This window comes from Candidatus Nanogingivalaceae bacterium, assembly GCA_015257795.3.
Classification (GTDB): domain Bacteria; phylum Patescibacteriota; class Saccharimonadia; order Saccharimonadales; family Saccharimonadaceae; genus Nanogingivalis.
Genome location: CP072208.2, coordinates 115,343 through 346,028 on the forward strand (window position 1 = coordinate 115,343; position 230,686 = coordinate 346,028).

The following is a 230,686-nucleotide window of genomic DNA, read 5'->3' on the forward strand; positions in this document are numbered from 1 at the left end:
TTTTCAGCTTTAATAATTTCTGGGCAGACAATTCCGCTTGGTAGATTTTCGGCTAGAATTCGCTTTAAAAATAGATCAAATTTTTCAAAATTTTCGCCCAAGCTACCGCCAACTACAATAACGTCAGGCTGAATTATTGGAATAATCACCAAAAAACCACGCGCAACTCTATCGGCGATATGTTTCCAATGTCGTGGATTGGTTATATCTTTGGCGTATTTTCCGTAAACGTTGAAAATTGCCCGTGCGCTCGCAAAATCTTCCCATTCTCGAATTCGGCCATCAAATTCAATTGGAATTCGGCCAATCTCACTATTTTTTAAGCCGTGATTAATTTTTCCATCTGTAATTATACCCGAACCAATGCCAGTTGAAAGTGTTACGTAAAGAATATTTTGGGCTTTATTTTTGAATTTTTTACTTTCGAAAAGACCCGCAAGATTGGCATCATTTTCAACTAGAATTTTAGGCTCCGGAAAGATTTTCGAAAGCTCATCTTTGATTTTAAAGTTTGTCCAGCCTAAATTTTTTGCCCATGCGATAGTTTCATTTTGAATAATTCCTGGTTCAGCGCAAGAAATTGCCTCAATTTGGCTATTTCTTAATTCTTTCGAAAACTCTTTTTTGATAATTTTTTCGATAATTTCAAGGTATTTTGATTTCGATTTTGGTGTTTCAAATTCGAAAGACTTTAAAACTTTTCCTTCTTTCGAAAATCCTGCTAATAAAGTTTTTGTTCCACCCGTATCTATCGCAATAATCATAATTCTATTTTACGATGAAAGAGTCAAAAATTCAACCTTCGAAAAACTCTAAAACTAAAACTTGACAAAACTGTTCGGGGGGGGGGGGGGTATAATTAGAGCGTAATTTTTTAATATTTTTTTAAGGAGAAATGTGAATAATTTCAACTCATTTAACACTCAGCCGAAATGTTTAGAGAAAGAAGTAGATAAATTCGGTAATTTAACATATGACAAAACGGGAACGAACCTTGATAATCTTGTTGACGATCTTAGACACGGCTATAGGGAAAGAAGTTTTGTTGCTACAGCTGATGCATATAAAGATACTTTATTTCAAAGGCTTGTTGGTGCAGGAAATTACGTTGCAAATACGGGGCAAGAACCAATTTCATCTGTGCTAAAAATGGATAACGGCAATTATATTGTTACTCATGCTGGCTTTATGGGATTGGTTAAAACTAACAAAGAAGGTAAAGCACAGCTAGAAGATCTTATTGATATGAACGATAAGGATGAAGATTTCAATCCATACAAAGGTCTTACTATCGGCCAACCAACTGATAGAGGAAATACTCCTGTAGCGCTAACAATTCTTAATAGGGGAAATAGAGGTGTTCAAGATTCACACGATAATACGGATTATCTGGAGTTTAGAAAAGGCTTGAGTCGGCAAATTATAGACTACTACGAAAATATGAAATAAACTATACATCAAAAAATAACCTTCAAAAACGAGGGTTATTTTTAGTTTTAATGCTTGAAAAATCTTTAAAAATCTGTTAAAATGGTAGCAATCTATTGGGCAGGTTAATTTTAGCTATGTTCAAAGAAATACAATTAAGGAAGGAGTCTTAAAGACTAATGGCTGAAGCCAAAAAACTAACTATGGACGAATTGTTGGCGTCTGCTCCAGAGAGCGTAAACCAACTAAACCAAGGCGAAACTGTTGAAGGTAAAATTCTTTCAGTTCGCAAGCACGAAATCTTGATTGACTTGGGTGCTAAAGGTGTTGGATTTGTTCCTCGCCGAGAAGCTGGTCATTCAAAAAATCTTGTTGAAGGTGAAACAGTAACAGCAAGCGTTGTTGATACAGAAATGGACAACGGAATGTCACTACTTTCTCTTCGAAAAGCTGCGAAAGATCGCGGTTGGGAAGAAATTATTGCAAAAATGGAAAACGGTGAAACTATCGAAATCGTTCCATTTGACGCTAACCGAGGTGGCTTGCTTGTTGAATACGAAGGAATCCGCGGATTCTTGCCTGTATCACAACTTTCAGCAGAACACTACCCACGAGTTGGTGCAAGCGACAAAGATGAGATTTTGAGCCGATTGAATGTTCTTATCGATAAACCAATCAGCGTTCGAATCCTTGACGCAGATCGCAAAACTAACAAGTTAATCTTTAGCGAAAAAGAAGCTATCAAAGATGGTTTGAACGAACGATTTGATAGCCTAAAAATTGGCGACGTAGTTGAAGGTGTTGCTACTGGTGTTGTTGATTTTGGTGTTTTCGTAAATATTGAAGGAATTGAAGGTTTGGTGCACATTTCTGAAATTTCCTGGGAACGCGTAAACAATCCAAAAGATTACGTTAAAGTTGGTGACACTATCAAAGCTAAAATCATCGCTATTGATAAAGATCGCTTAAGCCTTTCAATGAAACAACTAACTGAAGACCCATGGCTTTCAGAAGTTGAGCAATTCAAAAAAGGTTCGAAAGTTGAAGGAACTGTAACTCGAATTACGCCTTTCGGCGCTTTCGTAAAAATTAGCCCAGCGATTGAAGCGCTTGTTCACGTTTCAGAACTTGGCAAAGGCAACGATGTTAACCCAGAAAATATCTTTACTCTAAACGAGCGAAAAGAATTTGTAGTTATTGACATCGACAAAGAAAATCGAAAAATTTCTCTTAGCCTTGTAAAATAATTTAAGCATTCTTGCGTTGAACAGTCGGAAATCGGTTTCGAAATCGGTTTCCGAACTTCAGCTTAAGAAAATAAAAAACCAAAGGAGGTTGTATGAGTCAGAAGAAAATTGTAAATATCACAGATTCGATTACTGTTGATGAGTTGGCTGGGGCCTTAAATCTTTCTGTTACAACTTTAATTGGCGAACTTTTTAAAAACGGAATTGTTGCGACGATTAATCAGCGAATAGATTTCGAAACGGCGGTAATTGTTGTTGAAGAGCTTGGGCTAAAAGATGTTGAGCTTAAAAAGAAAGCTAAAGCAGATGAAGTGACTTCTCGCTTAAATAAATTGCATGAAGTGTCAGAGAATGCGAAACCTCGCCCACCAATTGTTGCAGTTATGGGTCACGTTGACCACGGAAAAACAACGTTGCTTGATACGATTCTTGGAACGAAAACGGTTTCGGGTGAAGCTGGTGGAATCACTCAACATATTTCAGCCTATCAAACCGAAAGAAAAGGCCGAAAAATTACACTTCTTGATACGCCGGGTCATGAAGCTTTTGCGGCTCTTCGTCAACACGGAGCAACCCTAACAGATGTTGTTATTATCGTTGTTGCGGCCGATGATGGTGTTAAGCCTCAAACTGTTGAAGCAATTCGCTTTGCGCAAAATGCCAATGCAAAAATCGTTGTTGCAATTAATAAAATGGATAAAGACACAGCAAATAAAGATCGTGTCATGGCTGAACTTTCAGAACGCGGCTTGATGCCAGAAGAGTGGGGTGGCGATGTAACAATGGTGCCGATTTCTGCCAAAACTGGCGAAGGTATCGATAATCTTCTTGATATGGTGATTTTAACAGCTGATCTAGAAGAGTTGCGCGCTGATGTGGATATTCCTGCTGAAGGCTTGGTTATTGAGTCGCACATGGAAGTTGGAAAAGGCTCTGTTGTTTCGCTTCTTGTCGAACAAGGTGATCTAAAACAGGGTGGATTCTTGGTTGCTGGAACAACTTATGCGAAAGTTCGAACACTTCAAGATTACAAAGGTGATGCACTCAAAATTGCTGGTCCTTCAACACCTGCAACGGTAACGGGCTTTAAAGAGTTGCCTCAATTCGGTGATGTCTTCAAAGTAGTTAAAAGCGAAAAAATTGCGCGACATCTTGCACAAAAAGCTAAAATCGAAGCTGCTCAAAATGCGGCAACAGCCAATGTTACAGGTGCGGATTTGCTAAAAATGATGAACCAAAAACATGACGCAGAAGATTTTAACATTGTTATTAAGGCTGACGTTCAAGGTTCACTAACATCTGTTTCAGATAGCCTCAGGTTGATTGAAACTGGCGGTGAAGTTAACTTAAATATTATTAGTAGCGGAATCGGTAATATCACTGAAAACGATATCCATTTGGCGGCCGCTGGTGAAAAAACAATTATTTATGGCTTTAACGTTGAGCTTTCACCGGCGATCAAAAAAATTGCGACACGCGATCGTGTTGAAGTTCGAATCTATAAAGTTATCTATGAACTTCTTGACGACGCGCGCGCAGAAATGGAAAAACTTCTTGCGCCAGAAGTTGTTGAAACCGAGGTTGGTTCATTGGATGTGAAAGGTGTTTTCCGCACAATGAAAGAAGAAATCATTGCTGGTGGAGAAGTAAAATCTGGTCGCGTTTATGCTGGTTTGCTCGCTCGCGTAATTCGAAAGAAAGAGCAAATTGCTGAGGTTGAAGTTTCGCACGTTCAACGTCAACAACAAGAGGCAAAAGATGTTATTGAAGGTGAAATGTGTGGACTTTCGCTCAAGACTAAAAAGAAAATTCAGCTAGAAGTTGGCGACAAACTTGAATTCTTTACACGTGAAGTTGTTGCTCGCAAGCTAAAGGGTTAATCTTTAAAATAAAAGGCGGTAATTTTACCGTTTTTTATTTAATTATTGAAAAAACATTACGCTTGTGCTAAAATATAGATAATTAAGTAAAGGAAAGAGAATGTTTCAATTAGACGATAAATTTTTTGAAGGAATTGGCATTGAACGAATGTCGCCAGAAGAAGCAGCGGTGTTTAAGCAACACGTTCAAGAAGAACTCGAAGCTCGAATCGGTGAACGGATTATGGATGGTTTTTCAAGTGAAAAACTTGAAGAATTTGAACAAATTATGGATGATGCTCCAGGGTTCGTTGACAATTGGCTAAGACTAAACGTTCCAGACTTTCGAAATGACAAGACTTTTGCAGCGTTAGTTCAAAACAACAATGGTCAAGAGACTCGTCAAGTTATATCTGAATTTGCCTCATTGAAGTGGCTTGAAATTAACCGCCCAGATTTCAATCAAATCAGTATGCTTGTAATTAAAGAAATGCAAGACGAACTTAAAGCAAATATCGATAAAATTTTTAGCTAAAATATAAAACCGCGCAGAAGAGCGTGGTTTTATTTTAGATAGCCGTTTTCAAAGCTTTTAGCAGCGGTTTCTTTACCGTTTGGTGTGATTAGTCTTTCAATCTTTAAAAACGTTCCTTCGGCGAATTTTAACGTTAAAGGCGAATTTTCAGGGTTAGAACTAACTACTTTTGCGCTTTTAACGATTATTAAATGCTCACCGAGCTTAATTTTACTTTTTGGAAAAATTTCGAAAGCACGAATTTGCTGTTCGGCTTGCTCTGCAGTTTGCTCATCTTGAGAAAGAAGGGCGTCACTTTTTTTAAGAAGTTGGCAATATTCAGCTTGCGAATCATCTTGTTTTAGTCCTTTAATTTCACCAGAGATAATTTTTGGTAAATCCCGCACAAGCATTTCGGCGCCGATTTCACCACAAGTTTTATAAAGATCGCTTGCGGTTTCGGTTTTCAAAAGCTCAATTTCTTCTTGTGAATAAACATCGCCTGCATCCATTTCTTTCGAAAGTTTCATTAGTGAAACGCCAGTTTTTTCATCACCGTTTAAAATTGCGCTTTCAATTGGGCTTGAACCGCGATATTTAGGCAAAAGTGAAGGGTGAACATTCACAATAGCGGGTGTGAATAAATCGATGATTTCTTGCGGAATAATCCGACCAAAAGAAACCAAAACTCCCGCAGGTTTTTCGAATTTTTTAACGAAGTCGGTAATTTCTGACATTTTTTGCGGTTGAAGTACTGGAATATTAAACTTTTCACCAATTTGCTTCACTTTTGGCGCTTGAAACTTTTGCCCGCGACCTTTTCGAGAGTCGGGTTTGGTGATAATTCCGGCAATTTCGAAGCCTTCATCAATAAGTTTTTGGAGTGAAACGGCCGAAAAATCTTCCGTTCCAAAAAAGATTATTGGAGTTTTTTTCAAGATTATAAATCCTCCCACAGATCAGAGTTGTTTTCGATATCTTTTTCGTAGTTTAATGGTTGTAATTCGCCATCTTCGTCAAGTTGGTAGAAAGCGTCTTTTTTATCGCGAATATGATCAATGAAAAGAACGCCATTTGTGTGGTCGATTTCATGTTGAAGCACACGCGCAAGAAAATCTTCGGCTTTAATTCGAACTTCGTTGCCGTGAATATCAAGCGCTTTAACGCGAACTTTTGATGCGCGAGGAACTTTGCCGTAAATTCCTTTAATCGAAAGACATCCTTCAAAATCAACATCTGTTTTTCCTTCGAATTTTGTAATTTCAGGATTGATTAAAGCGGTAAATTCTTTATTATTTTTATCGTCCAAATCACTTCGAACAATAATAATTTTATAAAGTTTGTTAATTTGCGGTGCAGCAATTGCGGCCGAAATTTCGTGCGGGTGAGCATTTTCCCAGTCAAGGCTAGCATCAATCATATCTTGCACAATTTGGCGAACTTCATCTGTGATAACATGCACACGTTCGCATTTTTTGCGCAAATTTTGGTTAGGTAAGGTTATAATATCTTCTTTTTTCATTGTTTTTATTATACCATTTTTAGGGTAAAAAAGCTACAAGATCATTGATTTCTAGGTTTGATTATGGTAAAATCTAATACTCGAAGAAAGTAGTCTCAAGGTTAACGAGCTATATAGCTCGTTTTTTAAAGAGAAAGGTTAATTTTGAATATATATAAATCTTATAAATATTGGGAAGTTCTGCATTTATACGAACACATTATCGTGGATGAATTCTGGCGAAGAATGCATGAAGGAGGATGGGTTTACTTTGAGGACTATTCGGTTTTAGGTTTCACTTGGCCTAATAGTGGGATTACTGAAATATCTTTAAAGTCGAAAAATGAAAATATATATTCGGAATTTGAAAAATTTATGGATCAAAACTTGCAGATTGAAGATTGGGAAATTGAAAAATACGCTAATCAAATTTTTGCAGAAGAGCAATCTTGGCAATTTGATGATAATTTTAACTTGAGTAAAATTCGCAAAATGTTGAATGAAATTCACGCTTCGAAATATTTTTTCGAAAAGCCAATTTTAAGATTTAAGCCTCACGAAACGAGCGCGTTTTCCTCGCAATATTTTTCGAAGCCGAGAAATCGGCGTGATATTTTGCGAATTTCGGTTGAATCTGAAAATGCTAAAACTCGAGATTTTTTGCTTGAAAATCTTTCGCGATTCATTGGTTTTAGCTTTGGTTTTTATCACTTTAAAAATCGGGATTTCAAGAATTCTCGAACGGGATATTTTTCAATTGGAACTTATTCGCACCGCGATGTTTTACGTGATTTCGACGAGCTGATTTTGGATGAAATTTCAGATTTTTTGCGTGAAGATTTTTCGAAAACAGTAAAGAGTAAATATTTTGAAAAGTCGAAAGTTATAATTCATTTCAACCAGCGAAGAGAAACGCTAAATCTAGACATTTTTTAAAAACTCTTGACAACATACATATATGCACACTACAATTAGGAGTAGAAGTTTTGATTAGTGAATTTTGGTTGTTTTACTAGGAGGTAAATATGGACGAAATAACTACAAATATAGAAAAGGAGTTTAACATAGAGTTGGGCCCTGTAATAGATAGGTATTTTGACAGAGATATGCCCGATCAAAGTATATATTTTTTTGAAAAATATGCTTTAATCGTTACTGATTATTTTAGCGATGATGAAATAAAAACATTTTACCCGAAAAAAATATCGGAATATGGCAAAGAATTTAAAAGATATATAAAAACTAATAGTGGCGATATCGGAATTCTATCTTCTGACGGTTGGATTATTTTGGCGGAGATGGATTAACCTTTGCTCTTTAAAGTATAAGGAGTTATTTCATGAAAGAAATTACAGATTTTTTAGATCTAATAAAACCAGAAAATGACAGGGAAATGTTTTCGGCGTTGATTTATCTTGCGTTGATATTTTTCGAAACGGATAATTACGAAGGTATAGAATATCTTGCGAAAGATTATTACGGTCAATTGGTTTCTAAAGGGCGAGGTTTTTCTAATCCTGATAGTAAATTTTCGCCAAGCGTGGTGGAGTTTGGCGAATTAACTGGCTTTATGCTTGAAGATATTGAAAAGGTAAAATCTGGCAAAATAACAAAAGATGAAGCAAGAAAAGCTAATTTAGATTATTTAAAGAATTACATTTTTAACACTTTGAAAAAAGACAATTAAATCAATCCTGGTGGGTCTAAGTCAACGCGCCACTGTGGCTTGCCTTGAAACTCGCGTGCAATCTCTAAAAGGGGCGCGCGTTTTTTGCTTTTAACTACAATTTGCCAACGATAAGTTTCGCCTACGCGCTCATAAAAAGCTGGCGTTGGACCAAAAATTTGTACATCTTTCGAAAATTTTTTGCGAATCTCGTGCGCTTCTTTCTGTGAATTTCGTACGGCTGAAATCTCGGTTTTATATACGCAGGTTAATTTTAACAGATATACAAAAGGTGGGTAGTTTTGTTTTTGGCGATTTTTAATTTCGAAATTATAAAATCCAGCGTAATCTTGATTTAAGCCAAATTGGATCGACGGAGCTTCAGGTTGATAAGTTTGAATAATTACATTTGATTCGCTAGAATGCCGCCCAACACGACCAATCACTTGTGAAATTAACTGAAAATTTCGCTCGCTCGAAGTAAAATCAGGCAAAGCTAATCCCGCATCGGCCTGAACTACGCAAACGGTTTTTAATTTTGGTAAATCTAGACCTTTTGCAATAACTTGGGTGCCAATAATAATATCAATTTCACCGTTGCGAATTTCACTATAAAGCTTTTCGACGGTTTCATTTTTGTCACTATCTGCATCGAAGCGTGCAACTTTTTTCTGCGGAAAGAGTTTTCGAATTTCTTCTTCGATTGCTTTTGTACCGATTCCTTTATGGATAATTTCTGCTTCACCGCAATCTGGACAAGAAATTGGTGGGCGTTCTTTGTGCCCACAAATATGACATGACAATTGAAATTTATCGGCGTGTAAAGTTAGCGGAACAAAACAATTTGGACAAAGTGCCATCCATCCGCAATTGTGGCAAAGTGTAATACTGGCCGAACCACGACGGTTGTGATAAATTAAAACCTGTTTATTTTCGCTTAAAGTTTGCTCCATTTCGGCGAGCATTTTTTTCGAAAAAAAGCGGTGGTTTTTCGAATCTTTTTTTGTTAAATCAACTAGTTCAATTTTTGCTGGTTGAGCTTCTTTTTTGGCGAGTTCGGTTAGTTTAATAATTTCGTTTCCGCCATTTTTTTCAGATAATTCGGCTAAGAAATAATCTTCAATTAGCGGTGTTGCAGAGCCAAAAATTGCTTTAAAATTAAAATTCGAAGCCAAAAAACTGCTTGCGCGTAAAGCAGAATATTTTGGTGTTTGATCTTGTTTGAAACTTGGCTCGTGACACTCATCAATTACAATTAGCCCCAAGTTTTTTACGGGCGCAAAAAGGGCAGAGCGTGCACCAATAATAACTTGCGGTTCGGGGTCGTTCAAAATTTTTAACCAAGTTTTGTGGCGTTCAGCTTCAGTTTGGTGTGAGTGAATGATTTTAATATTACTAAAATGTTTTTCGAAATTCAAAACTAGTTGTGAAGTTAATGCGATTTCGGGAACTAAAATTATTGCGGATTGCTGGTTGGCTAAAATTTTTTCGGTTTGATTTATATAAATTGAAGTTTTTCCCGATCCGGTAATTCCATGAAGAAGAACTGTTCCGGAGTGAATTTTATCAAGTTTTTTGATTGCGTTTTGTTGTTGGCTTGTGTATAAAAAATTTGAACAGCTCTCTTTTTCATCTGTTAATTTGATTTTTTCTTTTTTTGAAGAACGGCGATTCTTGCCTAAACCGGCTGGTAAAATTCCGCTCAAAACTTGCGAAAGAGGCGTCGCATAATATTGGCTCATCCATTTCGAAAGTTCAACTAAATGTTTTGGAATTGGCGTTTTTTCGACTATTTTTAGAATCTCGCGAGTTTCGAAATCTGGTTTTTCGACTTCTTTAAAAACCACACCAAACATATTTTTTTTGCCAACAGGAATTTGTACAATTTGGCCGGTTTCGAGTTTTTCTTTTGAGGCATAAGTAAAAACTTCGCTATTAGTGCGAACAATTTTTAACGGTGCAACTTCAAAATAAAAATCCATATATCTTTATTTTACATCAAAAGGTTTAAAAAATAAAATAAATATAGCTTGCGAAAAAAGCTAAAATTTTGTAAAATAGAAATACGAAAAGGTGAGGATATGGTAGATTTAGATATTTTTATTACATCACGAGTTAAGCGAAAAATTGTCGTATTTTTTGTTACGTATCCAGTTATTAAAATGCACTCTCGTGGCCTTGCCAAACTTTTAAAAGAAGATCCAGGAAACATTCAACGCGAACTTGCCAAGCTTGAAAAAGCCGGATTTTTATTTAGGGAAAAGAAGAAAAATACCTATACTTATTTTGCGAATACGAATTTTTTGTTTTTCTCCGAATTGCAGTCTATCGTAGTGAAAGTTCGCGAGCAAAACAGTGTTGCGCGTTCAAACAATTATATCGAGAGGTCTGTTAAAAGATAGAGTTCGCGAATGACGGTTGAACAAATTTTTGAGCAAATTTTAAAGAATCGTGGAATTTCAAAAGAGAATCGTGAAGCTTTTCTGAATCCGAATTATGATAACCAGCACGATCCTTTTTTGTTGCCGGATATGGAAAAAGCGGTTGAGCGATTACTTATTGCCCACAAAAAACAAGAAAAAATTACAGTTTATGGCGATTATGATGTTGATGGTGTTTCAGCTTCAACAGTGATTTTGGCAGCTTTCGAAAAATTCGGTTTTAAAAATGTGGATTATTTTTTGCCCGATCGTTTTAAAGATGGCTACGGAATGAACGAGCGTGGCGTGAGAGTTCTTGCGGATCGAGGAACGAACTTAATTTTAACGGTTGACTGTGGAAGTTTAAATCACGCTGAAATTGATTTTGCAAAAGGTTTTGGAATCGATACAATCGTAACGGATCACCATAACATTGCCGAAGTTCAACCAAATGCAGTTGCGGTTGTAAATCCGCGCAGAAAAGAAAACAAATATCCGCAGGCTGAAAATTTTGCCGGCGTTGGAGTGGCGTTTAAATTGGTTCAAGCGCTTCAAACCAAACTCGAGGGCTTTCCTGCTGGCCAAGAAAAGTGGCTACTTGACATGGTGGCGCTCGGCACCGTTTGCGATATTATGAAACAAACGGTCGAGAATCGCCAAAACACTTTTTGGGGGCTAAAAGTTCTTTCGAAAACACGCCGAGCTGGTTTGAAATCGATGCTTGCACTAGCTGGCGTGAAAGAGCCGAAAAGTTCAACGCTTGGCTTTATCATCGGCCCACGAATCAATTCGGCTGGTCGGCTTGAAACTGCCGAAAAGGCATTAGATTTAATGCTCGAAAAAGACTCTTTTGTTGCTTTCGAAAAAGCCAAAAATCTCGATGATTTAAATAAAAAACGCCGTAAAATTCAACACGAAGCGCTCGAAATTGCAATTCAAAAAGCCGAAGATTTTAAAAATAATAAGGTTTTGGTTGTAGCTGATGAAAGTTTTAACGATGGAATTATTGGAATTGTGGCGAGCGGATTGCTTGAACGTTTTAAAAAACCAGTTTTTGTGATTTCGATTGAGGGCGATGTAGCAAAGGGTTCGGCGCGTAGTTTTGGTGATTTTTCGGCGAGTCAAGCAGTGCAAAATGCAAGCGAAATTATTATTAAAGGCGGTGGTCACGATGCGGCCGCGGGCGTAACTTTGCCAACTTTAAAAATTGATGATTTTCGAAAAAGCGTGAACGATTTTTACGATTCATTAAAATTAAAAAACCAGCTCGAAAAGCTTTTGCCAAAAGTGGATGTTCAGCTTGAAGATTTTTCGCCAATTTCATTAGAACTTTTTGAGAAAATTTCGCTTCTTGAGCCTTTTGGAAATGGGAATGAAGAGCCAACTTTCGAAATTAAGAATGCTTGCGTAATTGCACGCCAAGAAATGGGCGATAAAAATCAGCATCTGAAAATAACTTTAAGTGATGGCGAGCGTGAAATCAAAATGTTAAAATTTAATGCACCAAAAGATTTTTTTGCCGAAATAGATGAAAAAGTTGACGTGATTTTTTCGCTAGGTTTAAATGAATGGCAGGGTCAAAAAAATGTTGAAGGTCAAATTTTGCATTTAAAGAGGAGGAAATAATGAAAGTTTTATTATTTAGAGATGACGAAAAAATATTCGCAAAAAGTGGCGTTGGTCGCGCAATGAAGCACCAAGAAGCTGCGTTAAAATTAGCCGGCGTAGATTTTACTACCGACTCATCTGAAGATTTTGATATAATTCATCTAAATACTATTAATCCAAAGTCTTATTTATTGGCAAAAAAGGCTCGCAAGAATGGTAAAAAAGTGGTTTTTCATGCACATTCCACTGAGGAGGATTTTCGAAATTCATTTGCGCTTTCGAATCTTGCGGCGCCAGCTTTTAAAAAGTGGCTCGTGAAGTGCTATAACACCGCTGATGTAATCTTAACGCCAACCGAATATTCGCGTGATTTGCTTTTGAAATATAATTTGAAAGCGCCAATTATCCCAATCTCGAACGGAATAGATCTTTCGCAATTTTCGAAAAATCCAGAAAAAATCAAAGCTTTTCGAGAGTATTTTAAACTCAAAAAAGATGAAAAAGTTGTGATTTCAGTGGGGCATTATTTTGAGCGAAAAGGTTTACCAGATTTTATGGCGGTGGCTCGTGATTTTCCAGAGGTAAAATTTATTTGGTTTGGTCACACGCCGGCTGCGGCGCTAACTGAACATGTAAAGAAAGCGATTCGAAAAAAACCTGAAAACGTAATTTTGCCGGGTTATATTTCGGGCGAAATTATTCAGGGTGCGTTTATGAGTGCAGATATGTTCTTTTTCCCGAGCTACGAAGAAACTGAGGGGATTGTTGTTCTTGAGGCTTTGGCGGCGAAATGCCAGGTGCTAGTTCGAAATATTGGTGTGTATGATTCTTGGCTTTCGAAAAATGAAAATTGTTTTATGGGTAAAAACAACGAAGAATTTACAGAGGCGATTGAGAAATATTTGAGCGGTGAAGTTAATTCAACTGTTGAAAAAGGTTATGAAGTTGCAAAAAGTAAAAGCCTCGAAAAAATTGGTGCGCAACTTAAAAGAATCTATGAAGATTTGATCTAGGCTTTTATAAAAAAATTAATAAGATATTTAGTTTCTATTTTCGTAAAATCGTTCAAAATTGGGCGATTTTATTTTCTTCTTGCTTTTTTAGAAAAACTTTGGTAAAATAGTAATCAGTATGAGTATTAGTGTAACAAGGAAAGACCAGAAAGAAGCTAACGAAAATATCATTCGTCGCTTTAATCGAAAAGTTCTACAAAGTGGAGTTTTGAGCGAAGCTAAAGCATCAATGCGATTTTCAAAGCCTCTAAGCAAGGTTGAACGACGCAAAAAAGCAATCGTTCGAAATCAACGCCGTGCTGAAAAAGCACAAAAAATGCGACTTGGTATTCGCTAAAAAACAGATAAATTCCAGTCGAGAGGCTGGATTTTATTTTTAAAGGAGGAAAATGCTAAAAGAACAAATTAACGCCGATTTAAAAACTGCAATGCTTGCGCGAAATGCTTTCGAAACTACAGTTTTGCGAGGTCTAAAAGCTTCAATTTTGGACGAAGAAGTAAAACTTGGCAAGCGCGAAGAAGGTTTAAACAATGATGAAATTGAAACGCTAGTTGCGCGAGAAGTGAAAAAGCGCAAAGAAGCGGCCGGTTTATTAGATGAAGAACGTGCCGAAAATGAACTAAAAGAAGCCGAAATTCTTTCGAAATATTTGCCAGAAATGGCGAGCGAAGATGAAATTCGCGCAGCTGTAAAAGCTGAAATTTCAGCAATGGGTGAAGCTTCGATCAAGCAAATGGGTGCAATTATTGGCAAAATGAAAGCAAAATTTGGTAATTCTGCCGATGGTGCTGTTTTGGCGAGAATCGTGAAAGAAGAATTGAATTAAAATAAAAAAACGGCCAAAAGGTCGTTTTTAAATTTCCCAGTCGGAAATAAGCTTATTTGCGAGCTTCTCTCTTTCTTTTAGTGGTATAGCTATAAAATAATCAGAATATTCCTGAATATCAAAGCCTATTTCTTTTGTTCTGAAATCTTGAGCGAACAATATGGATAATTTTCTTGAGAAGTTAACCAAGTTTTTATCTGGGTTGTCTCGAATCTCTATTATAAAATTCTTAGCAATCTCGTAAATTATACAAATTTCTTCTTTTGAGAAAGGCTTAGGATAGTCTTTTTCGAAATAGTTAATGTAGAAAGAATTCAAATCTTTTATAGTGTATTCTTTATTTGATGTACTATATTTTTTTAATTTAGTAGGAAAAACTTTGAAACTACTATCATAATCTATTTTATATAAAATAGTGACAATTTTTTGAAAAATGCTCATAGAGAAATCTCCTTTTTAATAAAAGAGCGCTAAAACAGCGCTCGTAAGCTAATGAATATTATATATGAATTTGATAATAAAAGTCAAATAGTTTTTTTGAAAAATCAATTTGACTTTTAGGGGGTCGACTATAATGGGGCTATGAAAAAGCATAAACTTTATGAAGGATTTACGATTATTGAAGTTGTTTTGGTTCTTGCAATTGCTGGGCTGATATTTCTTGCGGTTTTCTTGGCTTTGCCAGCTTTGCAAAGGTCTATTCGAGATAAATCCGAAAAGATTCGGTCGCCAGAACTGTTGCAATGATTAAAACTTATCGCTCAAATAGTGGTCATCAATTAAAATTTAGTGATGAATATAAAAGCTATTCTTTCACTAAGAATAACTCTGGTGAATGGGAAACTTCAGGTGAGGATTATGTTGGTAGGCTTCAGATAGTTTTAGGTAGTTCTTGTGAGGTGTATAAATCGCGTGAGGGCGAATATCCTCGATTTAATCCTAATAAATCAATGGTTGCAATTCATCTTGAAGCGAGCGACTATTATTGTGAAGAATTTTAGTATTTTTAATTTTTTGTGCTATAATATAAAAGTACATAATTTAAAAACAAAAGGAATTTAATGATCGTATTTTTTGGTCCAGCGGGTGCTGGTAAAAGTGTTCAAGGAAATTTGTTAGCCGCAAGAAATGATTGGCGCTGGCTTGGTGCTGGTCAACTTTTGCGTGATAGCAAAGACCCTGAACTTCTTGCACAAATGAGCACGGGTCAATTGGTTGATCCAGAAATTGTGAATCGCGTTATGGGTGAAGCTTTAGGCCGAGCAAATAACGGAAAAGTTAAACAAGTAATTCTTGATGGTTACCCACGCCAACTTGCTCAGGCGAAATGGTTAATTGAAAATAAACAAAATCATGGGCGCAACGTTGACCTCGTAATTGTTTTAGAGGTGCCACGAAGCGAATTAATGCGTCGTCTTGCAATTCGTGGTCGTCTTGATGATACTCCAGAAGTTATCGATGAGCGACTTCGAATTTACCGAAAAGAAATGTACCCAGTTTTGAACTACTTTAACGAAAACGGCGTGGTTATCGCGCATATTGATGGAACTGGAACTGTTGGCCAAGTTCACGACCGAATTATGGAGGAAATCGAAGCATGCGGAATTTAATCACAGGTAATAAAACTGAAGAACAACTTCAAGCAATGCGTGAAGGTGGAAAAATCCTTGCACGAATTTTACGCGAGTTAACTGAATTTTCGAAAGTTGGTGTAACTGGTCTTGAGGTTGATGCTTTTGCGCGTAAAAAAATTAAAGAATACGGCGCAAAATCTGCATATCTAACACCTGAAGTTAATTTTCCGGGTGTGGTTTGTATTTCTCTAAATGATTGTGTTGTTCATGGCGCACCAAACGATATTCCTTTCGAAAAAGGTGATGTTGTTAAATATGATATGGTGATTCAATACAAAGGCATGATGGTTGATTCTGCTACGACAACTGTTGTGGGCGAAGAGCCAAAAGGTGCAGTAAAACATCTTTTGAATGATACAAAAAAAGCACTCGCTGCTGGAATTTCGGTTGTTAAACCTGGTGTAAAAACTGGCGACATTGGTGCTGCGGTTGAAAAATCACTTAAAAAATCAAAACTCGGCAATGTTCGGGATTTGGTTGGTCATGGAATTGGTGTTAAAATGCACATGGATCCAGAAGTTCCAAATTATGGGCATGCTGGTCAAGGTGTTGTTTTTCAAGAAGGTGACACTTTCTGTATCGAACCTATGACTTCGCTTGGAAAAGGTGATGTTGTTTTCAATGGAACAGATAGCGAATGGGATGTTTTAATGCGCGATGGCTCGCTTTCAGCACATTTTGAACATACGATTTTAGTTACTAAAGACGGTGCAGAAATTCTAACTTTAGAGTAGTTTTATAGAAAAATGAAAAAAAGTGGGCTTTTAAGAGCTAGCAAAGATACTCGCGAACATCAATTGAATGAACATTTTGGGCATTCACACAGCCATGTGCATACAAGTGATCTTCCGTTGGCAATCGGTTTAAATTTAGGGTTTTCAATCGCTGAATTCTTTTTAGGGATATTTCTGGGTTCCGCAGCAATTTCGGCAGATGCAATCCATGATTTAGGCGATGCTATTTTGTTAACATTTACGCTAGTTTTGAGTAAGTTTAGCAATAAAAAACCCACTTCAATTATGAGCTATGGATATAAGCGCTTGTCGGTTTTGGGTGCTGTTTTGAATTCTTTCGTTATGTTGGGTCTTTCGTATATGATGGCGAGGACTCTATATTATGAATTTATTAATCCGCACAATCATGCACATGTGAATGTTCCGGGGTTAATGGTAGTTTCAGTTATTGGAATTTTAGTTAACCTATTTGCAGCCCTTCGACTTCACGGTTCGAAGAATATTCTCGATAAAACAGTTTCGCTTCATCTATTCGAGGATCTTTTTGGCTGGGTTTTAACCCTTCTTACATCTATTTTAATTTCATTTTCGGGCCTTGCGATTCTCGATAGAATTGCGAGTTTGTTTATTCTGTTATTTATTTCTTGCGGTGCGATTATGAACGCTTGGGATGCTTTAAAGATTTTACTTCAGCGAGCACCTAATGTAAAAGATTTAAATAATATTAAAAAGAATATTTTAGCAATTGAAGGTGTTGTGTCTATTAAGAATGTGCATTTCTGGAGTCTTGACGGGGAAGAACATATTTTTACTGCGCAGATTATCGTGAATGATTCTTCGAAAAATGTAGAAATTCGAAGAAAAATTTCGAGTTTTTTGCCAGATTTCCAGATTGTAGATTCAACAATAGAAATTTTGAAAAAATAAATCAAAAAAGTACTTGCATTTTTGAAAAGGCTCGTGTATAATTAGAAACGTACTTGGTGATATGCCACCTTAGCTCAGCTGGTTAGAGCAGCTGTTTTGTAAACAGCAGGCCTTCGGTTCGAATCCGAAAGGTGGCTCCAAGTATTTTTTAATACAAGTTAAAGAGCTGGGATAGTGAAGCGGTCAAACACAACAGACTGTAAATCTGTCGGCAGATGCCTTCGAAAGTTCGAATCTTTCTCCCAGCACCAGAAATTATTTTCCAAAAAAACGCCCAATCACTGCGAGGGGTGTTTTTTATTATTTGCTATTTTCGTACTTGATAAAAATTAGCATTAACGGTATAATGGAACTATGAATGAGAATTCTCGAAATGTGGTAGGAGTAGATATTGGAACTTCAAAAGTTCGTGTTATTATTGCGAACTTTGATAAAGAAGGAATGCCAAATGTTATCGGTGTTGGCTCCGCAGAAAATAACGGAATGAAAAAAGGGGTGATAACTAACGCTCAAAGCGTTTATCAAGCTTTAGATAAGGCTTTGCTTCAAGCAGAAAGAATGGCTGGCTATGAAAGTAGTAGTGCTATATTTAGCGTCAATGGTGCACATATTTTAAGCACAAATACTGACGGAATGATTGCAATCAACTCACCAGATGGCATTGTGGATGAAGAAGATCTTCAGCGAGTTGAAGAGGTTGCCACAATTGGTAAAATCCCAGCAAATCATCGAGTTTTGGAATTTATTCCATACTACTATAATCTCGACAATCAAGAAGGCTTAGTTGATCCTTACGGTATGGAAGGTGTTCGCTTAGAGGTTCACGGTAGTGCTATTTCGGCATTAGATTCAAATATAGATAACTTAAGAAATACTGCTGCAAGATTAGACCTTGACCCAGAACTTTATGTTCCAAGCGTTTTGGCTTCTTCTCGAGCATTGTTGACAGATAACCAAAAAGAAAACGGTGTTGCAGTTGTTGATCTTGGTGCCTCAACTACTGGAGTTGCAGTTTATGAAGACGGCGCGTTGCGATTAATAGAAGTTATTCCACTTGGTGGAATCAATATTACCAACGACCTTGCAATTTGCTTGAAAGTTTCACCAGAAGTCGCCGAAGAAATAAAAATTAAGCATGGTTTTGCTTTCGAGAGAGAAGAGAGTGGCGATATTGTTGTGAAACATGGTCGCGAACATTATAGCTTTAATACACGAGAAATCGAAGAAGTTATTGAGGCGCGACTTGAAGAAATTTTTGAAGAAGTTAAAAAAGTTCTTAAAAAATCAGGTTTCGAAAATCAATTACCAAACGGAATTGTACTAGCGGGAGCGGGTTCAAACCTTAAAGGAATTGATGAATACGCGAGAAAACAATTACAGCTAGCAACTCGAATTGGTAAAAACGGCGTCGAAAGAACTGTTTCACAAGAAGTGAATAAACCAGAGTTTTCAGCTGCGGTTGGCTTGATAATTGAAGCAAGAAATGTGGTTTTGAGAAGAGAAGAATATCGAGATAATTTTGAGCCTAAGAGCTTTGGATTTTTCGCAAGATTCTTTAAGAAAAAGCGATAAAGTGATATAATGGGAGTAAATTAAGGAGAAGAAATGCCAGAAATTAAACCGAATGAAGTTGAAACTTTTGCAAAAATTAAAGTTGTAGGAATTGGTGGCGCAGGTGGAAGCGCTGTTAATCGAATGAAAGATGTTGGCCTAAACAACATTGAATTTATTGCAATGAATACTGACGCTCAAGCGTTGTATAAATCAAAAGCTGATAAAAAAATTCACCTTGGTCGTGAAACAACAAACGGATTGGGTGCGGGTGCTGACCCTATTGTTGGGGAAAGTGCTGCTCTTGAATCACGCGAAGAAATTCGCGAAGCTCTTGAAGGCGCAGACATGGTGTTTATCGCTATTGGTGCCGGTGGTGGAACTGGTTCTGGTGCTGGTCATGTTGTGGCTGAAATCGCCCGCGAAATGGGTATTTTAACGATTGGTGTTGCTACTCGACCATTCGCTTTTGAAGGCGCAAAACGAAAAACTAACGCCGACTGGGCAATTGAAAAGCTTGCAGCCGCAGTTGATACTTTAATTACAATTCCTAACGATAGGCTTCTTCAAACTGTTGATCGCAACCTTCCTCTTCTTGAGACTTTCAAAATTGCCGACGATGTTCTTCGTCAAGGAGTTCAAGGTATTTCAGAACTTATTACTGAACATGGTTTGATTAACCTTGACTTTGCTGATGTTAAGTCGATTATGAGTAATGCCGGTTCAGCCTTGATGGGAATTGGTCGTGCAAGTGGCGATAATCGAGCACAAAAAGCTGCTGAACAAGCTATCGAAAGCCCAATGATTGAAGTTTCAATCGAAGGTGCTCGAGGTGTATTGTTTAATGTTGCTGGTGGTTATGATATGAGCATGAGTGAAATTCAAGAAGCTGCTGAAATCATTACAGGTGCAGTTGCTCCAGATGCAAACATTATCTTTGGTGCAACCTTGAATCCAGATCTTGAAGATGAATTAATCATTACAGTTGTAGCAACTGGTTTTGATCGTGATTATAGCGAACCAGCTCCAGTTGAATCACTTGAAAACGTTGTTTCGAAAACTTTCAATCTTGAAGACGAACACGCAGATGCTCAAGAAATTGATGAAAAAGTTTCTAGCGCAATTGATATGGAACTTAAAAAAGAAGAACCATCTTCAGCCGAAGATTTCACAAGCGATATTGAAACTAAAAATATTTGGGCTCAAGACGAAGAAAAAGACGAAAGTGATGTTCCTGCATTTTTGCGCCGCCGAAAACGCAATAAAAAGGAAGACTAATGGAATTTAAGCTCGACGAAACCAAGGTTCTTGAAAGTCGAATGTCGGTCGACGGCCAATCTGTGCGCCGTCGCCGAGTTGCTCCAGATGGAACTCGCTTCACAACTTACGAGCGAATCGAAAAACCGCGGATTATTGTTATTAAATCGCAGGGCGGAAGAGAAGAGTTTAGTCGCGAAAAGCTTAAAAGCTCAATTATTCGTTCGATCGGAAAGTTTATTTCAGATCTTCAAGTTGAAGAAATTATCAACCGTGTCGAAAACGAACTTCTTCAAAAATCGAACAAAGTTTCTTCGCACCAGATCGGTGAAACTGTTTTGGCGGTTCTGTTTGAAATGAATAAAGTTGCGTATATTCGTTTTGCAAGTGTGTTTAACGGTTTCGAAACAGTTGAAGATTTTGAAGATATTTTAGCAAAAGTTAGAGGTGAAAATGAGAATTGTAGTAGTCTATAAAGATTATAGCGATCATGGCCGTGAAGTTCGAGAATATATTGAAGATTTCGAAAGGCAAACGGGCTTAAAAGTCGAAGTTATGGATCCCGATTCTGGCAGAAATGAGTTTTTCTTGCGAGCTTATGATGTGGTTGAATATCCAACAATTTTAGCAATTACAGATGAAGGACGCCTGCTGCAACAGTGGCGGGGTAAACCACTCCCACTTTTTGACGAAGTTGCATATTACGCACGCTAAATTTGAAGCTTGGCGTGTTTTTTTGTGTTTGTGTTTTCTTTTTTTTGGTTGATTATAAAGTATTTTTAGTTATGCAATAAATATACCTAACAAATACTCAACATGAAATATAGATAAAATAAGTAAAATATAAAAAAAGAGAAAACTCTTTTTTTATAGTTGAAGAAAATATGGTTTATAAAAAACATAACTATTATGTCATAAATTTTAAAAAACAGTAGACGCTATATATAGTGTGTGCTAAATATAAACTTAAGATAACATTATTTTTGTTGTAAATAATACACGCTAAATATAGCGTTTTTTCTTGCTTTAGGTAATTAAAAAAGTTACAATGTAATTATGGCTTCTTAATACGGTAGGGGGTTAATATAATTAAGTTTTAAACTAGCCTAGGAGATATAATTTAGTTAGTGATGTAGGCTTATTGTAAGTTAATAAATTAAGGAAGGAGATGGGAGAAGAAACTAAGACATACAGATGGATGTTAAGATCAGGAGAAAGTTGAATATTTTAGCACAAAAATAATATTACTATTTTGCGGAAGAGAGCTTTTAAATTCTTATATTTGGAAACTAACAATCTTTCGAAATAATAAAGGTTATGGCCATGGTAAGGGAACTAACTTTACAGAAATATCAATATAAATAATATAAGGAGGTTTAATGTCGAAAAATCAAGAAAAATTACACTTTGAACTTAAAAATTTTATAGTAAATGTAGGTTGGACTCATAAAATTCATGCGGTTAGAATTGACGAGTTAGAAAACTATATTCGATGGTTTAGAATAGCAACAATAATCATTTCTGGAGTTGTCTCTTCTGGCTTAGTTGGAATACTTTGGTTTGATAAATATTGGATAAAGCTTGTTACAGCATTTTTATCATTAGTCACTACAATAATTTTTAGTATCACTAAGGAGTTTAACTTTGAGGAACGACTAGCTTTGGAGAGGAAATCTGTTGATGAGCTTTGGAATCTTAGAGTGTTAGCTGAAATTCTTTTATCTGAGGTGGTTTACAATGTAAAACCATCCAGGGAAATCCAAGAATCTTTCGAAGAATTAAAACTTAGAAGAGATGCTATTTATAGTCAACTTTCTAATTCGTCTCCTAAAAATGTATCCAAGGCTTCAAAACTAATAAAATCACGAAAAGATAATGATTATGAGGAGGATTATAAATACTTTATTTCAAAAGAATTGATGAAAATTAAGGAGGAAGAATAATGTCTTTATCTAATGATTTTAGAGAATTTTGCGAAAATGAACTGTCCATGACTGATGAGGAATGGGAAAAATGGGAGAATAGATTAAAAGAGATTACGAAACAACTTAATCGAAAATACTATTCCTTAGATGAGCTTGACGATCAAGAAACTGACAACGGTTTGATTGTTGGTAGTATAGGGAGAATGACAGCTGTTCGAAATGTTAGTGATTTTGATTATATTTTTACATTACCATCAGAAGTATATAGACGATTTGATAATTACGAGGGAAATGGGCAATCTGCACTTTTACAAGAAATTAAAAATGAATTATTAAAAAGATATCCTGATACTAATATAAAAGGAGATGGACAGGTTGTTGTTATTGATTTTTCGGATGGTCGAAAGATTGAGTTAGTTCCAGCTTTTGAACAACCTGATGGTAGTTTTATATATCCTGATTCTCATAAAGAAGGTTCTTGGGGAACTACTAAGCCAAAGCTTGAAATTGAAAAATGTAAATCTTTAAATTTGAATTTTAACAATCATTTCTCTAATTTAACAAGGCTCATGCGACGATGGAAAAATCATACGGGCTTTTCATTTAAGGGGTTGCTGATAGATACTTTGATATCCGATTTTATTGACGATAAAGGTATTTCTGAAATATATTACTCTGATTATAATATTCTCTTGAAAGATATTTTTGAATACTTTTCAAATCAAGATAGAAATAGAGAGTATTGGTATGCTTTAGGCAGTAATCAAAAGATTTACAATAATGATGGAGCAAAATTTATCAATAAAGCTAAGAAGGCTCTAAAGAGAATAGAAGATGCTTCAGAAGAGGAACTTACTGAAGTTTATAGACGGCTATTTGGTAGGCAATTCGCCAAATCTAGCTCTACGATAAATAGGGCAGCGAATGAAGAATTTATTGACGAGTTGTTCAATATTGATATCCAATATAATATTATTTTGGAGTGTGAAATTACTCAAAACGGTTATCGAAGAGCATTTCTTTCTGATTTTTTAAAGAAGGGGTATAAAATTAAGAGTAAGAAATCTCTCGATTTTAAAATTATAAAATCAAATATTCCAGATGAATACAGAAGAAAAATTAAGTATTATTGGAAAGTCAGAAATATTGGAAATGAGGCAATTAAAAGGAAATGTGAGCGTGGTGATATTATTGAAGATGAAATAGAACATCACGAAGATTCTCAGTTTGAAGGAGACCACTATGTTGAATGTTATGCTGTTTTAGATAATACGGTTATAGCAAGAGATAGAATAACAGTGCCTATTGACCCGTTAAATGGGAAAGACTATGCATTTTAAACTTTTCAATATTCTTCCTAAACCCAGCGATTCCGAGTTGCTGGGTTTAGGTTAAAAAGTTTTTAACTATTCACCTATTAGATCTAATATATCTTTTAGCTTAATTTATATTTAAAAGCTTGAAAATATCTTTAATTTTTGATAAAATAAGCTTATAAAAGCGTTTTATTTTGATAAATGAGCGGCTATCAACCGCGAAGCTCCCAGAAGAAAGGTTTAACCGATTAGAACTGGGCGGGAAAGCTCCGTGAAAGCTAAAATTAAGGGCTAAAAGAATCACTTCTTTTGGAATCGAGATGGTATCGCCGAGCTTGCTTGGTTCTCGAATCTAAAAGAGGTGATTTTTAATTTAAAAGGAGGAAGAATGAAATTTCAAGCAAACTCAAGAAGACGGGCAAAAGAATATGAAGCCGATGTTTTGGCGCGCTGGAAAGCAGAAAATACCTTTAAACAATCAGTTGAAAACCGTAGCGAAGATAACGCTTTTGTGTTTTATGATGGTCCTCCATTCATTACTGGTGTGCCACACCACGGAACACTCCTTAGCTCAATCGTAAAAGATGCTGTTCCGCGCTATCAAACAATGAAAGGCAAGCGAGTTGAACGCCGTTGGGGTTGGGATACGCACGGTTTGCCAGCCGAAAACTTTGTTGAGAAAAAGCTCGGTATCACTTCTCGACACGAAGTTGGTGAAAAAATTTCACTCGCCGAATATATCACAACTGCGCGCGAGAGCATGGTTTCGAACGCGGCACTTTGGGAAAGCACGATTGATCGCATCGGTCGTTGGGTTGAATTTAAAAATGCCTACAAAACAATGGATAAAAACTTCATGGAAAGTGTTTGGTGGGCGTTCAAAACTCTTTACGAAAAGGGTAAAATTTATGAAGGTGAACGCGTTTTGATGTATGATACGGCGTGGGCAACTCCGCTTTCAAAAAGTGAAGTCACAATGGACAACGACGCCTATAAAACTGTGACTGACCCAAGCGTTTTTGTGAAATTCTGGTTGAAAGATTTCGAAGATGCAGAAGGTTCAAAAGATAAAACTGCAATGCTCGCCTGGACAACAACTCCTTGGACTTTGCCAGCAAATATGGGCCTATTTGTTAACCCAGATTTCACTTATGCAAAAGTTAAAGTTGGTGATGAATTCTATATTTTAGCAAAAGATTTGCTCGAAAAAGTTTTTGTTGATGAAAAAAAACAACCGATTCCTTTCGAAATTGTTAATTTGATTGATGGTTCAGAATTGGTTGGTTTGAGCTACGAACCACTTTTCGAAGATTCGAAATATTCCGGTGAAGGTGAAGAGAACGCTTATAAAGTTTGGGGCGCAGATTACGTTTCTCTTGAAAGTGGAACGGGAATTGTTCACTCGGCACCAGCATATGGTGAAGAAGACTTCAACTTTGGTAAAGAATACGGAATTCCAGTTTTCCACGTTTTAGACGAATATGGAAAATATTTGAACGGTGAATTTGCCGGAAAAGATGTTTGGGAATTCAACAAGCCGCTTGCTAAAATCTTGAAAGAGCGTGGTGTAGTTTGGAAAATTGATTACATTCGTCACGAATACCCACACAATCCACGAACAGGTCACCGATTGATGTATCGCGCGCACCCAAGCTGGTTCTTTGATATTCAAGGTCAAAAAGAATTAATGCTTGAGCAAAACGAAAATATCAATTGGTTCCCAGCACACTTGAAGCATGGTCGTTTCGAAAAGAATCTTGAAGCTGCACCAGATTGGAATCTGTCGCGTGACCGTTTTTGGGCGACTGCAATGCCAGTTTGGAAGTCTGAAAGTGGTAAAATCCGCGTGGTTGGTTCTTATGCTGAACTTAAAGAATTGAGCGGCGTGGAACTTGAAGACTATCACCGACCTTGGGTCGATGAAATTACTTTCGAAATTGATGGTGAAAAATATACTCGAATTGATAAAGTGCTTGACTGTTGGTTCGAAAGTGGTTCAATGCCGTTCGCGCAATTCCATTATCCTTTCGAAAACAAAGAAAAATTTGAAAAGAATTTCCCAGGCGACTTTATTGTTGAATATATTGGTCAGGTTCGTGCATGGTTCTATTATGTTCACGCTGTAAACACTGCTTTGTTTGGCAAAAACGCCTTCAAAAACGTGATTACAACTGGTGTTGTTGCCGGAAACGATGGCCGCAAGATGAGTAAATCTCTTGGAAACTACACCGATCCAAACGAACTAATGGATCAATATTCTGCCGACAGCTTGCGATTCTTGTTGCTTACTAGCCCACTTTTGAACGGTGAAGATTTTGCACTTCACGACAAGGATGTTTCAGATGTTGCGCGCAAGCTTTCGATGATTTGGAACATGTATGATTTCTTCACAATGTATGCCAGTGTTGACGGTTGGGAATTTAACGGCGAACTCAAAGATCCTTCAAAAGATCTAGAAAATCCACTTGATAAATGGATTGTGAGTCGTGTTCACGAGCTTCGAAACGAAATTACAGAAAACATGGACGTTTATAACATTCCACGTGCGCTTGAAGGTGTTTTACCATTCCTCGATGATGCTTCGAACTGGTTTGTGCGCCGTTCACGACGTCGTTTCTGGAAGAGTGAAAATGGTGCCGATAAACTTCAAGCTTATCAAACGCTTCACTATGTTTTGAGCTATCTTGCGTTGATTCTTGCACCATTTGTACCGTTCTTGGCAGAAGAGCTCTGGAGTAAAATGGTTAATGATGGTTCAGTTCACTTGAAAGATTGGCCAGAAGCTGGTGAAATTGATAAAGACTTGATTGCTAAAATGGCTGAAGTTCGCGGTTATGTGAATGAGGCTCTCGCGCTTCGAGCAAAGAACGGCATGAAGATTCGCCAACCGCTTGCTAGTGTGAAAGTTCCAAAAAATGCTGATACTTTCGATTTTACGCCAATTCTAATGGAAGAATTGAACGTTAAAGCTGTTGAATATGGTGGCGAAGAAGTTGATTTCGACTTTGAACTAACTCCTGAGCTCCGTGCGGAAGGTTTAATGCGTGAGATTATTCGCCACATTCAGGCCACACGTAAGAAAGCTGGATTAAATGTTGATGATCGAATTGAACTTAACTTTACATCTGAAAATACTGAAGTTCTCGATGCGTTTAAAAAATTTGAACAAGAAATTTCGAAAGAAGTTCTGGCTACAAAAGTTGAAATTTCAGAAGATGAACTTGACTTTACTCAAACTGTAAAAGTTGAAGGTTCTGAAGCAAAAATTTCACTCAAAAAAGCTTAGCCAAGATATTGACAATCAAAATAACTTATGCTATAATACAAGCATAAGTTATTTTTTAAACAAAAAACATAAAAAATCAAAAGGCAAAAATGGAAAATTTTAAGATAAACGATTATAGTACGAACGAGCAGGATAAAAAGTCTCTTGAACGAGAGAGTAATTTTGAAGAGTTTCAAGATTTTAAATTCGATTCTTTCGAAAGCTTAAATTCTGAACAGCAAAAAGAAATCGAAAAAACACAAGAGAGTTCAAAAAATGAAGCTCTTGAGAATTTGAACGATATTTATGCGCGCGAACGAAACACCGATCGCGAAAACAGTAGTTTTTTCTTGCGAGATGATGAAATTAAAAACTTGAATATTGTGCATTTCGAAGATTATGACGCAAACTTCGAAACTTATGAAGGTCGCGAAAACGAATTCAGTTTGCGTGAAAATCAATTTAAAACGCAAGAAGAACTTGTTCAAGAAATTAGCACAATGAAATCTGTTCGCCGAGAAGTTCCAGCAGGGCAACGTTTCTCAAATATTATTCGGGCAATTTCTGGAAAAATTGCAGCTTAATATCTGGCAAAAAGAAAATCGGTAGAAATATCGATTTTCTTTTAAAAAAGTGTTGACATTTTATTACGCTTGTGGTAAAATACGGGAGTAAATAAATTAAAAATAAACAAGGACAGAAATGAAGAACGGGAATAATCTCAATCCTACACCTGACACAAGTAAGTCTTTTGAGGAAGCTTATGGTGCTTGGGATACTCTGCAAGAGGAGTTAGCCCAGCAAAAGCGTGAAGAAGAACTTGCAAAGGGTGCAGAAAATTACGAGAAAGCTGTTCGTGATGCGATCGATAAAGGTGATCAAACTGCCTTTAACGAGATGGCTGAACGTGACGAGCACTATCGTAAAATGGAAAATGGTGAAAATCGAATAGATGATGAACAGCCATACGAATCTTCAGTACTTTCGCAAGAAGAAATGGCACAAGCTGTAAAATCTAGCGATGAAATTCAAAAAATGGATTTGCTTGCTCGTAGAGTCCAAAATGCTGGAAGCGACGAAGCTAAAGCAAAATACCAACAACAACTAGTTGAACTTTCGAATGATTTTTCGAAAGGTGAAGGTGCTATTGCAGTTAAAGATTGGCACGACCAATCTCAATGGGATTTTCGAGAAGCTAGTCAAGCTGAAGGATTCCGCCAAAAAGTTCTTGATTCAATTTGGGAAAAAGCAATGGAAACTCCAAAAGCTGACGATCAAGAAAATGATAACTCAAATGACAATGATCAAGAACCGCAGGTTGCTGATAATATAGATAATCAACAAGCTCAAAACGTTGATAATATCGATGATCAAAAAGTTAGTGTTAACTATAATGTTGAAAATAATATCGACAATCAAAAAGTTAGCGTCAATTATAATGTTGAAAATAACATTGATGATGAGCAGAAGCCAGAAATGATTGAACAAAACGAGTATGAGAAGAAATTTGACGAAATGCTCGTAAATGGCGCAACAGCTGATGAATTAGCAAGATATCGTCGTTCAATTCGCGCAGACTTTATTAATACAGGAGAAATGACACCTGAAAATAAAGAGATGTTAAAGCGTATGGAAAAAGTTGGTTATGCAGTTGGCGATATTGCACGAGAAAACGCTAAAGATACAGAAAACAATGCCGAAGAAAAAGTTGGACGATTCCAAAAACTCAAGAAAAAAATTGGTAAAAATATCTTGAAACTTGGCGCATTAGCTGGTCTTGGTATAACTGTATTCGGAGTTGGTCGCCAAGCTACTGAGTCGGTTCGTACTAACAATAGTGAACCAAAAGTAGAAAATAAAACTAAGACAGAACTTGGTGATGTTTCTGCGACTGAATTCAGCAAACATGCAAGCTTTGATAGCAGCAATGCTCAAGAGCAAGAAAAGAACTTTAATAACGGAAAATACGATTCAGAAAATAACGACTACAATAAAGTTGATCAAAAAGAGAATCAGTATTCGATTGGTACAAGTGTAGCGGAACTTTCAAATGAAGACTTCCAGAAAAATATGATTGAATCGCACAGTGAAGATGACATTGAATATATGGGACAATTCTTTGTTAACGATTCTGAAGCGGCTCAAAAATATTTGGGAATGTCGAACGGCGAAGTTGACAACTTAGTTGATGCTGCACGAAACGGCGACCAATCTGCTTTCCAAAAATTGAATGAAGCTTATTCAAACTATATGGCTGGCGCTAAAGTTGTTGGTCAAGAAGCTTTGGAAGGTGATTATTACTCAATCTTTGTGAATGGTGATAAAAATTATGCTCACTCTGAAGGTGCGTTTGGCGGAACAGCGCGTGTTGTTCAATTGAAAAATGGTCAACAAATTTTGATCCGTGACCAATGTAAGCAGTTGATGATGAAGAAGCAGGTGAATGTTCCTAGCGGATGGACAACTCCAACAATTCCGTTTGGTCAAACTTATACTCCACCCGCTCCAAACACACCACCAACACCGGAAACTCCACCGGAGACACCTCCAAACACTCCACCGGAAACTCCACCGGAGACACCTCCAAACACTCCACCGGAAACTCCACCGGAGACACCTCCAAACACTCCACCGGAAACTCCACCGGAGACACCTCCAACACCGGAAACTAAGTTTACAGAAGATCAGTCAATCTATAACTACGGCGGCTCTGTAACTAAAATGGATGCTGGAGAATTAACTCAAGCTCCAACTGCGGCAGAAGAAGCTGGTAAGGCGACTTATGATGTAGCACCAGGTGCTGAAACTACGATTGCTGCTGAAGGTATAGATAGTAGTATCGATAACTCAAATATAGCTAACCAAGCTAGTCAGTATGGTGGTGAAATAACTACTGATCAAGCTGCAGCACAAGCTGCGCAACAAGTTGAGGCTTCAGCAAATGCGCAAGCTAATGCTCAAGATCAAAATCAGTCTGTAAATATCGGTGGTCAGAATATTTCATATGATGATATTCAAAGAGCACAGAACGGGCAATAATTTAAAAAATAAAAAAGGCAAAAAATGTTAATTAAAAATAAAGTACAAAATTTGGGGGTTGCAGTAATTGCAACCCTCGTCGGGGCAGCATTTTTTGGTTCAACAGCATTTGCTTATGGGCCAGAACGGCAAACTTTTACTGCCGAAAACCCTGCAGATCATGTGACATTTAACTCTATCACAAACAACCCAACAGTTGGTGATGAACGAAATTTCGTTCGAGTTCGCCAAGTTGGTAGCGCACAATTTGTTGACAGTGTTGATATTGTTCCTGGTCAAGAATATGAAGTTTATGTCTATTACCATAATAATGCAAAAAGTTCTTTAAATTCAAAAGAAAATAATTATCGCGGTATTGCACTAGATGCAAAACTTCGAACAATTCTACCTTCAAAAATTGCTAAAGGTGGAACAGAACGAGTTATTGCAGAAATTACTGCAAGTAATGCACGACCACAAAAAGTTTGGGATGAATCTACATTGCGATCACCTTCGCGAGAAGTTGCGTTGCGATATATCCAAGGTTCAGCCAAAATCACAACAAAAGGAAGCATTAATGGTCAAGCTATTTACGGTGAAAGTCTTCTAGGCAGCGGCGTAAAACTTGGTTTTGATGGTCTAAACGGTATCCTTCCTGGATGTGATCACTACTCAGGTTATATCACATATCGATTTAAAGCGGACTATCCTGATTTTGAAACAACTAAAACTGTTTCAAAAGCTGGTGCAAATTCATTTGCAAAAAGCCAAACTGTAGGTATTAATGACGAAGTTGAATTCAAAGTTACTTACAAAAACACTGGAACAACCCTTCAAAGTAATGTTAATATTAAAGATATTCTTCCAGCAGGTATGACACTTGTTCCTGGAACAACTCGAATTACAACTCCATCAGACCAAACTGGTAAAACTTTAAACGATGATATTTCAAAGGCTGGAATTAATATCGGAAATTACTCAGCTGGTGGTTCAGCAACGGTAGTGTTCCGCGTAAAAATTGATTCTTCAAAATTAATTTGTGGAGCTAACACTTTCACAAATACCGCACAAGCGATTACTCAAAATGGTGGAAAATCTGATTCTGCGAAAGTAGTTGTTCAAAAGAATTGTACACCACAAGAGAAAAAAGAATATTGTGAAATTCCTGGAAAAGGTAATTTGAAGAAAGATGATGTAAACTGTAGCGATAAATGTAAAATCCCTGGTCTTCAACATCTTTCAGCTAACGACGCGAACTGTGCTGAAGTTCCAACAGAGCTTCCACACACTGGTCCTGCTGAAGCTGCAATGATGGTAATTGCGATTATGGCAATCACAGGTGCTGTAGCATACTGGTTCCGAAGTCGTGAAGAGATGAAAAAAGCGACTGCAGGTCTTGCAACAAAAGCAAACGACATCGTTGATCACAAAGCAACAAAAACTGAAGCTAAAAAATCTGAAAAAGTAGAGAAAAAATAGTTTCAAAAAATAAATAAACCTCGTTAAGTCGGGGTTTATTTTTGTTTTTGAATGATTATTGGGTGTTAAAAAGTTCAAAATGCTTATGTCGCACAATTTTTAAAAATAGCAATAAAAAATACCTCTTGAGTAGGGAGGTATTTTCGATATAATGGCTGGCCGCCTTTTTATTATTTAATCGAAGTAATTTCGATTTTAGTATATTTTTGACGATGTCCGTTTTCTTTGTGAACGCGTTTTTTAGCTTTGTAGCGAATCACACGGATTTTTTCGCCCTTAACAAGTTCGTCAACAACTTTAGCGGAAACTTTCACGCCTTTCACAAAAGGAGTTCCAACTTCCACTTTGTCGCCATCAATAAGCATCAAAGCGTCAAGTTTGAGCTCTTTTGTTCCTTGCGGGAGGAGGTCCACCAGAAGGGTCTCTTTTTCGCTAACGATAAATTGTTTACCGCCAACTTTTATGACTGCTTTTTTCATAAAATCCTCATTTAATTTAATATCTTTATTATTCTATCATAGAAAAACTTAAAAATCAAGTTAAAGTTTATAAATGGTTCTTTTTAAAAGGTTATGGTTTTTTCAAAAAAAGTATGATATAATGTAGATATTATGAAGGTGATTTCGATAACCAATCAAAAGGGAGGGGTTGGTAAAACTACCAGCGCTATTAATATTGCTTACTATATTGCCAAGCGTGGTTTTCGAACACTTCTAGTTGACTTTGACCCGCAAGGAAATGCAACTAGTGGTCTCGGTATAGATAAAAATGAGCTTGAATTTACTATGGCAGATGTAATTTCTGGCGAAAAAGAATTAAAAGATATTATTATTAAAACTAATTTTTCGAAATTAAGCATTGCGCCCAGTACACCTGTTTTAGCTAATGCCGAGGTTGAGCTTGCATCGGTTAAGGGTCGTTTTTCACGGTTAAAAGATGCTCTAAAAACTGTTGAAGCTGATTTTGATTATATTATTTTAGATTCACCACCAAGTTTAAGTTTACTCACAGTTAACGGCTTTATTGCTAGTGATTACTTAATTTTACCTGTTCAGGCTGAGTTTTACGCAATGGAAGGCCTTGGGCAGTTGTTGGAAAGTATGAAGCTCGTAAAGAAGGGGATGAATCCAAATCTTGAGCTTTTAGGTGTTTTGCCAACAATGGTTGATGCAAGAACCACTTTAGGAAACCAAGTTCTTGAAGAGATTAAAAAATTCTTTCCAGATAAGATTTTTTCAAATGCGATACCTCGGAATATTCGCCTAGCTGAAGCGCCAAGCCATGGTGTGCCAATTGGTGTTTACGATAGGTTTAGTAAAGGTTCGCGTGCATATAAAGCTGTTGCGAAAGAAGTCATTCAACGCATAGAAAGGGGTAAATAATGGCGAAAAAAGGTCTTGGCCGAGGTTTTTCTTCACTTATTCCTACAGAAATGCTCGTTGATGAAAAACTTGACTCAGAACTAGGTTTGGGGCAAGTTGATGGTGAATTGAAAGAAATTAAAGTAAGTGATATTTCACCAGATCCAGAGCAACCTCGTAAATATTTTAACGACGAAAAGCTTAAGGAGTTAGCTAGCTCCATTGAAATTCATGGTGTTTTGCAGCCGATTGTGGTTGTTCGAAAAGATTCAAAATTTTTAATTGTTGCTGGTGAGAGGCGATATCGTGCTTCAAAGATTGCTGGCCTGAAGAAAATTCCAGCAATAGTTCGTGAATTTTCAGACCAGAAACGATTAGAGCTTAGCTTGATTGAAAACATTCAACGTGATAATTTGAACGTTCTTGAAACGGCTGAAGCATATGCGAAACTTCGTGAACAATTTAATTTAACAGCTAAGCAAATTGGCGAAAGGGTTGGTGGAAGAAGCGAAAGTGCCATTCTGAACACTCTTCGATTATTAAAACTTCCAAAAATCGTAAAAGATTGTATTTTGGCGGGAAAAATAAAAGAAGGACAAGCTCGACCACTACTTAAGATTGATGAAAAAACAATAGAGAAAATCCTTCCAAAGATTATTGAAGAAAATTGGAGTTCTCGTAAAATTGAACAATTTTTGGTAAATTACAAGAAGCAGAATGAAGGTGATAAAAAATCTGAATCTAAAAAAATGAACAGCAATCCTTTCGAAAAAACCGTTCAACATATTTCAAAACGATTGAGCGCTCCAGTAGATATTAAAACTTCAGCGCGTGGTTCTGGTAAAATTGTAATTAAATTTAAAACTGAAGAAGAACTCAAAAGACTTGAAGAAATTCTTTCAAAATAAAAAAACCGAGATTATTCTCGGCTTTTTTATATTCTTTAGACTTGTTTATATTCGAAATTTCTAATTTTGTTAAATGGGAAAATTCGAAAGGCGACAGGTCCAACAATTTTATACAAGGGAACTGTACCAAGGCCACTCCTTGAATCGTAAGAATTATTACCTTCACGGTTATCGCCAGAAACGAATATTTCATTTTCTGGAACAGTCCATTCACCGTCGTGACTTGTATAACTTTTTGGTTCATGGTTGAAATTGTCATCTGGATTGAAGCCGTTTGGATGGTTTTTATTATAAACTGTTAACTTACCATTTTCAACTTTAACTTTTTCTCCAGCAAAGGCAATCACGCGTTTAATAATGTATTGATCTCGCATCCCTTCAATATATTGTGGATTTTCGAAAACAATAACTTCACCACGCTTTGGTGTGAATTTTGTATTTGTAAGGTTTGCCCAGGTTGTCTGAAGGCGACTAATAATCACTTTATCTCCGTCGGCAAAAGTCGGATCCATACTTGAACCTACTACCGTAAAGCTTTGAAAAATAAAAGTGTTGATTAAAATAGTTCCTAAAGTCACGCAAACTATAAAAATAAAAATCCCAAAAGTGTCGGCTGCCCAAGGATGCCGTTGCCAAAAATTACTCTTCATTTTTCCATTTTAACATGTTTCTTGAAGCTTTTCAATTATGGTTATTTTTTGAAATGTGTGATATAATGAAAGAAGTATGGATTTTATTAAAATTTCGAAAAAGAATTCTTTTTGGGGAAGTATTGCACATATTTTTCTAAATATTATTTTAGCGGTAACCATATGGCTTTCAATTTACATTACAAAAACGCCGTGGGTTGCAATATTGTTAGTATTTATTAGTAAATGGCGAACTTTTGCGGTTCGACCAAGGTTTTGGCTTGCAAACGTAAAATCAAATCTTGTAGACTTGATTTTCTCTTTAAGCCTAGTTATTCTAATGTTTTCAACGGGTGTTGATTATATAATTTCGCAAGGTTTCTTGCTTGCAGTTTATATTTTTTGGCTAACAATAATTAAACCGCACTCATCTGAAAACTCTATGAAGATTCAGGCATTATTAACAGTGTTTTTCGGTTTATCAGCCTTATATTCTATAACTTACGCTTGGGGCGAAATTCCAGTTTTCGTGGCTGCTTTCTTGCTTGGGTATGCTACTCTTCGTCATATTCTATCTTCTCGCGTAAATAAAAATATTGAGATCTTAAGCTTATTTTGGGGAATGATTTTAGCTGAATTTGCATGGATTTTTAATTTTTTGGTAATCGGCTACAGGATTCTTCTTGCACCATATTTTAACTTTGTTATTCCACAGGCTGCGATAATTTTAACAGTTTTGAGCTTTGTTGCTTTTGATGTTTTGGATAGCGGAGAAGAGAAGAAGAAAGATATAAAAGAGCTTTTACCGGAAATTATTTTTGCTACAATTTTGATTTTAACGCTGTTAATATTCTTTTCAACAATTCCAGTTGCGAAAAGCTAATTTAGAAAATGAGGAGGAAAAATGGATAATAAACCAGATAACGAATTACAAACAAAAGAACTGCAAACGAAAAATAATTCAAAAAACCAAATTATCATAGCGGTTGTTTTAACTACATTGGTTTTTGGTACAATTGGTATCTTTCAGTTATTTTCAATATTTGGATCGAAAATAAATCAAGGTGCGTCAATTAATTTTTCAAATAGCAATGAGAATTCAAGTTTTTCAAAACAGTCTGATTCGAATTCGATCGAATCGGTTGCGAGTAGAGTTTCGCAAAGCGTAGTTTCGATTGTTGGAAAAAGCCAAAGGTCTTTAAGATATTTTAGTTCATCGGTTGAAACGGCTAGTGCTGGAACGGGGATTATCGTTAGTGAAAACGGATATATTTTAACAAATAAGCATGTTGTTTCAAAAGCTTCTGAAATTTCAGTTGTTACGAGTGACGGGAACTCTTATGATAACGTAAAAGTTGTATCGACTGATCCTTTGAATGATATTGCAATATTAAAAATTTCGAACGCAAAAGGTCTTAAAGCTGCTGAACTTGGTGATTCGAAAAAACTAAATATTGGCCAACAGGTAATTGCGATTGGTAATGCTCTTGGTGAATACGACGGTACGGTTACGAGCGGAATTATTTCTGGTGTTGGTCGAACTGTTGTCGCTGCAGATGGTGCTGGTTCAAATAAGGAGATGTTAACAGATATGATTCAAACAGATGCCGCAATTAATACGGGAAATTCTGGCGGACCATTAGTGAATGCACAGGGTCAAGTTATTGGAATTAATACTGCCGTAGCTTCAAGCGGTCAGGGAATTGGTTTTGCAATTCCAATTTCTTCTGTTAAAGGGATGCTAAAATCAATTAGCAGGGGTGAAACTCCAAAACGTGCATATTTGGGCGCTAATTATGTAGCAGTGACTCCACAAATTCAAAAGGAATATAAACTTACTGTTTCGAAAGGTGCTTTGATCAAATCACGCGTTCGTAGTCGAAATGCTATAATTTCAGATAGCCCAGCGCAACAAGCAGGTCTTCAAGAGGGTGACGTCATTACTAAGATTGATGGGATAGAAGTTTCAAAAAATACCAGCTTAGGTTCTTTGATTGGCGAAAAGAATGTTGGCGATAAAGTTCAAATTACATACATTCGCAACGGTCAAGAAAAAACAACTTCAGTAATACTTGAAGAATACCAAAAATAAAAAATAATACTAGGGTTATTACTCTAGTATTATTTTTTATCTAAAACGATTGTGTAGTTTTCAGATTTTGATTTAACTAAACCGCAACTGTTCGCATATTTTTCAATTTCTTCAAATTGGCACGGGTCGGCCTCAAGAATAATTTTTCTTAATTTTGGTAAATCTTGCGCCTGGAATAATAGCTCAAAAATAAGTTCTAACCCGTTTTTTCGAGCATAAAGCGCAATTTGTGGCTCATGATGTAGCTCGTTATTCTTTTCAAAGTCAACCCAATCACGATTAACGTAAGGCAAATTTGCGGTAATAATTGTGATTTTCGAAAGAATATCTGATGGGATTTTCTCTAATAAATTGCTTTCGAAAAGAGGGATTTCTTGGTTTAAAAGCTTTTTTGCGTTCAGATTTGCTACAGCGAGAGCTTGTAGAGAAATGTCACTCGCAAAAACTTCAACTTTTTCACCACATTCAGCTTTTAGGGTTACGGGAATAATTCCTGAACCTGTACCGACATCTAGAATAACATCATCTGGTTGAAGTGTTTTTTGTGTAATTTCGATTAGTGTTTCGGTCTCGGGGCGAGGAACTAGAACATTTTCATTCACAAAAAAAGTTCGGCCAAAAAAATCTTTTTTTCGAAAAATATAAGCAAGCGGAACGCGTTTAATTCGTTTATTCAAAAAGTTATTAGCGTGAAAAACCAGAGTTTTTGAAAGCTTTTTTTGTGGATTCGCGTGCAAAAAAGTCCGTTCAACACCTAAAACATGCGCCAAGATTAATTCGGTATCAAGTTGTGCGCTGGTGATTTCAGCGTCTTTAAGTTTTTTGACTGATTTTTTCAGCCAAGTTTCAACTGTTTCGTGCATAGAATTAATTGTTTTCCGAGGCGTTTGCAGCCAAAAATTCTAGTTCGGCAGCCTGCAAATGATCAACAATGTCAGAAATTTGGCCATTCATTGCGGCAGGAATATTGCTTCGTGAATAACCAATTCGGTGGTCAGTGATGCGGTCTTGCGGGAAGTTGTAAGTTCGAATCTTTTCAGATCGATCGCCAGAACCGATCAAACTGCGCCGTTCAGCGGTAAGTTTAGCATTCTCTTCATCAATTTTAGCTTGAAGAAGTCGGGCGCGCAAAATACCGAGAGCTTTTTCTTTATTCTTGATTTGTGATTTTTCATCTTGATTTGTAACCACCATTCCAGTTGGTAAGTGTGTGATTCGCACCGCAGAATCGGTTGTGTTCACACTTTGGCCGCCATGACCACCAGAACGGTAAACATCAATACGTAAATCGTTCGGATTAATTTCAATATCAGCTTCTTCGGCTTCAGGCAGAACAGCTACAGTTACGGTTGAAGTGTGAATTCGTCCCTGAGATTCTGTTGCTGGGATTCGTTGAACGCGATGAACGCCACTTTCGAATTTTAATTTAGAATAAGGGGCATCGCCTTTAACGCCGAAAACAACTTCTTTATATCCACCAGCATCGTTAGCAGATTCACTCAAAAGCTCAGTTTTCAAGCCGTTTTGTTCGCAATAACGCAAATACATGCGATAGAGTTCGCTTGCAAAAAGGGAAGCTTCATCACCACCCGCTCCAGCACGAATTTCAACGATCACGTTTTTATCATCGTTCGGGTCTTTTGGTAGAAGCATTTCGAAAAGCTCTTGCTCAAGTGCGGCAAGTTTTTCTTCGTTTTCGGTAATTTCCATTTTGGCGAGTTCAGCAAGTTCACCTGTTTCGAGGTTAACAAGCTCACGTGCTTCCTCAAGGTTTTTTTCAAGATTTTCGCGCATTTCACCTTTTTCAATAATTTTTTCAAGTTCAGTGAAACGTTTATTTTTAGCTGAAAAATCTGGCGAAGAATAAGCATTCGGCTCGCTTAAAAAAGCCTGAATTTCTTCTCGTTCAGTTTTAAGTTTATCAAGATTTAAATCAATTTTTGGCATATAAAAGTATTATACCAAAAAATCGCTTGAATTTAAAGTGTTGAAAAAAGAATGTGGTTATGATAATATTTTGATATGAAAATAACCTCTTGGCGTGAATTTATTGAGAACGAAGCTGAAAAGCCATATTTTAAAAAGCTGTGGCAAAAAGTTGAACACGAGCGTGTTTCGAAAGAGATTTTTCCGGTAAGAGAAGAGATTTTTTCTTGTTTCGAAAAATGTCCGCTTGAAAAAACTAAGGTTGTGATTATTGGTCAAGATCCTTATCATGGTGTTGGGCAGGCGCACGGAATGAGTTTTTCGGTTAAAAAAGGTGTTAGAATTCCGCCAAGTTTGCAAAATATCTACAAAGAGCTTCAAAGCGATTTAGGTATTGAGCCAGCCGATAATGGTTTTTTGGAATCTTGGGCGGAGCAGGGTGTTTTGTTGTTAAACACTTCTTTTAGTGTTGAAAAAGGTAAACCTGCGAGCCATGCGAATTTTGGTTGGATGGAGTTTTCGGAACACGTTTTAGATTTTTTGAATGATTGTGAACACCCACTAGTGTTTATTTTATGGGGAGCGCATGCGCAAAAAGTTGGCGCTCGAATAACAAATCCAAAACAACTTAAAATCGAAAGCGCGCATCCTTCACCATTTTCGGCGCACCGTGGATTTTTTGGCTCAAAACCGTTTTCGAAAGCGAACAAATTTTTAGAACAAAATGGCGAAACACCGATTGACTGGCGAGTGCGCTAATAAGCATTTTTATTTTTAAAGGGATTATTATGAATGATATTAGCAAAAAAATAAAAGAGACTTATAGAATTGTTAATTTTCTTTTATCAAAAAATCTTGATGAAAAATTTTCAGATATTTTTGATTTAGCTGCAGAGCTTGAGCTTCCTGTCGGGGTTGGTCGGTTTGGAGATAATGAAAGCTGGCTAAAAAGTTACAATGAGTTAAATAAAATGATGATTGAAAATAGTTTGATTAAAGATTTCGAAAAATATCTGAAAGAAACTTCTAAATAATAAAAAATCTCGCAACCAAATGCGAGATTTTTATATTTAAACGAATTATCGTTCAGCTTTTTTAGCTTTTTCAGCAGCTTGTTTTTTAGCTTTGTTTGCCAAGGCTTCTTTACGAGCAGCAGCCATTTCTTGTGCTCGTTTGAATCGATCAACACGACCTTCGGTGTCGATGATTTTTTCTTCACCAGTGAAGAATGGGTGAGAAGCACTTGAGATGTGCATTTTTACAAGTGGGTATTCGTTGCCGTCTTCCCATTTGATAGTTTCTTTTGAATCTGCTGTTGAGCGAGTCAAGAAAGCAAATCCAGCCACCTCGTCGCTAAATACGACAGGGCGATAGTTGGTTGGATGTAAATTCTTTTTCATAACTTTCCTATTTTATCAGAAAAAAACAAAAAAGGCAAATATTTTTTAGCGTAAAGATTTAACTGAAGATTCGAATAGAAATGCTTGCAATTATTCTAAATATAATATATTATTGACTTGGAAATAGTAAAAAACAAGGAGTTTTATGAAAAATAAAGTAATTATTTCGGCTATAATTGCATTTTTTGCTGTCGCTGGAATAGCTATATTGCCCAACGGTATGAACGCTCATGCTTTATCCCCGGAAGAGGAAGAGCGCATATATCTGGTAACTATTGATAAGCAAATAGCGATAGTTACTGCGAATGCAAAAAAGGCTAGTTCTTATGAAGAAGCGAAGACGATGATGAGCGAATATAAGACCAATCTTGCTGAGTATTTGGCAGAACTTACTGATGCCAGTAAAAATGCGGTAATGGATCGCATTAAACTAGCGGAAAAAGAGATAGCTGATCATTTTGGTGTTGTTACTCCTGAAGTTCCTGAAACTCCTGTTACACCTGAAAACGACAATGAAAATTCTGGTAAAGAAGAGGCTGCTGAAGAAAACAAGCCTAATACTAACGTTCCGCAAAATAGCCCTGAAAAACCGTCAAATGAAAAACCGGCCAACGCGCCAGCTAAACCAGAAAATAAACCTCAATTAGCGGCCCCAGAAATCGCTAAAGAAAATAAAGATTCTTTAAAAGCTCCAAATACTGGTGAAAAAAATAACAATTTTGAACTTATAACAATTAGCTTTGTCGCTATGTTGCTAACAGCTCTTTCAGTGGTTGTTCTAAAAAAGTTTTAGTTAATTTCTAAAATATATCAAAAACTACTTTCGTTTTGGAGGTAGTTTTTTTGTTGTTTAATGCTTGATTGAAAACTAAAGAGGGTTTATAATGTGCTTATGAATAAAGAATCCCTAAATAAAAATTTGAATCAAAATCAAAATGTAAAAACCGGCTGGGAAGATGTTGCTGATTATTTGCCAAAAAATTTAGAAAATTCTCAAGATAACGAAAAAAGGGAAAGATCTTTCGAAAAAATTGGCGAATACACCGTTAAAAATGTCGAAAAAAACCCAGATGGCAGTTATAACTTTTTAGGAATAAACCCAGAAGAGGAAAAATCTAATGCACTTAAGAAAATAGCCGCACAACAACTTTTCGAGAATTATCTTTGGGCTTATCACGAAGGCAGAAGCTCTAGTAAGCTTGAAAAAAGAAGGGAATTTCTTAAAAATAATATCGATCAAGTTTTAAAAGGTGATATTTTAGATAAGATAGATTTTTCTAAATCTGGAAACGAGGTTTTGGTTCAAGAATATAACATTGACGGCTTGAATTTTAAGTTTTTTAATGCTATGTATGAGGGCATGGGTGCAATTGTTAAAGATGAAGATGGTGTCATGAAAACCCGAGCTTTTAGGGAATCTGGAAGTGATCACCAATTTAAAAGTGCTCCGGGTATGGAAGAGTTTAGGTGGATAAAAGGTAATGAGTGGGATCCAAATAAGCACTATGTTCAATCTGGTAAGCTTGACCCAAGAGTTTATGAGATTCTTAGCGATCTATCAGGAAAGAAGACTCCACGCGGTAGTCTTCAAATAGCCGCTTCGTCGTTAGTAACATTTGTTAGAAATTTAAAAGAACAGCCATCTGAAGACTCGGAAAAATTTGAATTTTCAGAAAAACAGCATGAGTTTAAAGATGAAGAATGGAATAGAATTCGGCAACATCTGACAAAAGATTTTAAAGATTTCATGGAAATAAAACAATACGGCCGAACTCGTGATTCATCTAAAATGCTTTCAGAAGAAGAATATGCTAAAAAATTTGATTACTATTTTGTTAAATCTGAGAAAAAATTTTCAGCTTTAGAGAGATCGGGAATGGTCCCAGATTTCAATCGAAAACCGGATGCTAGATATTTTAAAGATAATGGAAATATCCGAATCGAGGAATTCATTGCAAGCAGTGAAAAGGGTGATAATATTTGTTGGTCAATGGCAACCGATCGCCAAAACCGTGTTTATATTGATGATATCTTTACGCCAGACGTTCCGGTGGATAGTTATGGAACGCCGAGCGAAAAAACTAATATGGGTATGTTAATATACAAACCAGAAGATTACGCATCGCAGAACCGTGGTCTACCTGATAAATATGTTAAGGAACGCAAAGCCGATGGAAATGCTTATGAAGATATTTCAGATATGCTCAAAGCAATGCCACCAGTTCAAAAATATATGCAAGCTCTTAGGGAAAGGCGAAAGCGTAATTCTTGATTTTTTTAATGGCGTATGCTAAACTAAGAAGGTATATAAATTAATGAAACAATTTTTGGGAGAATTCCTTTCGAATGTAATTTCGAAAATAACCCCAAAAATGAAGACAAAGGAGTTAAAATGTCTGTAAAAGTTGATATCAAGCAATTGCTTGAAGCTGGCGTTCATTTTGGTCACAAAACTTCACGCTGGCACCCAAAAATGGCGCCATACATTCACAGCAAGCGTCAAGATAGCCACATTATCGATCTAACTAAAACTGTTGAAGGTCTTGAAAAAGCTCTTCCAGCTATCACAAAAGCAGTTGAAGGTGGTCGAAAAGTTCTTTTTGTTGGAACTAAAAAACAAGTTAAAGAAGCCGTTCGTGAAGCTGCAGAAAGTGTAAATCAACCATACGTTGTTGAACGATGGGTTGGCGGAATGCTTACAAACTCAGCAACAATTAACCAACAAATCAAGAAACTAAAAACTCTTGAAAAACGAATGGAAAGTGGTGAACTTGCAAAACGCTATTCAAAACTTGAAGTTCAACGATATGCTGAAGAAATCGAATCTTTGAACACAAAATACGGTGGAATCAAAGATCTAATGGGTCGCCCAGGAATTTTGTTTGTAACTGACGCTATTGCTGATGCAAACGCAATTCGAGAAGCTAAAACTTTGAATATTCCAGTTGTTGCGATTGTTGACACAAACGTTAACCCAGAAGGAATCGATTATGTAATTCCAGCCAATGACGACGCTATTAAAGGTGTTAAATTGCTTTTGGATTACGCTATTGAAGCTATTAAAGAAGCTAAAGCTGATAAATAATTTCTAAATTCGAAAGGATAAACATGGCTGTTTCTATTGAAGAAATTAAGAAACTTAAAGAATTAACAGGTCTTGGTTTAACTGACGCTAAAAAAGCTCTTGTTGAAGCTGATGGCGATTTTGATAAAGCTCTTGAAGCTCTTCGCAAAAAAGGTCTAACAAAGGCTGAGAAAAAGGGTGATCGTGAAGCTCGTGAAGGTTTGGTTGAAGCTTATGTTCACGGTGGTCGAATTGGTGTTATTGTTGAAGTTAACTGTGAAACCGACTTTGTTGCGCGAACAGAAGATTTCAAGAATTTTGCACACCAAGTTGCAATGCAAATTGCTGCTATGGCTCCAATTTATGCTAGCGAAGCTGATATTCCTGAAGAAGAAATCGCTCGCGTAAAAGCTGAAGCTGAAGAGCGCGTTGCTAAAGAAAACAAGCCAGCCGATATCGCTGCTAAAATTGTTGAAGGTCAAGTAAAGAAATACTTTGCTGAAAAAGTTCTTCTTTCACAAGCTTACATCATGGATGACAGCAAAACAGTTGAACAATTCTTAAAAGAAACTGTTGCGAAACTCGGTGAAAATATTGTTGTTCGCCAATTCTCACGAATCGAACTTGGTGTTAACGAATAAATTTTGCTAAAAATAAAATCCCGCTAATCTTGGCGGGTTTTTATTATTTTCGAAAGAGAATTAAGCTAAACTTTTTTCGACAAAAGCAATAATTCGCACGTCGCGAGATTCTAAATCACTTTCTTCGTTAATTTCATCAATTCCAAAAAGCTCTTCAGCACCTTCACCAAATTTAGCGTGTAGATTTTTAATCCAATTGCCGTTTGCGAGTTTTTTCAAACTAACATTTTCGCTAAAACTAACACCGCGAAAGAAATTTTTTTCTTCGGGAAGGGTAATTTTAAGTTCTGCGTCTTTCGAGATTCCTTTTTCAATTTTCAATTTGAAATTTTTCTTAAAAATCGGGTCAAAATAATTAAGTATCTTTTTTGTAGTTTTTTGTTTCATTTGATTCCTTTTTTGATTTTTGCTTTAAAACATAACTATAATAACATAAAAAATAAAAAAAGTCAATAGAAAACCCTGCCAAAAAATGACAGGGTGTGTTGACCGCGAGCTTCTAGGAACGATATAATGTATGATTTTTTGGTAAAAATTTTCGAATATTACCATGAAGCCAAATCCGTGCAAATCCTTCATTTTCTTTTATTAGAAAATCAATTCTTTGAATAGATTTAAATAACGGACTCATACTTATGACATTATTGATATCGTAGACATATTCTTTTTTGAAAGTCTCACTAAGTGGAACTTCAACAATACAACTTCTTCCAATAGAGCATAGGTTAACAAGTCTTCTAACTTCAGCATCAGGAAGGCTTTTAAAAGCCTCGCGAACGACTTTTGATAGCTCATTGTGATAAGCTACAGATGAGATATCGCGGGCGTTTTGAATACGTTCACCGCTTGTTAAGGTTCTTTTAGACATAAGCAATGCCTCCTTTTCTAAAGTGCTTCCCAGGATAGGGATAGTGTAATTTATAATATAATTTTACTTCCTTAACAGTAAAAAGTCAAGTAAAAACCCCGAGCTTAATCGGGGCTTTAAGGTTAAAAATCCAGCCTATTTATTTGAGCGTATAAATTATAACCTTGTTTACGAATTTCGCTATTAGCGTGCGGTCTTCGAAAACCAACGATATTTTTAAATATTTTAGGGTATCGTTTTAAATGTCTCTGTAAAGGGATTAATTTAGTGCGCTTAGGTAAAATGATTGGAATTTCAATTATTCCGTTAACATAAATTTGCTCACGGAGCTTTTTATATTCATCTTTCGAAAGCTTTTTAATATGTTTTTTAACCTCCTCTAAGGCTATCTTAGAATAGTGTAGAGCACTTTCGGTAGGTCTGTCTAGTTTTAGGACACTTTTTGGTGCTATTAGAAAGACGATCTGATCTACACCATCTTTTTCGGCTTCATATTCTTCATAAATGTGAAACTTACTATTAACATTCCTGCGAACTTCGGTGAATTTACCATTTCCGTAGCCTTTTTCAAGTGCTATGGCTTTTGGGATACTAATTTTTGTGGAATATTTCCTCCAAAAATCAGAATGTCCTTCTGGAACAGTTTGTCGTTCAATTGATTGACCTAGATTTTTACAGATATATTCGACAATTTCAGCTAAAATTAGCATATACTCTTCTTGTAGTTTTTCTAGTTCGGCTGTTCGAGCTAAGGGTTTGCTAACAGAATTTGTCATAGAAAATTCCTCCTGGATTTTTACTGGAATTTTACTTTCGAAAAGTAGTTAAGATTCTATTCATGAAAGTAAAAAAGTTTTAAAGAACGAAATACTTTTATATTATACAATTTTATGTTAATAAAGTCAAATTAAAAAGGGGTTAAAATTTCAGAAGAACTGTGGTAAAATTAGTTTATGTTAGATATTAGATTTATCCGTGAAAATGCCGAGCGTGTGCAGAAGGACGCACTGAATAAAGGTTATAAAAATGCCGATATTCAAGCTGTAATTGCGCTTGATGACGAAAGAAAAACTCTTACAGCTCAGATTGATGAACTTCGCACACGACGCAACCAAATCGCTTCTTCAATGAAAAATTCTGGCGGAAGACCAAGCGATGAACAAATTGCTGAAGGTAAAAAAATTAAAGAAGAGCTTGCTGAAATCGAAAAGAAATACCGTGAACTTAATGAAAAACTTTCAACAGCTTTGAACGGAATTCCAAATATTCTTCAAGACGATGTGCCAATCGGTAAAGAAGGTGAAGATGATCTAGTTAAAACTTGGGGCGAAGAACTTTTCGAAAGCCGTAAGGGTGCGCAAGATCATCTTGATTTCGCAAATAAAAAGAACTGGGTTGATTTCGAACGTGGATCAAAAGTTGCTGGAACAAAATTCTATTTCTTAAAGGGTGATTTAGCGCTTCTTGAGAATGCGATTTATCAGTTTGCACTCAATAAATTAATTTCAAAGGGCTTTAATTTCATGACCGTTCCACACATGGTGAACGGTGAAGTTGCTACCGGAACTGGTTTTGCTCCACGATCGAGCGATCAAAGTGATGAATATTTTATTGAAGGTGAAGATTTAAGCCTAATTGCTACAGCTGAAATGTCACTAACTGGTTATCACGCTGGTGAAATCTTAAACGAAAAAGATTTACCAATTTTCTATGCTGGATATTCACCGTGTTATCGAAAAGAAGCGGGAACTTACGGTAAACATACGCGTGGGCTTTTCCGTGTTCATCAGTTTAACAAGCTTGAAATGTATGCATATACTCTACCTGAACAAAGTGTTGAAACGCACCAGAAGATTTTAGCGGTTGAGGAAGAAATCTATCAAGACCTTGGCATTCCTTATCGTGTGATTAATATTGCGAGTGGCGACCTGGGCGCACCAGCTTCAAAGAAATACGATATTGAATATTGGAGTCCAGTTGATGGAGCTTATCGCGAAATTACAAGCTGTTCAAACTGTACAGATTATCAGGCGCGAAACTTGAATATTCGTGTGCGTCGTGAAAATGGTGATTTGCAGGTTGTTCACACTTTGAATGGTACTGCGGTATCGCTTGCTCGCTGTCTTGTTGCAGCTATCGAAAACTTCCAAGATGGTGACGATCTTGTTATTCCAGAAGTACTTCGACCATATATGAATAATCGCGAACGAATCTAAAAAGATAAAATAAGCACTAAATATAGCGTTTTGTAAATTTTACAACACTAAATATAGTGCTTTTTTATTTTGCTTATGCTATAATATTAAATATAGCCAGAGTAGAAAGAGGTGATTTATATGGCTAAAGTAGTTTACGTATACACTAAGCCTAATTGTGTTCAGTGTAGAATGGTTAAGAGATATCTAGATAATAAAAAGATTCCTTTTATAGAAATCAATATTGAAAACGATGAAGATGTAATTAACTTCTTAAAAGGGCAAGGTATTTCATCTGCGCCTGCAATTTTTTATGGTGAAACAGATAAGAACAACGGTCTTCTCTTAGAAAACGCCACAAATTTTACAGGCAATAACCAAAATGAGTTGAAAAAACTCGTTGAATTTTTTGAATAACTCGTGTAGGACGGGTTATTTTTCTTGACAAAATGAAATGTTTATGCTAATATGGAGCTGTAAACTAACAAAAAAGGATTATACAATGATTTCACGAATTGAAATTACAGGAAACAAATACGAAGTTGATGAAACTACACAAAAATATGCAGAAAAACACATCGGTAAGTTAGATAAATATCTACCACGCCATGCTAAAAAATCAGCATCAGCGCGTGTTGTAATCTCGCAAATTAACGGTGCTCACGACAATAAATATGAAGTTGAAGCAATTGTTGATGTGCCAGATAAGACTCTAGTTGCAAAAGATCAAAGTTCAAACGTTTTAGCTGCAATTGACATTGTTGAAGCTAAACTAGATGGTCAAATTCGTCGCTATAAAACAGAAAAAAATCCACGTCTTGGTAAATCTGGCATTATGGCAAGATTTAAACGCTCACTAAAACGCGGCTAAACTTTTGGTAAAAACAAGGTTATGAAAGCCTTGTTTTTTATTTGATTTTAAAAAAGTGCTTGAAAAGTATGAATATACATGATAGAATGTAAGCATAAGTGTTTTAAAATAAATTTCAAAAGGGAGAAAATAAAGTGAAAATAAAAAATATACTTAGTTATTTTTTTATGGTTTTTGGCGCATATTCAATTATAGCGCTCGGTTTTAGTAGTAGTGCTTTTGCTGCCGAAGTATCGAATTTTACGAAAGTGCTTGAAGATAAAGGCCTTTTAACTATCACTTCAACAGAAACTATAGATAAAGAGATTTCTGTTGTAAGAGGAAAGATAGATAACTTAAATTTTACTACAATCTCCTGGAATAAAAACGGTTCTTATAAGCTGCAAAAAGGTATAACACAAGCGCAGATTAATCAAAATTACACTGCACCTTGGAATAAAGACAATATCTTAAATGAGGCTAAAATCCACAATACGCCAGTAATTTTTACAGGTGGTTTTTGGCAACTTGAAAATGCTGATAATGGTTGGTCACAACGAGAGCTTGGGCTAGGAAAAAATGGAATTATATACTCGGATGGTAAAGGTGATGTCGAAGTTACTAACTTGAGTAACTCGGAAGTTTCGAAAATCTTTCAAAAGATGGGTGATAAAGGTTGGAATATTGGCGCATTTTCACCAATCGTAAAAAATGGAGTTCTCGATTCAACTTTTGGTCAAAGTAGTGTGTGGCACGGTGATCCAAATGAAAAAAATGCTAGAACAATTTTTATGGAATTCAACAATGGTTTGCAAGCAGTTTTTGTGGTTGATGGCCACACCTCAACAAAGACAGGTTTAAACCATAACGAAATAATGAACTTGATTAATCAAACGGGTGTTTCAAATATTAAAAATGCCTTCATGCTTGATGGTGGTGGAACAACTCGTGCATACACTAAATCTGATAACGGAACTGAAACTGTAATGGGCTCATTTGTAGATAATCGTTTCGCCAGTCAATTCTTATATCTTTCAAAAAATGATGTTAAGCCAGAATTCTCAATTAGCAGGGATAATAACAAGGTTGCTAAAAATGAATCACGAACAGCTACATATGCCGACTGGAAAGCAGCGTATGATAAGGGTTTGAAATTCATACCTGGAACTCAATACCCAACGGGTGCACCAGAAAAAGCAGAATTGGTCAGTGATCCAAATAGCTCACAAGGAGCTTCCATAAATCGACAAGATGTGGCCAAAAACGAGGCGGGCGAATCCGCTAAAGGACAGGCGATTAAAGCGCCGAATACAGGAAACAAAACAACTGCCGTGAACTATCAAGTGATATTTTTAACAATAGCTAGTGTTGTAGTTGTTAGCTTGGCGGGTTTTGTAACCCTAAAAAGGTTTAAAAACTGCAAAGTTAGAATTCAAAAATAATTACCAGATAGGTAATATAAAATAAAACGAGACTTATAACAGGGTCTCGTTTTTAAATGTGCGAAAGTTTAAAATATTTTGCTTTTTTATAAAAATATGATATAATCGGTTTAATGTTGTTATAAAGATTCGAGAGAGGGGTGATCATAATGAATCAACAGCAAGAAACTTTAAATAAGGAGATTGAAATTCCAGGGATATTGATCGCGTCAATTTCTCGTTCGATTGGTAAATATTTAACAAACTATAAAATCTATTTTTATATGCAAGAGGAAGGTTTTCTTGTACCAGAAATTGGTGTTACAGTTATTTTTGATCGCAGGATGCCTTATCCTATAGTAGGTGCTATTATAGATACTATTAGGAAGGAAAATATGAGGGGTATATCGGTTGAAGATTGCCTTGAGGACTATCAACGATTTATAACTCAAGACTCCACTGAATGGGCGGATAAGCTTGTTGATATAGAGTTTTTAGCCACGTTAGTGGATGATGATGACTCATGGATGATGGATGAGGAGATGTCCCTAGTTGCGCTTCAAGACTTAGCTCAATATATAATGGATGTTATTCCGCTATTTTGTTTCTATGTTAATAGAGGAGGTGATTTTAGCTATGAATGGTGAAGTCACTATTGCTGAACTTTTCGCAAAGTTTGGGCGTAGGTTCGCAATGATTATCGAACCAGATCACGATCAAGTTTATGTTGTTACATTTTATGAAATCGTCTTTAATGGTTATGAAAAATATATTAAAAGAAGAACTGTTGAATATTATCAACAAAACTATGATTTAATACTTCCGGGTTTTGCCGATGAATACGATATAATTGATGCGGTAGATTTAGATCCTCACGTTGAGAATATGCTATTTCATCCGCTTTCGATTTTGAATAGAAGGGCTAGTAAAAAAGCTTTACGAACAGCCGAAAATCTTCGAAAATTATCCTCGGCGCTGTTTAAATATGAACAAGCTAGAGAAAATAACTTCGAAGAGTTTATTGAAAAAGGAGAAGAAATGCGAAAAGGAATTATCAATCTAATTGTGAAAACGTGCGAAAACGTTTAAACTAATCAAAAAGTCTCGTAAAGGGGCTTTTTTTAATATTAAAATTATGGTAAAATTATAGATAGATTTTATACTGTTTTTAATGGAGAGGGAAATGTCTAGAAAAACTGCGAAGAAGAAAAATGTAATGGTGGAAGACAATAAAGTTGATAAAATTTTAACAACCGTTTTTGGTGATCCACAAAAGAAAATTTTGCGTCGATTGCAACGCAAAGTTGATGAAATTAATAAATTAAGCGAAAAATACGAAAAAATGAGCGATGAAAAGCTCAAAAAGACTTTCGAAAAACTCAAGAAGAGCCTTTCGAAAAAGAGCTTGGATGATATTTTACCAGATGTATTTGCGCTTGTCCGTGAAGCTTCAAACCGTGTTCTTGGAATGCGCCACTTTGACGTTCAGTTAATTGGTGGAATGGTTCTTCATGAAGGAAAAGTTGCCGAAATGAAAACAGGTGAAGGTAAAACTTTGGTGGCAACTTTGCCGGTTTCTTTGAATGCGATGGAAGGAAAAGGTGTGCACGTTGTGACCGTGAACGATTATCTTGCACAGCGTGACGCTTCTTGGATGGGAAAGTTGTATGACTTTCTTGGTCTTTCGGTTGGTGTGATTATTAATGACGCCAGTTTTATCTTTGATCCAGAATATGATAACGAAGAGCATGAAGATGAGAACATGCGAAAACTTCGTCCAGCAACTCGAAAAGAGGCTTACGCTGCGGATATTACTTATGGAACAAATAACGAATTTGGTTTCGATTATTTGCGCGACAACATGGTGAATGAAGTTGAGCTTTTGCGTCAGCGCGAGCTTAATTTTGCAATTGTCGACGAGGTTGACTCAATTTTGATCGATGAAGCTCGAACACCTTTGATTATTTCTGCTCCAGCTGCTGAAAATCCAGAAAGTTATATTCAATTTGCCAAGGTTGTTTCACAGCTTTCAAAAGAAGATTACGAAGTTGATGAAAAGCGCCGAAGCGTAGCTTTAACTGAATCTGGAATCGATAAGATTGAAAAACTTCTTAATATGAAAAATCTTTATACGCCAGAACATTCGCGTGCGGTTTATCACGTTGAGCAAGCTTTGCGCGCCGAAACTCTTTTCAAACGTGATAAAGATTACGTTGTGACAAATGATGGTGAGGTGATTATTGTTGACGAACACACTGGTCGCTTGATGAACGGACGTCGCTATAACGAAGGTCTACACCAGGCAATTGAGGCAAAAGAAAAAGTTCCAGTTTTGCAAGAATCAATGACTTTGGCAACAATTTCGTTCCAGAATTTCTTCCGTCTTTATAATAAACTTTCAGGAATGACCGGAACCGCTTTCACTGAGGCTGAAGAGTTTCAACAAATTTATTCTTTGGAGGTTGTGCAAATTCCTTCAAACAAACCAGTCATTCGCGACGACAAAGAAGATTTGATTTTTAAAACTGAAAAAGCAAAACTTAAAGCTGTTGCTGAAGCAATTAAAAAATATCACGCAGAAGGACGTCCAGTTTTGGTTGGTTCAGGCTCAATTGAAAAGAATGAGCAAATTGCAAAATATCTCGACCAAGAAGGAATTAAATACAATCTTCTGAACGCTAAAAACAACGAACATGAGGCTGCAATCGTGGCACGTGCCGGAGAAAAAGGTGCAATTACTCTTGCAACAAATATTGCTGGTCGTGGAACCGACATTAAGCTTGGTAAAGGTGTTAAGGAACTTGGTGGATTGGTTGTGATTGGTTCAGAGCGTCATGAATCTCGCCGAATTGACAACCAGTTCCGCGGTCGTGGTGGTCGTCAGGGAGATCCAGGCGAAACCCAATTCTACGTTTCAACTGAAGACGATTTGATGCGAATTTTCCAGGGTGAAAGAATTGCAGCATTGATGGATCGGCTTGGTGTGCCAGAAGATACGCCAATTCAACATAAAGCTGTTTCGAAAACACTTGAAAATGCGCAAAAACGCGTTGAAGGATTCAACTTTGATACGCGTAAAAATGTTGTTCAATATGATAATGTGATCAACCGTCACCGAAAAGTTGTTTACGCGATGCGCCGAAAAATTCTTGAAGGTGAAGATATTACAGCCGAAATTAAAGAGCTATTTATTTCGAAAGCAGCAGAACTCGCTGAACTACCTTCAAAAAATAACGAAAAATTCGTTTCAGACTTTGTTGAAATCTTCCCAGTTGATGAAGAGAAAATTGAGGCTCTTGGCCGAATTTCTAACGACAAAAAGCGAATTAAATTAGCTAAACAAATTGCTGAAGAGCTTTACCAAGATAAAGAAAATGAACTAGGTAAAGAGGTGTTCCAAAAAGTTGAACGCGAAGTTTATATGCAAATTCTTGATACTCTTTGGATGAATCACCTTGAAAATATGAATTTCTTGCGTGAAGGAATTCACTGGCGAAGTGTTGGGCAACGCGATCCATTGGTTGAATACCGTGCAGAATCACAAAAATTGTTCGATGGTCTTCAGAACACTTTGCGCGATGAAACGATTCGAATTCTAACTCGAGTTACACCAAATGATGCAGTAGCGCACCAAGATGAAGGTCACGATACTGAACTTACGCGACTTGCTGAGAATTCAGTTGAAAAAGGTGTTAACGAGATTCAATCTGGCGATAAAAACCGCGATGAAGATTTTTCGAAAGCTAAAAAAGCCGCTTCAAAAAATAACGAAAACGCAAAAAAGAATAATGCGCGAAAAGCTAAAAAAGCTCAACGCCAGAACAAAAAGAAGGGTCGCAAATAGATGCGCCACACCGTTGAAGAAGTACGCCTGAAAAATGGCGTACGCGGTCTTCTTGTGAATGTTCCAGATGCGACGGTGATGAGTTTTCAGTTTCAGTTTCGAGCAGGTTCTCGATTTACTAAAAGTCCAGAAATTTATGAAACTGCGCACATTATGGAGCATATGGCTTTTGGTGCAAATGCAAGGTTTGCCAGTGAACATGAATTTGAGGCCGAATTTACTAAAAATGGCGCTTATCACAACGCTTCAACATCTGATATGAGTATGAATTATGTTGCGGATTGTGCCGATTTTGAGTGGGACCGAATTTTTGAATTACAACTTCTTTCAATTAGTCAACCAAGATTTAACGAGTTTGAATTTAAAGCAGAAAAGGGTAATGTTCGAAACGAATTGACCGGCTATTTGAACAATAACGCACGTCTTCTTTGGCCAAAAATTCAGCAAGAATTTGGTGAAAAAGTTCTAACTTATGAAGAGCGTTTAAAAACTATCGATAACATCACACTTGATGATATTCGTGAACATCATAAACGAACGCACACTACTGATAATTTACGGTTTGTTATTGCTGGAAAAATCACACCAACTCGTAGAAGTAAAATTCTCGAAGGTTTCGAAAATCTTCAACTTGAAAGAGGCGAGCGTTTCGAAATTATCACCGACCCAACTAAAAAACCACAAGCGCCGATTTTTATTCATCGACCAGATTTGAAGAACATTAGTTTTGGGATTTCACTATTGTTGCCACGCAAGCTAACTACGTCTGAGATGGATGCAATGCATGCGTTAAACCACATTTTAACTGGAACAATGCACGCGCGTATTCTTGGGCAAGCTCGTAAGCGAGGATTAACTTATGGCGTTTATTCTGGCGCTTCTCGTGGACCAAAAGATTCTTCTTGGGATTTTGAGGGCCAAACAAACTATAGCACAGCAAAAGAGCTTTTTGAGCTAATTGTATTGGAGCTTAAAAAGGTTTTGAATGAAGAAATCACCGAAAAAGAGCTTGAAGCTATGAAGAGCTATTCACTTGGTTCGTTCCAGATGGGTGGCCAAACCGTTGCTTCAACGGCAGGATTTTATGCCTCAAGATATTTTTGGGATGGATATGTTCGTGATTATAAAGCTCAGCCAAAGTTTATTAAGCAAATTTCGCGTGAACAAATTTTTAAAGTAGCGAAAGAATTTATAGATGCGAACACTTGGATTTTAGGTGCAGTTTCTGGTGGTGAAGAGTCGCAAATTCAAGAATTGAATCAAGAATTTTCTAAATTATTCGAAAAATAATCGCTTCACGGCGGTTATTTTATTTTAAAAGGTTATGTTATAATAAAGAATATGGATTTTGACGAATTTGAAGAGTTGTTAAATTCTGAGATAAAAAAACCTCAACCGCATGAGGTAATTTATAGTGTTTCAGATTTTATTGCAACTAGTAATGATATTTTCGAAAAGAGTTTTCCGAGTGTTTTAATTGAAGGTGAAATTTCAAGTTTTAAGGTGAATCAAAATAAGTTCGTTTTCTTCGATTTAAAAGATGAAGAATCGGTTCTTGGTTGCTTTATGACGGTTTGGCAATTACGTTTTCCACTCGAAGACGGCATGAAGGTTATTGCTCAGGTTAAGCCCAAATTAACAAACTGGGGAAAATTTAGTTTAACAGTTGAAAAAATTACGCCAAAAGGTGAGGGAAGTCTTAAAAAGTCTCTCGAAATCTTAAAAGAAAAATTAACGCGAGAAGGTTTGTTTGATGAAAATCGAAAGCGTAGAATTCCGCAAGATTTACAGAAAGTTGCGGTAATTTCGAGTACGCAAGCGGCCGGCTATGCGGATTTTATTAAAATTATCAATGAGCGTTGGGGTGGGTTAAAGATTATTGTGGCACACACTCAGGTTCAAGGTATGGCGGCTAGCGATCAAATTATTCGTGCGATAGATTTTTTAAATAGTCAAAGTGAGCTGCCTGATGTGATTGCGATTATTCGTGGTGGCGGTAGTGCAGATGATTTAGCGGTTTTTAATGATGAAAAACTGGTTCGTGCGGTTGCAAATTCTCGCGTACCGATTATTACTGGAATTGGCCACGAAATCGATCAAAGCCTTTGTGATTTAGCTGCAGATTTTGCTGCCTCAACACCAAGCAATGTGGCACAAATTTTAACACCAAACAAATTTGACGAAATGCGTTTTTTGCGTTCAAAAATTTTACGCACAAATGATTTGTTGCTTTCGAAAATAGCTGAACTTAAAAAGGTTAATAGAGAGAAAAATCAGGAAATTCGCAATAGAATTTTACAGAATATTCTTGACCAGAAAAGAGAGATTCAGGCTAAAAAACGAATTTTAGAAAGCTATAATCCGCAAAATATTTTGGCGAAAGGCTACGCACTGATTAGTGGGGAAATTGCAACTGGTAAAGAGATTACGATTAAAACAATAGATAAAACAATAACGGCGGAGGTGAAAAATGTCAATCAAAATTAGTCAAAAAATAAAAGAAATCGACGAGATTCTAGCTGATATTGAAAGTGGAGCGATTCCTCTTGAAGAAACTGTCGAAAAATATAAAGAGGCGATTTCGAAAGCTGAGGCGCTTGAGAGTGAGTTGAATTCGCTCGAAAATGAAATTGAAGTTTTGAGTAAAAATTTTGCACAAGAATAGTTTATAAAAAGAGAAAACCCCGCACAAATTGCGGGGTTGGTGAACTTACCAAATAATCATTTCGTTCAACTCCTCGTCTAAAGATACATCCACTTCGCGGAAGTACCATTCTTTATAGTCGTCGCTCTGAGGGTTTTTATCTTCACAATAAAGTGAAATCGATAATTTGACCCCAGCCTTTTCGCATTCTTGTTTGAACACGATTAGATGGGATAACTTGTCTTTATCTTTATGTGCAAAAAGAAGAATTCCATCCTTCTTATGCTTTTTGATAAATTTTTTGAAAATCTTCCTAATAGTATTCTCTTTTTGAGGATTGAACTTCAGGACGCATTCTTTCGGCTCTGGAAGAACAACATTTAATGCGTTGGTAAGTTTTACTGGTTTTGGTGCCATTTGAGCACCTCCTTTATAAATTTTCTTAGCTTTTCGAAAAGCTACTTTGGTATTATATCATAAAAAGGCTAAAAAGTCAATTTGAATAAAAAGCATAAGGTGTGTTATAATGTAGGCATGTTTGATACAGATGAATTTAAATTAAAAATGACCGAGGCCGTCGAGCATTTCAAAGGTGAAATGAAAAAAGTTCGAACTGGCCGTGCGCATCCTTCAATGCTTGACGGGGTGTCGGTTGAAGTTTATGGCGCAAAAATGCCATTGAACCAAGTTTCGAATATGACTGCACCAGAGGCGGGAATGATTTTGATCACACCTTTTGATGCAAATAATATTTCAGCAATTTCGGCAGCAATCCGCAACGATCAAAGCCTTGGTTTTAACCCAAGTGATGATGGTCGCGTTGTTCGTGTGCCAGTTCCACCATTAACAGAGGAGCGCCGCAAACAAATCGTAAAACAAACTTCTGAAAAAGTTGAAGGTGCAAAAATTACGCTTCGAAACATTCGTCAAGATGCTTTAAAACACGCCAAAAAACTTAAAGATGAAAAATCTTTAACAGAAGACGATTTAAAGCGAATTGAAAAAGAAATTGACGCTGAAATTAAAGAGTTTAGCACACAAATCGACGCAATTTTTAAAGAAAAAGAGAAAGAAATTCTCACAATTTAAGTTATTTTTTGCTGGCGTTTTGAAAGCGTCGGCAAAAGCTAATTTAAGATTTTCGAAAGGGTAAAATGGAGGTTTTTAATTTAATTTTTGGAATAATTATCGGTTTAATTTCGCTAACTTTTTTGGTGGCGCTTCATGAGCTTGGCCATGCGCTTGCGGCTAAGAAAAACGGTGTAAAACTTAAAGAATACGCAATTGGTTTTCCGCCAAGAATTAAAAGCTTTAAAGCTAAAACAGATAAAATTCTACCAAAAGGTACAAAAATTTCGATTGGTGCAATTCCGCTCGGTGGTTTTGTGCGACTTCAGGGTGAACACGACTCTGACTCAAAAAAGGGCGATTATGGTGCAGCAAGTTTTTGGGGTAAAACGCAGATTTTGTTTGCTGGTGTTGCTATGAACTGGCTAGTTGCATTTGTAATTTTTACAGTTTTAGCGATTTCTGGAATGCCAAAGCTACTTCCAAATCAATTTTATCTTTCTTCTGATGCAAAAATATCTGGCGGTGGTGTGCAAGTTTCTGCAATTTCAAAAAATTCTCCAGCAGAAAAAGCCGGGTTGAATAAAAATGACACACTTTTAGAGTTTAACGGTCAAAAGGTTGAAAACTCCACTAAAATTCGCCAAGATTTAAAAAATAACGCCGGTAAAACAGTTTCTTTAAAGATTAGTCGAAACGGTAAAGAAATTTCGAAAAGTGTAAAACTCAACGAAAAAGGCAATAATGGCTTTTTGGGTGCGGTTTTATCTGACGGAATGCAAAAGATTCACTCAACTTGGAGCGCTCCAATTGTTGGTTTAGGTACAACGGTTCAATTTACGGGTGAAACATTCAAAGGTGTTGGTGAGCTTTTTGTGAACTTTTTTGGTGGAATTTTCGAAAAGGTTATTCCAAATTCTGATTCTCAAAAGAACGCAAACACTCAGCTTTCGAAAGCAGGTGAGAGTGTTTCCGGACCAGTGATGGTTATTGGAGGAATTTTCCCAAACATTGTTTCGATGGGGATGGATATGATTTTAATGCTTACCGCTATTATTTCGATTAGCTTGGCCTGTATGAATGTTTTACCGATTCCAGCGTTAGATGGCGGTCGTTGGTTTATGACGTTTATTTTTCGAGTTTTGCTTAAAAAACCGCTACCAAAAGAAACTGAAGAAAATATTAACGGCTGGAGTTTTTTGGCTCTAATGGGGCTTTCGGTTTTAATTATCGTTCTTGACTTCACGAAAATCTTTAGAGGTTAAAATGAAAGAAAAAGTTATTCTTATTTGCAGCAAAATTCGAAAACGAAACGAGAAAATTCTTTCGAAAAAACCTTTAAAAATCATTTTTTGGGCAGTTTTGCCGATTTTAGCTTATTTTGTAGCGAGTTATACTTCAGCGGTTGTGATTCGCCTATATTTAGCGATAGCCTTTTGGGGCAATGATTCGGGCTACCAAAACGCAACTTCTAGCGTGATTACAACATCTGTTTACTCGATTTTATTCTTTGGCTTAATGTTTGCGATAATTTATCTTGTGCCAGTTAAACTTTTCGGCCAAAAAATTTCTAGAAAAGAGATTGCTTTAAACGGGCTTATAACCTGGCAAGATTTAGCTTTAGCGTTGGTTGGATTTATTTTAGCTATGATATTGTCTGGAATTTTTCTCGACATAGCATCGCATATTCTACCAAATTTTAATAAAGCTCAATCTCAAAATTTATTGTTTCAGCGAGGAACGATGATTCACCCTTGGCAATTTTTGATGGCTTTTATTTCTATTGTTGTGATTACACCATTTGTTGAGGAAGTTATTTTTCGTGGTATGATTTACGGTCAACTTCGTAAAATAAATATTCCGCTAGCAATTTTTTTGACCAGTCTGTTGTTTGGAATTGTTCATTTTCAGTTAAATGTAGGAATAACTGTATTCGTAATGAGCGTAATTATGTGTTTGATTCGTGAAAAAATCACCAAAACGATTTGGTCGGGAATTGTGATTCATATGATTAAAAACGGAATTGCTTTTGCGATACTTTATATCTATACAGCAACTCAATTTCTCAACCTCTAACATTGACGCAAGATCAAAAATTTGATATAATTGTATAACTTATAAAAAGGATTTTTATTTTATGAAACAAGAATTTAATATTACAAAATTAGGAAAAGAAGAACTTGAAGCTGAATTGGAGCTTCTAATTTCGCAACGAAAAGAAATTTCAGAAGAAGTTGCGACTGCGCGCGATTTTGGTGATTTGCGCGAAAACTCAGAATACGATGCTGCTCGAAAAAAACAAGCTTTGGCAGAATCTCGAATCATGGAGATTGAAAACATTTTGCAAAACGCTGTAATTATTGGTGGCGGCAAAAAAGATGTTGTAGCACTTGGTAATCAAGTTAGCCTTAAGAATCTCGAAAATGGCAAGGAAGTAAAATACACAATGGTTGGTGCTGTTGAAGCTAACCCCCTTGAGGGTAAAATTTCGAACGAATCACCAATTGGCCAACAAATTATGGGTAAAAAACTTGGAGAAGAAGTTGATATTACGACACCAAAAGGCGTAATTAAATACGAAATTACAGAGATTAACTAAATTTTTAATACTCGGTTGACCAAATCAGCCGAGTTTTGTTTTAAAGAGGAGAATTATGCGATTATCAAAACTATATACCAAAACTAGTAAAACCGTTCCATCTGGCGAAGAAGCTAAAAACGCACAACTTTTGATTAAAGCTGGATTTGTGCATAAAGAAATGGCGGGTGCTTATGATTATTTGCCGCTCGGTTTCAAAGTGTTAGAAAATATTAAAAAAATTGTACGTGAAGAGCTTGAAAAAATCGACGCTAATGAAATTTTAATGACAACCCTTCAACGCCGTGAAGTTTGGGAGCGCACAACTCGCTGGAACGATGATGTTGTGGATGTTTGGTTTAAGACTGCGCTTAAAGATAAAACAGAAGTTGGTTTAGGTTGGAGTCATGAAGAGCCAATCGTTGAAATGCTTAAAAGTCATATTCAATCATATAAAGATTTGCCAGTTTCGGTTTTTCAATTCCAAAATAAAATGCGAAACGAACTCCGTGCAAAAAGCGGAATTATGCGTGGTCGTGAATTTTTGATGAAAGATTTGTATTCAGTTCACGCCACAAAAGAGGATTTAGAAAACTATTATTCTAAAGTTTCGAAAGCGTATGAGCGAATTTTCGAACGTCTCGGTTTGGGTGAAGATACTTTCATAACTTTCGCTAGTGGTGGTGCGTTCACAAAATTTAGTCATGAATTCCAAACAATTTGTGATGCTGGTGAAGATTACGTTTATTTGAAGCGCGATGGTGAAAAAACTCTTGCTTTCAATGAAGAAATTTTAGACCAAGCGATTGAAGAAGGTGAAATTGATTCGAAAGATGGATTAGAGAAGGTTAAAACCGCTGAAGTTGGCAATATCTTTAATTTCGGTACGCAAAAAACTGATGAAATGGGACTTTATTTTACTGATAAAAACGGTGAGCGAAAATCTGCTTGGATGGGTTCATACGGAATCGGAATTACTCGTGTAATGGGTGTGATTGCTGAAAAATTCAGTGATGAAAAAGGTTTGATTTGGCCAGAAAACGTTGCTCCAGCTAAAATTTACCTTGTGCAAATTGGTGAGAAATCACAAGAATTAGCAGAAGAAATTTATAATGAATTTTCGAAAAAGGGAATCGAAGTTTTGTTTGATGATCGCAATCTTCGCCCAGGTCAAAAATTTGCCGACGCCGAATTGATGGGAATTCCTTATCGACTTACAGTTTCTGATCGGCTGCTTGAAAGTGGTGAATTTGAAGTTGTAGAACGCTCAACTGGCGAAGTTCAAATGCTTTCAAAAGAAGAGCTTTTCGAAAAATTCTCAAAATAATCAAAAATCTTGAAAAAACAAGGCTTAAGCATTATAATTGGTATATATGAAAATCATTGCTTATAGTGTACGAAAAGATGAGCTCCAGTATTTTGAAAAATTTGCGGAGCAATTTGGTATTGAATATGCCACAACTTCAAAAGATTTAAATGCTGAAACAGTAAAACTGGCCGAAGGTTTCGATGCGGTTTCTTCATATACTTCAAGTGAAGAACTGAACGATGTTTGGGAACCGCTTTCGAAAATGGGAATTTCTTATTTTACGGTTCGAACAGCTGGTTATGATGGTATAGATATCGAAAAGGCTAAAAGTTTTGGTATTAAAATTTCGAATGTTCCGCAATATTCGCCAAGTGCGATTGCTGAATTCGCGGTTGCGCTTGCACTTGCGACAATTCGAAATATTCCGCTTTGTCTTTCACGTGCAAAAAACCAGAATTTTTCGGTTGATAATTTGATGGGTCGTGAGCTTAACACAATGACGATTGGAATTATCGGCACAGGCCACATCGGCTTAACAACAGCCAAGGTTTTTAAAGCTTTTGGTGCTAAAATTATTGCATATGATACTTTCGAAAATCCGCAAGCGCAAAATATTTTAGAATACAAATCTCTTGATGAAGTTTTTGCGGAAAGTGATTTAATTTCGCTTCACATTCCATTAACACCGCAAAACCACCATATCATTAACGCTGAGAGTATTGCTAAAATGAAAGACGGTGTGGTTATTGTGAACACTGCGCGTGGCGGTCACATTAACACTGCGGATTTGCGCGATGCACTAGTTAGCGGAAAAGTTGCTGCAGCCGGCCTTGATGTTTTCGAAAATGAAAAACACCTTATTCGAAAAGACTTAAGTGGAAGGATCATCAAAGATTCAGTTTATCGCGATTTGTCGAATTTTCCGAATGTTATCATCACGCCACACGTTGCGTTTAATACAGATGTTGCCGTTCAAAATATGGTCAAAATGTCGACAGAAAATCTAATTAGCTTTAAAAATGCAGGAACAACCGATAATGAAATCACAAAATAATCGTTTACAAAAAATTACCAAAATTACGTCACTATTTTTAGTGGCGGTTTTGGCATTTAGTTTTGTCTCGGCGAGTTTTTCTCACCCAGCTTTTGCGCGTCGCCGCAGAAGAAATAGCGCAGCTGAGCGAAGAGAACTCGAAAGAAAGAATCAAAACATTAAATTTCCGAAGTTCGAGGGGACTTATAAATTTAGCGCCAACCAAAATGGTGATACCGACCTTGAAGTAACCGAACAGATTTCTGCAAGTTTCATTCTTGGTAATGTTAATCACGGAATTGAACGTGCTATTCCAAAATACTATAACGGTAAAACTGTTTTTGACGGTAAGGCTGATATCACAATGGACGGTATAAATGTGCCGTATAGTACAAGACCAAGCAATGGTAATGTTGTTTTTCGAATTGGCGATTCTAACCAATATGTTTCCGGCCGACATAATTATCAAATAAAATACCATTTGAAAAATATTTTAAGAGCCGGGGAAGGCGAATTAAAGGATCGACAACTTCTAATCGTTAATGCAAATGGTTCGCAGTGGCAGCAGCAGTTTGGCGAAGTTTCTGGAAAAGTCATTCTTGATCAATCTGTTAAAAATGATTTTAAAGGGGTTGCGAAATGTTTTTCTGGTGCGTATGGGTCAGATACTCAATGTGAAAAATCGTCCCTAAACCAAGAAAATGGTGAATACACATTCTCTGAAAAGAATGTTTTAAGCAATCAAAGCGTAACATTCTTGATGGCTTTCAATAATAAATTTGCTCAGCCAACGCCTAATCCTTTAGATGTAACTACAATGATTGTAGCAATTGTTTCTATGATCGCCGCACTAGTGATTGTGGCCTTAGCTATGATTGTTTTCTATAAGAAAAATGCAATTCGAAAGCGAAACTCACTTTCGAAAGAGGCTAAAACAGTTGTTCCGCAATATTTACCACCAAAAATCGGAGTATTAGATATCCTTGATGCGGGCAACTTAGTTAAATCTAATAAGAAAGTCACCGCTGCGATGCTATTTTTTGCAGTCAATGGTAACATTTTGATTGAGGAAGAAGAGAAGAAAAATCTTTTCGGTAAACACAAGATTTACAAGATAAAGCTATTAAATTACAGAGGTTTAAACTCAGATATGCGCGAGCTTTTGGAATGTTTCTTTATCGATGGAGAAGAAGTTAACCTTTCGAAAACTATGAGCTCTTCTATAGCATCGAGTATTTCTTCAAGAATCATAAATGACAGGTTTAAAGATACAGATTATTACGACCAAAGCGAGCCAGCTTTCAATAAAAGAATGCGCATCGTTGCTTATGTTATTGACGCTTTGATTTTTGCATCGTTTTTCTTTAGCGATTCTACATTCTCGGCGCTTTCGACTGTTTCGAAGTGGCATCCGTATATCTTCCTTTCAACTTTGATTGCGGGCGTATTTTCGACATTAATTATAGTTGTTGTAAGTATTAAGATTCCATCTAGAAAAGGTTATGAAATGAAGAATTACCTTATGGGATTAAAGCTTTATATTTCAGTTGCTGAAAGCGAACGGCTTAAATATCTCCAAAGCCTTGAAAAATCTGAACGCTTCAAAGATGAATTTGGTGGTTCACGAGTTAAACTTTACGAAAAACTTTTACCTTGGGCTGCTTTGTTTGGTCTTGAAAAATCTTGGGCAAAGGTTCTTGAAGTTGAATTTGCGAACAATGACTATCAACCAAGCTGGTATTCTGGCGTGAATGCATTCAACGCAGCCGTTTTTGCAGATACGCTCAATAGCTTCAGCAGTGCCGTTAACAGCTATTCTGCGCCAAGCTCTGGTGGTGCCGGTGGCGGTGGCGGATTTTCTGGCGGCGGTGCCGGTGGCGGCGGTGGCGGTGGTTGGTAAACCCCGCTAAATCCTATAAAAATAACCCAAACTTAACGGGTTATTTTTTATTTTAAAAAAGCATAATTGTATTGATTTTTTAACTTTTTTATGATTAAATATAAGCATTATGAATAATTTTTGGGTTGGGTTTAAAAACAAAAAAGGGATCTTTTTAGCTATTTTAGCTTTGTTTACGGTGGCGACATCTGTAGTAGATAATCGCCACCAGGCTTATGCTGATGATTATCAATATAGCCAAGAAGAGTGTGCAAAGGGAGGATTTAAATACGACGGCGTAGAACTATGGTCACATGCTGGTGCTGGATGTCTTGTTTATACCGCTGAAATTAAAAATGGTAAAGTATTGCGAACTGACCAGGTTCAGACTATTGGTGGTCCTAAAGATTTAGTTAGGCTTAAGCCTACTTATGTCCTTAAAGATGGAGGTACCTGTTTTAAAGGATATAAGAAAAAAAACTATGAGGGTATAAATGTTTGTGAAATAAGTGATAAGGATAGTAAATCTAAGGATGCAGGCTATCCTCCAGGATCTAGCTCTAAAAATACTCTAGATGCCAAGAGCTGTGAGAAAGCAGGGGGGTTTTATAATGCGGTTGGTGATAAAAAAAGGTGTTTTTTAAATAATTTAAAAGGTGAACTAGAATCGTTTAATAATATCTCGTCTTTTCCTAGTAAATATCTAACAAAAGAAGATTGCGCACCTGGATTTGTAAAAAGTAAAGATAAACAATCTAAAGATTTCACGGTGCCTCTTACTACGGATGGACCGGGTACTGTAAAGGATAAGAAGCCAACCCCCGTCTATACTTGTGCTAAAAAAGGCACCAAAGCTGGTGACAGTGTAGAAGAATGTAATAAAGAAGAAAACAAAGATAGTGAAAAATGTAAAAATAATCCAGCTGGTGAAGACGATGGTGATGGCTCTGATGACAAAAACTCTTGTGCAATTGAATGGGTTGGTTGGATTATGTGTCCGATTATCAATGGTGCAAATGGTATGGTTGTTACTACTTATAGCATCATGCAGAAGCATTTTCTAAATATTAAGGCTGATGAAATCTTCCAACAAGACAAGCCGGCGTTCAAAACTTGGTCTAGTTTCCGTGATATTGCTAACGTATTTTTTGTAATAATATTGTCTATTATTATCTTCTCGCAAGTTTCGGGTGTGGGTATTTCAAATTATGGCATCAAGAAGATGTTGCCAAAAATTATTGTCTTTGCGATTTTAGTTAATATTTCATGGTATGTTTCTGTTTTGATGATTGATATCTCTAATATTGTAGGACATTCATTGTTTGAATGGCTTTCGAATGATGGTCAATGGGATTACTCGAGTGACTCTCAGACAGAGAATAACCCTATTAAGCAAATCTTGGGTGGTACTGCTGTTCTTGGTGTTGGTACTGCCGCAGGTGTTACAGGTGCTTTTGCTGCAGGGTCTTCAGCGTTGCTGTTTCTTATCTCGGCTGCACTTGCGTTGATTATGATGGTATTTATCTTGCTAATTCGACAGGCTGCTGTGATTGTGCTTGTAGTTATTTCACCAGTAGCTTTTGTTGCAGGTATTCTACCAAACACAGAAGGGTTCTTCAAAAAATGGATGAAGTTCCTTAAAAATATGTTAATGATTTACCCAATTTGTTCGCTAATTGTGGGTGGTGCAATATTTGTTTCAAACTTGCTTTATAGTAATGAAAGTAATCCGCTATTGAAGGTTGCCTATGGTTTACTGCCAATCCTTTCATTGTTTACAATTGTTGCTATAATCAAGAGTGTGCTTTCAATCATTGACGGCTTAACGGGCGGTAATCTACGTGGAACTCTTGACCGAATGTCTGGTAGAATAAATAATGGTATTAAAGAAAGTAGCCCTATACAGCATTGGAAAGATGCAGAAAATAGGCGTACTGTAGGTGATATTAGTTTTAGAGGGCATAAACTTGGTAATGTTATTAGTGACGATAATAAATTCGGCCGCTATGTTAAGGGGATGGGTCTAACTAGAGCTAGAAGGCAATATAATTATGAACAGAAAAGAGCTGCTCAGGAGTATGATAGGGATGGTGCGGCTATAGATAAGATTCTATCTAAAGAAAATCTAACACCAGAAGATTATCGAGAATTGGCGGCTAGATCAAATAGCAGGGCTGCATTCGAGAAGAGCCAGACTGAAGGTATGACAGCTGTAATAGCTAGAGCAATATCTGGTAATGTCAATAACCTCGGAGGGCAGTTAGATAAAATTGATAATGTATCTGATCCGAATCAGAAGGCGTTATTGTATGGTTCGGCTGCTCAAGCGGCTACAAAAGCTGGCTTAAGTGCTGCTGATCAGGAAGTAGCCATGAATAATATTGTCAATAGAGCTTTGAGTATCAAAGACGATACTCAAAGACAAGCGGCAATGACACAGATTGCTTCAAGAGCTGGTTCTGATATGAAGAGCGCTAACCCAGCTGCAGCTAAGGCTGCTATGCAAGATGTTTCAAATTCTAATAACATCAAGAGTGTTTCCGATTTCGCAAAAGAGGCTTCGACCTATGCTGGTGCTAGCGCCCAACAAATGTCTAGTTGGTCAACAATGTCAAGTAATAATACAGCAGATAATAAGGTTGTTGGTGCTATTAAGGAAGCCTTTAAAAATGGTGATCAAGCACAAATTGCTCATGCACAGAATATAGGTAAGATTGCCGATCAAGCGCTTAAAGCGCATAACGAAGGTAAGATGTTCTTAACACCTGCGCAGGAAAGAAACTTTAAGGATGTATCGAATACTGTTAAAGTAAATACTCCTGCACCTGTAAGCTCACAAAATGTGCAGACAAGTGTAAATTATAACACTCAGAGCCAATATACATATGGTGCTCCAGCGCCAACACCAAAATCGGTTGTAGGCCAGTATAAATCAAATAAACCATAGCGTTCTAAATAAATAAAAACGCCCCGCTTAAGGGGTGTTTTTTCTATGTAAGTGTGCTAAAATAAAGATAGAATTCAACCTAAAAAAGGAGAGATATGAAAATTGCATTAATTGGTTTTGGCCTTGAAACAAAAAGTGCTTACGAATATTTTAAAAAGTTAGATAAAAATACCGTTTTTGAGGTTTACGATGAACATGAAAACGGAAAGCTCAAATTACCAGAAGGCGTGGAATTTTTTGGTAATTTTCACGATTTTTCAAAAATTCAGGCAGATTTAATCGTACGAACTCCTGCAGTTAACCCTTCACGATTGCCAAAAAATGTTAAAGTCACATCTGTTACGAATTTATTTTTCGAAAACTGCCCAGCACCAATTATTGGTGTGACGGGTTCAAAAGGTAAGGGTACGGTCTCGAGTTTTATTGCCGAAATTCTGCGAGCCGCAGGATTGAGAACCCACTTACTCGGTAATATTGGTATCCCTGCGCTAGATAAAATAAATGAAATCAACGATCAGGATGTGGTTGTTTATGAATTAAGTAGTTTTCAGCTTTGGGATGCGCAAAAATCGCCGCACATTTCGATTTTAAACAATATTGAACCAGATCATCTAGACGTTCATAATGATTTCGAAGATTATGTTCAGGCCAAATTGAATATTGCAAAAAACCAAAAAGAAGGTGATTTCTTTATATTTAACCAAGAAAATTCAACGGTTTTGAATATGGTAGAAAGAATAAAATCAAACTTAAAATCCGAACTTCAACCATTTCCGAATTATGATCTGGCGCATGTTCAGGATGGTTATTTCTTGTGGGGTGATGAACTAATTTTTAGTACAGATATTCTGAAAATCCCTGGCGAACATAATCAAAAAAATGCTTGCGCGGCAATGATTGCAACTTTTGATTTATTACGTGAAAAAGGTTTTACACTTGAAGAAATCTTTGATTTTTGGCAAAAAGGACTTTCGAGTTTTACTGGATTGCCACACCGATTGAAATTCGTGAGAGAGGTTTCAGGAGTGCGTTTTTATGATGATTCTATTGCGACAACTCCTGGCAGCGCAATTGCAGCACTCAATGCTTTTAGTCAACCAAAAATTTTAATTCTTGGCGGTAGCGATAAGGGTGCAGACTTGAGTGAATTGATTGATAAAATTTCTAATTCATCCGAAGGCGAGCTTCGAGAGGTGATTTTAATGGGCGCAGAATCTTCAAAATTGGCTCAAAAATTAACTCAAGCAGGTTTTGAACGATTCATAAATTTGGGTCGAGAAACAAATATGCAAGAAGTTGTAAAAACTTCTTTCGAAAATGCCCAAAGCGGCGACGTGGTTATTCTAAGCCCAGCGCATGCCAGTTTTGATATGTTTAAAAGCTATACTGACCGAGGTGAACAGTTTATTGAAAATGTAAACCTTTTATGATAGAATGTATGATATGAGTAAAAAAGATAATACAGTTAAGAAAACTACAAAGGTGAAGGCGGTTAAAAAAGCAACTGCTAAGCTTAAAAAAGTAGATCCAAAAGCACAGCTTGCAGGCTTTAAGAAGTTCATTAAAGACCAAGGATTAATCGGTATGGCTATCGGTTTGATTCTCGGAACTGCCTCTGGTGATCTTGTGAAATCTCTAATTAACAATATCATTATGCCTCCACTAGGCTTCGTTCTTGGTTCATCTGAAGGACTTAAGGGTGTTGTTTGGCATATGGGAAAAACTCCAGCCGGAAAAGATGCGGTTCTTTCTTATGGTACATTCCTAAACGATGTAATTAACTTTTTGGTTATTGCTTTCGTTGTTTACTTTGTGCTTTTGTTCATTGAAAAACTTTTTGTTGACGATGAAGAAGAAGCAGCAGAAGCTGAAAAGGCGGCTAAAAAATAATTTTTTATGGATAGGCTGAAAGCTCGCACGGGCAATATTTTAGATGAGCTTGAAAAAGCGAGCTTGAAGCTTAATCTTGAAGATAAGAAACAGCAACTAAATAACCTCGAAAGCGAAGTTTCAAATCCCGAAATTTGGTTGAATCCTTCTGTTGCGCAAGAAAAAATTAAAAAACTTGCCAATCTAAAGAAGGAAATTCATCCTTGGGTTGTTTTGAGAACGCAGGTCGAGGATATTTTTGAGTTGATAAATCTTGGTGATGAAGATCTCATAGAGGAATTCGAAAGTCAAATTTGTCAGTTCGAAAATGATTTTAAAGAGTTGCAAAAACAACTTCTTTTTAGCGGAGAATTTGATCACGGAGATGCAATTGTGCGTATTACGTCTGGTGTTGGCGGAACCGACGCACAAGATTTTGCCGAAATGCTTGAGCGAATGTATTTGCGCTGGTCGGAGAAAAATGAATTTAAAACTGAGCAGATTGAGCGCAGTACTGGTGAAGAAGCTGGAATAAAAACCAGTGTTTTTGAGGTTCAAGGGTTAAACGCTTATGGTAAACTTCGCAGCGAAAACGGAGTGCATCGTTTGGTACGAATTTCACCATTTAATAGTGCTGGAAGCCGTGAAACTTCTTTTGCACTGGTTGAGATTTTACCAAAAATTGATGCACCCGAACAAGTTGAGATTGCCGAAAAAGACTTACGAGTTGATGTTTATCGTTCTGGTGGAAAAGGCGGGCAGGGCGTGAACACGACTGATTCGGCAGTTCGAATCACGCACTTGCCAACCGGAATTGTTGTAGCGATTCAAAATGAGCGTTCGCAGACTCAAAATAAAGAGACCGCTATGAATATTTTACGTGGAAAGCTTGTGCAGATGAAAATGGAACAGCATGCGCAAAATCTAAGCGAACTTCAGGCTGGAAAGTCTGCTGATTGGGGCTCACAAATTCGAAACTATGTTCTCAACCCTTATAAATTAGTGAAAGACACTCGAACAAAATATGAAGAAAAAGATGTAGATAAAGTCCTAAATGGTGAAATCGACGGATTTATTTACGCCTTTTTGGAATATTCTGAAGAGTAAAAAACTTAAGCATATTGACAAAATGCTGTTTTTGTGATATTATTTAAGTATTAATAAAAAATAAAACAAAAATATGAAAAAATTTAATACACTACAAATAGCAGAAACTTCCGAAAACGTGCAAGAATCAATAGATAACCCGCTTCCAAAAGAGAAAGCGCGAGGTTTAGGTGGTGCAATTTTGGAAATTTCTGAAAAAACTAAGCATTTTTCGAAAAAGCGCGAACGGTTTACGTATTTAAACAATCCAGATAGCCAAGAAGCGAAAGAGCATCTTGAAGATGAAATTGCGCTTAAAAACCGTCGTCAAGAAGAAATCGAAAATGGCTATTTTGACGAGAAAGATGATTTCATCGTAAATCCAAAAGACTATAGAATTCTTTCGAAACAATTAGTTAACGGTGCTGGAAAAGCCGGAATCGATCTGGTTGCTTCAAAATATCTAAAACATGGAATTGCGCTTGCAGATATGGCTTCTCGATATGATACGGTTGTTTATCTCGACAAATCTGCACGACCGCTTGATGGCCTAGCTCGAAAAGTTCTTAAAAATGTAATGCCAGATAAAAAACGGCCAGATTCAAAATTTTTGAACATCGACAGAAATCAGATTTTCACGGAGCTTGGGTTTGGTATTCGTGATGGCTATTTTAGTGATGGAACGGAAGGGAATAAACTGGCTGAAACAAGTCACTTTATTAACCGTTGGCAAATGGGAACTTCTCAAGAAACGAAAGACCGAATTTTAGCAGCGGTTCGTTCACAATTTTTAGACAAAGATGCTGAAATTGACATGAACGCATCAGAGGGTGAGATTATTCAGCAGATTTTGAAAGCGAAAACAACAGTTGAAGGTAAAAAAGTGATTGCGGTTGATGAAACTAGCTTTTCGGGTGCTACAATTGGCGTAGCTGGATTTCTGCTTAAGAAAGCCTTGCCGGAAGCTAAAGTTAACGAAAAAGGTTTTACTTTTTGGGAAAGTGAAGACAAGCAAGTTAAGTCTGAAGTTAATGGCGAAGTTAAATTAGTTCACGGTTCCGTGCCTGTTTGGTATGATAAAAATGACGATTTTGGCCGTGGTATTGGTGAGCGTAGCGAAAGCTATCACACTCGTCGTTTCGAAAATAATCCAACGCGATTAAACCTACTTCGAAAAGTTGGTGCTTCTGTTTTAGCTTCACCGCACCGTGATATTGATGAAAAATATCTTCGAGATGATAAATATGAAGATTTAATGTATGACTTTGACCAGTTAATACATGACTATAAAGCTAATAAAATTTTAATTTCAGCGCCAATAACAAATTATGAAAGTCTAGATATTTTTTACGATTTGATGGACGCGCAAGCTGAAAGTAAAAACTTAGAATTTAAAGATTTAGTTGAAATGAATAAAGTTCGAAACGAACATCGTAAAGAGATTTCCGAATTTGAGACATTTAAAAAGCCCATGTAAAATGGGCTTTAGCTTTGTGCAATTTTTTTAATTTTGATTTTAGCTTCAGTCTGATCGTTTAAAAGATTTAATTCAAATCGCTGTTTTTCGTTTATAGCGATTTTTCCTTCAATGCGAATATAGTTTTCATACTGTTTTAAAAAATCAATTACAGCAGAGAATTCGCCATTCTCGGTTTTTAGTCGAACTCTATGCGGCAGTTTGATTCCGCTCGAAGCTAGATTACGAAAAATTTGCACATTTTTTATGGTTAACAACAAATAAAAGAACCTCCTTTTTTGGAATACCTATATAATAACATTTTTTATATAAAAAGTCAATATGTAGATTATTTAGCTAAAATTAAAAACTTTAAAAAACTCTTGCAATAAAAAAGCGTATACTGTATAATTAAAAAGGTTGGCTCTTTAGCTCAGTTGGTAGAGCAGAGGCCTGAAGAGCCTTGTGTCCCCAGTTCGAGTCTGGGAGGAGCCACCAATTTTTTGATAAATTCCGCTTTGGCGGTTTTTTTTATTTTTTCGAAAATCAAATTAAAAGCACTTGAAAATTTTAAAAACATAAGTATAATGGTAGTATGAATAGATTCAAAAAAGGTGCAGTAGAAGGCTCAACAATTGCAATTATTCTTTTGAGCATTGGATTTGCTGGTGCGGGTTCATTTGGTATTTGGGCTTATATTCAATATAATAATTCTAAAACCGATGTTGATGGTCAAATCAGCCTTGCCGTAGCTGATGCAAAAAGAAAACAACAAGAAGATGATGAAAAGAAATACAACGAGGAAAGGCGAAAAACTGTTAAAGAATTTCGTGCCCCAGAAGATCTAGGAAAAGTAACGTTTAGTTATCCAACATTCTGGAACCAATACGTTGAATCAAACGGTTCTGACCGTAAAGGCTTCTTTGCTTATTTTTACCCTGAATCAGTCCCACCAGTTCCAAAGGACGAGCGAACTACACAACGATTTGGATTGCGAGTATTCATCTACGAAAAGAACATGGACGAAGTTCTCAAAGAATTCAACGAAGCAATTAAAAAAGGTGAGCTTTCTTCTGAGACGGTAACTGTTAATGGTTATCCAGCAACCAAGATTGCAGGTTTGTTCCCAGGACCAGAAAAGAACAATCGAATCCGTGGAACAGCTTATTACTTTAAATTAAACAACAAAACGTTAATGATTCGAACAGACGCTGATACTTACAATAATGTTTTGAATGAAAACGTTTTGAGCACTCTAAAAATTAATGACTAGCTTTAAAAAATAGCAAAAATTTGCTATAATAAAAGCATGAATGAGCGGGAGTTTTTAAATCTGGTAGCAAAAGAAAGTAGTTTTCTTGTTGCTGCTCACGAGATGAAAACCCCGCTTTCTATTATCCGGCAACTTTCGTTAACTTTAAATGATGATGGTACTGAAATTTCGGATGATGAACGATCGCGAATCCTTCGCCAGATCGATATAACTAGCGAAAGAGCTTTACGATTAGTTCAGGATTTAACTAAAATTTCAAAGCTTGAAGATGCGATGTTTGAGCTGGAGCCAATAAATTCTAAAAAAATTTGTTGCGATGTTGTTTCTGAAATTTCAGATGTATTTAAACTCCACAATCGAGTTATCAGATTTAAAAATGTACGAAAAAATGAACTTATTGTTGCAAATTATGAACTTTTGCGTTCAGTTTTGATGAATTTTTCAGATAACGCGCTTTATTCTTCGAACGAAAAAACTGAAGTTGAAATCAAGGTTTCGAACATTGGTGAAAAGGTTCGAATTTCTGTGCGTGATTTTGGTGATGAATTGCCACTTTCAATTTGGCGCGCCGTTAAAAAGCAAAATCATCAACCCGTGCAGGCCAGCTCACGTCCGCAAAGTTCGGGTTTGGGTATTTTTATTGCGCAAAGTTTTGCTACGGCAATGGGTGCTAAAATTGGTGTAATTCGCCACCGCAACGGAAGCACATTTTATATAGATTTAAACCGTTCTGGTCAATTGAGTTTGTTGTGAAAAAAATTTTAATTATTGAAGATAATGTGATTTTGGCTGAAAATTTTGAGCGAATTCTACGCAAGAATTTTGAAATTTCGCACGCCAATTCAGCCGAAAAGGCAATTTTAAAAATTAATAAAAGGTTGCCAGATTTGATTCTTTTAGATATTCTGCTTGAAGGTCATTCGGCATTTGCGCTACTAAACGAGCTCCAAAGTTATGCTGATACGGCAAGGATTCCAGTTGTCGTTTGCTCAGACTTAGCAGCTGAACTCGAAATGGAAAGTTTAAAACATTTTAACGTTCGGGATATTTTTGAAAAATCACAGTTTCAACCACGAGAGTTGCGAGAAAGAATAAGTGAGATTATAAATGAATAACACACGAAAAAAAACTTTAGCGATAGTCCTGCGACGAACTGATTTTGGCGAGGCTGATCGAATCGTAAATTTATTAACACCAAGCGGAAAAGTGAGCGCAATGGCGCGTGGTGTTCGAAGACCAAAATCGAAACTTGCTGGTGGAATCGAATTTTTTGCGCTAAACGAGGTTGTTCTAATTGAAGGGAAAAGTGAAATGCGCACACTTTCCTCGGCGCGAATGCGAGAATTTTTTGGTGAAATTTTAAAGGACTTCGAGCGAACCGAGTTTGCATATCAGGCGATAAAAACGATTTCTTGGCTTTGCGAACAGATTGAGAGTGGTGATTTTTTTGAAATTCTATTAACAGTTTTTCGAAGTTTAAATAATTTTGAGATTGACTTAAGTCTAACGAAAAAATGGTTTAATTTAAAGATGGCTGAATTTTCTGGTGATGAAATCAACCTTGAAAGCGACAAGAATGGTAAACCCCTGCAGGCAGATTTAACTTATAGCTTCGATTTTTATGATAAAGTTTTTGTTGAAGATAGTGAAGGTGATTTCAATGCTAATCATATAAAATTTTTAAGATTAATGCTTTCTAGTCAGCCGCAAATTATCTCAAAAGTAAAGGGTAATGAGAAGATTTTAGAAGATTTAAAAGAGGTGTTTTTTATGCTGAATAAAAAATAAAAAAACGCTTGCGTTTATTTTTAAAAAATGATATACTTGGGGTAAGATAAGTGTTTTATTTAAATAAAAAAATAGGAGAGAAGATGATTTCTAGAAGCAAAACATTAATAATTGCCGCAGCTGCGGTTTTATCGGTGGTCGGGTTTAAGTCTGCTTTGGCGGCACCACAAGATGTTACTAACCAAATAAAAGTTACACCAACACAAATCAAGTCAGATGGTCGTGAATGGACTATTGAGGTTTCTGGTGTTACTGCTCATGAGGGCGACTGGGCAACTTTCCGCGCAGAGAATGTCTCATTAATTCCTGGCGGAAAAGCAGACTTAAAATACAACAATGATAAAATTGGTGAAGTTATAGTTGATAAGCAATTCAATAAAGGTCAAAACCTCAACTTTGAAACTGTTCCTCGTGATGATGAAGATGCAAAACCTGCTGCAGATATTTGGCAAGGTAAAATTATATTCAATAAAAATATTGAGAAATATACAAATTTCCGAACAACAATTTCGAACAATAACGCAAATTATTTTATCTACTCTGATCACGATGTAGTTGTGGAAACAAAGATTATCGGAACAACAACCCTTAAGGGTAATGACGTTACGGTTAAGAAGCCAAACTTGCTTGTTGTTAACAAAACACAAGTTGCGCGAGGCAGTGTATTTTTAAACACTAATGACGGAAGTTCAGTTTTTGGCCCAACTATTAATCAATCAAAGAATGAGCCAGTTAAGGCTGGAACAAAGCTAAAAATCACAATGAGTAACGATTCGCCAATTCGTTTTGATGATAAAAACTATCCAGTTGGAACAAATTTGCGGTTGGGAAGAATGCGTGAAAGTATTTCAGCATCTACTCCCGTGAACAAATATGGTGTTTATTTTGCCGGTGGTCCATCAATGGATGTAAAAATTATTTCTACATCAGATACTGAAATTGTAATTGAAGTAACTAAAGATATGCCGGCAATGGATGGTATTTATCGAAACTGGATTTCTTCAATTAAAGTTGTTGATGGTTCGAAGATTGCAAACGGCAAAATTAACGATATCAAATATACTGCCGAATTAATTGCACCAAACGGTAATACTATAGATAAATCTACTTTTAGCCAGAGCGGTGAAATTTCTGGAAGTAATGTAGAAACTTATGCTAGAATCAAGCCAGTTAAGCCAGTTAAACCAGTGGAGCCAGTTAAACCAAAGGATCCTGAAAATAAGCCAGCTGTTGTTGAACCGGCAGAACCAGCTAAAGAAGATCCTAAAAAGGAAGATGCTCCAAAGGAAATCAAGGCACCAAACACTGGTTTCGAAAAGGTTGCTAACGTATTAGCTTGGGCGGTTCCAGCTCTTGGAGTTGTTGGCGCTTTGACTGCTGTAGTTTTTCGAAAGAAACTACTTGGCTCAAAAGTTAAATTCTAAACACTTAAAACAGTTATAAAAATAGCTTTCGAAAGAGGGCTATTTTTTGTGTTTTTAGGATTTTTTTGATATAATATTAGGTAGATTTTAATGGAGGAAAAATGAAGAACGAAGACTTAATGGACAGAATTGTTAGCCTCGCGAAACGGCGTGGTTTTATTTGGCAAGGTAGTGAAGTTTATGGCGGCATGCGTGGAACTTGGGATTACGGCCCACTCGGCTTGGCGTTAAAGCGCAAAATAATGAACGAATGGTGGGAGTTTTTCGTTGAAAATCGCGAAGATATGTTTGGTGTTGATGCAGCGATTATTATGAACCCAAAAGTTTGGAAAGCTAGTGGTCATGCTGCAACTTTTGCTGATCCTTTGGTTGAGGATTTAAAAACTGGTGAGCGCTATCGAGCGGATCACCTTTTGAAAGATGCTGGAATTGAAGCCGAGGGTCTTTCGAATGAAAAAATTACTGAAATTATTCGTGAAAAAGGTTTGAAATCGCCAAAAGGCAATGATTTGAGTGACGTTCGTAGCTTTAACATGATGTTCCAGACTAATGTTGGCGCAGTTGTTAATGAAAACTCTGTAGCTTATCTTCGCCCAGAAACTGCTCAGGGAATTTTTACGAACTATAAAAATGTAGTAGATGCTTTTTATCCAAGCTTGCCGTTTGGGCTTGCGCAACAGGGAAAAGCTTTTCGAAACGAGATTAGTCCGCGTGATTTTGTATTCCGTTCGCGAGAATTTGAACAAATGGAAATTGAGTATTTCGTAAAACCTGAAAACTGGGAATCTGAGTTCGAAAAACTTCTTCAACTAGTTCGAGAATTCTTAACTGAAAAAATGGGTCTTCCAAAAGAGTCTTTGTTTGAGCTTGAAGTTCCGGCCGAGGATCGAGCGCACTATTCAAAACGAACAGTAGATTTCGAATTTAATTACCCAATCGGTAAAGAAGAATTGATGGGGATTGCTTATCGAACCGACTTCGACCTTGGAAATATTCAACGGGCAAGTGGTAAAAGTATGGAATACACAGATAAACAAACTCGCGAAAAGTTTATTCCGCACGTGATTGAGCCAAGCTTTGGTGTTGAGCGATTATTGATGGCGGTTCTTTCAAATGCTTATACCGAGGTTGAGTCTGAAGGCAAAACTCGAACTTATCTAGCCTTACCAGAAAACCTTGCACCAACTAAAATCATCGTGGCTCCACTTTTGAAAAATAAAGAAGCTTTAGTTGAAAAAGCTAAAGAAGTTTATTCTGAGCTTCGCAAAAAATACAAAAATGTAGAATTTGATTTGAGTGGAAAAGTTGGTAAAGTTTATGCTAAAGCAGATGAAATTGGTGTGCCAAAAGTTGTTGTGATCGATTTCGAAACAGTTGAAGGTGATGGCTTAGTTAGCGTCCGAAACCGTGATGACGCTTCACAGATTCGTGTAAAATCAAGCGAGATTTAATGAAGAAGATTAGTTCGGCGCAAAATCCATTGGTTAAAAAACTTGTTCAGCTTTCAGAAAAGCAAAGTTTTCGAAACAAGCAAAAAATGACCATTATTGAAGGTGCGCACTTGACGGCCGAGTGGCTTAAGCGCTTCGGTGCGCCGGATTTTTGCGTGATTTCGAGTTCTTCAAAAAGAAGCGAAGAAGTTGAAGGAATTATTCAAAAATGTGAAGAATTAAATACTGAAATTATTGAGCTTGAAGCTAAAATATATTCAAAGATTAGTCCTGTTATTGAGGGCGTTGGTGTTCTGTTTGTTGTGAAAATACCAGAAAATCAAGGTGTTGATTTTTGTGAAGATTCAATTATTCTCGACAGGGTTCAGGATCCGGGAAATTTGGGAACAATTTTACGTAGCGCAGTCGGTTTTGGTGTTAAACAAATAATTTGTTCAAAAGGGACTGTTTCGGTTTGGTCGCCAAAAGTTTTGCGAGCAGGGATGGGGGCGCATTTTCAACTAGAGATTTTTGAGAATGAGGATTTAAAAGATGTTATCGAAAAGCTTAAAGTTCCAACTTTTGCAACAAGCTTAAAAGCCCAAAAAACAATTTATGATGAGGATTTTACAGTAAAAACTGCTTGGATTTTTGGCAATGAAGGTTCTGGTGTTTCAGAAGAAGTTCTTTCGAAAGTTAGGAAGAAGGTGATAATTCCGCAAATTGGTGAAATCGAAAGTCTGAATGTTGCGATGGCTGCAACGGTTTGTCTTTCAGAACAATCTCGGCAACGACTAAAATATAAGCATCTTGGCAACAGTTAAAATATATGATATAATCAAGCTATGAAAAAAGTTATTGTAAAAGCAAAAATTAAAAATAAGGTTGATTTTATCAAGCGCTTAACAGATACGGGGCATGATTTTGGTCGTGTTATTTTTCAGAATGACCGCGTTTTTTTGCCGCGTGGTTACCAACCAAGTCGAAACTTGCCAAAATTGATGATTCGAACAGAGATTATTGATCCAAAGCGTAAGCCGTGGTATCAGCTAATCCAAAAACGACACATTCAAAGTGAAAATGTCGACTTAATTCATGAAACACCTGTTTTGAACTATTCTGAAACTGCACACATTGTTCAACAACTAGGCTTTGAAATGAAAGTTGAAGTTCTCCGAAATCGTCAAAAGCTTCAAGTAGAAGATACAACTTTTTACTTAGATGATGTTGAAAAACTTGGAACATTCATTAAACTTGAAAGAGAAGTTAAAAAAGGTGATAATCCAGATGCGATTCGTCAAGAGTTGTGGGATGTTTTGGAAGTTCTCGGAATTGATAAAACCGCAAACTCTCCAGAAAACTATACTGCACAACTTCTTCGAAAGAAAGAAAAGTCTAAAAAATAAAATAAAATAATGCGGTTAACTTTGACCGCTTATTTTTACATGTAAAAATAAAATATATAAATAAGCTTGAACGCTTTACGAAAAGCTGTTATAATAGAAAGTGATGATATTATTAGATCGTGTAACTAAAGTTTATGGGAATTCAAACACTCCTGCAATCAACAGGATCAGTCTTCATATTAAACCAAAAGAGTTTGTGATTTTGGTAGGAACTAGTGGTGCTGGAAAATCATCACTGTTAAAGATGCTAACTCGCGAAGAGAAGCAAACTAGCGGTAAAATTGTAGTTGGCGGAATTGACTACGATAAACTTCGAGATAAAGATATTCCACTTTTGCGTCGTCGAATTGGTGTGATTTTTCAGGATTTTAAACTTTTACCAAATCGAACTGTTTTCGAAAATGTTGCTTTTGCGCTTGAAATTGCTGGAATGACAAATCATGAAATCAAAGCAACGGTTCCAAAAGTTATTAAGCTTGTTGGGCTTCAAGGTAAAGAGAATAATTTCCCGCATCAGTTAAGTGGTGGTGAACGTCAGCGTGTTGCGATTGCACGTGCACTCGCTCGTCAGCCGAAAATTCTAATCGCCGATGAGCCAACAGGAAATCTCGACCCAAAACACAGTTGGGATATTATTCGCTTGCTTGAAAAAATTAACGATTACGGAACAACAGTGGTGCTAACTACGCACAATGTTGAAATTGTTAACAGATTAAAGCGCCGTGTTATTACATTGAGTCACGGAAAAATTACTCACGATCAGTCACAGGGGGAATATAGACAGTAATGAAAGAAGATTTTTCAAACTCTCCAGCAGCAAAAGCACAAAATGACGATGAAAAACGTTTGCATGCTTCTTCAAAAGTTCAAAGCTTGAGACATCATCGAAAACCACAAACATCTCAAGGACGAAAGAAGCAAAATTCGAAAGTTATAATGCAACAAAAACAGCGTCGCCGCAAGGCTCTAACTTTTTGGAGAATTACAAAATATGGTGCAAATAGTTTTGTGCGAAACGCTTGGCTTTCGGTTGCCGCAACAGCAGTGATGACAGTTACTTTGGTTATTATCTTTGGTTCATTATTAGCTCGCTCAATCTTGATGGATACAGTTGAAGATATCAAGAATAAGGTTGACATGTCGATTTACCTTAAAAAAGGTGTGTCCGATAAGGATATCGCCAAGATGAAAAAATCAATTCAAAATTTGAAATCAGTAACAAGCATTACATACACGTCACCGCAACAAGCACGTGAAAAATTCGCAAGCAAGAATTCTTCCGATGCAGATATTCGAAAAGCCTTGCTTGAGTCAAATAATGAATTTTTTGGAATTTTCAATATTAAACTGGTTAATATTTCGGATACAACAGAACTTAAGAGTCTCGTTGACAGTGATAAACTAATTAAATCGAGTCTTGACCCTGACCACCCACCAACATATGCGAGCGATCGCAACGAGATAATCAAGAATATTTCTAATACGATTAATTTTGCCGAAAAAGTTGGACTTTTGGCTGGTTCGATCTTTGTTGTTATTGCAAGTTTGATTATCTTTAATACAATTCGAATGGCAATTTTTAACCGTCGAGAAGAGATTTATATGATGAAACTAATTGGTGCGAATAAGAGCTTTATTGCAGGACCTTTTCTGGTCGAAGCAATAATTTGTGGAACGATTGCAGCAGTTTTGGCGACAATCATTGGTTACACAATAGTTTTCTTGTCAAAATCAAAGCTTGAAGCATATGGAATTATCGTTTCTCCGATTATTTCATTCTTGCAAGTATACGGGGTTGTGGTTGTTCTTGGGCTAATTCTAATAGGTTCAACAATTGGTGTAATCTCTGCATTTACTGCAACAAGGAAATATTTAAAAATATAATAGGAAAGGGGCTTGTCTTCACAAATAAAGTGTGGTATACTGTAAACAGTAATAAAATAAAAGCAAAAAGAAAAACAACTATGAAGAAAATCAATAAGAAGAATTTACTTATCAATGGTGCGATATCTGTGGGTGTCGCGGCTGCTGGTGTTGTTGCAGTTTTGCCTAAAAACAACGCTCAAGCTGAAAAGAGTATTGATCAGCTTGATAAAGAAATCAAAGCAATTCAGTCACAAATTAGTGATGCGGAATCTCAAGCGAGCCAATTACGAAACAAGGCTCAGACTCTTCAAAACGAGTTGAATGGAATTGAAAACGAAAAGACTATGATTCAGTCTCAAATTTCAATCTATCAAAAGCAATTCGAAAAGCTTCAGATTGAGATTAAGAATAATGAAGATAGTATTCAGAGAAACCGGAATGCGCTTGGTTCTATTTTGGCAACAATGTCTCTTGATGACGATATAACACCTATTGAACGAATTGCCGGAAGTAGCAATCTTTCGAAAGCACTTGATAACTTCGAGTACCAGAGTGCGGTTAAGAATCAATTGGTTGAAAAAGTTGACAGCATTAAGCGGGCTAAAGCAGAACTTGAAAAACAACGCGATGAAACTAAGGTTGCGTTAACTAATCAAAAACAAGCGGAGTCTGCATTGCAAGAAAAGATTCGTCAGCAGAATGATTTGATTGCTAAAACTAAGAACGATGAAGCTGAATACACTAAATATGCTAGTGAACGTTCTTCACAAAAAGCAGAACTTCAAAAGCAGCAACAAGATATGATTCAGGCGCAAATTTTACGCGCTGCTCGTGCTGCCGGCGGTGGTACTATCCCACAAGCTATTGCTGGAACAAGTAGTTATCCTTGGAACGACGCAAACTGTTATGTTGACGGTAACGCCGTAAGTCATGGTGGCGCAGATGGAAATGGCGGTGATGGTTATGGTTATGGTTGTCGTCAATGTGTGAGCTATGTCGCTTGGAAGTTGCGCGCAACAAAAGGTATTAACGCTGCGTATTGGGGGAATGCTAAGAATGTCCCAGCTAGTGCGCGTAATGCCGGATTCCGAACCGGAAGCACACCAAAAGCAGGATCGTTCGGTGTTATGACCGGTGGTCAATACGGTCACATCGTTTGGGTTGAATCTGTTAACGGTAATATGGTTACAATTTCTCAATACAATTACCTCGTTAACGGACGCTGGGGGCAATTCTCTACAATGACTGTTCCTGCAAGCACTTACGATACTTACGTGTATTTTGATTAAAAAATAAGCTCCTAGGAGCTTATTTTTGTTGCGCTTATGTTTTTTGTGGTATAATAGTTTTATGGATAGAGGTAAAAAAGTTGAACGCTCAACGCTTATCATTGTTTCGACGTTTATGTTGGTTTTGGGATTTGCTGGTGGTTCACGAATAGATGACATTAAAAATTTAATTGCACCGGTTTTCGGAATGAAGAGAGTTGAGAAACTTGATCTTTCGGCGGTTGAAAAAACATATAATCAATTAGCTTCAAACTTTGATGGTAAATTAGATCAACAAAAGTTGACAGAGGGTGCTTCAAAAGGTTTAGTTGAAGCCGCTGGAGATAAATATACAGAATATATGACCGCAAAAGAAGCTGAAGAATTTAATAAAAGCTTAAGTGGTGATGTTGGCGCTGGGATTGGAGTTGAGCTCGCAAAGGATGGTCAGTCTGTTAAGGTAGTACGCGTTTTAGCAAAAAACTCCGCTCAAAGTGCTGGGATTTTACCAGGAGATATAATTTTAAAAGTTAATGATGAGGATGTGTCCAAAAAGAGTACGGCAGAAGTTAGCTCAAAAATTCGAGGCGATGCTGGTACCACTGTTAAAATTAGCTTACTAAGAGGTCAGGATATAAAAGAATTCTCGGTAACTCGAGCAAAAATCGAAAATCCAAGTGTAGAGCTTTCGAAAAATGGGGACGTTGCAATTCTTTCAATCTATCGCTTCGATAGTGAGACAGGTGCCTTAGCTAAAAAATACGCCGAAGAAATTAAGAATGAAGGATTTTCGAAGGTTATTCTAGACTTGCGTGGAAATGGTGGTGGCTACGTTCAAGCTGCAAAAACTGTTGCAAGTTTATGGCTTGAAAAAAATGCGTTAATTGTTAGCGAAAAAACAGGTTCAAAAACTATCGAAGAAATTCGAGCAACAGGCAATAATCCGTTAAAGGGTATGAAAACCGTTATTCTTCTTGATGGAACATCTGCAAGTGCTAGCGAAATTGTGGCAGGAGCGCTAAAAGAGAATAAAGCAGCAACGATTGTTGGCGAAAAATCTTACGGAAAGGGAAGCGTTCAGACTACGGTTGATATGCCCGGAGGAGCTTTACTGAAGGTTACTATTGCAAAATGGTACACACCAAATGGAGAAAATATTTCAAATAATGGAATTTCACCAGATGTTGAGGTTAAGGCTCCAGAAAATCAAAGTTATTTGTTAAATGATATCCAGAAAAATAAAGCACTAGATTTGTTAAAATAAGGAGTTAGTATGCAAATTAAGAAGAAAATTTTACTAGTTGAAGATGATGAAGTGTTGGCAAGTATTTATCGTGCTCGACTTGAGATGGAAGATTTTGAAGTCATTGAGGTTCATGATGGCGAGCAGGCTCTAACGGCTGCCCTTAAATATCGTCCAGATTTAATTTTGCTCGATGCGATGATGCCAAAAATATCTGGTTTTGATGTTTTGGATATTTTACGAAATACGCCAGAAACAATGAATCTTCAAATTATTATGCTTACAGCCCTAAGTCAAGAGAGTGACAGAAAACGTGCTGAAGAGCTGGGTGTTGATGATTATCTTGTGAAATCTCAAGTTGTTATTTCTGATGTAATCGAAAAAATTCGTGAGCATCTAGGTCTTGATGAAAGCTATTAGAGAATAAATAAAAATGAGTCGATCGATACGAAAGACTCATTTTTTATTGCAAATTACGCAGCTACAACTTCTACAACTGTACGTCGTTCAGTCTTGCCAGTAAATTTGCGTTTTTGGATTTGTTTAAATTTCACAACACCGTCTTGTTTGGCATGAATCGTGAAATTTCGGCTCATGTAAGTTCCTTCACCAGCCAATTTAGTTGCACCAGTTTGTCGAACGAGAACTTCACCCTCGTTAACTTTTTGGCCACCAAATCGTTTAACACCAAGGCGTTGACCGGCGTTATTGTGGATGTTCTTACTTGAACCACCCGATTTAACGTGTGACATTTTTACTCCTTATTAGTACTAATAATTCACGCGCCACAACTTGATTTTCGCGATAATATATTAAATCTTGTGGTTTAACGCGCATAAATTCTTTTCTATTATACCCCAGCTCATTTAAAAAGTCAACAAGTGGAAGGTGTGAAAAATGGCCATTTTGTGTTCTCCAAGCGGGGACGGCAATGCAAATCTGGGTTCCGGCTGGAATTTGTGAGGCAAGGTTTTTCAAAAAATTTGAAATTATACGATTACAATTTTCACGAACTTCTGTTAATTTTTTTGGTGAAGGCGGAGCGGAGAACGGTTGTCCTAGATAAGTTTCGCAAACAACAGTTGAAAGTGTATCAGCAAAAGTCCATTTTTCATCTGTTGCGTCAGCTTGATAAATTTCGCCAAGTTTGCCGTGCGGTTTAAATTCTTGCAAAAACCACTCGCTGTTTTCTTTCGAAAATTCTATCATTTTTTCACTTAAATCTGTTCCGTTAACTTCAAAACCTTTTAAGAGTGCTTCTTGAAGAACTGTGCCTGTTCCACAAAACGGATCAAGGATTTTAGGGTCTTCGAAAGTTTTTTCACCCAAAAAAGCTTTAATTTGTGGCTGATTTTTACCAGCGCCAAAATTAATCATTGTTTGTGCAAGTTTTGGTGGTAGCATTCCTACAAAAGCATCGCGCTTTGGTCTATTTTGGTCACGTCTAGCGTAGCTTGTGATATTTTGCGCACCTTCGCTTAAGGCAATAATTGTTTTTTTGCCGCCACGAACTGCTAAAATTTCAATCTTTTTTTCACTTAAGCCAAGTTTGTTGTTGTGTGAAATTGCGGTTGAAAGCGCTAGTTGCTTTGAAGGAATAATCCGCACAGAAACATCACGATTTTTAAGTTTTTGTTTAATAACCGAGCTTGTTTTTGAAAGTTCATTTGGTCGAAGTTTTAGTCCGTAAGTGGAGATTCCCAAGGTGATTTTTCCTTTAAAGTTTGAAAAATCTTGTTCAAAAATTTTAGTCATCTTTTTTGAAACTTCTCGCCAATCTGTTGAGTTAATTTCGAAAGCTACTTGACCAGTTTTTAGGATTGAACCAAAATGTGAAACATTAAGTTTTTCAGTTTCGATAAGACAGGCATAATCACCAAGCACGCGAATTTTTTCTCCGCCAAAAACACTTTCGAGTTCGGCAATTCCTATGCTCGGCTGTCGCCCTAAAATTGCAATTTTCATTTTAAAATTATAACATAAAATAAGCTTAATATCAAAGCAAAAACATGTTGATATTTTTTTCGATTAATGATAAAATCAAATAGACATAAGAGTAATGGAAAAAAGTAAGGTGGAATAAACAAATGCAAGATTTAAAACTCAAAAAGCTTATCTGTCTAGATAAGCCTGCAGAAAACAATTTGGTTTCTGCAGCTCCATCCCCAACAACAGATGGAAAAACAGAAACTGTAGCTGTTCAACCAGCTCCAAAAAACATCCAAGCTCCAAACACTGGAGTGCAAAACACAACGGGAATTATTACAACAATCCTTGTTCTAGCTCTAATCCTTGGACTAACAACTCTCATTGTTTCAAAGCTAAGCAAGAAATCTAAAAAGATTGTTCTTTCAATCTTCATGCTAGCTACAGCTACATTCGGTGGAATTAACGCTTTCTCAAAACTATCTTACGCCGAAACCCTAGTTGACGGCAAACCCTGCCAAACTACTGGCTACACTGACTATGAGGTTGGGGCGGATGTTTCAGTAGGAATTGATGTTACAGGCGCATCTTACAATAAATCGCAAATCTTCATCAAAGTCAAAGGTACTGGTGATCCAGAAAAAGACAAAGCAGCCCTAGCTGCAGAAATCGACAAGCTAAAGGATGACAAAGATTTGTTGAAGAGTGCTGTAAGAAATTTTAATGACAGCAATCCTACGCTTAAACACCCTAATGGTACGGATATTGTTGCTGAAGACTTTAACAACGGAGGAATCAAACAAAATATCTCTAAATCTCCAAAACAAGATGATGAAAAGCAGGTATATCAGGTTTATGCTGATTTTACAACTTCGACCGGTATTCCAGTTTCGCCGGTAGATTATCTATAGTATCAACTACTAAAAATAGCACCAAAAGGTGTTATTTTTATTTTGCGTTTATGCTATAATATAATACATGGAAGATGAAATTAGAACTGAATATTCAGAAAATACCGAAAACAAACAATACGAAACAGAAGAAAAAAACCACAAGGTTGAATCTTCTTCAGAAAAAGATGAATCAACTGATATTTTTCAATGGGCGAATTTAACAGATGGTATTAAAGGCGAGCTTGATGTCGAGTTTTTCCTTTTCAATAAAAATTTCGCTCCTTTCACTACAAGCTTTGCGGGTGAATTAAACTCACAAATTAAGCCACTATTTTTGTATGACATGATTAATTTCGTAAATATGGGGGCGGGCACTGGCTTGAGTGTGCGTAATTACGAAACTGATGGTGGTGCAAGTAAAGATGTGCTTTTAAAAACTGAGTTGAAAAAAGTTCAACATGCGGATGCGCTTTTGAATGTGATTGAAACGCAATATTCTGACATTCCTGAATTTAATGAAAACGAGCACGACTTTAAACGGATTAAAGGAATTTTGGCGCGCTTCACAAATTCAAAAGGTGAAAAGTTCTATGTTGCCAAACAAATTATGCAAGGGCAAGTTTTGCGCGGTGCAACAGCTTGGGAATTTCGAAACGGTAAATTTGGCGCTTTCGAACCTGAATTTGGTTTAAAAATCCAGCCAGATAACCAAGTTTTAATTGTGAATAACGACATCTTTATTTTTAACCAAAGTAAATTCGAAAAACTCTTCAATTATGATTATAAGAAACAAGTTTTGGCTGATCAAAAAGTGCTTGAAATCGAACGAAAATATAAACTGAGTTTTCCAGACGGTTTAGATTTGCAAACCTTAGTTCGTGATCATAAAAAAGCCGCAACAAAACTACAAAAAATGGATGAAATTGGTGAAATTTCACAAGAAAAAGTGGTTGAATATGCTGATGAAATGCAGCTTGAACTTATGACAGATGACAATGGCGCGATTATTATTATGGACGGCAATGATTTGGATATGTTCGTAAATCTGATTAACGAAGATTATATCATGAGTGAAATTACTGGTCGTCGATACGAAATTAAAAGCAAAAAATTACTTGATGAACCAGAGGGTGAACCACCACGAATGATTGGGAGCGAATAGTCTTCGAAAATGAAACAAGCGCTAGCTTTAGAAATTATGCTTTCGGGCGAGAACGTCTTTTTAACTGGGGCGGCGGGAAGTGGAAAAACCTTCACGCTTAACCAGTTTATTAAGCTTGCAAAAAATTCTGGAAAAAAAGTTAGTGTCACAGCCACCACTGGTTTGGCGGCAAGTCATCTTGGTGGAAACACAATTCACGCTTGGAGCGGAATTGGAATTTATGATTATCTTTCTAAGAAGTTTTTCGAAAAAATTCCTAAAAATCGTGCGGAAATTATTAAAAATACTGATATTCTAGTGATTGATGAAATTTCAATGTTGCATGATTTTCGGCTTGATATGGTTGAAGAAATTTGTCGCACAATTCGCCAAAATGACAAACCTTTTGGTGGAATTCAAGTAATTTTGTGTGGCGATTTTTTTCAGCTACCGCCAATTAATCGAAGTGGTAGCCGAACTGGTGGTTTTGCGATTCATTCTGAAGCTTGGCGTCTAGCGGATTTTACGGTTTGTTATCTTGAGGAGAATTATCGCCAGAAAGATAGCGAGTTGACTGAAATTTTAAACGCACTTCGGGCGGATGATTTGCGCCGAAAGCACGCTGAAAGCTTGCTTAATCGTGTTGATGCTGAGCCAGAATTCGAAAATGAAGATTTTTCGAAAAACCTAACCGAACTTCACACTACGAATATTGATGTCGATAAAATCAACGAGCAAAAACTTGCCGAACTTGAGGGCAAAGAGTTTCATTTTGCTCAAACCACAACGGGCGCAAAAAATTATGTTGAAACTTTGCAAAAATCAGTTCTTGCGCCAGAGCTTTTGCGGCTTAAAAAGGGTGCTTTAGTTATGGCCGTAAAAAATGCACAAAATCGTCAATATGTAAATGGCTCAATTGGCGAGGTGATTGATTTCGAAACTTTAACAGATTATCCGATTGTGCAATTTCAAAATGGAAAAGTCGTTACAATGGTTCCAGATACCTGGGAGATGCGCGATGGTGAAAGAAAACGAGCAAGTATTATGCAAATTCCACTACGGCTGGCATATGCAATTACCGTTCATAAAAGTCAAGGAATGACCCTTGATGCTGCACGAATTGATCTTCGAAAAGCTTTTGCTGAAGGAATGGGCTATGTGGCTCTTTCACGAGTTCGATCGTTAGATAGGTTGTATTTAATTGGGATAAATCGAATGGCATTAGTTGTTAGTGAAGAAGCGCAAAGAATTGATACGCGACTAAAAAATGAAAGTCAAAGGGCGGAGAAACGTTTTGCCCATCTGTTAGAAACTGCCAAAAAGCGCGAGGCGGGTGAGATTATTGAAAAGGCTCCAGCAAAAACAACCTGGGCGCAAAAACTAGAAAAAATGCGAGAAGAATTTCCAAATGCGTATCGACCATGGAAGCTTTCCGATGATGCACGTCTTCAAGAAGCGATTTTCAAAAACGGCAAAATAGATGAAGCGTTAATATTAAAATTAAGCAAAGAACTTGGCCGACATAAAGGCTCGATTGAGGCGCGTATTAAAAAGCTTTTTGGCGAAGATTCTTTGCAGTAATTATTGACCTTTCCTCCAAACAATGATAAAATCAAATAGACATAAGAGTAATGGAAAAAGTAAGGTGGAATAAATAAATGCAAGATTTAAAACTCAAAAAGCTTATCTGTCTAGATAAGCCTGCAGAAAACAATTTGGTTTCTGCAGCTCCATCCCCAACAACAGATGGAAAAACAGAAACTGTAGCTGTTCAACCAGCTCCAAAAAACATCCAAGCTCCAAACACTGGAGTGCAAAACACAACGGGAATTATTACAACAATCCTTGTTCTAGCTCTAATCCTTGGACTAACAACTCTCATTGTTTCAAAGCTAAGCAAGAAATCTAAAAAGATTGTTCTTTCAATCTTCATGCTAGCTACAGCTACATTCGGTGGAATTAACGCTTTCTCGAAACTATCTTATGCCGAAACCCTAGTTGATGGCAAACCTTGCCAAACTACTGGCTACACTGATTATGAGGTTGGGGCAAACATTTCGCTAGGTCTTAAGGTTAATGAAGATAGAGAGATACAAGGTGCTAGCGTAGCTGCTGGTGTAGAAAAGTTTTTCATCAAAGTCAAAGGCGCTGGTGATCCAGAAAAAGACAAAGCAGCTCTAGCCGCAGAAATCGACAAGCTAAAGGATGACAAAGATTTGCTTAAAAAATTCAAAGATAACTATAATGCGGTAAAATGTACTGGACATGCTGGAAATGATGAATATTGTATAGAAACTGATATAGATATTTTTCCTCTAGAGGTAGGTAAAAATATTACTACAGAGCCTAAAGTGAGTGACGAAAAACAACTTTATGAAATTAGTGCATTAATCCAGCAAGAAGGTGGTTTTGGGATTATTGCAACTCCACACATCTAGAAATAAATTAAAAGACGACCAAGTGAGGTTGTCTTTTTTTATTTTGCTTGTAAGAAATAAAGGAGAAAGGTCTGATTGAAGGGGCGGATTTCAAACAGGGATTATTTAATATTGTGCCCAAGTTTATTTTAGTTTTATCTTTTTACGCAAGGCGGTTAATTCTATGGCATTAGCTACTACAAAAGAGGCGTAAAGCAGGTTTATTATAAACACAATAAAAACAGATAATGTCAAAAAAATAAATAAAATAAAACAATAGAAAGTCAAGCGAACAAAGTTTTGGCAAGGAAAAACGAAATGTTTTAGAATATTGTAAAACAAAACTATTGACTTTTTAAAAAACTTATGCTATTATATAAACATACAAAACAATTAAGATTAAATAAGTCAAATAAAATAAAAAGGAATAAAATGACAAAAAAACAAACAGAAACTAAAATTATTAAAGAGACTTCAACTAAAAAAGTTTCAAAAAAAGATAATGAAATTAAAAAAGCTAAAACTTTATTAACAAATAATGGAATTATGATTGCTGAAGATGGAACAGTAGTTGTAGATCAGGTCACTCAAGACTTTCGAAGTGCCGTTTTGGTTCTTTCACTCGCAATTAATCTCGTTATTTTTGTAACTTACTTGATTCTTATGTCTACAAGTAAGTATGACGCAGCATTAATTAGCGCTTTGTTGCCACGATAGTCTGGTTTTCAACAACTAAACGTAAGCTTTGTGGAAAAACAGGGAATATCTGTTATTAGCCTTGCTTTTCCACAAAGTTGTGGAAAAATATATAAAAAATTATTTCTATATTTGCGTGTTTGTCAAAAATAGGTCTTGCGAAAAAAATAAATTCGCGGTAAACTTGAATCAGTGGAAACGACAGAAACCAACAGAAAAACCCACTAAACAAAAACAAAAGCACGTTAAAAATAGATGTAATTTTTTAGTTTAAGGTCAACTACCTGGTGATTAAACAACTGGACAAATACCAGTAACCAGGTTAAAATAATAGCTGGAGCACATTCTAAAACCTCCCAAAATAAAACTCCACCTCATATATAAGTCTCTCAAACAGCAATATGGTTGGCTATACGCCAAGCAAAAGGCTAAACTTATAATGAATCTTAAAACAAAAAATAAACAAAAACAAAAAGTTTAATCATCAGATAGGTGGCTTTAAATTATGAATTACACAGAAAAATCAGTTCACATACCAGTTCTATTGCAGGCTAGCTTAGCACAAATCCAGCCAAAAAAAGGGGAAAGTTATCTCGATTTTACGGCAGGATATGGCGGACACGCTGGCGAGTTTTTAAATATTACTAAAAATTTTGAAGACTCAGTTTTGGTAGATAGGGATGAAAATGCAATTCGCACGCTTCAACGGTTTAAAAATGAAGGCGTAGAGCTTTTGCATATGGATTTTCTTTCTGCGGCAAGGGAATTAGTGAAAGAAGGTCGAAAATTCGATATAATTTTGGCGGATTTGGGTGTTTCTTCACCTCAGTTAGATATTGCCGAAAGGGGATTTTCTTTTCGAAAAGATGGACCACTTGACATGCGAATGAATCCTGCCCAAGAAAAAACGGCAGCGGATATTGTTAATTTCGCAAATAAGAGTGAGTTAATGCAAATTTTAATTGAATTTGGCGAAGAGAAACGCGGGTTTGCTGAAAGAATTGTTTCGAAAATAATAGAAGTTCGAAAAAGGCAGAGAATTGAGACCACAACACAATTAGCTGATTTAATTTTAAGCGTGCATAAAGGCGGATGGCAAAAAACACATCCCGCAACGCGCACTTTTCAGGCGATTCGAATCGCAGTAAATAACGAACTTCAACAGGTTGAAGAAGTTTTAGGATTGCTTCCAAAACTTTTAAATCATGGCGGAAGAGTTGGAATTATTACTTTTCATAGCCTCGAGGATAAGCTCGTGAAGAATTATTTTAAAGAAGATTCGAAAAAAGGTTTGGAATCGAAATTTCAAATTATTACTAAAAAACCGCTTGATGGCGCGAAAGAAGACGCTAACAATCCGCGAGCTCGTAGTGCAAAATTGCGAGTAAGCATTAGAAAATAAAAAAACAAAAGGAGGCGAGATGCCAAAAACAATCAAAGTAAGCTACGCTAACGAACAAGCTCGCGTAAAAGTTAATTTTCGATAGTATTTAAAGCTTTCGAAAAACAAAAACAAAAATTTGAAACAAAAAATTAAACTTTAAAGCACCAGCCAATGACTGGTTTGGTGCTTTATTTTATTGAACAAAATTAAAATAATATTAAATTTAAACGCAACAAAAAATCAATGTATAAGACAAACACAAATTATGTTAGTCGCCGTCGTCAAACACAGGCTTCGTCGCGATCATATGGAAGAAATAACAATATCGCTATTTTTCAACCTACAGCAAAACTTGGTGCGGTAACGCAATTTTTGATGCTTGGTATTTTGATTGCGGTACTTGGAATTATCTTCCTAATGAATTCTTCAAAACCAGCGCTTTATGGAAATGAAATTCAACAAATTGATTCAAAGATTTCAGATTTAGAGACAAAAAAGGCTGATTTAGAAGTTGAGAACGCGCGACTTACGGCGCTTTCGAATATTGAAAATAGCGAAGTTGCAAAGAAAATGACAACTCCGGCGTCAGTTTCTTACGCAAAATAAGAATAAGTTTAAGCTTTTTCGAAAAAAATCACAAAACTGTGATACAATATAAATATATGATTTTAGGTTTTAAAAGTAAAAGTCGAACTGGTTATCTAGCGGTCTCAATTTTGAGTATTTTTGCGATAATCGTTATGCGACTTTTTTTCTTGCAAGTTATTGAGGGCGCAGATTATCGTGCGCGCGCAGACAAGGGTCAGAGGAAGCAATTTGAAATTAAATCTCAAAGAGGTTTAATTTATGCTATGGATGGCAAAAAGCTTACAAAAATGGTTTTGAATGAGACTGTCTACACTCTCTGGATCGATCCGCAAGAAATTGCTAATGCAAAAAAAGTAAAGAAAAGTGAAATTATTTCAGAATTTAGAAAAGTTGCTGGCGGAAATCTAAAAAATGATTTCGAGAAACTTTTCGAAAAAACAGATACAAGATATCAAGTTGTTGGAACGAAACTTTCATTAAAACAGGCTAATGCAATTCGTGAAAAAAAGTTCCACGGAATTGGGTTTACAGCTGAAGCGAGAAGGGTTTATCCGGAAGGTAATTTAGGTGCGCAGATTCTAGGTTTTGTGAATGATAACGGTGGAAACTATGGTATCGAACAGGCAATGAATAAAGAATTAACCGGAACTGATGGCTACAAAAAAATTACGACAGATGCGTTCAACCAAACGATTGAAGTCGGAAGCGAAAATATCGAAAAACCAGCTGTGAATGGAAAAAATATTGCGCTTTCAATAGATCGAAATATTCAAGCAAAAGTTGAAAAGGTGCTAAAAGCACAAATGGAAGCCAAAAAAATGAAGCACGGTGCAGTTTTGGTTATGGATCCAAAAACTGGCAAAATGATGGCAATGGCAAATTATCCAACATATGATCCAGCGGCTTATGCTAAGGTTGAAAACGGCTCAGTTTACAATAACAATACAACAACAATGGCTTATGAAAATGGTTCGGTAATTAAATCATTTACGATGGCAACAGGTATTAATGAAGGTGTTGCGAATGCAAATACTCGTTATTACAATACTGACTCGATAAAGATTGAAGATATTACAATTAATAATGCTGCGCTTGGTCATACGGGTTCAATTACACTTCAAACAGCAATGAACTATTCGTTGAATACCGGAATGGTGACTATTGGAAAATTGCTTGGTGGTGGATCGCTGAACGATACTGCTCGAAATAAAATTTATGATTATTTCCACAATAGGTTTGGGTTTGGTCGCGAAACAGGAATCGAGGTTCTCGAAAGCAAGGGCTCGTTAGTTTCACCAAAAGACGCAGAAGGAAATGCGGTTCGATATTCAAATATGATTTTCGGTCAGGGTATGGCTACAACAATGCTACAAACCGCAACAGCTTTTTCATCACTTGTTAATGGTGGAACATTATACAAACCAAGCATAGTAGCTGGAACTGTTGATGAAGATGGTAATCTTTCGAAAAAATCGCCAGAGATTAGTCGTGAGGGCGTTATTTCTAAAGAAACTAGTCAGCAAATGAAACAAATTCTTGAAGGCGTTCGAAAAGTTGGTGGCGCAAAAGATCCAGCTGGTTACCAAATTGGTGGAAAAACCGGAACTAGCCAAACAATTGTTGGCGGAAGATATGTCGATTATCAAACAATTGGTAGTTATGTTGGATTTGGTGGCGGAGATCAGGCGGAATATGTTATAATGGTAGCTGTTTGGGGTGAAAATCAAAACTTACAGGGTTCTAAAGATGCCGCACCAATTTTTACGGAAATTTCAAACTGGCTATTGAATTATTTAGAAGTTAAACCAACGAATTAGAAAAGAGGGAATATGTTAAACATCACAAATCACTTAATAGTTTCGGCATTGTTTAGCCTCGCTGGATTTATTCTTGCGATGGGGTTAACACCGTTATATACATTTTTTGCATACAAATATGAGTTTTGGAAGAAGCAAAAAACAGCTTCCGTTACGGGTGAAGCTCTAACTGTGGTGAATAAGCTTCACGCTAAAAAGATCGCAAGACATATTCCAACAATGGCTGGAGTTATTGGCGTTATTGCGGTTGTCGTACTTACAGTTCTATTGAATTTGAAGCGCGAACAGACTTGGTTGCCATTGGCTGGTCTTGCTGGTGGTGCGGCTATTGGTTTGATTGATGATATTCTGAATGTATGGGGTTCAAATCGTAAAGATGCCGGGCTTCGTGCTCCTGTGAAATTTGCGATGATTATTGCACTTTCTGGTTTTTTGGCATGGTTTTTCGCATTTAAGCTTCATTTTACAACTGTCATGATTCCATTCATTGGTAACTTTGAAATTGGTTACTGGATGGTTCCGTTGTTTATTTTTGCCATCGTAGCGACAAGTAATGCGGTAAATATTTCTGATGGTCTTGATGGTCTAGCTGGCGGATTGTTAAGCGCAGCCTTTGGTGCTTTTGGAATCATCGCTCTCGTGCAAAATCAACATAATCTAGCAGCCTTCTGCTTCACTGTCCTTGGGGCGCTTCTTGCGTATCTATGGTTTAATGTATATCCAGCTCGTTTCTTTATGGGTGATGTTGGTTCTTTCGCTTGGGGGACGTCTCTTGGCGTCGTAGCAATGCTAACTAACTCACTTCTTCTTTTGCCTGTAATTGGATTAATTTTTGTGATTGAAGCTGGCTCGAGTGCTATTCAGATTTTTTCGAAAAAAGTTTTTAAGCGGAAAGTGTTTATTTCAGCACCAATACATCACCATCTTGAAGCAACAGGCTGGGAAGAGACTAAAATTACAATGCGATTTTGGATTATTGGAATGGTTACAGCATTCGTTGGCATAATTTTGGCGCTGGCAGAGCATAAAATCCTGTAATGGAAACTCGAAGAAGACAACCTGTGCGCGATAGTGCTAGGCGTAATCCTGGACGTCTGGCAGTTTCGGATTCGCCGCGCCGAAACAACCTAAGTAGTCAAAAAAGAACTATTCAGAAAAATAGTTTCTTTGATGGTGATTTGAAGAATGATAGCTTTATGGCTGTTATTCAGGATTTTTTAAAGGGTCAGTTTGGTAGCTTGCTGGAAAGAATTTGGTTTTTAGTAAGGTCGTCAATTATAATTTTCATTATAAACCCTTGTGTTCGAATTCGTGAAAGTGTTAAGGCTGATAATAAAAAACGCTTAAACCTTGAAGGTTTCGAGAAGATTCGAAAACACCGAGCAAACTATATATTATTCCTATTTATTGGTTTGTTGCTTTTGATTGGACTCGTCGTGATGTTTTCATTGAGCCCGCAAAGAGCGAACTCTCTCAATATTGCCAAGGGCACAAATTATGATGACTACTACTTTTTCTGGCGACATCTTACGTATATTGTTATCGGGCTTTTATTCTTTTTTGGAATGAAAGCAATCCCGTTAAACTGGATTTTTTCGAGATCTTCGCAGATTTTTGTATTTTCTTTAATTTTGTGCGTTGTTCTTGCGGGATTAGCAATGTTCAACTTACCACCAGTAATTTGTGAAAATGGTGCTTGTCGTTGGTTTGGTTTTTCTGGGTTTAGCTTCCAGCAGGCTGAATTTTTGAAAATCGGTGCAATATTGTTACTTTCAACATTTCTTGGTGCACAGGCTTCTAAGGGTAAAATCAATAGTTATAAGGAAACTATTTTGCCTGCAGGTGTTATTATCATTGCAGTGTTGTTGGTTGTAGCTGGTTTTCAAAAGGATCTTGGGACAGCGACTACGATTATTATTGCGATAGCTTTTCAGTTTGTTGTTGCTGGCATGAAGTCAGATAAGCTTGTTCCCGTGGGTTTGGTGATTCTAGCTGGAGTTGTTTTATTGATTGTTTTTGAACCACACCGAATTTCGCGTATTTTAACATTTTCGAAAGGCGATTGCAGTAATATCTTAACGGAAAGTGGAAAAGATCAATATCATATCTGTAATGCTAAGCTTGCAATTGGTTCAGGTGGAATTTTAGGCTTAGGAATTGGAAATTCAGTTCAGTCTGCAGGATATTTACCTGAAACCATTAATGACTCAATTTTTGCGGTGATGGGTGAGATGTTTGGTTTTGTAGGGCTGTTTGGAATATTAGCAATTTATTTTGGGCTAATATATCAACTTCTTAAAGTTATTTCAAGAATGGAAAACCCTGCAAGTAGACTTTTTGTCGCTGGGGTTACTGGGTGGATAACTTCACAAACAGTAATTAATGTGGCGGCGATGGTTGGACTTTTCCCACTAAAAGGAATCACAATTCCATTAATTTCTTACGGAGGAACAAGTCTGGTTGTGATCTTGGGCGTTCTCGGAATCGTTTTCAATATTTCAAATTACACATCGTTTAAGCAAGTTGAAGATTTTAAGGAGGAAAGCTATGAAAATACTAGCAATCGGCGGCGGGTCGGGCGGTCACGTGGTGCCCGTAGTAGCAGTTTTTAAAGAGATATTAAAGAAAAAACCTGATACTGAGTTGTATTTTTGGTGCGATAAAAAATTTGCACCACAAGCTACAAAAATTATGCAGCAGTCTTTTGGTGAGCAAGTTAGTGTTTCGAAAATTTCAAGTGGTAAATTTCGTAGATATAATCATCTAAGTTTTTGGCAACATTTAACGGTTCCGAGTGTTGTATTTGGTAATTTTATTGATATCTTTAAGAATATTGCAGGTATTTTTCAGGCTTTTACAAAATTAGTCGTTAACCGTCCAGATGTTATTTTTTGTAAAGGTGGGTTTGTTTGTGTTCCAGCCGGATTGGCGGCGTGGGCGCTGAGAATTCCAATTGTTATTCATGATTCTGATGCGCACCCTGGTTTGGCAAATCGCATAATTTCAAGATTTGCTAAAAAAATTGCAACAGGTGCACCATTGGAGTTCTATAATTATCCTATTGAGAAAACTGAATATGTGGGTATTCCGGTTCTAGATAAATTTAAGAAGTATAGTAAAAGTGAACGACAACAGTTTAAAAAAGAGCTTGGATTTTTAAGTGAAAAGCCACTAGTTTTAGTAACGGGCGGCGGTCTTGGTGCTGCTCGATTAAATAATGCTGTGGTTTATGAAGGCACTAAGCTTTCAAGAAAAGCTCAAATTATTTTAATATCGGGCGTTGCTCAATTTGAAGAGCTTCAAAAAGAAATTGAAGGATTTCCTGAGGATTTTCATCTTCTAAGTTTTGTCTCAAAAGATATGTGGAAATTTCTAGCTGCTGCGGATTTAGTCGTTGCTAGAGCCGGGGCAACGTCTAATCTTGAGCTTGCATCATTACATAAACCTACAATTTTAGTTCCTAATGCAAGATTGACTGGTGGTCATCAGCTAAAAAATGCTCAGGTGTATGAAAAGTCTGGTGCGGTTGAAGTTGTTTCAGACGATCTAATAGAAGAAAATCCTGAAATTCTTTCAAATAAAATTATTCGAATATTAGATGATCCAAACAGGATGAATAAATTGGGTGAAGAATTTGGTAATTTTGCTAAACCGAATGCGGCAAAAGATGTTGCGAAATTAATTTTTGAATCAATAGATATGTAAAAAACATCAAGCTTATGGTATAATTTAAAGAGATGAAAGAAGCGGAAAACTTAACGCGTCGAGAAAAACGCGAGCAAATTCTAAAAAAGCACTCCGAAGAGAAGGGTGTTTTTCGCCGCGGTGTAACTATTTCTAACAGGGAATGGAATAAATCTGAAAGAACACAAGAGCATAAATTAATTGTGCGCCGACGAAAACTAAGTGTATTTTTTATAAGTATTACAGCTGTTTCAATTTTAATGGTTGTATTTTTACTCCAGTTTGTATCTAGGGTTTCAGTTACCGCTAAGAGTATTTCAAACAATAATTTAGAAAAATACAAAACCTCGATAGAAGAATATTTTTCGGCAAACCCTAGCGAGAGATTTATGCCAAATCTAAATAAAAAAGCATTAATTTCGAAGGTTCAGAATGATAATCCTGAAATCCTGGATATTTCTAATATAAACTTGAATGGTATTACTTCTTATAATTTTGAATTAAGTTTTCGAAAACCAGTTGCTTCATGGAATGCTGAAGGGAAGGAATTATTTGTTGATTCTGAAGGTGCTTCTTTTTCTACGACCCTTTTTGATAAGCCTGCATTAGCAATTGTCGATGATAGTGGTTTGACAGCATCAAACGGTAAAAATGTTGCAAGTGGTAGTTTCTTTAGTTTTGTTGGAAAGCTAGTTGCTGCAGCTAATAATAACGGTTTAGAGATTACTAAAATTCGTATTCCTCCCGCTAGCTTAAGGCAGGTCGAGGTATCTGTGAATGGTGTGAAATATTATGCTAAAATGTCTACATCTGAGTCGGCCGAGGGGCAAATGGCTAACTTTAAAACAGCGATCAATTATTTTGCGACGCATAAGGTTTCACCTAGTTATGTAGATTTAAGAATTGAAGGAAAAGGATATTATAAATAGATATTTTTCGAAAAGATTAAAAAAGGGGAATATATATTTTGTTCGCTTTTTGTTCTATTTGATTAGTTAGAATATAAATAAAAGAGAAGTCTATAAAAAACTATATTATTATATAAAATAATAAAAAGTCAAATTTGTCAAATAATAGCAAAGCAGGGGGTTAAAACAATAATTTAATAAGCTATAAAAATGATATTTTATCGGTAAATAATCTAAAGTTTTATAAAATATCAATAAAGATATTAAACCACGGCAATAAGCAATTTATCCCATATAATAAAAAAAGATACATGTATTAATTCTCTTTTTTATTTTTTGAAATTTTAATGCTGGAGATTTGGTAACGAAAATCACAGATAAAAATCTTACGTTAAGAAAAAAGGTATATTAATCTATTAAATTATTAAAAGTAATACATTGTCTGTAGAGATATAAGAATGTAAAATAATAATTTGAAGATTATGTAAATATATAAATACATAAATACAAATATGGATTAAGTGTTATGATGTATGATGAATACTTAGTTATCTTATAGTACCTAAGTATTTGTCGTAAAAGATATATTGTGCGACACTTGACATAATTTCTTTATTTGATAAAATGATCATGTAATATAAAATAATTTTAAATTTAATTAAGGAAAAATTACATGAATAAAGAAAATTTACTAAACGAAGATAATATTATTTCAGCACTTTCCCGTTTGTCTATTAAAACTCAAGAATCGCCAAAAACTGGCAATGTCTATACTACTATAACTTTGCATTTTAAAAATGGTCTTGAAATCCGTTATTTTGTAGATCCTAAAGATAAATTTGGTCTTAAAGATGCTATTTCTCGAATTTCGCAATCTGAAAAACTAGACAATATCCTAAACGAGGACTAACAGCTTATGTGAAATTTAAACCGTTAGCCCAAAATCGCAAACAAAAAGCGAACAAAAAAATAATATCAACGTAAAAAAGGAGTTAAAATGCTTGAGCAACTAGGAGCAATCAACTTCCCTGAAAATTTGAACACTCAAATTATCACTGGAATTGAGAGCGCATTCTCAAACGGTTTGACTTTCGTTGCGCCTATTCTTGTAGGTATGGTAGGTATTACTATCGTGCGAAAGGTTATCAACCGCGGTAAAAGCGGTCGGGTTTAATCCCCTGCTTTCTCCCAATCCTGAGTATGATTTAAAACTACTCATCTATAATATAAATTTAACAATTAAATTAGCTTAAATTATAACTTAAATTGAAATAAAAGTGATTAGTACTTTATTAGGTTCATTTTTATTTTTTACAAATCCACATCTAGTATAAAAACATCGAAAAAATAGTTTTTTATAATCACTTTTTTATATTTTAAACTTAAGCTTATTTAATTAAAGGTAAAAATAATGGTTCAAAACGTATCATCAAATGAAGTTATCGGTATAATTTTAGACCTATTTTCTAAAGGTTTTGTTTTTCTATTACCTATCATTGGAGTATTGGCAGGAATTCACCTTTTATATTCAATGATAATGAACGTGCTATTTAGAGATAGACTATAGGAGAAAATATGCAAGATATATATTATTACACCCCTTTGCATAATAAATTTGTAAAATTCGATGATATAACTTGGCTCATTATCATAATGCTTACGATTCTAGCATTATATTTTATTAAAAACATGAAAGTTCGCCCTAAAAGGTAGAGTATGAACAAATGGAAAATTTACTTTTTATTATTTGGCTTTGCATTATGCTGTGGTTTATTTGGGATTCTAAGCAAAAACGCGTTCGCCGTTGAAAGTTATAAAATATCACCCGCGCAAGACAGAGATTTTAAGAGAGCTTATTATCGGCAAGTATATATAGAGCAAGATACACCTATAAATTTACATTATTATTTTTATGCGCCCGATAAATATTCAGAAAAAATAAAACTTATTTCTTTTATTTGTGAAGATCCTTACAATAATTATACAACTATTGATGGTTGCGGCCTGTATATGGTACAAGAAGCGGGAAGTTTTAAAATTAAGTTGAAAGCATCTGGTTATACACAAACTGATTATAGTCGCGAAACACAAGAGTCTGACCCACCATATGTTAATAAAGTATATAATTTCAGCAAACCTTTTGAAATAGCAAGTTATACAGATCAAGATTTTAAAAACGGGCTTACCCTTTTGGGTGGTACAGCGCTGAAAGAAAATAGCTGGAATTTAAATGAAGGTGGTTTTTTAGTCGAGCCGATAGGTGGAAAAACCGATAGTTCAAATAGTAACAGCGGAAATAATAGCGGTGGTGGATTTGGCGATTTCTTCGCTGGCATTCGTGATTTTATTAGAGACTTCTTTCAGCCCATGATTGATTCGATTACGCGAACTCAAAAGGTCGTTTTGGGTATAACAGACAATATTATAAAAGGAATCAGCGACTTTTTCGCGCCTATGATCCAATCTATTGGAAATATGCTTAAAGCTATCATTGATTTGCCAAAACTTATTCTAGATGGTATAAAATCAATATTTGATGGTTTAATTAACGCTGTTACTACTTTGTTTGTCCCCGCTGAAGGTCAGATAGACACTGAAATGTCTAATTTAAAATCTATGTTTAATTTCGACAAGATAACCTCCATCTTAAATGCTACATTTTTACCACTTGAAAAATCAGGTTTTCGTTATGATTTAAATTGTAATAATCAATATTGGGACAGTGCTAGTGATTATTTAAATGAGAACATCTATGATAAGGGAACAAATACCATCATGGAAAAGATGCACGGTAAAGCGTGGCGCATGAGCTTATCTATTTGTAAAGTGCCACCTATTTATATAACAATAGCGCGCACGTTGTTGATATTCGCGTTTGTTTGGTGGTCAGCTTACAGATTATTTGAATTTGTACCTATTCTTATGGGTTCAGCGTTCATATGGGACAGATGGAAGAAGAAAGAAGAGTAAAAATATGATAGTTATATTATTGATGAAATTAATACAAGTTGCGCTATTTCCACTTTCGGCGTTGGTTAAAACTGTCGATTCGGCGATAGCCCCCCTTATAAGCGCTTTACCATCATTGCGCCCAGTTGTCGCGTTTATTCAATGGCCTTTAGAGATGTTAGCTTATTTGTTAGGTTCAAGAGAATTGATGGTCTTTATGTTTACATTTACAGCTGTATTGTTGCCCGTTGAATTAGCAATTTCGTTTATATGGTGGGTGATTTACAAACTTCCCGCTTTAAGCGTAAAAAACAAATAAAGGAGTGAAATGTCTTACTTATCATTTATTAAAAAAGAAACAAAACCGCATATCGATTCAATCAAACAAAACTATATAGATTCAAAAGATAAAGAGCTATTTCGTGCTAGTGGTCTAACTGTCTATTGCGGTTGGCAAGGCTCAGGCAAAACGCTTTCAGCCGTAAAACACGTTTATAATCTTATGGTTCGCTACCCTAAATCAATTTTAGTTACGAATTTGGAGTTTAACAGTGATTTACCGAACAAAATTATAACTTTTAGAAATCATGATGATCTACATCGTTTATTAGTTGAAATCAATAACGATAAATACGGCGTTATCTACTTAATAGATGAAATACATACGTATTTTAATGCTTTGGAGTCTAAAGATATACCGCCCTATATTTTTACCGAAATTTCACAACAACGCAAGCAACGTAAAGCTATTATAGGTACTTCTCAGCTATTCTTACGTATGGCCAAACCATTTAGAGAGCAAGCGAATTATTTAGTTATGTGTTCCACTTACGGAAATATATTCACCGTAAACAAAGTTTATGATGCACACAAACTAACAACAGATTATAGCGGTGCTTTAATTGGTCATTCAGTAAAAACGGGCTTTTTCTTTCATTCTGAAAAGTTAAGAAATATGTACGATACCTTACAAAAAGTAGTGTCAGGAAAGGCAGAATTTGAAGATTTTCAGGTAATCAATTTAGAGCAGAAAAAAAAAGAAAGGCTTTCGTGCGTCCGCAAGTCGATGACGCGCGCACGAAAGCCTCGATAATAACCATTATTTAAAGGAGAAATTATGTTATACGAACTAAAAATTACACGTAAATTTCAATATACGTTATATCACAACCGCACCCCTATTGCACATTATAAGACTAAAAAAGATGCGAAAACTGCCCTTTTAGTCATTAAACAACGCTTTGAACTTCTCGATAAATTACAAAAAGCTATGAAAATACAAACAAATTCATATTGTGGAGATACTCACCTATCTGTCTATCAATACTGCCCTGATTTTGAGATAAAACACTATTTTAAAATCGAACGTGAACAAATTGCTTAATTGTGGCGGGGCGTTGCCCCTTGGGGCAACCCTTGTCAAGAGCCACACTTAACACACAAAACGCTAATTTAAGGAGAAAGTATGCAAGCATTAAAAAATCAAACTTCAAGGCTTTTAAAGTCAATGTTTGAAAATAATAAAGAGATTAAGTTTAAAGAGATTTCAAGCTATGCTAAAATTTATCCCGATACTATAAAAATTATTAAGTATCACCGCCCTATTGTATTTACTAACTTTTCAGATCGTGGTGTTTCCGCTATTCTCACGAACGAAGAAAACGCCGAAGAGCAAGACTATTTACAAAAATCAATCAACCGCACTAAAACTAAAATTAGCGATTATGTACTATGTAATAATTTCACACATTTTGCTACTTTCACATTTGATCCTAAAAATCCAAAAGTTAAAAACGAAAACAACCGCCACGATTTTAAAAAAATGTCTTCCCTGCTTAAAAATTGGCTAAAAACCGAACAATTAAACCACTTTAGACATCATGGCCACAAATTCAAATATTTAATAGTCCCCGAACGACACAAGAACGGCGCTTGGCACTTCCACGCCCTATTAGAAAATTACAAAAATGAAACCGAAAATTTTTACACACGAAAAAATAATTATATAACAGTATCTGAACTTAAAAGCAAAAAGAAAGATAAAAACCGTAAATTCATCACAAGATATACTTTAGGGCGATCAGAAATAGCTCCTATTCGTGATAAAACTAAAATGTCTAATTATATTAAAAAATATATCACAAAAGAGCTTATAACAGATAAAAACGCTAAACGCTACTGGTCAAGTCGAAACCTAAAACAACCTGAAATAATAGAAAATTTCATAAGTGAATTTCAAAAAATACCTGAACAATTCCTAACCGCAAAACACGATTACCACGATATTTACACAATCCCTTTAAATTGTTCATATTTCACCTTTTCAAAATACGTAAACAAACTCGAAAATCACTTCAAACGTGAAAAATTGCACATAAAAATTTAAAAGTTATCATCTTGATTTATCAAGTGATCACTCCCTATTTCAACTTGTTGAAATAGGTTTATTCCTGTATAATTTAAAATATGGATATTTTATTATACTTTCTTGCTATTCCTATAATTCTTGTAATTATAATTAAAGCTATTGTTTCAGATTCTGGAAATCAAAAAATTTCAACAGTATATAGATATAATCGAAAATATGTTATAATGACCGAACGTGAACAAGAATTTTATAAAAAATTAAAATTAATTTGCGGTGATTCAATTTTAATTTTTCCACAAATTCACCTATCAAGTTTATTTTTTCACAATGTAAAAGGTCAAAATTTTAAACTAGCATTTAGATTTATTAACAGACTTTCAGTAGATTTTGTTTTAGTCGATTCAAGAAATTTTAAAACTCTATTAGCGATTGAACTTGATGACTCCACACATAACGAAAAAGACAGAATCAAGCGTGATTTAATTGTAAATGATATTTTTAAAAAAGCAAACTTCCCTCTTTTGCGTGTGGGCTCAGTCAAAATTGATAATGAAAAATTAAAGCAAATGATATTAGAAAATATAAAAAATGGTGTAAAATAAACAACATTTTTTATGTAATTTTATGGTATAATATTTATATCTAACACTTTTAAAAAGTATATATTTTAACATAAACTTGACAAATGTACAAAAAAGATATATTGTGCGACACATCTTGTTTTTCTTTTTTGAGTATGCTAATATGTTTTCGTAAATACGAAAACATAATTTTTTAAGGAGAAAAATCAATTATGCAAGAAAAATTATTAAATCAAGATAATATCATTTCAACAGTTGCCCGTGTTGCACTTCGTACACAAAAATCTGAAAAATCTGGAAATTATTTCACTATCCTAACTTTACGTTTTAAAAATGGTTTAGAAATTGATTATTTTGTTGATAAAAAAGATAAATTTGGTCTTCTTGACGCTGTTAAATCAATCTCTCAATCTGAAAAACTAGACAATATCCTAAATGAGGACTAACAGCTTATGTGAAATTTAAACCGTTAGCCCAAACTAGCAAACAAAAAGCGAACAAAAATATTTAAAGTAATTAGTTTTTTTAGAAACGCTTAAATCATATCATCAAACCGAAGAGGGGTATTTTGTGTCTAGATTTGATCTTATTTTGCTGGATATTAGTAAGAGACTGTTGACCGTGAAGTAAAAATAGACTACTCCCCTACTCACCCCGGAGCTTTTTAATTGAATGGTGTTATGCTATAATGACATTATGAATGAAAAAATAATAAAGCCCTTAAATAATAATATAAAAATTGAAGAAAATAAAAATTTTGCCTCGAAAGATATTCAAAAAAAGGCTTCAGATGCGTATAGTGAAAATATACAGAAAGAAGCTCTAGCTATTGAGACACGAAGTATTTTGAAGCAACGATCTAAGTATAGCATACAGCAAGAAATTGCTAAAATGCGAAAAAATGTTTTGTGGCTGACGCTATTCTTTGTTATTATGTCTATTATTTACCATTCTCAAAAAAGTAACCTTTCGTTAATGTGGATTATTTTTATTCTTTTACAAATTCCGTATTATATTTTAAAAAGGAATAAAATAATCAAAAAACACAAAGATGATTTTAAAATATAAAATTATTGCAAAGTTACAGACCCGGTAGTATTACCAACGGCAACAATCCAGGTTTGACCACGGTTCAGTTTGACGGGTGTTCCGTCTTTATTTTTAAGTGTTAAGGGAGAATTTTCATTTGCTTTAGACCAAATTATTTCAGTAGCTAAGCCATCTTGAAAAACTAACCCGCTTCCTGATCCTAAATTCTCATAAGTACTGTGATATCTATCGCTAGCTAAACCATTGTTCATTTTTAAAATAACTATAGATTTTGGGGAAATTTGACCACCAGATAAATCTGTGTGCGCAACGCCAGCTTGACTACGTAAATAACAATTACAATCATCCCTATGGATATAAGTTGAATTATAAGAAAAACCAGATATGTTCACTTGAATCTGAGAAGCATTTTTGGCTGAAGCTAACGAATCATTTTTTCGAGAAAATCCTTCAAAATTTGAAGAATTCCAACCTTTTGAATTTGCTAATGCAATTAAATTCGCCGAATTAGTGTAGACATTATGGGGTGCGTAACGATTTCTTGAACGCCAAAAAGTTCGGGTGTTAAAAAATTCATCCATATCTTTGTGTTTACCGTCACGAATTCGTGCAAGCGCATCACCGGATCCGCCAACGTGAGCAATTGAAGCGTCAAACCCAGAAGCCCAATCTATATAATATCCACGGACGCTTCGAACTGGTCCAATTAATTCAGGTTTGTTTTGTTGGTATAAAGCCAAAAATCGGGTTATTCCGCCCTCTGCTATAGCCTCAAAAACAACTTCTGCTTGATTTAACCCAGATTGAGGGCGTGCAGGAATTGAATTTTCGATCATTACGCCAAAAACTGGTGCGGTTTCGAGTTCTTTGCTTGCGACTTCTACTCCCGATAGTCTTGAATAAAATTTTTCCGGCACGGCTGGCTTTTTAACTTCTGTTTTTTGGATTTTTGTAACTGTTTTGGCTGGTTTTGGCTGGTTCTTTGCTAACAAAAAATAGACGCCAACCGAAATAACTAGCAAAACTAAAACAACAATAATTGCAATGATGATTTTCTTTTTTCTTGATAGTTTCGAGAAAGGCTCTTTATTTTTTTGAGAATGACTAAAATCAACTTTTTTAGTTAAAGTTTCGTTTTTAACAATATTATTCACCTCTTTTGGGTGACTTTTGTTGATTTCGATCATTTGCCCTCCTGATTTTAAACCATTATACCGCTTATGCTTTTAAAAATCAAGATGAAACTGCTGTAATTGCAGCTTTTGAACGTTGGTGTTTATTCCAGATTTGCCAAGTCGTAATTTTTGTGGGGACTTCTCCTGACCAAATTTTTATTGGAGAAAGCTTACCGATATTTAAATTTGAATTTAAAGGTGTTGAAAAAACTTCACCGTTTTCGGAGATGATAAAGTTTTCGTTATTTAAAGTTAAAATTTCTACAGGGTAAGATAATGTAAATTTATGCAAAACCTCAACAATGTTTGAAAGATTCATTGAAAAGGTTAAAACTTTTGGGTAGAAAATTTTCGAAAAAATTTTTTGAAGTTGCGCAAAACTAGCTAGGATGCTAATATTTTCTTTAAATAGAATTTCACTAAAAGAATCTAAAAGAATATCAACTGCGTCGCGAGTGATGAAAATTGGTTTTTCGCTTTCGAGAATGAATTTTTCAAATAGGATGGCTGTTTCAGAATTTTTATTAGTGTCGCCAATAAATAGAATTGAATCAGCCCATTTTTCACCTGCTTTGAAGTCTTCCCATGCTTGGTTTGAAAAACCGCCAGATTGATTGCTTTTTGCAAAAATAAGTTCGTGGGAATCAATTTTTATATCTTTTTTTAAACTGTCAGGTAGAAGCACTCGAACCTCCCCTACTCCAGTTTGAAGGGCTGTTTTATGCGCATTTACTAGACCATGAAAACTCCCTGCCCCGCCCCCGATAATCAAAAGTTTGCCGGCGTGCGCCCGTTGTTCGGGCTTACTCCATTCGATTTCTGGAAAAAGTAGTTTTGAAGATTGAGCGTACCAAAAATCAAGCATTATTTAGCTCCAAAGAGATTGGACAGTGATCACTACCAAGAATTTCATTATGAATTTCGGCACGATTGTTTTGCGAGTTTAACTCTTTCGAAACTACAAAATAATCAATCCGCCAGCCAACGTTCCGTTCACGAGATTTTGCGAAATGACTCCACCAAGTATAAATCTCGGCTTTTTCTGGATTTTGAATTCGAAAAATATCAACAAGATCCGCTGAAATAAAATTCGAAAATCCTTGGCGCTCTTCATCTGTAAAGCCGTGTTTGCCACGATTAGACTTTGGATTCGAAAGGTCAATTTCTTCGTGAGCAACGTTTAAATCGCCACAAAAAATCACGGGTTTTGGTAAAAAGATTTCGTTTGAATCGTTTTCGAAAATATCAATATTATTTGAAAAGTCTTCGCAAGAAAATTCACCAAGCTCTAAGCCTTTTACAAAAGCTAAAAACGCCGCGTCCCAATTTTCGCGTAATTTTAATCGGCCCAAATCATTTTTTGTGTTTGGTGTATAAACGGTAATTAGCCAAAAATCTGTAAATCTGGCGGCACAAATCCGCCCTTCGGTTGAAGAATCACCAAAAGAGTCGGCAAGATTAAATTTATCTAGAATTTGTTGTGGAAAATTTCGCAAAATCGCTTGTGGCTTTTGCTTTGACCAAATTGCTGTTCCGGCGTAACCTTTTCTTTCGGCGTGAGAATAAAATTTAAAATATTCTGGATATTTTTCATCAAAATTCTCTTTCGAAATTTGCATTTCATCAATTTTGATTTCTTGAAAACACGCGATATCGGGATTTTTTATGCTTAAAAATTCAGCTAAATTACCTTTTTTTTCGACTGCACGGATTCCATTAACATTCCAAGAAAAAATTTTCATTTAATACCTCTTTAACATTCTCGCATTTTCGCGTTCAGATTGGCGACGTTTTAGAGTTTCGCGCTTGTCGTATTGTTTTTTACCTTTTCCGAGCGCGATTACAATTTTAATAAAGCGCGATTCGGCTAAAATTTTAACGGGCACGATAGTTAAACCGGCTTTTTTTTGCGTGGCAAAATTTTGAATTTGTTTACGAGTTGCTAATAATTTTTTAGGTGAAGTGTCAATTGTATCGGCTTTTGAAAGTCCTTCGCCCTGATTTTTGAGTGAAAAACTGGCGTTATTAAGCCATAATTCCTCACCTTTTCTACCGTTTCGAAGCGTTACGAAAGCGCCCTTTAAACTAACGCGACCATCACGAACTGCGCGAACTTCAACGCCGCGAAGACTCATTCCAGCAACCAGTTCTTCGCCGAGTTCATAATCAAATCTCGCGCGTCGATTTACGATATTTTTTGCGTTAGTTTTAGCCTTTTTCATCTAGTCAATTATATCAAATTCTGGCAACTATTTCAAACTGAGCGCTTGTCGTTTTGAAGCGAATCTTTCACAAATTCTTCAACAAGTTCTTCACAAATTTCAAAAATCCGGGGTAGTTTTTCGCTTTCACTTTTTGAAAATTTTGCAAGAACAAAATTCATTGCGCCAATTCTTGGTAAAAATTCATTAGCAATGCCAATTTTGATTCTTGGAAAACTTTCGCCAAAAACTGAAATTAAAGATTTCAAACCGTTATTTCCGGCAGAACTTCCACTTTTTCGAACGCGAACCACGCCAAAATCCAAATCGAGATCATCGTGGACGGCCAAAAAATCTTTTCGAAAATCAATTTTATAAAAATCGCAAATCGCCCGCGCCGAAAAACCCGTTTCGTTATAAAAAGTTGTTGGTTTAACAAGCAAAACCTTTTCATTAAAAAGCGAAATTTCAGTAATAAAAGCTTTAAATTTTGGCTTTTCTTGAAATTTTGCGTTAAACTTTTTTGCTAAATAGTCTGCAAATTCGAAACCGGCATTGTGGCGAGTTCCGCTATATTTTTCGGGAAAATTGCCCTGAAAAAGTATGATTTTCATTTTTATCCTTTCGAAAATCGCCCCAACACGGGGCGAAATTTATTGATTTTTTTGAATTCGAGCAAGTTTTTCGTCGCGTTTGCGTTCGCGTTTATTTTGCGTGTCGGCAGCTTTTTTAAGTGCACCCGAAGCTTTATCGATAACTTTTTTACCAGCTGAAATTCTTGCGCGGTTTTCTTTAATTTGTTTTTCGTCTCTAAAAGAAAACTTAATTGGCGTTCCGGAATAATCAAAATTCTCGCGAATCAAGCGCTCTAAATAGCGTTTATAGCTCCAGTGAACAAATTTTAAGTTTGAGCCGTGGATAATGAACCAAGGTGGATTGCTATCGCTTTGTGAAATATAGCGCAATTTTGGATGCGTATTTTTCAAACCTGCTGGCGGATGAGCTTGGGTTGCTTTTTGTAAAAGCTGATTCAAGATTGAGGTTTTTGCTTGTCTTGCACGGTTGCGGTGAACTTTTAGAATTAAATCATAAATTTTAGTCACATTTTGGCCAGTTTTCGAACTCGTGAAGATTAGTGGTGCCCAAGGTGTAAATTTGAAATAGTATGCGATTCGTGGCGCCAAAGCATCACGAGTATAAGCATCTTTTCCCTCAACGCTATCCCATTTCGAAACCACGATGACCATCCCTTTTCCGGCGTCGTTAATTAAGCCGGCAATTCGTTGGTCGAGCTGTGTGTTAAGCTCGTTTGCGTCCATTAAAAGCAAACAAATATCAGCTTCATCAATTGCATTCAAAGTTCGAAGTACTGAGAATTTTTCAATTCCAACTTCTTGTTTTCCGGGTTTGCGCATTCCGGCTGTGTCGATAATTTCGATGGTTTTTTCGTTAAAACGAATTGTGGTGCGGTTTGTATCACGCGTTGTTCCTGCAACGTTCGCTACAATCGCCTGCTGTTTTCCAGCCATTGTATTAAAGAGATAAGATTTTCCAGCGTTTGGGCGACCAACCAAAGCTACACGAATCACATCTTCGGGTTGTTTTTCTTCTTTAACTTTTGGGATATTCTCAGCAATTTCGGTTAGAAGTTCATCAACGCCAGCATTGTGTTCGGCAGAAGTTCGAATAATCGGTTTAACACCAAGGCGCAAAAATTCTTCATTTGGTAAATTCCCTTTTAGGTCGGTTTTATTTAGAACCAAAATTACAGGCTTTCGAGATTTTAAGGCCTTTTTTGCAATCAAGCGATCTTCATTCGAAAAAGGTTTAGTGCTATCAAGGACCACCAAAATTAATTCACTGGCGTCAACTGCATCTTGAATTTGTTCTTGAATTGTCGCTTCAAATTCATCGTTAGGATCTTTTAATCCGGCGGTATCAATTAGCCAAAAGGCTTGATTTTTATATTTAACTTTACCAAGAACGCTATCGCGCGTTGTTCCGGCTTCTCGTGCAACAACGGCTTGTTGAGCACGAATCATTCGGTTAAAAAGCGAAGATTTTCCAACGTTCGCTTGACCAATAATTGCAACTTTTGGGAGATTTTTAGACATAGTAAAATAATTATAACATATTTTTGTTTAAAATTCAAACTTTCGAAAATTAAAATCCAACTTTAATTTTTTGTTTTCGAAGATAAATTTCAGATAAAAAGAATTGCAAGAAACCAACGATTGCGGTTGTAGCAAAAACGCCGGTTAAGCCAAGATTGAAAGTTTTGAGAAAGATGAAAATTCCGACGGGCGTCAAAATACTGCTCGATAAAGCGTAAATTATCTGCATTACCCCGTTAAATTTTTTCAAATACGAACGCGTAATCGAGAGCAAAATATAATAGCGAATCTTTGAGCCAACTTCAATTGCGAATAAAATCAAAATCATTGGATTAAGAATTGCATTTTTTACTGCTGAATCGTTCGAAATAATATTCACCCAGATTGGCGCCGAAAACCCAATCGAAACTGTAAGAATAATGAAAAATTTTAAAGCTAACCGCCAAATAAATTTATTATTTTGATAAACTTCCATTTGAGTTTTTAAGCCTAATTTTGAATTATAAGAAACGTCAACATTTGCAAGACTTGCACTTGCATCAACTACACCTTCAAGAAAAGCACCAATCGTATAAATCCAATATCGGGCTGAAACGAATGATGGTGAAAGGTGTAATAACGAAGATGTTGTAAAAATTGCGGCAATTCGTGGTGCTAATCTGCGGATAATTTCCCATTTTGTGTTAAGCCAAAGTTTTTTGATCCATTTTATATCAATTTCAAAACCATTTTTAAAGAAATTTGGACAAGGTTTTGCAATTAAAAAATAAATCAGTGGAATAATATTCGCCAAAAAACAAGCTATCATCATTCCATTTGCACCCCAGCCAAAAACCCATAGCGCCAAAAATGATCCGATTGCCATCGTCCATGTTGTTGCGTGGTCGAGAAGCATCGCTTGTCTCGTTCGAAAAGTAGCTTTAAGATAAGAAGTGATCAGCATCTGGCTCGGGCAAGCCAAGAAGATCGTCGCTACGCAAATTCGCCAATATGGCACGTAAAGCGCAAGAAGTTCTTGTGAAACGCCAAGCGAACTTAGTAATTCACCTGCAAAAATAAATGAAATTAGTGCTGGTGGTGTTAGAATTAAATAAACCAAATAAAGCGCATTTTTAAGGGGTTTCGAAGCTTTATCTGCACTTTTATTCACCATATAAGCAGGCAAATTCGAGACTAAAGCTGTTCGAACGGCATAATACGCACAGGAAAGCACCACCCAAAGCGTATCTGTTACAGCAAACATTGTGAGCGATTTTTCCGCATAGGCTACATTTGGATACCAGGCCATTACTAGTGCCCAGTTTGCTTCGACAAGGTTATCAGCAATCGTACCGAGAAAATTATCGAAAAACATTTTTCGAAGTTCTTTTTTGGTTTTTAGCATATCTATTTATTCTATAATTTTTCAAAACAAAAATCAATATTGAAAAACTTGCTTTAAAAGCTAAAAAATGATACAATAAAAATCCAAGAAAATTTTGGAGGTGCAGAAATGCAAGGACTTTTAGATACACAAAAACCTTTAGATGGTCAAATATTCAACATTGCAACAATGGGTACGCGAGAAACTGTCGCTAAAGAGACGCGTTCGAAAATTGAAGAAGCTTTTTTAAGCGATGATCCGTATTGTGATATTGAAGTTTTTCGAAATCTTTTTGAAGTTGATGACATACTTGATCTTCAGAATCGGTTTGTTAAGAATGTTAAACCGAGTAAGTTTAGAAACTTAACGGCGATTCATCAGCTTGCGATAGTTGACGCTTCTAAAATTGGATACTCTGATTTTAAGGATAAAAAGACAATAACCGAGAAGATTGCATACGCTTGTCAACACAAATCTAGCCTTGGTAAAAAAGACCAAATCCCTAAAGATCTTCAAAAATATTTTGAAAAAATTCTAGATATTTTCTGCGAAATTATGCTTGATCAAGAAGTGCAAATAAGCTCTGGTTATGCGATGACACTATTAATGAACGCTCTAGGAGTCTAAGGTTTAAAAAAGGCCTCAAGTAGAGGTCTTTTCTTATTGTTTTTGAACTTTTTGAAAATCGCCAAATTTTAAATCTTTCGGCAAGGAGTAGTTTCCGAAAACGGTTCGGTGTAGTTTTACGACTTCATAACCAACCGCCGAAAAAGTTCTGCGGATTTGGCGGTTTCGCCCTTCACTCATAATAACTTTCCAGTTCTTTCGCGAATCATTAAGTCTTTCGAGTCCAAGCTGTGATTTTCCATCGGGTAAATTTATTCCAAAATCTGCAATCATTTGTTGATGTAATGGCTGAAGCGGCTCGTCTAATTCTACGAGGTATTCTTTAATCTTTCGAAATTTCGGATGTGTCATTTGGAATGCAAAATCGCCATCGTTTGTTAAGAGCAAAAGCCCGCTAGAATCTTTATCAAGCCGACCAACAGGTTTTAAAGAATGAAACTCTTTGGGTAAAATTGCATAAATTGTTTCATTCACGCCTTGTTTTTTTCTTGAACAAACATATCCGCGGGGTTTATTAAATAGTAGGTAAATTCGTTCTTCGCGGTTGTTTGATATTACTTTATCACCAATTTTTATAATATCAGTGTCTTGAAATCTCGCCCCCAGTTTTGCGGCTTTTCCGTTTATCGAGATTTTGCCTTTTTCGATAAGTTCATCTGCTTGTCTACGCGAAATTCCCAGCTGTAAAGCTAGGAATTTATTTAAGCGTTCTGTTTCTTTATCCACGGTTTATTGAGCTCCAAAAGGAGGTTGTTGTATATTTGAATTTGAAAAAGTTTCACTATTTCCACTATTTAGAATATCGTTAATTTGCGAAGCGAGATTTTCTTCATCAGTTCTATTGAGCGGCTCTAGTGGTTGAACTACCCTCTCTCCAGCTACAGATTGAACAGTCTCTTGTTGAACCGGTGATGGTGCTGTATGAGGCTGGTTGACGAAATCGCTGATCGGGTGCGCAGGAGCTTCAATACTTCTTGATGCTGGGGTGTTTACTGTAGTGGGGTGAGCTATTGGGGTTGGAGTTTGTGCGGGTGAAGTAGCTGCCATAGGGCGACTAACCGGTTGGATCGGTCGTACTGTAGTGTCCGGCATAGTAGGTTGAGGTTGTTGGCTTACAAATCCGGCAGGAGCTGGTCGTTCTCGCTCGAATTGAGCTAAACTTGGAGCTGCTGCTCGAACAGGTGGCTGCAGTGGCTGGGTTGAGGCGACCTGTGTCATAGGTTGAGCGGGCGCAGAGGGTGCAGCTGTAAAATTATTTTGTTGAACTGGATTATTTTGTTGAGTGTTTGTAGTTACTGCTTGCTTTTGGGCAGTTCTTTGCTCTACGGTTAAATGACCGTCTTGAAGAACGTCGTGAACTGTTCGAACAACATCTTCAATACCAACTTGAGACTTAACTAGATATCGATCAGCACCAAGAGCTTCCCCTCTTCTTCGTTGATCTTCACTGGAGAGTGCCGTCATCATAATAACCTTAATATTGCGGGTCTCGGTTGTTGACCTTAAAATATCAAGCATGTCGAATCCAGAAATTTTTGGCATCATAACGTCACTAACAATTAAATCTGGACGTTCTTTAATAGCCATCGCTAAAGCTTCTTCACCGTCTCCGGCTGAGACAATATCATAGCCTTCAGCCAAGAGCCGAACACCATAAATCTCACGCAAACTTTTATCATCTTCTACTAGTAAAATTTTTGTCATATTGCTCCTATTATACTACTATTTTTATAAAAAATCTATACTTTTTAAGCTTACTTTTGTCTTTGAGCCATCATCTTTTGAGCATACTCAATTTTCATTCGTTCAATGTCGTTTAAAGTTGGCTGAACTGGAGTGTTTACCGGATTCATTTGTGAAAAATTTTGGCTAGCCGCTGATGTGCTAGTTTGCTGAATCGTCTGTGTGGTTTGTTGGTTATATGCCTGTTGAGTTTGAACTTGAGCTACATTTTGCGCGATTGGCTGAGTAGGTTGGGCTGCATATTGTTGAGCTAAAGGATTGAAGCCACGAATAGCACCATATTTTGCAAAATCCTGTTGTTCAGCGCTTCTTTGGGCTTGCTGAATCGTCTGTTCAGTTTGCTGACCGTATATTTGTTGATTTTGAATTGGGTTTTGAGCTACATTTTGCGCGATTGGCTGAGTAGGTTGGGCTGGCTGAACGGGTTGAGGAATTGGCTGTACTGAATGCACCGGCTCTTGTGGTTGTGGTTGTGGTTGTGGTTGTGGTTGTGGTTGTGGTTGTGGTTGTGGTTGTGGTTGTGGTTGTGGTTGTGGTTGTGGTTGTGGTTGTGGCTGTGGTTGTGGTTGTGGTTGTGGTTGTGGAACTGCTTGAATAGTAGGAATTGATAAAACTTCCTGAGTTTGCATAGGTTGAGTTTGGAAGGGCTCGGTTTCCTTAGAGTTTTCCGGAACGGTAGGTTCAGTTGGGGCTGTAGTGGGTTGATTATTTACTGTTTCTATGTTTGGATGCTCCATTGTTTCATCTTGAAGAATCGCGTTAATGTCGCGATCGGCTTCTTCAATTTCGCGCTGATTGCGCTTTTGTTCGATTTTTTGATGTTCTTCGGATTTTTTAGCATCTTCTTTCGCCTTTAAAGACTCGGCATTTTCGCGAGTGATTCGGGGTAGTTTCACAGTAAAAACACTTCCCTTTTTATATTCGCTTTCAACGGTTAATTTACCACCAATTGATTCGGTTAATTTTCTTGATAGGAATAAGCCTAGCCCTGTGCCATTAATTTCACGCGTTTCAGAATTATCTACACGATAAAATTTTTGGAACAAGTGCGGAAGGTCTTCAGCAGGAATACCAATCCCGCTGTCTTTAACAGAAATTTGAACACTATCGTTGTCACCAGTTACGTTTACGGCAACTGTTCCACTAGGTGTATATTTAATTGCATTTTCAAATAAATTATTTAAAACTTCATGCAAATGATCGCGGTCTGCATGAATAAAGAAAACTGGCATGATTGTCTTTTCGCCGGTTGCATTATGGTCTGGCATAAAAACATATTCCAACCCTTTGTTTTCGGCTTTCGGTTTTAACCCTTCCCAAATATCTCGTGCAAATTCTGTTGCATCTAAAACGATAGGTTCGTTTTTTAATCGACCGTCTTCTGCTTTTGTAATATCTAACAAATCTTGAAATAGTTGTCCAAGATGTTGAGTGTTTTCGTGCGCTTTTTCAAGAAAAGATTTTGCACGAGCATCAATTGTGGCGGTTGCCGGGTTTAAGGCAAGCCCAAGATATCCTTCGATGCTTGCAACTGGAGTTCGCATTTCGTGGCTAGCGGTTGAAATAAATTCAGCTTGTTCTCGGTTGTCGCTTAGTTCTTTCGAAATATCACGAAAGACTACAACCACTCCAGAATTAGACCCCCCGATCGAATTAACCGCCAAAAAGATTGGTGTGATTTTTCCGCTCTGAGTTTTAATGAATAAATCTCGAGTTGTAAAGTTTTCGTTAGTTCGTAAAACGCGATTAACTGGATTTGAAATATCTAACATTTCAGCACCGTCGTTGTTAGTGATTTTTAGAACTGAGTTAAAAACCAACCCAGCCGCATCGCTTCCACTCCAGCCAGTAATTTGTTCCGCAGCTGGATTAATAGCTAAGATATTACCTTTTTGATCAACAGCTAAAACACCGTCATCTACGGCGTCTAAAATTGCTTTTCCATCGCCCAAAAAACTACTCGAAGTATTTTTCGAAACTTTTTCTCCCGATTTTTCGTTAAAAATATTTTTTAAGTTAAACATAGCCCACTTCCTTAATGTAAATAGTTTAACATAATCACTTTCAAAAATCAATAAAAAAGCGAGTATTCAACTCGCTCTGTTTTAATATAATTTTGCAACCACCACATCACAGCAGTGCAAATTATTTTTGAAGTTCTGGTAATAAAAATTAATAATTTTGTTATGAACTTCTGTATAGTAATCTGAATCCTCAGAATTGCCTTTCAGGTTATGCTCAAAAATTTTCAAATGCACCTTTCTGATATAATCGCTGAATTTTTCTGCGCGCTGTTTTTTTGCATTATCGAGGATAGCGTTTATCTCAGCTAAAGTTTTTAGACACGATTGCTTAACTTCACTAAATTCTTCTCCCTGAGAATTAAATGTTTCAATACTTAAGCTTAGATCCTTTTTTTGAAGTTCAAGATCCATCAAGTGGATCGCGCGTTGATCTCGGCAAATTGTTCGGCAAAGATTGAATGCATAAGCTGGAACAATTTCCGCAGCGTTCAAAACCTTTCCGTCTTTTAAAATTTCGCCGTCGTAACCATTCACTACAAATGAGCGCGGTGATTTTGTATTTAAGAATGCATAGGCACCATCAATTTTAGGTTGAGTTTCAGCCCATTCATCAATTTTATGAACCAAGTAGCTAGCGCAACCTTGATTTTGATAATCTTCGAGCGTAAACATTGAACCAATTTCACCAAGATACTGGCGAAAAGAATTCAGTTGCGGTTTCATCATTGAGGCAGAAGCGATAACCTTATCGGTTTTTTCATCAAAAAGTAACGCAACACAAGCTTTTTCCATGATGTCATCCGGTGACATATCTAAGACTGTGTCGTCTTGTTTTGTTAAATTTGAAAGCCACAATGCGACTTCACCCTGTTGATCTAAACCTAGATCATGTAAGAAATAGAACGACCATTCATCGTTTGAAATCTTTTGCATAACATTTAAGATACCTCTATCCTTAATTTTCATTTTTCCACCTCCTGAGTGATTTTTTCTTTCGAAAATCGAATAGATTTTGTAATTATATCATATTTTTAGCTAAAAAGCAAGCAAAAGAATCTAAAATAAAAACCGCCTTTTTGATAAAAGCGATTTTTTAAAAAAATTATTTTGCGGCCAAAGCTGCTGCGATTCGTTCGCGGCGTTTTGCTTCGCGGCGTTTTTCGATTTTTAGTTTTGCACGCAAAGCTCGTTTGCGGTCTGCTCCGTGCCAACTTTTATGTTTAGCCATCTATTTCCTTTCGTTAAAAAATAAAACAATTCTAAATAATTATAGCATACTTGTTCGAGAATTTCAAACTCTCAGACTACTTTCCATAAACAATTCTTGAAACGTTTTGGTAATAGTTTTGAACTGCATGATGAAAGTTTTGAAGTTCGGCGCCTTTTAATTCAAAGTAATGTGGTCCGGCCTCTACTTTTATCACTTGATCTTTTCGAAGTTCGTATCTGGTCGTATTTTGATGAACTTTCCGCTTTCCGTCAATCCACTCTTCGTGATAAATCCAGGAATTGTGATCTAACACAAAGAATTCGCGTCGAGTTCCATGTAAGATTGGCCCAAAAATTTGTGCGCCAACTTTGCTTTCAAGGTCAATTAACGCTCGAGAAATATCTTGTGGATTTTTCTTGAATTGATTGAATAGATATTTATAATAAAGCTGGTTGCTTTCGTGTTTTTTTGCTTTTTTTAGGAAAGATTTTCTAGTATATTTAAAGTGCGTATTTCTAAATTCTTCTTCCGCAATATTTCGAAGATATAAAATTTGTGCACTTTTTGCGAACATCTCATCAAAAATATTAACTTGTTGTGTTCTCTTTCTTTGCGGTAAAGCGGTCTTTTGAATCTGTTTAACGGGTTTTAAAGGCATTTGCTTTGGTAGATCATAGGCAATCTTTATTCTTGGTTTTTCTAAAGCTGGCTCTTTGGGAGCTTCTGAAGGATATGGAATTTGGTATAAGCTTTTGTCAGAATTGTTCATTTTTTGCCTCTAAATATATTTAGATTGTAGCATATTTTTATACATTTGTCAATAAGGTGACAATGTTAGATATTGAATAACTCTTCAGTGTTTTTAGACGTAATTTTGGCGATTTCTTCGATTGAAATTTGTCGTTTTTCTGCTAAATCTTCAACCACTAATTTTGAAAATGCAGGTTGATTCGGCTTTCCGCGTTTGCCTTTTGGCGCTAAGAACGGCGAATCTGTTTCAATCAAAGTTTTCGAAAGTGGAATATTGGCAAACATTTCTAGCTCTTCGGGCTTTTTTACAAAAGTAGAGATACCATTCACACCAACGAATAAATCTCGTTTTAGAGCTTCATTCAAATTCTCTTTCGAATCTGTAAAAGAATGTAAAACGCCACGAATTTTACCATTTTTCGAAACTTCGTCGAAAATTGGCCAAAAATCTTCAAAAGCTTCACGAACATGAAAACTCACTGGTAAATTTAATTTTTGCGCAAGTTCAAGCTGTGCTTTTAAAAGCGTTTTTTGTGCTTCACGATTTGAATTTTCATAAAAATAATCAAGCCCAATTTCACCAATTGCTACAACTTTTGGTTTTTTCGAAAGCTGTTCAAGCTCTGCAATTAACTCTTTTGGATTATATTTTTCTGCTTCATGCGGATGAACGCCAATTGCTGAGAAGAGCTTAATCTCGCCAGAGTTCTCAGTTGAAAAATCGACTGCAAGTTTTGAGTTTTCAAGATTTTCGCCGATACAGATTGCTTTCGAAATTTTAGCGTTTTGCATATTTTCAAAAACTTCACTTTGTGGAATTGGAAAATCCTTATCATGAATATGACAATGTGAATCAATAATTTTCATTTTATCCTTTCGAAAAGTTGAAACCTCAGCGTTGAGCCGAGGTTCTTTGGTTATTTTTTAGGTTGCTGCTTATTTTGCGCTGCTGCAATTTTTGCGGCACGTGGATCTTCAGTTTTAAGATAAATTTTTGGGAAAAGTAGTCCAATCTCTTCATCGCGAATTACACCACTACCAAAAATTGTTTGGAGTTTTTCGGCTGTGTCGGGCATGAAGGGTTTAAGCATTTCACCAATCTGAAGAAGTCCTGAAACTGAGTGCGCAAGAACTTCTGCTAAGTGATTTTCTTCATCCTTGTCTTCTTTTGCTTTTTTAGCAATTTCCCAAGGTTTTACGCCTTCAATATATTGATTATGCGCGCGAACCAATCCCCAAGCTTCATCGATAGCTTTGTTGAATTCCAGACCTTTCATATAGTTGTTGTAGGTGTGGCGGTCGTGTTCATCGCGAGGAATTTCACCGATCACGCCAGACTGATACCGTTTAACCATGTTTGCTACGCGTGAGGCTAAGTTTCCCAAATCGTTACCCAGTTCGTTATTGTAGGCATTTTCGAATTTCTCCCAAGTGAAATCACCATCATCTTGAGTTGCAATGTGGCGCGAGAAATAATATCGAAAAGCATCTAGTCCATAGTTATCGATAATTTCATTCGGATCAACCACGTTTCCGATAGATTTACTCATTTTTATACCATTGCTTGAAATATGACCGTGAACTAATAGAGTTTTAGGTAGAGGTAACCCAAGGCCGAGTAGCATTGCTGGCCAAATTCCAGCATGAAAACGCAAAATATCTTTACCAATGACTTGCACGTTTGCAGGCCAGAAATCTTCCCATTCAGGAATGTCAGGATAGCCAATAACAGTTAGGTAGTTTGCTAAGGCGTCAATCCAGACATACATAATTTGTTCTGGATCGCCAGGAACTGGAATTCCCCAAGTTAGATTCTTTTTTGGTCGTGAAATTGAAACATCTTCGAGTCCACCTTTTAGAAAGTTTAAAAATTCTTTCTTGCGATATTCTGGAACGATTTTCATTCGATCTGATTCAATCGCTTCGATAATTTTTGGAGTAAATTCTGAAATTCGCAAATAATAGTTTTCTTCCGAAAGTCTTTCGAAAGGCTTTTGGTGATTTGGACAAACTCCATGTGATTCGGCTACTTCTTTCTCGGTGTAAAAACTTTCACAACCTGTACAATACCAGCCTTCGTAAGTATTTTTATAGATATAAGGCTGAAGTTTCATCCAGATATATTGTGAAGCCCCAACGTGATGTGAATCTGTTGTTCGGATAAAATCCGTGTAAGTTGTTTTCATTTTGTCCATTAAATTTTTGAAATTTTGAACAGTTCCGTCAACATATTCTTGCGGAGTTAAGCCGTTTTCGGCTGCTTTTTCAGCAATTTTATTTCCATGCTCGTCTGTCCCAACTTGAAAACGAACTTCATTTCCCTGTTGTCGTTGATATCTTGACCAAATGTCGGCAATTAAATAATCGAGCGCATTACCAATATGTGGCGCGCCATTTGCGTAAGGAATTGCGGTTGTGATATAGAGTTTTTTCTTTGTCATACTGCTTATAATTATATCATATAATAGCAGCGAACACAAAAAAGATTGAGCTAGAAAAGACTTATCGGTTGAAAAATAATTTCGAAATTTTTAGCCAATCATTAATTTTTAAATCTTGTGCGCGTAGATCTGGCGAAATTTCACAAGCTTCTAAAATTTCAGCAGATTTTTCTTTCGAAATTGCAAGATTAGCGCTCAAGCTTTTCGAAATTTTTTTACGTTTTGCTGCAAAACCAGCTTTAACAATTCGAAAGAATTCTTTTTCAGAAACTTGACAGTTGTTTTCGAGGTTAAATTTTTCAATTAGATTTTGTTCCCTAGCCTTTAAAATAACCACTTGAGAATCAACTTTTGGCGGTGGTGTAAAAAACTCTCGTTCAACAATTTGGCCAAGCTCGGCATTTGCATAAATCTGTGAGGCGATCGCTAAAATACTTAAATCTCCAGGTTTTGCGCAAATTCGCTCAGCTACTTCTTTTTGGACTAAAAGCGCAGCAACACTTGGTTTATTATCGCTTGTAAGTAGTTTTTCGATAATTTTTGAAGTGATGTAATATGGCACGTTTGCGGCAACTTTATATTTTTTCGGTAGTTTTGAAAGATCAAAATCTAAAAAATCCGCATTTTGAACGGTAAGATTCTTGCCTGGAAATTGTGCTGGTAGTTTTTTTGCCAAGTTTTCATCAAACTCGATTGAAAGAACCTCACCCGTATCGCCAGCATACCTTAAGAGCGAAGATGTTAGTGTTCCAAGGCCTGGGCCAATTTCAAGCACGAAATCGCCGTTTTTAATTTCGGCTTCTTCAGCGATTCCATCCAAAATAAATCTATCGCGCAACCAATGTTGCCCGAGGGATTTATTATTTTTTAAATTTGAATTTTCTCTTTTTTTGGATTTTTTTTGACTAGATTTCTGATTAAAGCTAAGCTTTACCACGAATGACTCGCTTTCCAGTGTGCATATGCTGCTGCCCATGAGCCGTAACGGCTTGTTGCGTAAATTGATGCTGAACGGAGCTGACAAATGGGGTCGCTTAAAGTTGAGCCTGAGCAACCATGTCTGTTTAAGTTAGAAATAGAGGTTTGGTATAGACCGTAATATTGTCCATTTCGAGCAGTTGGTCGCCAAGTTGATTCTTTAGTGATAATATAGTCAACATATCCGTAATCGCTAGCAGAAATTCCAGCCGCGCTCATCCAATCTGTGTGTGATCCGGCAGGGAGGCTAGTTTTTGTTCCAACAATCACCACTTGTTTTTTAGCAGCCTTAATTTCAGTTTCATTGATTTTTTTGCGTGAGATTTCTTTACCATTCTGCATTTCAACTTCATAAGTTACGCTCTTGGTGCCTTTTTCGCCAGCTTCTTTGATTTCTTTATAGCCAGAATCTTTATTAGCGTCTTGAATTGTTTCAGTTTGGAAATCTGTTGGTTCTTCAACGGTCAAAGTTTGCTTACCGTTTCGCCAAATTCGAAAATTCAATCCATTCGCAATTTGAGTTTTTAGGTCAATCGAAATACCATCGTCTTTTCCAAGAACGATTTTCTTTTCTTTCAAGAAATCCTCAACAGTTTTGGCTTGCGTTCGAAAACTTTCGGTTTTTCCAAATAAGTCGACAGAAATTTCTTTAGCACGAGTAATTTTTAATGTATTTATTGAGCCATCTTCAAGAATGTTTCCTGATTCCTCAAAAGCAAGCTTATCTTCATTATGAACGTTTAAGTCAGCTTTTTCGGCGATTTGGCGAGGGGTTTGCGCTGCGGTTAGAATTTTTGTTTTTAGCTCGCCGTCTTCAATGACTACCGGTTTTGCGCGGTAAATATTAATGCTGTATTCAGCGCCGGTTAATTCTTCATCAAGCCCCGGCTCGACACTGTCTTCTTTTGAGAAATTAATTTTTTGTGCTTTAAGCGCTTCTCGAACAGTTTTTGCATTAGTTTTGAATGAAGTTTTTTGGCCACTTTCAAAAACAGTTAAAATTTTGTTTCCCTGACCTGTAGCTTTTGCAGAATTTTTACCCGCAACTGCAAAAATATTTAATAGAAGCAAAAATCCAAGCGAAGCAAACCCCGCAATTAGAAGTTGTTTTTTATAAAAATAAATAGGTTGTAAAACTCGCATTATTAATAGCAATTATAGCAAATAAAATTCGAAAGGTCAAATTTTTAGAGCTTTTCGAGGCGGGCAAATTCAGCGTTTAGTTTTCGAATTTTGCCGTTGCCAAACTCAATTTCAACCGCCAATCCATCGATATCTTTAACGATACCGGCACCAAAAGCGGGGCTTTTCACACGATCGCCAATTTGCAAGCCGCATTCATCAGAATAAAAATCATCAAATTCCTCAAAACTAACCTCTTGGCTATAATCTTCTTCTTCTTTCGAAAAATCATTCCAGCCGCCAAAATTCTTTTTTGGTAGCTCTAGCTCGGCATCAGTAATAAAACGGCTCGGACTAGAATAATTTCGTTGACCAAAAACAGCTCGCGATTCAGCATAGCTCAAAATTAACTCTTCTCGTGCGCGCGTCATTCCCACATAGCAAAGTCGGCGTTCTTCTTCTAAATCATCTTCACCAGTGTCAAAAACTCGGCTGTGCGGAAAAATCCCTTCTTCCATTCCCGCCAAAAATACCACCGGGAACTCCAAACCTTTTGCGGCGTGCAAAGTCATTAAATTCACTTCATCGCCACTTTTTGCATCAGCTGAACTCATCAGTGCGGCATCTTCCAAAAAGCTTGCCAAATCTGCGTAATTTTTTGCTTCACTTACTAAGGTTGAAAGATATTCACTTCGTTCAGTTGCTTCGTTTTCAGTTAATTTTTCATTTTTACCGTAATTTGTTCGTTCTAAAATTCTCTCAATAATTTCGCTCGGGTTTGATGAATTTTCGCTTAAAATTTGGCATTCGCGAAAAATCTCGCCCAGATTTACTAATGAATTTCGTGCGCGTGAAGTTAAGGTTGAAAGTTCTCCAGCTTGAAGTAAGCTCGAAATCAAATCCAAACTATTCGAACTTTGCCAGTTCAAGAATTTCGAAAGGCTCACTGCACCCAAACCGCGCGCTGGCACATTCACAATTCGCTCAAAAGCCACGCGGTCGAGTGGATTATAAATCACTCGCAAATAAGCCAAAATATCTTTAATTTCTTTGCGGTCATAAAAGCGTGTTCCACCAAAAATTTTATACGGAATTTGATACCGAATCATTGCTTTTTCAAAGTTATAGCTTTGCGCGTTTGTGCGATAAAGAATTGCGAAATCGCTAAATTTTCGTGCACCAACAGTTTTAAAACTGAAAATCTGGCCTGCAATTTTCGCCGCTTCTTCGCTTTCATCGCGCGCACTTTGCACTAAAACGGGTTCGCCTTTACCGAGTTCGGTAAAGAGTTTTTTATCGGTTCGGTTGTGGTTTTTCGAAATCACGTTGTGTGCGGCGTTCAAAATATTCTCAGTTGAACGATAATTTTGCTCCAGTTTTATTACTTTTGCACCCTTGTAATCTCTTTCGAAATTCAAAATATTCGTAAAATCTGCACCACGCCAAGAATAAATGCTCTGCCAGTCATCACCAACCACGCAAATATTTCGCTCGGCGTTCACGATCATTTTTATAATCGCATATTGTGCCGCGTTCGTATCCTGATACTCGTCAATCAAAATATGATTAAATTTATTTTGCCAAAATTCGCGAATTTCTTTATTTTGCTGAAGTAATTTTACTGTTTCGAAAAGCAAATCATCAAAATCTAGCGCATTCGCTTTGTTTCGTTCTTTTTCGTAGCGCAAAAAAATCTCAGAAACTTTTTGCTCAAAACCCCAGTTTGCGCCGTTTGCAAATTCTTCTGCCGTTAAAAGCTGATTTTTTGCATTCGAAATTGCGCTTGAAACACTTTGCGGTTTCAAACTTTTTTCGTCAATTTGTAATTCTTTCATGATTTTTTTAATCAAGCTTCGTCGGTCGTCCTCATCATAAATCACAAAATTTGGCGCCACGCCAATCGCTTCACCTTTAAGTCGCAAAATCTTCACGCAAATTCCGTGAAAAGTTCCCATCCAAGGCATAAAAAATCGGTCGTTCGCGTCGCGGTTAAGCAAATCCGCCAAACGTTCACGCATTTCTCGCGCGGCTTTGTTGGTGAAAGTCACCGCTAAAATCGTTTCGCTCGCTACGCCGTGCGCAATTAAATTCGCAATTCGGTGCGTTAAAGTTTTGGTTTTACCGCTTCCCGCGCCCGCCAAAATTAGCATTGGCCCACTTAAAGTTTCCACCGCCTCTTTTTGATTTTTATTTAAGCCTTTCGTAATATCCATACTTTCGATTATAGCATAACTTATTTAGATATTTCCATTTTTTTCGAAAGTGTGCTAAAATATTTTTATGGAAAATCACGCTTATTCTGATAAAAATCTTGAAGAATTCTTGCAAAAACATTTTGGTGTTAGCTTTGGGATTGAAGAAGTTATTTCGCGCAATCTTCCGGTTGGTTATTCGGCCGAGGCTACCATTTTTAAAAGCAAAAAAGGTCGCGTCTATGCGTTTATTTCAGTTGAAGCGCGTGCAACTTTGGGTGATATTCAATATATTCTTTCGAAAATGAACTTAAAACCAGCCTATTTCTTTCCACCAAGTGGTTTCGAAAACTATTTTTTTGAGCGTGCAAAAGTTCAATTTTTAGAGGTTTTTCCCGGTCGGCACGACGTTAAAGATTCTGAGCTTCGTTATTACAAAAAACGCGTTTCTTATAACCCCGCTCTTGTTGAAATTGCTGAAATCCGCGATGGCGAGATTCGTTGTTTTAATTCCGATTCAATCGGTTCTTGGCGCACAGCGCAACGATATTCGTATAAAAAAATTTTAATGCAATAATTTTTTAGATATAAACCACCAAATTCTTAAAAAATTCTTAAAAAAGCCTTGCAAAATGATTGTGCTTGTGCTTTAATGGTTGCATACGGACAGACCGTAAATAAAAATACTAATAATAATTGTTCATTAGAAAGGTGGAATTTCATATGAACCTAATCAACAAAAACAATAAAAAAGGTTTCACAATCATCGAAGTTGTGCTTGTGCTTGCCATTGCAGGTCTTATCTTCTTGATGGTGTTCTTGGCATTGCCAGCATTGCAACGATCACAACGTGATACACAACGAAAGAACGACGCTTCACGCTTGCGCGCAGCCGTAACAGACTATAGCTCAAACAACCGAGGAGCATTGCCTTGGACTGCTGCAGGAGATATCGCAGATGATTCAGCATTCCTAAAAAACTATGTTTTGAAAGGATCGAGCTTCAATGACCCTTCAACAAATGCTCAATACAAGGTTAAAGCAAAGGATACTAATAATACAGCATCAATGAGTGACACTGCTATTGGAACTATGTATGTAGCTGCAAAGGCTGCTTGTGATAGTGACGGTGCTATAAAAGCTGGTAACTCAATCGTTGTATCAGTTAAAACTGAAAGCGGTGTTGCTAACTGCGTAGAAGGATAATCAAATCTTTCTAAACCAATCAATAAAAATAACTCTCGTGATGAGAGTTATTTTTTTAGTTTCGTTTTTATTTATAGGTAGTTAGCTTTAGTTTTTTATCTACATATTCACCTAGGAATACATCGCTATACTTGTCTACTCCTTGTTTTTTAAGCTCAGCAAGAAGCCATTTTTCATCTTTTCCGATCAATTTAAGAATATCATTTTGTAGTTGACCATCTGTAATGATAGGAAATTTTGGATTTTCTTCACCAGAGTGAATTATAATTAGCTGTCCATCTTGTTCAACAATAGCTCTTTTTATTCCGTCTGACGAAAAAATACCGTTAGTTCGTAATTTAAAAGCCACATCGTGAGCAGATAAACCTGCTTTTTTGCAGTTTTCGATGTTTATCTTACCTTCATTAATAATGGTTAAGGCTTTGCCATCTATTAGTTGTTTGGCGGTTACATTATTTTTCTTTATCCATTTTAGAGATAGTACAAGGGCGCACCAAATACATAAAATAGCAACAAATTCGAGAATCGTGATGTTATTATTATAGATTACTCCTCCGATTATTCCACCGAGAACATAATTTATAATCTGGTCGCTAGCCGATGATGGCGCTAGGTTGCCTTTTCCTGTTATATTTATAATTAGCGTCAATGCTAGAAAGCCAATTATTAGTTTAATGGTTAATAGTAAAAACAAGTCCATTTTTTTCCTCTCTTTATTAGCTGTAGGTCTATTATATTATTTTTTGAGCTTTAATACGATCAGGTTTTCAATGTGCGGTGTTCGTGGAAAAAAGTTATATCCACGCGCATAAGTTATCTCGTATTTTTTGCTCAAAATTGCCACGTCACGCGCTTGTGTGGTTGGGTTGCAACTTAGGTAAATTACTTTTTCTGGCTCAATTTCGAGAATTTTCTCACAAACTTCGCGATTCATTCCGGCTCTTGGTGGGTCAACAATTAGGTTTGAACCTTTTTTGATAAACTCCAGCGCTTTTTCGCTTGGCGCCAAGATAGCTTTTGCGGTTTCTTCCCTATTTAGCTTTTTGATATTTTTTTGCATTTCATCCACTGCAAATTCATTGATTTCCACTAGGGTTAAATCGCCCGCGCCAATCGTAAGTCCAATTGAACCCACACCAGAATATAAGTCAACCGTTGGCTTTGATGTGTCGATGAATTTTTGCATATCGCGCAAAGCTTGCTCATAAACCGGCAAATTGATTTGGAAAAAGCTTTCCGTTGCATAATTAAAGTCAATTCCTAGCACAGAATCTTGTAGTTTTTGATCTGTTGAGTTTTGAAGTCTTTCGGTAATCACGCTAGCTGGCGACTTTGGATTCGAAAAGATAATTTCGAAGTTTTTAAAGTTGAGTTTCGAAAGTTCTTGCTCGCTGAAAATTGTAAAGTTTTCATCTTTTACATAAAGCTGGGCTGAAATTTCACCCCTTTGACTGGCGCGAATTAACAAAGTTTTTAAATCTCGGCTTGGTGTTTTTCTTGTGCGTAAAATTTCAAGCACTTTTTGGCCAGCTTGATTGATTTCTGGCGTCGCCAAACTCGTGCCTTTTACTGGGATTTTTCCCTTTCCACCCCGTCTAAAAAACGCCAAATTTAATTCGCCGTCATTTTCATCTTGTTCAGATTTTTCCCACCAAAATGAAAATTCTACCTTGTTGCGGTATTTAAAAATTTTTCCGTCAGAATAAAATTCTTCTTGATTTTTTAATTCAATTTTTTCTTGGCGGAAGCTTTCAAGGATTAGCTCTTGCTTGGTTTTTTGCTCAAAATCAAAATTAAAAATCTGCCACGGACTGGTTGAAAGAAAACTTTCGCTATCTTTTGGTTCAATTCTTTCGGCCGATTTTTCGAAAATTTCAACCGCAAAACCTTCGGCAAAACTTGATTTATTTTTGGTGATTTGAATTTTGGCGGTCTCACCCGGCAAAACACCCCACGCAAAAATTTTTTTGCCCGATTCGAGCGTTCCCAAGGCTTGTCCGCCAGGGGTAATTTTATCAAACTTAACTGTTTCAAACTTAATTTTTCGTGCCATAATTACTCCATTCTATCAAAATTTTTATTAAATTGCCAGATTTCAATCCAATCTTCACCCTTTAATTCGCTTGGTTTTTTGGTTTTAAATTTCAAGCTACAATGTTTTTTGTAAAATTCTGGAGTGGCGAACATTTTGTCAATAAAATCGTTAAAAATTGGCTGTTCTTCTTTCGAAATTAGCGGAGTTTCTCGCCGTTTCATCTCAAAAAATACAGTTTCAACGGCTGGGGGTGGCGTGAAGTCAGTCTTACGGAGTGGTTTCTTTATTTTATTTTCGAAAAAAGGAAAAGTTTTTGCGCCTAAGGCTGAAGTGAAATTTTGTTCACCGGCTATTAGCTTACGCGCGAATTGTTTTTGTAGAATTAAATAAATACTTTTGGGTGAATTTTGGGCATTTACGAGTTTTTGAATGATAGGCGAGCTTAAATGAAACGGAATATTCGCACAAACTTTATAGTTTTGAGGCGATTTTGAGAGGTTGAAGTGTAAGAAGTCTGCACGCAAAACCTCAACATTTTCAAGGTTTTTGGTGTTATTTTTTAATTTTTTGAAAGTTTCACTATCAAACTCAATTGCTAAAACTTGCGCAGATTTCTTACTGAGAGCAAAAGTAAAAACACCGCTTCCAGCGCCAATATCTAGCGTAAAATCGCGTTTTCGAATATTGCTATGCCCAACGAGCATTAGCGCGATTCGTGGCGAACGCAAGAAATTTTGTGAAATGCGGTGTTTTCTAGCCATTTATTCGTATCTCAAAGCTTCAATCGGGTCTTTTTTACTTGCACTTCGTGATGGTAAAGCACCAGCCAAAAAGGCCACAATGGCGATAGCTATAGTTATAATTGTATTATTTTGCAGTGTGAATTTAGTTAACATAAATCCGTCCATTCCCTTTAAGAAACTTTCTGTTGCGACATGGTTAAGGGCGTTTCCTGCGCCTTGGGCGAGTAGAATTCCTAAAATCGAACCAAGGACGCCAATTAAAATTGCTTCAATGCTAAACAATTGAAAGATTTTTCCGTTTGAGAGCCCCATTGCTTTCATTAAGCCGATTTCACGAGTTCGCTCACGCACGCTCATATAAAGCGTGTTGATAATTCCAAAACTAGCTGCAAGAAGGGCAATTGCACCAAATACAATCAATGAACCAGTAATCCCATTGACTACGTTCATAATTGTTTCGACTTGATCTTTAGCTGTGCTTGCTGAATAGCCTGCTTTTTCAGCATCTTTTTTAATTTGGTCTAGTTTTTCTTTAGAAACTTCACCGTTAACTTGTGCTAAAACTACAAAACTACTATCTTTAACTTCTTTTGGTGTGCTTTTAGATTGAAATGCGTAAAAATCATCATAGCTTGGGCGACTAACCGTAACCATTGCAGATTGAATCAAGCTTTTAGCTGTTACACCCGTAATTTTTTGAGTAAAGATTTTTTTCTCGCCTGTTAAAGTGTCCGCGATTTGAATGTTAAGTTCTTTACCGATTGCGCTTTGAGCGTCTTTAAAGCCCATAGGCTCAAGGTAATCTTGCGAAATCGTAATCTCGCCACGATTTACTGCTTTTTTACCCGCTAAGAAATCAAAGTTATACTTTTGGCCGTCCGCTTCAACGATAACTGTTGTGATTGTGAGTTTTTTGCCATCTTTATATTGAACGTAGTCAGGAGTTATAAAGTCATATAAAGCTGCTTTTTTAACGTTAGGAATTTTGTTGATTTTCTCGACATCTTTTAAATTTAAAGTTGCTTGCGAAAATCTTGGATTAACTTGTTTGCTTCCATCTTTATATTCTTTTGGGCCAAAGGTAGTAGCTTCTTGTTTTGGATTAAAATAAAGTATTGAATCTTCACTAAAAACCGAAAGCTGGCGTTGAATATAATCGTTTACACCCATATTTACCGCAGAAGTTAATGCAATTGTAAATGAACCGATACAAACGGCAATAATCGTTAAAAAGGTGCGACCCTTATTCCGCCACAAATTTGAAGCTGAAGTTCCAATCATATCTAAAAATTTCATTAGTTTTCTCCTTTCGAAATAATTTGACCATCTTGAATTCGAATTTGGCGATCGCATTTTTGCGCTAAAGCTTCATCGTGTGTAACAATCACTAAAGTAATTCCCTTTTCTCTGTTTAAGCCAAAAAGTAAATCTTCAACTTTTGCGCTTGTTTTTGAATCGAGGTTTCCGGTTGGCTCATCTGCAAAAATAATTTTTGGCGAGTTCACGATTGCTCGCGCCACGCAAACGCGTTGTTTTTGCCCACCAGAAAGATTCGAAGCTTTATTTTTAGCTTTGTCGGTTAACTCAACTGCTTCGAGAGCCTTTAACGCGATTTCTTTGCGCTTTCTTGAGCTAATTCCGGCAATTTTTAGTGGCAAAATTACATTTTGTAAAACTGTATCCTTTGGATTCATAAAGAATTGTTGAAAAACAAAGCCAAAAGTTTGGTTTCGAAGTTTGTTTAAATTGCGTTTTTTCATTTTAGCGATATTTTGTCCATCAATAAAAACTTCGCCTTCATTCGGTTTATCGAGTGCTGCTAAAAGGTGCATTAAAGTTGATTTTCCACTACCGGATTTTCCGATAATTGCTACACTTTCACCTTGATTAATACTGAACGAAACACCATTTAATGCTTTAAAAAATGTGTTTCCATCACGATAAACTTTTACAAGATTTTTAACTTCTATAATCTTTTCTTTATCCATTTCTGTCCTTTCTTCTTGAATACAATTCTATAACAATCGTTTTTCGTTAAATATTTGCAAAATTAGTGCTCAATTTTTAAATTGTTCTCACTTTCTTGTTTGTTGCGTGGTTGTGGCTTAACGCTTTTTGTTCGTGGTTTTCGGCGTCTTTTTGAAGCTTGCGGAATTTCAATTCCTTTTTCTGCAAATGCTTTCGATAAATCTTTCAAGCCTAAACTTGGTTCTTTTTGCTCGGCAGAATTTGGACTGATTTTTTTAGCGTCAATTGGTGCTTGTGAGAAATCAACCTTTGTTGCGCCAAGCATTGGCTGGGCTGGTGCGAAATTTTGTGGATTCGCTGCCGGTTTTCGATTCTGAGGATTTTGTTTTCGAATCCCCTGATTTTTTACTGGCGCAAACACGTTTTCTTCAACTTTTTTCGAAAATTCTACACCGTTGCGTTCAGCCCAGGCTTTTGTCATTAGTTCTTTTGGCGGAACTAAAATATCACGAATTCGTTGTTCGATAACGGCGCGCGGTGTGCTGTAATTTCGGCGAGTGTTTTCGATAATTTTTGCACTCAAATCATTGAAAGGTTTCGGCAAAGTTAAAGTTGTCGCACTAAATGGCGTTGATTTTTCACCATTAATGATCATCGTCATCACGAAGTGGCGGTTATTCAAGCTCATTAAGTCTGAAGCGTCGAACTGTGGTTTAAATTGTTCAGCTAAAATTGGTGCGTCTTCAACTGAAACGCGGAATGAGATAATCGAGCCAACGTTTCCAAAAACCGCATTTTTAACGCTGTCGGTCATTTGTGAAACATATTGGTTAGCAACGGTTAGCGTCAAGCCATATTTTCGAATTTCTGAAAGAATCACCGCGAAAGAATCGGTGGCGAAGTTTTGGAACTCGTCAACGTAAAGATGGAATGGTCGGCGATCTTCAAGCCGTTCAATGTCGGCGCGCGATTGAGCTGCGAGTTGAATTTTTGTCACCAAGAAAGAACCAAGGACCGAGGCGTTGTCTTCACCAATCAAACCTTTCGAAAGATTCACAACCAAGATTTTACCTTCATCCATAATCTCACGAATATTAAAGGTTGATTTTGGCTGACCGATAATATTTCGAATGATAGGGTTGGCCGTGAAAGCTCCGACCTTGTTTAAGATCGGTGCGATAGCTTCGTTTACCTGCTTTTCACCCCATTGACCAAATTCCTTTTTCCAGAATTGTAGCACTGAATCATCTTTACAATAAGTTAGCGTTTCTTTTCGAAAATCACCATCAGTCAACATGCGTGAAATGTCGAGCATTGTTGTTTCTGGTCGATCAAGGAGTGCAAGAAGCGTGAAACGCAAAATATATTCAAGTCGTGGACCCCAAGAGTCACCAAACATACGTTTCAAAACACCGATGACTTCGGAAGAAATGTTTGACTTTCGGCTTGGATCGGTGACTTCGAGCGGGTTGAATCCAAGTGGAAATTCAGTGTCGCTCGGGTTGAAATAAATCACATCTTTTAGGCGATGTTCAGGAATAAAGCGCATATTGTTTTGCGCAAAATCGCCGTGCGGGTCAATAATTGCATAACCTTCACCGTGAAAAATATCTGAAAGCGCCAAAAGTTCAAGCGATCCAGATTTTCCGGTTCCCGTTTGACCAATAATATAAAGGTGGCGCGAACGGTCACGACGAAGCATTCCAAACTGATGATTAATTCCGCGGAAGTTAGTTAAACCGAAAGCTGAAATATTTTCATCATGTGCGCGGTCGCCGTTCAAGATTGGTAGTTTTGAAGGTGGTTCAGCAGTTTTGCTCGAAGCCCAAACAATATTCGGTGTTTCCACGTTAGTGTGTGGTAAGTGCCAAATACTTGCGAGCTCCTGAATGTTTAAAATATAACCATCGTCAAAGAAGATTCGCGACTGAAAATCTCGAATTTTATCTTTATCGAGCGAAGAATTTGAAGATTTAAAACCATTTAGGTTTGTGCTGTTGAACTGTTTGAATGTTCCGGTTAAGGCTTGAATTTGAAGTCTTGCGGTGTTTTCATCTTCACCTAAATAAGCCAAGCGAATTTTAACCTGATAACCAAGTTTTGTGGCTTTTTCTTCGGCTTTCGAAATACGAGTTTTATCACGGTCGGATGGTTCACTTTTAGTGTCACCTGAACCTTCTGGCGGAGTCCAAAGAGCTTCAAATATTTTTAATATATATTCCCAATCTAGCTTAAAGCTTTTCTTTCCGGCTTTAACTTTCTTAACCCATTCATCTGATTTTTTATGCCATTCATCTGCAACCGGTCGCGCCAAAACTTGAATCCAAAGCTGGTCGTTTGTTCCGTCGAGTTTGGCAAGTGTTCCGGTGATTCCAGCTAGCGGGTCAACTTCAAAACCATCAAAAGTTTTGATTGGTAAGGCTTCATTTTCAATCAGATCGATTTCAGTAGAATAAATAACGTGTTTATTCTCAGAATTTGCCGTGTAATCCTCTTTTGCTTCATAAATTTGGACTGTTGGATATTGTGAATAAATCTGCCCTTCAACAAAGCTTTGCAAAGTTCGTGGCATCCAAACATAAAAACGAATTGCACCGTTAACAGATACGATTTCGAAACTTAAATGTTCTTGAACGCCGTTGTTATTTTTTAACTCAGTTGAATCACGCAAAATTCCGTGCAAACTGGCAAGGAGTTGTTCGGCGGCAAGTTCAGATTTATCATTCGTTTTTGGAATTTCAAGCGCCAAAAGAACACTGTCGGTGTTCATGACGTTGAGCTTATCGATTTTTTTGTAATTTTGCCAGGTTAGAAAAGCTAAAATCGCTACGATAGTTAGCCAGACAAAAGGGTTAAATAAGATTGAAAAAAATGCCATCATAGTGTTTAAATAATAGCATAAAACTGTAAAAAAATCAAGATGGCGGTTATGCTTCTTTCTGGTTTTCGAAAAAGAAAATCGCTCAAAATGGCGGCTTGACATATAGCAACTTAAAACAATAATTTCTTTTAGATAATATAGGCAAACTCATCAAAATATTTAGGAATACATAAAATATTCCGGCAGAAAATAAAGAGGGCATCAAATGATATATTGCCCTCTTTTTATTTTATACATCACTTTTAAAGTACTTATAATTTATAAATATTTATCAATGTTTAGTTTGTATATTCTTGATTTCTTTCAGCATACTTTTTAGCTCGTCTTTATCAACCGGATTTTCCTCACTCTCAGTTCCGTTATGTAATGCTCCACCCGAGCAACGCCCATGAATAGTATGTAATATGTCAATAATCTCCGAATTGTTTTCAATTTTTTTTAATTCATCCCAGTTGATTCGGCTATTTTTATTACTATATTTAGTGGGGACTTGATTGTTTAAAATTATTTCATCAATAGCAAACTCAACCGCTTTTCTTAGCTTACCGCAAACAAGTTGTTTACTATTATCTGACAATGGATTTTCTGATAATAATTTTTCGATATCAGAAATATAAGTATTTAAGTTTTCAGTATGTTTTATTTTTATTATACCTTTTTTGTCTTGCCCATCACTCAAAGTTTCGTAAAGGAAAATATGCTTGCCTTTTGATTTACCGCATCCTCCATTTACATTTTTACAGATATGACCTTCGGAACCTGTCTCGAAACAATCGAGAAACATCTTATTGTGAGTAAAAATAATAATTTGATTATTTAACGACATTAATAACTCAGAAAAATTACTCATGATTCGATGATCTAAACTATTGACAGGGTCATCAAAGATTATAGTACTTTGATTATGTGAAAGACTAATTTCGGAAATGAATAAAGCTAGAGCGGTGGCTTTTTGTTCACCCTCGCTTAAGATATCTTCTATATTTTTATTATTTCCTAAAACTAGCTCTGTTTGTTGATTTCCTTTATTGTTTGAAGCTTGTAATTGGATGGAAAGATTACCTAACCCAAGCTTCTTTAAATTTTGCTTAAATGTTTTAAAGAGATTGTCTGTAAGTAGGTCATTGTGTGCCTTTTTACTTAATAGGCTTAATTTTGAAGTAGTTATTTCAGATATAAATTGTTCCTCTTGAAATAATTTATTTCTTAGATGAACAAACTTACTAAGTTGAGCAAATTGAGAATTTAGTATAGCTTTTTCCTCGAGTGCTATTAATTGCTGATTGTATTTTTCTAAAGATTCTATTCTCTGGGACTGCTTAGAGTTTAATTCAATTTGTAATTGCTTGATATCACCTATTTCTTTGGATAGATTATTTAATAGCTTATCTTGTATTTTGGGTGCTTTTATAGGTTTTTGCCCTCTCAACCTACGTAAGAGCGATTTTTTATTTTTAATTATCTGCTTGTTTAAGGTTATAAGCTTAGGATCATCTTCAAGGGAGAGTTCTATCTTTTCGCTCTTCAAATTTACCTTAGAAATATTTTGTAGTACTAGAATTTTTTCCTTGATATCTGCTGTATTTTTATCTAGTTGAATTTGAGTAGTATCTTTTATAAATTTTGAATAAGCTTTTGTAATTTCTAACGAAGTTTCATCATATAGCCGATGACAATATGGACATTTATCTTCCAGTTCAAACTCTTCGCAATAACTTATTCCTGATTTGATAAAATTAGTCCAAGTATCACTATCAGTACCAGGTATATTATTAAAAACTTCAAACTGTTGTTTCGCAACACGATATTTCTTTGTTAATTCAAATCTACTTTTAACAAGATTATCGACATTTTTTTGTTCTTCTTTAAGTAACGTAATTATTTTTCTAAATTCTAACTTTATTTTTTTAAGTTTTTCAAGTTTTATTTCATTGATTTTAATAGCATCGGCTGAATTCGATTTATTAAGATCCTCTATAGACTTTTTAGCCTTTTCAAGTTGATTTTTTTCTTTTGATGAAAAATTTTCAAAACTTTTTATTTTAACAATATCTTCTTTTTCGAAACTATCTTTATTTAAAAACTCTCTGAAAGATTCTGTAACCTTCTCGAGGTCAATGTCAGGAAGTGATTCTCTGTCAAGTTTTATCTTTTCTTTTGCTAATTCTTTAATTTCAATTATTAAATCACTTATTTCTGAAAAATATGAAAGTGCGTAAGGTTTAATTAAGAGTTCATCTGAGTTTCTTTTTTGCAAATAGTTATTAGCATACTCTGTATCAAAAACCCTAATAGAACGTAAATCCGAAATATTCGAAGTATTTGACCAAGTACTGGACTTAGGGGTATTATCTAAAAGATATTCAATATCAACATTAATATTCTTCGGAGAATCGCTATATACATTGTGCAAAATATTTTTTGATTTTGCGTGTCCTATCATATTATTTAGTACTCTAAAGTAACTACTCTTCCCAGTACCGTTAAGACCATAAATTATGTTAATTTGTGAAGAAAAAGAAATTTTTTGTTCATCAGAAAGAGCGTTCACTCCAGAATGATGATTTAATTTTTTTAATATTATTTTTTCATTGTTCGAATTAAATTCGTAAGATGGGGATTTTAATTCAGGTATTCCTTTTCTTTGAAGTAAATAATCTGCTAAATCATTCTTTGCATTATCATCAATAACTCCCTGATTCTCAATAAAGTATTTTATAACATAAGATATCCAAGCATTGCATTTATCGTTTTCGGCTAATTCTATTAAATAATCAATTGCGTTGTTTTTCATATAAAATCTACTCCTCTTCTTACTTAGAAATAACTTAAAACTACCTACCGCTTTTATTATATCATATTGTAGAGATAATGCGAGGCAGAGTTTAGTCTTAAGCAGCTCTTAAAACGTGCCAACTAAAATACTCTGGGGAAATATTTCGTTAAATTAAATTTTGCCCATAAAATTAATTCTTTCAAGATACTGTAGTTTCCGTTTCTTAGTTGAGAAATACTATATTATTTGTAATAAAGCTTGTTCGAATCAGTCTTTGAATTGTGTCGATGAATAAAATTCTTTCAACTCCATAAAACGAGACTTTTAAGATTAGTCTATCACATGAAATACTATAAAACCTATTCTAGATTCGTCAGTTTAAATCACTCCTAGAGGTGCTTTAATCCTATTTCTGACTTAACCGAAAAACTCACCAAACAATAAGAAGATAGCTTGAATATCTCCAAGTTTATGACAAAAATCTCTAAATATACACAAGTTTTGTAATTAACCGTTGAAATGGTGGATGAACTGATTGATAAGGTTGTGATTCATAAGCCAACTGGCATGAAACGCAATCGAATTATCCAGATAGACATCTATTACAATTCCATCAGAAAACTAAATATCGAAAAAGCGAGTCAGATGGACTGACTCGCTACTATTAATCCCCTAATAACTAAATTGCTAAGGTGTTAGCTTGACCAAACGAGCAATTTATTTGTTTTAAGCTTCTTCTGCTAAAGCGTAGGTTGCTTTTGCGACGCGCTTGAATTCTTTTTTGCTTTGAAGGTTTAACAAAACAGTTGTTTCTTTAACTTTGCGTTTCTCGAGCACACGTTTAACGATTTCGTCACGATAAAGGGGTTCACCAGCTTCACGCAAAACAGCTGTAATAATATCAGCAACAGTTCCACGCTTAAAGCCCCAAGTGTCAAGGGCATAAATTCCGCGACCAATCAAAACAAAACGTTTGTCTTTGATTAATTCGTTGTGAATTGCTTGAGTTGTAACGGATTTTCGGCTAAAATCACTCTTTCGAATTTCTTCTGCGATTTCCGAAAAATGCATTGGCTCTTTGTGAGATTCTAAAATCACAAAAATTTTATCACGAATATTTTTTGGATTTACCGCTGGCCATTTTTCTAGACCCCAAAGACCATTTAGCGTTGCAAGAAGTTTTGAAATTCCGGCAATTGCGTTAATTTGGCTTGGGTGCTCATAGCTCAACTGTTCGTCGAGTTGATCTAATGTCATTGGACTTTTGTTCTTTTTGATGATATTGACAATTTCATCGATTGATTTTTTAATTTTTCGTTCATCACCGTATTCTGCATTAGCAATTGCGCTACGATATTTGTCGTTTTCTTGCACCAGCACTAATTTTGAGCTAATTTCAGCAATGAATAAAAAGTTAAAAATTTGATTATCGTTAGCTTCAGATTCAATAGTTTTTTCAACGAGTTCTTTTGTTTTTGAAATTCGTCCAACTTCGGCAAGATTTCGAATGATACTTTTCTCGATTTCGGCTAAATGTTCAATATTACCCTTTTCGGCGGCAATTTTTAGTCGAATAAGTGCAGCTTTCTCGAGCTGTCGAACACGCTCGCGAGTAATGTCGAGCTTTTCACCAATTTGTTCAAGCGTTTGCTTTTTTTCGCCAAGCCCAAAGCGGCGGTTAATTATTTCGCGTTCTCGTGGCTGGTCAATAATTTGCAGAGCATTCGAAATAACCGTTTGAATTAATTGGACTTTTTCGTTCTGAATCTGATTTTCTTGTTCCATAATTCCCTTGTTAAAATTAATATTACCATAAAAACGAAGTATTATTTATAAATAATACTTACGACTTGTCAATACCATTTATCTCTTCTTTATTTATATTATACCACAAAATTGTAAAAAACAATAAAAAATGACATAAAAATTTATTTTTTAAACTTTTATGTCATTATGCTTGCGCTTATAATAAAATATTAACTGCTATTTTTCGGATTTTTTCGTTTTCGAAACGGATTTTTTAGTATTTTTCGAAGTTGTTTTTCGCTTAGTTGATTTTCTAGTTGTGGTTTTTTTGCCAGATTTTCGTGATTTTGCAACTTCAATTAATTCGCTTGCTTGTTTTTCGGTAATTTTTTCAATATCTAAATCTTTTGGTAGTAGTGCTTTAACCTCGTTGTCGGCGATATATTTTCGACCAAATCCACCACGAGAAATTTTAATTCCATTTTTAAACTTTTTAAGTACCTTTTTCTCATCAGCTTTTAGTTTTTCTTCATAAAGCATTTGCGCCTCGGTTTCGGTAATTTCAAACGGTGACATCGGTTTGATGCTTACGAAAGTGTTTTCAACTTTAATGTAAGGGCCATATTGACCAATGTTCGAAGTGATCTCTTTGCCGTCGGCGGTTTTTCCCACGTGGCGCGGAAGAAGGAACATTTTTAGTGCGTTTTCAAGCGAGACGGTTTCGATTTTTTCACCGGCAGGCATTGGTGCAAATTTAACTTCTTCGCCCTCAACTTTATTGTCACCCAGCTGAATCATTGGACCAAAACGACCAAAGCGTGCAAAAACTTTTCGGCCAGTTTTTGGATCAATTCCGAGCTCGCGAGCGGGCGCCACAGCGTTGCGATCAATCTCGCCGGATTCCATGATTAATTTATGAAAAGGCTTATAAAAATTATCAAGAACTTCAAGCCGATTTTCATCACCAACGGCAATTTTATCGAAGTCATTTTCAAGATTCGCTGTCCAACCATAGTCTACAACTTGATTGAAATAATCGTTTAAGAAGTCGCTTAAAACTTCTCCGCTTGCTGTTGGGAGGAGTTTACCTTTAGTAGAACCAGTTTTTTCTTGAACAACTTCCCGGTTGATTTTATTTTTCGAAAGTGAAATTTGAATTGCGTCGCGAGGTTTACCTTCACCTTCACCTTTTGCAGCGTAGCCACGCGCCTGAATTGTGTCCAAAATTGTGGCGTAAGTTGAAGGGCGGCCAATTCCTAAATCTTCGAGTTTTTTCACGAGCGAGCCTTCACTGTAGCGTGCTGGTGGACGTGAGAAAACTTCTTTCGCAATAATTTCATTAAAATTCAAACTATCGCCATTGGCGAGTTCTGGTAAAAATTCATCTTTTTTGCCGCTTGAATAAACTTTCAAGAATCCATCAAAAACAACAACTTCGCCCTTTGCTTCAAAATAATATTCTTGGTTCGAAATTTCAATTTTAACAGTGGTTTTTTCGATTTGTGCTGGCGCCATTTGACTAGCGAGTGTTCGGTTGCGAATCAATGTATAGATTTTCTGTAAATCTTGGCTGGTAGAAACTTTTTCGTTTTCAATCCCGGTTGGTCGGATAGCCTCGTGGGCTTCTTGTGCTCCAGCTGATTTTGTGGCAAATTTTCGTGCTTTATGATATTTTTCGCCAAATTTTTTCTTAATGAAATCTGCGCTTGAAGCGATCGCAAAACTACTCAAATTCACGCTGTCGGTTCGCATATAGGTGATTTTACCAGATTGATAGAGTTTTTGTGCCGCCGCCATTGTACTTTTGGCTGAAAAACCGAGTCTTGCGTTAGCCTCTTGCTGAAGTGTTGAAGTTGTAAAAGGTGCGCTCGGGTTGCGAGTGCCGGGAGTTTTCGAAACGCTTGCAACTTTAAAATTCGCCGTTTTTAGGCTTTCGAGAAAATTAGTTGCAGTTTTTTCGGTTTCGAATTTTTTGTTAAGTTCGGCTTTTAGAATTTCACCAGAATTTGGCACGATGAATTCGCCCGTAATTTTAAACGAACTTTTTGCACCAAATTTTTCAATTTCACGCTCGCGTTCTACAAGCAGTTTTACTGCTGGGCTTTGCACGCGACCGGCACTTTTTCCGCCTGGAACTTTTCGCCACACAACTGGGCTTAAGTCAAAACCAACTAGCCAGTCCAAAGTTTGGCGAGTTTGTTGAGCTTCGACCATTTTCATGTCGATTTTTCGCGGATTTTTAATCGCATTCTCGATTGCGGATTTTGTAATTTCGTGAAAAACGATCCGCTTGGTTGTTTCGGGGTTTAATTTTAAGACGTCGCAAAGGTGCCAAGCAATTGCTTCACCTTCGCGGTCTTCATCGGTTGCGAGCCAGACTTCATCTGCCGCCTTCACGGCTTTTCGAAGTTCGCTCACAACTTTCTTTTTTCCTGGATCAACTTCAAAAGTAATTTTATATTTATTATTTGTTTCAATTGGTCGCCCGCCGGCTTTATTTTTTTTAGCAATTTGGCGAATGTGTCCAACGCTGGACATTACTGTAAAATCTTTACCGAGATATTTTTCGATAGTTTTCGCCTTGGCTGGGCTCTCTACGATTACTAAATTCTTCATAAGCTTAATATATTTTACCACTTTAAATAATTTTGTGCAAATAAAAGCCCGAACCTGTTAGATTCGAGCTTTTGGTGGAGAAAATGAGTTTTATTTAGTTTTTACTTTCGAAATCTTTATTGAGGGGTGGGTTGAAGATTTCGAAAGTGTTTTTCTATGCAATCGCCTCAACTTTATTGAATTTGCGCTTTTTGAGTTCAAAAACTACATCTGATTCTGCTGCAACTTCGCGTTCATGCGTCACGATAATTACAATTTTATCATTTTGGTGTGCGATTTTTTTAAAGATTTTTACAATTTCACCAGTAGTTTTTTCGTCAAGGTTTCCGGTTGGCTCATCGGCGATAATAATCTCGTTGCCAGTTGCTAGTGCACGCACAATTGCAACGCGTTGTTGCTGTCCGCCCGAAAGTCGCGAAACTGGTTTGTCGATTAAATCTTTCGAAATTCCCGCTTCTTCAAAAAGCCCTTCGATATTTTTTGCTGAATTTTTGCCTGAAATTTCCAGCGCGGTTTGCACGTTTTGTCGCGCGGTCATATAAGGCAAAAGGTTATACGCTTGAAAAATCGTAGAAACTTTGCTTTTTCGAAAGTTTGTTAAACCAATCTTTTCAATCGTTTTACCGTTTAATTTAATTTTACCTTCTTTTGGGGAATCTAGCCCCGCCAGGAGCGAGAGAAAAGTGGTTTTCCCGCTCCCCGATTGACCCAAAATCGCATAAACCTTGCCTTTTTCGAACTGTAAATTCTCATTTTCGAAAAGGAAATCATCTCGATTTTGGTACCAATAACTTAAATTTTCTACTTCTAACATTCGCCTCCTAATTTGTTAAAATTTCTTTTGGTTTAAGTTTAACAATACTAATACTTGCCAAAATTGTTGAAATAAACGTGATGAGAATTGCAATTCCGCCAAGTTTTGCGATGTCGGCTGTGCTTTGTTTGATGTCGAGTTTGTCAATTTCAGCCGAACCGCCCATAGTTCCCATCATTTCGCCCATTGGACCACCCATTCCTTGTGGTTTGTGTCGTTTCGAATTTCTGCTAGATTTGCTTGTTGAGCTGCTTGAATTGTTCGAATTTTCACCGTCGCTTGATTTGCTTTCACTTGAGTCTGAAGAATTCATCTCACCAGGTCCACCAGCACCACCAGGTCCGCCTTGTTTCATTTGTGAAGAGCTTGAAGAATTCTGTTGAGCCAACAATTGACTACCAATTGCGTTTCCGACAAAGTTTCCAGCAACGCTTGCAATAATAATCGAAATTCCACTTACGGCGAGAAGTTCAATGAAGAATTGACCGATAATTTTCAATCGTGACTCACCAAGGCTCATCAAAACACCAATTTCATAACGCCTTTCGCGAATGCTTAAAATTACGATTAGGGTTAAAATTACTGCACCGGCAATTGTCACGAGAATTACGATATTTTGCGCAAATGTTGAAACGTTATTTAGTGGTTGAAGCATTTGTTTGTAAATTTCGTCACTAGTTACAATTTGATATTTTGAGGTGTCGATTCCGCCCTTAGCTTCGCTTGCGAAGTTTGAGAGATTTTCGGGGTTTGAAATATTAAATACTGCTGAATCAACTGTGTCGCTCGTTCCTTTCATTGTGTTTGCAGTTGTGAGGTTTACAAAGATTTTGTTCGAAGGGTTCATTGCGGTATTTCGAACTTGCGCCGAATCAATGCTTGCGCTCGATTTGTAAATTCCTACAACTTTTAGCTTGAAGGTTTTCGTTTCGCTATTCACTGTTGTGGTGATTTCGAAAGTCGAACCAACTTTAAGATTATTTGCGCTCGCAAGGCTTTCTTCGATTACGGCTTCGTTATCGCTAGTTGAACTTGTAATTCCTGCACCCGAGGTTATCGTGTTTGTGCCTTTGGTGAATTCGCTATAGGTTGAAGTTGCATTTACGCCAGCAACTGTGAAATCTCCTTGAATTTCTGGGCCGCGACCACCAAATTGTTTTGAATCGTTCGAATTTGAACTGCTTGAGCTTTCGCTTGAAGAAATTGCTTTAATTCCGCTTCCCGCACTTGCTGTTGTGGCTGAAATGAACGAATAACTTTTTACGCCGTTCATTTTAGCAATTTTTTGTGCTACCGAAAGTGAAATTGGTGTCATTTCCATTTTTGGTGGTTCGTTCGAATTTGAACTGCTACTCGATTGATTTTTCTTCATCATCGATTCGCGATTGACTTGAAGCGTGACGCTCGCGCCTGCTTCGTTTTTGGCGTTCTGAATTGCTGCATCTGCCGCCGATTTAATGGTGAGTCCACTCATCACAAAAACCAAAATCGCCGAGTTTATCAGAATTAGCAAGCCAGTTTTACCTTTTTTGGCTTTCAGATGAAGCCATGCTCGTTTGATAAAATTCATAAATTCCTTTCTTTTTTAACTTTCACAATTTATTATAACGAAACGGTCTTAATTTTGGCTTGGAATTAGCTTAAAGTTTGCTTAAAAGGGTTTTTCGAAATTAAGAAATAAAAAATCACCCTTTTCAGGGCGATAATTTGGTGATAGAAGAGTGTGCTTAAACTGAATGTTTACTCAGTTTCTTTTTTAGTGTTTTTGGCTTTTAAACCAAGAAATACTGCAAAAGTAGTTAGTACTCCGCCAATGAAGGCTGCAAATTTAGAGCTAGATTCACCAGTATGTGGTAATGTTTTTACTGCTGGTTTTTGAGCCACAGTAGAATATTTAACTGGAACCTTGACAGTTTCTTGTTTTTGAACTTTCTTAGGTTCCGGAGTTTTAGGCTTTTCTGGAGTCTTTGGTTTCTCCGGAACTTTAGGTTTTTCCGGAGTTTTTGGTTTTTCCGGAACTTTAGGCGTCTCTGGTTTATTTTCACCAGAGGCATCACCTTTACCGCCGACTAATTGGACATAAGACTTAGAAATAGCCCCATCAGTTTCGGCTTTAAGTTCAATCTTATTTGTAGGATTTGTACTTTCAGCCACTGATTTTATCAATTTAGTGCGGTAATACATATAGATCATATGATCCAAGCGATCCATAGTGATTTCGAAACCGTGTTCAGATTTAGTCATTGATTTAACTAAATTCATCGCATCACCTTTGGTAACCCAAGGGTCAACGCTCTCCACGTTTTCCATTACAAAATAGTTATCGATCAGTTTTTGATTATCGCTCAGCGTATCAATTAATTTAACATAATTTAATACGCGTTTTGCATAGTTTACGCGAACTGACCAATTAATGATCGTAGGATCATTCTTATCTTGAAATCCCCATTTAGAGAGTAACTCATCTTTTCCGATTTCTTGTTTTTCACCGATATTTACAGTCACTAGCGTACCGTTAAAGTTAGCTGTGACAGGTTTCCCTGCTTCAACTTTATCGGTCCAACTTGCATCAAGCTCAAGGCTCATTTGCTTATTAAGTGGATGAGTCTTGAAATAATCATTAAACACAGTAACGATCTTGCCAACGCTTGCGTCAGCGGTTGCCTTGCCGACGACTAATTTTTCAGGGTTGAAAACATCAAATGTATAACTTGTCTGAAGTTTTACTTCTTGTGGTAAAGTGAAAATAACTTTATCACCTTCGTTAATTGTCATATTATCGGCAAATTTGATATTTTTATATTCTACCTTAAAAGGCGAATACAACCCATTTCCATTTGGCTGTTCAATTTTCACTTCTGGGTTTTTTACTGTAATTTCAGTACCAGATTTCGTGATCTCAGTCGATTTGTTTTCGACTTTTGGAGTTTCAGCCGCAGGAGTCGCAGTTTCTGTTGCGGGAGCTGCTGTAGTAGTCGTTGCTTCGGGCGCAGTTACTGCAGGAGTTGCAGGTGCTGGCGCTGGAGTGTTAACTACTGGAGTTGCCTCTGCTGCTGGAGTGCTAGCTTCGGGCGTTGCCGTAGTTGTATTTTCTGCTGTTGTTGAGGTTTCTGATGCTGTTTCAGCCGCAGTAGTTGCCGCATCTGTTGCGGGAGTTTCTGTAGTAGCTGTTGCTTCAGTTGCAGTTACTGTAGTTGCTGCAGGTGTTGACGCTGAATCTGGAGTTTTTTGATCTGCAGATACCACTCCGCCAAGTGCGATTGATGCCAATACTGCTGTTGTTAATAAAGTGTATTTTTTAAATTTCATAATAAAACCTCTACAAAAAAATAAAAATAGAACACTAAAAAAGAAATAGATTTTTAATGTTCTATAGAGTTACCTATCACCGTCATGAATAATAACATATTTTTCAATGTAAGTCAAGGGTAGTTGGGGTTTTATGGTTGATCATAAAAAGACTAGCTTTAGTAACTAGTCTTTAGAATTTATTTCAGTCGTTAATCTGGGCTTAAGTTCCTTAAGAATCCTGTTCCAGTCTTCTAGATTAGCGTTTCCCCACTCCATATCCGCACCGATCTCGCCGATCTCCTCTATAATAGGATCTTTTTCGTAAATAGTTTCACTATAGGCTATTAGAAAATTACAAAGTAAATCTCCGCCTACATCCTCCAAGTCAAAATCCTCATCACTCTCGAACCTATCTTTAATTCTGTCAATTTTTATAGCAGCTTGGCGATAAATTTCAGCTTTAAATTCTAGGCTCGAATAAAGCTCAATTTGCTTTTCTAAAAGATTTTTAAGATGTTCGAAATCACTTTGTGTTATTTTTTCTTTTTTCGAAACTGTTCGTATTTCTTTAAAAATATCATTCGCGTAAGTATAAGAATGAAGCCCATATTTTGCAACTTTCAAAAAATTAGCACCGCTAGTGTTATTCCAATCTTTAATAAGCTTTTCTAGAGTGTTTTCAAAAATCTTTTTCTCTGGCATAATAAAATCCGTATGTTGATATTATAACATACGGACTAGTGAAAAACTAAACTCCACGCTTATTGTATAATTTATTTATTCTAATACTTGATAAGCTCGGTCGCGAGTAGATTTAAGGTTTTCGAAAATTGATTTCTCTGGTGAAATCTGGTATAATCAAGCTTATGAAAATTGCAATTGCTTCTGACTTATTTTGGCCAATGATTAACGGAATTTCAGTTTTTTCGAAAAACTTGGCTGAACAAATGACGGCGCGCGGGCACGAAGTTGTGGTTTTTGCGCCAAGTCAAACTGGTGAATATTATATCGAAGAAATCGACGGCTACCGCGTGGTTCGTTTGAGCTCGACAAACTTCCCTTTTTATCCAAATCAAACTGAAACTTTACCGGAGCCGCGTAAAATTGCTGGCGGTCGAATTACTGTTCCGCGAATTTATCTTCACAATGGTTATCGACTTTCACTTTTGCCGATTCTTGAAATCCGTAAATTCTGCAAAGAAAATAACTTTACTCCAGATGTAGCGCATATTCAGTTGCAACTTTTTGTTGGTCAAGCAATGATTGATTACGCGCGAAGGCATAATATTCCAGTGGTGATCACTAACCATTCTAGCCCCGAAAACCTTTTCGATAATTTAAAAATGCTTGCTCCACTTTCACCAATTATCAATCGCACGGTTTTGCTTTACACTAAACGGTTTGCGCTTCAGGCAGATTACGCCACAATGCCAACTCGCCAAGCAATTGAGCGCCATTTTAAAAATCCCGAAAAAGCCAAAATGCCAATCGAAGCCGTTTCGAACGGGATTGACTTGAGTCGATTTACCCCCACAAAACCACCAAAAGAATTTTTTAAACGGTTTAACTTGCCACACAATTTGCCAATTGTTATGAATATCGGTCGAGTTGATGCTGAAAAGCATATTTCAACTCTAGTTTTAGCATTTAATGAAGCTCTAAAAAATAATAAAAAAGCTCAGCTCGTGATTGTTGGCGACGGAACCGACCGTCAAAATCTCGAAAATTTGGTTTACAAGCTTGGTATTTCGAAAAACGTTCATTTTATGGGGACGCAACTTGGTGAAGATTTGGTGAATTTTCATCGTGCAGCAACTGTGTTTGTTTCTGCTAGTCCAACCGAAACTCAAGGAATCGTCTTTCTTGAGGCAGCTGCTTGTGGCAAGCCTGTGATTGGCGTCGATGTTGGTGCGGTTAAAGAAATCTGTCAAGATGGCGTGAACGGATTTTTGTGTGAAACCGACAACGTTTATCAAATTGCTGAAAGTATTTCAAAAATTCTTGATGACAAAAAACTTGCTAAAGAGTTTTCGAAAAATGGCCTTGAAATTATTAAAAAGCATGATTTGAATTTTACAATTTCGAAATTTGAAGAAATTTATAATTTTGTAATCGAGAAGAAAAAGCAAGAACCACAAAACTGGTTCGAAAAACTCAAGCAAAAAATAAAGAAATAATTATGATTCTTAGCGTTAAAATTAACGAAAAATCTTTTGGCGATAAACAGCTTCTTCAAGATGTAAATTTTAGTATTAATGAAGGCGAAAAAGTTGGTTTAATTGGACGAAACGGGATTGGTAAATCTACGCTTTTTGCGATTTTACTTGGTTTTGACCAAGATTTTTTGGGTGAAATTATTTTTCGAAAAGGTTCGGTTGTTGCTAGCACTCAGCAGGAATATTCAAATGTTGGCGAACAAACGGTTTTAAACTTCATCTTGAATGACTTGCCAGAATATGCTCACCTTTCGAAACTTTTGCGCGAGCTTCCTGAAAAAATGGGCGAAAACATGGCCTTAATTGAAAAATACTCCGATGCTTTAAACCGCTTTCAAGAAAAGAATTTTCACTTTATTGAAGATAAAATCAAGGCTGAACTTCGTGATTTTGGTTTGGAGGGTTTTGAAAATCGCAAAATGAAAACGCTATCAGGCGGACAAAAACGTTTGGTTGATACGATTAAAATAATTCATTCGAATGCTGATTTGGCTTTGGTTGATGAGCCGACAAACTTTATGGATTCGCATGCAAAAAACCGATTTTTAAACTGGATGAAAAACTCAAAAGAAGCGGTTTTGGTAATTACTCACGACCGCGATGTGCTTTCTGAAGTTGATAGAATTATTGAAATTCGCGACGGCAAAAGCTATATTTTTAAAGGAAATTATGATGATTATTTACGCGCCAATATGTTTTCAACGACAAACCAAATTCGTGATTTCGAAAGTGTTCAACGGCGTATTTCGAACTTAAAAGATAAAGCAAAAGAATATCAGCGCATGAAAGAAAAAGCGCGCGATCCGGATACGATTCGGCGTTTTAAAAGGCTTGAAGAAAAAGCGCGCGAAGAACTTGAACAACTTGAAGAGATTAAAAAACCGAGTTTTTGGATTGATCAGCAAAATGTTGAAAATCTTGATTTTAAAGTTGCGAAATCGTATCAAAAACTTAAAGCTAAAAATGTTAAGATTGGAATCAATAACCAAGAAACTCGCTCGGTGCGAAGTTTAGTTAAGGCTGAGAATTTAGCACTTGGTTATGGTTCGCTCGACGACGCGCTTGAAGGAAAAAATGGTGCAAAAATTCTTTTTGAAAATGTTAATTTTGATTTAAAAGTTGGCGGAATTCTAGAGATTTTTGGTCGAAATGGTGCCGGAAAAACTAGTTTGATTAGAACGATTTTTGGTTCACAAAATGAAAAGGCTGAAATTTACGATGGTAAAATCATTCTCGACGACACGGTTAATGTTGGAATTTATCAGCAAGAAATTAGCGCAGATTTTTTTGATATGAAGTTAAAAGACGCGGTTGAAAAAGTTTTTCTCGACCAGAATCTTTCAATAACTGAAGAAAAAATTTATCGAATTCTACATCAATATCTCTTCTCTTCTCAAGATTTCAATACGCCAATTCGTGAACTTTCAGGTGGCCAAAAAGCGCGTTTTCAGTTGATTAAAATGCTTTCGAATGATCCACAAATTCTAGTTTTAGACGAACCAACTTCACACCTTGATTTACCGAGTATTGAAGAACTAGAACGCGCGCTTAAAAAATATTCTGGCGCAATTGTTTTTGTGAGTCATGATAACTATTTTCGAGAAGCAATGAAATCGACACAAAAAGATTTTACTGTGGTTAAGATTGGCGAAAATTAACGCTATCATTTTAAGTTAGATAGTGATATAATGTTTGATAATATGAGCGAAAAAAATCAAAAGCGAAATCTTAATATCGACCTAATTAAAGTTTTGGCTGTATTTTTAGTTGTGCTTGTTCATTTTTTTAATAGAACGGGCTATTATGGTTTACCATCTGGGTCACTATTGATGTTTTTTGCAACCTTTATTTGGAGTGTTGCGATGGCTTGTGTTCCGTTATTCTTGATTGCAACTGGATATTTAATGAAAAATGCTAAATATAGCAAAAAATTTTTTACAAATTTATTGCGAGTGGTTGGATATTACGCTGCGGCAGTTATGGTTTTAACGATCACAGATAAACAGGCTCATGGTTTTGGGCTTATTCGTGTGTTTTTCGAAAATCTCTTCACTTTTAACCACTATAGCTGGTATGTGAATATGTATATTGGTTTATATTTAATGTCACCAATGTTAAATGCGGCTTTTGAGAGCTTAAAAACCAAGAAAAATCAGCTAATAGCAATAGGCGGATGCTTATTTTTAGTTACTGCCCCAATGACATTAGCGGTATTTGATAGTTTTTTAGGAATGCAAGTTCCTGATTATTTGCGAAAAGCTGCACCAAATCACTGGGTAGTTATTTGGCCATTTTTATACTATTTTATTGGTATGTTTATCCGAAAGTACGGCGAAACTAAAAACCATAAAATTAAAAATAAATATAAAATCGGTTTATTTTTTGCAATTATTTTTAATACTTTATTAGTTCGAATTATTTCCTCTAAAACCTTTTGCCCAGAATGGGGATTTTTAGGTATTGTTCTTGTTTCAACATTTTTGTTTTTAACTATTTTAAATTCAAAAATTACTATTAAAAATAAAGTCTTTAATATAGTTATTCAATTTATTTCGAAAAACACGCTTTCAATCTATTTGCTTTCCTGGATTGCTGATATAAGATTTTATAATATTATTAATACTAAATTTGGTGGTTTTAAAGGTTCTTTCTTGCGAATGCCAGTACTTGTCATATTGATTTTTATATTTGATATTTTGGTTGGCTTGGTGTTTGTTGCTATGATTAAGATTCTTGCAATAATCGCTAAAAAAATCCAAAAAACAGCAAAACAAAAAAGGCGATAGATACGCCTTTTTTAAAATCGTTTAATGTCTAGTAGTTTTGAAAGCTTCGCGCGATCGAATCCTAGCACAATTTCGCCGTCTATATCTGTTACAGGAACACCTCGGAATTCTCCATTCATTTTTGCGAGCAATTCTTCGCGTGCCGCAGAATCTTCTTCGATATCTTTAGCCTCAAAATTAATACCATTATGTTCAAGCCAATCTTTTTCGGCAGAACAAAAGCCACACCAGCTTGTTGAGTAAACAATAACTTTTTTATCCATAATAATAGTTTAGCATAAAAAGCTTAAAAAATCATTAAATTTAAAAATTAAATTTGTTTTGTTAAATACCAGCCGCCGTCCAAATCTTGATAGACTTTTAATTCGAGCGAAAAATCCAGAGCCATTAAATATTCTGCAGCTCGTTCAGCTTCAAGTTTTGAGGGATACCGTTTCTTTTTCGAACTCGAAAGTTGCATTTCGAAACGTTCAAACTTAATTTTTTTCTTATTATTTTTGCGTGGCATTTCGAAAGTCCTTCAAAATTTCGCGAACTTCATCAACTGTTTTAGTTTCCATCAATTTAGCACGCAAATCACTAGCGCCAGCAAATTCACGAACATAAATTTTAAAGAAACGTTTTAACGGCTCAAAACGGCGTTTTTCAAGTTCGCGAGAATATTTTTCAAACAAATCAAGTTGAAGCTCGAGCAAATCTAAATAATCACTTGAGGTTCGAGCAGTTTCTGGCAGATTTTTTTCGAAACAAAATGGGTTTTCGAAAACGCCCCGACCAATCATAATTCCATCAATTTTTGGATATTTTCGCCAAAGTTCAAGCCCTTGCGCGCGAGATTTTATATCGCCGTTAATTTGAATTAAAGTGTTTGGCGCAATTTCGTCGCGCAATTTGAGAATTTCAGGAATTAGTTCAAAATGCGCTGGAACTTTACTCATTTCTTTTTTTGTTCGTAAGTGAATAGTTAAAACTTCGATTTTTTGTTCAAGTAAGAATTTTAGCCAGTCGTGCCACTCTTCCACTCTCGAGAAACCGAGGCGTGTTTTAACTGAAACTGGCAAACCGCCTGCTTTTGCGCTTTTGATAATTTCTTTGGCAAGATCTGGATTTCGAATCAAATCGCTGCCACCACCACTTTTAATAACGGCCTTATCTGGGCAGCCCATATTAATATCAATCGCTTGATATCCAAGCTCTGGTAGTTTTTCGCACATAAATTTAATGTCGGCTGGTCGCGAACCCCAAATTTGCGCAATAATTGGCTGCTCATCAGGCGTAAAAGTTAAGCGGCCGCGTGTGCTATGAATTCCTTTTGGGCTAGCAAAGCTTGAAGAATTTGTGAATTCGGTATAATAAACATCCGGTCGAGCAGCTTTCGAAACGACATGACGAAAAACCACATCGGTTACGGCTTCCATTGGCGCTAATGAAAAAAACGGTAATTTTTGACCATTTTCTTCGCCGGTTGATTCGATAATTTTTTTCCAAAATTCACTTTTCATGATCTATATTATATCACAAAACGCGACTTTCGAAAACATAAAAAATATGCTATACTATAGTTATGAAAGTTAAAATTGAAATTGATACAAAAACACTAATTCGTTTTTGGCTTGTGATTTTTGGATTTATCATCCTGGCCGGTGCAATATGGATTGCAAAAGATGTCCTAATCATGATAATTATCGCAGCTTTTTTGGCATTAGCCTTAAATTCACCTGTCGCAAAAATTGCAAAAATTTTGCCGGGCTCAAGTAAGAATCGTGTCGGTGCGACTGCAGTTGCGTATCTTATAATTGTGCTAATTTTTGGTGCGCTATTTTCTGTTCTTACGCCAATCATCACAGACCAAGTTAAGCACTTTTCGAAAGATTTACCGCAAATTGTTCAAAACTATACAGGAGAGCAATCAGGGATACGACGATTTATTACGGAAAACCATCTTGAAGGGATGATCTCGCAAGCTGTCGATTCTGTGACGCGCTCAATTAACTCTTCGGTTTCGAAAATTGGCGATGTATTTTTTGGAAGTATCGCTTCGATTGTTGGCTGGATAATTTCATTATTTATGGTTCTTGCAATGGCTTTCTTGATGCTTGTTGAGGGGCCAGACTTGATCGATAAGATATTTAAAGTGTTTTACACTGATAAAATTCTTGAGAAAAACCATCGTCGAATTCTCTCGCGAATGTATGGTACAGTTTCGGGATATGTCTCGAGTATTGTGACAATTTGTTCTATTAGTGCAACTTGTGGCTCACTCGCGACAGCAATTTTAGCATTGATTTTCGGTTTTCCAATTAGTCTAATAGCGCCAATTGCTGTATTGCTATTTATTTTCGGCATGATTCCAATGGTTGGAACGACAATTGCGGGAATGCTTTCGGCATTAATTATTGGGTTGAATTCACCTACCGCTGGCTTAATCTTTCTAGCTTATTTCTTGATTTATCAGCAGATTGAAAACAATGTAATCTCGCCAATGGTTCAAGCTCGAAACAATCAGCTTTCAGCCTTAATTATCTTTATAGCATTAACAGTTGGTGTTTATGCATTTGGACTTTTGGGTGCTCTTCTTGCAATTCCTCTTGCGGCTTGTGCTAAGATTCTTGTTCAAGAGCAATTGAAATCTCGAAAACGTCGTTCACGAGAAGAAAACTCTGAAAGACTTGTTGAGCTTCTCAAGAAAATCAGCTAGAAATTAAAATCAGCCTCGAATTTCGAAAGGCTGATTTTTTATTGGACTATTTATATTCCCAGAAACTTTTCTTTGGAGTATCGCGCAGAATAATATTTTTCGAAAGCAATTCGTCACGAATTTCATCGCTTTTTGCCCAGTCTTTTTCGGCTCGGGCAGCGTTTCTTTCGATAATTTTTTTCTTTATTTCTTCTGGAATATCAGGAGTTGAACCAAGCAGATTTAAACCTAAAAGATCATCAATAAACTCCAAAAGTTCTTGAAGGTTGTGATGATTAAGTTTTTCTGGGTTTGCTTTTAAAATTTCACCAAAAATTTCATCAATTTTTGCAAGCGCTTTTGGCGTATCGAGGTTGTCGTTAATTTGCTCAAGGATTATTTGTTTACTTGCAAGGCTTGGAATTTCACCTTTACTTCCTTCGATTTGCCAGCGCAAGTTTGCAATATTTTGCCAGTTTTTAAGCCTATTTTGCGCAGCTTTTAGACTTTCGAAACTAAAATTACTTTCCGTTTGGTACTGGCTTTGCAGGACAAACATTTTGAAGTCTAACGGAGAAAAACCTCTCATTTGAAGGTCGTTTAAGCTAAACCCATTTTGTAGCGATTTTGAAATTTTTCGGCCCTCACTAGTCATATGATTACAGTGGAGCCAGTAGTTAGCAAATTTCTTACCCGTAAAACTTTCGCTTTGCGCAATTTCATCTGTGTGATGAACTGGGATGTGGTCAATTCCACCAGTATGGATATCAATTGTTTGACCTAAAGTATTAATTGCAATTGCTGAGCATTCTAAATGCCAACCCGGAAAGCCCTTTCGACCATGAAATTCCCATTCCATATCACGCTTTTGATCTTTCGGTGACCATTTCCAGAGTGCGAAATCGCTTAAATTACGCTTTTCGGGGTTAAAGTTAACGCGAGCGCCCGCTTTTAGATTCTCTAAATCAAGATGTGCGAAATCAGCATATTTAGGAAACTTGCTTGTATCGAAATAAATTCCGTCGCTCGTTTCGTATGTGAAGCCCTTTTTCGAAAGATCTTCAATAATAGCAATTTGCTCAGGGATAAAATCTGTCGCTTTCGAAAGATGATCCGGCTGGATTAAATTAAGATCATGTATTCCACGCAAGAATTCTTCTGTGTAAAATTCTGCAATTTCCCAAGCTGTCTTCCCTTCGCGGCGTGCCCCTTTTTCGAGCTTATCTTCACCTTCGTCCTCATCACTAACCAGATGACCAACATCAGTAATATTCATTGTGCGAGTAACATTGTAGCCGTTTAAGCGTAAGGTTCGAATCAAAATATCCCAATAAATAAATGCAACCCAATTACCGATATGGGGTGTATCATAAACAGTTGGTCCACAGGTGTAAATTTTAACATTTTGTGGGTCAATTGGCTGGAAGTCTTCTATTTTTCGATCAGGAGTATTGTAGAATTTTAGCATAATAGATATATTATATCACAGCACAAAGATTCTTTCCATTTTATATAAAAAGAACCTGCCAGTTTGGCAGATTCTTTGTGTTTGCTACTAAAATTAAGCAATTGGGTTTTCTGTTTTAATGCTTGGACCTTGTGAGGTTGCAACTGAAACACCCTTTACGTAAGCACCTTTGATTGAAGATGGTTTTTGTGAAGCAAGACTATCGAAGAATGCTTTTGCGTTTTCTTCAAGTTTTTCTACACCGAATGATACTTTACCAACTGAAAGGTGAACAATCGCTTGTTTGTCAACACGGTATTCAACTTTTCCGGCTTTAGCTTCAGAAACAGCTTTAGCAACATCAGCGGCAACTGTTCCAGCTTTAGGGTTTGGCATTAATCCGCGTGGTCCAAGAAGGCGAGCGTATTTACCAAGTTTTGGCATGTATGCTGGAGTTGCAATAAGAACATCAAAGTTAAGATCTTCTTTATCAAGTTGTTTCAAGAATTCTTCATCGCCAATGATATTTGCGCCAGCTTCTTTTGCGGCTTTATGTTCGCTTTCTGGTGCGAAAACGGCAACTTCCACATCTTTACCGGTTCCATTTGGCAAGATAACTGTTGAACGAATGTTTTGGTCAGCTTGTCGTGGATCTACACCAAGTCGAACGTGAATTTCAACTGAAGCGTCGAATTTAGCTGGGTTTGTTTCGGTTGCAAGTTTAAGAGCGTCAGATAGGCTGTAAACAGTATCTTTTTCAACTTTTTTCGCAACTTCTTGGTATTTTTTACCTCGTCGTTCGATTCGTGGTCGAGTAATTGGTTTTGGACCTTTTTTAACAACAGCTTCAGATCCATCTAATGGAGCTGTGTCGCCTGCTGCTTTTCGAGCTTCTTTGGCTTCTTTTTCAGCAACTTCTTCAGCGTGTTTTTTGCTGCGTTTTCCGCTTTTTGCGAATTTTTCTTCTGTTTCTACAGCTTCAACAATTTCTTCTGCGATTTCAGCTGCTTCAACTGATTCTTCTACGGCTTCCGCTACTTCTACAGCTTCAACAATTTCTTCTGCGATTTCTTCAGCTTTAGCACCTTTGATTGCTTCATTAATTTGAGCAATTGTCATTTTTTCAGAAACTTCAAGCCCAAGAGCTTTAGCTTCTTCGATCAAGTCGGCTTTTTTCTTTGCCATTTCTATCCTTTCTGTGGTAATAGCGGCTTGCGCCTCCCAACATTGATTATTAACCTTTTAATTATAACAATTTTTTGAGAAAAAGTCAAAACTAAATTTTATTGCTAGAAAGAGTTTTGTTTTCGCTAGAACTCATTTTGACGTAATACGCCAATAAACTTATAACACCAAAAATTAAACCAAAAATAATCAAACTAAAGATGGAACTTTCAAAAATTGGTTGAGATAATCCGCCTAATATTGCTTGTCTGAAAGCGGTTAGCGAATAGTAAAGCGGCATAAATGGCGCCATGTTTTGAAAAATTTGAGGTGTTGTCGCAATCGGGAACATTCCCCCGCTACTTGCAAGCTGTAAAATCATGAAAACAATTGAAGCAAACTGGCCAACTCTGCCGAAAGCAAACATTAATGCATGAACAATCAAAAGGAATGAAAATGCCGAAACATAAGAACTCAAAACAAAAGAATTTATATCCGCAGGTGAAATGTTAAATATTCCGCTAAAAATAATTGTAAGAACTAGAGTTTCAGCTCCGGCAAAGCCAGCCATAATCCCTACCCTTGAAAGCCACCATTTAAGTGCTGAACAATTCTTTTTTGGCTTATTTTGGATCGGAAACGCAATATTAAACGAAATCGCCCCAACAAACAAACCTAATGCGATGAAATATGGAGCCATCGCTTTTCCGTATGTTGCATCTCCAGAATTATTTGAAACTTCACTTTTAACTGGCGTTGCGATATTTTTAGCAGATTCATCCGAGAAATTAATTTTCGAAAGTTTTTCTGCACCAGATGAAAGTTGTGAAGTTAATAGATTCGAGCCATCTTGTAGTTTTGTGGTGCCGGAATTTATTGTGTTTATTCCTGAATTTAAAGTGTTAATTCCGCCCAAAAGTTGAGCTGTACTTTCAGGGATTTTTTGTTCACTGGTGTTAAATTCGTTCATTTTTGTTGAGAAAGTTGTAACTCCAGTTGAAAGCTGTTTTTCGCCCGATAGAAGTAAGTTGTGTGAATTTTGTATTTTGCGTGAATTTTGCGCCAAGCTTTGTGCGGCTGGAACAATTTTTTGCGAAAATTGCGTTTGCAAGTTTTGCGATTTTTTAGCATTTTTTTGGGCGTCAGCGGTAATATTTTTTGCCGAAATCGCCAACTCATCGGCAAGATTTTTAATATTCTGATTATTAGTTTGTTCAGCTAAAATGTGCATTTTTGCCACTTTTTGATTTAATTCCAATAAGTGTTCACTTTGATTTTTTGCATCAGAATTATCGCTTATCGCAGAATTTAGTGTGGTTAAACCATTCGAAAACTCTTCACTTTTGGCCGAAAAATCTTGTAATCCCTTTTGTAAGTTTTCGCTATTTTGGCTTAAAAGATTGGTTTTATTTGAAATTTCGGTTGCACTAAAAGCAAGTTTATTACTCGCTTCGGCCATTTTCTGGTTTGCTGAATTTAATTTTTCCGCGCCATTTTTTAGTTTTATAACTCCAGAATTTGCCGAATTTAAACTATTGCCTAAACTACTAATCCCGTTTGAAATTTGTTCTGAACCGCTCGCTGCTTTCGAAAAACCGTTTTGAACATTCGAAAGTTGAGAAAGTAGAATCTTACTGTAGTTTTCACTAATTTGCGCTCGAACCTGTTCACTCAGTTTTTGTGCGGCGTTGGTTGAAATCATTTCACCAGATTTACTTTTCGAAACATTTGTTTTAAATGAAATATTCACTTTTTGCGGATTTTCTCCCAAAAAACTAACTGAATTTTTCGAAAAATCTTTTGGAATATGTACAATCATGAAAGTGTCGCCATCGGTCAAATCTTTCTCGGCTGTTTTTAAATCCGTAAACTGCCAGTTTAAAGTTCTTGATTGCTTAAGGTTATTGCTAATTTTATTGCCAAGTTCAATATTTTGACCATTAAAAAGGACAGGTTCATCTTCATTTACTACTGATATCTTTAGGTTTTCGATTTTTGAATAAGGGTCCCAGATTGATGCCAAAAAAGTTCCAGCATAGATAACGGGAATAAAACTTACTATAAATAGAGTGGCTAGAAGCATACGATTTTGCTTTATTTTTCTAAAATATTTTTTCATCTTCCTCCTAATAAAATAGTTGTATTTATCAACGATTACTCTATTGTATAAAATATTGTTGTAAAAGTCAACAATATTTGGTATAATTATTTTATGGAAGAAAAGATTCTTGATTTGTTGCAAAAAATTAATACAATTTATCGCTCGGCACAAAAATATGCAACACGTGAGCTTTCGAAAAATGATATTTCAGCTATCGAGGCTGCAATTTTAACCAAGATTTGCAATTCTTCTGCTCCGCAAGATGAAATCTCTAAAGAAATAGGTGTTGATAAGGCTTATATTTCGCGAGTTTTAGCTAAAATGGAAGAGAAAAATTTTATTTTAAAGAAAAATTCACAGAAAGATAAGCGAATTCGTGAAATTGAAATTACAAAACTAGGTAAAGAAAAACTGAACATTCGGCAGCAAATTCTAGTTAAATGGTGTGAAGAAACCTTTGGCGATATTTCTTTAAAAGAGTTGAATCTATTAACCGAAGTGATCGAAATTATTTCAAATAAGGCAAACGAAAAGTAACCCTAAAATACATAGGCTTTGTTTTAAAAACTATAATTGACTTTTTGGGTTGAATTTGATAAAATTAAAACATTGGCCTCATCGTCTAACGGTTAGGACATCAGGTTCTCATCCTGGCAATCGGGGTTCAATTCCCCGTGAGGTCACCAATTTGATAATTGAGACTGTTTTGTGAAAACGAAGCAGTCTTTTTTATATCCCTGCAGTAGGTACGATTCTGCAGGGATATTTTTGTTGCTCCAACTGAGGCGATTTCGTATAGATCACCTCTGAGGACTAGCAAAACCTTTAAAATGTGAAACTTAACAACCTGGCTATATCAATTAAAAATTTTATCACAGCAAGTAATGAGTTCACGTAAGATTTCGTCATATTTCTCATAAACTCGAAAACCTGCCGCATAGGCATGTCCACCTCCACCGAAATAACCTGCAATATCCGCAGCGATTGGTGAATTTGTCCGAACTTTTCCGGTGAGTTTTCCATCCGGGTAGGTTTTTATTGCTACACAAGCTTCTACACCCTCAACCATTCGCATCTCATCGATAACTAAAACGCTAGGGTTATATTTATCAGAATACTCTTTAATTTCTTCCCAAGGGATATGTACTACTGCTAATTTTCTATCAAAAAAGTATTCAATTCGCTGAATTAATCGTCCTTTGTATTCTAGAATTTCAGGAGCTTTTTTAGATAATTCGCGACGTGATTCTTCTAGTTTAGCAGAACTTGCGCCGAGTTTTGTTAGTTCTCCAGCAACCTCAAAAGTTCGAGCTGAAGTGTTACTTGTTGAAAGTCCTAGGGTGTCGCTGAAAATTGCACCTAAAATATCTTGTGCAGCGGTTTGGTTTATTTTCCAATTAAGAGCGTTTGCGATTTCAAAAATAACCTCTCCAGTTGAGCTTGCTTCCTCTAGAACCAGTTCATGTTCGAATGTTATATCGGGTGTTGCATCAGTATGGTGATCAATCACTAAAACCGGAGTTTTTTCGAGTAGATTTTTATAAAGAGGGTCATCGACTATTTTCGAAAGCAATGTATTGCTTGTAGTGTCAACAATTATGAAAAGATCAAATTTTTCATAAATCGAACTTTCTATTCTATCCCAACCGCTAAAATATCGTAAATATTTTGGAATATCTACAGGACAGAAAAGTTTAACACTTTTTCCGAGATCGCTCAAAATTTCTTCTAAAGCTAAAGCTGAGCCTAAACTATCACCGTCTGGATTTTCGGCTTGAATTACGCAAATTTTTTGTGAATTGTTTATTAATTTTCTTATGTTTTCGAATTTCACTAAATCTCCTTTCTTCCTTCAAGTGCATGACTTAGAGTTATTTGGTCGGCATATTCCAAATCGACACCAACAGGCAAGCCGCGAGCGAGACGTGAGATTATTAGATTTTCAAATCCTTTTTCACGCAAATAATTTTGAATGTAGAGCGCAGTACTTTCACCTTCAACGCTTGCATTTGTAGCGATAATAATCTCCTCAACGCTATCGTTTGAAATTCTTTCCGCGAGTTCGTGAATATGTAGCTGATCGGGCGTGATTCCGTTAATAGGTGAAATCACACCGCCTAAAACATGATATGTTCCATTAAAATGTTTGGTTTTTTCGAGCGCAATAATATCAAGAGGCTCCTCAACGACGGCCACAAGTTTTTTATTACGAGCTTCATCGGTATATAACGAAGAGAATTCTTCATCTTTTGAAATTAAAGCAAAAGTTTTTGGGCAAGTTTTTACATTTTTATGTAACCCTAAAAGACTCTCGGCAATTTTTTCGCTTACTAGGGCGTTGTTTTTCAACAAATAATAAGCGTACCGTTCGGCAGTGCGCGATCCAACGCCAGGAAGTTTTTCGAGATTTTCAATTGTTTCAATTAGGGCTTTTGGTAAAACTTGCGACATTTTTCCCTTTCGAAGAAAATTAAAGTCCTAGGTTTCCTAGCCCACCCATCAAAGGCTGCATTTTTTCGGCTGCTGCTTTTTGTGCTTCTTCGAGGCCATCACGAATTGCAATTTGAATCCAATGTTCAAGCTCTTCGATATCATCAAAATCGATTAATTCAGGGTCTAATTTTACACTTTTAACTTTTAATTCCCCTGTAAATTGAATTACCACTGCGCCCTCTCCAGCTTCAACTTCAATAATCTCTTTTTTAAGTTCTTTTTGTGCTTTTTGAAGTTCGCGCACCATTTTCATTTGGTCTTTAATTCCTGCCATAAAATCTCCTTTAAAATAAAACTTAATACTCTTTTAATTCTATCAAAAAAACGGTTTAAAATCAACTACGCGTTAAAACATAAAAACGATCAGAATTATCTTTACGGTTTGAAACCAAAATCTTTTTTACGTGGTATTTGTCTGAAATGTTTGTAGTTTTATAGGCTTCTTTCGAAACTACGATTTCGTTATCTTCGGCTGTATCTTTAACTTTAGCTTTACCCTGCCTCTCAAGAACTTTATAAAAATCTTCTTCATTTTTCGAGACTACCAAAATTCGGTTTGAATCAGTTTTTGTTAGAAGGATGTCTAGGTCCTGATTGAAAGCTGAAAGGATTTGTGGTGAGTATTGGTAACTCAAAGCGAAAACTGAGAGGTTTGTAATTAATAAATTAAAGACAAAAATTGAAGTTGGAATCAAACCAAAGAAACGTGCATAAGGGTTCTTTGGGAATAGTGCGTACCAAGTATCAATTAATCCCTGAAGTCCAGTAATCGTTAAGATTAATATAGGAGTAAATAAAATAGTAATAGTTGCGGTATTTGTTAAACAGACAAAGGCTAGGATTATTGTCCATATACTAATTAGATAGCTTCTTGCAGAGTGTCGAGCTGTCAATGCAAAATAGAGTCCGATTAGGATTAAGATTGCTGTTGCTGGATTTACTACTGGAGAAAGCATTCCATTACTAATTGGGTTTGAAAATCCAATTAGGGATAGGCCAAGATTTTTAATGTTTTCAAAAAAATCTAGCTTATTAGGTATTCCAAAGATGATCTTTAATATCGAAAGATCTTTAAGGATTGAAAATAGTAGCGGTGTTGTAATTATTAAGAAGAGTGAAACACCTAAAATCTTCTGCGATTTCGGTGTTCTTTTTATTGTAAAACGTAGGTGCGGATGTGTTAAAACCGTAATTAAAAACGCTAAAACAATATAAGAACTTAGAGGTGTATAAAAACTCAAACCCAAAATTGTAATCAGAATAAAAATTTGGCGCTTTTTTGGGGTTTCTAGGAATTTCATTCCACTCCATATGAGTAAAATTGGGTAAAAAATATAAAGTATCTCGCTTGTACCATTCTGGGCAATAAAGAAAAATTGACTGGATGTAATTGCGATAATCGAAGCTAGGATTGATGCACGTTTCGAAAACCACATTCCTGAAATTTTAGTTATGAAGACAAGTGAAAGTAGCGAAATTATAATTGATGGCAATTTGATCGAAAAATTACTTAAGCCAAAAATATCGATACTGATTTTTTGTAGGAGACGATACGGTAAGTCTATAATATTTTTTGAAAAAATATTTGAGAAATCTAAATTTACTGCACTTTTTGTGTTTTCAATTTCACCTGCAGTTAAGCCGTTTGGTGTAATAAATAAAGTGTAAATAATTATAGCTAAATAGCCGAGAGATAAAATTCCGATTCCAATTTGGTAACGAAATTTATAAATCCAAAAATCACTAATTTTTAATTTTTTCATTCCCTTGATTATACCATATTTAATTTTATAAATCTACTTTAAGCTCCATTTTTCGCCGCCATTATTTAATGCTAACCCTTTGAGCTCAAGCATTGTGATTGCTTGATTAAATTCACTAGCAGAAAGCTTCGTTTGTTTAATAATTGTGTCACTCGAAGTTGTACCGTTTTTCGAAAGAAATTCTAAAATTACATTCTCCTCACTGGTGTCGCCTTTGAAAAGTTGTGTTTGTTTTTCGAAGCGGTTGGGGATTAGAAAATCAAGTAAATCTTCTACTGAAGTTAGCGGGTTAGCGCCATTTTTAATCAGCTGGTTACATCCCGCAGAAAGCGGTGATGTTATATTTCCTGGAACGGCAAATATTTCTTTGCCTTGATCTAATGCATGGTTGGCGGTCGATAACGTCCCGCTTCTGGATGCGGCCTCAATAATAACGACAGCATCCGCAAGACCGGATACTATCCTATTTCGTGCTAAAAACTGCCATGGTCTAGCTGGTGTATTGTTTGGGTATTCGCTTAATATCGCTCCATTTGTTTGAAGGATTTTTTGACCCAAGTCTTCATGAGAACGAGGATAGATTTTATCAACACTATTCGCAAGAACAGCGATAGTTTTTCCTCCAGAGTTGATCGCAGCTCTATGGGCAATAGAGTCAATGCCCAGAGCTAAACCACTAACAACTACGATACCATTTTTTGCACACTCGCTTGCAATTTTTGTAGCAATTTCGCGTCCGTATGCGCTTGGTTTGCGCGTTCCGACAATTGCTACAGTTTTTACTCTTTTTGTGGGTAGTTTACCTCGCATAAAAAGCTTTTTTGGAGGGTCTGGTATGTGTGGTAGATCTCTTAAATAATCATAGTCTGAAAGGTTTATTTGAAATATTTCCATAAAATTATAAAATAGTGTTGACATAAAACATAATTTATGATAATATATAAAGTATTGATAAAATATTTTAAAAATTTGTCAATGAAACTTCTATCTATTCGTTATAGTGTGCAATATATATCTGAATAATTCTTTACCCCTCCTTTTTTAAAATAAGAATCTTGATATTGCACATAATAACCTCTTTGACCGGCGAACCCTATGGTGAATTTTGGTGGGTTTTCAGCTTCGATTTTTTCGAGCCTTAGCGGGTGCGTCGAAGAGATAAAAAACCGTCTAAGCGATGCCCACCCGTGCTTAGGCGGTTTTTTATGTTGTAATATTAAAATAATTATGATTATTGTCAATGTGCTTAAGGTTAATATTATTCTTGAATATTTTAACATAAGCGCTTAGTATTAGCAAGTTTTATATAAATTAAAAATTGTGCGACCTCGCAATAGATTCGCACAATTTTTAACTAATATAAATCTCTCAAATTTTTTAGAATGAAGCTTCGACTGCAGCCCAAGTCGTGTCTGTATTATCCTCAGGAATGATAATAGTAACTTGGTCGCCGGCTTGAAGTCGGAAATAGGTTACGCTTGCAAGCAAGACTTTGTATTCGTTTCCGCCTGCTTCTACAAAGAATGAACCATCATGATTGATGAGAGTTCCGATAATTTGTTTTCGCGGAACAGGACCAATTTGTTTATAGATAAAACCACCATCTTCGTTAATTGTAAGTTTCAAAATATCGCCCTCCACAAGCTTTGATTTTGAAGCATAGTTTGCTGGAACGGGATAGTTTTTTCCATCTGGACCAATCATTGTTTGACCGTCAAAAACACCTTCTATAACTTTGCCCTGAGGGCTTTCGATTATTGAAGTGCTTGGAGCTGTTACGGTATTGTCGTCGCCGCTAATACTAATTAGCAACTCTTTGGCTGCAGCAAGATTCGTTTCCGCTTCTTGAATCAAGCTTTTTAGCCGTTTTACTTGTTTTTCTGGTAATTCAGACATATTCCTCGCATTTTCCTTGTCTGTTTTCTTTTGATATTATCTTTTAGATTTTAGCATGAAACACTTAAAAAGTCAATATATTTTAGTAATTTTAAGCTTTTTTTAAGTTTTCCACAATTTTTAATCTGTTAAACATTAAATGATGTAATTTTTACAAAAATGTTTATGCTTATCGGGGGCAAAATACTTCTTGAATGTTGGCTTTGGGCATGATATAATTGGGCTATGAAAAAGCATAAACTTAATAAAGGTTTTACAATTATCGAGGTTGTGCTCGTTCTTGCAGTGGCTGGGCTGATATTTTTAATGGTGTTTCTTGCTGTCCCTGCTCTTGGGCGATCTCAACGAGACACGGCAAGGAAAAATGATGCCCGTAATCTTTTGGCGGCGGTTATTCAATTTAAGACTAATAATGGCGGTAGGGCCCCTTTTAATGGAAATAATGATGCTTGGACAAAACTTAAGCCTTATTGGAACAGAAGCCAATACTTAAACGATCGTCCAAACGGTCATATCGACGATTTCGGCTCCTCTAACTCTGCTACAACTCAAATTGTTACATATAGCCGACTAGGTAGTTATTGGCATAAACCAGGCAGTTGGAATATCGTTCTCGGCACGGTCTGTGAAAAAAGTGATGGTGGTGGATACTATTTAAAATATGGCGGATCTGTTCCAGCTAAGGCTATCGCCGTACTAGTAGAGCTTGAAAGTGTGCAAACTGATGCTTATAGTGGTGGATGGGGATATTGCATAGATTCAGAAAGTAATTAAAAATGGAAGAATAATTATTCTTCCATTTTAGTATTTTTGCGGTTTAGTTGGTTTCTAAGGATATCTCGTGCCCAAAAAATAGTTTCGAGCTCTTCGCTATCATGCCACTCTTCCGTTCCAAAATCCAAATAATGCGCACTCGCCACTTCAACGTTATCGCTATAAATTGTCAGATGTTGATTACCCATCCCAAAATCACCTACATTAAGGTCGTGGCTTTCAATTTCATATCTTCCATCGGAATATAATTCATAGGTTTGATCATAGCCTCCGCCATTATGCGCTAAATCTGGGTTATAGCTTTCATTCAGCTGCTCTTCATCAATGAGAGCAAGATTTGATAAATCTAGATCATCTATTGCTCTTTTAACATTTTCCGGTGATGATTCTAATGCGAAATATTCGTTATAAGATGGTTGGTTTCGAAAACCTTTATTTGCATTAAACGCCCATTTGGCGTAAGCGTTATCTAAAAGATATTGTTGAGTTTTTGATTTGTTTAAGTTTTTTTCCATAAGATTCCTTTGATGAGATTTTATAACCTTCGCCTAAAGTCATCTCAAACTCCAGGTTAACATAATAACATAATAACACAATAAAGTCAATAGCTATAACATATTTTTACAAAAACAAAAATCGCCCATATTTTGAGCGATTTTCGAAAATCTTAAATTAGGTCGATTAGTTTTATATTAAAATTAAGCAAGCTCAACAGTTGCGCCAGCTTCTTCAAGTTTCTTTTTAGCTTCTTCAGCTTCATCTTTAGAAACTTTTTCTTTAACTGGTGCTGGAGCACCGTCAACGATAGCTTTAGCTTCACCAAGTCCAAGACCTGTGATTTCTTTAACTGCTTTAATAACAGCAACTTTTTGAGCACCAGCGTCTTTCAAAGTAACTGTAAATTCTGTTTTTTCGTCAGCAGTGTCAGCAGCACCGGCGGTAGCGGCAACAGCAACAGCAGCTGGCTCGATTCCGTATTCCTCTTTGAGGTGTTCTTTCAATTCGTTAGCTTCAAGAATAGTCAATTTTACCAATTCTTCAGCCAATTTTTTAATGTCAGCCATTTTCGACTCCTTTAAAAATTAAATAGTTAATATCTTAAAATAAATTAATTGGTTGCTTTTCGAAATTCCAAATCTTCGTTTGTAAGACCACCAGCAATCGCGTTGATTGGCGAAAGAAGTGTGTCCACGATTTGACCGATAAGTTGGTCTTTGTTTGGAAGTTCTGAAAGTGTTGTAACAGTTGCAGTATCCATTACGTCGCCATTGTCGGCAAAAGCACCAACAAGTTTAAGATCTGGGTGAGTTTTTGCAAATTTACCCAAAACTTGAGCGGCAGCAATTTCATCTTCGTTTGAGATTGCATAAACAAGTTGACCTTTTAGTGCAGAAGTATCAGATTCTTTTAGAGCTTCAACTTCTTGCATCGCAACTCGCACTAGGCGGTTTTTTACAACTTTGATTTGAACGCCAGCTTCACGAGCTTCTTTTCGAAGTTCTTGAAGGTCGGCAACTGTCAAACCTTTATATTCAGCAAAAGCTGTCATTTTTGCGTCTTTTAGAGCGGCGCTTAATTCAGCAACCAATTGGTTCTTTTTATCGCGTGATAATGCCATAAAAACTCCTTTTTTGGTTAGTATTTTTTCGACCTAATTGTTAAGATTCTGGCGTTTTGAAAGCCTCCCTTCAAAACTCGTTGGCAGATTAATAGAAAAAGTATTCTCCTCGGTAGCGGATTAAGCCTGGCTAACGCGAGGCGGCTACTGTCTCTGGCAACTTTTCATATTGTATCATAAAAAAAATAAAAAATCAATATAAAAACCCTCATTTTGAGGGTTTGCTTAAGGTGACTATTTCACTCTGTAGATTATGAGCGAATTAGCTACGATGTCTACGTCGTAAATCTGGCCAGCGCTTTCAAAGTGAAAGTAGGTTTGTGACCTACTTAGTTGGCAATATTTTTGAATATAATCCCAAACATGGTTTGCCGTTTCCTTGGTAAATCTCCCTGAAGGATTATCTTTCGTTAAATCTTGTAGCTGTCGTAATGCGGCACCACTTATGTTGAAACTTGACATTTTTTCACCTCTTTTCTGAAAGTACTACTCGAGACGAGTGTTCTGTTATTATACCATTTTTTTGCTAAAAAATCAAGATAAAACCCCGCAGGTGAGCGAGGTTAAGACTTGATGCGGTTTTTGTAAATCCTGAGATTTTCGCCCGCTTGACAATAAATCTCATAAATATCTTCTTCACATCTAATGAAATAATAATACGCCGCATCGTTCAGGCCGGCTTTTTCAAAAATATCTAAAATTTCTACAAGTTTAATTGTTGTTTCACCAAAGATATTTGACCCTGCTACAAATTCGAACGATTCTTCTCCGCTTAGAAGGTTTTCGATTTTTTCGATAACCTCTTTCGCGGCCGACCCTTCGATTTTTACGGCTTTCGCTTGTTCGATTTTTGCCGAAAGCTGTTTTTCGCTTACGGCTTGATCGATTAATTTTACAAAAATGTTCATAACGAACCTCCATAAGCTTTTGTATTTCGGCGAACCGAGAAGCTTATTGATAAAATTTTATAATATTAATTTTAAAACTGCAAGCTTGAGCGTATTAAAAAAGCCGCATTTTGCGACTTTAACTATAAGGTGTGTTTATCCTTATAAAACGGCGGGGTTTCGAGATCATCTTTTGAGATTAAAGAGGGGCTTTCGTTTATACGAATTTTCTCTTCAATTCGCTCTGAAGTTCCTCTTGCTATAATTTCGAAGTTTTTGGTTACCCAGATTGTAGTATTTTTAACCCAGATTTTTTCCATACTTCTTTTTTTAACCCCTTTAAGATAATTTATTTCTGCTGAACCGTGAATTTCAACAATTTCTTTATCTAGATCATACGCTGATTTTGGGAAGATTGTTATTATCTTGTCGTTATCCATCTCAAGTTTTAAAGATGATTTATTGTAGACGGCAGCAAGTAATTGCTCTTCTAGGGTTGCGTTTTTATAATCCATAAAAAACCTCCAAAAGTTCTAGGCTTAAGCCTTAATGTTTTTAATTATAACAGAAAAATGATAAAATGTCAATGTAACGTTTTTTAAAAAACCTTGAAAACCAAAAAAATTTTTGATATAATTGAAAGGTATTGGGATGTCGCCAAGTGGTAAGGCAGCGGGTTCTGGTCCCGCCATTCGGGGGTTCGAATCCCTCCATCCCAGCCAAGATGAAAATACGAGTTAATATGCTCGTGTTTTTTTTCTTTAGTAAAAGAACATAAAAAGAGGCTCACTTCCAGCTATGGTGAGTCTCTTTTTATTGTTTTAAATGAGGCGTTGTTGAGGTAACTTCTACAAAGCTTCATCGAGATAATAAGAACTCGACTCAAATTTGATCCTTAAAAATCTGGCAATTATTTAATAGAAGTCTTCCCTTTCGAAAGCAAGCTAATCAGTAATAATATAAGGCCTTAGCAATTAGATCAGGAAACTTCAAACTATAACCTTTAGTGAGCGATTCGAGCTGAAGATTAGAAGCCCACTCCCAACTCTTCGGCTCTGACCGCTCACTAAAAAGGAGTAAATTATTATGCAAAATACTAATGAAACCGAGTTTGAAAAAGAGCTTGAAAAAATCAAGAACTCTAAAATCGAACTCAAACCAAAAAAACAAAAACAAGGAGAAAAACTATGAAAAATTTGAAAAAAGTAAATTACAAGAAAATTATTGAAACTGTTAAAACAATTGTTATCTATACAGCAATTGTGGCTGGTGTGGCTTTCTATCTTGGAATGAAACACGGCGGAGCTAATATAAAAGTAGATAACGACAAATTAGTTGAGACAATTCGAAATTTCAGTTTTTAGCTCCAGCGCCGTTTTCTTAACTTTTTCTGCCATATTTCCTATTTAAATTTACTATTACAAATTAATATTACTGGTAAATAGTCGAGCTATACAAAATAATTAGGTAATATTGACTTTTGGCTATTTTGTAGTATTATTGAAGTATAAAAGAACGGTGTAGCCCCTCGTTTTGGTCGAGGCATTAGCAGCCGTTCTTTTACTTTTATTTACTGATTACTTTTAAAATAGCTTCAATATTGTCATCTCCTCCAGCACCTTCTTTTCTAGTAATAAATCCGCTTTCTGGTTCTGAAAATGCAATAGTTGCTCCGACTGTGAGTATCTTATCTTTTTCTTCAGGATTGCCTATTGTTTTATAGACGGCGTGCAGAGCCCTTAATACATTTCTGCGATGGATTGAGGACTGCTCTAAATGCTTTTCTGCAAAGTAATTTTTTCTAATAAATAACGGAATTTGAACATAAGCTATAATTATTGAACCTTTTATAATAAGTACTAAAGTTTTTAGATTGTCCGCTGCGGCTTTTTTTATATCGTTAGCCAGCAACCCTTCAATTATCGGAAAATTAAAGATTTGAATATTTAGAAGAGATGCAACAATAATAACAAATATAACAACAGATACAGCTAATCCTATTAACCAATTTCTTGATTTCTTTTTATGTTCTTCAGCTTCTTCATTAAAATCATTAGCATAAGCTTCTAATATCTCAGCACCAGATAGAGTATCTGCGACTCTTTTAATTTCATTTATTCTTTCTTCACTTTCTTGAATTTCTTCTTTAAAATCTCTAATTTTTTGCGAAAATTCACTGATAATTTGCTTTGAATCTGCTCTATATATAGCGTAGTTAATATAGATTGTATTTAATGCATTCTGGTGATTACCCGCACTGGATATATAGTAGTTAAAGTTATCCTGAAGATAATCTAATTAATTCAAAGCTTCTGTATTTGATAGAGTCTGAAGAAACTCTTCATCGTCTAAAGCATCTGCTATATCATTATAATATTGCTTCATTGAATCGGTTGATTGCCCTTTTGCATAACCCCTAATTGATTGAGATAATTCTTTGAACATATCTAAAATATAGTATAAAATGAACTAAATGTAAAATTATTTATAGTAAGAATAAAGTTATTTCAAAGATAGGGTAATTTTAGTGAGAGGTTCTTTATTTTTCTATTTCGAAAATCTTAAATCTTGATTTTGTGCCAGTTTTTAGGGAGACTCGGCTTTTCGAAACGTCAAATTCTTTCGCTAAAAGTTTAATTACCGCCAAATTTGCTTTTCCTTCAATTGCTGGCTCACGAACAAAAATCTCAAAAAATTCGCCGGTTTCATCTTGCGACTTTTGAATGAGATTTCCCTTTTTCGAATTTGGTTTAATTTTGCAACGAATCTTCATCTCTTTGTGTTTCAAAATCCTTTGCGCGTTCTTCACCATAGTATTCATTTAAAAATTGGCGCTTATATTCAAAAAACGTGTCATTTTCGAGGCTTTCACGAATTTTATCAACAGTGTTAATTACGAAAAATTCATTATGAATTGAGGCAAGCGTGCTGGCAAGAATTTCGTCTGCGCGGAAAAGATGATTTATATAAGCTTTTGTGAAATTTTGACAAGTATAGCACTCACATCGTGGATTAATTGGTGTAAAATCTTCTTTAAATTTAGCATTTTTAATATTAATTCGCCCAGAATAAGTGAAAATTGCACCATTTCGTGCTTGGCGAGTTGGCGCTACACAATCGAAAGTATCGATACCAAATTCTACGCCCAAAAAGAGATCGGCAGGTTGCGCGCCCATTCCTAACAAATGTCGCGGTTTTTCTTCGGGCAAGGTTGTGTTTACCCAAGTTAGAACTTCGGGAATTTCTTCAGGTTGAAAAATTCCACCAATTCCAAAGCCATCAAAATCTCTCGAACCCAAAAAACTTGCACTTTCTTTTCGAAAATCTTCTTCTCGAGCACCTTGAACAACCGCAAATAATGCTTGCAAATTTTCGCCTTTTTCGAAGTGCTCAGTATTTAATTCGTTATGGCGTTTTAAGCATTTTTCAGCCCAAAAATGAGTTTTATCGAGCGCAGATTTAATTTGTTTTCGGCCTGCAAGTGGCGAGGTTAATTCGTCGAAAGCCATGTGAATATCCGCACCAATTTTGTGCTGGAGTTCCATAGAAATTTCGGGTGACATAAAAATTCTCTCACCTGAAATATGTGATTTGAACCAAACTCCATCTTCACCAACTTTTGCGAGCTGGTTTGAATTGTTTTTTGCAAGCGAAGAATCGCCTTTCGAAATATGTGAAGTAGCATCAATCCCCTTTTTGTAAGCCATTCCAAGTGAAAAAACTTGAAAACCGCCCGAGTCGGTAAAGGTTGGTGCGCTCCAATTCATGAACTTATGGATTCCGCCAGCCTTTTGAAGGATATCTGCACCAGGTCGAAGCATTAAGTGGTAAGTGTTAGCAAGAACAGCTTGGGCGCCAGTTGAAAGAATTTGCTCAGGCGTCATCGCTTTTACGGTTGCATTTGTTCCGCCGGCGATATAGGCGGGAGTTTTAATTTCTCCGTGCGGTGTTTTAATCACGCCGGTACGGGCTAATGTTCCGTTTAAGCGGGTTTTAATTTCGAAGTTTAAAGCTTTTTTCATCTGTAAAATTATACCATATAGTTATTTTTTTTACAATTTAAAAACCGCCCCGAAGAGCGATTTTTATAATATATTATTCGGCAATTTCAACACCCATTGAGCGTGCTGTTCCGGCGATAGTTTTCATAGCGCCTTCGATTGAAACTGCATTTAGGTGATCCATTTTAGCTTCAGCAATTTCTTGCAATTGAGCTTTTGTAATTTTACCAACTTTGTCAGTTTTTGAATTTCCTGCACCTTTTTGGATTCCTGCTCGTTCACGAATCATATCGTCAACTGGTTGACCAAGTGATTTCCAAGTGAATGTTCGATCTTCGAAAACTTGAAGGTGAACAATTACATCTTTACCCATCATGTCTTTAGTTGCTTCATTGAATGGGTTGATGAAATCCATCATGTTTAGTCCCCATTGACCAAGCGTTGAACCAACTGGAGGACCTGCTGTTGCACGGCCAGCTGGGATTCGAAGTTTCAAATTTCCAATAACTTTCTTTGCCATATTTTCCCTTTAAATAATTTTATACTTGATAATTCAAGTGCGTAACATATCAATATTACCATAAAATTTTTAAAATTTCAATAGTTATTTTAAATATAACCTATTGACTTATTTTTAAAAATGTTGTATTATAATATATGCGATTAATTCGCATAGCCTTTCGTTTTTCGAAAGAGCACATTAAAAATTTGGAGGTAAAAGAATGTTAAAATTCACAAAAAACTTTAATTCAAACGGGGTGGAATATTGGCGTGAGTATAACAGCGTATTTTCAAGTGAAAATATTCTTTTTGTGCCAATTGATGCGATTGGGCTAAATCCGCAATTAGGTAGTCTACCAAGACACCTTTTCCGAAACTTAGGGTTAAAGATCTTAAAGATTTCCTGGAAAGATGGCGCTAAAACATTGAGAGTTGAAAATATTGAAAAAATCATGCCCGTACACGGTTGTAAACGTGCATCGATTGCGCAAGGTTTAGATAATGTCACTGTTCAATCTGCGATCGAACGCGCTATTGCGAATTTGTTTTTCACGATCGCAAAAGATCCTAAGGGTGATTTTTTCCATTCGAGTGGTCAATTTTTCCATAAAGTTAAAATGAATAAAGACTTTTTCGTTTCCGAGAACGATTCAGCCATTGCACATAACGTAGTAGAGATTGTGCGCGGTCGCGAACATTCTTCTGTGAAAAACATAGATCTAATTAAAGTTTAACCTCCATTTCCCCGGTTTCGCGCCGGGGTTTTAATTTGAAATGAAATTATTTTTTTGTTATAATAGATATTTGTTAAACATAAGAAGAAAGGAAAAAAATGAGTATATCTAAAAGAAATGCTTTTTTAGTTACTAGTATGGCTCTAGGTCTATCTGTGACGTCTACTCCTTTAGTTCATGCTGAAACAGCAGCTCAGTATGCAAACAAATATGGAGCAAACACTAACTATTCTCGATATGAGAGCGTTGATGGGGTTTTGAATAACGCAGAAATTATAAGTAGTCGAAAATTCGATGATCTTGCAAATGAAGCTTCTGGCAACTCTTATGTTAATGTCAAGCCTGGTGGAAGTGTAACTTTTACTGCTAAATCTGGAGCTGACGCTTTAAGTTTAAGATTTTCGATTCCTGATGGAAAAATGGGAAAAGCTACAGCTTTAATCAATAATGATGATGAAAAAGCTAAGACTTTTGACCTTGATTCAAAGTATGGTTGGCAATATATCGACGGGGATGTTGCATATAATGAAAATGCAAAAAATCGTCATGCACGATTTGGCTTTGATGAAGTTCATGGTTTCTTCGGTAATCATGTAAATAAGGATGATAAAATTACTATTAAAAACGATAGCAATGAAAACCTTGGTTTAGATTTTATTGAATTAGAAAATGTTGAAGCGCCTAGAAAACAGCCTGAAAATAGCATTTCTCTAGAAGAATACAAGATAAAACCTGGTGATGATATTACCGAAAAGCTAAAAAGTGCCATCACTGACGCTAAAAAGCAAAAAAAGGTACTTTATATTCCTGAAGGATATTATAATATTAGCGAGAAAATTGGTATAGAGGCGCCAGAAGGACTAGAGATTACCGGAGCTGGAATTTGGTATACACAACTACACTTTACTAGTTCTGCTAAAGGTGGTGGCGGTTTTGATGCGGGAAACAATTCAAACAATCTCAATATCAACAATTTCTACCTTTCATCTGAATTAATTTCTCGTCGTGATGATACACTAGACAAAGCTCAATATAAAGCTTTTGCTGGAAACTTCGGAGGAAATTCGAAACTTTCAAATCTATGGATTGAGCATTTTGAATGTGGTGCTTGGATTGGTGACTACGAAGATAGTAAAACAATGAAATACACTAAAAACCTCATCATTGAAAACAACCGTATTCGAAACAATCTTGCAGATGGTGTTAACTTAGTTCAAGGAACAAAAAATAGTATTGTTCGAAACAACAATTTTAGAGGAAATGGTGATGATTCTGTAGCTTCTTGGGCAACAAAAGATAATGATTCTGAAAATACAGAAAACAACACTTTTGAGCATAACACCATTGAGCTTGGTTGGCGAGCTGGTGGAATTGGTATTTTTGGCGGAAATGGCCACAAAATCCTAAATAATCACATCAAAGACAATCGCGGCGGTGCTGGAATTCGAGTTTCAACAGTATTTGCAGGTTACGGTTTCGGAGACAACACCCTAGGAACGTTAATTAAAGACAACTGGATTGAAAATTCTGGAACATCTAACGATTTCTATGGCAACTCACGAGGTAGTCTAGACTTCGAAAAGAAATACGGTGATCTTTCGAATATCAAGGTTGAAAATACAACGCTCGTAAATCAAGCTATGCAAGATATGAGTAAAAACTTCGATCTTGATGGTAAGGTTGATATCTCAAATACTATTCACAAGAATCCAGATGAGAATAACCGAAATATTATCTTTAATATTAACCAAGTTACAAATAAGAGCATTTCGGTGAACGAAGACTTTAGCTTGTATTACTATAATGGTGAAACGACAGCTAATGGAATTTCAACTCGTTTATGGTTGCCAAAATCTGCGAATATTAATATCACCCCAGAGATGACGCATTCATATAACAATGATAAAAAGAAAGTTTATAACTTTGCTAATGGTGATATTCCAAGTTTCCTTCCCGAATCAACTAATTTCTTGAAAGATTATAATTATTTGGGTGAGCAAGAATATAAAGGAAACGTGATTCGTTTTTGGCAAGCTAAATAAAAGCCAAAAAAAAGACAGTTCGAACGAGCTGTCTTTTTGTATATTCACCCGTTCTCCACTAGAATAGACTTAAAGAGTGTTGACTCAGCATTGAAGGCATGTTATACTGAAATAGTTGTTCTTTTTTAGAACAGCATAGTTCTTTATACTATACTTATTGCATTTATTTTTCAGAAAATCGATAAGATAAAAAATCATCTAAATACTGGTCATATCTAGATGATTCGGATGCGATAGGCGTAGTAAGGTTTTATATTATGTTTAACGACGCTTTTTGTAATATTTCTTGCGTCGTTTTCTTTTTGTCTTATTTTTTGGCTTTTGTTTTCAATATTTTTTATAAAAACTAAACAATAAAAAAGCGAGTCAGATAAACTGGCTCGCTAAATATTAAACGAAATAACTAAACTGTTATGCGTTATGTTAGTCAATAACCATCTTTTTTGTTTGATAGAAATTAGATTTTTTCGATTTGAAGAATATCAAGCTCAACTGGTGTTTCGCGACCAAACATTGAAACCATCACTTTAATCTTACCTTTTACGGCATCAATTTCAGAAACTGCACCTTCAAAACCTTTGAAAGGTCCGTCAATAATGTTAACGATTTCACCCTCAGAGAAGTTAATATCAAACATTGGCTCTTCAGCGCCCATTCGGCGGCGAATTTCGCGCATTTCTTTTTCTGAAACTGGTGTTGGTGAATCCGAGCCGATAAATCCAGTCACACCTGGCGTATTTCGAACTACAAACCAAGTTTCTTCGGTAAGTTTCATTTCAACCAAAACGTAGCTTTGCAAGATTTTTCGTTCAACAACTTTACGTTTACCGTTTTTTACTTCAATTTGCTTCTCTTTTGGTACGAGCGTATCAAAAATTTTATCTGCCATATCCACACCTTGAATTCGTTGGCGAAGATTTTCAGCAACTTTATCTTCATATCCCGCTAGGGTTGTAATTGCATACCAGTTTCGGGAATCATCATATCGTTTTTGTGCCATAATTACCTTTCTAAAATTATTTGATTAATGCTTTAAAGATCCAGTTAAATAGTCCGTCGAGCAACAAGATTAAAACTGAAAAAGCAACCGAGAAAGCAATAACTGCGCCAGTCATCTTCCAGGTTTCTTTACGAGTTGGCCAGCGAACAAGTTTTAATTCTTTCCAAGAAGCTGCAAGATATTTTGCAAGCGCAACAAAAGGAAAACCGATAAATTTGAATGGTTTCGCTAAAACACGCAATAATTTTGGTGCGGGTTTTTTTGCTTTTTTCTTCGTATTAACGCCTGAAACCTTTGCGGCGTATTTACTCATTTTAGGTTCTTTCGAAACTTCTTTTACAGGCTTCGAATCTGTATCTTTCGCTTTAACGCGAGTGACTTTGGTCTCTTTTTTAGCCATTTTTCTCCTATTCCAAAATTAAAAAGCCTATTAGGCTTGATATGTCAAGTATAGCACACTTTTTTTAAAAAAGCAAAAATAATACAAAGAATTACTTTGAGGCTTTAGGTAGCTCAAAAAAGAATCTTGAGCCGTGATTTAACTTGCTTTCAACTTGAATTTTTGTGCCTATTTTTGCGGCTAATTTTGAAGAAACATAAAGGCCAAGGCCGGTTCCACCAGTCTCACGCGTACGCCAATCTTCACTGCGATAAAATTTTTCGAAAATTCGTTTCTGATCGCTTGAACTTATGCCAATCCCAGTATCTTTAATTTCGAAAATAACACCTTTTGGTGAGTTTCTAAAACAAATCTCGACGGAACCCTCACGAGTATACTTTAAAGAGTTTGTAATGAAATTTTGTAATAATTCTTCAAGGTAAAGCTTGCTTGTTTTTACGCTATTTAATTTATTGTCAAGGTTTAAGTTTAGTGACAATCCTTTTTCAGCGGCTGATTTATGATACTTATTAAATAAAGACTCTGCAAGTTCTTGTGGATGGATAATTTCGGTTTGGTGGTTAATTCCTCTTTCAACTTTCGAAAGCGCAGAAAGGTCGTTTACCATTGTTGCAAGAAATGTATTTTGCTTGTAGGCTGTTTCAGCTGTTGTTTCAAGAAGTTTTGAAGGTGCTTTTTTCTGAATTAGTAAACGAAGATTACTTAAAGAACCCTCTAAAATTGCCACCGGGGTTCGAAGTTCATGACTAACTACACTAATAAACTCATCTCGCTCTTCGTCGAGAGTCTTTTGTTTTGTGATGTCGCGCAAAATTACAACAAATTTTTTTGAACGTTCACGATTTTTTTTGCCTGAAGATTCGCGGATTCGAATAATCTCGATTTCAATTCGTAGCTTTTCGTCATCTTTCGAAAGAATTAAGTCGTTGGTTGAAAAATATGGTTTTCCGATTCGAAAAATTTCTTGCATATCAAAGATTTCAGTATTGATTTTTGAGAGTTTGCATATTTTCGAAAGATTTTTGCCAACAATTTGTTTATCTTCATCTAATAAATCAAGAGTTGCAGAGTTATAAAGTTCAACTCTTCCGCGCGAGTCAACACTCAAAACAGCGTCAGTTAAGCTGTTGATGATTGTAAGAAGTCGGTTTCGTGTATCTTCACTTTTTTTGTGAGTTTTAAACATTTTTGTTTGTATTTGTCGTTGTCGAATTCCGAAAATTATAAAAGCCAGATTTAACGCAAAAATTGTAAAAAGTATAGATATGAATTCATTAATTTGAACTGAAGAGGTGATAAAAATAATTATAATCTCAGACAAAGCAATGCTAACCCCAAGGGCTATTTTGATAAAAACTTCATCTTTAGGACTAAAATTATGCTTATTATCCATAAGCAATATTATACGCTGAAAGAGTCGAAAAAGCAATTTAAAACCGCAAAGAATCTGCGGTTTTAAAATTATTCGTTGTGTGTTCGATCGAGCGACATAAATCGAAGGCGTTCTGGATGGAAGTAGAGCTCGATAGTTCCAACTGGTCCATGACGGTGCTTTGCTAGGATTAGGTCGGTAATATTCTCTCGCTCAGTTTCTGGGTTATAATAGGCTTCTCGATAAAGGAACATCACAATATCGGCGTCCTGCTCGATAGAACCAGATTCACGGAGGTCGGCAAGCTGTGGAATTTTTGGATCACGACTTTCGACTGAACGACTAAGCTGTGAAAGCGCAATTACAGGCACGTTTAACTCACGCGCGAGCAATTTTAGCCCACGAGAAATTTCAGAAACCTCTTGTACGCGGTTAGCTGAAGATTTAGCAGAACCGCTTCCCTGCATGAGCTGGAGATAGTCAATTACAATCAAACCAAGTTCACCGTTGTGCGCGGCGCGTCGAGCTTTTGTTCGCATTTCAAGCACACTCACGCCGGGCGTGTCATCAATATAGATTGGCGCTTCAGCCATTTCACCCATAGCATCAGCAAGTTTTGCGAAGTCTTCATCGCTCAAATTCCCGGTTCGAATATTCCAAGAATCAACCCCGGCTGCATCGGCAAGCATACGATCAACGAGCTGCTCTTTACTCATCTCAAGGCTGAAGAAAAGTACAGATTTTTTTTCGATAGTAGCAATATTATAAGCAAGGTTAGTTACAAAGGTTGTTTTTCCCATCGCCGGACGTGCCGCCAAGATAATCAAGTCGGATCGTTGTAGTCCTGCAGTTTTATTATCAAGATCGCGATATCCGGTTCGAATTCCACGAATTGCACCTTTATTTTTATAAAGCTCATCTAATCTTTCGAAAGAGTCATTTAAGATGTCTTCCATTGAAGATAGATCTTGCTTCAAGCTTGCGTCTGAAACACCAAAGAGTTCAGCTTCACTTTGTCCTAAAAGCTGAGGAACGCTCAAGTCCTCGTTAAAGGCTAGCTCTGTAATGTCACCACCAGCCTTAATTAGGCGCCTTCGGACTGCGGCTTGTGCGACAATTTCAGCGTAAGATTTTGCGTGTGATGCGGTTGGAACGTAATTTGTCAGTTCCGCCAAATAGCTCGCCCCACCAACAGCATCAAGCTCTTCGCGTTTTTTAAGCTCATTTGTAAGTGTTAATAAGTCTACTGGTTGATGATGTTCATAAAGTCTAATAATCGCCGCAAAAATCGTAGCGTGGCGTTTGTCATAAAAATCAACCGCCTTTACGATTTCGGCGATATCAATCAAAACTTCTTCATCAATCAAAATAGCACCGATCAAGCTCATCTCGGCATCTAGATTTTGTGGTGGAATTTTTCCACCTATTTTAGTATTATCTTTATTCATCGATTTTTACCATTTCTCCACCCCCCATTAAATCCTGCACACTCGCAATCTCTGGATCATTGGCCGGTTTTGCAGTTTCAAAAACCTCAATAGCCCAGCCTCCTGCGTTAATTTTTTTCAATGCTTTTCCTATTGAAGCCTGCGCTTTTGCTTTTTCGAGTTGCTTTTTCTTAAAAGGAAAGCCCGTATAAATTTTAATTTTACCATTTTCGAAAGCGTAGCCAGATTGTTTTAAGATCGTCTGAATACCTTTATCTTCTTCATTGACGGCGTTGCAAAAATCTCCCCATTTGAATTCGCGAGCTTCACCTAAATCTTCATTTTCAAGCAAAATTTCGGTTGCTTCAACTTCTTTTTGTGGAGTTTTAGTTTTTGGAGTTTCGACTTCTTTTTCTTTAGGAGGCTCTTCATGCTTCATTTTTTCATTTGGCGGATTCTTGAAAGTTTCGTTTTTGGCTTTTGGTTGAGTTGTTGTTTTCTGCGCCTGAACGGGTTTTGGTGAAGATAAAATTTGTTGTTTTACTGGTGTAATTTGAGGTACAAAATCTGGTCGAATAAAAATCGAAAGAAGTTCCATTTCAATAAAGTTTGATTTTTCTGCTCGTGTGAGTGGAACTAATAATTGTGAAAGATACGGTTTTACACCAACATTTTCGGTAATAAAATTTAAAAGCTGGCTAGCGAAATTTTTTAAATCTACGCCAGAATCCCGAATTCCTCGCACAATTTCAAGAACTTCGTTCGCATTTTGACTTTCGAAAGCTGAAATTAAGGCGTTAATCTGTGTTTTTGATGCCAGACCGAGGGTTTCTTCAAGTAGTTTTGCTGTAATTTCTTCACCATCCTTCGAAATGCTTGAGATTTGATCAAGCAAAGAAATGCTATCACGAAAACTGCCTTCACCACGCTCAGCGATAATTTCAATCGCTTCTTTCGAAATTTTGATTTTTTCGTTTTTAGCGATAAATTCTAGATGTTTGCAAACATCTTCCTTTGAAATAAATCGGAAAACGAAACGTTGTGTTCGGCTAATAATTGTGGCTGGCAATTTATGGGCATCGGTTGTGGCTAAGATAAAAACAGCGTGTTCTGGCGGTTCTTCGAGTGTTTTAAGTAAAGCATTAAAAGCAGCTTTTGAAAGCATATGAACTTCATCGATAATATAAACACGGTATTTAGCAGAAAAAGGTGCAATTTGTACATTGTCGCGAAGCTGGCGAATATCATCAACACCGTTATTGCTGGCGGCATCAATCTCAATAATATCTGGGTGATTTTCTTCTTCTGAATATGGTAGATTGTTAATCTCATGTGCTAAAATTCGGGCAATCGAAGTTTTACCAACCCCGCGTGGACCTGTAAAAAGATATGCGTGAGCAATTCTGTTTTGCTTTAGGGCACTTTCAAGAACGGTTGTGATGTGGTTTTGCCCTACAACCTCGCTTAATTTTTTACTACGATATTTTCTATATAATGCCTTGCTCATTTAATTATATTTTAGCAGTTTTAAAGTTAAAAATCAAACAAGCTCGTTTGTCGTTTTGGTAATTCTAGCTCGATATTTTCTGGTAAAAACTTAATTTTATAACCTATAAATTTTCGAAGCGGTAAAGCAATAATCTCATTTTGCTGTTCGGCTAGTAATATGTATCCGATCTGGGCTTTTAGAATCCCTGAAAAAATTAGAAAATTGTCACTTTGAACGCAATCTGTAGCCAGAATAACTTCTTTAGGTAGAAAACTATTATCTTTCATGTAAAATTTATCTAAATTTAACGGCTGGTTTTTTTCGAAATTCACTTTTTGAATTTGTTCAATTTTTTCCCGTGCAGCAAGGAGTTTCTTTTCGGCTATTTTAAAATCGAACTTTCGTTCAAGCGTTTTTAGTTTTCCGCTTGCTTTTACGTTTTCGCAAAAATCTGGCATTTTTGAAATTTTTTCTTCATAACTACGAGCGATATTGGCGCTGGAAAATTCGCCCAGAATTAACGCCGCGCGAGCGCCTTGTTCAAGTAATCTAGCAATACCTCGCCCAGAAAAGCTGATGCCAACTTTAATTATTTCGTCCGAAAAATAGGCCAGATAAACAAAATGCGGTTGCAAATTTCGAATTTGTTGTTGTGAAGAAACCTCGCTCGAATCTACGTTATAAAAAGCAGGGTTAAAGCCTGTACGTTGCTGGCATTTTGGGCATTGAGTATATTTTTTCTCAAGAATAATTTTATCTGGACAGATGAAATCTTCACCAGTCTCTAAGTTGTGCCAGCCAATGCAGAAGCGCTGCGAAAGATCAATTTTTATGGTGAGTTTTTCTTCAAAATTTGGTGAAAAATTTAATATTTCTTCGGATTTTAAGTCTGCTAACTTCCAGCGTGGATTCTGACATTTATCAAAATCCACGCGTGTTAAAATGAATTGTTTATCTAGAAATAGATTATTCATTGATATTGATTTTAGCTTTTTCGAATTTCAAAGCTATTATAATTGAAAGTGTTGTTAGTCCAGCAGCTCCCAGTAAGCACAGTGTCGTAATAATATATCCGTTAACTCCTGTGTTTGGAGCTGAAAGGTGTTTTGCGCCATTACTATTTTCAGCATTTTTATCTGCTTTTGATGTAGCGGCATTATTAGCTGGAGCTGGTGTATTTTGAGGAGCATTTGGTGCGGCTGGCACATTTGTATTTGCTCCTGTGTTTGTAGAATTATTATTTGTACCTGTATTTGAATTATTTACTGGAGTTGGAGTTACAGGTGTAGGTGTAGGTGCTACAGGAGTAGGATTTACTGGAGTTGGAGTTACAGGTGTAGGTGTAGGTGTAGGTGTAGGTGTTACGGGTTGGTTTTGGTCTTTCTGAACAAGTTTAATGTTATCAATATTGATAGCTGAATTGTAAGTATATAGACCTATTCGACCTTGATTTATTGGAGAATTATCAGTAACTGAAGCAAGCTTCTTTCCGTTTACTGTAACTTCGAAAGTATTTCCTTTTCTTTCAATCTTAAAGTTTTTAGGTGAATTTGCTGGAAAGGCATCAGTTCCTGTTGCTAAAATTTCAGGATTATTTGGATTGCCGTTTCTTTTAGCTAAAACCCAACCGTTTTCACGAGGTGCCAAGTAGTAGAAGTGGTTGCTATCTGTATAATTCCAAACGATCCATTCTGTTTCCCAATTCTTTGGTGTTGCTGAAAGTTGTGTCAAAGAATTGATTGTGCCACTATAAGTAAAGTCTTTGTCTAGTGTTTTTCCGAGCATTAATGATGCTGAATCTTGACCTGGTTTTGATGAAAGGTTTAGAGTTTTGTTTCCACCGTTTGAAGCAACAGACACATTACCGTAAACTAGTTCCCAATCGGCAAATTTTTTACCATAATTAAATGTTGATCCGCTTGTGTAATTTTCGAAATTATCTTTTTGATCTTTTCCTGGAGTTGCAGGAGGAATAGAAATAGCCTGATCGCCTTTAGCTACTGGGCCAACAGTTGTGCTATCTATATTTTCTTCATGAGCAGCGTCGTCATCGTAATAAGCGTGAACTTTTACGGTTTTACCTAAGTAGTCTTCAATTACTGGAAGGTTAGCAGAAGTGTTTCCGATAACTACTTGACCACCAACAGTCCAAGTATATTGAATTTTCGAAGAAGAAAGACCGTCTTTATCACTAACTTTTGCTGTAAGTGTTGAGCCAACTTTTGGATCGCCTTCAATAGTAACAGTACCCGTATTATTAGCTTGAATTGTTCCGTCTGTGATTTGAACAGGCGCACTAATATGACTTTCAACTTTATTTGTATTGTCAACGTAAGTTATTCGAACGGTAACTGCTTTGCCCTTTTCGTTTGCAGTAGAAACGAATGTTGAATTTGTTGCCCCAGAAATATCTTGACCAGTTAATAACCACTGGTAACCAGTTATTTGTTTAACGCCGTCTTGGTCGTTAATTTTTGCTGTAAGTGTTGAACCGATTTTTGGATTTCCTTCAATAGAAGCAATTCCACCATTGTTTACCGTTCCTGTGATGTTTGCAGTATCATCAACAACAATATCGTCCGCAAGAACGCGTGCGTCTTCTGAATAGATTCCAACTCGACCGCTGTTGTAAGGATTTTCATTATCAACAACAGTTGCAATAGTTTGACCATTTATATCAACTTGAATAGTATTGTTCTTCTTGCTAATTTTGAAATCTTTAGTTGAAGCTAGAGGCCAGCTTTCGTTTCCGGTCGCCATAAACCTTTGACCATTTGTGTATTTTGGGTCACGTTTTCCTAATTCCCAACCGTTTGCACGAGCTACAAAATAATAGTAATGGTCGTTATCAGTGTGATTCCAAACTACCCATGCTGTTTCCCAGGCGTTTGGAGTTGCGCCAGTTCGAAGTTGCTCTTCGGTAGAAATTTTTCCGCTATACGTAAAGGTATCACCAACAGGACTTCCAACTACCATAATTGAAGAGGTGTCTGTTGGGCCAGTATGTGCTATTGGGGCGAGTTCTAGGGCGTTTCCAGCACCACCGTTTGGTACAATTTTTGCTTTTCCGTATCCGGTAAATAAGACGTTCCATTTACCGAAAGAAGCGTTGTCTTTGTATTCTGCTCCTTGTGGATATGATGAAAAATCATCACTTTGAATTATTTGATTAACTTGTTTTGTCTTTTGCGTAGCGCTGATTGCAACAAAAGCACCAACACAAATTAAGCCACCTGTGGCTAATGATAAAATTACTTTTTTATGTAAGTTCATTTTCCCCTCCGAAATTAAAAACTTAATACATATAATTTTACCACAAAGCGATTGTGCTTTCAAGTTGCTAGAAATCTTCTAAAATAGCCTTGGTTAGGGTGAAGATATGGGATGATCCTCTTTTTACCTTTTTATAGAGTGGCACTTCTTTCAGGTTATGAGATATCGCAAACTCTTTAACTAGCTGGTTTTCGAACTTCTTAATTCCTTTTAGGCTCTCTTCAGAGAATTTTGAAATATCATCGTCAAAATCGAATTTTTTAATTTTTTCGAAAACAGCTTGAATCAACAAATTAGTAAAATCTGCGCGCAATTTGTTTGCGGGAGTTTCGAAATCAATGGAATGGCTTGCAATATCACCATCTGCATTTGGCTGAACAAATTGTAATATTCCAGATTTAACTTTATAGCCAGAGAATTCTTTCGAGTTTTCGACCATAAATTTATAGAAAAATAGTTGCTGTTCGTATTTGTAAATTTTTGAATTTACAACAATTTTACTTCTATCTTTTGAATCCAAAGGTATCGAACCTGTTTTCCAGTCTAAAATTGTAATCTCTTTATTGTTTTTATCGATAATTAGCAAATCAACAGTTCCAGTTAAGTGTGCATCTCCAAGCATAATTCCCTTTGAGTGGAAATTTTCTTCTGCACGGTTTCCCTTTTGGAATAGTTCGCTTTTTGTTGAGAATATTTTTTCGACAGATTCAGCTGCGGTTTTTAAGATTTTTGTTCTGTCTTCATTTGTTAAAACGTATTTCGAAATATCCTTTTCGAGACCTCTAATAATGTTTTGACTATCGAAAAATCCGTTTTGATTTAGCTCATTTTGGGCTTTTCGAAAAGCGTTATGGGCTAAGTTTCCAGCAATGCTATTTATGGAGTATCCTTGCGGAAAGCGCAAAATTATATTCTCGAAAAAGTTAATAGGTCCGCCGTATTCGACATCTATAAAATTATTCAAGTGCGTGGCGCTAATTGCGTAATTTTCAAGACGATTCTTTAATAAGTCTCGCATTGAATCATTTTTTGGTCTATAAAAATCATGCCAGCTGGTTTGAATGTCTAATTCTTTAGCGTCGTTTTCTTCAAGCTCAATTTTTTGGAATTTTTCAGGCAAAAAGCTAGCAACAAAGAATTTTTCGTCTTCCGTTTCTTTTTCGTGCTCGTCAAAGAATTCTAGCCGAGTATTTTTCTCGCCAGAAAAGCTCATCAAATGATTTGTCATATAGAGATGTGTTTTTGCGCGCGTAATTGCTACAAACAACAAACGCAATTTGGTATCTTTTCCTTCATCCGAGATTGGTATAAATTCAAGATTTTTTGGAAAACGAACGCTTTGAAAATTATTGCTTTTTCCGTTCCAAACTCGATTATTGGTATCAATCATGAAAACGTGCGAAAACTCCAAACCTTTCGCCTGAAAGGCTGTCATTAATTGAACTGCATCGTCAGTTGCTTTGTGAGGGTTTGTATTAATTATCCGCATTCCTGCGTTTTCATAATCTTTAGCAAATGCCGCAAGGTCTCGCAATGAATTTGAATGCTCTCGTGTGAATTCTCGCAAATTTTCGCGCAAAACAATCAAATTAGATAAAGTATCATAATAACTTTCATCAGAATCTTGGCTAAATAGTTTTCGAATTGGGCTTTCGAAAATTTCGCTAGCATCATGTTGGCTAGAATTCTCTACAATTTCTCCTTTTTTGAAGTTCCATTTTACGCTACCGAGCAGTATATCAAGGATAGACTCAAGGCTATAACTGTCAATTTTTTGAGATAATGAAATAATAAACTCTACAATTTGCGAAATATTTTTATCTTCACAAAACAGGCTTTCTGGGAGCCAAGAATTTACAGTTTCTCGCTTAGAGTTAATTTTCCAACTTAATTTCCAGATTTCAACAGGATTTAGTTTCCAGAAATTAAAGCTTAGAATTTCAGGAAAAAGCGCATTTACTTTATCTAAGTCATTGTCTGAAATTGCAATAATAAGTTGTGAAATTTTAATTAGCGAACTAATAATCTCGTCTTCAAAAATATTCTCTTTTTTCTCGTAGGAAACGGCTATTTCTTGGCGTTTTAAATATGGCGCAAGCATTTGTAAAGGGTTGTGTTTTGGCGCAAGCACGGCGATTTCTTTCGGACTAACTCCGGATTTTATTAAGTTTGAAATTTCATCCGCAATCCAGCCGAATTCTGAAATTTGACTCAAAAAATCTTTTCGAACAAGATAGGGACTTTCGAATTTAGAATCATCAAAAGCTTCAATATTTTTATCAATTCGTGTTGGTAAGTTTTCATTTAGTCTGCTTTCGATTTGTTCTGCAATATTTTTAGCAGAATATAAAATTTCACTTCTCGAACGGTAGTTTATTCTTAAATTAATAACTTTTGTATCTTTATAACGATGATAGAAATCGAGCATGTTTGAGCTTTTAGCGCCCTGAAAGGCCATAATTGCCTGGTCGTCATCACCAACAGCTAAAATATTTGGCCGACCATTAAAAATCTCATTGTCCGTGAGAAGTTCAACAAGTCTGCTTTGCGCGGCGTTAGTATCTTGATATTCATCCAAAAGAATAAATTGATATTTTTCTTGAAGCGACAATTTTAATTCTGTTTTTTGCTCGATAGTTTTAATTGTTTCGAGGATCATATCATTATAATCAAACATACCCTTATTATGTAGGGCTTCCTCATATTTTTTGTAAAAATCGGCAAATTCTTGGATTTTTAAGTTCGTATAAAAATCTTTTGGTAAACGTCCTTTTTCGTTTTTTATTCCGAAAAAATCATTTCGAAAACTAGTGAAAGGTTTTGTTGAGAATTTTTCGGCATTTTTATTTTCTTCAAGAAGTTTTTCAAGCGCTTCGAAAGTGTAAAAAAGATTTGGCTTAACTTTTGGATGAGCTGGCGTTACATCTTTTAGAACTTCGGCTAGCGCGATAAGGAGATTTTCATAAAATTCAGGAAAAACAGTTTTTTTAGAAATGCCTTTTTCTTCAAGCACAGAAAAATCGATTTCTTCTTCGTCTAGTTTTTTGAGTAGTTTTTTATCCAATTCAACATTTTGTTTTGCAATTTTTGCTAGCATTTCAGGGGTAATTAACGCCTGTTTTGCATGTGAAATTGCCGTTGTTAGGCTACTGATATTATCTTTTTTTAGGCGAGAGCTATCATCGAGATTGTTTTTTAAACTCTCTAAAATCTTAAAAATATTTAAATCATCGGCTAGGCTATCGAGGTCTTTATCTAGAAAATATTCACGATAATTATTGATAATTTCATTTGCAAAACCGTGATATGTGAAAATTCCAATTTTATACGAATCAGTTCCAATAAATTGCGAAAGACGCTCGCGCATATTTCGGGCACCAGCTTCCGTAAAAGTCATCGCTAGAATATTTTCCGGCGAAGTGTCGGTTTTTTGCAAAATGTTTGCAATGCGGGTTGAAAGCAATTGAGTCTTTCCCGTTCCTGGCCCCGCAATAACCAAAACTGGCCCCTCAATTGTGTCTACAGCCTTTTTTTGCTCGGGATTTAACATCTTATACTTTTTTTCGAAAATTTTCTGAAAATCGTTCATGGCTATATTATACTAAAAAAATAAGCTAAAAAAAAGAAGCTCGTTCGAGCTTCGAGAAGTTCTATTTGTGATTAAAGACATACTCCATCTTTTTAATAAAATTATTTAGGCTTTTGTTCGCCTCAAGGAATAGTGTTTTAGTATTAAAACTGTGTAGTTTTTGTTCAACACAGCGTTCGGTAAAAACATTGTTATCAAATGCTAGAACAACAACACGTTTATTCACTAAGATTTCCAGTTCTGAACTACTTCGTAAAGAAAGACCAAGTTCACTATCTGTGTATTCGATATCGAGCTCAAACTCAAGCTCACCATATTTATAAGTGGCCTTAATCTTAGATACTGGTTGTACTTCTTCCCGTGTAATTTTAAAACCAGATTTAATTTTAAAACCAGATTGTTCCAATAGCAACTTAATCGTTTTCGTGTCAAATTTTTTCATAAAAACCTCCTGAAAAGTACTATAAAGTAAAATTATAACATTTAAAAGGCGAAAAAACAAGAAAAAACCCGATATAATATCGGGTTAGGAATAAGTTAAAACTTGCGACAGTGTTTCTTGAATTCATTCTCGATATCATCAAAGAAATTATTCGCCATTTCTTTGCATTTTTTTAGCAAATCCGTTGTGGCTCGATTACCAAAATAGTATGTAGTACATGGTACTGTTTCAATGTATTTATCGAAAAAGCGTTTGGTCATCGATAACTTATTATAGCTTTTTGGGTTTTTGAAGGAATCCTCAGAATCCGGATAGGCTTCAAATTTCAACCAGTTTTTTGAATGATATACGCTAATTCTTAGAGCGTTTCCATTTTTATCGCTTAATTTTGCGTTCAAATGGATCGAGTTACTACCGTCTGCTGGCGGATTAAAGACTTCTACATCTTCGAATCCCACTTCTTTCAAAGTTTCAAGAAGAAAACTTTCACTGAAAAAGTTTGCATCCTTATTCTCTTTTTTGTTTAGCAATGTTAACAAATTAAAACTACGCATGTTAACACTCCCTTCTAAATAAAGTACTTAAGTTTTAAAACTTAGTATTTAGATTATACCATAAATAAAATGTCAATAATGCTTATATAACAATTCCGCCGCCTAAACAAACTTCGCCAGAATAAAATACAACACTCTGACCACTAGTAATAGCGCGTTGTTCATCTGTAAGTTTAATTTTTGCGGTTCCATCGTTTTCGAAAAAGATTTTTGCATTAACAAGCGGCGCGCGGTGGCGAATTCGAACTTGAATTTCTGCACCATCTGCAACTTTTTCATTAATCCAATGCAACGCCGAAACGTTAATTTCTTTCGCCCAAAGCTCACCGTTGTTTATGTCTGTTGTAACAAAAACTTCATTAGTTTGCATATTTTTTCCACAAACATAAAATGGCAAGCCACCACCAATATTTAAGCCGTGGCGTTGGCCTAAGGTGTAAAAAATTGCTCCGTCGTGCCATCCAAGAACTTCTCCCGTATTTTTATTAATAATTTTGCCGGGTTTTTGTTCAGGAATAAACTGTTTCAAAAAGTCACGAATTCCAATTTTGCCAACAAAGCAAATTCCTTGCGAATCTTTCTTGCGAGCAGTAAAAAGACTGCGCTCTTTTGCCATCTCGCGTACTTCTGGCTTAGTGAAATTGCCGAGCGGAAGCAATGTTCGACCCAAAGCTTCACCGCGTACTCGATATAAGAAATAGGTTTGATCTTTATTTTCGTCTTTGGCGCGTAAAAGTTCGCCATTTCCGCTTTTCGAAAAATCAAAATGGTCGCCAATATTTTCAGTAAAGGCGTTTCGAACGCCAGCGTAATGCCCAGTCGCAATCAAATCTGCGCCATCTTCGAGCGCTGCCTCTAAAAATAGCTTAAACTTAACTTCTTGGTTACACATAATGTCTGGATTCGGTGTGCGACCAATTGCGTACTCGTCGAGCATATATTGAACGACTTTTTCGCGATAATCTTTTTCGAAATCGAAAACTTTAAAATCAATGCCAAGTTGAACAGCAACTCTTTTTGCGTCCGCTAAATCTTCTGCCCAGGGACATTTCATTCCCGGTAAATCTTGTGTCCAGTTTTTCATATAAACACCTACAACATTATAACCTTGCTCTTTTAAAAGTGCTGCAGTTAAAGAAGAATCTACACCGCCACTCATTCCAACATATACTTTAATTTTTGACTTATCCATTTTTATGCTCCTATATAAAATCTAAAAATTCCAAAAAGTTCACTCATTGAAAGATACCATCCGCGTGAATTTGTCCACCAAAGATTACTCCAGTCTGGATCATTTGAGACTGGTGCCGAGATTACTTCAACCCCAGAACCTTCGAGCGCTTTTTCGAATTCTAATCTTGCCCGTGTTTGGTGGTATTTTGAAGTGGTCAAAACTATTCGTTTATAGCCATTTTGCTTGATGATTTTTGCTGTATATTGTGCGTTTTGATGAGTGTTTTGGGCTTGTTCTTCGAGAATAATCTCATCTTTTAAAATACCTTGTTTTTGCGCTAAATTCGCCATTTGTTGCGCATCGCTCAAAACTTTCGGGTTTGAATTTGCGCCAGAGAAAATCAATTTTCGTGCTTGAACAGCTTTAAAAATTTCGATTGCTTCGCGTGTTCGCGAAGATGTGTTCCCGCCAGAAATCGCAACAACCGCATCAATTTTCTGGGAACATTCGCCATTCTTATAGTTTGGGCAAATTTTAACTAACTGATTTTTATCACTGATAATTAGTGTTGTGCTAGCAATAAAAACTACAACAATTCCAATAACGATTAAAACCCAAGCAAAAAATTTTGCCATCTACTTTTTAATCCTTTCGAATTCTGCTCGAATTGTTTTTGAAATAATTTCGGCCGCGCGTTTAGTGTTTTCTTCATTCGAGAGCGCACCGAAAGAGATTCGTAAACTGCCGTCCGCTTCACTTTCTTTAAGCCCCATTGCGGTTAGAGTGTGTGAACGTGTTCCTTTATTGGCAGCGCAAGCTGAGCCTGTAGCGACCAAAACTCCTTGCATTTCAAGGGCGAAAACCATTCGTTCAGCGTCAATTCCAGGAAACGAAACCGAAACATGGCTCGCGAGTTGCTTTTTGATATTTCCCAAGAAAATCATTTCTTCGTCCGAGAAATTTTCGCTCAAAATATTTTTAAAAATCTCTTTTAATTTTCGAAGTCGCTCATTTTCTTTTTTGCGATGTTTTTCGGCTAGCTGCATTGCTTTTGCAAAACCAATCACACTTGGTACATTCTCGGTTCCGCTACGCAAATTTCGTTCTTGACCACCACCAACAATTTGTGCGTTAAATTGAATTTCACGATTCGCCCACAAAAGGCCAGTTTGTTTTGGGCCGTAGATTTTTCCGGCATTTAAAGTTAACATATCAACACCAAGTCGCGAAACAGAAATATCAAGTTGGCCAACACCTTGGCTGGCATCGGAATGAAGGTAGATTGGCGTCTTTTCACCATTTGAAAGTCGGCGCATTCTTTCTTCGCGAATAATCTCGGCAATTTTCGAAATTGGCTGAATCACGCCTGTTTCATTATTTGCTAGCATAACAGATACAATCTTTGTTTTTGGTGAGATTTTTGCGCGCAAATCATCAATATCAATCACGCTATCTTTTTTAATTTTAATTAATTTTCGAACGCCATATTTTTCGGCCGAGTTTAAAACTGCATGGTGTTCAAATTCACCCACGAGAATTTCATCTCCCGCATCTTTCGAGGCTGCTGAAAATGCTAAATTGATACTTTCGGTTGCACCAGCCGTCATCACGATTTCATCACTTTTTGCACCGATATTTTGCGCAATTAGATGCTTTGCATCCTCGTAATCCCTTCGAACTTCTAAAGCTTGAACATAGGGTGCGCTCGGGTTATAAAATTTTTCACTAAAATAAGGCAACATTGCAGCCAAAACTTTTTCGCTTACTGGTGTTGTTGCAGCGTGATCAAGATAGATAATTTCATTATTCATCTTTAATAGTATAACACATTTTTAAAAAGCTGACAAAAATTATTCTCTATTTTTTGCTATTTTTTCAGAAGTTTTTAGTGGATTTTTCGACTCTAAAAGTTCTTTAATTTCATTTTTTGAAAGACTTTGGAACCTACCAATTTGAAAGTTATAGATTTGAATCTTAGCATCTTTCTGTGGTATTTTTTGCTCTTTACTCCAATTTATAATTTTCGAAAGATTTTCTGGCTTAAAGACAAAACCTTCATAACCGTAGTTTAAAGAACTAAACGCTAATCTATCGCCAGCTTTAACTGGTTCAGCATTATCTTTTTTGCGCTCTTCTAATAATTCTAAAAAATCTGAAACCGCAAACTCTGGATATCCTAGAGCTTCACCATAAAGCCGATGTTTTTCTTCTTCGTTTTCTTTCCAAGAAAGTTTTTGTGCCTGTTTGAATTTCTCGGCGTTTTTAGGATTTCGAAACAGAAAAATACTATTTCGAATTTTAATTTTTGCTTCATTCTCCTCTAAAACTTCGATCATATTTTTCGAAAAGAACAGTTTAAAAATAGCAAACCAAATTTTGCCACTAATTCCCGGATTAAAATTCAACCACAATTGTTTTCTTCGATTAGTTAAAAAGGCGTAAAAAGCGTAAAAGTTATAAAATCTAATTTGAAAATTTTTCATATTTTTTTTCTAACTCCAACTTATAAAATATTCCATAAAAAGTTTACAATGCTTATATTGTAATTATGAATTTTATTATACAAAGAAACCAAAAATAATTCAATTTTTAAAATAAATTTCGAAAATATCTATAATTCTCTTGACTTAAAAGCAAAAATGTAGTAGAATATTAAACACTAAGCTTAAATTTAAAAAATTGCGGAAACAATTCTAAGCTTTGAACTTTTATAGAAAGAGGTGTAAAAATGGGTATTTTCTCTATTACCGAAGAGACTGTTGAATGTAAGCACTGTAAAGGAAGTGGTGAGGTTACGATCAATGGTTTTATGTGCTTTTACAGCCGACATCCGTGCAAGAAATGCAATGGGTCGGGTAAGATCCAAAAAACATAAACGCTGTATAATAAATACTTCATAATGACTAATGTATAAAAAACTTCATAAACTTCATAAAGCTTTTTAACACGAAATAAAGTATACCTTATAATCTATACCTAAAGATAAGGAGCCGTTTCCCGCGGCTCTTTTAAAATGTTTAAATTTATGCTAAAATATTAAAATCGCTTAAAAATCTATAAACTATAAAAAGAAAGGAATTATGTTAAAATTTATTTTTAAATTTGCTAAAAAATATTGGCTAAGTTTAAGTTTGATGCTTATTTTTACCGTGTTCTCTGCTAAAATCAACCTTGAACTCCCTCAATACACTTCAAAAATTATCACTCAGGGTGTTGCTATGAAAAATATGGAAGCGATTTACTCAAACGGTTTTCATATGATTGGGCTTTCTCTTTTGAGTGGCGTTTTGATGCTGGCCGGAATTTTTTTCGCAAGCCGTTCGGCTGGAGCAATGGCGCGCGATATTCGTCATGAAACTTTTAAGAAAATTGAAGATTTTTCAATGAGTGAATTCGGCAAGTTCTCTGTTGCGAGCTTAACAACGCGAATCACTAATGACGCACGCCAATTTCAGCAAACTTTCACAATGATTATGCGAATGGGTATTTATGCGCCAATTATTGGTGCCGGTGCGATAATTAACACTTTGGCGATTTCTGGTTCAATGAGTTGGATTATGGCAATTACAGTTTTTTCGATTATTGTTTTAACTACAATTATCGGTGTTTTTGCTGTGCCAAAATTGAGGATTTTTCAAACAAAACTTGATAAATTAAACATGCAAACTCGCCAAACAATCACTGGCTTAAGGGTGATTCGAGCTTATCGAAAAGAAAAGGTTGAAGAAGAAAAATTCGGCGAAATTAATGCCGAGATGTTGAAAATGAATGTCTTTTTCGAAAGGATTTTTGGTTTGATTTCTCCATATATGACAATGGTTTCTGGCCTTGGTTTGGTTGCAATTGCTTGGATTGGTTCATACTTCGTGAAATCTGGCGAAATTTCAATCGGTGATGTAGCTTCCCTGACTCAATATTTGGCGCAGGTGACTTTTGCGTTCGTTATGCTTTCGATGATTTTTATGTCGATTCCACGAATGAATGTCGCCATTAAGCGATTGAGTGAAGTTCTTGACGAAGAAATTCTAATTAAAGATAAGGCAAAGACCAAAAAAGCGCCAAAAACTTTTGAGCTTGCTTTCGAAAATGTTAGTTTTGCGTATCCAGATTCTGAAGAGGCTGTTCTTGAAGATATTAATTTTGAAGTTCAACAAGGTCAAACTATTGCGGTGATTGGCGGAACTGGTTCTGGAAAGTCTACGATCGCAAAATTAATCCCACGGTTTTATGATGTTTCGAAAGGTAAAATTAAGCTTGGCGGCGTGGATATCCGCGACCTAAAACAAAGCGAACTTCACGATTTAATTGGCTATGTTCCACAAAAAGCAAGTCTTTTTTCTGGGAATGTTCGCGAGAATATAAATTATGGCTCTTCGAAACATCTAACGGATGAAGAAATTATCGAAGCTTTAAAAATTGCTCAAGCTTGGGATTTTGTGCAAAAACTGCCCGAAGATTTAAACGAAAAAGTTTCGCAAGGTGGTAAAAACTTCTCTGGTGGACAAAAACAGCGCCTCTCGATTGCGCGTGCGATTGCTTCAAAAGCTCCAATTTTGATTTTCGACGATAGTTTCTCAGCGCTTGATTATAAAACTGATGCTAAACTTCGTGCTGAGCTTGCTTCAAAAACTAAATTACAAACCAAGTTTATTGTGGCGCAACGCGTGACTTCAATTATGCAGGCCGATAAAATTATTGTGCTTGACGGCGGAAAAATTGTTGGAATTGGCACGCATGGCGAACTTCTTGAAGATAACGAAATTTACCGCGAGATTGCCTCGTCTCAGCTTTCTGACGAAGAAATTGAAGCGCAAATTAAAGAATTCGAAAAGCAAAAAACTGTTTCGAAAACCAAAAAAGTGGCTAAAAAAGCAGTTTCCGTTTCGAAAAAAATAGCTAAAAAAAGCTTAAAACAAGCAGTTGCGAAAAAATCTAAGAAAGGAGAAAAATAATGGCGAAAAATCAAAAAAATAAGCTTTCGTTAAAGACGGTCTTGCGACTTTTGCAATATTTTTTGCCGTTTAAAATCTCGATTACATTTTTTGTAATTATGACAATTTTGGGCTCAATTTCAGCAATTGTTGGCCCGCAAATTGTTGGTGAAATGATCAATTTAATCACAAAGAGAGTTGAAATTCGTGCGGGCGCGGTTCATTTTAATCCTGATTTTTCAAAAATTGCTGAATTTGGTCTTTTGCTTATTGCGATTTATATCGGTTCGGGAGTTTTTAGTTATGCGCAAAACTGGATTATGGGTCAAATGGTGCAAAAAATCGTTTTCAAGCTACGTGATGAGTCTTCGAAAAAAATTGCACGATTACCACTTTCGTATTTTGACAAACATAAAACTGGCGATACGGTTTCAATTATCACAAACGACATCGAAACACTCAGCAATAGCTTAAGTGAGAGTTTAAATCAGCTTTCTTACTCGATTATTACGATAATTGGCGTAACTTTCATGATGATTTCAATTAGTTGGCAAATGAGCTTAATTGCGCTTGCAACAGGTGCTTTTTCGGTTGGTGTAATTTTAGTTATCTCAAAATTTAGTCAAGTTTATTTTACAGATTTACAAAAATTTACTTCAGGTCTAACTTCTCACACCGAGGAAATGCTTTCTTCGCACGAAGTTATCAAAGTTTATAACGGCGAAAAATCATCAGTTGAAGATTTCGAAAAAATCAACAACAAAATGTACAATTCATCTTGGAAATCGCAATTTTTTGGTGGTCTTCTCTACCCGATCATGGGATTTATAAATAATATCTCTACGCTAACAGTGGTAGTTGTTGGTGGTGTGCGTGCGGTAAACGGCCAAATGACGATTGGTGATATTACGGCCTTTATGCAATATATGAGTCGATTCACGCAGCCAATTTCGAATATTGCAAATTCAATGACGAGCGTTCAAACTGTTGTTGCGGCTTGTGAACGAGTTTTTGGTTTTCTTGATGCTGAAGAAGAAACTTTTGTTGAAATTTCGAAAACACCGCCAAAAGAAGTTAATGGCGCGGTAGAGTTTTCGAAAGTTAATTTCTCATATTCGAAAAACAAGCCAATTATCACTAATTTTAGTACAAAAATTGCACCACGCTCAAACGTGGCGATTGTTGGCCCAACTGGTGCTGGAAAAACTACACTCGTGAATCTTTTGATGCGATTTTATGATATTGACAGCGGAAAAATCACAATTGATGGAGTTGATACTTCGAAAATGTCGCGCCACGATGTTCGTTCCCTTTTTGGAATGGTTCTACAAGATACGTGGTTGTTTAATGGCACGATTGCCGAAAACTTAGCTTACGGAAAGCCCGATGCTACTCGTGAAGAAATTGTTGAGGCCGCAAAAGCCGCTCATGCCGATCACTTTATTCGAACTTTACCACAAGGATATGATACGGTTATTTCTGAAGATATCGATAATGTCTCGGCTGGCGAAAAACAGCTTCTTACGATTGCGCGTGCAATTTTAGCAGATTCGCCGATGTTGATTCTTGATGAGGCAACCAGCTCTGTTGATACACGAACGGAGGCTGCTATCCAATCGGCGATGGATAATTTAACACATGGCCGTACAAGCTTTGTGATTGCGCACCGCCTTTCAACAATTCGAAATGCTGATTTGATTCTAGTTTTGGAGCATGGAAACATTGTTGAGCAAGGCTCTCATAAAGAATTGCTTTCGAAAAATGGCGCCTATGCTAAGCTGTATAACTCACAGTTTGCTGAATAAAATTCGAAAAAAGAAAAAAGCCCGATTATTTCGGGCTTAATTTAGTGTTGGCTATACTAGCGAGAATTCCGCGAGCAGTGATGAATATTTACACATTTGAGCGCTGTTATTGCGCTTAGTGTAACCTTCTGCATAAATTTCATTCAGGAAATGGAATGCGTTCGCTAACTCGTAATAATGACCTGAAGGCCACTCCTTTTCGATTTTCTTGAAAAAATCGCGTCCTTTAGTTATGGGCATTTCATAAAACTTAGCGTAAGCTAGCCAAAAGACTAGCTCTTTAATATCATTTTTATGATATGCTTTTTCAAGCTTATCGATAACTTTAAACAGAGGTGTCTTTGGTGTCGCTTCTGCTTCAATACGAATTTCAGCAAGTTTTTCTTGGTTTTGGGTTTGAGCCCACTTAATAACATTGACCATATTTTTGGTCTCCTTTTCTGAAAAATATACTTGCAAAAGCCAACTTTGTAAAATACGAGCTAAAAGCTCAATTTTGAAAGTAAGCTTTTAACTAATTAGTATTCTACCACAAAAGATACTTTTTGTCAATAGGTAAGGAAAATAACTAAAAAGCTCTTCACTTTTCAACTTTTTTATGCTAAAATAGTTTCATACGGGCATAGCTCAGTTGGTAGAGCACAGGTCTCCAAAACCTGGTGTCGGGAGTTCGAATCTCTCTGCCCGTGCCAAATTTGCCTTTTTACACCAGAAATGGTGTTTTTTATTTTGGCGTTGTTTTTTGTTTTATTTTAGTGTATAGTGGTTATGTTATGGATATTAATTTTATTACTATTTTTTTTCATTTTTATTTTTTTCTAGTGTTTATGTTTGCAGTGTTGCTATTTGCTTTTATGCTAGGTGGATTTCTTATTGCTATTTTAGGGTATTTTAGGGTTAGGAAGCTTGAAAATCCTGAAATTTTACAAAATAAGATTAAAAGTCATCGGCGTGTTTTGAATATCTTTGTAGGGATATTCGTAGTTATATCGATTGCAACTGTTTATATTACATTAGACACTATGAATTTTGCCATGGTTGGTACATGGCTCGGTGGTCTTATTGCCATGCCTTTTGCATATGTGATAATTTATATTTTATCGTTTATTATTTTTGCTAAGCGCAAAGACGTTCGACTAAAACTCGAAGAATTAGAAATGTTGAAACGTGGCAATAGATTTTGATAACTCTTTTTAAAAGTGCTATAATATTTTTATGTCTATAGTCGATAAAGAGTTTGGTGAAATTAAAATTCGAAAAAATAAACTCGCTCGCTCCGTAAAACTTTCTGTCGGCGTTGATGGAAGTTTGCGTGTATCAATCCCCTATTATTCACCAGAATTTGCCGTTCGGCGGCTTGTTAATGGCAATCGCGATGAAATTCGAAAAATGCTCGCAACACACAACGCTAAAAATTCTTATCAAGACGGAGATTTGATTGGCAAAACTCACGCGCTTTTTTTGCGAAAATTTTCGGGCGAAGAAATCAAAATTTCAAATGAAGGAAATCAGATTTTGGTGCAAATTCCGCAAGAGTTAGCTTTCGAAAATCCACTTGTTCAATCTGAGATTCGCAAAACCGTATCAAAAATTCTTCGAAAGCAAGCTAAAGCGTATTTACCCCGCCGAATTGATTTTTTGGCAGAAAAATATGGTTTTAGCTTTGAGAAATTGCGTTTTTCGCACACGGGCACGCGGTGGGGTTCATGCTCTTCTAGCGGAACAATTTCTTTAAATATCGCATTAATGAATTTACCACACCATTTGATTGATTATGTGATTATTCATGAGCTTTGTCATACTCGGCAAATGAACCATTCGTTTAAATTTTGGCAAGAAGTTGAAAAATATTGCCCAGACTATAAGAAATACGTTCAAGAAATAAAACAGTTTTCGCCAAGTATTTAGTTTAAAGCAGATAACTGGTTAAACCGCTTGCGCTTTTCTCTTAAATTTGCTAAAATAGAAATGTAAATTTTAATCGTAAAGGCAAAAAATGAAAATTCTAATGCTCGGGTGGGAGCTTCCTCCCCATAACAGTGGTGGTTTGGGCGTAGCTTGTTTTTATATGGCAAAAGCGCTAGCTGAAGATGGCGCTGAAATTGAGTTTGTCGTTCCGTATAAAAACAAACATACCGAAATTGATTTTATGAAAGTGCTAAATGCTACGAATTTTTCTGAGATTCATAAATTTGGCGCTGGGGCTTATGATGCGCCACACTGGTCGCGGTCGAGCCATAATGTGGGCGATTTTTTGCCGGATATTCGTTCGATTCAAAAAGAATATTGTGAATTTATTCGTGAATATTTAAGCATCCCGGAAAACAAACCGGATGTTATTCATGCGCACGATTGGCTTACGATGGAGGCTGGAATGCTGGCACGCGAGATTACGGGTTCTCCACTTGTTACACATATTCATGCAACAGAATTCGACCGTTCTGGTGGAACATCTGGCAATCAACAAATTCATGATATTGAATACGCTGGAATTTGCAATTCAGATAAAGTTTTTGCCGTTTCGAAAAATACACGAGATGTAATAATTGATAAATATAAAGTTTCTCCAGAAAAAGTCGAGGTTGTTTATAATGCAATCGAAACTTCAACACTTGCTAGTCCACAAGACTACGATGAGCGAACTTATCGCTATCTTGAATATTTAAAATCACAAGGCTATACGGTTGTGATGACTTTAACTCGTTTTACTGTTCAGAAAGGTTTAACATATTTAATGCGAGCCATGGCTGAAGCGGCTTCAAGGAACCCGAAAATCGCTCTTCTTCTTGTTGGTGATGGCGAGCAGCGTAACGAGCTTATTAAAATGGCTAGCGATTTTAGAATTGCGGATAAAATTTTCTTCACTGGCTTTTTGCGCGGAGACAAATGGCGCGATGCTTATGGGGTTGCAGATGTTTTCGTGATGAGCTCGGTTAATGAGCCTTTTGGGTTAACAGCCCTTGAAGCAGCACACTTTAACAACGCGTTAATTATTTCAAAACAGTCTGGCGTTGGTGAAGTTTTGCAGAACATTTTGCGCTACGATTTTTGGGATACTAAAAAGCTTGCAAATCAAATTTATGAAGTTTCGGTAAATAAAAAACTTCTAAATAATCTTAAAAAAGGCGTTCGAAAAGAGTATAATAAAATTTCTTGGAGTGATATTGCTGATCAAATCATGGATGAATTCATACACCTAACAGAGGAAAAAAATGGCTAAAAAATCAATTGTTCTATATCTCCATGTTCATCAGCCGTGGCGAGTTCGTGATGACCAAACTATTTTTAATGTTGGTAAAAATAGAGATTATTTTAGTGAAGAAAAAGGTTTGAAGCGCCAAAGTAATGGTGAAATTTTTCGAAAAGTAGCTGAAAAATCTTATATCCCAATGAATAACCTACTCGAAGAACTTTTAGCTCGTCATCCTGAATTTAAATTCTCTTTTTCGATAACAGGCACTTTTATTGATCAAGCTCAGCAATTTGCGCCAGATGTTCTTGAGAGTTTTAAGCGTCTCGTTCGAACTGGCCGAGCGGAGATTGTTGCTGAAACTTATTATCACAGTTTAGCTTTCTTTTTTGACCGCGAGGAATTTGAGGCACAAGTTCGTGCACATCAAGCAAAGATTCGTGAAGTTTTTGGCGTAGAAACGACATCTTTTCGAAACACAGAACTTTCTTATAACGACGAATTAGGCAAATGGGCAGACAATTTTGGTTTCAAGGCAATTTTAACTGAAGGCTGGGATCCTGTGTTGGGGTGGCGTTCGCCGAATTTTGTGTATAGACCAAAAAATACTAAAAATATTCGCCTTCTTTTAAAGAATTATAAACTTTCTGATGATTTAGCTTTTCGATTTTCAAACCAAAACTGGGAAGAATATCCGCTAACAACCGAAAAATATATCAGCTGGCTAGAATCGGCGAGCTATCGAGGTGATATAATTAATCTTTTCATGGATTATGAAACTTTTGGTGAACATCAATGGGAGGAATCTGGAATTTTTGGCTTTTTCGAAAGCTTAGTTGCTGAGTGGCTAAAAAATACAAGTCATGATTTTAAAACTGTTACAGAAGCCGCTCAAGCCGATCCTGTTGCGGAAATTTCGATGCCTCAAACTGTTACTTGGGCGGATACTGAGCGCGATCTAACTGCGTGGCTTGGAAATTCAATGCAGCAAGAAGCAATGAAGCATCTTTACGCCTTAAAACCGCGAGTTTATAATTCTTATAACGGCATGCTTGTTGAAGATTGGCGACGGCTAACCACTAGCGATCACCCATACTATATGTGCACAAAATACTTTAACGATGGTGATGTTCATGCGTATTTTTCACCATATAAATCGCCCTATGATGCGTTTTTGTATTTTATGGATGCTCTGCGAGACATGGATTTTCGTTTGAAAGATGTTTCACCTTTACAACCTAAAAAAGTTCAAGAAACACAAAAAATTCTTAAAAAATCTTTTTCGAAAGTTCCAAAAACGCCAAAACGAAAGAAAATATTTGCGCGAATGCTTCATAAAAACTTAATGTTTGCTAAGGGAAAGCGAGGTTGAAATGGCAAAAACAGCGATTTTAAGTAATGGAAATTTAAATATTGGCCTAAATGAATTCGGTTTGGTTAGTGATTTTTATTTTCCAGATAACGGATATGAAAATCACACTCTTGGCCGCGATCTTTTTCATCGCGTTGGTATTAAAATTGGTGATGAATTTTCGTGGCTGCAAAATGGCGGTTGGCAATTCTCTTCTGAATATTTCGAAGATGCATTAATCTCTAAAACCGAAGCAACAAACAATAATTTGCAGATAAAAATCACGTTTACAGATTTTGTAGTTAGTGATTTTGATGTTTTTGCGCGTAAAATTCAGGTGCAAAATCTTGCGAATTATCCGCGTGAAGTTCAGCTATTTTTGCATCAAAATTTTGCAATTAACAGCAGTTTTCATTTAGCTGATACTGTACAATTTTTACCTCTTGAAGATGATGAAAAGGCAATTTTGCATTACCGCGGAAAACGTGCATTTATTATTTCTGCACAAAAAGTTGGCGGCGACTTTAATCAAAAAAGCTTTAAAGATTTTGACCAACATACGGTTGGACTATTTGGAATTGAAGGCAAACTTGGCTCTTGGTGCGATGCCGAAGATGGAATTCTTTCTGGTTCAAATGTTGAACATGGTCAAACCGACTCAGTACTCGGTTTTAACTTCTCTCTGGGCGTTTTCGAAAGCGCAGATTTTCAATATTCTATTTCTTGCGCAGATGATCACCAACTTGCTTTAACGAATTTTCAAAAAATGCGAGATGAAGGTTTTTCGAAAGCCTTGTCTGAAACTAAAAAATCTTGGCAAAAGTGGCTTGCTCCAGCTTTGCGTTTTTCGAAAAAACTAGATCTAAAATATCAGAAAAAATTTATTCAAAGCCTAATGCTAGTTAAGTCTCATCTTGCAAAAACTGGTGCTCCTATTGCAAGCAATGACAGCGAAATGCTTAACTATGCCCGAGATGATTATTCTTATTGTTGGCCACGAGATGCACTTTTTGCGATTTGGCCTTTGATTCGGCTCGGATATCGTGATGAGCCGCAAAGATTTTTCACTTTTTGCAAGAATTCCCTTACGCCGGGCGGTTTTATGATGCATAAGTATTTGCCAAACGGCGAGCTTGGCCCTAGCTGGCATCCATACTCTCAAGGTGGCGAAACGCGAAACCTACCAATTCAGATTGATGAAACTGCTGGAATCCTATTCCTGTTTGCGCAATACTATAAAAAATTTCGCGATAATTCTATTTTGGATGAATTTTACGAAGATTTAGTGAAGCCGATTGCGGATTTTTTGGTTGATTTTTGTGGTGAAAATAATCTACCAAAGCCTAATTATGAGCTTTGGGAGATGGATTTTCTTTCAACGACTTATTCGACGTCGGTTGTTTTTGCAGCTCTTTATTCGGCCTCAAATTTAGCACAACAGCTCAATCGTGCGCGAGATGCTAAAAAATGGCGAGATCAAGCTTTGAAGATTCGAACTTCGGCGCAGAATGAACTATTTAATCCAGAAAATAACTATTTTTATCGAGGAATTTGGCCGAACGGTGAGAAGGATTCGAAAATCGATGCCTCAAGTTTTTATGGAGCCTTTATATTTAATCTTTTCGATTTTAAGGGTGAAAAGCTTCATAGGGCATTTAATGTACTCGAAAAACGTTTTAACGTAGATAGTCAAATTGGTTTGCCACGCTTTGAAAGTGATGTTTACTATCGCTTTAGTGATGACTATGAAGCGAATATTTGGCCTATTACAACACTTTGGCGTGCTGAGTTTTATATCGCTCGAGGTGAAATTTTAAAAGCAAAAGAGATTTTAGATTGGGTTTCAGATCAACAAACATCAACAGGGATCTTGCCTGAACAAATTGACCCACGTGATTTGAAGCACCTTTCTGTGGCGCCACTCACATGGTCTCAGGCGGAATATGTCTCAGCTCTGCTGGATTTGATAGCTTCTGAAGAATAGAAACACAGAATAAATAAAAGCGCCCAATTGAGCGCTTTTTATTATTAACCTTTTCGTGGTTTAACTTCGTTTCGACCAAGAGATTTTTTAGTCTCTGTGAAAACTTCGTGTTTTCGTGTCTTTGGGTTGTATTTTCGCAAAGAAAGTTTCTCGGGTGTATTTTGAGTATTTTTGCGAGTGTAATAAATTCGATGACCTGTAGCTTCACTTACAAGGCCAATAATCTTTCGTTTCGTATTCTTTTTAGCCATAATCTCTCTTAAATTTATTATTTACGTTCTGTTCTATTCTATCACAGGAATTCATAAAAAGCAAGTATTTCAAGCAAAGATTGACATATTAGCTTAGTTATGATATAATTTAAACCATGAATGACTTTTTGAAATTTATCCAAAGAATTTTAAGTTTAAACAACGAACGCGTTATTTTGCAGCGTTTTTACCTCTGTTTGGCATTTTTTGGTTTTGCTGTTGCAAGCTTTTTAAATATTTTCGAAAATTCAATTAGTCGAACAATTTTACTTATTACGGTATCATCTTTGATTGTCTTCTTGATGAACGCTATCGTTTGGACTCTTGGTGAAGCCCTAAAAAATAATTTTCTTTTAAAAAACAACAAAAGAACAAAAGACTCCAGCAAATCAGCAAAAAACAAATAATTTATTTTGACTAAAATAGAACTGTTTCTTTAATCCAAAGCTGTTCGTAGTCTTTGTTTTCTTTTTCTAACTGTTTGGAGATTTGAATCATTGCATCTAGGCGTTCGGCCGCATCTTTAATGTCAAATTTATCTAAAACCTTAAAGAAATATTTATTTCCGATTCGATATTTCATTATTGTTACTGTTTTCATAACTCCTCTTTTTTGACTATTATTTTATAGCTCATATTCTAACATATAAGGCTTAAAAGTGCAAACTTAATAAAAGGAAATATTATTTCAATAATATTGACATCTGAACACTTTTTATGGTAGAATTTATTATAGTTTATTTGCCGCGATAGCTCAGTTGGTAGAGCGCATTCATGGTAAGGATGAGGTCTCGGGTTCAAGCCCCGATCGTGGCTCCAAGAAATTATCTATTTCTTGGCAATCTACGAAAAATCAAATACCGCACTCTGTTGATACAGAGAAATGCGGCTTTTTTATTGTTCCGATCGAGGCAGTCTTTTGTTTCTGCCTTGCATCCATAATGCGGTTATTCAAGTCAATTCGGCTACTTTCAATTTGCGAATCCACGTTATTTAGTGCATCTTGGCGGTTTGTTTCCCAGTCTTTCTTGTTCTTGTTGTATGCATTAGTTGCACTAGCAAACTCCAAGTCTTGGTTTCGGCGATCTCGGGCGAAAGCATCTTGTGCGCTTCCAGCGTTTCGGCTCGCTTCCAAGCCAACCGCCCAAGGAGCAACAATTTGTGCTGCACTTGAATCTCCCGCTCCACCTGCTGCAAACATTTGGCGCAAAGAGTTCGTTTGGTTGTTTGCGTCTTCCATGATTTGTGAACGCACTGCACGGTTTTGAGCTTCCGAGTCTCGTTTGTTCATCTCATAGGCGCCCTTGCTTTGGGTGTAGCTGTTTTCAAGGTCGTTTAGCTGGTTAGCGTAGTTATTTTCAACGTTACCACGCCAAATGTCCCGTTGGCGATCCAATCTGCCCAAGCCTTCAGCCGCCACCCGTTCTTGTTCACGATATTTTGCAATCTCATCTGCCCTTGCTCGAGCTTCTGCTGCCACTTGAGGGTTGTATGATCCACCACCGCCTTGAGGCTTTACATAATGTCCTCGTGTCTTATCTGCCCACCAGTTATACAACTCTTGCATTCCTCCACTCAAGTTTGCTTGAGTCTGGTTGGCGTATTCTGGGTTTTGTGCCATTTTTCTAAAGTCACCATTGCCATCATTACCCACATATGGCAAGAATTTTTCATAGCCATTTGCCGCCAAAAAACCACGGAAGTCTTTATTACCACTGTACTTATTTGGATCTAAACCGTTATAGTTATCAATATAGCCCATATATTCTCCTTATTTCTATTTGGGAGATGATTCAAGGCTTATAAAGGCTCGCAAAAATGCTGTACCACACGAAACTGGTGGCGCTCTTTGTCCCACCAATCCAAGGCTATACCTGAATATTTATATTTCGGGTTCAATATTGCTTCACGGTGTCCATCAGTACTTTCCATCCACGACTTAACTTCCACTTCTGACATATCTCTCTCTAAATAAGCATAGTAACTTCCGGCGTTGATATTCTCACCATACTCCTTACAGTGTTTATCACTATAAGTGTTATCCATTAAGAACTGCCCTGTCTTTGGGTTTTTGTGAGCATAGTAATCATTCTTAATCATATCTTCAACTTTAAGCCTTGCATCGTTGTCAATCTCAGGCGCACGCACTAAAGGAGCAATCCCTCTTTGGGTTCGCTCTTTGTTCACAAGTTCAAATATCTTGTCAGCGGTTGGTCTCTCTTGTAATTTTGTAGGCTTTTTCTCGTGATATTCAACTGGCTTATTCAACAGCTTGTCATGTCCTGTTATTTTAGCCACCTTATCCGGAAAAGCAAGCGTGTATACCAAAGCCCCAACTAGCCCCAAAACGACCAGCCCAAGCATACCACACACAGCTATCTTCCGCATATCTTTCATATCCTGATATTACTCCAATCCTTCCCAAAAATCAACCCCTACAGCCATTGTCGCACATTTAATATCAATTAAAACAGCCCTTTCGAGCTGTTTTAAGCAATTTCAAGAAGAATTATTTTTCTTCTTTTACTGATTTTTTCAAAGGTGTAGCAACTTTTTCAAATTTACCACCAGCTTTTTCGATAGCTTCGATAGCTGATTTTGAAGCTGCTTGAACTTTCAAAGTAACTTTTTCGTTCAATTCACCTCGAGAGATAACTTTAACTTTGTGGAAAGGAGTTTCGATATATCCTTCTTCGAATAGTCGGAAGTTGTCAACTTCACCAGCTAGATCATTTAGATGATCAAGATAAACAACTTGAGCTGGTTTTCGCAAAGATTTGAATCCTTTAGCTTTTGGAGTTGCTTGAACGAGTGGGTTTTGACCACCTTGGAAAGTTGCACGAAGTTTTTTACCTGTTCGAGCACCTTGACCTTTTGTACCACGACCAGCAGTTTTACCACGACCAGCAGCGATACCACGACCAGCGCGGATTCGATCTTTATTTGCAGCAACTTGGAGTTCATTGTATTTCATTACTTAGTCTCCTTTTTAGCTTTTTTTGGCGCATTTAGCCATTGGTCTTTAGGTACAAGACTCTTCAAAGCATCAACTGTTGCATAAGCAATGTTAACTTTGTTTGTTGAGCCAAGAGATTTCGAAAGCATGTTTCGAATACCTGTTACACCAATGATTTGTCGAACAACACCACCAGCGATAATACCAGTACCAGGAGCGGCAGGTTTCAAAAGAACGTGTGCACCAGTTACTTTCTTTTCAACTTCGTGTGGAATTGTGTCGCCTTCAAGCGCTATTTCAACCATATTTTTCTTTGCAACATTTGTTGCTTTAGCGATAGCTGCAGTCACATCTTGACCTTTAGCTACACCAACACCAACTTTGTTTTTGCGGTCACCCACAACAACAAGAGCTTTAAAGCGGAAGCGTCGTCCACCTTTAACAACACGAGAAACGCGATCAATATTGATTACTAATTCTTCGAATTGCTTTTCTTCGCGTTCTTGGCGTCGGTTATTGTTTCGGCGGTCGTTTTTTCGACCATTATTTCGACCGTTGTGTCGGTCGTTGTTTCGGCGTGGAGCCTGAGTTTTTTGAGCTTCAGCCATAATTAGAACTCCAATCCTTCCTTACGAGCAGCATCTGCTAGGGCGTGTAGACGACCTGCATATTGGCGACCATTTCGGTCAAATACTACTGTATTAATTTTAGCTTTCTTTGCTTTTTTGGCAATTTCTGTACCAATTTTTGCAGCAAGTTCTGTTTTTGAACCTTTAGCTTTTGAACCAACAGTTGTTGCTGAAACAAGAGTTTTTTGAGCAACGTCGTCGATAAGTTGAGCTGAAACATGCAAATTACTAATAGTTACAGTTAAGCGTGGGCGTTCAGCTGTTCCAGAAATTTTTGCTCGAACGCGACCTTTTCGCAAAGCTAAGTTTTGTTTCTTAAGTGCTAATGCTTTAGACATTACTTACCTGCCTTTCCTGCTTTTCGCAAGATAACTTCATCAACATATTTAATACCTTTACCTTTGTATGGTTCAGGTTTCTTCAAAGCGCGGATTTCTGCCGCAGCTTGACCAACAGCTTGCTTGTCGATTCCTGCAACTGTAATAACCATTTTATCGTTAGAAAGAGTGATTCCTTCTTTCGCTTTATAGATTACAGGGTGTGAGAAACCAAGTTGCATTTCAAGCTCTTGTGGATTGTTAGTTTGAACACGGAAACCAACTCCGTTAACTTCCAATTTCTTTTCGAAACCTTTTGTAACACCAATAACGGCATTATTCAAAAGAGCTCGTTGTAATCCGTGTTGTGCGCGGGCTACGCGTTCGTCATTTTTTCGAACAACTTTTAATGTTGTGCCGTCAAGTTCGACAGTTACGTCTGACAAATGAGGCACAGTTAGCTCGCCTTTAGCGCCTTTAACTGAAATCTCGTTCTCGTCAATCGTGATTGTCACACCAGCCGGAACCTCAATAGGTAGTTTTCCGATTCGACTCATTGAACTATTCCTTTCATTTAAAGAGTGTTTGTTTGTTTCGTGCTGGTCATTTCTTCCGAAGAAATGAGGCGCAAAATCTCCCAAATTTCACTCGCATTTAATATTAACCTTATAATTTTAGCATAAAAAAACTTTTTTTTCAAGCTTTTATCTACTTGAAATATTTGTAAAAAAATTGTATAATAACAATTATCTACTTTTAGCGCACTTTATCATAGGAGGAATAAATTATGAAACTTAAAGATGCGATGTTCTATTATAACTTAGAGAAAGTTATTTCTTCGATTAGTAAAAGGCAAAAAATGCTTTCTTCTAGCTTTAGCTACGAAGAATTTCTCGAAATCGAATTATCAGATGAAAGTGCTAAAATTCTTCGTGAAATTAAAATTCCAAGCAAGCCTTCAGAAGATATTTTGCAAAAAATTGAAATAATCATCTTGTTGTTGTTAAGAATTGATCCGGAAGCTCCCGATAAAAAACTCGGTTGGCGCTCTAATGAGAAACTTCATTCGTTCTCGATTGAAACCATTAAGGCTCTAATACCGCTGTTGTTTTTCCCTAAAGCTTCGCCTCGTTTTTTGGTTGAGTTAGTGAATCTTCTTACCACTAAAAAACTGCCCGAAGAAATGGCTGCTGTATTTGTGCTTTCTTTGATTGATGTTGGTAAAATACAAAGTTTGCAGATTTTTAACGATATCGATCATCACAATATTAAAAAAATCGATAACAAGCTTATTGGGTTTATCAATGAGAATATTTCGTTCTATTACTATAATTTATATATGCTAATGGGACCAGATTACCGACGCGAATTCTGGAAGTGGATTTCTTTAAGAGGCTTGGATATTCTAAAAAATCCGGCTGCACGCTTTTTTGAAACTAAATCATATTTTGAAGATGTTTATGAAGAAGAATCAAAAAGGTATATTTTAGAAGAAATTCGTCGTCGTCGTCGTCAAATAGAAGTATTTTCGAAAGATTCAAACGGCGAATATATTACTATTTCGAAAATCTACAACTGGAGTGAAGAATACGAAAAGATCACTGCAGAAATTAGAGACTTTCCAAGGAAATTTCAGCGATCAAAAGTTGGTGAAAGCAATAAGCATCATATGTTTTTACCTTCAGGAAGCTATAAATCACCGTTCCCAATTTTTGAATATCGAAGACGAAAGATAAACAAAATTAGAATTTCAAAACTAGCCCATGAACAAATGAATTCTGCAATTCACAAGTTTAGTAGTAAATATGAAATTCCAATTCTAACAAACGATTTTCTTTCAGTTTTAAGAAATCACCGTGAACCTTATAGAGACGAATATCTTAATTTCTTAGGTTTAATGCAAGCTTTTTGTGAAATTTGTTTAAAACTTGAGCCAACGGAAGAACAGATCGAGGAAAACAACGTTTCAGGATTCTTTATGTTATCTGCAAGATTTTATGATTTATTTGTTCTACAACACGAATTTATCAATCTTAAAACGATTCGATAAATAAAAAATAAACCGCAAAGTTAATTCATTTGCGGTTTTTTAAAATCGAAGTTTTAGAAGTCGTACAAAACTCTTCAGAATTGGCTCTTTCGAACGATCTTCTTTTTCGATATCTTCAATCATTTGAATCTCATCTGAAATTATTCCATCAATCGGCTCTTGAAGATATCTAGAGATTTCGCTTTGCGTATTTAATGTCCAGACAAAAATTTTGCGATGTTTTTTGTGTGCCTTGAATGCCAAACCGCTACGATATGAAAAATCTTCAATCACATAAAAATCAATTTTAGAATCATCAAAGTCGCCAAATTGAATTGGAATCACAAAACCAGTTTCAATCGCAGGATCAATTCTTTCAATCTTTCTCATTAAATCCAAATCTAAAGACATCACCTTGAAAGTTTTTTCAACGCCAAGTTTTCGAAACTTTTTTATAAACATTTCTGCAAAATCTTCGGGCTCATCACCGCTTGGCTTGATTTCAACTAATAGTTTGATATTTATTTTTTTAGCTTTATTAACGTATTCTTCGAAAGTTGGAATTCGGCTTTCAAAATTGTTTTCGCGGATAGTTAAAGTTTTAATTTCATCAAGTGTTAAATCTCGAACACGTGCGTTTCGGCCAGTCAATCTTTGTAGATTATAGTCATGCATAACGACGAAATGATTATCACGAGTTAACTGAATATCCAGTTCGGCATAATCGGCGCCAATCTTCTTTGCGGATTCAAGCGCCTCTAACGAATTCTCCACGCCACCATGAACATTTCCACGGTGCGCAATTTTCAAAATTTTAGTATCAACCTTTCGATAATAGATTTGAATCCCGTTAGTGAAAGTTGCCCCCATTAAAAGCACAATCATCAAGAGTGCGAAAGTTTTCGAGTGCTTTTTTTGCTGAGTTGGTTTTGGGTTGCTTTTTAAATTTTTCGAGTCTAAAATTTCCAGCAAAACAATCACGATCGATATCTTTGTTAACACTGAAAGCGCAAAAAAGGCAGCATCAAAGATTGTCTGTAAGATTGTTTGCACAATTAAAAAGCCTAAAATTTCTTTTAATCCTCCAAGAAGCGTAACGGTTATCAACATAAAGATTAGAGTTGCAGTAAGAAAAATAATTTCGAAAATACCGATTGGAATTAAGATTTGCGCCATCTTCTTATGAGTATCTTTCCAGCTCGCCTTAATACTTTTCGAAAGTGGTTCGTCTTTTAGGATTGTTCGTGGTAAGGTAAAAATTAACCGAAGATTAACATAAAAAATCATTATAACCAAGACAATACACATTATTAATCCAGCTGGCGTTTTTGATATTTCACCAGTAATAAAAGCCGGAATTCGAAGTTTTTCGGTTATAGTTGAAGAAAGGCCTAGATTTTCAAGGGGTACCATCGATATAAAATAAACTATAAAAAAGAAAATTTGAAAGCTAAGTAGGCTTCTCATTTTTAAAAATGCTTTCGAAAAAACTCTTTTTAATGAAAAACTTTCACTATCTTTACGTGAATTTATAAAAGTTACTAGAACAAAAAACTCAATAAATGTTAAAAATGCCACTAGAAGAACATATATTGCACAAAATAAAAAGCTCAAGGGATTTGAGAATAATAAATAAAAATTATCTTTAGTAAGGTTCTCTTGGTTTGAGAATAATAAAATCAATTTAAAAACCCAAAAAAGCGCATTAACTCCAAAAATAGACATTGTAAAATGCAGGATTGAAGTTCCTATCAAAAAACCATATTTATTCTTATAGAAATAACACCAAGACCGTTTAAATATTTTTATTGCATTCATAATTATTTTTAAGATTATAAGTTATTCATAGATTTTAACACACTTTCCATTAAAAATAAAGCTTACATTTGCCTTAAAGCCTGAAAAATGATATAATAACAAATAGTTCATATTTTTGGAGGTACTTTTATGATAATGAGAATTTTTAAACCTAAAACTAAGTTAATTGAAACTTTTAATAATTTAGGCGATGAAAAAGATAAAATTGCAAAACAAATCACATCCGCTTTAGAAGAAACACACAGTTGGTATAGACGTACGGATTTCTTTTCAAGGGATGAGTGGTTTTTTATTCGAAAAAAAGGAAGAGTTGTGGCAGCTATAGCTCTACAATCTTTTAAGAAAGTCAAGAAAGAAAAAAGAATCATTGATATTTATGAAATTATCGACTTTATAAATATCAGCAATGGCGAATATAAAGCTACACGAGAAGAGTTATACCGACTATTTAATGAAATTGTAAACTATGCAAAAAAATCACAAAAAATTGATTATTTAGTTTATGCAATTCCAAAAATTGATGCACGACTAATGGTAGAAACAGGCTTTAATGCACATCTGTTAAGTAAAACAATTTATATTAATGCTGGTGTTATAGACACACTACTAGATCGACTCGCGGAAAACATTGATAAAGATTACTCTAACGACGAAGTTTTTGCGCTTTTTAATGAGGAGCTATTTCATCGAAATCAATGCTTTAACCCAAACGACATACCGAAGCCATTGAAAAATGAAATAAAGGTTATTCAAAAGAATAGAAAGTTTTTAGAAAAGTTCTCAGAATACCATCCGGATAAACCTATTTATCCAGGACTACTCGTTGGCCTCAGTGTACGGTCAAGAAAATAATTCTAACCCTCGGTGAGGGTTTTTTATTAATTTAAAAACTGTTATAATATATTACATGAAACATATCCGTACAATAATTTTTAGAAACTTTATTTCACCAATATCGATTGCTATCTTTATTCTTGCTGGCGGGCTTTTACTTGTTGGCGAGCATCGTGATGCGTGGTTTATTTCTTTTGTGATTTTAGTTAATTCGTTCATTGGTAGCATTCAAGAAATCCGTGCCTATTTAACTCTTCGAAAAATCGAACTGATGAGTGCTCCACGTGCTCGAATTTTTAGAGATGGACAAACAGAAGAAGTCCTCTTCACTGAATTAAAAACCGGTGATAGAATTTTACTAAAAACCGGTGATGAAATTCCTGCGGATGCAAAAATCATTAAATCAAACTCTTTTGAGGTTAACGAATCTATCTTGACTGGTGAAAGTGATTCAATTCCTAAAAAAGTTGGTGATAAAATTCTTTCGAGTGCAATTGTTGTTGCGGGCGATGCTGAAGCAGAAGTCATTGCTGTCGGAGATGAAACTGAGGCTGGCCAAATGACAGCTAAATTAAAAAACTACAAACCAAAACTAACACCAATTCAACAAAAAATTTCAAAGCTAATCTCCCGATTAAGCTGGTTTGCTCTTGCACTTACAGCAATAATTTGCGTAGTTTATTTCTTTATTTTTAAAGAAGACCCTACTACTATTCTAAAAACAATCACATCTGCTGCGGTCGTTGTGGTGCCGGAAGGACTTTTGTTGGCAAGTTCGCTATTTTTTGCCTACGGTTCTTTAAAACTACTTCAAGCAAAAGTTTTACCGCAAAAAATTTCTGCCATTGAGGATATGGCTTTATTGGAAGTTCTAGCGACAGATAAAACCGGAACGTTAACTTCTCCCGAAATCAAGTTTAATTCTTGTGAGATTTTAGACAAAAACCTTTCTAAAGAACAAATTGGTGAAATCTTAAACGCTTTAAACTCAGAATCTGCCGAGAAAAATGCAACAGCACAGGCTATTCTTAACGAGTTTTCTTCAAAAGGAAATATAAAAATTACAGACTATATGGCCTTTTCGAGCTCGCGAAAACTTTCCGGGATGAGCTTTCGAAAAGACTCCACAGATGAACAATCTATAGTTTTTGGTGCCCCAGAATTTATCTTAAGAAACCTAGATAATAGCATAAAATCTACCGATATTACAGATAAAATTAATGATTTAGCATCACAAGGTTTTCGTGTTCTCTTGCTTGCAAAATTCAATAAAGCTGGAAAAATAAAAGATCTGCTAGAATCTGAAAAACTTCAACCTCTTGCAGTTATTACCCTTAAAAATGCTTTACGTGAAAATGTTCAAGAAACGGTTGCATTTTTGCAAAATAGAGGTGTTTCGATTCGTGTTATTTCCGGGGACAATCCTCGAACAGTTAGCTTTATCGCTTCTGAAGCAGGTATTAAAAATGCCGAAAAATATATTACCGGCGCAGAATTAAAAGAGCTTTCGAAAAAAGATTTTGAGAAAGCGGTTCTTGAAAATACTATTTTTGCACGTGTCCTACCGGAACAAAAAGAGAAAATTATTGGCATTTTTCAAAAAAATAAATTCTACACCGGAATGATTGGTGATGGAGTAAATGATGCTTTAGCAATCAAAAAGTCCGACCTTGGAATTTCGATGTTTGATGGTGCTCCAGCAACTCGACGGGTTGCAGATTTGGTTTTAATGGATAACTCTTTCACCTCTTTACCTAGTGGCGTTGAAATTGGTAACAGAATCATGCTCTCAATTGAGATGATCGCAATTTTGTTCTTTCATAAAATCATTTTGGGTGTAACAATTCTTTTTGCCACAATGATTGCGGGAATAAACTATCCTTTTCTACCAAGACATATCACTTATATGAATTTTATTTTAGTTACATTACCAACGGTTTTAACCACACTATTTCCACCAATCCCTAAACATAAAATTAACCCAAAAAATTTCTGGCGCGATACGCTTTATGCAATTTTACCAATTGCAATCTTGAGCGGATTGGCCATTTCGTTCATTTATATCGGTCTTCATGTCCGAACTGGCGGACTACTCACTAATCGGGCGATGATGCACGGAATTCTTGCAACAGTAGTAATTACAACTGCTTGGTTTGGTGTTTTTGCGACGATTCTAAGCGAAGTATTTTTGGGCTCAAAACCGTCAAAAAATAACGACATTCGAAGAGGCTTATATATATTAGGAACACTATTGTTTACCGCGGTTATATTTAGCACACCTATTTTGCGTGAATTCTTCGAATTTAATATTCCAAACACTAGCCAATTCTGGTTTGTCTCTTCAGTAATAATCCTAGTATCTGTAGCTCAATTATTTATTGCTTCGCGGCATCATGAAGAAGACTAATCAGCAGTAATAATATTTATATTTTAAAAGACAGCCCTCGTTTGACTGTCTTTTATTCTACATTGTTATTTTTTTAGTTGAAATAGATTTATTAGATATTCGATTTTGTTTTAACGCTCTGCGGTCATCCTTCAGAGATTCAAGTTTATCCTTGATTTCTTTCGCTTTCTCAAGATCTTCAACCTTTAGATATAGAGCGCCTAGACTCCGTAGAATTTGTGGCCTTTCATCCAACTCGGCTGCTTTCTCTAAGGCGGAAATAGCTAGTTTGTCTTTTCCTAGTTTTTCAAGTGCGCGAGCATATGCAATGTAGCGTGTTGGCATATTATCTTCAATTTCAAGAGCCTGCTCGAAAGCTAAAGCAGCCTTCTGATAGTTCTCTGTTTCAAGATATATGAGTCCAACATTATGCAGACTTGATGCACTGCTTTCTAAACTTTGTGCAATTTCGAAACACTCAATAGCGTCATCAAATTGCTTCTGTCCTGCATAAATGATACCTAATCTATTGTATGCGGTAGCATTTCGTTCATCAAAGCGTAAAATAGTTAATAAAACTTTTTCAGCACGAAGATACTTTCTATCAATAATCGCTTCTTGAGCAACTCGCCACAGTTTATCAATCTTAGCCGAAAGATTATCTGGCAATGTATTTTTTAGAACCTCATCGGATTTCTTCCAAAAAATATAAATACTCAATGCGATAATTAAAATCAACACTAACATGATTACTATTATACCACAAGCGGTTATTTTTTTGCAAATCTATACTACCGCCACTGCGAGTAGAATCAGACTGACATTTCCATTTTTTGAAATTCTATCAAACGCATTTAAAATCTCCCTTGTTTTAAGCGCATTTTCTTTTGGACTTTGAGTAAAAGTTTGGCTTGTTATTTTTAATAGAATTTCTAGCACTTTTAAGGTTTTATCTCTATCGGATTTTAATATTTTTATAATTAATATTTTATCAAAGCGAGACCCCATAAACCATCGCTTAGCAATTTCGGCGTTCTCTATTTGCTCATTAAAGTATTTTTTACTATTTGAAAGTTTTTCAATTTCGCCAGGTAAACCATCCGCTAAAAAAAGAATTTTCTGTCTGTCTTGATCATCTAGCTTTGTTTTTTTAAACATATTTAATGATTCTATGGTGGAAATTGGTGGAATTCTTAAAATCTGCGCCCTCGATAAAATTGTTTTTTCGAAAGCATTTTTATTCTCGGTTAAAAGTAAAAATGAAGTATTCTTAGTAGGTTCCTCAAATATTTTTAAAAATTTATTTTGAGCAGCTTCATTCATTTTTTCTGCATTTACAAAAACAAAACAGCGCTTTTTCACACTTTTAACTTTAACTTTCTCTTGCAGAATTTCAATATCTTCCACATTAATACTTTCAGTTTTTTGTGTGCTGTGAATAGTTGGCTTAAATTTAATAACTTGTATTTCTTTTGGGAAATCTATCTTTTTTAAGGCAAATTCAAAACCATATCCACGGGGAATTTCAATAATCGTGGCGTGTGAGTTTATGATAGTATTTTTGAAAAAATCATTCATTGTGGTTTAATTTAAAACCTTCAGGAATTTCAGCTTCAAAAACCATTCTTTGCGAATCTTTTTCACCATTTTTTGGAGGAATCGTAATCTCGAGTGTTTGGGCATGTAAAAACATTCTTTGCTCAGATTCGGCTTTTGTGATAGTTTTATCGTAAACTCTATCGCCCAAAATCGGATGTTTTAAGTAACTTAAATGAACACGAAGTTGATGAGTTCGGCCAGTTTTTGGTGTTAGTTTTACCAGAGATAGTTCATTATTCTCATCTATAACTTCATATTTAGTTTGAGCGGTCTTTCCTTTGGCGTGCACCATAAAAGTACTCGGCGCAGAACCATTTCGTGCAATTGGTAGATCAATAATTGCTTTTTTAGGATTTAAGCTACCCTTAACTATTGCAAGATATGTCTTTTTTGTAGTTCTTTCTGAAAATTGCTTTTGTAGTTTTTTTGCAGTTTCATCGTTCTTTGCACCAATAATGACTCCCGATGTTTCCCTATCGAGACGGTGAACAATACCGACACGATTTGTACCTTTTGCAAACTTAGCACCACGACTTTCAAAAAAATCTGCAACAGTAAATTCATCATTTAAAACTCCTTTACTGTGCGTTAAGACACCCCGAGGCTTATTAATCACAACAACGTTCTCATCTTCAAAAATAATCGAAAAATCAACCTTTTCAACCTTTTTATCTGGAATACTAATTAAAATTTTCGATTTTTCGTCCACTAAATCTTTTGGTTTTTTCGCAAGTTTTCCATTAACTTCAACAAAACCATTTTTAATATATTTTTGAATTGTAGCACGTGAAAATTCTGGATATTTTTCAGCTAAATAAACATCCAAACGCTTTTTCGACTGAATATTTTGGAAAAGATAAACGTCTTTACCTTCAAAAGGTATCGCGAAGCTCATCATTGAATCTAATGGATTTTCAATCAGACGTCCTTCGATTTCGCCAAAATTCTTACGCAAAATCTCTCGAATATAAGACTCATCATCTTCCGCGGTCCCATCAATAATAACAAAAAATTTATTCTTATTAAATTTAAATGTAAATATTTCTGAAAATTCGTCAGCCGAAATCTTTTTAAGCTCTTCAATATTTCGTGGAACATTGTCTTCGTTCGCGATATTGAATTTTCGCAAAATCTTTAAAATATCACTCGAATTAAATTTCGCCATTTTTATCTCCAAAATAGTCAATTTTCATTGCACGTTTAACTTCTTGCAAAGTTTCCGCTGCAGCTTTTCGTGCCTTCACACTTCCTTCTTCGAGCATTTTATAAATAGCTCCGGGATCTTTCGCAAGCTCTTCACGCCTTTCTCGAATAGGTTTTAAAATCTTATCCATTTCTTCGATAAGGTATTTTTTAACCGCAACATCACCTAGTCCACCTTTTTGATATTGCTTTTTCATTTCTTCAACCTTATTTTTATCTTCAGCAAAAACATCTAGATATGCAAAAACAACATTTCCTTCAACCTTACCCGGATCTTCAACCCTAATATGATCTGGATCCGTATACATTTTCATTACTTTTGCACGCATTTCTTCAAAAGAATCTGCAAGATAAATTCCATTATTTAAACTTTTACTCATCTTAGCATTCATACCATTAACACCCGGCAAACGGCGCTCAAGCCCTTCTTTCGAAAGAATAATTTCCGGCTCAACGAGAACTTCTGAATTATAAGCTTGATTAAAAGAACGCGCGATTTCACGAGTTAATTCAATCATCGGCGATTGGTCTTCACCGGCAGGAACATGAGTTGCTTTAAAAGCCGTAATGTCTGCGGCCTGCGAAATCGGATAAAACACAAAACCGCTTGGCACACCTTCGCCAAAGTTTTTCTGTTTAATCTCGGTTTTAACTGTTGGATTGCGTTCAAGACGCGAGATAGAAACTAAATTCGCATAAAACATTGCCAATTCAGGAAGTTGTGGAACCTGACTTTGAATAAAAATTGTCGTTTTCGAAGGGTCAATTCCAGCAGCTAAATAATCCAATGCAACCTCAAGAACATTTTCACGAACTTTTTCAGGATTTTTTGCATTATCTGTTAAAGCTTGGGCGTCTGCAATCATTACAAACATCTCATATTCGCCTGAATTTTGTAGATCTACTCGGTTTTTCAATGACCCCACATAATGACCAATATGTAATTTTCCAGTCGGACGATCACCTGTTAAAATAATTTTTTTACTCATTTTTGCTCCTTTAAAGACTTATTAATATCTTTCGAAATTTGTGAAATCATTGATTTTGTTGGATCGTGTGCGCTTAAAACTCGCGAAACTTTAATTTTATCGTTTATCCTACCTAACTTTCGAATATTTCTACCAATCACAACAGGATCGAAAGCTCCATAAATAATTTTCGTTGGTGTTTCAGTTTTTGAAAGAACAGTGAAAGTATCTTGTTGGATAATAGCTTCTTTTAAAGACCTTCGAACTGGACGAAACTGTTCTTGCGAATCAAATTTTTCAACATCTGCTACACCCATTCCAATTGCGGTATTTACAAATTTAATAGATTCCTTTGGATCTGAAACAATTTTTTGATAACTCTTTTTAAGGATAAATTCTTGAACCGATTCACGAGCTTCTTCTGGTGAATATATTGGCGGCGAAAGTAGAAATATCTTATCTACGAGATTTGGGTACATTTTTGAAAATTCAGCAGCAACTAAAGACCCCATTGAATGGCCTACTAAAAATAGAGGTTTTTTATATTTTTTCATTACAAAAACCATCCTACGAACTGCCCGGGCTTGCACGGCAAGACTTTGTGCGCCCAACCATTTTGGTTTTGGTGATTTTCCATGACCGATCAAATCAACGGCGTAAATGTCAAATTCACCTTCAATTTCACTTTCAGCTTTCTTCCACATTGCAGCATTGCTTGCAATTCCATGAATAAAAACCACCACAGCTTCAGGGTTATCCGAACTACGCATTTTTGTAGCGTGAAGTCGATAAGGCACTCTCATATTTTTATGCAAAAACGAATCAAACATTAATATTATTATAACATATCCAAGTAGTAAAATAAACCCTACTAAAAAAGACAAGCCCTCATTAGAAGACTTGTCTTTTTAATTTAGCCTTAAGGATTAAACTACCAAACTTTAAGTAGCAATTCGCCACCAAGTCGTTGTTTTTTAGCCTCAAAACCATTCATTACACCTTTTGAAGTTGAAAGTAGAACCATTCCACGACCACTTTTAATTCGTGGGATTTCTTCTACACCTACGTACATTCGGCGTCCTGGTTTACTCATTCGAGTAAGTTCATTAAAGCGAGCAGCTTCGCCATCTTTAGCAATTTTTACTACCAAGATATCGCGAGGTTTTGCTGACTCAACTTTAACAGATTCAATATAATTAGCTTTAGCAAGCTCTTTCGCTACTACTTCTTTCAATTTACTTGAAGGAACGCGAATTTCATTTTTGCCAACCATTGCTGCATTTCGAATGCGAGTTAGAAGGTCGGCAATAGGGTCAGTTGATTGTAATGACATATTTTCTCCTTCCTTCTACCAACTACTTTTCGTTACGCCTGGGATTTCACCCTTTGAAGCTTTAATGCGGAAAGTGATTCGGCTCATACCAAATCGTCGCATATAACCGCGTGGTCGACCATCAAAATTGTCGCGGTTCTTAAGTCGTGTAGGACTTGAGTTGCGTGGAAGCTTTTGAAGACCTTCTTGGTCACCAGCAGCTTTCAATTCGGCGCGTTTTGCAGCATATTTTTCAATCATTTTTTTGCGCTTCAAGTCTTTTGCAATCATTGATTTTTTAGCCATTACGCTTTTCCTTTCTTTTCAAATGGAATACCGAATTTTTCAAGTAGTGCTCGACTGTGAGCTTCACCTTCGTTTTTAATTACGAAAGTAACTTGAAGTCCGTGAAGAATTTGTGTTTCTTCGAAAGTCAATTCTGGGAAAATTGATTGTTCTAAAATTCCCAAGTTATAGTTTCCACCTTTGTCGAAACCTTTTGCACCAACTCCATGGAAGTCTCGAACACGAGGTAATGCAACATTTACAAGACGGTCAAGGAATTCATACATTCGATCACCGCGCAAAGTTACACTATAACCAATTGGAGCACCCATTCCACCACGAATTTTGAAAGTAGCAATTGATTTTTTAGGCAAACGTGCTACTGGTGTTTGACCAGTAATTTTTGTAACTGTATTTTTTACAGCTTCTTGAAAACGTTTGTCTTCTTTCTTTTTTCCTGTTCCTACGCTAACAACGATTTTTTCAAGCTTTGGAACTTGGTGGATATTTGTTAGCTCTAGTTCGCTTTCGAGTTCTTTAACAATAGTGTCTTTGTAAAGAGTTTTCAAGCGAGGAACATAAACAGTAGTTTTAGCCATTATTTATCTCCTTTTTTGCTTGATTTAGCGCTTTTAGCTTCTACTTTTTTAACTTTGTGAACTGGAGTTGGAACATGAATGTCTTTTACTCCACCACGTGGATTAAATTGGTTTGGTTTAATGTGACGGTGTTTTTTACCAACACCTTCAACTAGAACGGCGTTTTTCTTTGGTAGAACTTTAACAACTTCACCTGTCAAACCTTTATCTTTTCCACTGATAATTACAACATTATCACCTTTTACAATTCCATTTAACGCCATATTAGAGCACCTCCGGAGCTAAGCTGATAATTTTGTTATATCCCAAATCGCGAAGCTCGCGTGGCACTGGACCAAATACACGAGTTGCTTTTGGAGTTTTGTCGTCAGCGATAATAACTGCAGCATTATCGTCAAAACAAATAGTTGAACCATCTTTTCGACGAATCTGGTCGCGAGTTCGCACAACAACAGCCTTCACAACTGATTTTTTCTTAACGTTACCAGTTGGGTTAGCGTCTTTAACAGTAGCAACGATAATATCGCCAACTCGTGCGTAGCGGCGTTTTGAACCACCAAGAACACGAATACAAAGGATTTCTTTTGCACCACTGTTATCTGTTACTTTAAGTCGGCTTTCTTGTTGAATCATTATGCCTCCTCTTTCAATTCTACTGAACCTCGGGCTTTTTCAACAATTTCAACTAAAGCAAAACTTTTAGTTTTCGAAATTGGTCGAACTTCTTTGATAACAACTTTGTCGCCTTCACCAGCTTCATTGTTTTCATCATGAGCAGTGTATTTTCGAGTTACAGTATATTGTTTGCCGTAAATTGGGTGTGTTTCACGGCTATGAACTGTTACGGTGATAGTTTTGTCGGCCTTAGCGCTCGAAACAACACCTGTCAATGTAGTCGCCATATTAGATTTCACCTTTCTTTACGAATTTAACTTTTACTGGAAGTTTGTGGCCAGCAAGTCGCATAGCTTCGCGAGCAACTTCTTCTGAAACACCATTCATTTCAAACATGACAGTTCCAGCTTTAACTTTTGCCACAAAGAATTCTGGATTTCCCTTACCGCTACCCATTTTCACGTCTTGTGGTTTTCGAGTAACTGGTGTATGTGGGAAAATTCGAATCCAAACTTGACCGCCACGTTTAATGTAACGAGTCATAGCTGTTCGAGCTGATTCAATTTGTCGTGAATTGATTCGCTCATTTTCAAGGCTCATTAGACCGTAGTCACCGAAAGCAACAGTGTTTCCACGAGTTGCTCGGCCTGGGTTTTTACCTTTTCGAACTTTTCGGTGAGCGGTTTTCTTTGGTAACAAAATAGCCATTACTTAATATTCCTTTCACCTTTATTAATCCAAACTTTTACACCGATAATACCAGCTGGGGTTTTTGATCGTGCGCCGTGATAATTGATGTCTGCACGGATTGTATGTAGAGGCACAGAACCTTCTGAGAATTTCTCGCGACGGCTCATTTCAGCACCATTCAAACGTCCAGCAACCTCAATACGAACACCTTTCGCACCAGCTTGCATTGTATTTTGTAAAGCCATTTTTACGGCTCGACGGAAGTTAATTCGACGTTCAAGTTGACGAGCAATATTTTCAGCAACTAATTTAGCTGAAAGTTCTGGTCGTCGAACCTCTTCAATATTAATTCGAACCGGCAAGCTAACCATTTTTTCAAGTTGAGCTTTTAGTTCTTGAACGCCAGCACCACCACGTCCAATCACAACACCTGCTTTTGCAGTATGAATTGAAACGGTGATAAGGTTTTCTGTTCGTTCGATTTCGATTCGGTCGATAGTTGGTCGGCTTTCAAATCGTTTTTCGATAGTTTTTCGGATTTTGTCATCTTCAATCAAGAATTTTGCAAAATCTTTTTTCTGAGCAAACCATCGTGAATCCCAGTTTTTATGAGCTTGCAAACGGAAGCTAATTGGATTAACTTTTTGACCCATTATTTGCTCTCTTTCTCTGCTTTTGCAGTAGTTTTCTTAACTTCAGCTTTTTTAGCTGGAGCTTTTTTCTCTTTAACAACGCCAGAAACTTCTACTAAAATGTTTGAAGTTTTCTTTTGGAAAGGAAGCGCCATTCCTCGCATATGAGGTTTAAATCGCTTTAGTCGTGAACCAGCTGTAACCGACAAAGTTGTGATTACAAGAGTTTTTGGATCAGCATTATCGTTGTTTTTAGCGTTAGCTGCAGCCGATTGAATAGCTTTTTTAACAGCTAAAGCGCTTCGGCGTGGTGTGTGATCAAGGATAACTAGAGCATCAGCAACAGTTCGACCCCGAACAAGACTTGCCACGATTGAAACTTTTCGTGGAGCCTGACCAATACCTTTGATGTAGGCACGAGTTGTTACATTAGCCATTATTTCTTATCCTTTCCACCGTGTTTTCGGAATTTACGTGTTGGCGCAAATTCACCAAGTTTATGTCCAACCATATTCTCTGAAATATAAACAGGAATATGCAATCGACCATTGTGAACAGCGATAGTTCGACCAACCATTTCTGGTGTAATTGTGCTTGAGCGAGCCCAAGTTTTAATCACTGTTCGGTCATCAGCTCCAAGAGCCGCTACTTTTTTAGCAAGCTTGAAGTCGATAAACGGACCTTTTTTCAATGAACGACTCATTTATTTTCTCCTCTTAGCTTCGTGACGACTCTTCACGATAAATTTATTAGTACTCTTACGTCGGCGAGTTTTGTAACCGAGAGTTGGTTGACCCCAAGGTGTGCGTGGAGTTGAACGACCAATTCCGTGTCGTCCACCATCACCACCACCGTGTGGGTGATCTACGGCATTCATAACAACACCACGAACTGTTGGACGAATACCCTTGCGGCGTTTGCGACCAGCAGAACCAAGTTTAATATTTTGGTGTTGAATATTTCCAACTGTTCCAAGAGTTGCCTCTGCTTCCAATCGGAATTTTCGAACTTCGCCTGAAGGTAACTTAACCTGTGCGTAATCACCTTCTTTAGCCATTAACTGAGCTTTTGCACCAGCTGAACGAACCATTTGTGCACCTTTTCCTGGTGTGATTTCAATTGCATAAATCAATGAACCAACAGGAATTTCTGAAAGTGGCATTCGGTTTGAGGCTTCAATTTCAATGTCTTTTTTACCAGTTTGGAAAACTTTTCCTTGGAACATTGATGTATCAGCCAATACATAGTAGAATTTACCATTTTGATCTTGAACTCGAGCAATTCGCGCGCTTCGGTTTGGATCATATTCGATTTCTCGAACTGTTAAAGTCAAACCTGTTGGCAATTTGTGAGTTAAGATTCGGTAATGTCGCTTAACACCACCACCTCGGTGTCGAACTGTAATTCGACCAGAGTTGTTGCGTCCAGCATTTTGCTTTTTCGCTTTCAAAAGACTTTTTAGCGGTTTTCGAGTTGTGATTTCGCTATAGTCTTCAGTCGTCATACCGCGTCGAGCAGGAGTCGTAGGATTATATTTCTTAATAGCCATTACTTCTTCTCCTCAGCAGTTTCAGCTTCAGCGCTTTCAAAGATTGCAATTTTATCACCTTCTTTTACAGTCACGTAAGCTTTCTTGATATCTTTTTGAGTTGTTGAACCAGCAACGTATCGTTTTGGATTTCGAGATTTGTTGATTCGTTTAACTTTACCAGCTTGAACAACAGTTCGAACGCCAGTTACAGTTACTTCAAACTCTTTTTCAATCGCTTCTTTGATTTGATTTTTATTCAAAGTTAGCGGTACATTAAATACGTAAACATTTTTTGTTGTAGAAAGAGCATAAGCTTTCTCGGTTGCTCGTGGAGTAATAGGTTTGATCGCCATTATTTTTCTCCTCCTAACCAGTTTTCGATTGTTTCAATTGCTTTTGGTGCAATAACAATGTGATCAGCGTTCAAAATGTCGAACACATTTAGATACATTGGTGAAACAAGCAAAGCTTCACTAATATTATTTGTTGCACGAATTAATTCGTCTGTTTTTTCAGCAACGATAAGAACTCGTCGATTCAAATTATTCTCTTTCAAGAATTTTGCAACTTCAGCAGTTTTACCAGTTGTTTTGATATCTGCAACAAGAACTTTATCAGCTTTAACTGTCAAAGCTTGTCGAAGAGCAACTCGTTTTGAAGTTTTTGAAATTTTCTTAGTATAGTTTTCATTACCACGTGGTCCAAAAACAATACCACCGCCTCGCCAGATTGGGTTTCGAATTGATCCAAATCGTGCGCGACCAGTTCCTTTTTGTCGCCATGGTTTTTTACCACCACCGCGAACTTCACCGCGTTGTTTTGTTGTAGCGCTTGCTAAGCGGTTATTAGCAAGATAAGCGTCATAGGCAAGCTTCAAGAGTTCGTGATTTCGAACTTCAACTGCAAAAACGCTTTTTGGAAGAGTTGTTTTTTCAGCCATTATGCTTTACCTCCAATGCTAACAAGACCTTTCTTTGGTCCTGGAACAGCACCTTTTAGCCCAATTAAATTATTCTCTACATCGATATAGGCAACTGTTAGATTTTTAACAGTAACTTTATCGTGTCCCATTCGTCCAGGCATTCTTTTACCTTTAAAGACTTTTTGTGGATACATTGATCCGATTGAACCAACACGACGCACGTTTCCGTTTCCACCGTGTGAGCTCTTGCTTGTGTTAAAGTTGTGTCGCTTAACCGTTCCAGCAAAACCTTTACCTTTGCTTGTTCCAGTTACATTAACAATGTCTCCAAGCTCGAAAGCTTCAACATTAATTTTAGCGCCAACTTTTACATCCGCAGGGATTTCGTCAACGCGGAACTCACGAAGATGCTTCGGAGTTACCTCTGCTGGTTTTACATGTCCAGCCACGGCCTTGCTCAGGTTCTTACCCTCACCAAATGCCACTTGAACTGCGTTGTAGCCGTCTGTTTCAACGGTTTTAACCTGAGTCACAGTTACAGGGCCAGCTTGAACGAGCGTAATTGGTGTAACAACGCCGTCTTCACCGATGATTTGGGTCATACCAATTTTGGTACCGAGAAGTGTTTTCATTTCACTTATGCTCCCATTAATTTAATATTAGTAAACTTTCCACGATTAAAGCTTGGCGTTCGCGTGGTTTCGAAAGCGGGTTTTCCCTGTTACGACCCTCGCATAGCCAAGTTTTACATTTACGTAAATAAAGTTCACCCATAATTTTAGCACATTTGTCTCTAAAAAGCAAGGGTTTTATATTAAAATCTTATTTCGAAAATCGCATAGCAACTGCAAAAGTTGTTTTAAATTTTTTAGTCTTAGGAATTCGCTCATTTTTCACACTAATATTACTGTGTGTTTTATCGGCTAGCTTCTTTGCAATTGCCAGCCCTAAGCCATAACCTTCGGTTCGATTATTACAGCTACGCACTTTATCACATCGATAAAATCGATCAAAAAACCGATTTAATTCATCTTGTGAAATCTCATTCGAAAAATTCGAAATCTCCAAAATAGCTTGTCGATTTTGCCGAAAAATCTTAACTTCAACAGGGTCTTTCGAAACATTATATTTTAAAGCATTATCAATTAAAATTGTCGCCATCTCATCTATTACGGTTTCGTTGTTTTGTATAATAAAATCTTTTCCACCTTCAAATTTAATTCTTTTATCCGCATCTGGAAATTTTGCGATTCTTGCCTTTACAACTTCATTTAAATTTGTTGCTGAAAGTGGAATTTCTTCATCAATTTTCGAAAGCTTCAACAACATATTCACCATTGCGGTCAAGCTTTTAGCTTCTTCTAAGTTGCTCTCTAAAACTTCACAAAGTTCCTCTTTAGACGCGTTTTTATCTTTTAAAATCATTTCTGTTTCGAGTTGTAATGCGGCAAGTGGCGTTCTGATTTCATGACTCGCATTTGAAACAAACTCAGACTGTAACTTGTGGGCTTGTTCGAGTGGCTCTAGAGCGCGATGCGCAAGCCAAAAACTGCCAACTCCACCGGCGAGCAAAATTGAAAAATCTAGAATTAGAATAGCTTCCGTTATTTGTTCGCTAGCCCGCTTGTTTCGTGCGGTAATTATTCTCGTTCTAAACTCATCGCTACCGTATGAGTCTTTATCTTCCTCTTTAAAAGCTCCCATCTCTACCGATGGTGTAGAGATTTCCATATTGTTCGTATTTATCGAATAAAAAATAACTATATTAAAAATACCAACAATCGCTAATAAAATCAAAAAATATAGCATCGAAAGACTAAAATGCGCACTTCGAAAAATATCACCGCCAAATCGTAAAAAATTACTGTTTTTATTCTTCATCGATTTTATACCCTAAGCCACGAACTGTTTTAATTAATTTATCCTTAAACGGCTTATCAACCTTTTCGCGCAAATAGCTAATATAAACTTCAATATTATTTGGCAAAATATCAGCATCATAGTCCCAAACGTGGGCGATAATTTGCTCTTTCGAAACTGGTCGACCAGCGTTTCGAACAAGATATCCTAAAAGCGAAAATTCTTTATTTGTGAGTTCGATTTTTTGATTATTTCGAAGAACTTCATGTGTATTTAAATCTAGCGATAAATCAGCCACTCTTAAAACCGTTTCCACTGACGTTTGAGGCCGACGTAAAAGCGCACGCACGCGTGCAAGAAGCTCATCGAGCGCAAATGGTTTTGTTAAATAATCATCCGCGCCACCATCTAAACCTTCTGTTTTATCTTGAGTTGCTCCAAGTGCGGTTAAAAGCAAAATTGGCACATTTTTTCCTTCTTCTCGAAGTTTTTTAGTTAGGCTCAAACCATCGTAATCACCGGGAATCATTCGATCAAGAATTAATAAATCATAGTCGATCATTCCAGCCATCGCATAAGCATCTGTACCATCGTATGAAATATCCACGGCATATTTTTCATTTTTTAAAGCTCGCCCGAGTGCTCGAGCAATTTTTCGTTCATCTTCAACAATCAAAATTCTCATATGTAATTATTTTATCATGCTTTACTTAAAAATTCCTGAAAATTTATTTTTTCGAAAAAAAGAAAAGCCCCAAAATGAGGCTAATCAAGATAATAAGTTATCTTGCAATAAATTTACGGCGAGTTCTTCTTTTGTTCGATTCTATGGATCTTTTGAGTTCAGACAGAAAAAGTGCAACATAGCAGCCAATAGGGCTTAATGGATTAGTTTCGAAAAACATGTCAGATCCATTACACAAAAAAATAGTTCCAATTCTGCCCCAGTTCCTTCCGCTAAAAATTATACATCCATCTAGAGGATTATAGTTCATGGAATTTTTTTTACCAATAAAGCATATAAAAGATCTATCACTGTAAATTTTTTCAACTTTATCATCGAAAGACTTTTCAAATATCTTTCTTAAAACATCCTCGCTCAATTTCATAATGTTCCACCTCCAAAAAAATTTCGATTTTGAAAATCTTTTAAACTATACAACTTTTTACAATAAAAGTCAAGAGCCGTTCTTTTTCGAACAGCTCTTGTTAATTTTTAAGCTAATTTAAGCGATTTTCTTTTTCGAAAAAATACTTTTTAGGTTTATTTTTGACCCGTATGCAATTGTGCCAAAACGGAAAATTCGCACAGCTAGCCAAATCGCAACAATCGCAAAGACAATTAGTAATAAAATTCCAACTAATGCTTCGGAAAAACTTAAAGTTCCAAGCATATTTCGAAGCAACAAAGAGATCGGCGAAGTTAGAGGAAAATAACTCAAAAAGATTACAATCTCATTTGGTTCGTTCACAAAGAATGAAGGAAGAACAAAAAGCGGCGCCATTAGAGTCATTATAATCATTCCAAAATAGTTTGAGGCTTCTTGTGCCGTTGGCATCATTGCGCCCAATGCAACAATAAATCCCGTCACCATCATAAATCCGGCAATTAAAATTATCGCCGAAATTGCAATTGTACTAAATTCCCACCTTATATTTGGAAGAATTGTTGATAAATCTGGTAAATTGATATTTTTCGCAAAATCTCCTACATTCGAAATCAAAAACAGCATCACAACTCCAGTTAAGAGTAAAGTCAAAATTTGAACAATTCCTAAAACTATGATTGAAATTATTTTACCCAAAATAAGTGTTCGTGCAGAAATACTTGTTAGAATTATCTCCGTTACGCGGTTTTCTTTTTCTTCGGTTGTGCTTGTAAGCATTCGATTTGAGAGAAAAACTGTAATAAAATAGAAAACGAACAAGAAAATTCCTGGAGCAATCATTTCATAAATCTGCTCATATTTTTGGCCATTTTTAAAGATAGTTTGTTCGGTTTTATAGGTTTCATTGATTAAAACTAACTGATTTGCGCTCGTAGCTTTCGCGCTTGAATTCTTTAAAATACTCTTTAAAACGGCACTGTATTTAGCATTTTCATTTATATTTACATTCTTGGCGTAAATCTCAACTTTTTCATGAGTCAAATCTTTTGGAATAAAATAAAACGCATCGATTTTTTGATCTTTAACTTTCGCAATTGAAGCTGCTTTATTTTTCGAAACATTACCTTTCATTCCAGTAATAACATCTTTCGAAATCATTGAACTCTCATCTTGAATATCAAATGAAAAAGTTTCTTTTGCGAGTTTTTCTTGATTTTCGCGAGTTTGAGCACTTGAAATTGCACTAAAACCAAATATTACGCCATAAATCAAAGGTATTGCAAAAATTGCAGCCCAAAAAGTTGGCTTTTTTAACGCTCGAAAAACTTCAAATTTTAAAACCGTTCCTAGATTATACATTTTTTTCCTCGCCTTCTTTACCATAAATTTCCAAGAAAATTTCATTCAAAGTTGATTTTTGAACTTTAAAGTTTAGAATTCGCAAATCTTTCGAGATTAGCTCTTTTAGAATTTCTTGCGAATCTACTTTTGGCGACAATTCAGCGTAATTTGTTTCTTTTTTAATTATTTCGAATTTATCGCTTTTTGGCAATTCACCAACAAACTCAAGAATAATTCGTTGCTTACCGAACTGATTTCGAATTTCATCAACCGTACCATAAGCCTTCGTTTTGCCATTTTTTAGTAGCAAAGCACGATTACAAATCTTTTCAACTTCTTCCATCTGATGCGTCACCATAATAATCGTTGCTCCGCGAGCGTTTTCTTCCTTAATAATCTCCATCAATAACTCGCGATTTACAGGGTCAAAACCTTTTGTTGGCTCATCTAAAATGAGCAAGTCCGGCTTTCCCATAATCGTAATTCCAAGCTGAATTTTTTGTTGTTGACCACCCGAAAGCTTATCAATATTCAACCGCGCCTTATCTTCAAGCCCAACGCGCTTTAAAAAATCCTGCGAAAAATCCCGTGCTTCTTTTTTCGAAAGCCCTTTAAGCTGACCAAAATATTGCATTACGTCAATAACTTTTTCTTTTCGGTAAAGTCCGCGCTCTTCTGGCAAATAACCAATCAAACCAGTTCTTTCCGGTGAAAATTTCTTCCCATTAATTAAAAGCTCGCCCGAGTCTGCTTGATAAATTCCCAGCAATGCTCTAATTGTTGTTGTTTTTCCACTACCGTTTGAACCCAAAAAACCAAAAATTTCACCTCTTTTAACGCTGAAATTTAGTCCATGAATTATTTTCTTGCCACCAAACGATAGCTCAAAGTCTTTAATTGAAACAATATCTTCATTCATTATGTAACCATTTTAGCACGAAAACCGCAAAAAAAAAGCCCCACAATTGAATACCTTTTCGAAAAGTGTTAAAATATAAAAATGGAACTTAAAGATTATACTTATGAATTGCCCGAAGACCGAATTGCGGCACATCCGCCAAAAATTCGCGGAACTTCAAGATTGTTAGCTTTAAATCGAAAAAATGGCGCAATGACAGATAGCTTCTATAAAAATATTGCAGATTTTTTCGAAAAAGGCGATTTGTTAATTTTAAACGACACCAAGGTTATTAAAGCACGCCTTTTTGCAACAAAAGAAAATGGCGCCGAGCGTGAACTAGTTATTTTGGAGCGCCACAGTTTTGATAATGACTGGCATAAACACAAAGTAATGTATCGTGGAAAACTTAAAGCTGGCAACAAACTTTTTGTCAAAAACTCTTCGCCTGAAGAAAAAAATCAAAATCAAAATTCTAAAGCTGAAATTGTTGTAGAAGAAATTCTTGGCGACGGCATTGCGATTGTAAGTTCGAAAGCTGATTTACGCGAACTTTGCGAAAATTTCGGCACAGTTCCGCTTCCGCCATATATGCGCCGAGATGCAACTCCGCTCGACATCGAACGTTACCAAACAGTTTTTGCGGAAGAAAAAGGTTCTGTTGCTGCTCCAACCGCTAGTTTAAATATGACAGAAGAAATTCTCGATTCTTTACGCAAAAAAGGTGTGGAAATTAAATATTTAACCCTTCACGTTGGGCTTGGAACTTTCATGCCGATTCGTGTTGAAAAAATCGAAGAACATAAAATGCATCAAGAATATTTCGAAATTCCGGCCGAAACAGCCGAAGAAATTCGAAAAACACATCAAAACGGTGGTCGAGTTTTCGCACTCGGTACAACCGTTGCCCGAACACTAGAATATGCCCATAACGCAATTTTCGAAAAAAGCTTAAATGGAAATTCTGGCAATCGTGAAAATTTAAGTAAGGTTTCAAAAAACCAAAATGGTGATTTATCTGGTGAAGCTGATATCTTTATTTTTCCAGGCTACGAATTTAAAACAATTCAAGGTTTAATTACAAACTTCCATGCGCCAAAATCAACAGTCTTAATGCTTGCAAGTGCGTTTGCCGGTTGGGAAAACCTTAAAAACGCTTATAGCCACGCGATCCAAAATGGCGAATATAAGTTTTTGTCTTACGGCGACTCAATGATTATTTACCAGTAAAAATAGAGCGACTCAACGCTCTATTTTATTTTTATTCACCTAGCGAGTATTCTTTCAAAACTTTTAAGTTTTCGTCAAATTCAAACACTAATGGCGGGAAATTAGGGATTTCGACGCCCATAATTTCGTCATCACTCAAACCTTTGATATGTTTCACAAGCGCACGAATCGAGTTTCCGTGAGCGCCAACAAATACATTTTTACCACTTTTCAAAGCTGGTGCAATTTGATCTTCCCAAAACGGTAGAGCTCGCTCCAAAGTTACTTTTAAGTTTTCAGCATCCGGAATAACTGAATCATCCAACAAGGCATATCGACGATCATTATGTGCAGAATATTCATCATCTCGTGGCATTTCTGGAGGTAAAGTATCATATGAACGACGCCAAATATGAACTTGCTCATCACCATATTTTTCAGCTGCTTCGGCTTTGTTTTTACCAGTCAAGCCACCATAATGTCGCTCATTCAAACGCCAAGATTTTTGAACTGGAACCCATAGCTGATCCGAATACTCTAGCGCCAAATTAGTTGTTTTAATAGCACGCTTCAAAACCGATGTAAAAGCAACATCAAATTCAATCCCAGCATCTTTAATTAATTTTCCAGCATCAATGGCCTGCTGAACGCCTTTTTCGCTTAAATCAACATCAGCCCAACCAGTAAAAAGATTTGCCTTATTCCATTCACTTTCACCGTGTCGAGCAAAAACTAATTTAGCCATTCCTTCTCCTTTCAAAATCTGTTTTTTCATTAACAATTTTATCACTTTAAAAGCATTCCTTCAAGGCTTATTTAATATTGACTTAACACCTAAAATATGTTAAAATTTCTTTTAATCGATTGATAGTTCTTTAAAAAGTTGTTCTAACTTTAACTATTTTTCGAAATTCTTTAAAAGGAGGCTCTGATATGAGAAAGAGCAATAAAAAATTAACTGCAGAAGAAATTCAGGAAATTAAAGATATTCTAGAGAAAATCCAAGAAATCCCCAATTTTAAGAAAATATTTGGAGATGACACGATCAAAGCTCTAGAAAATTCTATAAAAACTGGCGTTTTACTCCCGGATAATATTATTTCGAAAATACACACTTTAATGATTCGATTTGGTATAAAGCCCCGCCGTAAAAATATTAGCCCTAAAACTAAGCGCCGAAAGCGAAGGTCGGCTACAAAAAACGAGGCCAAGAATGAAGCCAAATGCATCAAAATGGTCA

Annotated in this window: 238 protein-coding genes, 7 tRNA genes and 1 other annotated feature (2 of these 246 cut by a window edge); of the genes, 127 read left to right on the top strand and 118 right to left on the bottom strand. The window is 36.3% G+C overall.

The annotated features are described in order from the left end of the window. On the bottom strand, positions 1 to 764 hold the 5' portion of the coding sequence (locus HXK94_000625) for an ROK family protein (GenBank protein ID QTI96393.1). The gene continues 61 nt to the left of window position 1, outside the view; only the first 764 of its 825 coding nucleotides appear in the window; its start codon is at positions 762 to 764; its stop codon lies beyond the left edge, outside the window. A gap of 133 nt (positions 765 to 897) precedes the next feature. On the opposite strand from HXK94_000625, the gene HXK94_000630 reads away from it, so the two are divergent. The 4 genes from HXK94_000630 (at position 898) to HXK94_000645 (ending at position 5,069) form a co-directional block, all read left to right on the top strand. Further along, positions 898 to 1,449 (top strand): hypothetical protein, encoded by a 552-nt coding sequence (locus HXK94_000630; GenBank protein ID QTI96394.1) that lies wholly within the window; start codon positions 898 to 900, stop codon positions 1,447 to 1,449. Between the two features lie 158 nt (positions 1,450 to 1,607). Beyond that, positions 1,608 to 2,675, top strand: a complete 1,068-nt coding sequence (locus tag HXK94_000635; protein ID QTI96395.1) for a S1 RNA-binding domain-containing protein — start codon at positions 1,608 to 1,610, stop codon at positions 2,673 to 2,675. A gap of 92 nt (positions 2,676 to 2,767) precedes the next feature. Beyond that, positions 2,768 to 4,555 (top strand): translation initiation factor IF-2, encoded by a 1,788-nt coding sequence (infB, locus tag HXK94_000640; protein QTI96396.1) that lies wholly within the window; start codon positions 2,768 to 2,770, stop codon positions 4,553 to 4,555. Positions 4,556 to 4,655: 100 nt separating this feature from the next. After that, the gene (locus tag HXK94_000645) at positions 4,656 to 5,069 is read left to right on the top strand and encodes a hypothetical protein (GenBank protein ID QTI96397.1); all 414 of its coding nucleotides are present in this window, start codon (positions 4,656 to 4,658) and stop codon (positions 5,067 to 5,069) included. Between the two features lie 29 nt (positions 5,070 to 5,098). Here the strand turns inward: HXK94_000645 and fmt are convergent, their stop codons facing one another. Both fmt and def read right to left on the bottom strand, forming a co-directional pair. Next, positions 5,099 to 5,986, bottom strand: coding sequence for a methionyl-tRNA formyltransferase (gene fmt / locus HXK94_000650; GenBank protein ID QTI96398.1), 888 nt, complete (start codon positions 5,984 to 5,986; stop codon positions 5,099 to 5,101). A 2-nt stretch (positions 5,987 to 5,988) separates the two neighbouring features. Then, complete coding sequence (gene def, locus HXK94_000655; GenBank protein ID QTI96399.1) at positions 5,989 to 6,570, bottom strand: peptide deformylase; 582 nt, start codon at positions 6,568 to 6,570, stop codon at positions 5,989 to 5,991. A 354-nt stretch (positions 6,571 to 6,924) separates the two neighbouring features. On the opposite strand from def, the gene HXK94_000660 reads away from it, so the two are divergent. From HXK94_000660 to HXK94_000670, 3 genes are all read left to right on the top strand, one after another. Beyond that, entirely contained in the window at positions 6,925 to 7,485 is a 561-nt protein-coding gene (locus tag HXK94_000660; GenBank protein QTI96400.1) for a hypothetical protein, read from the top strand. Between the two features lie 89 nt (positions 7,486 to 7,574). Next, positions 7,575 to 7,856 (top strand): hypothetical protein, encoded by a 282-nt coding sequence (locus tag HXK94_000665; protein QTI96401.1) that lies wholly within the window; start codon positions 7,575 to 7,577, stop codon positions 7,854 to 7,856. A 32-nt stretch (positions 7,857 to 7,888) separates the two neighbouring features. After that, positions 7,889 to 8,236, top strand: coding sequence for a hypothetical protein (locus HXK94_000670; GenBank protein QTI96402.1), 348 nt, complete (start codon positions 7,889 to 7,891; stop codon positions 8,234 to 8,236). Here the strand turns inward: HXK94_000670 and priA are convergent. Beyond that, a complete protein-coding gene (gene priA / locus HXK94_000675) occupies positions 8,233 to 10,197 on the bottom strand; it encodes a primosomal protein N' (protein ID QTI96403.1) in 1,965 nt (654 codons plus the stop codon). The genes HXK94_000670 and priA overlap by 4 nt on opposite strands. 99 nt (positions 10,198 to 10,296) lie before the next feature. Between priA and HXK94_000680 the strand changes: the two genes are divergently transcribed. From HXK94_000680 to HXK94_000700, 5 genes are all read left to right on the top strand, one after another. Further along, positions 10,297 to 10,617: a hypothetical protein gene (locus tag HXK94_000680; GenBank protein ID QTI96404.1), complete on the top strand. Its 321-nt coding sequence runs from the start codon at positions 10,297 to 10,299 to the stop codon at positions 10,615 to 10,617. Positions 10,618 to 10,626: 9 nt separating this feature from the next. Next, positions 10,627 to 12,261, top strand: coding sequence for a single-stranded-DNA-specific exonuclease RecJ (recJ, locus tag HXK94_000685; protein QTI96405.1), 1,635 nt, complete (start codon positions 10,627 to 10,629; stop codon positions 12,259 to 12,261). Beyond that, positions 12,261 to 13,256 carry a glycosyltransferase family 4 protein gene (locus HXK94_000690; protein QTI96406.1) on the top strand — a complete coding sequence of 332 codons (996 nt, stop codon included), beginning with the start codon at positions 12,261 to 12,263 and terminating at the stop codon, positions 13,254 to 13,256. The genes recJ and HXK94_000690 overlap by 1 nt, the downstream gene beginning before the upstream one ends. A 118-nt stretch (positions 13,257 to 13,374) precedes the next feature. Further along, a complete protein-coding gene (locus tag HXK94_000695) occupies positions 13,375 to 13,593 on the top strand; it encodes a 30S ribosomal protein S21 (protein QTI96407.1) in 219 nt (72 codons plus the stop codon). Positions 13,594 to 13,645: 52 nt separating this feature from the next. Then, positions 13,646 to 14,083 (top strand): GatB/YqeY domain-containing protein, encoded by a 438-nt coding sequence (locus tag HXK94_000700; protein QTI96408.1) that lies wholly within the window; start codon positions 13,646 to 13,648, stop codon positions 14,081 to 14,083. Between the two features lie 27 nt (positions 14,084 to 14,110). Here HXK94_000700 and HXK94_000705 read toward each other — a convergent pair whose 3' ends face one another. Then, on the bottom strand, positions 14,111 to 14,524 hold the full coding sequence (locus HXK94_000705) for a hypothetical protein (protein ID QTI96409.1): 414 nt from the start codon (positions 14,522 to 14,524) through the stop codon (positions 14,111 to 14,113). A 141-nt stretch (positions 14,525 to 14,665) separates the two neighbouring features. Here HXK94_000705 and HXK94_000710 point away from each other — a divergent pair, with 141 nt between their 5' ends. From HXK94_000710 to HXK94_000790, 17 genes are all read left to right on the top strand, one after another. Further along, on the top strand, positions 14,666 to 14,830 hold the full coding sequence (locus HXK94_000710; protein ID QTI96410.1) for a prepilin-type N-terminal cleavage/methylation domain-containing protein: 165 nt from the start codon (positions 14,666 to 14,668) through the stop codon (positions 14,828 to 14,830). Further along, on the top strand, positions 14,827 to 15,084 hold the full coding sequence (locus HXK94_000715) for a hypothetical protein (GenBank protein ID QTI96411.1): 258 nt from the start codon (positions 14,827 to 14,829) through the stop codon (positions 15,082 to 15,084). Before HXK94_000710 ends, HXK94_000715 begins: the two co-directional genes overlap by 4 nt. Before the next feature lie 60 nt (positions 15,085 to 15,144). Then, positions 15,145 to 15,693: a nucleoside monophosphate kinase gene (locus tag HXK94_000720; GenBank protein QTI96412.1), complete on the top strand. Its 549-nt coding sequence runs from the start codon at positions 15,145 to 15,147 to the stop codon at positions 15,691 to 15,693. Further along, complete coding sequence (map, locus tag HXK94_000725; GenBank protein ID QTI96413.1) at positions 15,681 to 16,451, top strand: type I methionyl aminopeptidase; 771 nt, start codon at positions 15,681 to 15,683, stop codon at positions 16,449 to 16,451. Before HXK94_000720 ends, map begins: the two co-directional genes overlap by 13 nt. A gap of 12 nt (positions 16,452 to 16,463) precedes the next feature. Continuing rightward, a complete protein-coding gene (locus HXK94_000730) occupies positions 16,464 to 17,378 on the top strand; it encodes a cation diffusion facilitator family transporter (GenBank protein ID QTI96414.1) in 915 nt (304 codons plus the stop codon). 63 nt (positions 17,379 to 17,441) lie between these two features. Next, a tRNA-Thr gene (locus HXK94_000735) sits at positions 17,442 to 17,518 on the top strand. A 25-nt stretch (positions 17,519 to 17,543) separates the two neighbouring features. Continuing rightward, a tRNA-Tyr gene (locus HXK94_000740) sits at positions 17,544 to 17,629 on the top strand. Positions 17,630 to 17,732: 103 nt separating this feature from the next. After that, the gene (gene ftsA / locus HXK94_000745) at positions 17,733 to 18,950 is read left to right on the top strand and encodes a cell division protein FtsA (protein QTI96415.1); all 1,218 of its coding nucleotides are present in this window, start codon (positions 17,733 to 17,735) and stop codon (positions 18,948 to 18,950) included. A 33-nt stretch (positions 18,951 to 18,983) separates the two neighbouring features. Further along, positions 18,984 to 20,207, top strand: a complete 1,224-nt coding sequence (ftsZ, locus tag HXK94_000750; GenBank protein QTI96416.1) for a cell division protein FtsZ — start codon at positions 18,984 to 18,986, stop codon at positions 20,205 to 20,207. Beyond that, entirely contained in the window at positions 20,207 to 20,662 is a 456-nt protein-coding gene (locus tag HXK94_000755) for a transcriptional repressor NrdR (protein QTI96417.1), read from the top strand. The genes ftsZ and HXK94_000755 overlap by 1 nt, the downstream gene beginning before the upstream one ends. After that, positions 20,640 to 20,900, top strand: a complete 261-nt coding sequence (locus HXK94_000760; GenBank protein ID QTI96418.1) for a hypothetical protein — start codon at positions 20,640 to 20,642, stop codon at positions 20,898 to 20,900. Before HXK94_000755 ends, HXK94_000760 begins: the two co-directional genes overlap by 23 nt. 665 nt (positions 20,901 to 21,565) lie before the next feature. Continuing rightward, positions 21,566 to 22,129 (top strand): SLATT domain-containing protein, encoded by a 564-nt coding sequence (locus tag HXK94_000765; GenBank protein QTI96419.1) that lies wholly within the window; start codon positions 21,566 to 21,568, stop codon positions 22,127 to 22,129. Next, positions 22,129 to 23,451, top strand: coding sequence for a hypothetical protein (locus tag HXK94_000770; protein QTI96420.1), 1,323 nt, complete (start codon positions 22,129 to 22,131; stop codon positions 23,449 to 23,451). Before HXK94_000765 ends, HXK94_000770 begins: the two co-directional genes overlap by 1 nt. A 364-nt stretch (positions 23,452 to 23,815) precedes the next feature. Then, positions 23,816 to 26,713, top strand: coding sequence for an isoleucine--tRNA ligase (gene ileS / locus HXK94_000775; GenBank protein ID QTI96421.1), 2,898 nt, complete (start codon positions 23,816 to 23,818; stop codon positions 26,711 to 26,713). Positions 26,714 to 26,802: 89 nt separating this feature from the next. Then, the gene (locus HXK94_000780; GenBank protein QTI96422.1) at positions 26,803 to 27,276 is read left to right on the top strand and encodes a hypothetical protein; all 474 of its coding nucleotides are present in this window, start codon (positions 26,803 to 26,805) and stop codon (positions 27,274 to 27,276) included. 118 nt (positions 27,277 to 27,394) lie between these two features. Beyond that, positions 27,395 to 29,731 carry a hypothetical protein gene (locus HXK94_000785; protein ID QTI96423.1) on the top strand — a complete coding sequence of 779 codons (2,337 nt, stop codon included), beginning with the start codon at positions 27,395 to 27,397 and terminating at the stop codon, positions 29,729 to 29,731. A 24-nt stretch (positions 29,732 to 29,755) separates the two neighbouring features. Then, on the top strand, positions 29,756 to 31,189 hold the full coding sequence (locus HXK94_000790) for a DUF11 domain-containing protein (protein QTI96424.1): 1,434 nt from the start codon (positions 29,756 to 29,758) through the stop codon (positions 31,187 to 31,189). Positions 31,190 to 31,359: 170 nt separating this feature from the next. On the opposite strand, the gene rplU is transcribed toward HXK94_000790, so the two are convergent. Further along, positions 31,360 to 31,668, bottom strand: coding sequence for a 50S ribosomal protein L21 (rplU, locus tag HXK94_000795; protein QTI96425.1), 309 nt, complete (start codon positions 31,666 to 31,668; stop codon positions 31,360 to 31,362). A 129-nt stretch (positions 31,669 to 31,797) separates the two neighbouring features. Here rplU and HXK94_000800 point away from each other — a divergent pair, with 129 nt between their 5' ends. Then, positions 31,798 to 32,571: an AAA family ATPase gene (locus tag HXK94_000800; protein ID QTI96609.1), complete on the top strand. Its 774-nt coding sequence runs from the start codon at positions 31,798 to 31,800 to the stop codon at positions 32,569 to 32,571. Continuing rightward, the gene (locus tag HXK94_000805) at positions 32,571 to 33,458 is read left to right on the top strand and encodes a ParB/RepB/Spo0J family partition protein (protein QTI96426.1); all 888 of its coding nucleotides are present in this window, start codon (positions 32,571 to 32,573) and stop codon (positions 33,456 to 33,458) included. The genes HXK94_000800 and HXK94_000805 overlap by 1 nt, the downstream gene beginning before the upstream one ends. A gap of 35 nt (positions 33,459 to 33,493) precedes the next feature. Here the strand turns inward: HXK94_000805 and lepB are convergent, their stop codons facing one another. Further along, the gene (gene lepB, locus HXK94_000810; protein QTI96427.1) at positions 33,494 to 34,108 is read right to left on the bottom strand and encodes a signal peptidase I; all 615 of its coding nucleotides are present in this window, start codon (positions 34,106 to 34,108) and stop codon (positions 33,494 to 33,496) included. A 76-nt stretch (positions 34,109 to 34,184) separates the two neighbouring features. Between lepB and HXK94_000815 the strand changes: the two genes are divergently transcribed. Both HXK94_000815 and HXK94_000820 read left to right on the top strand, forming a co-directional pair. Further along, positions 34,185 to 34,970 carry a hypothetical protein gene (locus tag HXK94_000815; GenBank protein ID QTI96428.1) on the top strand — a complete coding sequence of 262 codons (786 nt, stop codon included), beginning with the start codon at positions 34,185 to 34,187 and terminating at the stop codon, positions 34,968 to 34,970. Between the two features lie 21 nt (positions 34,971 to 34,991). Then, entirely contained in the window at positions 34,992 to 36,179 is a 1,188-nt protein-coding gene (locus HXK94_000820; GenBank protein QTI96429.1) for a trypsin-like peptidase domain-containing protein, read from the top strand. A gap of 29 nt (positions 36,180 to 36,208) precedes the next feature. Here the strand turns inward: HXK94_000820 and HXK94_000825 are convergent, their stop codons facing one another. After that, positions 36,209 to 37,042, bottom strand: coding sequence for a peptide chain release factor N(5)-glutamine methyltransferase (locus HXK94_000825; protein QTI96430.1), 834 nt, complete (start codon positions 37,040 to 37,042; stop codon positions 36,209 to 36,211). A 4-nt stretch (positions 37,043 to 37,046) separates the two neighbouring features. After that, positions 37,047 to 38,126, bottom strand: a complete 1,080-nt coding sequence (gene prfA, locus HXK94_000830; GenBank protein ID QTI96431.1) for a peptide chain release factor 1 — start codon at positions 38,124 to 38,126, stop codon at positions 37,047 to 37,049. A 75-nt stretch (positions 38,127 to 38,201) separates the two neighbouring features. Here prfA and HXK94_000835 point away from each other — a divergent pair, with 75 nt between their 5' ends. Continuing rightward, positions 38,202 to 38,864, top strand: coding sequence for a uracil-DNA glycosylase (locus tag HXK94_000835; protein ID QTI96432.1), 663 nt, complete (start codon positions 38,202 to 38,204; stop codon positions 38,862 to 38,864). Positions 38,865 to 38,893: 29 nt separating this feature from the next. After that, entirely contained in the window at positions 38,894 to 39,139 is a 246-nt protein-coding gene (locus HXK94_000840; GenBank protein QTI96433.1) for a hypothetical protein, read from the top strand. A gap of 45 nt (positions 39,140 to 39,184) precedes the next feature. Here HXK94_000840 and HXK94_000845 read toward each other — a convergent pair whose 3' ends face one another. Continuing rightward, complete coding sequence (locus HXK94_000845) at positions 39,185 to 39,505, bottom strand: type B 50S ribosomal protein L31 (GenBank protein ID QTI96434.1); 321 nt, start codon at positions 39,503 to 39,505, stop codon at positions 39,185 to 39,187. A 145-nt stretch (positions 39,506 to 39,650) separates the two neighbouring features. Here HXK94_000845 and HXK94_000850 point away from each other — a divergent pair, with 145 nt between their 5' ends. From HXK94_000850 to tsf, 4 genes are all read left to right on the top strand, one after another. Next, positions 39,651 to 40,298, top strand: coding sequence for a hypothetical protein (locus HXK94_000850; GenBank protein ID QTI96435.1), 648 nt, complete (start codon positions 39,651 to 39,653; stop codon positions 40,296 to 40,298). A gap of 99 nt (positions 40,299 to 40,397) precedes the next feature. Then, a complete protein-coding gene (locus tag HXK94_000855; protein QTI96436.1) occupies positions 40,398 to 41,777 on the top strand; it encodes a hypothetical protein in 1,380 nt (459 codons plus the stop codon). Positions 41,778 to 41,897: 120 nt separating this feature from the next. Further along, positions 41,898 to 42,590, top strand: a complete 693-nt coding sequence (rpsB, locus tag HXK94_000860) for a 30S ribosomal protein S2 (GenBank protein QTI96437.1) — start codon at positions 41,898 to 41,900, stop codon at positions 42,588 to 42,590. 23 nt (positions 42,591 to 42,613) lie between these two features. Further along, complete coding sequence (gene tsf / locus HXK94_000865; protein QTI96438.1) at positions 42,614 to 43,210, top strand: translation elongation factor Ts; 597 nt, start codon at positions 42,614 to 42,616, stop codon at positions 43,208 to 43,210. 60 nt (positions 43,211 to 43,270) lie between these two features. Here the strand turns inward: tsf and HXK94_000870 are convergent, their stop codons facing one another. The 3 genes from HXK94_000870 to HXK94_000880 form a co-directional block, all read right to left on the bottom strand. After that, positions 43,271 to 43,597, bottom strand: a complete 327-nt coding sequence (locus tag HXK94_000870) for a hypothetical protein (GenBank protein ID QTI96439.1) — start codon at positions 43,595 to 43,597, stop codon at positions 43,271 to 43,273. Between the two features lie 112 nt (positions 43,598 to 43,709). Next, entirely contained in the window at positions 43,710 to 44,078 is a 369-nt protein-coding gene (locus tag HXK94_000875; GenBank protein ID QTI96440.1) for a hypothetical protein, read from the bottom strand. A 122-nt stretch (positions 44,079 to 44,200) separates the two neighbouring features. Further along, on the bottom strand, positions 44,201 to 44,854 hold the full coding sequence (locus HXK94_000880) for a hypothetical protein (protein ID QTI96441.1): 654 nt from the start codon (positions 44,852 to 44,854) through the stop codon (positions 44,201 to 44,203). A 177-nt stretch (positions 44,855 to 45,031) separates the two neighbouring features. Between HXK94_000880 and serS the strand changes: the two genes are divergently transcribed. The 10 genes from serS (at position 45,032) to xseB (ending at position 55,053) form a co-directional block, all read left to right on the top strand. After that, positions 45,032 to 46,294 (top strand): serine--tRNA ligase, encoded by a 1,263-nt coding sequence (gene serS, locus HXK94_000885; GenBank protein ID QTI96442.1) that lies wholly within the window; start codon positions 45,032 to 45,034, stop codon positions 46,292 to 46,294. A gap of 120 nt (positions 46,295 to 46,414) precedes the next feature. Continuing rightward, a complete protein-coding gene (locus tag HXK94_000890) occupies positions 46,415 to 46,690 on the top strand; it encodes a hypothetical protein (protein QTI96443.1) in 276 nt (91 codons plus the stop codon). Positions 46,691 to 46,775: 85 nt separating this feature from the next. Next, positions 46,776 to 47,144 carry a ribosome-associated translation inhibitor RaiA gene (gene raiA / locus HXK94_000895; protein QTI96444.1) on the top strand — a complete coding sequence of 123 codons (369 nt, stop codon included), beginning with the start codon at positions 46,776 to 46,778 and terminating at the stop codon, positions 47,142 to 47,144. Positions 47,145 to 47,311: 167 nt separating this feature from the next. Beyond that, a complete protein-coding gene (locus HXK94_000900; GenBank protein ID QTI96445.1) occupies positions 47,312 to 48,565 on the top strand; it encodes a phosphodiester glycosidase family protein in 1,254 nt (417 codons plus the stop codon). 149 nt (positions 48,566 to 48,714) lie between these two features. After that, on the top strand, positions 48,715 to 49,191 hold the full coding sequence (locus tag HXK94_000905) for a hypothetical protein (protein ID QTI96446.1): 477 nt from the start codon (positions 48,715 to 48,717) through the stop codon (positions 49,189 to 49,191). Beyond that, positions 49,154 to 49,633 carry a hypothetical protein gene (locus tag HXK94_000910; protein ID QTI96447.1) on the top strand — a complete coding sequence of 160 codons (480 nt, stop codon included), beginning with the start codon at positions 49,154 to 49,156 and terminating at the stop codon, positions 49,631 to 49,633. Before HXK94_000905 ends, HXK94_000910 begins: the two co-directional genes overlap by 38 nt. 94 nt (positions 49,634 to 49,727) lie before the next feature. Continuing rightward, on the top strand, positions 49,728 to 52,388 hold the full coding sequence (locus HXK94_000915; GenBank protein QTI96448.1) for a preprotein translocase subunit SecA: 2,661 nt from the start codon (positions 49,728 to 49,730) through the stop codon (positions 52,386 to 52,388). Next, positions 52,389 to 53,678 (top strand): insulinase family protein, encoded by a 1,290-nt coding sequence (locus tag HXK94_000920; protein QTI96449.1) that lies wholly within the window; start codon positions 52,389 to 52,391, stop codon positions 53,676 to 53,678. 51 nt (positions 53,679 to 53,729) lie between these two features. Beyond that, positions 53,730 to 54,875 (top strand): exodeoxyribonuclease VII large subunit, encoded by a 1,146-nt coding sequence (gene xseA, locus HXK94_000925; GenBank protein ID QTI96450.1) that lies wholly within the window; start codon positions 53,730 to 53,732, stop codon positions 54,873 to 54,875. Beyond that, a complete protein-coding gene (xseB, locus tag HXK94_000930; GenBank protein ID QTI96451.1) occupies positions 54,859 to 55,053 on the top strand; it encodes an exodeoxyribonuclease VII small subunit in 195 nt (64 codons plus the stop codon). The genes xseA and xseB overlap by 17 nt, the downstream gene beginning before the upstream one ends. Before the next feature lie 45 nt (positions 55,054 to 55,098). Here the strand turns inward: xseB and HXK94_000935 are convergent, their stop codons facing one another. Further along, the gene (locus HXK94_000935) at positions 55,099 to 55,449 is read right to left on the bottom strand and encodes a hypothetical protein (protein ID QTI96452.1); all 351 of its coding nucleotides are present in this window, start codon (positions 55,447 to 55,449) and stop codon (positions 55,099 to 55,101) included. A 117-nt stretch (positions 55,450 to 55,566) separates the two neighbouring features. Here HXK94_000935 and frr point away from each other — a divergent pair, with 117 nt between their 5' ends. The 12 genes from frr (at position 55,567) to HXK94_000995 (ending at position 70,278) form a co-directional block, all read left to right on the top strand. Further along, on the top strand, positions 55,567 to 56,121 hold the full coding sequence (gene frr, locus HXK94_000940; protein QTI96453.1) for a ribosome recycling factor: 555 nt from the start codon (positions 55,567 to 55,569) through the stop codon (positions 56,119 to 56,121). A 65-nt stretch (positions 56,122 to 56,186) separates the two neighbouring features. Continuing rightward, positions 56,187 to 57,365 carry a M50 family metallopeptidase gene (locus HXK94_000945; GenBank protein ID QTI96454.1) on the top strand — a complete coding sequence of 393 codons (1,179 nt, stop codon included), beginning with the start codon at positions 56,187 to 56,189 and terminating at the stop codon, positions 57,363 to 57,365. 1 nt (position 57,366) lies between these two features. Further along, positions 57,367 to 58,176: a CPBP family intramembrane metalloprotease gene (locus HXK94_000950; GenBank protein ID QTI96455.1), complete on the top strand. Its 810-nt coding sequence runs from the start codon at positions 57,367 to 57,369 to the stop codon at positions 58,174 to 58,176. 61 nt (positions 58,177 to 58,237) lie between these two features. Next, entirely contained in the window at positions 58,238 to 58,699 is a 462-nt protein-coding gene (gene greA / locus HXK94_000955; GenBank protein ID QTI96456.1) for a transcription elongation factor GreA, read from the top strand. A gap of 55 nt (positions 58,700 to 58,754) precedes the next feature. Next, positions 58,755 to 60,005: a hypothetical protein gene (locus HXK94_000960; GenBank protein QTI96457.1), complete on the top strand. Its 1,251-nt coding sequence runs from the start codon at positions 58,755 to 58,757 to the stop codon at positions 60,003 to 60,005. A gap of 46 nt (positions 60,006 to 60,051) precedes the next feature. Further along, positions 60,052 to 61,041, top strand: coding sequence for a hypothetical protein (locus tag HXK94_000965; GenBank protein ID QTI96458.1), 990 nt, complete (start codon positions 60,052 to 60,054; stop codon positions 61,039 to 61,041). Next, a complete protein-coding gene (locus HXK94_000970; GenBank protein QTI96459.1) occupies positions 61,025 to 62,920 on the top strand; it encodes a DUF2207 domain-containing protein in 1,896 nt (631 codons plus the stop codon). Before HXK94_000965 ends, HXK94_000970 begins: the two co-directional genes overlap by 17 nt. Before the next feature lie 109 nt (positions 62,921 to 63,029). Further along, complete coding sequence (locus tag HXK94_000975; protein QTI96460.1) at positions 63,030 to 65,846, top strand: type IV secretion system protein; 2,817 nt, start codon at positions 63,030 to 63,032, stop codon at positions 65,844 to 65,846. A gap of 95 nt (positions 65,847 to 65,941) precedes the next feature. Next, positions 65,942 to 67,276 (top strand): UDP-N-acetylmuramoyl-L-alanine--D-glutamate ligase, encoded by a 1,335-nt coding sequence (gene murD / locus HXK94_000980; GenBank protein QTI96461.1) that lies wholly within the window; start codon positions 65,942 to 65,944, stop codon positions 67,274 to 67,276. A gap of 13 nt (positions 67,277 to 67,289) precedes the next feature. Beyond that, the gene (gene mscL / locus HXK94_000985; GenBank protein ID QTI96462.1) at positions 67,290 to 67,736 is read left to right on the top strand and encodes a large conductance mechanosensitive channel protein MscL; all 447 of its coding nucleotides are present in this window, start codon (positions 67,290 to 67,292) and stop codon (positions 67,734 to 67,736) included. Positions 67,737 to 67,742: 6 nt separating this feature from the next. Continuing rightward, on the top strand, positions 67,743 to 68,822 hold the full coding sequence (gene prfB, locus HXK94_000990; GenBank protein ID QTI96463.1) for a peptide chain release factor 2: 1,080 nt from the start codon (positions 67,743 to 67,745) through the stop codon (positions 68,820 to 68,822). Between the two features lie 73 nt (positions 68,823 to 68,895). Then, positions 68,896 to 70,278, top strand: coding sequence for a hypothetical protein (locus HXK94_000995; protein ID QTI96464.1), 1,383 nt, complete (start codon positions 68,896 to 68,898; stop codon positions 70,276 to 70,278). An 8-nt stretch (positions 70,279 to 70,286) separates the two neighbouring features. Here HXK94_000995 and HXK94_001000 read toward each other — a convergent pair whose 3' ends face one another. After that, positions 70,287 to 70,517 (bottom strand): hypothetical protein, encoded by a 231-nt coding sequence (locus tag HXK94_001000; GenBank protein ID QTI96465.1) that lies wholly within the window; start codon positions 70,515 to 70,517, stop codon positions 70,287 to 70,289. Between the two features lie 162 nt (positions 70,518 to 70,679). Between HXK94_001000 and HXK94_001005 the strand changes: the two genes are divergently transcribed. The 14 genes from HXK94_001005 (at position 70,680) to HXK94_001070 (ending at position 82,375) form a co-directional block, all read left to right on the top strand. Further along, a tRNA-Phe gene (locus HXK94_001005) sits at positions 70,680 to 70,755 on the top strand. Between the two features lie 97 nt (positions 70,756 to 70,852). After that, positions 70,853 to 71,530 carry a hypothetical protein gene (locus HXK94_001010; protein QTI96466.1) on the top strand — a complete coding sequence of 226 codons (678 nt, stop codon included), beginning with the start codon at positions 70,853 to 70,855 and terminating at the stop codon, positions 71,528 to 71,530. Positions 71,531 to 71,566: 36 nt separating this feature from the next. Beyond that, positions 71,567 to 72,283 (top strand): HAMP domain-containing histidine kinase, encoded by a 717-nt coding sequence (locus HXK94_001015; protein QTI96467.1) that lies wholly within the window; start codon positions 71,567 to 71,569, stop codon positions 72,281 to 72,283. Beyond that, entirely contained in the window at positions 72,280 to 72,645 is a 366-nt protein-coding gene (locus tag HXK94_001020; protein QTI96468.1) for a response regulator, read from the top strand. The genes HXK94_001015 and HXK94_001020 overlap by 4 nt, the downstream gene beginning before the upstream one ends. Beyond that, the gene (recO, locus tag HXK94_001025) at positions 72,638 to 73,318 is read left to right on the top strand and encodes a DNA repair protein RecO (GenBank protein QTI96469.1); all 681 of its coding nucleotides are present in this window, start codon (positions 72,638 to 72,640) and stop codon (positions 73,316 to 73,318) included. Before HXK94_001020 ends, recO begins: the two co-directional genes overlap by 8 nt. 83 nt (positions 73,319 to 73,401) lie before the next feature. Further along, complete coding sequence (locus HXK94_001030; GenBank protein ID QTI96470.1) at positions 73,402 to 74,742, top strand: hypothetical protein; 1,341 nt, start codon at positions 73,402 to 73,404, stop codon at positions 74,740 to 74,742. A gap of 101 nt (positions 74,743 to 74,843) precedes the next feature. Further along, a complete protein-coding gene (locus HXK94_001035; protein ID QTI96471.1) occupies positions 74,844 to 76,193 on the top strand; it encodes a glycine--tRNA ligase in 1,350 nt (449 codons plus the stop codon). Then, complete coding sequence (locus tag HXK94_001040; protein QTI96472.1) at positions 76,193 to 76,996, top strand: RNA methyltransferase; 804 nt, start codon at positions 76,193 to 76,195, stop codon at positions 76,994 to 76,996. Before HXK94_001035 ends, HXK94_001040 begins: the two co-directional genes overlap by 1 nt. A 21-nt stretch (positions 76,997 to 77,017) precedes the next feature. Further along, positions 77,018 to 77,578, top strand: a complete 561-nt coding sequence (locus HXK94_001045; protein QTI96473.1) for a CYTH domain-containing protein — start codon at positions 77,018 to 77,020, stop codon at positions 77,576 to 77,578. Between the two features lie 103 nt (positions 77,579 to 77,681). Continuing rightward, a complete protein-coding gene (gene ftsE / locus HXK94_001050; GenBank protein ID QTI96474.1) occupies positions 77,682 to 78,365 on the top strand; it encodes a cell division ATP-binding protein FtsE in 684 nt (227 codons plus the stop codon). Further along, positions 78,365 to 79,462, top strand: a complete 1,098-nt coding sequence (locus HXK94_001055; protein ID QTI96475.1) for a permease-like cell division protein FtsX — start codon at positions 78,365 to 78,367, stop codon at positions 79,460 to 79,462. The genes ftsE and HXK94_001055 overlap by 1 nt, the downstream gene beginning before the upstream one ends. 80 nt (positions 79,463 to 79,542) lie before the next feature. After that, on the top strand, positions 79,543 to 80,733 hold the full coding sequence (locus HXK94_001060) for a CHAP domain-containing protein (protein ID QTI96476.1): 1,191 nt from the start codon (positions 79,543 to 79,545) through the stop codon (positions 80,731 to 80,733). 61 nt (positions 80,734 to 80,794) lie between these two features. Further along, positions 80,795 to 81,976: a S41 family peptidase gene (locus HXK94_001065; GenBank protein ID QTI96477.1), complete on the top strand. Its 1,182-nt coding sequence runs from the start codon at positions 80,795 to 80,797 to the stop codon at positions 81,974 to 81,976. A 9-nt stretch (positions 81,977 to 81,985) separates the two neighbouring features. Beyond that, positions 81,986 to 82,375, top strand: a complete 390-nt coding sequence (locus HXK94_001070; protein QTI96478.1) for a response regulator — start codon at positions 81,986 to 81,988, stop codon at positions 82,373 to 82,375. A gap of 53 nt (positions 82,376 to 82,428) precedes the next feature. Here HXK94_001070 and HXK94_001075 read toward each other — a convergent pair whose 3' ends face one another. Continuing rightward, entirely contained in the window at positions 82,429 to 82,707 is a 279-nt protein-coding gene (locus HXK94_001075; GenBank protein QTI96479.1) for a bL27 family ribosomal protein, read from the bottom strand. Next, positions 82,694 to 83,920, bottom strand: a complete 1,227-nt coding sequence (locus HXK94_001080; GenBank protein ID QTI96480.1) for a hypothetical protein — start codon at positions 83,918 to 83,920, stop codon at positions 82,694 to 82,696. Before HXK94_001080 ends, HXK94_001075 begins: the two co-directional genes overlap by 14 nt. A 122-nt stretch (positions 83,921 to 84,042) precedes the next feature. Between HXK94_001080 and HXK94_001085 the strand changes: the two genes are divergently transcribed. From HXK94_001085 to HXK94_001190, 22 genes are all read left to right on the top strand, one after another. Beyond that, positions 84,043 to 84,792: a hypothetical protein gene (locus tag HXK94_001085; GenBank protein ID QTI96481.1), complete on the top strand. Its 750-nt coding sequence runs from the start codon at positions 84,043 to 84,045 to the stop codon at positions 84,790 to 84,792. Positions 84,793 to 84,859: 67 nt separating this feature from the next. Beyond that, on the top strand, positions 84,860 to 85,936 hold the full coding sequence (locus tag HXK94_001090; GenBank protein ID QTI96482.1) for a DUF4868 domain-containing protein: 1,077 nt from the start codon (positions 84,860 to 84,862) through the stop codon (positions 85,934 to 85,936). Between the two features lie 9 nt (positions 85,937 to 85,945). Next, positions 85,946 to 87,496 carry an AAA family ATPase gene (locus HXK94_001095; GenBank protein ID QTI96483.1) on the top strand — a complete coding sequence of 517 codons (1,551 nt, stop codon included), beginning with the start codon at positions 85,946 to 85,948 and terminating at the stop codon, positions 87,494 to 87,496. 77 nt (positions 87,497 to 87,573) lie between these two features. Further along, positions 87,574 to 88,353, top strand: coding sequence for a hypothetical protein (locus tag HXK94_001100; protein QTI96484.1), 780 nt, complete (start codon positions 87,574 to 87,576; stop codon positions 88,351 to 88,353). Between the two features lie 411 nt (positions 88,354 to 88,764). Then, positions 88,765 to 89,049 carry a hypothetical protein gene (locus HXK94_001105; protein ID QTI96485.1) on the top strand — a complete coding sequence of 95 codons (285 nt, stop codon included), beginning with the start codon at positions 88,765 to 88,767 and terminating at the stop codon, positions 89,047 to 89,049. Between the two features lie 484 nt (positions 89,050 to 89,533). Then, positions 89,534 to 90,430: a 16S rRNA (cytosine(1402)-N(4))-methyltransferase RsmH gene (gene rsmH, locus HXK94_001110; protein QTI96486.1), complete on the top strand. Its 897-nt coding sequence runs from the start codon at positions 89,534 to 89,536 to the stop codon at positions 90,428 to 90,430. Between the two features lie 225 nt (positions 90,431 to 90,655). Beyond that, the gene (locus HXK94_001115) at positions 90,656 to 91,018 is read left to right on the top strand and encodes a hypothetical protein (GenBank protein QTI96487.1); all 363 of its coding nucleotides are present in this window, start codon (positions 90,656 to 90,658) and stop codon (positions 91,016 to 91,018) included. 56 nt (positions 91,019 to 91,074) lie between these two features. Continuing rightward, complete coding sequence (locus HXK94_001120; protein QTI96488.1) at positions 91,075 to 92,817, top strand: penicillin-binding protein 2; 1,743 nt, start codon at positions 91,075 to 91,077, stop codon at positions 92,815 to 92,817. A gap of 12 nt (positions 92,818 to 92,829) precedes the next feature. After that, positions 92,830 to 93,855, top strand: a complete 1,026-nt coding sequence (gene mraY / locus HXK94_001125; protein QTI96489.1) for a phospho-N-acetylmuramoyl-pentapeptide-transferase — start codon at positions 92,830 to 92,832, stop codon at positions 93,853 to 93,855. Further along, positions 93,855 to 95,429, top strand: a complete 1,575-nt coding sequence (locus tag HXK94_001130; protein ID QTI96490.1) for an FtsW/RodA/SpoVE family cell cycle protein — start codon at positions 93,855 to 93,857, stop codon at positions 95,427 to 95,429. Before mraY ends, HXK94_001130 begins: the two co-directional genes overlap by 1 nt. Further along, positions 95,365 to 96,522: a UDP-N-acetylglucosamine--N-acetylmuramyl-(pentapeptide) pyrophosphoryl-undecaprenol N-acetylglucosamine transferase gene (locus HXK94_001135; protein ID QTI96491.1), complete on the top strand. Its 1,158-nt coding sequence runs from the start codon at positions 95,365 to 95,367 to the stop codon at positions 96,520 to 96,522. Before HXK94_001130 ends, HXK94_001135 begins: the two co-directional genes overlap by 65 nt. A 32-nt stretch (positions 96,523 to 96,554) precedes the next feature. Beyond that, positions 96,555 to 97,430, top strand: a complete 876-nt coding sequence (locus tag HXK94_001140) for a hypothetical protein (GenBank protein QTI96492.1) — start codon at positions 96,555 to 96,557, stop codon at positions 97,428 to 97,430. 652 nt (positions 97,431 to 98,082) lie between these two features. Beyond that, positions 98,083 to 98,319: a hypothetical protein gene (locus HXK94_001145; protein QTI96493.1), complete on the top strand. Its 237-nt coding sequence runs from the start codon at positions 98,083 to 98,085 to the stop codon at positions 98,317 to 98,319. Positions 98,320 to 98,406: 87 nt separating this feature from the next. Continuing rightward, on the top strand, positions 98,407 to 98,583 hold the full coding sequence (locus HXK94_001150) for a hypothetical protein (GenBank protein QTI96494.1): 177 nt from the start codon (positions 98,407 to 98,409) through the stop codon (positions 98,581 to 98,583). Positions 98,584 to 99,125: 542 nt separating this feature from the next. Then, positions 99,126 to 100,379 carry a hypothetical protein gene (locus HXK94_001155; GenBank protein QTI96495.1) on the top strand — a complete coding sequence of 418 codons (1,254 nt, stop codon included), beginning with the start codon at positions 99,126 to 99,128 and terminating at the stop codon, positions 100,377 to 100,379. 4 nt (positions 100,380 to 100,383) lie between these two features. Continuing rightward, the gene (locus tag HXK94_001160) at positions 100,384 to 100,677 is read left to right on the top strand and encodes a hypothetical protein (protein ID QTI96496.1); all 294 of its coding nucleotides are present in this window, start codon (positions 100,384 to 100,386) and stop codon (positions 100,675 to 100,677) included. A gap of 9 nt (positions 100,678 to 100,686) precedes the next feature. Beyond that, positions 100,687 to 101,451 carry a hypothetical protein gene (locus HXK94_001165; protein QTI96497.1) on the top strand — a complete coding sequence of 255 codons (765 nt, stop codon included), beginning with the start codon at positions 100,687 to 100,689 and terminating at the stop codon, positions 101,449 to 101,451. A 24-nt stretch (positions 101,452 to 101,475) separates the two neighbouring features. After that, a complete protein-coding gene (locus HXK94_001170; GenBank protein ID QTI96498.1) occupies positions 101,476 to 101,742 on the top strand; it encodes a hypothetical protein in 267 nt (88 codons plus the stop codon). A gap of 81 nt (positions 101,743 to 101,823) precedes the next feature. After that, complete coding sequence (locus tag HXK94_001175) at positions 101,824 to 102,744, top strand: hypothetical protein (protein QTI96499.1); 921 nt, start codon at positions 101,824 to 101,826, stop codon at positions 102,742 to 102,744. Positions 102,745 to 102,824: 80 nt separating this feature from the next. Next, positions 102,825 to 103,328, top strand: coding sequence for a DUF2726 domain-containing protein (locus HXK94_001180; protein ID QTI96500.1), 504 nt, complete (start codon positions 102,825 to 102,827; stop codon positions 103,326 to 103,328). Positions 103,329 to 103,519: 191 nt separating this feature from the next. Then, the gene (locus tag HXK94_001185; GenBank protein QTI96501.1) at positions 103,520 to 103,753 is read left to right on the top strand and encodes a hypothetical protein; all 234 of its coding nucleotides are present in this window, start codon (positions 103,520 to 103,522) and stop codon (positions 103,751 to 103,753) included. A gap of 250 nt (positions 103,754 to 104,003) precedes the next feature. After that, on the top strand, positions 104,004 to 104,375 hold the full coding sequence (locus HXK94_001190) for a hypothetical protein (GenBank protein ID QTI96502.1): 372 nt from the start codon (positions 104,004 to 104,006) through the stop codon (positions 104,373 to 104,375). 2 nt (positions 104,376 to 104,377) lie between these two features. Here the strand turns inward: HXK94_001190 and HXK94_001195 are convergent, their stop codons facing one another. From HXK94_001195 to HXK94_001225, 7 genes are read right to left on the bottom strand one after another with little or no spacing between them, the layout of a single operon-like run. Then, positions 104,378 to 105,544: a DUF3048 domain-containing protein gene (locus HXK94_001195; protein ID QTI96503.1), complete on the bottom strand. Its 1,167-nt coding sequence runs from the start codon at positions 105,542 to 105,544 to the stop codon at positions 104,378 to 104,380. A gap of 46 nt (positions 105,545 to 105,590) precedes the next feature. After that, positions 105,591 to 106,397, bottom strand: coding sequence for a hypothetical protein (locus tag HXK94_001200; GenBank protein QTI96504.1), 807 nt, complete (start codon positions 106,395 to 106,397; stop codon positions 105,591 to 105,593). Then, a complete protein-coding gene (locus tag HXK94_001205) occupies positions 106,390 to 107,274 on the bottom strand; it encodes an exodeoxyribonuclease III (protein QTI96505.1) in 885 nt (294 codons plus the stop codon). Before HXK94_001205 ends, HXK94_001200 begins: the two co-directional genes overlap by 8 nt. Further along, positions 107,275 to 107,754, bottom strand: a complete 480-nt coding sequence (gene smpB / locus HXK94_001210; protein QTI96506.1) for an SsrA-binding protein SmpB — start codon at positions 107,752 to 107,754, stop codon at positions 107,275 to 107,277. Positions 107,755 to 107,786: 32 nt separating this feature from the next. Continuing rightward, positions 107,787 to 108,347 (bottom strand): aminoacyl-tRNA hydrolase, encoded by a 561-nt coding sequence (gene pth / locus HXK94_001215; GenBank protein QTI96507.1) that lies wholly within the window; start codon positions 108,345 to 108,347, stop codon positions 107,787 to 107,789. Positions 108,348 to 108,386: 39 nt separating this feature from the next. After that, positions 108,387 to 109,847: a ribosome biogenesis GTPase Der gene (gene der, locus HXK94_001220; protein QTI96508.1), complete on the bottom strand. Its 1,461-nt coding sequence runs from the start codon at positions 109,845 to 109,847 to the stop codon at positions 108,387 to 108,389. Between the two features lie 49 nt (positions 109,848 to 109,896). Next, complete coding sequence (locus HXK94_001225) at positions 109,897 to 111,231, bottom strand: hypothetical protein (protein ID QTI96509.1); 1,335 nt, start codon at positions 111,229 to 111,231, stop codon at positions 109,897 to 109,899. Positions 111,232 to 111,339: 108 nt separating this feature from the next. Between HXK94_001225 and HXK94_001230 the strand changes: the two genes are divergently transcribed. Further along, complete coding sequence (locus tag HXK94_001230; GenBank protein QTI96510.1) at positions 111,340 to 111,837, top strand: hypothetical protein; 498 nt, start codon at positions 111,340 to 111,342, stop codon at positions 111,835 to 111,837. Between the two features lie 33 nt (positions 111,838 to 111,870). Here the strand turns inward: HXK94_001230 and HXK94_001235 are convergent, their stop codons facing one another. The 10 genes from HXK94_001235 to HXK94_001280 form a co-directional block, all read right to left on the bottom strand. Then, positions 111,871 to 112,563, bottom strand: a complete 693-nt coding sequence (locus HXK94_001235; GenBank protein ID QTI96511.1) for an rRNA pseudouridine synthase — start codon at positions 112,561 to 112,563, stop codon at positions 111,871 to 111,873. Positions 112,564 to 112,566: 3 nt separating this feature from the next. After that, positions 112,567 to 113,541, bottom strand: coding sequence for a response regulator (locus HXK94_001240; GenBank protein QTI96512.1), 975 nt, complete (start codon positions 113,539 to 113,541; stop codon positions 112,567 to 112,569). Between the two features lie 50 nt (positions 113,542 to 113,591). Then, positions 113,592 to 115,604 carry a PAS domain-containing protein gene (locus tag HXK94_001245; protein QTI96513.1) on the bottom strand — a complete coding sequence of 671 codons (2,013 nt, stop codon included), beginning with the start codon at positions 115,602 to 115,604 and terminating at the stop codon, positions 113,592 to 113,594. Between the two features lie 81 nt (positions 115,605 to 115,685). Further along, on the bottom strand, positions 115,686 to 116,570 hold the full coding sequence (locus HXK94_001250) for a GNAT family N-acetyltransferase (GenBank protein QTI96514.1): 885 nt from the start codon (positions 116,568 to 116,570) through the stop codon (positions 115,686 to 115,688). Between the two features lie 338 nt (positions 116,571 to 116,908). Continuing rightward, positions 116,909 to 117,583 (bottom strand): hypothetical protein, encoded by a 675-nt coding sequence (locus HXK94_001255; protein QTI96515.1) that lies wholly within the window; start codon positions 117,581 to 117,583, stop codon positions 116,909 to 116,911. A gap of 65 nt (positions 117,584 to 117,648) precedes the next feature. Continuing rightward, the gene (locus HXK94_001260; GenBank protein ID QTI96516.1) at positions 117,649 to 118,431 is read right to left on the bottom strand and encodes a TatD family hydrolase; all 783 of its coding nucleotides are present in this window, start codon (positions 118,429 to 118,431) and stop codon (positions 117,649 to 117,651) included. A 50-nt stretch (positions 118,432 to 118,481) separates the two neighbouring features. Continuing rightward, complete coding sequence (gene metG, locus HXK94_001265; GenBank protein QTI96517.1) at positions 118,482 to 120,005, bottom strand: methionine--tRNA ligase; 1,524 nt, start codon at positions 120,003 to 120,005, stop codon at positions 118,482 to 118,484. Positions 120,006 to 120,066: 61 nt separating this feature from the next. After that, positions 120,067 to 120,843 (bottom strand): 16S rRNA (adenine(1518)-N(6)/adenine(1519)-N(6))-dimethyltransferase RsmA, encoded by a 777-nt coding sequence (gene rsmA / locus HXK94_001270; protein ID QTI96518.1) that lies wholly within the window; start codon positions 120,841 to 120,843, stop codon positions 120,067 to 120,069. A gap of 92 nt (positions 120,844 to 120,935) precedes the next feature. Beyond that, positions 120,936 to 122,126 carry a G5 domain-containing protein gene (locus HXK94_001275; protein QTI96519.1) on the bottom strand — a complete coding sequence of 397 codons (1,191 nt, stop codon included), beginning with the start codon at positions 122,124 to 122,126 and terminating at the stop codon, positions 120,936 to 120,938. Between the two features lie 44 nt (positions 122,127 to 122,170). Beyond that, positions 122,171 to 124,318, bottom strand: coding sequence for a UvrD-helicase domain-containing protein (locus HXK94_001280; protein ID QTI96520.1), 2,148 nt, complete (start codon positions 124,316 to 124,318; stop codon positions 122,171 to 122,173). A gap of 67 nt (positions 124,319 to 124,385) precedes the next feature. Here HXK94_001280 and HXK94_001285 point away from each other — a divergent pair, with 67 nt between their 5' ends. Both HXK94_001285 and HXK94_001290 read left to right on the top strand, forming a co-directional pair. Beyond that, complete coding sequence (locus HXK94_001285) at positions 124,386 to 124,874, top strand: hypothetical protein (protein ID QTI96521.1); 489 nt, start codon at positions 124,386 to 124,388, stop codon at positions 124,872 to 124,874. Positions 124,875 to 125,020: 146 nt separating this feature from the next. Continuing rightward, positions 125,021 to 125,503, top strand: a complete 483-nt coding sequence (locus HXK94_001290; protein ID QTI96522.1) for a type II secretion system GspH family protein — start codon at positions 125,021 to 125,023, stop codon at positions 125,501 to 125,503. Between the two features lie 67 nt (positions 125,504 to 125,570). On the opposite strand, the gene HXK94_001295 is transcribed toward HXK94_001290, so the two are convergent. From HXK94_001295 to HXK94_001325, 7 genes are all read right to left on the bottom strand, one after another. Next, a complete protein-coding gene (locus tag HXK94_001295; protein ID QTI96523.1) occupies positions 125,571 to 126,203 on the bottom strand; it encodes a DUF421 domain-containing protein in 633 nt (210 codons plus the stop codon). A gap of 36 nt (positions 126,204 to 126,239) precedes the next feature. Continuing rightward, on the bottom strand, positions 126,240 to 127,556 hold the full coding sequence (locus HXK94_001300; protein ID QTI96524.1) for an RsmD family RNA methyltransferase: 1,317 nt from the start codon (positions 127,554 to 127,556) through the stop codon (positions 126,240 to 126,242). A 2-nt stretch (positions 127,557 to 127,558) separates the two neighbouring features. Beyond that, complete coding sequence (locus HXK94_001305) at positions 127,559 to 128,299, bottom strand: rRNA adenine N(6)-methyltransferase family protein (protein QTI96525.1); 741 nt, start codon at positions 128,297 to 128,299, stop codon at positions 127,559 to 127,561. After that, a complete protein-coding gene (locus HXK94_001310) occupies positions 128,300 to 129,577 on the bottom strand; it encodes an FtsX-like permease family protein (protein ID QTI96526.1) in 1,278 nt (425 codons plus the stop codon). Next, positions 129,577 to 130,269 carry an ABC transporter ATP-binding protein gene (locus tag HXK94_001315; protein QTI96527.1) on the bottom strand — a complete coding sequence of 231 codons (693 nt, stop codon included), beginning with the start codon at positions 130,267 to 130,269 and terminating at the stop codon, positions 129,577 to 129,579. The genes HXK94_001310 and HXK94_001315 overlap by 1 nt, the downstream gene beginning before the upstream one ends. A 62-nt stretch (positions 130,270 to 130,331) precedes the next feature. After that, positions 130,332 to 133,130, bottom strand: coding sequence for a type IV secretion system DNA-binding domain-containing protein (locus tag HXK94_001320; GenBank protein ID QTI96528.1), 2,799 nt, complete (start codon positions 133,128 to 133,130; stop codon positions 130,332 to 130,334). 271 nt (positions 133,131 to 133,401) lie between these two features. After that, on the bottom strand, positions 133,402 to 135,924 hold the full coding sequence (locus HXK94_001325) for an AAA family ATPase (GenBank protein ID QTI96529.1): 2,523 nt from the start codon (positions 135,922 to 135,924) through the stop codon (positions 133,402 to 133,404). Between the two features lie 501 nt (positions 135,925 to 136,425). Between HXK94_001325 and HXK94_001330 the strand changes: the two genes are divergently transcribed. Continuing rightward, positions 136,426 to 136,560, top strand: a complete 135-nt coding sequence (locus HXK94_001330; GenBank protein ID QTI96530.1) for a DUF4368 domain-containing protein — start codon at positions 136,426 to 136,428, stop codon at positions 136,558 to 136,560. Between the two features lie 72 nt (positions 136,561 to 136,632). Here HXK94_001330 and HXK94_001335 read toward each other — a convergent pair whose 3' ends face one another. The 6 genes from HXK94_001335 to HXK94_001360 all read right to left on the bottom strand — a co-directional run bounded on the left by HXK94_001335 (position 136,633) and on the right by HXK94_001360 (position 145,075). After that, a complete protein-coding gene (locus tag HXK94_001335; protein QTI96531.1) occupies positions 136,633 to 137,691 on the bottom strand; it encodes a hypothetical protein in 1,059 nt (352 codons plus the stop codon). Positions 137,692 to 137,889: 198 nt separating this feature from the next. Continuing rightward, complete coding sequence (topA, locus tag HXK94_001340; protein QTI96532.1) at positions 137,890 to 140,268, bottom strand: type I DNA topoisomerase; 2,379 nt, start codon at positions 140,266 to 140,268, stop codon at positions 137,890 to 137,892. A 154-nt stretch (positions 140,269 to 140,422) separates the two neighbouring features. Continuing rightward, positions 140,423 to 141,082 (bottom strand): ABC transporter ATP-binding protein, encoded by a 660-nt coding sequence (locus HXK94_001345; protein QTI96533.1) that lies wholly within the window; start codon positions 141,080 to 141,082, stop codon positions 140,423 to 140,425. Between the two features lie 7 nt (positions 141,083 to 141,089). After that, positions 141,090 to 142,652 carry an ABC transporter permease gene (locus tag HXK94_001350; protein QTI96534.1) on the bottom strand — a complete coding sequence of 521 codons (1,563 nt, stop codon included), beginning with the start codon at positions 142,650 to 142,652 and terminating at the stop codon, positions 141,090 to 141,092. A gap of 170 nt (positions 142,653 to 142,822) precedes the next feature. After that, a complete protein-coding gene (locus HXK94_001355; protein QTI96535.1) occupies positions 142,823 to 144,391 on the bottom strand; it encodes an LPXTG cell wall anchor domain-containing protein in 1,569 nt (522 codons plus the stop codon). 165 nt (positions 144,392 to 144,556) lie between these two features. Then, positions 144,557 to 145,075, bottom strand: coding sequence for a hypothetical protein (locus HXK94_001360; GenBank protein QTI96536.1), 519 nt, complete (start codon positions 145,073 to 145,075; stop codon positions 144,557 to 144,559). Between the two features lie 164 nt (positions 145,076 to 145,239). On the opposite strand from HXK94_001360, the gene HXK94_001365 reads away from it, so the two are divergent. Genes HXK94_001365 through HXK94_001375 form a run of 3 tightly spaced genes read left to right on the top strand, consistent with a single transcriptional unit; the run spans position 145,240 to position 149,375 of the window. Continuing rightward, entirely contained in the window at positions 145,240 to 146,550 is a 1,311-nt protein-coding gene (locus HXK94_001365) for a glycosyltransferase (GenBank protein QTI96537.1), read from the top strand. A 2-nt stretch (positions 146,551 to 146,552) separates the two neighbouring features. Further along, positions 146,553 to 148,247, top strand: a complete 1,695-nt coding sequence (locus HXK94_001370) for an ATP-binding cassette domain-containing protein (protein ID QTI96538.1) — start codon at positions 146,553 to 146,555, stop codon at positions 148,245 to 148,247. A 42-nt stretch (positions 148,248 to 148,289) separates the two neighbouring features. Beyond that, a complete protein-coding gene (locus tag HXK94_001375) occupies positions 148,290 to 149,375 on the top strand; it encodes an acyltransferase family protein (protein QTI96539.1) in 1,086 nt (361 codons plus the stop codon). 11 nt (positions 149,376 to 149,386) lie between these two features. Here HXK94_001375 and HXK94_001380 read toward each other — a convergent pair whose 3' ends face one another. Genes HXK94_001380 through HXK94_001390 form a run of 3 tightly spaced genes read right to left on the bottom strand, consistent with a single transcriptional unit; the run spans position 149,387 to position 150,877 of the window. Beyond that, complete coding sequence (locus HXK94_001380; GenBank protein QTI96540.1) at positions 149,387 to 149,638, bottom strand: NrdH-redoxin; 252 nt, start codon at positions 149,636 to 149,638, stop codon at positions 149,387 to 149,389. A gap of 47 nt (positions 149,639 to 149,685) precedes the next feature. Then, entirely contained in the window at positions 149,686 to 149,883 is a 198-nt protein-coding gene (locus tag HXK94_001385; GenBank protein QTI96541.1) for a hypothetical protein, read from the bottom strand. Beyond that, positions 149,867 to 150,877: a tRNA-dihydrouridine synthase family protein gene (locus tag HXK94_001390; GenBank protein QTI96542.1), complete on the bottom strand. Its 1,011-nt coding sequence runs from the start codon at positions 150,875 to 150,877 to the stop codon at positions 149,867 to 149,869. Before HXK94_001390 ends, HXK94_001385 begins: the two co-directional genes overlap by 17 nt. Positions 150,878 to 150,939: 62 nt before the next feature. On the opposite strand from HXK94_001390, the gene HXK94_001395 reads away from it, so the two are divergent. Continuing rightward, the gene (locus HXK94_001395; protein ID QTI96543.1) at positions 150,940 to 152,073 is read left to right on the top strand and encodes an AI-2E family transporter; all 1,134 of its coding nucleotides are present in this window, start codon (positions 150,940 to 150,942) and stop codon (positions 152,071 to 152,073) included. Positions 152,074 to 152,119: 46 nt separating this feature from the next. Here HXK94_001395 and cysS read toward each other — a convergent pair whose 3' ends face one another. The 3 genes from cysS to HXK94_001410 all read right to left on the bottom strand — a co-directional run bounded on the left by cysS (position 152,120) and on the right by HXK94_001410 (position 156,782). Then, positions 152,120 to 153,520 (bottom strand): cysteine--tRNA ligase, encoded by a 1,401-nt coding sequence (gene cysS / locus HXK94_001400; protein QTI96544.1) that lies wholly within the window; start codon positions 153,518 to 153,520, stop codon positions 152,120 to 152,122. A gap of 93 nt (positions 153,521 to 153,613) precedes the next feature. Further along, positions 153,614 to 154,303 carry a 50S ribosomal protein L1 gene (rplA, locus tag HXK94_001405; protein QTI96610.1) on the bottom strand — a complete coding sequence of 230 codons (690 nt, stop codon included), beginning with the start codon at positions 154,301 to 154,303 and terminating at the stop codon, positions 153,614 to 153,616. Between the two features lie 472 nt (positions 154,304 to 154,775). Further along, entirely contained in the window at positions 154,776 to 156,782 is a 2,007-nt protein-coding gene (locus HXK94_001410) for a YhgE/Pip domain-containing protein (protein ID QTI96545.1), read from the bottom strand. A 93-nt stretch (positions 156,783 to 156,875) separates the two neighbouring features. On the opposite strand from HXK94_001410, the gene HXK94_001415 reads away from it, so the two are divergent. Together HXK94_001415 and HXK94_001420 are read left to right on the top strand one after the other, a co-directional pair. Continuing rightward, a complete protein-coding gene (locus tag HXK94_001415; GenBank protein ID QTI96546.1) occupies positions 156,876 to 157,301 on the top strand; it encodes a MarR family transcriptional regulator in 426 nt (141 codons plus the stop codon). A 74-nt stretch (positions 157,302 to 157,375) separates the two neighbouring features. Beyond that, positions 157,376 to 157,450: transfer RNA gene (locus HXK94_001420), tRNA-Glu, on the top strand. Between the two features lie 170 nt (positions 157,451 to 157,620). Here HXK94_001420 and HXK94_001425 read toward each other — a convergent pair. The 6 genes from HXK94_001425 to HXK94_001450 all read right to left on the bottom strand — a co-directional run bounded on the left by HXK94_001425 (position 157,621) and on the right by HXK94_001450 (position 162,916). Next, complete coding sequence (locus HXK94_001425; protein QTI96547.1) at positions 157,621 to 158,598, bottom strand: DHH family phosphoesterase; 978 nt, start codon at positions 158,596 to 158,598, stop codon at positions 157,621 to 157,623. Continuing rightward, positions 158,598 to 159,215 carry a recombination mediator RecR gene (gene recR, locus HXK94_001430; protein QTI96548.1) on the bottom strand — a complete coding sequence of 206 codons (618 nt, stop codon included), beginning with the start codon at positions 159,213 to 159,215 and terminating at the stop codon, positions 158,598 to 158,600. The genes HXK94_001425 and recR overlap by 1 nt, the downstream gene beginning before the upstream one ends. 19 nt (positions 159,216 to 159,234) lie before the next feature. Continuing rightward, entirely contained in the window at positions 159,235 to 159,531 is a 297-nt protein-coding gene (locus HXK94_001435; protein ID QTI96549.1) for a YbaB/EbfC family nucleoid-associated protein, read from the bottom strand. 61 nt (positions 159,532 to 159,592) lie between these two features. Further along, complete coding sequence (locus HXK94_001440) at positions 159,593 to 161,020, bottom strand: glycosyltransferase family 39 protein (protein ID QTI96550.1); 1,428 nt, start codon at positions 161,018 to 161,020, stop codon at positions 159,593 to 159,595. Between the two features lie 33 nt (positions 161,021 to 161,053). Next, entirely contained in the window at positions 161,054 to 161,914 is an 861-nt protein-coding gene (gene dprA / locus HXK94_001445; protein ID QTI96551.1) for a DNA-processing protein DprA, read from the bottom strand. A gap of 483 nt (positions 161,915 to 162,397) precedes the next feature. Beyond that, positions 162,398 to 162,916 carry a hypothetical protein gene (locus tag HXK94_001450; protein QTI96552.1) on the bottom strand — a complete coding sequence of 173 codons (519 nt, stop codon included), beginning with the start codon at positions 162,914 to 162,916 and terminating at the stop codon, positions 162,398 to 162,400. 225 nt (positions 162,917 to 163,141) lie between these two features. Between HXK94_001450 and HXK94_001455 the strand changes: the two genes are divergently transcribed. Next, positions 163,142 to 163,690 (top strand): type II secretion system GspH family protein, encoded by a 549-nt coding sequence (locus HXK94_001455; GenBank protein QTI96553.1) that lies wholly within the window; start codon positions 163,142 to 163,144, stop codon positions 163,688 to 163,690. A 14-nt stretch (positions 163,691 to 163,704) separates the two neighbouring features. Here the strand turns inward: HXK94_001455 and HXK94_001460 are convergent, their stop codons facing one another. The 5 genes from HXK94_001460 to HXK94_001480 form a co-directional block, all read right to left on the bottom strand. Continuing rightward, on the bottom strand, positions 163,705 to 164,205 hold the full coding sequence (locus tag HXK94_001460; protein QTI96554.1) for a hypothetical protein: 501 nt from the start codon (positions 164,203 to 164,205) through the stop codon (positions 163,705 to 163,707). A gap of 183 nt (positions 164,206 to 164,388) precedes the next feature. Continuing rightward, complete coding sequence (gene rplL, locus HXK94_001465) at positions 164,389 to 164,754, bottom strand: 50S ribosomal protein L7/L12 (protein ID QTI96555.1); 366 nt, start codon at positions 164,752 to 164,754, stop codon at positions 164,389 to 164,391. A gap of 44 nt (positions 164,755 to 164,798) precedes the next feature. Beyond that, on the bottom strand, positions 164,799 to 165,308 hold the full coding sequence (gene rplJ / locus HXK94_001470) for a 50S ribosomal protein L10 (protein QTI96556.1): 510 nt from the start codon (positions 165,306 to 165,308) through the stop codon (positions 164,799 to 164,801). Positions 165,309 to 165,393: 85 nt separating this feature from the next. After that, positions 165,394 to 165,483 (bottom strand) — a sequence feature (ribosomal protein L10 leader region). A gap of 388 nt (positions 165,484 to 165,871) precedes the next feature. Then, on the bottom strand, positions 165,872 to 166,216 hold the full coding sequence (locus tag HXK94_001475; protein QTI96557.1) for a hypothetical protein: 345 nt from the start codon (positions 166,214 to 166,216) through the stop codon (positions 165,872 to 165,874). Positions 166,217 to 166,338: 122 nt separating this feature from the next. After that, positions 166,339 to 166,710 (bottom strand): hypothetical protein, encoded by a 372-nt coding sequence (locus tag HXK94_001480; GenBank protein QTI96558.1) that lies wholly within the window; start codon positions 166,708 to 166,710, stop codon positions 166,339 to 166,341. Between the two features lie 132 nt (positions 166,711 to 166,842). On the opposite strand from HXK94_001480, the gene HXK94_001485 reads away from it, so the two are divergent. Together HXK94_001485 and HXK94_001490 are read left to right on the top strand one after the other, a co-directional pair. Continuing rightward, positions 166,843 to 166,917 (top strand) — tRNA-Gln (locus HXK94_001485). A 465-nt stretch (positions 166,918 to 167,382) separates the two neighbouring features. Beyond that, positions 167,383 to 167,559 (top strand): hypothetical protein, encoded by a 177-nt coding sequence (locus HXK94_001490; GenBank protein ID QTI96559.1) that lies wholly within the window; start codon positions 167,383 to 167,385, stop codon positions 167,557 to 167,559. A gap of 202 nt (positions 167,560 to 167,761) precedes the next feature. Here HXK94_001490 and HXK94_001495 read toward each other — a convergent pair whose 3' ends face one another. The 5 genes from HXK94_001495 to rplK all read right to left on the bottom strand — a co-directional run bounded on the left by HXK94_001495 (position 167,762) and on the right by rplK (position 170,716). Then, positions 167,762 to 168,106 (bottom strand): hypothetical protein, encoded by a 345-nt coding sequence (locus HXK94_001495; GenBank protein QTI96560.1) that lies wholly within the window; start codon positions 168,104 to 168,106, stop codon positions 167,762 to 167,764. A 387-nt stretch (positions 168,107 to 168,493) separates the two neighbouring features. Continuing rightward, positions 168,494 to 168,640 (bottom strand): hypothetical protein, encoded by a 147-nt coding sequence (locus HXK94_001500; protein ID QTI96561.1) that lies wholly within the window; start codon positions 168,638 to 168,640, stop codon positions 168,494 to 168,496. 94 nt (positions 168,641 to 168,734) lie between these two features. After that, a complete protein-coding gene (locus HXK94_001505; protein ID QTI96562.1) occupies positions 168,735 to 168,968 on the bottom strand; it encodes a DUF167 domain-containing protein in 234 nt (77 codons plus the stop codon). Next, positions 168,946 to 170,217 carry a tRNA guanosine(34) transglycosylase Tgt gene (tgt, locus tag HXK94_001510; protein QTI96563.1) on the bottom strand — a complete coding sequence of 424 codons (1,272 nt, stop codon included), beginning with the start codon at positions 170,215 to 170,217 and terminating at the stop codon, positions 168,946 to 168,948. Before tgt ends, HXK94_001505 begins: the two co-directional genes overlap by 23 nt. A 73-nt stretch (positions 170,218 to 170,290) precedes the next feature. Continuing rightward, a complete protein-coding gene (gene rplK, locus HXK94_001515; GenBank protein QTI96564.1) occupies positions 170,291 to 170,716 on the bottom strand; it encodes a 50S ribosomal protein L11 in 426 nt (141 codons plus the stop codon). Between the two features lie 202 nt (positions 170,717 to 170,918). Here rplK and HXK94_001520 point away from each other — a divergent pair, with 202 nt between their 5' ends. Beyond that, complete coding sequence (locus tag HXK94_001520) at positions 170,919 to 171,431, top strand: hypothetical protein (protein QTI96565.1); 513 nt, start codon at positions 170,919 to 170,921, stop codon at positions 171,429 to 171,431. Between the two features lie 98 nt (positions 171,432 to 171,529). Then, entirely contained in the window at positions 171,530 to 173,473 is a 1,944-nt protein-coding gene (locus HXK94_001525; protein QTI96566.1) for a hypothetical protein, read from the top strand. A gap of 457 nt (positions 173,474 to 173,930) precedes the next feature. Here the strand turns inward: HXK94_001525 and nusG are convergent, their stop codons facing one another. The 14 genes from nusG to HXK94_001595 form a co-directional block, all read right to left on the bottom strand. Then, complete coding sequence (nusG, locus tag HXK94_001530; GenBank protein QTI96567.1) at positions 173,931 to 174,473, bottom strand: transcription termination/antitermination protein NusG; 543 nt, start codon at positions 174,471 to 174,473, stop codon at positions 173,931 to 173,933. A gap of 16 nt (positions 174,474 to 174,489) precedes the next feature. Further along, positions 174,490 to 174,873, bottom strand: coding sequence for a preprotein translocase subunit SecE (gene secE, locus HXK94_001535; GenBank protein QTI96568.1), 384 nt, complete (start codon positions 174,871 to 174,873; stop codon positions 174,490 to 174,492). A gap of 91 nt (positions 174,874 to 174,964) precedes the next feature. Further along, positions 174,965 to 176,266 (bottom strand): PAS domain-containing protein, encoded by a 1,302-nt coding sequence (locus tag HXK94_001540; protein QTI96569.1) that lies wholly within the window; start codon positions 176,264 to 176,266, stop codon positions 174,965 to 174,967. Between the two features lie 68 nt (positions 176,267 to 176,334). Beyond that, on the bottom strand, positions 176,335 to 177,693 hold the full coding sequence (gene dnaB, locus HXK94_001545) for a replicative DNA helicase (protein QTI96570.1): 1,359 nt from the start codon (positions 177,691 to 177,693) through the stop codon (positions 176,335 to 176,337). Beyond that, positions 177,686 to 179,179 carry a DNA polymerase III subunit gamma/tau gene (gene dnaX, locus HXK94_001550; GenBank protein QTI96571.1) on the bottom strand — a complete coding sequence of 498 codons (1,494 nt, stop codon included), beginning with the start codon at positions 179,177 to 179,179 and terminating at the stop codon, positions 177,686 to 177,688. The genes dnaB and dnaX overlap by 8 nt, the downstream gene beginning before the upstream one ends. A 26-nt stretch (positions 179,180 to 179,205) precedes the next feature. Further along, entirely contained in the window at positions 179,206 to 180,135 is a 930-nt protein-coding gene (locus HXK94_001555) for a DUF2797 domain-containing protein (protein QTI96572.1), read from the bottom strand. Then, the gene (locus HXK94_001560) at positions 180,128 to 182,434 is read right to left on the bottom strand and encodes a hypothetical protein (GenBank protein QTI96573.1); all 2,307 of its coding nucleotides are present in this window, start codon (positions 182,432 to 182,434) and stop codon (positions 180,128 to 180,130) included. Before HXK94_001560 ends, HXK94_001555 begins: the two co-directional genes overlap by 8 nt. A 67-nt stretch (positions 182,435 to 182,501) precedes the next feature. After that, positions 182,502 to 186,023 (bottom strand): ATP-dependent helicase, encoded by a 3,522-nt coding sequence (locus HXK94_001565; protein ID QTI96574.1) that lies wholly within the window; start codon positions 186,021 to 186,023, stop codon positions 182,502 to 182,504. Between the two features lie 61 nt (positions 186,024 to 186,084). Then, entirely contained in the window at positions 186,085 to 186,465 is a 381-nt protein-coding gene (locus HXK94_001570; protein QTI96575.1) for a hypothetical protein, read from the bottom strand. A 95-nt stretch (positions 186,466 to 186,560) separates the two neighbouring features. Next, on the bottom strand, positions 186,561 to 187,019 hold the full coding sequence (locus HXK94_001575; GenBank protein ID QTI96576.1) for a hypothetical protein: 459 nt from the start codon (positions 187,017 to 187,019) through the stop codon (positions 186,561 to 186,563). Positions 187,020 to 187,101: 82 nt separating this feature from the next. Then, positions 187,102 to 188,211, bottom strand: coding sequence for a tRNA 2-thiouridine(34) synthase MnmA (gene mnmA, locus HXK94_001580; protein ID QTI96577.1), 1,110 nt, complete (start codon positions 188,209 to 188,211; stop codon positions 187,102 to 187,104). Positions 188,212 to 188,213: 2 nt separating this feature from the next. Further along, entirely contained in the window at positions 188,214 to 188,828 is a 615-nt protein-coding gene (locus HXK94_001585) for a YdcF family protein (protein ID QTI96578.1), read from the bottom strand. Continuing rightward, positions 188,829 to 190,004, bottom strand: a complete 1,176-nt coding sequence (locus HXK94_001590) for a cysteine desulfurase (protein QTI96579.1) — start codon at positions 190,002 to 190,004, stop codon at positions 188,829 to 188,831. It abuts the gene before it with no gap. A 39-nt stretch (positions 190,005 to 190,043) separates the two neighbouring features. Then, the gene (locus HXK94_001595; GenBank protein QTI96580.1) at positions 190,044 to 190,676 is read right to left on the bottom strand and encodes a hypothetical protein; all 633 of its coding nucleotides are present in this window, start codon (positions 190,674 to 190,676) and stop codon (positions 190,044 to 190,046) included. A 597-nt stretch (positions 190,677 to 191,273) separates the two neighbouring features. Between HXK94_001595 and HXK94_001600 the strand changes: the two genes are divergently transcribed. Beyond that, a complete protein-coding gene (locus HXK94_001600; GenBank protein QTI96581.1) occupies positions 191,274 to 193,145 on the top strand; it encodes an ABC transporter ATP-binding protein/permease in 1,872 nt (623 codons plus the stop codon). After that, entirely contained in the window at positions 193,145 to 194,929 is a 1,785-nt protein-coding gene (locus HXK94_001605; GenBank protein QTI96582.1) for an ABC transporter ATP-binding protein/permease, read from the top strand. The genes HXK94_001600 and HXK94_001605 overlap by 1 nt, the downstream gene beginning before the upstream one ends. 51 nt (positions 194,930 to 194,980) lie before the next feature. Here the strand turns inward: HXK94_001605 and HXK94_001610 are convergent, their stop codons facing one another. Then, positions 194,981 to 195,352: a hypothetical protein gene (locus HXK94_001610; protein ID QTI96583.1), complete on the bottom strand. Its 372-nt coding sequence runs from the start codon at positions 195,350 to 195,352 to the stop codon at positions 194,981 to 194,983. Positions 195,353 to 195,545: 193 nt separating this feature from the next. Here HXK94_001610 and HXK94_001615 point away from each other — a divergent pair. From HXK94_001615 to HXK94_001640, 6 genes are all read left to right on the top strand, one after another. Beyond that, a tRNA-Trp gene (locus HXK94_001615) sits at positions 195,546 to 195,621 on the top strand. Between the two features lie 162 nt (positions 195,622 to 195,783). Continuing rightward, complete coding sequence (locus HXK94_001620) at positions 195,784 to 196,113, top strand: hypothetical protein (GenBank protein QTI96584.1); 330 nt, start codon at positions 195,784 to 195,786, stop codon at positions 196,111 to 196,113. 31 nt (positions 196,114 to 196,144) lie between these two features. Next, complete coding sequence (locus tag HXK94_001625; GenBank protein QTI96585.1) at positions 196,145 to 196,837, top strand: M48 family metallopeptidase; 693 nt, start codon at positions 196,145 to 196,147, stop codon at positions 196,835 to 196,837. A gap of 88 nt (positions 196,838 to 196,925) precedes the next feature. Next, positions 196,926 to 198,149 carry a glycosyltransferase family 4 protein gene (locus HXK94_001630; protein QTI96586.1) on the top strand — a complete coding sequence of 408 codons (1,224 nt, stop codon included), beginning with the start codon at positions 196,926 to 196,928 and terminating at the stop codon, positions 198,147 to 198,149. Then, positions 198,142 to 199,491, top strand: a complete 1,350-nt coding sequence (locus HXK94_001635) for a glycoside hydrolase family 57 protein (GenBank protein ID QTI96587.1) — start codon at positions 198,142 to 198,144, stop codon at positions 199,489 to 199,491. The genes HXK94_001630 and HXK94_001635 overlap by 8 nt, the downstream gene beginning before the upstream one ends. A 1-nt stretch (position 199,492) precedes the next feature. Continuing rightward, complete coding sequence (locus tag HXK94_001640) at positions 199,493 to 201,454, top strand: hypothetical protein (GenBank protein QTI96588.1); 1,962 nt, start codon at positions 199,493 to 199,495, stop codon at positions 201,452 to 201,454. Positions 201,455 to 201,498: 44 nt separating this feature from the next. On the opposite strand, the gene rpmG is transcribed toward HXK94_001640, so the two are convergent. Further along, positions 201,499 to 201,705 carry a 50S ribosomal protein L33 gene (gene rpmG / locus HXK94_001645; GenBank protein ID QTI96589.1) on the bottom strand — a complete coding sequence of 69 codons (207 nt, stop codon included), beginning with the start codon at positions 201,703 to 201,705 and terminating at the stop codon, positions 201,499 to 201,501. 116 nt (positions 201,706 to 201,821) lie between these two features. Here rpmG and HXK94_001650 point away from each other — a divergent pair, with 116 nt between their 5' ends. Beyond that, positions 201,822 to 202,112 carry a hypothetical protein gene (locus HXK94_001650; protein ID QTI96590.1) on the top strand — a complete coding sequence of 97 codons (291 nt, stop codon included), beginning with the start codon at positions 201,822 to 201,824 and terminating at the stop codon, positions 202,110 to 202,112. 10 nt (positions 202,113 to 202,122) lie between these two features. Here the strand turns inward: HXK94_001650 and HXK94_001655 are convergent, their stop codons facing one another. Beyond that, positions 202,123 to 202,305, bottom strand: a complete 183-nt coding sequence (locus HXK94_001655; protein QTI96591.1) for a hypothetical protein — start codon at positions 202,303 to 202,305, stop codon at positions 202,123 to 202,125. Positions 202,306 to 202,447: 142 nt separating this feature from the next. On the opposite strand from HXK94_001655, the gene HXK94_001660 reads away from it, so the two are divergent. Further along, positions 202,448 to 202,523 (top strand) — tRNA-Thr (locus HXK94_001660). 34 nt (positions 202,524 to 202,557) lie between these two features. Here HXK94_001660 and HXK94_001665 read toward each other — a convergent pair. From HXK94_001665 to rplF, 6 genes are all read right to left on the bottom strand, one after another. Further along, positions 202,558 to 203,466, bottom strand: a complete 909-nt coding sequence (locus HXK94_001665) for a hypothetical protein (GenBank protein QTI96592.1) — start codon at positions 203,464 to 203,466, stop codon at positions 202,558 to 202,560. Positions 203,467 to 203,504: 38 nt separating this feature from the next. Beyond that, entirely contained in the window at positions 203,505 to 204,101 is a 597-nt protein-coding gene (locus tag HXK94_001670; protein ID QTI96593.1) for a hypothetical protein, read from the bottom strand. 112 nt (positions 204,102 to 204,213) lie between these two features. Then, positions 204,214 to 204,678, bottom strand: coding sequence for a 50S ribosomal protein L15 (gene rplO / locus HXK94_001675; GenBank protein ID QTI96594.1), 465 nt, complete (start codon positions 204,676 to 204,678; stop codon positions 204,214 to 204,216). Continuing rightward, on the bottom strand, positions 204,678 to 205,268 hold the full coding sequence (gene rpsE, locus HXK94_001680) for a 30S ribosomal protein S5 (GenBank protein ID QTI96595.1): 591 nt from the start codon (positions 205,266 to 205,268) through the stop codon (positions 204,678 to 204,680). The genes rplO and rpsE overlap by 1 nt, the downstream gene beginning before the upstream one ends. Before the next feature lie 2 nt (positions 205,269 to 205,270). Further along, positions 205,271 to 205,627, bottom strand: a complete 357-nt coding sequence (gene rplR / locus HXK94_001685) for a 50S ribosomal protein L18 (protein ID QTI96596.1) — start codon at positions 205,625 to 205,627, stop codon at positions 205,271 to 205,273. Continuing rightward, positions 205,627 to 206,163 carry a 50S ribosomal protein L6 gene (rplF, locus tag HXK94_001690; protein QTI96597.1) on the bottom strand — a complete coding sequence of 179 codons (537 nt, stop codon included), beginning with the start codon at positions 206,161 to 206,163 and terminating at the stop codon, positions 205,627 to 205,629. Before rplF ends, rplR begins: the two co-directional genes overlap by 1 nt. A 230-nt stretch (positions 206,164 to 206,393) precedes the next feature. Between rplF and HXK94_001695 the strand changes: the two genes are divergently transcribed. Continuing rightward, positions 206,394 to 207,656 (top strand): hypothetical protein, encoded by a 1,263-nt coding sequence (locus HXK94_001695; protein ID QTI96598.1) that lies wholly within the window; start codon positions 206,394 to 206,396, stop codon positions 207,654 to 207,656. Between the two features lie 39 nt (positions 207,657 to 207,695). Here HXK94_001695 and HXK94_001700 read toward each other — a convergent pair whose 3' ends face one another. Beyond that, positions 207,696 to 209,453: a glycerophosphodiester phosphodiesterase gene (locus HXK94_001700; protein QTI96599.1), complete on the bottom strand. Its 1,758-nt coding sequence runs from the start codon at positions 209,451 to 209,453 to the stop codon at positions 207,696 to 207,698. A 135-nt stretch (positions 209,454 to 209,588) separates the two neighbouring features. Here HXK94_001700 and HXK94_001705 point away from each other — a divergent pair, with 135 nt between their 5' ends. Next, positions 209,589 to 210,305, top strand: coding sequence for a hypothetical protein (locus HXK94_001705; protein ID QTI96600.1), 717 nt, complete (start codon positions 209,589 to 209,591; stop codon positions 210,303 to 210,305). 55 nt (positions 210,306 to 210,360) lie between these two features. After that, a complete protein-coding gene (locus HXK94_001710) occupies positions 210,361 to 212,694 on the top strand; it encodes an HAD-IC family P-type ATPase (protein ID QTI96601.1) in 2,334 nt (777 codons plus the stop codon). A gap of 57 nt (positions 212,695 to 212,751) precedes the next feature. Here the strand turns inward: HXK94_001710 and HXK94_001715 are convergent, their stop codons facing one another. From HXK94_001715 to HXK94_001830, 24 genes are all read right to left on the bottom strand, one after another. Beyond that, positions 212,752 to 213,420, bottom strand: a complete 669-nt coding sequence (locus tag HXK94_001715) for a tetratricopeptide repeat protein (protein QTI96602.1) — start codon at positions 213,418 to 213,420, stop codon at positions 212,752 to 212,754. Between the two features lie 39 nt (positions 213,421 to 213,459). After that, positions 213,460 to 214,251, bottom strand: coding sequence for a hypothetical protein (locus tag HXK94_001720; protein QTI96603.1), 792 nt, complete (start codon positions 214,249 to 214,251; stop codon positions 213,460 to 213,462). Then, entirely contained in the window at positions 214,244 to 215,437 is a 1,194-nt protein-coding gene (locus HXK94_001725) for an RluA family pseudouridine synthase (protein QTI96604.1), read from the bottom strand. Before HXK94_001725 ends, HXK94_001720 begins: the two co-directional genes overlap by 8 nt. Next, complete coding sequence (gene trpS / locus HXK94_001730; protein ID QTI96605.1) at positions 215,424 to 216,464, bottom strand: tryptophan--tRNA ligase; 1,041 nt, start codon at positions 216,462 to 216,464, stop codon at positions 215,424 to 215,426. Before trpS ends, HXK94_001725 begins: the two co-directional genes overlap by 14 nt. Continuing rightward, positions 216,461 to 217,273, bottom strand: coding sequence for an alpha/beta hydrolase (locus HXK94_001735; protein QTI96606.1), 813 nt, complete (start codon positions 217,271 to 217,273; stop codon positions 216,461 to 216,463). Before HXK94_001735 ends, trpS begins: the two co-directional genes overlap by 4 nt. A gap of 101 nt (positions 217,274 to 217,374) precedes the next feature. Continuing rightward, on the bottom strand, positions 217,375 to 217,776 hold the full coding sequence (gene rpsH, locus HXK94_001740; protein ID QTI95977.1) for a 30S ribosomal protein S8: 402 nt from the start codon (positions 217,774 to 217,776) through the stop codon (positions 217,375 to 217,377). A 15-nt stretch (positions 217,777 to 217,791) separates the two neighbouring features. Next, positions 217,792 to 218,061, bottom strand: a complete 270-nt coding sequence (gene rpsN, locus HXK94_001745) for a 30S ribosomal protein S14 (protein QTI95978.1) — start codon at positions 218,059 to 218,061, stop codon at positions 217,792 to 217,794. Then, on the bottom strand, positions 218,061 to 218,639 hold the full coding sequence (gene rplE / locus HXK94_001750; GenBank protein ID QTI95979.1) for a 50S ribosomal protein L5: 579 nt from the start codon (positions 218,637 to 218,639) through the stop codon (positions 218,061 to 218,063). Before rplE ends, rpsN begins: the two co-directional genes overlap by 1 nt. Next, positions 218,639 to 218,902: a 50S ribosomal protein L24 gene (gene rplX, locus HXK94_001755; protein QTI95980.1), complete on the bottom strand. Its 264-nt coding sequence runs from the start codon at positions 218,900 to 218,902 to the stop codon at positions 218,639 to 218,641. Before rplX ends, rplE begins: the two co-directional genes overlap by 1 nt. Position 218,903: 1 nt before the next feature. Next, entirely contained in the window at positions 218,904 to 219,272 is a 369-nt protein-coding gene (gene rplN / locus HXK94_001760) for a 50S ribosomal protein L14 (protein ID QTI95981.1), read from the bottom strand. Further along, on the bottom strand, positions 219,272 to 219,541 hold the full coding sequence (gene rpsQ, locus HXK94_001765) for a 30S ribosomal protein S17 (protein ID QTI95982.1): 270 nt from the start codon (positions 219,539 to 219,541) through the stop codon (positions 219,272 to 219,274). The genes rplN and rpsQ overlap by 1 nt, the downstream gene beginning before the upstream one ends. Position 219,542: 1 nt before the next feature. Continuing rightward, a complete protein-coding gene (rplP, locus tag HXK94_001770; protein ID QTI96611.1) occupies positions 219,543 to 219,956 on the bottom strand; it encodes a 50S ribosomal protein L16 in 414 nt (137 codons plus the stop codon). A 5-nt stretch (positions 219,957 to 219,961) separates the two neighbouring features. Continuing rightward, positions 219,962 to 220,597, bottom strand: coding sequence for a 30S ribosomal protein S3 (gene rpsC / locus HXK94_001775; GenBank protein ID QTI95983.1), 636 nt, complete (start codon positions 220,595 to 220,597; stop codon positions 219,962 to 219,964). Further along, positions 220,597 to 221,013 carry a 50S ribosomal protein L22 gene (gene rplV / locus HXK94_001780; protein ID QTI95984.1) on the bottom strand — a complete coding sequence of 139 codons (417 nt, stop codon included), beginning with the start codon at positions 221,011 to 221,013 and terminating at the stop codon, positions 220,597 to 220,599. The genes rpsC and rplV overlap by 1 nt, the downstream gene beginning before the upstream one ends. Next, complete coding sequence (gene rpsS / locus HXK94_001785; GenBank protein QTI95985.1) at positions 221,013 to 221,279, bottom strand: 30S ribosomal protein S19; 267 nt, start codon at positions 221,277 to 221,279, stop codon at positions 221,013 to 221,015. The genes rplV and rpsS overlap by 1 nt, the downstream gene beginning before the upstream one ends. Then, positions 221,280 to 222,125, bottom strand: coding sequence for a 50S ribosomal protein L2 (gene rplB, locus HXK94_001790; GenBank protein QTI95986.1), 846 nt, complete (start codon positions 222,123 to 222,125; stop codon positions 221,280 to 221,282). Next, positions 222,125 to 222,460: a 50S ribosomal protein L23 gene (gene rplW, locus HXK94_001795; GenBank protein QTI95987.1), complete on the bottom strand. Its 336-nt coding sequence runs from the start codon at positions 222,458 to 222,460 to the stop codon at positions 222,125 to 222,127. Before rplW ends, rplB begins: the two co-directional genes overlap by 1 nt. Continuing rightward, complete coding sequence (gene rplD / locus HXK94_001800) at positions 222,460 to 223,047, bottom strand: 50S ribosomal protein L4 (protein ID QTI95988.1); 588 nt, start codon at positions 223,045 to 223,047, stop codon at positions 222,460 to 222,462. Before rplD ends, rplW begins: the two co-directional genes overlap by 1 nt. Beyond that, a complete protein-coding gene (gene rplC / locus HXK94_001805) occupies positions 223,047 to 223,661 on the bottom strand; it encodes a 50S ribosomal protein L3 (GenBank protein QTI95989.1) in 615 nt (204 codons plus the stop codon). Before rplC ends, rplD begins: the two co-directional genes overlap by 1 nt. 190 nt (positions 223,662 to 223,851) lie before the next feature. After that, complete coding sequence (locus tag HXK94_001810; protein ID QTI95990.1) at positions 223,852 to 224,910, bottom strand: HAMP domain-containing histidine kinase; 1,059 nt, start codon at positions 224,908 to 224,910, stop codon at positions 223,852 to 223,854. Beyond that, positions 224,900 to 225,574 carry a response regulator transcription factor gene (locus tag HXK94_001815; GenBank protein ID QTI95991.1) on the bottom strand — a complete coding sequence of 225 codons (675 nt, stop codon included), beginning with the start codon at positions 225,572 to 225,574 and terminating at the stop codon, positions 224,900 to 224,902. The genes HXK94_001810 and HXK94_001815 overlap by 11 nt, the downstream gene beginning before the upstream one ends. A 97-nt stretch (positions 225,575 to 225,671) precedes the next feature. Beyond that, a complete protein-coding gene (locus tag HXK94_001820; GenBank protein QTI95992.1) occupies positions 225,672 to 225,998 on the bottom strand; it encodes a hypothetical protein in 327 nt (108 codons plus the stop codon). 117 nt (positions 225,999 to 226,115) lie between these two features. Beyond that, positions 226,116 to 227,357, bottom strand: a complete 1,242-nt coding sequence (locus tag HXK94_001825; protein ID QTI95993.1) for an ABC transporter permease — start codon at positions 227,355 to 227,357, stop codon at positions 226,116 to 226,118. After that, positions 227,350 to 228,258, bottom strand: a complete 909-nt coding sequence (locus HXK94_001830; GenBank protein ID QTI95994.1) for an ATP-binding cassette domain-containing protein — start codon at positions 228,256 to 228,258, stop codon at positions 227,350 to 227,352. Before HXK94_001830 ends, HXK94_001825 begins: the two co-directional genes overlap by 8 nt. Before the next feature lie 81 nt (positions 228,259 to 228,339). On the opposite strand from HXK94_001830, the gene queA reads away from it, so the two are divergent. Continuing rightward, the gene (queA, locus tag HXK94_001835; GenBank protein QTI95995.1) at positions 228,340 to 229,467 is read left to right on the top strand and encodes a tRNA preQ1(34) S-adenosylmethionine ribosyltransferase-isomerase QueA; all 1,128 of its coding nucleotides are present in this window, start codon (positions 228,340 to 228,342) and stop codon (positions 229,465 to 229,467) included. A 31-nt stretch (positions 229,468 to 229,498) separates the two neighbouring features. Here queA and HXK94_001840 read toward each other — a convergent pair whose 3' ends face one another. After that, on the bottom strand, positions 229,499 to 230,191 hold the full coding sequence (locus HXK94_001840) for a phosphoglycerate mutase (protein QTI95996.1): 693 nt from the start codon (positions 230,189 to 230,191) through the stop codon (positions 229,499 to 229,501). 188 nt (positions 230,192 to 230,379) lie between these two features. On the opposite strand from HXK94_001840, the gene HXK94_001845 reads away from it, so the two are divergent. Then, on the top strand, positions 230,380 to 230,686 hold the 5' end (the start) of the coding sequence (locus tag HXK94_001845) for a hypothetical protein (GenBank protein ID QTI95997.1). It continues 746 nt past the right edge of the window; the window shows 307 of its 1,053 coding nt (coding positions 1–307); it begins with the start codon at positions 230,380 to 230,382; its stop codon lies off the right edge, out of view.

Excerpts from the sequence above, each read along its gene's own strand:
- HXK94_001070 (QTI96478.1), top strand. The coding sequence starts at position 81,986 with ATGCAAATTAAGAAGAAAATTTTACTAGTTGAAGATGATGAAGTGTTG.
- HXK94_000690 (QTI96406.1), top strand. The coding sequence starts at position 12,261 with ATGAAAGTTTTATTATTTAGAGATGACGAAAAAATATTCGCAAAAAGT.
- HXK94_001735 (QTI96606.1), bottom strand. The coding sequence starts at position 217,273 with ATGTTTGATTCGTTTTTGCATAAAAATATGAGAGTGCCTTATCGACTT.
- HXK94_001335 (QTI96531.1), bottom strand. The coding sequence starts at position 137,691 with ATGGAACAAGAAAATCAGATTCAGAACGAAAAAGTCCAATTAATTCAA.
- HXK94_000730 (QTI96414.1), top strand. The coding sequence starts at position 16,464 with ATGAAAAAAAGTGGGCTTTTAAGAGCTAGCAAAGATACTCGCGAACAT.
- HXK94_001625 (QTI96585.1), top strand. The coding sequence starts at position 196,145 with ATGTCTATAGTCGATAAAGAGTTTGGTGAAATTAAAATTCGAAAAAAT.
- HXK94_001640 (QTI96588.1), top strand. The coding sequence starts at position 199,493 with ATGGCAAAAACAGCGATTTTAAGTAATGGAAATTTAAATATTGGCCTA.
- secE (QTI96568.1), bottom strand. The coding sequence starts at position 174,873 with ATGGCTAAAAAAGAGACCAAAGTCACTCGCGTTAAAGCGAAAGATACA.
- rpsH (QTI95977.1), bottom strand. The coding sequence starts at position 217,776 with ATGTCATTACAATCAACTGACCCTATTGCCGACCTTCTAACTCGCATT.
- HXK94_001155 (QTI96495.1), top strand. The coding sequence starts at position 99,126 with ATGAACAAATGGAAAATTTACTTTTTATTATTTGGCTTTGCATTATGC.
- def (QTI96399.1), bottom strand. The coding sequence starts at position 6,570 with ATGAAAAAAGAAGATATTATAACCTTACCTAACCAAAATTTGCGCAAA.
- HXK94_001165 (QTI96497.1), top strand. The coding sequence starts at position 100,687 with ATGTCTTACTTATCATTTATTAAAAAAGAAACAAAACCGCATATCGAT.
- HXK94_000705 (QTI96409.1), bottom strand. The coding sequence starts at position 14,524 with ATGAGCATTTTTCAAAAAATTGTCACTATTTTATATAAAATAGATTAT.
- HXK94_001725 (QTI96604.1), bottom strand. The coding sequence starts at position 215,437 with ATGGCGAAATTTAATTCGAGTGATATTTTAAAGATTTTGCGAAAATTC.
- HXK94_001095 (QTI96483.1), top strand. The coding sequence starts at position 85,946 with ATGAAACAAGCGCTAGCTTTAGAAATTATGCTTTCGGGCGAGAACGTC.
- HXK94_001440 (QTI96550.1), bottom strand. The coding sequence starts at position 161,020 with ATGAAAAAATTAAAAATTAGTGATTTTTGGATTTATAAATTTCGTTAC.
- HXK94_001720 (QTI96603.1), bottom strand. The coding sequence starts at position 214,251 with ATGAATGATTTTTTCAAAAATACTATCATAAACTCACACGCCACGATT.
- HXK94_001280 (QTI96520.1), bottom strand. The coding sequence starts at position 124,318 with ATGGATATTACGAAAGGCTTAAATAAAAATCAAAAAGAGGCGGTGGAA.
- HXK94_000760 (QTI96418.1), top strand. The coding sequence starts at position 20,640 with ATGAGAATTGTAGTAGTCTATAAAGATTATAGCGATCATGGCCGTGAA.
- HXK94_001330 (QTI96530.1), top strand. The coding sequence starts at position 136,426 with ATGGTGGATGAACTGATTGATAAGGTTGTGATTCATAAGCCAACTGGC.
- pth (QTI96507.1), bottom strand. The coding sequence starts at position 108,347 with ATGAAAATCATACTTTTTCAGGGCAATTTTCCCGAAAAATATAGCGGA.
- HXK94_000755 (QTI96417.1), top strand. The coding sequence starts at position 20,207 with ATGGAATTTAAGCTCGACGAAACCAAGGTTCTTGAAAGTCGAATGTCG.
- xseA (QTI96450.1), top strand. The coding sequence starts at position 53,730 with ATGGATTTTGACGAATTTGAAGAGTTGTTAAATTCTGAGATAAAAAAA.
- HXK94_001370 (QTI96538.1), top strand. The coding sequence starts at position 146,553 with ATGATTCTTAGCGTTAAAATTAACGAAAAATCTTTTGGCGATAAACAG.
- HXK94_001325 (QTI96529.1), bottom strand. The coding sequence starts at position 135,924 with ATGAAAAACAACGCAATTGATTATTTAATAGAATTAGCCGAAAACGAT.
- rplX (QTI95980.1), bottom strand. The coding sequence starts at position 218,902 with ATGGCGTTAAATGGAATTGTAAAAGGTGATAATGTTGTAATTATCAGT.
- HXK94_001245 (QTI96513.1), bottom strand. The coding sequence starts at position 115,604 with ATGTTTAACTTAAAAAATATTTTTAACGAAAAATCGGGAGAAAAAGTT.
- rplU (QTI96425.1), bottom strand. The coding sequence starts at position 31,668 with ATGAAAAAAGCAGTCATAAAAGTTGGCGGTAAACAATTTATCGTTAGC.
- rpsN (QTI95978.1), bottom strand. The coding sequence starts at position 218,061 with ATGGCTAAAAAATCAATGATTGCAAAAGACTTGAAGCGCAAAAAAATG.
- HXK94_001555 (QTI96572.1), bottom strand. The coding sequence starts at position 180,135 with ATGAATAATCTATTTCTAGATAAACAATTCATTTTAACACGCGTGGAT.
- HXK94_001350 (QTI96534.1), bottom strand. The coding sequence starts at position 142,652 with ATGAATTTTATCAAACGAGCATGGCTTCATCTGAAAGCCAAAAAAGGT.
- HXK94_000900 (QTI96445.1), top strand. The coding sequence starts at position 47,312 with ATGGTTTTTGGCGCATATTCAATTATAGCGCTCGGTTTTAGTAGTAGT.
- HXK94_001715 (QTI96602.1), bottom strand. The coding sequence starts at position 213,420 with ATGTTAGTGTTGATTTTAATTATCGCATTGAGTATTTATATTTTTTGG.
- HXK94_001170 (QTI96498.1), top strand. The coding sequence starts at position 101,476 with ATGTTATACGAACTAAAAATTACACGTAAATTTCAATATACGTTATAT.
- HXK94_000815 (QTI96428.1), top strand. The coding sequence starts at position 34,185 with ATGGATTTTATTAAAATTTCGAAAAAGAATTCTTTTTGGGGAAGTATT.
- recJ (QTI96405.1), top strand. The coding sequence starts at position 10,627 with ATGACGGTTGAACAAATTTTTGAGCAAATTTTAAAGAATCGTGGAATT.
- HXK94_001315 (QTI96527.1), bottom strand. The coding sequence starts at position 130,269 with ATGGATAAAGAAAAGATTATAGAAGTTAAAAATCTTGTAAAAGTTTAT.
- HXK94_001410 (QTI96545.1), bottom strand. The coding sequence starts at position 156,782 with ATGAAAAAATATTTTAGAAAAATAAAGCAAAATCGTATGCTTCTAGCC.
- rpmG (QTI96589.1), bottom strand. The coding sequence starts at position 201,705 with ATGGCTAAAAAGAATACGAAACGAAAGATTATTGGCCTTGTAAGTGAA.
- HXK94_001200 (QTI96504.1), bottom strand. The coding sequence starts at position 106,397 with ATGCTTGATTTTTGGTACGCTCAATCTTCAAAACTACTTTTTCCAGAA.
- HXK94_000870 (QTI96439.1), bottom strand. The coding sequence starts at position 43,597 with ATGAAACAAAAAACTACAAAAAAGATACTTAATTATTTTGACCCGATT.
- xseB (QTI96451.1), top strand. The coding sequence starts at position 54,859 with ATGTCAATCAAAATTAGTCAAAAAATAAAAGAAATCGACGAGATTCTA.
- HXK94_000715 (QTI96411.1), top strand. The coding sequence starts at position 14,827 with ATGATTAAAACTTATCGCTCAAATAGTGGTCATCAATTAAAATTTAGT.
- smpB (QTI96506.1), bottom strand. The coding sequence starts at position 107,754 with ATGAAAAAGGCTAAAACTAACGCAAAAAATATCGTAAATCGACGCGCG.
- infB (QTI96396.1), top strand. The coding sequence starts at position 2,768 with ATGAGTCAGAAGAAAATTGTAAATATCACAGATTCGATTACTGTTGAT.
- HXK94_001560 (QTI96573.1), bottom strand. The coding sequence starts at position 182,434 with ATGAACTTACATAAAAAAGTAATTTTATCATTAGCCACAGGTGGCTTA.
- HXK94_001705 (QTI96600.1), top strand. The coding sequence starts at position 209,589 with ATGAGAATTTTTAAACCTAAAACTAAGTTAATTGAAACTTTTAATAAT.
- rplJ (QTI96556.1), bottom strand. The coding sequence starts at position 165,308 with ATGGCATTATCACGCGATAAAAAGAACCAATTGGTTGCTGAATTAAGC.
- HXK94_001600 (QTI96581.1), top strand. The coding sequence starts at position 191,274 with ATGTTAAAATTTATTTTTAAATTTGCTAAAAAATATTGGCTAAGTTTA.
- HXK94_000960 (QTI96457.1), top strand. The coding sequence starts at position 58,755 with ATGCGATTATCAAAACTATATACCAAAACTAGTAAAACCGTTCCATCT.
- HXK94_001065 (QTI96477.1), top strand. The coding sequence starts at position 80,795 with ATGGATAGAGGTAAAAAAGTTGAACGCTCAACGCTTATCATTGTTTCG.
- HXK94_001395 (QTI96543.1), top strand. The coding sequence starts at position 150,940 with ATGAAAGTTAAAATTGAAATTGATACAAAAACACTAATTCGTTTTTGG.
- rpsB (QTI96437.1), top strand. The coding sequence starts at position 41,898 with ATGTCTGTAAAAGTTGATATCAAGCAATTGCTTGAAGCTGGCGTTCAT.
- HXK94_001060 (QTI96476.1), top strand. The coding sequence starts at position 79,543 with ATGAAGAAAATCAATAAGAAGAATTTACTTATCAATGGTGCGATATCT.
- dprA (QTI96551.1), bottom strand. The coding sequence starts at position 161,914 with ATGGAAATATTTCAAATAAACCTTTCAGACTATGATTATTTAAGAGAT.
- HXK94_001150 (QTI96494.1), top strand. The coding sequence starts at position 98,407 with ATGCTTGAGCAACTAGGAGCAATCAACTTCCCTGAAAATTTGAACACT.
- HXK94_001475 (QTI96557.1), bottom strand. The coding sequence starts at position 166,216 with ATGAACATTTTTGTAAAATTAATCGATCAAGCCGTAAGCGAAAAACAG.
- ftsZ (QTI96416.1), top strand. The coding sequence starts at position 18,984 with ATGCCAGAAATTAAACCGAATGAAGTTGAAACTTTTGCAAAAATTAAA.
- HXK94_001650 (QTI96590.1), top strand. The coding sequence starts at position 201,822 with ATGAATGACTTTTTGAAATTTATCCAAAGAATTTTAAGTTTAAACAAC.
- der (QTI96508.1), bottom strand. The coding sequence starts at position 109,847 with ATGTCTAAAAATCTCCCAAAAGTTGCAATTATTGGTCAAGCGAACGTT.
- rpsQ (QTI95982.1), bottom strand. The coding sequence starts at position 219,541 with ATGGCGACTACATTGACAGGTGTTGTTTCGAGCGCTAAGGCCGACAAA.
- HXK94_001520 (QTI96565.1), top strand. The coding sequence starts at position 170,919 with ATGTTAAAATTCACAAAAAACTTTAATTCAAACGGGGTGGAATATTGG.
- HXK94_001320 (QTI96528.1), bottom strand. The coding sequence starts at position 133,130 with ATGATGGCATTTTTTTCAATCTTATTTAACCCTTTTGTCTGGCTAACT.
- HXK94_000855 (QTI96436.1), top strand. The coding sequence starts at position 40,398 with ATGAATAAAGAATCCCTAAATAAAAATTTGAATCAAAATCAAAATGTA.
- HXK94_001180 (QTI96500.1), top strand. The coding sequence starts at position 102,825 with ATGGATATTTTATTATACTTTCTTGCTATTCCTATAATTCTTGTAATT.
- HXK94_000660 (QTI96400.1), top strand. The coding sequence starts at position 6,925 with ATGGATCAAAACTTGCAGATTGAAGATTGGGAAATTGAAAAATACGCT.
- HXK94_001300 (QTI96524.1), bottom strand. The coding sequence starts at position 127,556 with ATGGCACGAAAAATTAAGTTTGAAACAGTTAAGTTTGATAAAATTACC.
- HXK94_001830 (QTI95994.1), bottom strand. The coding sequence starts at position 228,258 with ATGAATGAAGATATTGTTTCAATTAAAGACTTTGAGCTATCGTTTGGT.
- ileS (QTI96421.1), top strand. The coding sequence starts at position 23,816 with ATGAAATTTCAAGCAAACTCAAGAAGACGGGCAAAAGAATATGAAGCC.
- cysS (QTI96544.1), bottom strand. The coding sequence starts at position 153,520 with ATGCTAAAATTCTACAATACTCCTGATCGAAAAATAGAAGACTTCCAG.
- mscL (QTI96462.1), top strand. The coding sequence starts at position 67,290 with ATGAGTAAAAAAGATAATACAGTTAAGAAAACTACAAAGGTGAAGGCG.
- HXK94_001815 (QTI95991.1), bottom strand. The coding sequence starts at position 225,574 with ATGAGAATTTTGATTGTTGAAGATGAACGAAAAATTGCTCGAGCACTC.
- HXK94_001570 (QTI96575.1), bottom strand. The coding sequence starts at position 186,465 with ATGAAAAAATTTGACACGAAAACGATTAAGTTGCTATTGGAACAATCT.
- HXK94_001540 (QTI96569.1), bottom strand. The coding sequence starts at position 176,266 with ATGGATAATAAGCATAATTTTAGTCCTAAAGATGAAGTTTTTATCAAA.
- ftsA (QTI96415.1), top strand. The coding sequence starts at position 17,733 with ATGAATGAGAATTCTCGAAATGTGGTAGGAGTAGATATTGGAACTTCA.
- HXK94_001390 (QTI96542.1), bottom strand. The coding sequence starts at position 150,877 with ATGAAAAGTGAATTTTGGAAAAAAATTATCGAATCAACCGGCGAAGAA.
- HXK94_001450 (QTI96552.1), bottom strand. The coding sequence starts at position 162,916 with ATGTCTGAATTACCAGAAAAACAAGTAAAACGGCTAAAAAGCTTGATT.
- HXK94_001415 (QTI96546.1), top strand. The coding sequence starts at position 156,876 with ATGGAAGAAAAGATTCTTGATTTGTTGCAAAAAATTAATACAATTTAT.
- HXK94_000880 (QTI96441.1), bottom strand. The coding sequence starts at position 44,854 with ATGACAAATTCTGTTAGCAAACCCTTAGCTCGAACAGCCGAACTAGAA.
- rpsS (QTI95985.1), bottom strand. The coding sequence starts at position 221,279 with ATGAGTCGTTCATTGAAAAAAGGTCCGTTTATCGACTTCAAGCTTGCT.
- mraY (QTI96489.1), top strand. The coding sequence starts at position 92,830 with ATGTTAAACATCACAAATCACTTAATAGTTTCGGCATTGTTTAGCCTC.
- HXK94_001595 (QTI96580.1), bottom strand. The coding sequence starts at position 190,676 with ATGAAAAATTTTCAAATTAGATTTTATAACTTTTACGCTTTTTACGCC.
- HXK94_000845 (QTI96434.1), bottom strand. The coding sequence starts at position 39,505 with ATGAAAAAGAATTTACATCCAACCAACTATCGCCCTGTCGTATTTAGC.
- rpsE (QTI96595.1), bottom strand. The coding sequence starts at position 205,268 with ATGGCTGAAGCTCAAAAAACTCAGGCTCCACGCCGAAACAACGACCGA.
- HXK94_001565 (QTI96574.1), bottom strand. The coding sequence starts at position 186,023 with ATGAACGATTTTCAGAAAATTTTCGAAAAAAAGTATAAGATGTTAAAT.
- HXK94_000635 (QTI96395.1), top strand. The coding sequence starts at position 1,608 with ATGGCTGAAGCCAAAAAACTAACTATGGACGAATTGTTGGCGTCTGCT.
- HXK94_000780 (QTI96422.1), top strand. The coding sequence starts at position 26,803 with ATGGAAAATTTTAAGATAAACGATTATAGTACGAACGAGCAGGATAAA.
- HXK94_001455 (QTI96553.1), top strand. The coding sequence starts at position 163,142 with ATGAAAAAGCATAAACTTAATAAAGGTTTTACAATTATCGAGGTTGTG.
- HXK94_000805 (QTI96426.1), top strand. The coding sequence starts at position 32,571 with ATGGCGAAAAAAGGTCTTGGCCGAGGTTTTTCTTCACTTATTCCTACA.
- rplC (QTI95989.1), bottom strand. The coding sequence starts at position 223,661 with ATGAAAACACTTCTCGGTACCAAAATTGGTATGACCCAAATCATCGGT.
- trpS (QTI96605.1), bottom strand. The coding sequence starts at position 216,464 with ATGAGTAAAAAAATTATTTTAACAGGTGATCGTCCGACTGGAAAATTA.
- HXK94_000700 (QTI96408.1), top strand. The coding sequence starts at position 13,646 with ATGCTAAAAGAACAAATTAACGCCGATTTAAAAACTGCAATGCTTGCG.
- dnaB (QTI96570.1), bottom strand. The coding sequence starts at position 177,693 with ATGAATAAAGATAATACTAAAATAGGTGGAAAAATTCCACCACAAAAT.
- rplE (QTI95979.1), bottom strand. The coding sequence starts at position 218,639 with ATGGCTAAAACTACTGTTTATGTTCCTCGCTTGAAAACTCTTTACAAA.
- HXK94_001590 (QTI96579.1), bottom strand. The coding sequence starts at position 190,004 with ATGAATAATGAAATTATCTATCTTGATCACGCTGCAACAACACCAGTA.
- HXK94_000945 (QTI96454.1), top strand. The coding sequence starts at position 56,187 with ATGGAGGTTTTTAATTTAATTTTTGGAATAATTATCGGTTTAATTTCG.
- mnmA (QTI96577.1), bottom strand. The coding sequence starts at position 188,211 with ATGGATAAGTCAAAAATTAAAGTATATGTTGGAATGAGTGGCGGTGTA.
- HXK94_001115 (QTI96487.1), top strand. The coding sequence starts at position 90,656 with ATGTATAAGACAAACACAAATTATGTTAGTCGCCGTCGTCAAACACAG.
- HXK94_000765 (QTI96419.1), top strand. The coding sequence starts at position 21,566 with ATGTCGAAAAATCAAGAAAAATTACACTTTGAACTTAAAAATTTTATA.
- frr (QTI96453.1), top strand. The coding sequence starts at position 55,567 with ATGTTTGATACAGATGAATTTAAATTAAAAATGACCGAGGCCGTCGAG.
- rplK (QTI96564.1), bottom strand. The coding sequence starts at position 170,716 with ATGGCAAAGAAAGTTATTGGAAATTTGAAACTTCGAATCCCAGCTGGC.
- HXK94_000995 (QTI96464.1), top strand. The coding sequence starts at position 68,896 with ATGAAAAAATTTAATACACTACAAATAGCAGAAACTTCCGAAAACGTG.
- HXK94_001310 (QTI96526.1), bottom strand. The coding sequence starts at position 129,577 with ATGAAATTTTTAGATATGATTGGAACTTCAGCTTCAAATTTGTGGCGG.
- HXK94_000965 (QTI96458.1), top strand. The coding sequence starts at position 60,052 with ATGAAAATCATTGCTTATAGTGTACGAAAAGATGAGCTCCAGTATTTT.
- greA (QTI96456.1), top strand. The coding sequence starts at position 58,238 with ATGAAACAAGAATTTAATATTACAAAATTAGGAAAAGAAGAACTTGAA.
- prfB (QTI96463.1), top strand. The coding sequence starts at position 67,743 with ATGGATAGGCTGAAAGCTCGCACGGGCAATATTTTAGATGAGCTTGAA.
- HXK94_000820 (QTI96429.1), top strand. The coding sequence starts at position 34,992 with ATGGATAATAAACCAGATAACGAATTACAAACAAAAGAACTGCAAACG.
- HXK94_001225 (QTI96509.1), bottom strand. The coding sequence starts at position 111,231 with ATGCTAAAAACCAAAAAAGAACTTCGAAAAATGTTTTTCGATAATTTT.
- HXK94_001655 (QTI96591.1), bottom strand. The coding sequence starts at position 202,305 with ATGAAAACAGTAACAATAATGAAATATCGAATCGGAAATAAATATTTC.
- HXK94_000770 (QTI96420.1), top strand. The coding sequence starts at position 22,129 with ATGTCTTTATCTAATGATTTTAGAGAATTTTGCGAAAATGAACTGTCC.
- HXK94_001610 (QTI96583.1), bottom strand. The coding sequence starts at position 195,352 with ATGGTCAATGTTATTAAGTGGGCTCAAACCCAAAACCAAGAAAAACTT.
- recR (QTI96548.1), bottom strand. The coding sequence starts at position 159,215 with ATGTCGCAAGTTTTACCAAAAGCCCTAATTGAAACAATTGAAAATCTC.
- rsmH (QTI96486.1), top strand. The coding sequence starts at position 89,534 with ATGAATTACACAGAAAAATCAGTTCACATACCAGTTCTATTGCAGGCT.
- HXK94_001240 (QTI96512.1), bottom strand. The coding sequence starts at position 113,541 with ATGACAAAAATTTTACTAGTAGAAGATGATAAAAGTTTGCGTGAGATT.
- rplO (QTI96594.1), bottom strand. The coding sequence starts at position 204,678 with ATGAAATACAATGAACTCCAAGTTGCTGCAAATAAAGATCGAATCCGC.
- HXK94_001105 (QTI96485.1), top strand. The coding sequence starts at position 88,765 with ATGACAAAAAAACAAACAGAAACTAAAATTATTAAAGAGACTTCAACT.
- tsf (QTI96438.1), top strand. The coding sequence starts at position 42,614 with ATGGCTGTTTCTATTGAAGAAATTAAGAAACTTAAAGAATTAACAGGT.
- HXK94_001840 (QTI95996.1), bottom strand. The coding sequence starts at position 230,191 with ATGGCTAAATTAGTTTTTGCTCGACACGGTGAAAGTGAATGGAATAAG.
- HXK94_001145 (QTI96493.1), top strand. The coding sequence starts at position 98,083 with ATGAATAAAGAAAATTTACTAAACGAAGATAATATTATTTCAGCACTT.
- nusG (QTI96567.1), bottom strand. The coding sequence starts at position 174,473 with ATGGCACAAAAACGATATGATGATTCCCGAAACTGGTATGCAATTACA.
- HXK94_001090 (QTI96482.1), top strand. The coding sequence starts at position 84,860 with ATGGAAGATGAAATTAGAACTGAATATTCAGAAAATACCGAAAACAAA.
- HXK94_001385 (QTI96541.1), bottom strand. The coding sequence starts at position 149,883 with ATGCCACGCAAAAATAATAAGAAAAAAATTAAGTTTGAACGTTTCGAA.
- HXK94_001500 (QTI96561.1), bottom strand. The coding sequence starts at position 168,640 with ATGTTCAAAGAATTATCTCAATCAATTAGGGGTTATGCAAAAGGGCAA.
- HXK94_001100 (QTI96484.1), top strand. The coding sequence starts at position 87,574 with ATGCAAGATTTAAAACTCAAAAAGCTTATCTGTCTAGATAAGCCTGCA.
- HXK94_000785 (QTI96423.1), top strand. The coding sequence starts at position 27,395 with ATGAAGAACGGGAATAATCTCAATCCTACACCTGACACAAGTAAGTCT.
- rplV (QTI95984.1), bottom strand. The coding sequence starts at position 221,013 with ATGGCTAATGTAACAACTCGTGCCTACATCAAAGGTATTGGTCAGGCT.
- HXK94_001810 (QTI95990.1), bottom strand. The coding sequence starts at position 224,910 with ATGAAGAATAAAAACAGTAATTTTTTACGATTTGGCGGTGATATTTTT.
- HXK94_001345 (QTI96533.1), bottom strand. The coding sequence starts at position 141,082 with ATGTTAGAAGTAGAAAATTTAAGTTATTGGTACCAAAATCGAGATGAT.
- HXK94_000670 (QTI96402.1), top strand. The coding sequence starts at position 7,889 with ATGAAAGAAATTACAGATTTTTTAGATCTAATAAAACCAGAAAATGAC.
- rplL (QTI96555.1), bottom strand. The coding sequence starts at position 164,754 with ATGGCTGACATTAAAAAATTGGCTGAAGAATTGGTAAAATTGACTATT.
- HXK94_001695 (QTI96598.1), top strand. The coding sequence starts at position 206,394 with ATGAAACTTAAAGATGCGATGTTCTATTATAACTTAGAGAAAGTTATT.
- HXK94_001375 (QTI96539.1), top strand. The coding sequence starts at position 148,290 with ATGAGCGAAAAAAATCAAAAGCGAAATCTTAATATCGACCTAATTAAA.
- HXK94_001710 (QTI96601.1), top strand. The coding sequence starts at position 210,361 with ATGAAACATATCCGTACAATAATTTTTAGAAACTTTATTTCACCAATA.
- HXK94_001230 (QTI96510.1), top strand. The coding sequence starts at position 111,340 with ATGCAAGGACTTTTAGATACACAAAAACCTTTAGATGGTCAAATATTC.
- priA (QTI96403.1), bottom strand. The coding sequence starts at position 10,197 with ATGGATTTTTATTTTGAAGTTGCACCGTTAAAAATTGTTCGCACTAAT.
- rplF (QTI96597.1), bottom strand. The coding sequence starts at position 206,163 with ATGAGTCGAATCGGAAAACTACCTATTGAGGTTCCGGCTGGTGTGACA.
- HXK94_001075 (QTI96479.1), bottom strand. The coding sequence starts at position 82,707 with ATGTCACACGTTAAATCGGGTGGTTCAAGTAAGAACATCCACAATAAC.
- rplB (QTI95986.1), bottom strand. The coding sequence starts at position 222,125 with ATGGCTATTAAGAAATATAATCCTACGACTCCTGCTCGACGCGGTATG.
- HXK94_000710 (QTI96410.1), top strand. The coding sequence starts at position 14,666 with ATGAAAAAGCATAAACTTTATGAAGGATTTACGATTATTGAAGTTGTT.
- HXK94_000665 (QTI96401.1), top strand. The coding sequence starts at position 7,575 with ATGGACGAAATAACTACAAATATAGAAAAGGAGTTTAACATAGAGTTG.
- HXK94_001360 (QTI96536.1), bottom strand. The coding sequence starts at position 145,075 with ATGCCAGAGAAAAAGATTTTTGAAAACACTCTAGAAAAGCTTATTAAA.
- murD (QTI96461.1), top strand. The coding sequence starts at position 65,942 with ATGAAAATTGCATTAATTGGTTTTGGCCTTGAAACAAAAAGTGCTTAC.
- HXK94_001045 (QTI96473.1), top strand. The coding sequence starts at position 77,018 with ATGAAAAAAGTTATTGTAAAAGCAAAAATTAAAAATAAGGTTGATTTT.
- HXK94_001010 (QTI96466.1), top strand. The coding sequence starts at position 70,853 with ATGAATAGATTCAAAAAAGGTGCAGTAGAAGGCTCAACAATTGCAATT.
- HXK94_000680 (QTI96404.1), top strand. The coding sequence starts at position 10,297 with ATGGTAGATTTAGATATTTTTATTACATCACGAGTTAAGCGAAAAATT.
- HXK94_001160 (QTI96496.1), top strand. The coding sequence starts at position 100,384 with ATGATAGTTATATTATTGATGAAATTAATACAAGTTGCGCTATTTCCA.
- HXK94_001605 (QTI96582.1), top strand. The coding sequence starts at position 193,145 with ATGGCGAAAAATCAAAAAAATAAGCTTTCGTTAAAGACGGTCTTGCGA.
- HXK94_001665 (QTI96592.1), bottom strand. The coding sequence starts at position 203,466 with ATGGGCTATATTGATAACTATAACGGTTTAGATCCAAATAAGTACAGT.
- rplD (QTI95988.1), bottom strand. The coding sequence starts at position 223,047 with ATGGCTGAAAAAACAACTCTTCCAAAAAGCGTTTTTGCAGTTGAAGTT.
- HXK94_000720 (QTI96412.1), top strand. The coding sequence starts at position 15,145 with ATGATCGTATTTTTTGGTCCAGCGGGTGCTGGTAAAAGTGTTCAAGGA.
- HXK94_001015 (QTI96467.1), top strand. The coding sequence starts at position 71,567 with ATGAATGAGCGGGAGTTTTTAAATCTGGTAGCAAAAGAAAGTAGTTTT.
- queA (QTI95995.1), top strand. The coding sequence starts at position 228,340 with ATGGAACTTAAAGATTATACTTATGAATTGCCCGAAGACCGAATTGCG.
- HXK94_001365 (QTI96537.1), top strand. The coding sequence starts at position 145,240 with ATGAAAATTGCAATTGCTTCTGACTTATTTTGGCCAATGATTAACGGA.
- HXK94_001380 (QTI96540.1), bottom strand. The coding sequence starts at position 149,638 with ATGGATAAAAAAGTTATTGTTTACTCAACAAGCTGGTGTGGCTTTTGT.
- HXK94_001505 (QTI96562.1), bottom strand. The coding sequence starts at position 168,968 with ATGAAGATTCGTTGCAAAATTAAACCAAATTCGAAAAAGGGAAATCTC.
- topA (QTI96532.1), bottom strand. The coding sequence starts at position 140,268 with ATGAAGAATTTAGTAATCGTAGAGAGCCCAGCCAAGGCGAAAACTATC.
- lepB (QTI96427.1), bottom strand. The coding sequence starts at position 34,108 with ATGAAGAGTAATTTTTGGCAACGGCATCCTTGGGCAGCCGACACTTTT.
- HXK94_001585 (QTI96578.1), bottom strand. The coding sequence starts at position 188,828 with ATGGCAAAATTTTTTGCTTGGGTTTTAATCGTTATTGGAATTGTTGTA.
- rplR (QTI96596.1), bottom strand. The coding sequence starts at position 205,627 with ATGTCTAAAGCATTAGCACTTAAGAAACAAAACTTAGCTTTGCGAAAA.
- HXK94_001205 (QTI96505.1), bottom strand. The coding sequence starts at position 107,274 with ATGAAAATTTTTTCTTGGAATGTTAATGGAATCCGTGCAGTCGAAAAA.
- HXK94_000950 (QTI96455.1), top strand. The coding sequence starts at position 57,367 with ATGAAAGAAAAAGTTATTCTTATTTGCAGCAAAATTCGAAAACGAAAC.
- HXK94_001700 (QTI96599.1), bottom strand. The coding sequence starts at position 209,453 with ATGAATGCAATAAAAATATTTAAACGGTCTTGGTGTTATTTCTATAAG.
- HXK94_001085 (QTI96481.1), top strand. The coding sequence starts at position 84,043 with ATGCAAGATTTAAAACTCAAAAAGCTTATCTGTCTAGATAAGCCTGCA.
- HXK94_000840 (QTI96433.1), top strand. The coding sequence starts at position 38,894 with ATGAATGATATTAGCAAAAAAATAAAAGAGACTTATAGAATTGTTAAT.
- HXK94_001035 (QTI96471.1), top strand. The coding sequence starts at position 74,844 with ATGAAGAACGAAGACTTAATGGACAGAATTGTTAGCCTCGCGAAACGG.
- HXK94_001195 (QTI96503.1), bottom strand. The coding sequence starts at position 105,544 with ATGATCGAAATCAACAAAAGTCACCCAAAAGAGGTGAATAATATTGTT.
- HXK94_001480 (QTI96558.1), bottom strand. The coding sequence starts at position 166,710 with ATGGATTATAAAAACGCAACCCTAGAAGAGCAATTACTTGCTGCCGTC.
- HXK94_001670 (QTI96593.1), bottom strand. The coding sequence starts at position 204,101 with ATGAAAGATATGCGGAAGATAGCTGTGTGTGGTATGCTTGGGCTGGTC.
- HXK94_001290 (QTI96522.1), top strand. The coding sequence starts at position 125,021 with ATGAACCTAATCAACAAAAACAATAAAAAAGGTTTCACAATCATCGAA.
- HXK94_001295 (QTI96523.1), bottom strand. The coding sequence starts at position 126,203 with ATGGACTTGTTTTTACTATTAACCATTAAACTAATAATTGGCTTTCTA.
- HXK94_000850 (QTI96435.1), top strand. The coding sequence starts at position 39,651 with ATGAAAAATAAAGTAATTATTTCGGCTATAATTGCATTTTTTGCTGTC.
- HXK94_001055 (QTI96475.1), top strand. The coding sequence starts at position 78,365 with ATGAAAGAAGATTTTTCAAACTCTCCAGCAGCAAAAGCACAAAATGAC.
- HXK94_000975 (QTI96460.1), top strand. The coding sequence starts at position 63,030 with ATGAATAATTTTTGGGTTGGGTTTAAAAACAAAAAAGGGATCTTTTTA.
- HXK94_001190 (QTI96502.1), top strand. The coding sequence starts at position 104,004 with ATGAATGAAAAAATAATAAAGCCCTTAAATAATAATATAAAAATTGAA.
- HXK94_000835 (QTI96432.1), top strand. The coding sequence starts at position 38,202 with ATGAAAATAACCTCTTGGCGTGAATTTATTGAGAACGAAGCTGAAAAG.
- HXK94_001620 (QTI96584.1), top strand. The coding sequence starts at position 195,784 with ATGCTAGGTGGATTTCTTATTGCTATTTTAGGGTATTTTAGGGTTAGG.
- raiA (QTI96444.1), top strand. The coding sequence starts at position 46,776 with ATGATTTCACGAATTGAAATTACAGGAAACAAATACGAAGTTGATGAA.
- HXK94_001635 (QTI96587.1), top strand. The coding sequence starts at position 198,142 with ATGGCTAAAAAATCAATTGTTCTATATCTCCATGTTCATCAGCCGTGG.
- HXK94_001120 (QTI96488.1), top strand. The coding sequence starts at position 91,075 with ATGATTTTAGGTTTTAAAAGTAAAAGTCGAACTGGTTATCTAGCGGTC.
- dnaX (QTI96571.1), bottom strand. The coding sequence starts at position 179,179 with ATGAGCAAGGCATTATATAGAAAATATCGTAGTAAAAAATTAAGCGAG.
- ftsE (QTI96474.1), top strand. The coding sequence starts at position 77,682 with ATGATATTATTAGATCGTGTAACTAAAGTTTATGGGAATTCAAACACT.
- HXK94_001820 (QTI95992.1), bottom strand. The coding sequence starts at position 225,998 with ATGAAATTGAGCGAGGATGTTTTAAGAAAGATATTTGAAAAGTCTTTC.
- rplN (QTI95981.1), bottom strand. The coding sequence starts at position 219,272 with ATGATTCAACAAGAAAGCCGACTTAAAGTAACAGATAACAGTGGTGCA.
- HXK94_000905 (QTI96446.1), top strand. The coding sequence starts at position 48,715 with ATGAATCAACAGCAAGAAACTTTAAATAAGGAGATTGAAATTCCAGGG.
- HXK94_000645 (QTI96397.1), top strand. The coding sequence starts at position 4,656 with ATGTTTCAATTAGACGATAAATTTTTTGAAGGAATTGGCATTGAACGA.
- HXK94_001080 (QTI96480.1), bottom strand. The coding sequence starts at position 83,920 with ATGAAAATTGCAATTTTAGGGCGACAGCCGAGCATAGGAATTGCCGAA.
- serS (QTI96442.1), top strand. The coding sequence starts at position 45,032 with ATGTTAGATATTAGATTTATCCGTGAAAATGCCGAGCGTGTGCAGAAG.
- HXK94_001030 (QTI96470.1), top strand. The coding sequence starts at position 73,402 with ATGATTTCTAGAAGCAAAACATTAATAATTGCCGCAGCTGCGGTTTTA.
- HXK94_000920 (QTI96449.1), top strand. The coding sequence starts at position 52,389 with ATGCGCCACACCGTTGAAGAAGTACGCCTGAAAAATGGCGTACGCGGT.
- tgt (QTI96563.1), bottom strand. The coding sequence starts at position 170,217 with ATGAAAAAAGCTTTAAACTTCGAAATTAAAACCCGCTTAAACGGAACA.
- HXK94_001490 (QTI96559.1), top strand. The coding sequence starts at position 167,383 with ATGAAAAATTTGAAAAAAGTAAATTACAAGAAAATTATTGAAACTGTT.
- HXK94_001575 (QTI96576.1), bottom strand. The coding sequence starts at position 187,019 with ATGCGTAGTTTTAATTTGTTAACATTGCTAAACAAAAAAGAGAATAAG.
- metG (QTI96517.1), bottom strand. The coding sequence starts at position 120,005 with ATGACAAAGAAAAAACTCTATATCACAACCGCAATTCCTTACGCAAAT.
- HXK94_001250 (QTI96514.1), bottom strand. The coding sequence starts at position 116,570 with ATGAAAATTAAGGATAGAGGTATCTTAAATGTTATGCAAAAGATTTCA.
- recO (QTI96469.1), top strand. The coding sequence starts at position 72,638 with ATGAATAACACACGAAAAAAAACTTTAGCGATAGTCCTGCGACGAACT.
- HXK94_000875 (QTI96440.1), bottom strand. The coding sequence starts at position 44,078 with ATGTCTAAAAGAACCTTAACAAGCGGTGAACGTATTCAAAACGCCCGC.
- HXK94_000790 (QTI96424.1), top strand. The coding sequence starts at position 29,756 with ATGTTAATTAAAAATAAAGTACAAAATTTGGGGGTTGCAGTAATTGCA.
- HXK94_001135 (QTI96491.1), top strand. The coding sequence starts at position 95,365 with ATGAAAATACTAGCAATCGGCGGCGGGTCGGGCGGTCACGTGGTGCCC.
- prfA (QTI96431.1), bottom strand. The coding sequence starts at position 38,126 with ATGCCAAAAATTGATTTAAATCTTGATAAACTTAAAACTGAACGAGAA.
- HXK94_001260 (QTI96516.1), bottom strand. The coding sequence starts at position 118,431 with ATGAAAATTATTGATTCACATTGTCATATTCATGATAAGGATTTTCCA.
- HXK94_001285 (QTI96521.1), top strand. The coding sequence starts at position 124,386 with ATGGAAAATCACGCTTATTCTGATAAAAATCTTGAAGAATTCTTGCAA.
- HXK94_001185 (QTI96501.1), top strand. The coding sequence starts at position 103,520 with ATGCAAGAAAAATTATTAAATCAAGATAATATCATTTCAACAGTTGCC.
- HXK94_001275 (QTI96519.1), bottom strand. The coding sequence starts at position 122,126 with ATGCGAGTTTTACAACCTATTTATTTTTATAAAAAACAACTTCTAATT.
- rplW (QTI95987.1), bottom strand. The coding sequence starts at position 222,460 with ATGGCGATCAAACCTATTACTCCACGAGCAACCGAGAAAGCTTATGCT.
- HXK94_000915 (QTI96448.1), top strand. The coding sequence starts at position 49,728 with ATGTCTAGAAAAACTGCGAAGAAGAAAAATGTAATGGTGGAAGACAAT.
- rpsC (QTI95983.1), bottom strand. The coding sequence starts at position 220,597 with ATGGGTCAAAAAGTTAATCCAATTAGCTTCCGTTTGCAAGCTCATAAA.
- HXK94_000935 (QTI96452.1), bottom strand. The coding sequence starts at position 55,449 with ATGGCACCAAAACCAGTAAAACTTACCAACGCATTAAATGTTGTTCTT.
- HXK94_001435 (QTI96549.1), bottom strand. The coding sequence starts at position 159,531 with ATGGCAGGAATTAAAGACCAAATGAAAATGGTGCGCGAACTTCAAAAA.
- HXK94_001355 (QTI96535.1), bottom strand. The coding sequence starts at position 144,391 with ATGAAATTTAAAAAATACACTTTATTAACAACAGCAGTATTGGCATCA.
- HXK94_001255 (QTI96515.1), bottom strand. The coding sequence starts at position 117,583 with ATGAACAATTCTGACAAAAGCTTATACCAAATTCCATATCCTTCAGAA.
- HXK94_001140 (QTI96492.1), top strand. The coding sequence starts at position 96,555 with ATGAAAGAAGCGGAAAACTTAACGCGTCGAGAAAAACGCGAGCAAATT.
- HXK94_000910 (QTI96447.1), top strand. The coding sequence starts at position 49,154 with ATGTTAATAGAGGAGGTGATTTTAGCTATGAATGGTGAAGTCACTATT.
- HXK94_000825 (QTI96430.1), bottom strand. The coding sequence starts at position 37,042 with ATGCACGAAACAGTTGAAACTTGGCTGAAAAAATCAGTCAAAAAACTT.
- HXK94_001460 (QTI96554.1), bottom strand. The coding sequence starts at position 164,205 with ATGGAAAAAAACTTAAACAAATCAAAAACTCAACAATATCTTTTAGAT.
- HXK94_001525 (QTI96566.1), top strand. The coding sequence starts at position 171,530 with ATGAGTATATCTAAAAGAAATGCTTTTTTAGTTACTAGTATGGCTCTA.
- map (QTI96413.1), top strand. The coding sequence starts at position 15,681 with ATGCGGAATTTAATCACAGGTAATAAAACTGAAGAACAACTTCAAGCA.
- HXK94_001130 (QTI96490.1), top strand. The coding sequence starts at position 93,855 with ATGGAAACTCGAAGAAGACAACCTGTGCGCGATAGTGCTAGGCGTAAT.
- HXK94_001305 (QTI96525.1), bottom strand. The coding sequence starts at position 128,299 with ATGGCTAGAAAACACCGCATTTCACAAAATTTCTTGCGTTCGCCACGA.
- HXK94_001630 (QTI96586.1), top strand. The coding sequence starts at position 196,926 with ATGAAAATTCTAATGCTCGGGTGGGAGCTTCCTCCCCATAACAGTGGT.
- HXK94_001825 (QTI95993.1), bottom strand. The coding sequence starts at position 227,357 with ATGTATAATCTAGGAACGGTTTTAAAATTTGAAGTTTTTCGAGCGTTA.
- HXK94_001175 (QTI96499.1), top strand. The coding sequence starts at position 101,824 with ATGCAAGCATTAAAAAATCAAACTTCAAGGCTTTTAAAGTCAATGTTT.
- HXK94_001040 (QTI96472.1), top strand. The coding sequence starts at position 76,193 with ATGAAGAAGATTAGTTCGGCGCAAAATCCATTGGTTAAAAAACTTGTT.
- HXK94_000695 (QTI96407.1), top strand. The coding sequence starts at position 13,375 with ATGAGTATTAGTGTAACAAGGAAAGACCAGAAAGAAGCTAACGAAAAT.
- HXK94_000890 (QTI96443.1), top strand. The coding sequence starts at position 46,415 with ATGGCTAAAGTAGTTTACGTATACACTAAGCCTAATTGTGTTCAGTGT.
- HXK94_000970 (QTI96459.1), top strand. The coding sequence starts at position 61,025 with ATGAAATCACAAAATAATCGTTTACAAAAAATTACCAAAATTACGTCA.